Raw genomic sequence first — 169,005 nt, 5'->3', positions numbered from 1 at the left:
AAAAGATAAATTATTGGAAACTCTTGCAGAGGAACAAAAAATCCTTACTTTTGGAAGTAAGGACAATATTGGATAACTGACAATTATTTTTAACCCCTAACTGTCAGATAAAGTCGTGGCTATTACAATTTATATATATGTTTGAATTAAAGGCAAAATGCCTACGATCGATCTAGTTTATTTGTATTTAAAAGTAAAATTCATACTTAGATAAGGATGTTATCTGGTACATTTAAGTACATAATCACCATTTTTTATTATATAAGATATGATCTAAAAACTTTAAAATGCGACTGTGTGGTCAACAATTTGGAACGGAAACCTATAGTTTTTAGTGCTCCTGCAATATTCTACATTAAATTATGTCTCCTTATAAAAATAATTATGATCCAAATTTATTTATCCCGCTTTAATAAAATGTTCCCTTAATTTGTTCATATATTTAGATTGTTGTACAACATCGTCCGAATTCATTATATCATGAAAAATATCAAATAATTCAGATTGTGTTAAAGGGTTTGAATCCATTCCATATTCATGTACTTTTCTGTTAAGTTCACAAATATGGATTGTGTATGATCCTTTTTTCGACTTTGAGATATAAATATCACCACAGTGATGAATATGATCATCATAATTATCAAAATGTGGATGAACAACTATAAATGCATTTGATGATCTAGGATACATTGTATAGAGCTTTCCATTTTTTGTAACTGTTTCAATTTGGCCGGAAACTTCTTTTTTGCTTTTTATAATGTTACAATCACTACATACAACACAAAGATTTCTTGGTTCAAACATAAATTGTATTTGTTCACTTTTGGGGATTATATGCTCTACATGACAGTTATCTACAGATCGAAGCGAAATCTCCTTTCTGCAATAAAAACATTTTCTTGTTATATTTCTATAATAATCACGAATGAACTTCCGGATATCTTTTATATCATCATCAGACCAATCTGAACTTTTTAAATCAGACTTACTAAGAAAACCTAAAATACGTTTTTTGATTGCTGGAGTATAAACTACTGGTTGATTGATATCAGGCATTTCTTTTTAAGTCTTTAATTAAATCAAATAATTTTCTGATGGGATCGTTATGCTGCATATTCTTGATCTGAGATTGGATAATTGTGAAATTCTCTAGATCTTCACTGTCAAACTTATTAGTTTTTCCCACTTTAGAAATAATAGAAAAAGCTATCCTACCTAAATACTCGTTTTTAAAGCCAGGGGTATTAAAAACATTTGCGAGCTGAAAATCTGCTGAATTGTTTGCTATTAACTCTCCATCCATCAACTCACCATCATCCATCTTCAAAACATAACAGTTCTCATTGGATAATTTAGATACCAATTGTGGAGAGTGCGTCGCAATGATAAAATGACAACCTTTATAATGTTGGAAAGTATCCATTAGAAGTGTTATATATCGTTCTTGCCAAGCGGGATGCAAAGAAATTTCAGGTTCATCAATGACAATTAAGCTATTGTCAGCAATTTTGCAGGCAATCCCTATAAAAGTATTGAATATACATTGCTCTCCTGAACTGGCTTCATTAATAGGATAAATTCTATTGTTTTCAATTTTCCTTATATATACATCTTTCAGTCGCAGTAGACCGGCTTCAAGAATAAATAATAAGTCCTCTAAATCCATTTGTAATTCAATAGAATCAGCATTAATCGTAACTGTTGGAGATCGCATATATTTGGAAAATTCGTAACTCATAAATATTTTCTGTAAATATTCTAGTTTTACGAAGTCAAGTTTTTCACCTGTTTCAAAGAAACCTGTATTTATACGTGCTGTATTATTTTTGAAAAAGATATGTCTAAAGTCATCTTCAGTCTTACGACTTTCTAAAAAACGCCGGATTTGTGCAGATGATATAACAGTTTCAAATTTAACTTGTAGCTCCCCATTATAACCTAAGTAACCTAATACGTCTATAATTTTATGAAACTGCTCAGGATTACTTAATCTTACATGCAAAAGTTCCTTAATAATTTTAGAAATAAAACCTAAAGAAAAATCTGATGAACGAATCTCTCTTATTCCGATGTAAGAATAATTGCCTTCGGGAAATTTTAATCCGAACAGTGATCGTGTCAGTGGAAATTTATCGTAGGGGCTAGTTGATACAGCTAGAACTTTAGTTGGCTCAGATGAACGCATTAAGAAACCGTCTTTTGCCGTGGATATTTTTTTGGCAAGATGAGAGGGAATGAAATTGCTTATTATGTCATTTAGTAAGCGACTTTTTCCGCTTCCATTCTTTCCCACGATTATAGTAAAAACATTTTTGTAATCAGCAGATGGCTTACAAAATTGATATGTTTTACTTCGTTTAGTATAACTTATAATCATAAATTTGATATTTCATGGTAATGTTCAAAAAAATACAATGTTACTCAATTTAATATTCGTATCCAATTAAGGAACTGAATATTAATAATGCTAATTATTTATATACTATGTCAAATAATTAAAATATATTTCTATTGTTAAATTTTCTTCACTTTGATTGTACGATTGCTTTTAAACACATTTATTGATTAAAGAAAAACTCCGGAAAATTCAGAAAATTCTAACTAGATATTGCTGTTATTTTTTTCTTTAAACCACGGTTGGGTTAAATCTCATTGATGCAAATCTTTGTAGCTTTCTTCTTTAGTTTCTAGAGATAACTTTTAATAATTTTTTATTGAATTTGAAAATAGTTAGTTTCACGTTGTATTTAGAACCTTTTAAATTTTAATTATGCATGCGAAGTAATTTGTTTATATAATTCGTTAGTTATGCTTTCAACTTCATAAATATGGTTTGGTTCTAAGCCTCTCTCAACGAATTTGGTAAAGCTTTGGGATGAGATGTTTAAAGAATTTAAACTGTTTATAATTTCCGACTCTACGTTAAGATCTTTCAACCATTTCATTTCAATAGAGGAATTTTTATTTAGATGTCTTTTAAATTCTGATAACTTCCATAATGTAATCAAAATTTCAAATTTCTTATCTAGATCGCCGTTCACAGATTTTTCCGGAAGTAAAACTCCAGGCAAATATTTTATTATTTTTTCTTCAATTGCAACAGGAAGTGCCGGAAAATTGATATCAATATTTTCAGCGCCTGTTATTAAGTCATCATAAGCGTTAATGAGTTCTTTATTTATTCTAAAGCCACTAACTGCTATATTATCTTTTACACTGATAATCGTAATAAATTGATAATCCAAATCTCTCAAAATACCTAATGAGAATAATAAACTTTCCAAGCTCTGAGTATCAGAAAAATCAAAATCGATTATTCCAATTGTCAAATAAGTAATGGTGTCAGTTTCTTCTATTCCATTAGGATAATTGAATTTAAAATCCGAACTAGCCTCAATTATTGTTAGAGAATGATTGAGATCATCAAGCTTTGCGTTTTTTGCCTTCATCCACCATTCTTCAACAGCCTTTCTCCCAACTGGAACAGGCATTTTATCTTCTAGCGGGATTTGTGATAAATAATATAAAATAGAAGCATAAAGTCTTTCATAATGTATATTTTCTTCTAAGCAAATGCTCTCCGAGTCAAAATAAGCAATTGTTTTATTTTCAATAATTCTAAACGCATTTTGCAGTGCTTCTAAGTCAAAATAAACACCTTTGAAATTAATTAATGCCACTCTTCTGTCTTGTTCTTTTTTTGGTAGGAAAATGTTGAATATTTGACTATTAATATTTGTAAGGGAACTAATCCAAGAGCCTATTTCTTTTTCGCCTTCAACAGCATTATTCTTTTCATTATACTTTTTATAAATTGGATATTTTTTCTTAAGCTTTATAGTGTTGTTAAGAAGTTCTCCTTTATGCTGTAATTCAGTGACATTTTTTTGAATTTTATTCTTGTTGCCTTCTAATAATCCATCTATCATCCTTGTAACAATTTTAACCCATTCCAAAGCTAATTTCCTAATGTTTATTATTCTCTCTTGCCAACTGTAAGCAGAAGAGTCTAAATACATTTTCTGTATTTCATTATACCAGATCTGGTTGAGATGAATATCAAAAGAATTCCCAATTGAGGCCGGAGTCATTTGTTTACGTGAATCATCTCTAACTGTAGTAGTCATTTCTTCGGAAGGAAACGGGAACATTAAGCCCTCAGTACAATACTGTTCATAGAATGGAAAGAATTCAAAAACATCCTCAATCCTAGATACACTCAAATTATTGGCGTGTTTTGAATCTTGATCAAATAGAAGATATTTAATATTAATCTTATCCCCAGAGTCTTCGACAATAATTGAATTTGTGCTGACTTTAAGATAACTGAAGAGCGTCTCTTTGTTTTTTGTTATAAAATCCTTATATCCAATAAGATCAGTTAATTTAAAAAAAGACATTAATTCTTTCGCCTCGCTAAAATCCATTTTTATTAGTTCGCCAATACTGATATTGTTGTTTATTGATGGAATATTAAAGGCTATTTTTAAATGGCTAAACCATTTTACCAGAAAGCCAAGACCTTTATATGAAATAATGGCTGAAGTACGTTTCTGTAAATTTAATTTTAAAGCGTTTGCAAATAAAACTACATCGGAATTTTCAAATTGATATTTAGGTAATCTTTTCTTTAAATCAGCTAATCGTTTAAAATTAGCTCCTTGCTCACCAAGAATGTTTGACATTTCCTCTAAAGTATTAAGCTCGGAAAATGGAGTAGAAGCTACGGAAAATAATTCTATACCTCCGATATTATAAGCTTCATCAAATTCTAATCTGTTTTCATTCAAATATCGATGCGGTTCAGCGTGCATAATACCATCAACAGCGACTACAATATTTTCTAATGAGTCTTCCGAAACTATTTCTGCTAATGTTTCGTAAAATTCATTTTTATAGTTTTGATCAAGTAGAAAAGGAATATTATTAAAGAAATCCTGTTTGTAATCATCAGTAATAATCTTAAATAGGTTTTTAAGGGATTCCTCGATTGGTATGTTTTTGTGCAATAAATCTTTTAAGTGTTGAGATCGAACAGGATGTAAGCCTTCTACAAAATGACCATCAAAATTTAGGAAATATTCTTTTTCCAATTCATTTAATAACTCACCTCGGTCTTGTTCGAATCCTATTTCCGTTTTTACATAACTAAGTAATTTTGTTGTCTTTAATTTAATATTTAAACAATCCGCAAGAGAAATCATTCGTAATATTTCTAACTTTGCTCCTGCTGATTTCGAATTGGATAAATAGTTTATTTGTGCTGAAAGTCGTTCTTCTATCATTTGACCTCTTGTGAGAAGATATGTGTATTCAATCAGTAGTCCTTTTGGATGAATCTGTTCCCATACAGGTTGCCATTTTTGAATATCCGGATGTATTTTCTTTTTTCTTTTTAATTCTTCAAACATTTCTTTGGCTTCAGCCATTGATAGTGATATATCAACGGTAGTTAGGTTAATTCGTGAAATGTCAGCACCAAATCGAAACCAATCTTCTTGTCTAGTTGTAAGTAGATATTTTACATGAAAATCTCTTGTTATCGAAACTATTTCAAACCACGATTCTACTAAAGTATTTAATCCATCTATAATTAACAGAGGCTTTTCACCAATTAGAATTCGAGATTCCAAAAATTCAGCAATAGAATTAGCTTCATTGTAATCCTTACAGCTTCGTAATTCATAGATAGAATAATTGTTTTTTTCTTTTTGATCATATCCCGTTTGCCACGCTAAGGTAGATTTTCCTTGTCCACTTGAAGATCTAATCACAGTAACATCTGATTCAAATACACTATCATAAACTTTTTTTTGCCAAATCTTTCTTTTTACAGGTAATCCTAATTTGATATGAGCGGGTCTTGCTGCTTTTCCATCATAAAAATCTTCTGCATTATGACTTTCAGTAATATCATATGAAACTTTGATGATCCAATTATTTAATATCGCATTATTAATAGGTGCTTTAGAGTAAGAGTCTTTTATATCCTGAAATAGGGCAATAATATCAGTATTAGTTACTGTAACTCTATTTTTTGACCAAATAAAGACATTGTAAAATAATGATCTTAAAAATTGAAGTTCTGTTCCTTTATTTATCCCCCAGTCCTTAAATAATGAAATCAGAATATCATTGAACAGTTCTGTCGATGTTTTATATTCAAATGAGATATTTGATAATAAATCATTATAGTTTATATTGTATTTTAATGTGATGAATTTTGTCTGCCAGAAATCAGATAAATCCTTTTTATGCATTAAAGATTGAAGGTTTCCTTTAGCAATTTCCATATTATACACTAACTTAAACTTGCTGTTAGGATTAATTTCAAAAGTTTCAGCGAAATTTTGTAATACTCCTAAATCCCAAAAACTTCCGGCGTCCATTTTATTTACAGATGATTTAACCTGAGTGTATAATTGACCGTTAAGAATATTTTGAGAGGTATTTAAGTCAATATCCTCAATACCTTCCATTGTTATCGATTTTTCGGAAGTTCCTCTAAGCTCGTTAAGTATTAAATAAGATGCATATAATATTTGATAGTAGATACCTCTAAAATTTACTGACCCTCCAATTCTTTTTTTTAATAAGTTTTCTAATTCTTCGGTAAACTTATTTAAAGTAGGTGCTTTTTGTGCAGTGTTCATAATGAGTATTAGTTAGGGTTAATTTGAGATAGTATCTACACAAAAATAAATCAATTTTATATAAAATTTTTATGGAAATCCGTAATTGAAATCAAATTGAGTTGACTCTATAAATATATTTATTTGAGTCTGTATTTACAATTTAAATCAATACTAGAATAATATATACAGCTTCTTATTTTATATTATTAATTTGTAAATCAAATAAATACATTAATTACATGAAGTCAGCCTATTTATACGTCCGTGTAAGTACGGACGAACAAAAAAGAAAAGGTTACTCACTACCTGAACAGGAGGATAGATTACTAAAGTATTGTAAATACAACAATATTGAAGTCAAAGGAATTTATCGGGAGGATTATTCTGCTAAAAATTTTAATCGACCTGGATGGAAAGAATTATTCTCCGAAATTAAAAAGAAATCATCGGGAGAAGACAAGAATATCTTATTTATCAAATGGGATCGATTTAGTCGGAATGTCGAATACGTTTATGAAATGATAGGTCTGCTTCGAAAATATAAAACTGTGGCAATGGCTATTGAACAACCTATTGATTTTTCTGTACCTGAAAGTACTGTTATGCTTGCTGTTTACTTGGCTGTTCCAGAAGCTGAAAATTTAAGAAGAGCTCAGAATACAGCAAATGGAATTCGACGGGCAAAACTTATGGGTAGATATCCTAGTAAAGCTCCTTTAGGTTTCATCAATTTGACATTAATTGATGGTAATTCCGTACCCCAATCGGTTTGAATATGCTGTATAGGAAAATAGAATGTATCCAAAATTTCACCTAAAAAATGTATCGTACTTTCTGCTTTTTTATTAGGGTAAACTCTAATAACTTTAATTCTTGTGCAGTCATCAATAGCTGTAAATTGATAAGCCTTATTCCTGATTTTAGTAACATCAGGCTGGACTCTATCCTCTGGAATTTCCTTGCTGTATCTTTTGTAATCAGATTTTTTACGTCTTTTTACTACAGGATTAACTTTGTGTTTAAAGAGTACCCGCCAAACAGTCATTGCAGATAATGAAGTTCCCGTTCTGAGTAGATGGGTTGAGATTCTTGCAGCTCGCCATCTTTTTTTCTCTCTTAAATCAAGGATAATAGATTCAGTTTCTTTTGTAACCTTAGTATTGGTAAGGGTTTTAGGACGTCTTGACTTATCTGACAGTCCTTATTCTCCTTCTTCTTTATACCTTTTTATCCATCGGTGAAGTGTTGATCTTGCAATTCCACAACGTAAAGCCGTTTTCGTTACAGACCCCGATTCTAAATAGATTTTAAGCCAATCTTTACGAGCCTTGACTTGCTGTTGCTGTTTATTCATGGATAAAGGTTTTAAACTTTACACCATAAATTTAAGTCATTTTTGTAGCGGATCTATTGATACTTTACAATTAAATAATCTTGGCATGTGACCAAGACGAGCTTATCTTCTAACACTTTTAGAGATGATTTAAGTAGATTGTGTGAAATTTTACAAGAATTGCAAAGCTGATCTTGTCTGTAAGTTTTATTATAAGCTAACTTTTTATATTGTAACGATAATTTTCTAGAAATACTCAGAAAGAGTAGTAGCTAGCACTATTCAATTCTCTCTGTAGCATTACATATTGTTACTAGTTTTCCCATTTACCTGAAAAATATGTTTTCGTAAAATGTTCTTTTCTTAAAACTGGCACTTTTGGCAAATTTATCAAGACGATATTTTCAGTATCAACTATTGCTACGATTCGATATAGATTTTTTGTTCAAGTAGGAATTTCACCATGCCCGTGAATGCCTTTTTAGCAATGCCATTTTTTTGCTCCAAATACGATATTGTAATTAATATCTCTATTCTTTTATGATAAAGATCAAGTTTGATTGCGCAATCTCCAATCAGTTTACCTGTCTGAGTGTAATCAATATCATGCTGTGCCCATTCTCCCGATTTACCGAAAGACTTTGAGGAATTGTCTAAAATTAATGTTGTATTTTGAGTTTTTGAATCATTTTACTAGTAATTAACAACATATATCAGTTGATGCTTTAATTTTAAGTAGAAATATTAAGAAATATTGGATAGAAAATTTTTATTTTTTGAATTAATTCTATATTGTGATGGAGAGATACCTGTATACTTTAAAAAGATTTTATTTAAGTAGCTTTTATCTGAAAAGCCGAATTCGTCAGCTATTTCACTGACACGCATATTGCTATTTTTAAGTCGATATTGAATAAGATTTAATTTATATTGCAAAATGTAGTGATGAAGATTGTGATTTGTGTGACTTTTAAAATATTTTCCAATATAGGTTGGTGAAATAAAAAATTTGTCGCTCAGCTCCTGTATGGTAAGTTTTTTAGGCTCAAAAATATTAAGATGTATATATTGCAACATTTTAATGACCTTTTGTTCAATTGTAAGTCCAGCAATTGATGGTAATAGTTTTTTAATTTCCTTTTCTAAAAATAGTAAAATCATATATACAAGATGTTTTAAATATTCCCCATCAACTATATTTGCTTCTCTAATTTCAGAAAGTAAACAGTTTGCAATTTGGTGAGCTAAAATGATATTATTTTTGATATTTACAATGTAATCCAGATTTTGATTAGCACTGTATAATATGTGTGTACGATCTGATCTGTCTGTATCAAATTGCTTTTTTTGATTTATAAAAAGATCTGAAAATTTTATTTCTAATATCTCTGTATCTGAGGTCGTCTGAATAACTTGAAATTCCTCACCAGGAACGACAATAAAAATGTCATTACTTCCATAACTGATGGTATTGTGTTGAACTTGATACTTTCCTTCTCCTTTTATAATATAGATAATAGAGAAAATCATTTGTTTATTGAATATTATTGTATTACCTCCGTCTATACTTCGCGTAGTAAAATGTAGATCATCAATTGAGTAGTCTGAATTAATCATTGTCATAATTTTTAGACAATAATCAATCGGTATGCCTTGATTTTATATATTTGTTATTCAGTGTTTTATATTCTTTTGATTGCTTTTTTATTCACTATATTTCGTGGTTTTCCACGAAATTACGAGTTTAACGATGATAGAAGACTTTAAGTAAACATGTGAATAGTACATTATATCATAAAATTTTCTTAAATTCCTAATACTTTTAATTTGATTAGATTCACTTAAAGAATAGGTTATATTTTCCAGGTTTCTGTATTTAAAAGTGTAAGAAAGAAAAATAATAGTTAATAGCTTAATTATGATTCAAAGGTATATTCTATTAGTAATAATGATTCTTTTACCATCTTTTGTGCCGGCACAGAAAGTTTTTGTAAATGAACTAGTTACAATGCACAATGTTTATAAAAGAATAAGCGGTTCTGATACTACTGCAATAAATCAACTGATAAAAATTGGCAAATGGCATCTTAAGGCTTCTCAACTTATAAAGTATTCAAATTCTACGGACAGTGTAGTATATTATGCAGATAAAGTCCAAAGATTATCTAGTTCGGTAAAATATCCTATTGGTGAAGCACGTTCTTATTTACTTCGAGGTAGATTGGCTTTACAAAATGGCGATTATGGTAAAGTACGTTATTTTGCATCGCAAGCGGAAGCATTATTTGATAAAGCTAAAGATAAATATGGTAAAGTAGAAGCTCTAACATTATCCGTTACGGCATATGGAGAGAAAGCTACTCCGGAATCTTTGGGAATAGCTTATAAGGTCTTAAATGTTTATATAAGAAATGGTGATAAATTAAAACAAGGTTATATTTTAAGGATTATTGGTCTGATGCAATTAAGCCGAACAGAGTATAAGGAAAGTTTGGAAAGTATTAAAAAAAGTCTTAAGATTTTAGAAGAGAATAAACTTAGTAATGAGGAGTTAGCTCAAAGTCTAGTGCACGCTTCGAGTGCGAGTTATTTTATGGGTAATATACAAGAGGCCTTGGAGTATTCATTAAAAGCATTGAACCTTTCAGAAAAGATCGATTCACAATCTTACGTTACGGGATTGGCATATAATGGTTTAGCTAGAATATATCATACAACTGGAGATTATCCGAAAGCGCTTATACATTACAAAAAAAGTGTTGAAATTTTGGAAAAATACAAAGCAGATGATTTTTCTACATCAGCAATTGGCAACACTGCACAGATATTATTAGACATGGGCCGTAAGCAAGAATCACTATTTTATCTAAAAAAGCTTCAGAATAGGATTACATTGAATGCTGTTGCGAGAAGTACTGTTATTTTACGTTCTATAAAAATTTATACTGCATTAGGAGATTATGAACAGGCCGAAAAATATGTGTTACGAGCAAAAAAAATTATCAATGATAAACCATTTGCATTAACAACAAACAATCTTTATACTCCTGTGGCCAATTATTATTTCAAAGTGGGTCAGTATGAAAAAGCAAGAGATTATCTTGAAAAATATAAGATGGTAGCCAAGAAAAATCAAAGTAAAATAACGTTCTTACAAATTTATAAACAACTTTATCAAATAGATTCTGCACAGTCTGCTTTTATACCAGCTATACGGAACCTCAAGCTAGCATATGCGTACAGAGATTCTATGTTTGGCGAAAGTAATAGGAATAAAATGTCGGATTTACAGGTCAAATACGATGTATTAAAGAAAGATCGGGATCTATTGCTTAAAGAAGAGAAAAATAAAAAACTAATACGTGAGGCAGAAGTGCAAAAATTATTGATTTCGAGGTCAAAGATAATACGTAATTTCAGTGTTGCTGGTATATTTATTCTTGCAGTAATTATAGGTTTAATTTACAGTCGTTATCGAACAAATAGAAAAATGAACAGTATTCTACAAAGCCAAAAAGCGACAATTGAAGCTAATAATATAACTCTTACTCAAAATGTGGCAGAAAAAGAATGGTTATTGAAGGAGATCCATCATAGGGTAAAAAACAATCTCCAAATTGTTATGAGCCTACTTAATAGTCAATCTTATTTTTTAAGCGATAAATTATCTTTAGAAGTAATTCAGAAGAGCCAACATCGAATACAATCAATGTCACTTATTCATCAAAAATTATATATGTCGGATAACTTATCTGAAATAAGGATGCCGGAATATATCAGTGAGTTAGTGGATTATTTAAAAGATAGTTTTGCTGTTCCGCGTATCATAAAACTGACCCTTAAGGTAGACAATGTATTTATGGATGTTTCCCAAGCAGTTCCTATCGGTTTGATACTAAATGAATCAATTACTAATTCTTTAAAATATGCGTTTTCGGATGCAGGTGGAATTATCGAAATAGTACTGCAAAATATTGACGGCGATATCTTTTTATTGGAAATAACTGATGATGGATGTGGCCTGCCAGAGGACTTTACCATAGATAATTCTAGATCACTTGGGATGAGACTTATTAAAGGATTAGCTGCTGATCTTGGCGGTAACCTTACGATCAATCGAGAAAAAGGAACACAAATAAAGATTGAGTTTTCCTATAAACGACTTAGATATAAATCCTAAATAAGCAGATATGTCATTAAAAGTATTAATAGTTGAAGATCAATTTATAGAGGCAAACAATCTACAAATCATCATCGAAAGAGTGGGTTATCAGGTAATAGGTCTGGCCAGATCGGTAGAAGAGGCATTAGCAATTATAGAAAAAGAACAACCAGATCTTGCCTTGGTTGATATAAAATTACAGGATTCAGTATCCGGTATTGCACTTGCTCCAACGCTTAACGCAATTAATATTCCTTTTATTTATATTTCTGCCAATTGCAACCATGATGTCATTATGCAGGCAAAAGGTACACAGCCCTATGGGTTTATTGTAAAACCTTTTCGTGAAAAAGACCTTCTCATTACATTAGAGATAGCCATGTTTAGACATGAAAACAGCCTTGAAACGGCCGTTAAAAAAGAAGAACAGCTACGTCTTAATTTACTAAAAGTAATAGATATCAAAGATACTTTAAGTGATAAGATGCTTGCCATCGTAAAGTCATTACAGACCTTTATCTCGTTTGATTACCTCTTGACTAAAAGTATTCCACTAAGTACATCTGCAAATTTTATAAGCTATTTGCGTATTGGTTTTGATGAATACCAATTTATTGGAACAAAAGAATTCGAAATAATAACTAACCATACATTAACAGATGTTACTAAATCTAAAATCTTCAATGAAAAGAGTACTGAAAATATAATTTTTGTAGAAGACAACTTTGAAAAGATGTTGCTAAAAAATCCCGATCAAAAACTTTTGGCAGATAAGTTCAACTTACAATCCTTAATGGTTCTTCCTCTGGCTTTAAGTGATAATAACATTTTTTATCTTTTCTTTTACAGTCGTAAATGTGATGCTTATAATTCATCACAAATAAAACTGCTTCAAAGGTTAAGTAACCCTCTTATTGCTGTTATTGAGAACCTAGTCAAAAGTAATCAATCTGATGACAAACAAAATGTAATGTTGAATGAAAGTAGAGGCATTAAAAAAGTGAATGCTCAGGAGCCAGATTTTTTCAAACAAATTATCGGTAAAAGCCATCTTTTATTAAATGTTTTTGATAATATTAGTCATGTAGCACCTGTGGATACTTCAGTATTGATCTTGGGAGAAAGCGGAACTGGAAAAGAGCGTATGGCTCGCTGCATCCATGAGTTATCCAAGCGCAAATCACAACCTTTTGTAAAGATCAATTGTGCAGCACTACCTTTTAATCTTTTTGAATCTGAGTTGTTTGGTCATGAAAAGGGATCTTTTACCGGTGCGATCGAAAGACGGGTAGGGAAATTTGAACTTGCTAATAAGGGTACTATATTTCTGGATGAAATAGGTGATATGCCTCCAGAACTTCAATCCAAGCTCTTGCGTGTATTACAGGAAAAAGAAATCGACAGAATTGGGGGAAGGGATCCTATAAAAGTAGATGTGCGTGTATTAGCCGCGACTAATCGTGAACTTGAAAAGGAAGTAGCTGCAGGCCGCTTTAGATTGGATTTATTTTATAGGCTTAATGTTTTTCCTGTAACATTACCACCGCTGCGTGATCGAAAAGATGACATACCTTTATTAATTGATCATTTTATTTCAATTTATAGCAAGAAAGCAAATAAACGGATAAAAGGTATCTCAAAAAAAGGTTTAAACGAGGCTTTAAACTATCATTGGCCAGGTAACATTCGAGAATTAGAAAATTTAGTTGAGAGGGCGATATTACTTTCACGTGAAGAAATATTGATGAGATTACAAATACCTGATAATATTAGTCATCAGTACATGATTTTTGAAGAGAGTAAAGAATTTAAATCTATTGATGAAAATGAACGTGACCACATATTACAGGCTCTGGAAAAATGTCGTGGGAAAGTCTGGGGAGCGAATGGTGCAGCGGAACTTCTTGGCATTCCTCCTACAACACTACATTCCAAAATGAAAAAATTTGGAATTAAACGATCTCCATCCTAATTTTTATTATAATGGTTTTACAAATAAAATTTATTCATCGCACAGATATAAAGATGCTGATTTAAGTATTGCGATTGTGTCGAATATAAATGAATAGAGTATAATAGTTACAATTAGAATTTAGTTGAAAATTAACAATGAAGCTGATCTATTTATCAATTAACAATAAAAAATGAAAAATTTCAAATGATCGTGCTAATTTCCAATTATTATCTTAAGCCTAATTACTTTTAACTAAATTTTTATGTTTAAAAGATGAGGGAGCCAAGCCGGAAAGTCTTTTGAAAAAATTACTAAAATAAGAAATGTCCTCAAAACCTAATTCGTAAGCAATTTCTTTTGAAGATTTGGATGTATAAAGTAACAGTCTTTTCGCTTCTAAAAGTATTCTCTGCTGGATAATTGATGATGGCGTAATATCTCCGTAAATTTTGAATATATTGGATAATGTTTTTGGTGATTTATTAAGTATTTCCGCATAAAATTTTACAGAATGTTCCGTTTTATAGTTTTTCTCGACTAATAGATTGTATTCTCTGATTATATTTAATTTGTGATCTGGCAGCTCATGAGAAACATATTGTTTTTTCGCTAGGCGAGTCACAAGGATGATCAATCTTTTAAATAGCATTCTAAGCATATCTTCCTGGATGTCGTCTACATCTAAAAACTCTTCTTGGCATATTTTTAGCAGCAAATCCAGTTTTCTTTCAATTTCGGATTCAACTTCTATAAACATAGCCTGCGCTGTTCCGTAAAATAGAAATCCTACACAACTCACTTCTTTGTCGTGACTTTCAATGCAATAAAAGTCACGATTAAATTGCCATGCTATTATTTCAGATGCATCTTCGAAATGGAATGTCTGATTGACCATTAAGCAGATAACCGTATTTCGCTTAAAATGATAAAAAACACCATCTATCTCAATACTTTGATCCTTATTTTTATTCCAGGCTATTGTTAATAGGGGATTTGATTTATCATTTGTATAGAAATCTCTACCAAAATTTTCGTCATTAATCCAAAGTTTGCAGTGAGAGCCTCTTTTCTTATTGAAAAAATTATAATACATAATATGATATTGGTATTTAGTAAATGTTTTTAAAATTATGAAAAAGGAAAATATAAATAATCATCGGGAAAATATTCCATTCTTTACAACTAAGATTTGAAAGAAATTTGCAGTATTAATTTAAACAATAAAAAAATGAAAAATTTTTCAGTTCTTAAAAAAGAAGAAGTATCAGAAGCAAACAAGGCAATTTTTAGTAACCTTGAAAAAGGGGTTGGGTTCGTTCCTAATCTTTATGCAACATTTGCCTATTCAGAAAGTGCATTAAATACTTATCTAACATTGCAAAGTTCAAAATCGTCGTTAAAAGCAAAAGAAAAAGAAGTAATTAGTTTAGTGGTAAGTCAGTATAATGCATGTTTATATTGTCTAAGTGCTCATACTGCTATTGCCAAATTAAATGGCTTTACTGATGAGCAGATTATAGATATAAGAAAAAATACAATTTCTTTCGACAGTAAACTGAATGCATTAGCAAATCTTGTAAAAGGCATTGTTGAGAACAAAGGTGAAGCTACAGATTTTCAAAAAGAAGCCTTCTTTACTAATGGCTATACAGAAGCGAATTTGGTTGATGTTGTTATTGCTATCGGTGACAAGATGATGACTAACTATTTATTTGCTTTAACAAAAGTACCAGTTGACTGGCCAGAAGTCCCTACAATCTAAATTAAAAGAATTTATTTACCGAGCTGTGCATTCATGCACAGCTTTTTCTTTAAGAATTAAAATTTGGAGAATCTTTTTGATGTTGCTACTATTATTGTATTTAAAGTTAGTATTATGATATCTAATGTAAGATGGCCAAGCTGCTATTTTTTCAATTGTTATCAGATAGTATATTACTTTCCTATTGTATAATTATTTAAAATATTGAAAATTAACTTATTATTTTTTAATACTATATTAAAAAAAATTGTATATTTGGTTACGGTATTGAACAACAGTTGGCCAGATAGGCTATATATTTATTTTAAGTTAACCTAACGAGGTTTTTAAAATCATTGCTTGCAATTCTTTTTTCGCCGAAATTATTAAAAGCATCTTCATTAATATACTTAACCGTATATTTTTAAACCTCATACATTATATTACATATAATGTAATTTTCAAAAAATTACTCTGTATAGAAGCATTATTCTTAAGAATATTTAGTGCGAGCGTATGATCTAAAAAATTAGTGGGCTACCCTCGTATTCGGCATATCTACTATAAAAAGTGGAGCCCCAAGATTAAATCCTGTATTGTAAATTCCCCATTATCAATTTGCGAAACTATAATTTCTAAAAATATATTTAGTCTCAAACAAATAGCTCAAATTGTAAGGCCCCAATTGTTAGAGGTGTTGTTGTGATTTTTATAGTATTACTTAGGAATATAGGGGGTAGTTAGAATATCGGTTATTTCTTATTTTTTATTCAATTTACTAGAAAAAGGCAGAAGGGAATTGTAGGATATATTTTAGATATAAATATTGTTACAGACTTGATGAAAGTCAATTAAGAATTAACTCTTCTCAGAAAATCTATAATGATTCAACAATAACTATTTTAACAACAATTAAAAATTTTAACTTATGAAAACAATTATTACGAAAAGCCTTACCAAAGCAGCTTTTATTGTAATGGCAGGCATGTTAATTAACTGCAATGGTAGCAAAGAGTCAAAATCAGTTTTTACTAATTCTGATGAGACTAATAAAAAAAAAGCAACCCCTGTAGACTTTGCAACTGATCCACATCTTGATAAAGATGTCAGAGCTTTTTTAGTAAAATTAAACAGTGGAGGAACACCATTGGAAAAATTAAAACCCAAAGCTGCTAAACAAGTTTTGGTAGATGCACAGGCCTCTGTTAAAGTAGATCTTTCCGGGATTGAAGTTTCCGAGAAAACCATTACACAGGACGGTCATACGGTAAGTTTGAATATTGTACGCCCTGAAGGAGCCACAGGTAAATTGCCTGTATTTATCTTTATTCACGGCGGAGGCTGGATTTTGGGTGATTTTCCTACGCACGAGCGAATGGTTCGTGATCTGGTTGTTTTGACAGGGTTCTCAGGAGTATTTGTGAACTATACAAGAACGCCCGAAGCGCAGTATCCTGTTGCAATTAATGAGATTTATGCAGCTACAAAATGGGTTTCAGAACATGGAGATGAAATCAATGTAGATGGAAAAAATCTGGCAGTAGTTGGAAATAGTGTAGGAGGTAACATGACTGCAGTGACCGCTTTAATGGCTAAGGAAAAGAAAGGACCAGAGATTAAGGGCTTAGTAATGATGTGGCCGATAGTGGACGCTGATTTTGAAACTGAATCATATCAGAAATTTGGAAAGGATCGTTTTTTAAGTACCTCTTTAATGAAATGGATGTATGATTTTTACATTCCGGATCCATCCAAGCGGAAAGATATCCATGCTTCTCCACTACAGGCTACCACCGAACAGTTAAGCGGTTTACCACCGACTTTAATCATTGTAGCGGAAAATGATGTTTTACGAGATGAAGGAGAAGCTTTTGGACGGAAGCTCAATGAGGCTGGTGTTCAGGTTACTACAACACGTTACAACGGTATGATTCACGATTTTGGTTTATTGAATGCTCTTGCAACACTTCCGGCTACTCGCGCTGCTTTTGAACAATCAGCAGGACAATTGAAACAATTCCTCGGGAAAAAATAAAAATTTTATGTATAAATATCTGTGAACCATTTATCAGATAAATAGATATTAATGGTCGAAGTATACTTCGATCATTAATATTTGGTTGGAGTATTGGCAAAATGTGTTTTTATTTATTGGCTAAAATTTTTTGTCTATGTTGATAGCCCCAATTTTCCATTGCTGTTAGAACGTCTGCCAATGTATCGCTGTACGGAGTAAGTTCATAGATGACTGTTACAGGTTTGGTGTTGCAAACTTTGCGGCTTATCAATCCATTTATTTCTAATTCCTGTAATTCTTTTGAAAGTATTCTCGGTGAAATACCGGCTTCTCTTGATAATTCGTTAAAACCTCTTTTACCACTTCTTAGAACTGCGATTAATATCAGCTTCCATTTTCCTCCTACAATATCTAAAGTATCGTGGATGGCTAGTTTTGCCTTAGAACAAGTTTCTTGTGTATGTGTTATCATAAAAAATATAAATTTATATTACTATCCTTTTTGTAACTACTATCCTTTTTGTAATTGATAACAAATATATAGTATAATTTTGGAAATTTGCACAAATAAAAAAAGATCATATGAAAATTTTAAGATTAATTACAAGTTTCAGAGAAGAAGCTTCTCAGAGTTTTCAATTAGGGAATGCAATTATTGAAAAGCTTGAAAAGAAACATCCTGACTCAAGTGTCCGCACTAAAAATCTAGTTAAGAACGAAATCCCTCACTTTAACGGAATTCATTTTGCCTCATTTATAACACCGACTGAAAACCATACCTCAGAACTGCAGGAAGCAGTAAAATACTCAAATGAAGCCATTGAAGAATTAAAAAATGCAGATATTATTGTCATTGATGTTCCTATGTATAATTTTACAATACCTTCTTCACTGAAGGCATGGATTGATCAAATTGTACGAGTGGGCGCTACATTCAAATATTCTGAAAACGGAGTTGAAGGATTGATTCAAGGTAAAAAAGTTTATCTATCGATTGCTACTGGAGGTATATACTCAGATGGTCCGATGAAAAAATTTGATCTTACTGAACAATATTTACGGAATATATTAGGTTTCATTGGAATAACTGACATAACAGTTTTTAGAGTAGAAGGTATTGCAATTCCGGAGGTTAGCGAAAATGCTTTACCGAAAGCAATTCAAACGGTGGAACAGTTTGTTTTTTAAAGATAAAAGTTTCTTCATTCGTTTTTTAAGAACTGAAGTTTCAAAAACTTCCTAAGAGTATATTTATGATAGAAAGATTGATAAGAAAGACTACTGAAAGCAAGTGGCGTCAAGGCTTTTTAGGTATGGGACATAAAGCTTCTGCTATTCTAGAGAAAGTATCTTATAAGGAGTCAGATCCCTTCATTTTGTTTATGGACGATAAACTTAATCTTCCCGGAACTGAGCCTGTAGGAGGACCGCATCCTCATGCGGGATTTGAAATATTAACTTTAGTTCTTAAAGGAAATGAAAAAGACTGGCTGACTGGTAGTTTTGAGCTATTGACCGCAGGAAGTGGAATTATACACAGCGAAGAAATTAAGTCTCAACAAGACTTACGAATCCTACAGGTTTGGCTTGCACTGCCTGCCGAAAAACGCTGGGTTGAACCTTTTTGGCAAAGAATATTATTGGAAAATGTTCCAACATTAAAAAATGAGAATTTTGAAATTCGTGTGTATAGTGGATCGAGCAACGGGCTGATTTCTCCAATAACATCTATTACACCTTTCATATTGGTTGATTTTAGAGTAAAAGTAAAACAAACGCTTACTCAAATGTTACCTTCAAATTATAATGGATTGGTGTATGTCTTGGAAGGTTCAATTCAGATTGGAAATAAAATAATAGAAGCTGGACAGGTTGGATGGTTTAATAGAACTGAAGATATAGGAGATAGTGTAATCGAATTCAAGTCAATTAACGATGATACTCATTTTATTCTATATGCAGGTATGCCTCATAATGAGGAAGTAATAGCACACGGCCCTTTTATTGCGGATGTTACAGACGATATTTATAGTCTATATGAAAAGTATAGGGATGGAAAAATGCCTCATGTTGATAACTTGTCGGATAATAAAAAAGTGAATCGATAAAAATCTAAATAAATCAAATAAAAAAGGTTGAATAGTTCTATTCAACCTTTTTTAGCAATATAAGTCGCAGCCTTCTCATCTGCAAATACGGCAATTGAATCAAGAAAAATTGACAACTATTAAAGAAAAGTTGTCTATCATCATTTTACTCTCAGCTTTTAACTTTGTATTTACTTCTTCGTATGATTTTATAAATCTGCAAAAATTTGACGCTATATTTATTTCTGTTTAAAGACTATTAATTATATAGATAATTACAAATAAAAAATATGAATATAGGGTTGGGTATTAGAAAAAACTAAAAGAAGATCTATTATGAAAAAACTATTGCAAATTATTTCAGACAGCCAACTACACCTAATTAATTTTCTAAGAATTACAATTTTTATTGTTATGACATGGATAGGTGGATTGAAAGCTTTTCATTATGAAGCGGAAGGAATAGTTCCTTTTGTAGCGAATAGTCCAGTAATGAGTTTTTTTTACAATAATTCTGGGGAATATAAAAATTATCAGAATAAAGAAGGAGAAGTTATAGAATACAATGTTCAATGGAATCAAATAAATGGTACTTACACATTTTCTTTTGCTCTTGGAATAATGATTGTGATAATAGGTTTGCTAACATTATTAGGAGTATGGTTTCCTAAAGTTGGATTCTTAAGCGGAATTCTCATATTCTGTATGTCCCAGGTGACTCTTTCATTTCTTATAACCACTCCTGAAGCTTACGTACCAAACATTGGTAGTGAACAATATGGTTTTCCTTATTTAGCAGGGAAAGGAAGGCTGGTTATTAAAGATATTATAATGTTAGCTGGTGGTTTGATCATAGCTTCAGATTCCGCAAGGAAACTTTTAATTAATAGTCAATAGATTTCTATGTGAACATACCAAGTATGTTATGTTAGTTAAGAATTCGGCAAAACTTAAAAGAGGAATAGCTTCGATATTTTTTAGATACATATATAAAGAAATATGGAGGGTTGATTGCATTTAGAAACAACATAGATCATGTTTTTGAAGTATAACTCATTTTTTGGAAAAATTGTTAACAGATAAGGAAAAATAGACTACCATAGAAATCAATAACTTTTGCAATTTTGTTAAGGCCAGCATTATAAATGTATAACGAAATTAAACCTATAGTGTTGTTTTTTTACAAACGAATTAAAAGTTAATATTATGAATACTCTTATAGACTTTGCTACTGATCCTCATCTTGATAAAGATGTCAGAGCTTTTTTAGTAAAATTAAACAGTGGAGGAACTCCATTGGAAAAATTAGAACCTAAAGCTGCTAAACAAGTTTTGGTAGATGCACAGGCCTCTGTTAAAGTAGATCTTTCCGGGATTGAAGTTTCCGAGAAAACCATTACACAGGACGGCCATACGGTAAGTTTGAATATTGTACGCCCTAAAGGAGTCACAGATAAATTGCCAGTATTTATCTTTATTCACGGCGGAGGCTGGATTTTGGGTGATTTTCCTACGCACGAGCGAATGGTTCGTGACCTGGTTGTTTTGACAGGTTTCTCAGGAGTATTTGTGAACTACACACGAACGCCCGAAGCGCAGTATCCTGTTGCGATTAATGAGATTTATGCAGCCACAAAATGGGTTTCAGAACATGGAGATGAAATCAATGTAGATGGAAAAAATCTGGCAGTAGTTGGAAATAGTGTAGGAGGTAATATGACTGCAGTGACCGCTTTAATGGCTAAGGAAAAGAAAGGACCAGAGATTAAGGGCTTAGTAATGATGTGGCCGATAGTGGCCGCAGATTTTGAAACTGAATCGTATCAGAAATTTGGAAAGGATCGTTTTTTAAGTACCTCTTTAATGAAATGGATGTATGATTTTTACATTCCAGATCCATCCAAGAGGAAAGATATCCATGCCTCTCCACTACAGGCTACTACCGAACAGTTAAGCGGTTTACCGCCGAGCTTAATCATTGTAGCGGAAAATGATGTTTTACGAGATGAAGGAGAAGCTTTTGGGCGTAAGCTTAACGAGGCAGGTGTTCAGGTTACTACAACGCGTTACAACGGTATGATTCACGATTTTGGTTTATTGAATGCTCTTGCAACACTTCCGGCCACTCGCGCTGCTTTTGAACAATCAGCAGGACAATTGAAACAATTCCTCGGGAAAAAATAAAATACCTATGTATTAAAATTTTGTGAAATAATATTAAGGATGTGATAGAAAATGTAGTGTCTTATCATATAATAAACATAACTATAAAACTATTAATTATGGAAAATAATTTAAGCCGTCGAAGATTTCTAGAAGCTGCGGGTATATTGACTGCAGGTCTAGTATTTTTACCTCACACATTGCTTTCATCAGTAAAAGAAGAGGTAATTATACCAAATTTACAGGAAAGTCCTGTACTTACTATCATGAGAGCAGCTGCAACAGCAAAAATTACCCCTACAAAGCTGAGAGGAAATGTTACTGTTTTAGAAGGATCAGGTGGAAATATAGTAATGTTATCCGGTCCTGAAGGAATTCTACTGGTAGATGCTGGTATTGGTGTTTCTAAAGCAAATATTAAAACTGCATTAAGGGCTATTAGCTCCAAGCCACTAAAGTATCTCGTAAATACCCATTGGCATTTTGATCATGCAGATGGAAACTTATGGATTAAAGAAGAAGGGGCAGTTATTATTGCACACGAAAATACCCGCAAACATTTATCTAAAACCACTCGTGTAGATGATTGGGATTATACATTCCCTCCCGCTCCTGCTGGCGCTATCCCTTCCAATACATTTAAAGAAAGTAAAATTTTAGCTTTTAATGGTGAAAAAATACAAATGAAAAAATATCAGCCATCTCATACGGATGGAGATATTTCTGTGTATTTTCCGAAGGCGGATATTTTAGTTGTTGCTGACACATGGTGGAACGGTCATTATCCTTTTATAGATTATAATACAGGTGGAAGTATATCAGGAATGATTAGTGTAGCAAAAGAAAATATAGCCAGAATCACGGATAAAACTATAATTGTTCCTGGACATGGACCTATTGGCAATAAGCAACAAATGATAGAGTATAAAGATATGCTTGTAGATATTCATCGAAAAGTATCAACACTGAAAGGCCAGGGTAAGACCTTAAAAGAAATTGTAGCATCTAAGCCAACAGCTGATTATGATGCGAAATGGGGAGGCTTTGTAATAAATGGTGATACTTTCACGTATCTGGTTTATAGGGGAATCGCATAAGAAGTCGGTTTTTAGAATCAAATTTCAAATCGGAGTGTTTATTATAGTAAAATAACAAAACAAACGATTTTATCAACCTGATAAATAGTAAGGTAATATTCTAAACTACATAAAAATATTTAGTTAGGTAAGCAAATATTTATAAATATTGGTTTTAAAGTTGATCAGTAGTTTTGATCAAAGTTAACGAGACTGTCTCAAATGCGATTTGTACTGTGGAAGTATTAAAATCAGTTCTGAGACCGTCTCGATTTTTTTACCGAATGCCGCTTGAATTTTCCCTCTAGTATTCGTATTAATTTTTCTTATATATAATATTAACGATTAGTTTTAGGGGTTAACTAAATTATACAAAAAGTACAATTTTATATCAAAATTCTACCATTAAAATCAAACTTAGTATATGTAATTTTATATAATTATTAAACCAAGTGAAAAATAAAAGGATAGTATGATTTAGATTTAATAATTGATTCTAATTGTAGAACTTCAATTTTGGAGAAAATTTAGTACGTATTTCCCGTCAGGAATCTTCACTATCATTTTACGTTAAGTAATTAGAATTATTTGGATTAAGAGTGTTTAACATATACAAATAATCATGGATAATAGAATCACCATAAATAACATCTTAAAATTAAGTGAATTAGACTCCCTTAATACATCGTTAATTTTTAACACAGATATAAGTGAGTTATCTGTTATTTGGAATATAGGAAATGAAATGTATGTTCATATTGATAATGTATGTTATGAAATTTCAAAAAATTCAATCTTCTTTCTAAACACATCCCATTCTATTGAAAATATTAAAGTTTCTTCCGCAAAAATGTTAAGGTTTAGTAAAACACTGCTTTGCAGCTATTCTAAAGACAATGAAATGGATTTGAATAATTTATTTGGTTTATTTGAAAAAGAAGTGAAAATTATATCAATGACTGCTGAGCAGTTAATTTATTTAGAGAATTCATGGAATTTTTTACACAATGAAATCTCTTTACAAGACCGACTTCAAAACGACATAGTTTCACTTCTTCTTAAAAGAATTATAAATCTGTGTGCACAGGCGGCAGGATTGACAGGGAATAAAAAAGAGCTGTTTGAGATTGTTAGTTCATTTAATTATCTTGTTGAGAACCATTTTTGTGAGCATCATGATGTTGCATTTTATGCATCTAAGCTTAACAAATCTCCGAAAATGCTTTCTACTATATTCTCGACTGCAATCGGCTGTCCGCCAAAAGATTTTATTCACGAAAGAATTATGGTAGATGCAAGAAATCAAATTCTTTATACTGATAAAAGTATAAAAGAAATTTCGTATGATTTAGGATATGACGATTTACAAACTTTTAGTAGATTTTTTAAAAGTAAGGAAGGTATTGCTCCTTTGCACTACCGTGAAAAAGTCAAAATGTCAGTTGCACGTCAAATATAGTTTGCTCTTGTTTAAGTAACTATATTAAGTAAATCATTGTTGATCTCCTGAGACAATAAAATTGAACTTTTAGGGCAATTATAAATTTATAAATCGGCATACTTTTGTACACAATAAAGCTATTCAATAATATGAAAATAATAGATAAAATTTATATCAATGGATTGTTTGTAAAGCCTCATGGCAAACAAGTTCAGGATCTTTATAATCCTGATAGTGGAGAAAAGATTGGAATGGTTCATTTAGGTGATGAGGTCGATGCTAACCTGGCAATCGACGCCGCAAAAAAAGCTTTTGAATCATTTTCAAAATCAACCCTTCAGGAGCGTGCAGAAATTTTAGAGCGACTATATGATGTTCTGGTAGCTAATGAAAAGGAACTAAATGAAGCTGCAGTACAAGAATATGGATCTCCAATATCTGCTACTAAAGGCAGAACCCAATATGCAGCGCAGATCTTTCTAGATACTAAAGCTGCGATGGAAAATTTTGAATTTGAAAAACAGCTTGAATTTGCAACTATAATCAATGAACCGCTAGGTGTTATAGCGGCTATCACTCCCTGGAATGCTAACTATACACATATATGTGGGAAAGTGGCGCCAGCTATTGCTGCAGGATGTACAATTGTTATTAAGCCTAGTGAATTAAGTGCTATACAGACAGAGATACTTGCACGCTGCTTTGATCAAGCCGGAGTTCCAAAAGGAGTGATCAATATTGTTAATGGAACAGGACCCGAAGTTGGGACTGTTTTAAACTCTCATCCGGATGTTGCAGTTGTTACATTTACGGGATCAACTCAAGTAGGCCGGTTAATTTCTAGTACGGCGGCACAAACAATGAAAAGAGTGACCCTAGAGCTAGGAGGGAAGTCACCTAATATAATACTTGAGGATGCTGATCTTGATAAAGCAATTCCCTTAGCATTATTAATAGGTTTCAGCAATAGTGGTCAGGCCTGTCATGCTGGTACTAGAATACTTGTACCTGAAGGTAAATTGGAACAGGTTAAGGATCTCATTAAAGAAGGCATGAAAAATATTAAGATTGGTGATCTTTGGAATACACAATCTTATATTGGTCCTTTGGTAAGCAAAAAACAGTATGATACAGTGCAGCGTTACATACAATCAGGGATAGATGAGGGTGCACAAGTACTTGTCGGCGGTTTGGGACATCCGGAAGGATTTAAAGGTTTTTATGTTAAACCTACAGTTTTTGTGAATGTGAATCAGGATATGATTATTGCTAATGAAGAGATTTTTGGTCCTGTACTTTCTGTTATAACTTACACCACTGAAGAGGAGGCTGTAAAGATTGCTAACAGTACTATATACGGTTTGTCAGCTTATATTAGCTCACAGGATATTGAAAAAGCGAAAGAAATAGCACGACAAATTGTTTCAGGTCGGGTTTTGATTAATACGGCTGTTAATAGAGAAGCTCAATCTCCATTTGGTGGTTTTAAACAGTCTGGTATCGGACGAACCTCTTGGACTTATGGTATAGAGGAATATGTTGAACCTAAAGTGATAGCTTTATAAAACATAACGGTATATTTTTTAGAAAAATAGATACAATATGTAGCTATGTGATTTAATTGTTAGGTGAAAGGTTTATAAAATTTAAAAGATAAAAATGATACATACCAATATTCAGGATTCTTGCTACGTTATGGAAAGTTTATCAAATGAGCAGTTCATAGCTGATCACATTTTTTTATATCAACAGTCCGGTTCACTTATTATCAATGATGCAGACAAAGAATATATTTTGAACACTGGTGATTTCGGTCTGTTGAGAAAAAATTGTTTGGCTAAGTGTACTACAATACCTACAGAAAAGGGCGATTATAAAACAATCACACTTGTGCTTGATCAACCCTTTTTAAAAGAGTTCATTAAAGAGTTTAGATATACAGAAGAGTTGGAAGGAATTGAAGATTCCGTAGTAAAAATTAACTCTAGCCCTTTGCTGATAAATTATATTAATTCACTACCACCATATTTTAACCTTGAAGGTAATGAAAATCAGGTACTGCTGAGTTTGAAGATGAAAGAAGCTGTTTTATTATTAATTAAGACGGATCCTAATCTTAAAAATATATTATTTCATTTTGGCAAACCTGGGAAAATAGATCTGGAAGCTTTTATGAATCGTAACTTTCAGTTTAATGTACCGCTAGAACGTTTCAGCTATATGAGCGGACGAAGTATAGCAACTTTCAAAAGAGATTTTAAAAAGGTGTTTAAAGTTTCGCCGGGTAGGTGGTTGTTACAAAAAAGACTTGAGCAGGCTCACTATCTAATTACAAAAAAAGGGAAGAAGCCATCCGAAATATATTTGGAAGTAGGATTTGAAGATATCTCTCATTTTTCTCGATCCTTTAGGGAAAAATTTGGAGCAGCACCTGTTAAATATTTGCAGGAAAATGTTGAGAAAATGATAAAATTTAATAGTAGGAAAGCATAAATTAAAAGCAAAAAAATGCTATCTGTGTTGATATTTCTGAAGCTCTACATTAAAGTGTTTCGTAACTAGAAGATGTTTTCAAAGAATGAAAAATACCTGCTTAAAAAGATAGTCTCATTTTCATAAGTTACAAAAAGACTTTAAAGGCCGTTAATCACTAAAGGTAAGGCATGTTGATAAATTTAATATAAATTAATGAGGCGAACATTAATTTATAAATGTCTTACAATTAATGTATTATCTGGATTGTGTGTTAAATTATATTTAAAACTGTGAAAGATATTGTATTCATGAATGTTTTTAAATATACTTTAAATTTTAACAACATATATGTAGCAAAGATGAAAGTTAGTTCAATACCTTAATCTGTGTTTTACAGTTCAAACGAAATAAGAATAGTTAGTTATTTACAGACCTTTAATAAAAAGCATTTTTAATGCTTTGAGGCTAACAGTTATGGTAATCCTTGGTGTATAACATACCAATTACTAATTAATAAAAAAAATAGAATGAATAAAATTAAAGTTGGAATCGTAGGTGCGAATCCAGAAAGAGGATGGGCCTCCATGGCACATATACCGGCATTAAAAGCATTGCCCGGTTATGAAATTACAGCATTATCAAGCAGAAATAGTGAAACTGTGGATCTTTTAAAAAAAGCTTACGAGGTTGAGAATATTTATGGATCCACTAAAGAGTTGGTTAATAGTGATGATGTAGAAATGGTATTGGTTGCGGTCAGAGTTCCGTTGCATAATGAAATTATTCGTGAGGTTGTTTCTGGTGGTAAAAATGTATTCAGCGAATGGCCTTTGGGTAAAAACTTACAAGAAACTGAAGAGCTTGCTTTTCTCGCTAGGGAAAATAATGTAAAAGGATACATTGGTTTACAATCTAGATCTGTACCTGCAATTCGTTTTATACGAGATTATATTAATCAGGGGCATCTCGGAGAAGTCTTGTCTACAAGTATGATTGGTTCAGGTATTATTTATGGTGAGTATACTCCTATGGCTAATGATTATACAGTTGATCCCGAAAATGGTGCTGGAATGATTAATGTAACATTTGGTAATGCCGTAGATGCTATGTGTTTTGTTTTAGGTGAATTCTCGGAACTAAATGCAACAACAGCGACACGTAGAAAAACTACAACTATTGTAGAGAACGGGCAAGAAATACCATTCAAAATAGCAGACCAAGTAGTTGTAAGTGGTATCCTTGAAGGTGGAGCTGTAGCAAGTGTTCATTTCAGAGGGGGGATGCTTTCCGGGACCAATTTCTTTTGGGAAATCAATGGAACCAAAGGAGATATTCAAATTATTGCTGATGGGGGAAGTCTTGCAGTATTTGAACCTCGTATCATGATGAGTACTGGTGAAAATGGTACTATGGAAATTGTTGAGGTACCAGAAGAATATAATTTAGTTGCTGACTATGGACTAGATTATATCCCATCGAGTGTAGGACAAAACTATACACTTTTACAATCCGGAAACGCTCCTACTTTTGAAGACGCTGTTATACGCCATAGAATGATTAGCGCTATCGAAAAATCAGCATTACAAGGAACTCGTGAATCTTATCTGTAAATCATGAAAGCAATGATTTTAAAAGAGCAAGGGGGGATTAGTAACTTTTCTCTTGAAAATGCTCCAGTACCTGAATTATTGCCAGGCGAGGTTCTTGTACAGACAAAAGCAATAAGTATTAATCCTGCCGATGCAATTGTTCGTGAGAACAAGAGTGTACATTGGATATTTAATGGGGAGAGTCCGATGATCTTAGGTTGGGATCTTTCTGGAGTGGTAATAGAAGTAGGTGCCGATGTAAAGGATTTTAAAGTTGGTGATGAGGTCTTCGGGGTGATTAAGCACCCGGGACATGGAAAGGCTTACGCGGAATATGTTGCTGCTCCGGCTAATCACCTGGCTCTTAAACCAAAGAATATTTCTCATATTCAGGCAGCGGCAAGTACATTGGCAATACTTACAGTTCTACAACCCATGCGCATGGTTGGTGTAAAAGAAGGTAGCCGTATTCTTATCACAGCAGCTGGAGGTGGTGTTGGACATTTTGCGGTGCAATTGGCGAAATACTATGGCGCATACGTTATTGCTCTTGCATCAGCATCTAAGAAAGAATTTGTGATGGGAATTGGTGCAGATGAGTTCATAGACTACCAGAGTCAAAATTTTGAAGATCTGACAGAAAAAGTTGATCTTGCGATTGACGGTGTACGGACGGATGGACATATTTTTCGGGTATTAAATGTTATCAAGTCAGGAGGAACTTTAATTAGTTTGTGGTCTGGTATTACGAGTGAGGAAAGAGAGAGAGCTGAAGAATTAGGAGTAAATGCATTTTATAATGCAATTCAATCTTCGGGCAAGGATATGAAATTAGTTGCTCAATTGCTCGAAGAAGGTTCTGTTATTCCGCATATATCAAAAATATTTGAATTTGAACAAATTCCTGAAGCTCATAAGGAAATTGAAAGTGGGCAGACAACCGGTAAAATAGTCATAAAACTTTCATAAATGATTTGGGAATTTCTGATTAACAACTTATAAGGATACAAAATTAAAGGTAATATGATACAATCTGTAAATGGAGAAGTCAATAATGCGACATTGATTCAAAGTGTAATGTCTGCATACTGCAGACGTCTTGATCTTCAGCAATGGGAAGATTGGAGGTTTCTTATGTCTGATGATGCCACGTTTGAATTTGAAAATGTTGAAGGGCAAAGGATAGCTTACTTTAATGATCCTACTGAATTTATTAAGGTTTGCATTGACCACCTTAAAGATACAGTCACTGTCCACCATCTTCACAATAGTGAAATTTTATCTATGGATGAAGGTTCTGCTGAAGTAGTTTGGGCAATGGAAGACCGTCTCTATTTTAGTAAAACTGATAGCAGGGAGGAATCTTACTTTCATGGCTATGGCCACTACCATATTTCATTTGTAAAAAATACAGAAAAGTGGCTAATTTCAAAATTAAAGCTTAAGAGAGTAAGAATGGAACAGCAGTAATTTAAATCAAACATACATAAGAATAAAAATAAAAAAAGAATATTATGGATATTTTAAAAGATACGATGCAGGCACTTATTCTTGAGGAATTCAATAATGAATTTATAATGAAAGAAATGTCAATGCCTGTTCCGATTGAAGGTCAGGTATTAGTAGCAATTAAGGCAAGTGGCATTAATCCTCTTGATCTCAAAATAAAATCTGGTACTGCAGCACATGCAAAAACCGTTTTACCGGCTATTTTAGGAATTGATATGGCGGGTATAGTTACAGCAGTTGGTGAGAATGTAACTGACTATAAAATTGGAGATGAAGTGTATGGTATGACAGGAGGTATTGCAGGTGTTCAGGGATCATTAGCACAATTTGCAGCTGTAGATGCTGATTTATTAGCTCACAAACCTTCAAATATTAGTTTCAAAGAAGCGGCTTCCTTACCTTTGGCACTGATAACAGCTTGGGAAGGACTGGTAGATAGAGCAAAGGTTGATAGTACTAAAAAGGTTCTTATACATGGTGGAGCTGGAGGCGTAGGTCATATTGCGGTACAATTAGCAAAGTCTTTTGGTGCTACAGTTTATGCAACTGGTACTGCAGACAGCAAAAAACAGATTGAACAGTACGGGGCAGTAGCTATAGATTATGTGAAGGAAACTGTAGATGAATATGTTCAGCAATATACTGATGGAGAAGGATTTGATATTATTTTTGATACCGTTGGGGGAGCTAATCTGGATAATTCATTTTCGGCTGTACGGCAGTACACTGGACATGTTGTAAGTATTCTAGGGTGGGGCACCCACAGTTTGGCACCGTTGTCATTTAGAGGGGCAACTTACTCAGGTGTATTCACTCTTTTACCTCTTATCACCGGAAAAGGAAGAAAACATCATGGTAATATTCTTTCCGAAGCTACAAAATTAATTGAATCCGGACATATTAGAGGAAATACTCATCCAGGTTCTTTTACATTGAAAGATGTTGAGCAGACATGGAAAGAAATGAGTGATGGAATAATAAAAGGAAAAGTCGTAATAGAGATTGACTAATTGTATATATTAAAATAAATTTAAACATGGCTGGATATTTCCAGCCATGTTTTGTTATAATATTACTCTGCAAAATTAGCTGAACAAATTGAGAGATTTTGCTATACTATTTTGTATCCGACTTTTAATATAATTTATCAGAATAAGCGAATATACTGATACATTCAAATTTTAGACTAACTAACTGCGGGTCTGAGCTCACTAATTTAAAATAGCACAAAAATACTTTTTTATAACTTTTAAGTATATCTCATCAGATATTTTAATGCAGTAATTTTACTATAGTAAAGTGACTGATTAAGAGCTTGTATTAATTGTTTATATCCTATAAATCTTACAGGGAATAAGTATCAGTCATATTACAATTAAATTCTTAAATAACTTTTAAACATTTTATATTATGCCATTTGTAAATATTAAACTAGTAGATGGTGTTTTCACACCTGAGCAGAAACACGAATTAGCAGCAGCGATTACTGATGTTATGGTGAAATTTGAAGGTTCTGAAGCTTTTAGAGAAGTCGTATGGGTTCTCATTGAAGAACTCCACACAGATGGTTGGCATATAGGAGGAAGGCCATTTGAAGGACCAAGATCCCTTATGCAGACCTTGTCGAATTCGAAAGATATTTATGAATCAATAGACGGAAGTCCGACTACCAGAGCCGAATTTGCTAAGGTTATGCCTTTGAAACAGTAATGAGTTATCAATTATTTTGCAAACATGACTTTAGAGTAAGTAACTAGTAATATTCCTAAAAAATATAGTTAGTAAAATGTATGGTACTTCATCAGGGATTCTTTTGTAATTCCTGATTTTCCCTACATATTGAAGATGATCGCCGATAATAAATTTACTCTCGGATCGAAATATTTTAGTAATTATAAACAATCATCTTGGTGTTATTATTTATAAATATTATAAGACAAAAAACTAATGACCATGCGAACTCTTATATTATTACTTTGTCTTGTAGGTTATACTCTTAGTGGCCAGAAGGCAAAAAATGTTTCACATATTATTTATGCAGTTGGTAACATTGGATGTGAAAATTATAATAATGAAGTACTGAGAGAGCTCGGAAACTTGTCGAGGTCTTCCGACAGCACCACAATACTTTTTCTGGGTAATAATGTTTCCATTTCGGATTTTAACCAATCAAATGGGGAAACAAAAAAAAAGTTAGATAATCAGCTATCATATTTTAAAGGAAATAAGGGAAATATTTTTTTTATTCCGGGTCCTTTGGATTGGGCTGCAGGTGTAAAAGGCCTAGAAAAAGAACGCCATTATATTAGCGCAGGTCTTGATAAGAACGATGTATTTTTACTCAAAGATGGCTGCCCTTTAAAAAAGGTAGTTCTTGATAGGGCTACCGATCTCCTTCTGGTTGATTCTAATTGGATACTCGCTGATTGGGATAAATTGCCTAATATTAATGAGGAGTGTGAAATCAAAAGTAAAACAGCCTTTTATACTGAGATTGAGGACGAGATTGTAAAAAGTCAAAATAAAACAGTGTTGATTGCTTTATGTCATCCTCCTATGGCTGTTGGAAAATATAATAATTTTCTTTCCTTTGGAATCAGTCCGCAAGAAATCAGTAATAAATACTATAAAGATTTCAGCAATAAACTTCTTACCATAGCTCAGCGTTTCAAAAATGTTGTATTTGTGGCAGGGCATGAAACAAATCTTCAGTATATAATTGAAAGACAAATTCCCATAATTATAAGTGGAAGCATTAACCTAGAAAATAAAGCTAACAAAGGTTTGGGACTACAATTTAGTTCAGATAATCCGGGTTTTGCCAAAATTACCACCTATACTGATGAGTCAATAGAATTAGCTTTTTATAGCGTGACAAATAAATTTATCTCACCTATATTCAAAACTGAAGTGGTTGCAGCAGGTTCTCAGTCAGTAAGTGAAGAATATAATGAAAAGCATACTCCTGCTTATATTTATAAATCGGTTTATGAACCAAAAGAGCTAAAACATTCCAACCTGTATTCTTTTTTCTGGGGAAAACATTATCGTGAAGATTACATAACTCCTATAAGAGCTAAGGTGGCATTATTAGACACCTTGTATGGAGGACTTGAAGTTTTGAGAAAGGGAGGTGGGCATCAGACCAACTCTTTAAGATTAGAAGGTCGCTATGGTAATGAATTTAATTTACGAAGTGTGAAAAAGAGTTCACTACGGTTTATACAGTATTTTCTTTTTAAAACACAATATTTAGATCCCGTTTGGGGTGATACCTATTTTGTTAATTTATTAAAGGATTACTGGACTACGGCAAATCCTTTCGCACCTTTAACTATTGCTACCCTTTCAGATGCAATTGGTATTTATCATGCGAATCCTGAATTATATTATATCCCAAAACAAAAAGCCTTAGGTAATTATAATGATGAATATGGGGAAAACCTGTATTATATTGAAGAGCAAATTTCTAATAAATTAGCAGAGGTAAAAAGTTTTGGAAATCATAATAAAATTATTGGAACCTCTAAGCTTATACAAAATTTACAAAGAAAAGATAGAGCATATGTTGATCAATCACTCTATATAAGGACACGGTTATTCGATAATATACTTGGAGATTTTGACAGGCATTCAGAACAATGGAGATGGGCAGAGGATAAATATAATGACAGTACATTTATTTATAGTCCAATACCCCGTGACAGAGATCAGGCTTTCTCCGATTTCGACGGTCCAATATTTGGGCTTATCAGGGCGCTGGTTCCTTCAATGCGTTTCATGCAACGGTACAACGGAAAGTACAAACAAATACGTTGGTTTAACGATGCTGGTGATGATCTTGATAGAATGGTTCTACGTAATGATAAAGAGGAAGATTGGGTAAGGGAAGCTATATATATCAAAGAACACCTTACAAAAGATGTTGTAGAAGATGCATTAAATAAAATTCCTGAAGGTGTCAATACTAAAAAAAAAGAAGAAATAAAAAGTTCATTATTCCAAAGAATCGAAGGTATTGAGCAACATTCACGAAATTTATATAATTATCTAAAATCATTTGTAATAATTACCGGCACGGAAAAAGGTGATTGGTTTGTCATTACAAGACAACCAGATGGTGTAACAGTAATCAAAGGATATAGGATAAATGACGGAAAAAAAACAACTTTGTTCTGGGATACCGAATATAATAGCAAAGTTACAAAAGAGATATGGTTGTATGGTTTAGATAGTGAGGATATTTTTGAAGTTGTCGGGGAAGGTCAGAGTTTGATTCCTATTAAGATAATCGGTGGAAAAAATAATGACACTTATCGATTTTCGAATGCACGGAAAATACATGTTTATGATCAGAAATCGGAACCTAATACGTTCGAAACAAAAGTAAATAAATATCTTACTGACAATTATGAGATAAATAATTATGACTTTATGAAAGGACGTAGGGATGTGTATACAATATTACCATCTATAAGTTATAATCCTGATGACGGTATTACATTTGGGGGAGCTTTAAGATATATAAAAAATGATCTTGTAAGAAATCCCTTTACTGCGCAACACAATCTTTCCGCTTTTTATTACACCGCGACAGGAGGCGGAAGAATTGAATATGAAGGCGAGTTTGCGCGTGTATTAGGAAACTTAAATCTTGGCTTCAATGCAGGTTTTAGTACTGCAAATTATACTAATAATTTTTTTGGACTTGGAAATAATACTGTGAATAATTCGGATATGGAATATAACCGAGTAATTATGAGCCAGCGTTGGATTTCTCCATCATTGCTCTACAAGGGATATTATGGAAGTAAAATATATACAGCAATTAAGTATGAGTATATTGATGTTGAGAATACCCCAGGCAGGTATATTAATTTAGCAGATATAGATGCAGATTTATTTAATGGACAGGAGTTTTATAGCATAACAGCAGGATATTCCTATTCAAACTTTGATGATTTCTCGTTTCCTCAGAAAGGAGTCGGGCTAGGTGTAATTACAGGTTATAGCGTCAACTTTTCCAAAAATAAAAAATATGCATTTATTATTCCCGAACTCAGATTAACAAGCAGAGTTAATAAGAAAGGTTCCTTGGTAGTTGCTACTAAAATTAAAGCCAATTACATTTTTAATAGTGATTTTGAATTTTTTCAGGCTGTAAATTTAGGACAAAATGAAGGCTTAAGAGGTTTTAGAAACCAACGGTTTAGTGGGAAATCTTTCATATATCAGAGTACTGATTTAAGGCTTTCGCTGGGAAGTCTAAGAAACGGAATTTTACCTCTTTCGTTTGGTCTGTACGCAGGGTTTGATTATGGTAGAGTTTGGGTAGATAACGAATTTTCAAATAAGTGGCATACTTCTCAAGGAGGCGGAATATTTGTGAATGTTGCAGGATTATCAACAGCTAATGTAGCCTATTTTAATTCCAGTGATGGAGGGCGCTTAAATATTAGATTAGATTTTTCATTTTGAAAGAATAATTCCAAGTCATAATGCTTGCAACAGTTCTTTAATTGTGAAGTTATAAAAAATGTATTTTAATAAAATCATATTCCAATGAAAAAGTCATACAGCAATTTGCTTGAGGCCATAAATGACCTGAAAAAAGATGGTTATACAGAAGATTTTAACTTAAGATCAAACTGTATTGACTGTAGAAATGGTGAATTTGAAATATTTCATGATGAGTTTGAAATTGATAATTACTATAGGTTTGATGATGAAGATTCAAGTGCTGAAAACTCTTCTATACTGTATACTGTGACTTCTGAAAAATATCAATTAAAAGGAATTTTGATTAATTCATTCAGCATCTATTCTAATTCTTTAACAGATCAGATGTTGAAGAAACTTAAATTTATAAAATGACTTTTTTATATCACTTTCATGAGATTTAGATTTTATTGAAACTTCATTCTTTTTTTATTTTTTAGCGGCTTATTTATTATGTCCGTCAAATATTCCAGACTTCCTAAATCACTTAAATTTCCTGCTTTTGAAATTTCTTGAATCCCGCGTAATTATTCATTTTAAACTATATTTTCAATAATTATTACCATGCTTAAGTTTTACTGTCTTGTTAAATTTGATCTTTATTTATAAATGCTGTCCAGAATTATATGTTGTGACAAATACTGCTTGTCATAATTGATTCTTGGATTAGTTCGCTATTTAAAATATGATTTATGGAGTTACAAAAGTTTAGTTATGACAATAATATTGTTAAGGCATTTTTATATGCTACAATAATATTTGGTCTTATTGGTTTTACCTTTGGGATAACAGCAGCCTTAATGCTCTTTTATCCGGAATTACCTGAGTTTTTATTTGGAACCGATGATTCTACAATCCAAAGCTTGAGAAATGGTGGTATTCAATCGCTTATCAATACTCACGGAGCATTTGGTTTTGGAAGGATCAGAATGCTGCATACTAATACTGTTATTTTTGCATTTGTATGTAACAGTGTTTATACGGGAGTGTATTATTCTTTGCCTCGGCTTTTGAAAACACCTATGGCCAGCTCTACACTTTCCTGGATTCATTTTTGGACATGGCAGATCATGATCGTCGCAACTTTCATTACGTTCTTTATGGGGATCAATACTTCAAAAGAGTACGCCGAACATGAATGGCCGATTGATATTTTAATTACTTTTTCATGGGTAATATTTGGTGTTAACATGTTTATGACAATAGCACGAAGAAGAGTGAGACATCTCTATGTTGCCATATGGTTTTATATTGGAACCTGGATAGGATTGGCCATGTTGCATATTCTGAATAATTTGGAAATACCATTATCCTTTACCGATTGGAAATCGTATTCAATGTATGCGGGTGTAAAAGATGCACTGGTACAGTGGTGGTATGGTCATAATGCGGTTGCTTTTGTACTGACAACACCAATCTTGGGCCTAATGTATTATTTTTTACCAAAGGCGGCAGAAAGGCCGGTTTTTTCATATAAACTGTCAATCATTCATTTTTGGTCATTGATTTTTGTATATATTTGGGCCGGGCCTCACCACCTTCAGTATACTGCTTTACCAGCATGGGCTCAAGCTGTAGGGACGGGTTTTTCTATTATGCTTATTGCTCCTTCATGGGGGGGGATGTTAAATGGCCTTTTGACTTTAAGAGGAGCCTGGGATAAGGTAAGAGAAAATCCTATTTTAAAATTTTTCGTAGTTGCTGTTACATGTTATGGAATGGTAACCTTTGAGGGGCCTCTATTGGCCACCAAAAATATCAATAAGATCGGTCATTATACAGACTGGGTGATTGGACATGTTCATTTAGGCGCTTTAGGATGGAATGGATTTATGGCTTTTGGAATGATCTATTATCTGGTACCTATTATGTGGCGTACAAAAATCTGGTCCGTAAAAATAGCTAACTGGCATTTTTGGTTAGGTACACTAGGCGTTATCTTCTACGCTGTACCGATGTATATTTCGGGGTTTACGCAGGGCTTGATGTGGAAACAGTTTAATCCTGACGGAACATTAATGTGGAAAAACTGGTTAGATACTGTGACAGCCGTGATCCCATATTATAAGATGAGATTCATGGGAGGCTTTTTCTATATTTCAGGAGCTATTCTTATGGTTGTTAATGTAATTGCAACCATTAAAAACGGTACATTCCAAAAGGTAGTTCCTGCTGAAGCACCAGCATTGCCAGTGATAGGAAGGTATAGAAAGGAAGGTGAAGGAGTACATCTCTGGATTGAGCGGACTCCTTACTTATTAAGCATTTTATCTCTTATAGTATTGTCAATAGGAAGCGCAGTTGAAATTATTCCTACCTTATCTCTTAATCAGTCCGTACCAACTATTTCTGCTGTAAAGCCCTACTCACCGCTGGAACTTGAAGGAAGAGATATTTATATCCGTGAAGGCTGTAATGCGTGTCATTCTCAAATGATCAGACCATTCCGGGACGAAATTGTAAGATTTAACGGTAAAAATGGGGAGTACTCAAAAGCCGGGGAATTTGTTTATGACAGACCTTTTTTATGGGGCTCAAAAAGAACCGGACCTGATTTACATAGAGAAGGAGGTAAAAATCCAAGTTCGTGGCATTATAAACATATGTATAATCCAAGATCTACCTCGGCAGGTTCAATTATGCCAAGATATCCATGGCTTATCAGCAATGATCTGGACAGATCTAAAACAGTTGATAAAATTTTGTTTATGAAAACAGTTTATAATGTTCCCTATACAAAAACTCAGATTGACTCTGCGAATACTTGGGTCGATAATCAGGCGGCAACTATTGTAAAAGAAATTTTCTCAGAGGCTAATGATTTAAAGGAAGCTTATGCGAGAAGACCTAAAGGTGAATTAGAAAGAAAGGAGATTGTTGCATTGATCTCTTATCTTCAAAGGTTAGGAACGGATATTAAGACAACCGAAGTGAAAACAGTAAGTAACAATTAAAAAGTAATAGCTATGATTCCTCAGAATTTCAAAGATTTTTTAGCTAATTCAGAAAACACAGGTCTTTATCAAGCAATAACCCTACTTTTATTTATGATTTTTTTTATTGCATTGATCATTTTAGTACTTAGCAAATCTAAAAATTATTATAAGGAGGTATAAAATTTACCTCTTGATGAAGACGATAATTAGTAAGCATTGCTGCTTTATAAATTCTTTTTTAGAAGTGTTATTTTTATAATAGATTATATTTTGATTATTGTTAAAAAGCCTGAGATTTCAGGCTTTTTTGTTACTGTAATTTATCGTACGTTTTAGGAAAAAAATTGTTATTTTTATTGAGGAATAAAAAAAGGATGAAAGATTTGTATCCAACCTTTGATATAAATAATATGTCAACGTGCCATTCGATTAAGGAGGTTTTCAGCATTGATCAATTCTCAGATTATTTGCCGGGAAATCCCAAGACTACGACGGTTCATCGGCACTCCTTCTATCATGTAACCTATTTTATCAGCGGAGGAGGCGAGAATATTATAGATTTTAAAACGTACAAGATAATGCCTCACAGCATTTTTTTTATGAGGCCAGGACAGGTGCATAGTTGGGATTTAGATCCATCAGTTGAAGGGTATGTCATTAACTTTGCTCCAACTTTTTTTGATCAATTGCAAATCAGTTCTTCCCTGATTGATGAATTTCCTTTTTTTAATATTTTTCATGATGAGCAAAAGGTTATTTTACCTGATGATCAGAAAGATGAAATCAACAATTATTTTCAACAAATTATTGCAGAATCATTTTCCGAAATAAGCCGTAATTCTCAAATTAGTATCGCTGCTACTATTTTACAGATATGTGCCCTAGCCAGCCGGGAAATTCAAAATAAACATTATTTTACAGAAAACAACTTTAACTCATTGCTTTTTAAAAAATTCGTTGAGCAAATTGAACTTAATTTTTTGGAGTTTAAGATGCCCAAAGATTATGCAGCTTTGTTGCATATAACACCTAGCCATTTAAACTTTGTATGTAAGCAACAGGTTAATTTATCGGCGGGTGAAATAATTCGGAACAGGATAATATTGGAAGCTAAGAGACTACTAGTTAATTTTAATCTTTCTGTTTCGGCGATAGCTGAAAAGCTAAATTATCATGATTCTTCTAATTTTGTGAAATTTTTTAAGAAAGCTACGGGACATACTCCAGAGTCTTTCCGAAAGCAATACTACGGAATACAACATTAGTATTCTAAAGTTCTTACCTCCATATTGCATTCTCAGGATAAACTTATAATCTTCTATGGATTTAGCTACCTGTAAACCTTATCTATTGAAAAGTTGAATAAATTAACTTTTTGATAATTGAGAGCTTTGATAAAATATTCTCCATTTTTTTAATGAGTTGGGGGTATTTGAAATTTGCTTAGGGTTCTATCTCTACAATCATTTCTACCTCTACCGGCCATCCTGATGGCAGACTTGAGACCCCCACAGCAGAACGAGCATGAATTCCTTTATTGCCAAATATTTCAGTCATCAAATCTGAATATCCATTAACAACCTTAGGTTGATCAGTAAAAGAATCGGTACTATTTACAAAAGCGGTAACTTTTATAATTCTTTTAATTTTTGATAAGTCTCCTAATTCTTTTTTTAAAGCTGAAATCTGCGCAAGGCCACATAATCGTGCGGCTTCATATCCCTGATCGATATTTAAATCTTTTCCTATTTTTCCATTGATGTATTTTCCATCCGATCGCAGAGGACCTTTACCAGATAAGTAGATAAGATTTCCGCTTCTTACTAGGTTAGTATAATTTCCCAGTGATATTGACACTTCAGGTAAGGTAATTTTTTTTTTCAATATAATTTCTTCAGGTGTCTGACTTTTTAGATTCATTTCCACAATAAAAATAAAAAATAGGGCTGCTATGTAATGAACAGAAAAATTATTTCTATATGTTATCTTAATATTCATGATTATTTTTTTTCTGATGAATTAGTTGGGTTTCATTTTTTTGTTTAGTTAGTATAAATCTATTTTTTTGTTAATATTAAAGATAAGCATAATTATTTCCAGAATATAAAAAGAATTATGTTTAAAGTGATTAGAACGGTTTATTTGTAAGAATTCAAGAAACTTTATAATTAGATCAAAATAAGTCACGATTTATATGACAAATTTCGTGGCCTATTCCTAAAATTACAAAATGGGATACAAAACCGGACCAATAGGCAGAACGATTTTACATCTTGCAAAAAGTGGTAACAAAAACTAAATTATTAACCAATTAAAGGAGCGTACGATAAAGGAAAATGATGTTGTTTGTGGGTGCGGGAAAGAACATTAATGCATTTGTTTACAAATTCTGATAGGCTTTTTATCAATTATTCTGGCTGTTATTTCTTCCGAGTTCCCGTTCAATTTCATCAATTTCCGGTAAAGGAAGCAGATAGCTGTCATTTATATATTGTAGAAAATTTTTATTTGTTTTATCATTTATTTTACTGATAAATAGATTGTTGTAAAATTTTAAGTTTTCAATGAACTGGTCATTGTACTGCTCTTTATTAAAAAGTTTTTTTCAATGACAGCTCTTTTATCATCATTAACAATAATATCATTAAATACTGTATTGAGAAGAACTTTCTGAAAAAATGATTCAGCCGGTAAAAGAGTGTGCAGGTAATAATCTTCAAAATCCATTATCCTTTTATTATTGGTTAAAATACACAGGCTTCTCTTGTAAGGATAAACCATTTCCCACCAATATAAGGGACTTAGGAAGTATTTTTATCTGTGCAGTCGTTTTTATTCTACCATTTTTGATCAGATCGGGTAGTGATTCCCTTAATTCTGTTTTTGCAACAGCTTTCACAGCATTAGGAGCTTCTGCAACACTAATAACGATGATAATTGCATTATCACTTTATCAAAAGTATGGAATGGATAGTAAATTGATAGAACAACAAACGGCTAAAGTTTTCGAATTAATCGATCAGATCAAAGGTAAATCATTAACAATTCATACTGGGGAGATCAAATATTTCTTACGTTTTATCAATATAGAAGAAGATCTCAAAAATGATCCGGTATTTAATAGAATGTATCCAAAGAAAATAGCTGTTAATAGTGATGATTATCTTTTGTTTTTACAACCATTAAGGATTTTTATGAACAACTATTTACTACCGTCTGAAATTAAAAGCCATTTGAAGTTGTTTGATTTATATGCCGTAGATGAGGAAATTGAATTCAGCTATGAAAATTATGTTAAAATGAGTTATGAACATGCAATTGATGATTCTTTTTTTGTAATGTTTCCTGCCGTTACTGTAGAGGAATTTATCGATCGAAAGAATATGTTGATGAAATCAATAGAGGGTTGGCTATCAAAGCACACAAGCATAAAGTTAGACCTTGAAATGGCTAAACCTTAGTTATATTAATTAAATTTTCGTACAGCGTTTTATATCTTGGCAATCCAATTTCATGTTCCTGGGGATAAGGTTTCCTAAAAGTCATACTGATATCCTCATGCAAATTACGCTGGGCTTCCAATGATTTTTCTTCATCCATAGAATATCTTGGATCCGGAATAAAAGGCATTTTGGCCATTTTATGAATGGTAACAGTAGGAAAATGAGAATCGACCTCTACGGTTCCCAATAGAAGATAACACCCGCCACCCTGAAAAGGATATTCTTCAAGGCTGTTTGGAAAATGAGCAGTATCAAAATATTCTCCCTGAGCATCAATCCAGGTTCCGAAATACATCGTTCCTTTTTTGGTGGGAACATGTTTTCTTGAAATAAGATAAGCGAGCATTTTAACCTGTTGTTTATGAAACCTCAATAAATCTTTTACTAAAACGGAACCTCTGTATCGGGTCTGTAACAAATCAAAAGGACTGAAAGAAACAGGAAAACCTACTATTTCTATTTCATCAAAAGCATCTTCAAACCGGTTTCTTTCTATAGAAGGAAGCTGATAATATTTTTGGGGCTCGTCCAGTAAAGTCAGATGCCTGAAAGCAATTTTATGAGTTCCCAGAAGAAATCTTGATTCAATCAGCAGCTCATGCTTCTGTTTTCCGGTAAAGCGGAATGCTCCGATAAAGATTAAAATTTGTAGTGTTTCAATACCAATAGGAATTCTTTTCACAAAGTTTTCCAGTGAAGTATATTCTCCATTTTGAGCTCTTTCTTCAGGAATCAACTGTGCTAATCTCGTTTCCAGTTTTTCAATATGCATCAATCCTAAATAAACATCAGAGTCATAAACAGTCGTCTGATATTCACTTAAATTGACACAGGGATTATGGATAGTAGCTCCCGACATCTTGGCCTCATGAATATAGACTTCCGTTCTGTAGAATCCGCCGCCGTTATTAATAGCGGAGACCATGAATTCGATAGGATAGTAGACCTTAAGGTATAAACTCTGATAGCTTTCAACTGCATAAGAAGCAGAATGAGCTTTGCAAAACGAGTATCCTGCAAAAGATTCAATCTGCCGGTATACTTCCATGGATAATTGTTCAGGATGTCCCAGATTTTTACAGGATTCAAAGAAGTTGTCTTTTACTTTCTGTAATGCAGATAAAGATCGCCCTTTACCACTCATGGCTCTTCTCAGTACGTCACCATCAGGAGCAGATAATCCTCCGAAATGCAGCGCAATTTTGATAACATCTTCCTGATACACCATAATACCATAGGTTTCTCCCAGTTCTTTTTCAAAAACCTCATGGAAATACTCAAATTTTGTAGGATGGTTATGCCTGAAAATATATTCCCGCATCATTCCGCTTTGAGCTACGCCGGGTCTAATAATGGAAGAGGCAGCTACCAGTACTTTATAGTTGTCGCATTTCAGTCTTCGGAGTAATCCTCTCATGGCAGGAGATTCAATATAAAAACAGCCGATGGTTTTTCCGGAACTTAAGAATTCATTGCATCGGGCTTCGTCTTTTGAGAGAGAAGTGTCCCGGATATCGATATCAATTCCTCTTTTTTCCTTAATCAGCTTTACAGTGTCATCTATAGTTCCTAACCCTCTTTGTGAGAGAATATCAAATTTTTCAAGGCCAATCTCTTCAGCAGTGTACATATCAAACTGTACGATCGGAAAACCTTTGGGAGGCATTTCGAGTGCTGAATAATTGGTGATAGGTTCTTCTGAGATCAGAATTCCACAGGAGTGCATGCTTCTCTGGTTAGGAAACTTTTCCAAAAGCTTTCCGTAGTAATGAACCTGTTTGAATACCGAATTGTTATCATGTTCCTGAATTGGTTTTGTTGCCAGGATGTCGAGTTCCTCTTTTGGAAGTCCGAATACTTTTCCTACTTCCCGGAAAATAGAACGGTATTTAAATTCAACATTGGTTCCACAGAAGGCAACATGGTCTTTACCATATTTATCAAAAATATATTCAAGGATAATATCCCTGGTCTGCCAGCTCCAGTCAATGTCAAAATCTGGAGGCGTTTTCCGGTTGAGGTTTAAAAACCGTTCAAAATACAGATCAAGTTCCAGAGGACATATATCGGTAATTCCGATGCAGTAGCTGACAATGGAATTAGCACCGCTGCCTCTTCCTACATGCATAAATCCCATCCGGTTGCTGTATTGTATAATATCCCAGGTGATGAGAAAATAAGCACAGAAATTAAGCTGGTCAATAACCCCCAATTCTTTATCCAGTCTTGCTTTTGCCTGTAGGTTATCCCCGGAGTATCTTTTTGAAAGTCCCTCATACGCTAACTTCTTTAAAAGCTCAAAATCATTTTCCCTGCTGTCAGTGAAATGCTTTTTGTTTTTAGGTGTTGAAAAATCAAAATCAAAATGGCAGCTATTGACAATATATTTTGTGTTCTCAATGATCTGTGACTCATGGTAAAATTGAGCCAGAAGCTCTTTTTTATCAGTAAACATTTCGTTGTCTTTACAGTAATCAGCTTCTGTGAGCTTACTGATTAATGTATTATGATCAATAGCCCTTACTATTTTATGAAGCTCATATTCTTCAGGAGTAGTAAAGGTGACTGGATGAAGAATAATCATTTTATGAATGAACTGTTTTAATTCCGGCTTAATCAAAAGGTTTAACTGATTCTTTCTGATGCCTATAAATTCATGATCTGCTAATTTTTCAGGAATATTTTCCAGGGGATAAATCACAAAAGTATCTGTAAAATCAGGATTGGCTTTAGGAATTTCAATGTCTTCACAGTTATATGCGGTTAAAAGCCTGTTGACTTCTGCAATGCTTTTTTGATTTTTGGCCAGGCAGATATAATACAGTTCATCCTGAACCCGTATTTCCACTCCGACGATCGGTTTGATATTATGATCCCGACAAAGTTTATAGAAATCATAGATCCCCGTAACGGTATTGATATCCGTAAGGGCCAAAGTTTTAATATTAAAACGTACAGCCTGCTTAACCAGTTCTTTAATAGAAATGGTTCCATACCTTAGGCTATGGTAAGAATGACAATTCAGAAACATCTTATACTTATTTTAATAAACCTGAGGCTCTTCCTACACTTGAAGTTCCAAACCTGTTCTTGATTTTATCCATTGTCTGATACAGTGATATCAGCTCTTCCGTATCTTCAAAGAGATCCATTTGATGGCATCCGTGAACCAATCCTGTAAACTTTACGCCGACCAGTCTTATTCTCATACGTCTGGTATATACTTTTTTAAAGAGTTCCAAAACATACCTGAGCAAGGTGTGGTCAGCTGAGGTGTAAGGAATTCGGCATTGTTTGGTTTCCGTATCAAAATTGGAATACCGGAGTTTTACTACCACTACCGATACCAGCCATTTCTCTGCACGGAGCTGATAACAGAGTTTTTCAACCATTCCTGAGAGTATACTTTGAATACCCTGAATATCGATGCTATCCTGGGCAAAAGTATCTTCTGTAGAAATAGATTTTCTTTCCGAATAAGGAACCACAGGATTTTCGTCAATTCCGTGTGCTTTTTTCCAGAGTTCATTTCCGCTTTTACCAATCAACTGCTGAAGCACATCAACAGGCATTTCTGAAAGGGTCTGTATGGTTCTGATGCCCAGCCTTGACAGTAACTGAAAGGTTACATCGCCGACCATAGGAATCTTCTTTACCGAAAGTGGGTTTAAAAACGACTGAATGTCAGGTTGTTTGACTTCTAATCTTCCGGTAGGCTTCGATTCTCCCGTCCCGATTTTTGATACGGTTTTATTGGCAGACAAGGCAAAACTTATCGGTAATCCTGTATTTTTCTGCACGCTTTCCGCTATTTCATGCGTCCATTTATAGCATCCGAAAAACTGATCCATTCCGGAGAGATCCAGATAAAATTCATCAATACTTGCTTTTTCAAGAACAGGTACTTTTTCCTGAATAATCTCCGTTACCATATGAGACATATTGGAATACATTTCCATATCTCCTTTAATCACTTTAGCTTCGGGACATAACCGCAAAGCCATTTTAATCGGCATTGCACTCCTTACTCCGAAAAAACGGGTCTCATAAGAGCAGGACGCCACTACACCACGGTCTCCACCTCCTATGATCACAGGCTTTTTCTCCAGTTCGGAGTTTTTCAGCCTTTCGCAGGAAACAAAGAACGTATCCAGATCCATATGTACAATTGCTCTTTCCATGTGACAAAATTAGTTACGTTTTGAAACAAATTTTGTATTTTTGTTGTCTAAAATTGTAACAATGTCAAAATTCTCTGATAACATCGTGTTTTTGAGAGGGAAGAAAAATATGACTCAGCAAGAGCTGGCAGATGTATTAATTCTTACCCGATCCAGATATGTCGCCTATGAATATGGCAGAACAGAACCTCCAATTGAAATATTGCTTAGAATTTCAAAATTCTATAACATTAGCATCGACCTGTTGCTAACTGTAGATGTCAGAAAATTTTCTATCGAGGAACTCATGGAGCTTCCTGAGAATAGGATTGTTCTGCCTATAAAGGTTGATCAGGATGGAAACAATCAGATAGAGATTATTCCCCAAAAAGCTTCTATGGGCTATTTGAATGGCTATGGAGATCCGGAATACATAGAAAATCTGGAGACCATATCATTACCTTTTTTAAAAGGGGGTAAGTTCAGGGCATTTCCAGCTGACGGAGATTCAATGCCCCCCTATAAGAACGGAACCTATATCGTGGGAAAATACGTAGAAAATCTATCTGACCTTAAAACGGACAGAACGTATGTTTTCATTACCACCAATGATGGTATCAGTTACAAAAGATTTCAGTTTCATGAAGCAGATGGTATATGGGTGAAGGCTGACAATCAATTTTATGAGCCTTATAAAATTCCATTACCTGAAATTAAAGAAATCTGGGAATTTGCCTGTAGTATTACTACCAAAGAATATGAGCCTGATGAATTTGCAGAACATCATATTCAAAACTTTATCACGGAAATTAAAACCGATATCAAACAGATCAAAGACAGAATAGGAGATAAGAATTAAATCCATTTTGAGTACATGGCATAATCAAAAAACTTCCCCGAAGGGAAGTAAAAACACAAATGATGAAAAAAAATTATTCCGTAGAAACGGAATAAGACAAAGTTAAATGATTTAAAGAAAAATTACAATGAGTCAGCTTAGTTTATTTGATGCAGAAGATTTGTATGAGTTTCCAAAAGACCTTTTGGAATACAGAGAGAATTTCCTGAATCGGGAAGAAGCTGACCTACTTAGAAACAAATTATTAGATACTGCGATCTGGGAACAGCGTACTCAAAAAATGTATGATAAGGTGGTGCTTACTCCAAGATTAACGGGCTGGTATGGCGATTCAAAATATAGTGATTCAGAGGAAAATAAAAAGCCAACCAATCCATGGACTCCTGAATTGTTTTCATTAAAACAAAGAATTGAGAAGGAATTTGACTGTCAGTTCAATGGGGTTCTGTTAAATCTATATCGTGACCAAAATGATTCCGTTGCCTGGCATCGGGATAAGGAAAGCCGATATGGAAAACGACCTGTCATTGCATCCATCAGCCTTGGACAAACCAGAAATTTTGATTTCAGAAAAAAAGACCATCATTCGAGCAAATACTGTCTGCCACTCCCTCATGGATCACTGCTTATCATGAAAGGCGATCTTCAGGAAAACTGGGAACATCGTATTGCGAAATCAACCATACGAATGAAAGAACGAATTAATATGACTTTTAGATTAATAAAGTCTTAAAAATCAACTGTACTTGGAATGTGCTATAGTTTTTGTAAATGCTCTTGGGCACATTCATGTAAAATTCGATCAATTTCCGAATCAATCTCAAGGGAGATGTCTTGTATCCTGTTAAATCCAACTCTACCGCTTCCAGACTGTCCGAAAGTAATCATATACGCTGTTGAAAGATCGATTTTTTCTTCAGAAAGAAAATCCTTATGTTTTTCCTTAAGTTCTGCTATTTTAATTTCAACACAGTCTGAAAATCTTTCAGCACCATTTCCAAAAAGCTTTTCAGTTAAGCCCATAGTCTTTCATATTTTATTGTAAATATCGATATTTTTTAAGTAAATATTTATCACTTAAAGCAAAATTCTTTTCGGTACTACGAAAAAGTAGTGATTTTATATGATTTCTGTTGATCAATTTTACATCACCAACAATCATAAAAATCACCATTATGAATATCGAAAGAACAGAGTTTATAGTCTGGATGGAGAGAATCATGGAAAGATTTGACCTACTGAAAGAGCAGATGCTTAAGAACCAATCCAGATTTATAGAAATAGACGGGGAACAGCTTTTAGATAACCAGGATGTTTTACAGCTTTTAAAGATAAGTTCCCGATCATTACAGCGGTACCGGACTGATAAAAAGCTGCCATACTATACCATTAGTGGAAAGCTGTACTATAAGCTTTCGGATGTCCATCAATTAATCAGAGAATGTTTAAACTCTTGATGGTAATAAGACATCTACAGCCAAATTATTCATCACCATTCCAACCTTTAGAATACTCTTAATTGAGCCTATATTTTGGTTCCATTAAATGAAATACAATGGAAAATGAATTGATAAACCATCAGGAACCTAGTGAACTCAAACCATCAACAGACACACTCCTTGTCCTGAACATTCATACCAATCAGGTTGAGATGGTCAAAGGAATTGATAAAGATGGAAACCTTCAAAAGGTTCCTCCACAAGAAAAAAAAGATAATGAGCCGCTGATCAGCGTTGATAAGCACGGCGATCTATTCTCCAACTTCTTTTCGAATTTTTACCGGCAGCTTAAAAATCCCACGCATTTCAACTTTTTCAAAGTTTCGGAATACGATGCCGTCAATACCGCTAAGGATCTTCAAAAGTATGTTGATGAGGCATCACCTGCAGAAAAAGAAAAGCTGAAGGACTACGAAATACACAATAACAATCCAAAAAATCAAAATACAATGGACAACAACACAGAAAATCAGGAATATCGTTTTCAGCCGGAACAGATCGACTGGAAAACGATGGGAAAATTCGGACTTAATCAGGAGAAGCTTGAAAAAATGAATGCGATGGATGCATTACTTAGAGGTTTTAAAACCAATACATTAATTCCGATTACTATTAATCTGGGAACGGCGGTTAGTAAGATGGATGTCCGGTTATCTCTTCAAACAGGAGATACAGGACAGGTTGCCGTTCATCTGCATGGAATCCGAAAAGAGCCCAGCCTCAATAATAAATTTCTGGGTCATCAGTTCACGGATGAAGACAAGAAGAATCTGAAAGAAACCGGGAATATGGGTCGGTTAGTAGATCTTGTCAATCCTAAAACGGATGAAATCATTCCATCAGTGATCAGCCGTGACCGTTTAACCAATGAATTGGTTGCTTACAGAGCGGAGTACATGAAAATCCCTGATGAAATCAAAGGAATTAGGCTTGATGAACATCAGAAACAAACCCTATTGGAAGGAGGACCATTGTATCTTGAAGGGATGACTTCTAAAAAAGGAGAATTGTTCAATGCAACCGTACAGTTCAATGCAGATAAGCGGTATGTGGAATTTCTGTTCAATAATAATCAGACACCGCAACAAAGACAACAACACAATCAACAGCAAACTCAGCATACGGCTCAAGAAGCACCCAAAATATTCAGAGGAAAAGAACTGGATGATTCACAATATGAAAAGTTCAAAGCAGGGCAAACCGTGTACGTTGACGGTCTTACCGATGCTAAAGGTAAAACCTATCAAGGTTATATTACCTTCAACAAAGAAACTTCCAAAACCGACTTTTCATTCACTCATCCTAATAAGCTCAAAGAAAAAGCAAAGCCTACAGAAGATCATAAGACTCAAACTGCGGGTAATACCCAGGGTAAAACCAATGAAGCTACTAAAAATGTGAAGGAGCCTTTAGAATCCAAACAGCAGCAGCCTGCCAGTCAACAGCAGGAAGACCAGCAAAAAAAGGTTAGAAAACCAAGAGGACGAAAACTATAATAAACATCTAAATCCATCATATGAAAGCAATCATCGCTGAAAAACCGAGTGTAGCAAGAGAAATCGCACAATTATTAGGAGCTCATGAAAAGAAAGATGGTTACTTATCCGGTAACTGCTATTGTGTCACCTGGGCATTAGGACATCTGATCACATTAGGAATGCCGGAGGATTATGGTATAAGAGGCTTTAACAAAGCCTCTTTACCTATCTTTCCCAACCCTTTTATTCTAACTCCCAAAAAACTAAAGAAAGTAAAGGGCTATCAGCCAGATTCTTCCGCTTTAAAACAACTCAACACTATAAAACAAGTCATCAATCAATGCAGCAGTATCATAGTCGCCACCGATGCAGGAAGGGAAGGAGAGTTGATCTTCCGCTATATCTATCACTACCTACAATGCAACAAACCTTTTGAAAGACTTTGGATCAGTTCCCTTACCGAAAAGGCAATACAGGAAGGTTTTAAGAATCTTCAGCCTGGCGATACCTTTGACGGTTTATATGAAGCTGCTAAAGCCAGAAGTGAAGCAGACTGGCTGGTAGGCATCAATGCTACCCAGGCATTAACCATCGCAGGGAACCAAGATGTTTATTCATTAGGCAGAGTGCAGACCCCAACGCTGGCTTTAATCTGTCAACGGTTTCTTCAGCATCAAAACTTCATCAAGCAAAAATACTTTCAAATCCAGCTGAGTCACAGAAAAGAATATACAGATTTCACCAGTCTTTCACTATTACAATGGGAAGAAAAAAAGCAGGCAGAACAAATCCAAAAGATTATAGAGCGGGAGGGTAGAGCTGTTGTGGAAGATGTATCTGTTAAAACAGTACAGGAGCAATCTCCATTACTTTTCGACCTCACAGAATTACAGAAAGAAGCCAACAGAAAACTGGGGCTTTCTGCTGATGAGGTTTTACAAACAGCCCAAAGCCTCTATGAGAAACAGTTCATCACTTACCCCAGAACCGGCAGCAAGTATATTCCTGAAGATGTATGGACTGATATTCCTGAGCTGGTCAGAATACTGAATCAGACCGAACCCTTCAAAACAGCCATAACCCATTTAAAATTCGGAAACTTCAACAAGCGGATCGTTAATGATCTAAAAGTTACCGACCATCACGGATTACTCATAACAACCAAAACACCTTCTGCACTTAGCGCTACGGAAAAAGCCATTTATGATATGATTGCTTACCGCTTGTTGGAATCACTATCCCACACCTGTACAAAGCAAGTCACCCAAATCCAGATAAAAGTCCATCATTACGAATTCCAGATCAAGGGCTCAAAAATACTCAACAAAGGCTGGCGAGTCATCAAAGGGATTCTTTCTGACAATGAAAATTCCAATAATAAAAATGAAGTCCTTACTGAACTTCCGGAATTCAAAACAGGAGATGAGCTGAAGATATCAAAAACCGAACTACTGGAAAAAGTAACGCAACCTCCCAAACTTTTTACTGAAGCTGACCTTTTATCAGCCATGGAAAATGCAGGCCGATCTATTGAAAACAAAGAAGAACAAAAAGCACTCTCCAATATCGGCATTGGAACCCCAGCCACCAGAGCTTCCATTATCGAAACGCTGCTCAGCAGAAACTATATTATCAGGAAAAGCAAAACGTTGCATCCTACAGATAAAGGCTTGCAGGTTTACAACTTTGTCAAAGACAAAAAAATAGCCAATGTCCAAATGACCGCAGAATGGGAACTCGCACTGGAAAGAATTGAAAAAGGTGAACTCAGTAAAAACCAATTCATGAACGACATCCAACACTATACAACTGAAATCACCAACGAACTTTTATCACTTCATATTCCCCAAGAAAACATCCCACAATTAAAATGCCCCAAATGCCAACAACATAATCTTATTATCAAGGATAAAATTGTCAAATGCCCAGATGAACAATGCGGTTGGATTCTCTTCAGAACTATATGCGGAGTACAACTCAGTAGTAAAGATCTTACTTTACTATTAACTCAAAACAAAACATCATTAATCAAAGATATGAAAAGCAAAAACGGTAAAAAGTTTGATGCTTACTTAAGTATCAAAGATGATTTAACGGTATTATTTGAGTTTGATAATGATTAGCTAATATAATAAATCGCAGCATTATTATCCATTATTAAAATTGTTGATAAAACTCTTAAATTGTTAATTTATATACTTTTGCAATTTTATTTTTGCTATCTTTACTACTATTACAGGCTTAAAACAGTAAAGAGCACATAAAACTAATAACTTCTTTCCATGAGTAAAAAATCTCATCTAAAATTTTTGAGTGAAAAACAATTATCTGAAATTGCAGATTTCAAGTACAATTATGGCTTCGACGGTAATAATGGTGAAAAAGAAAATACTTCTAAAAACTATTTTATGTTGGCCTCTGTATTACGAAGCAATTTGAGGAAATTTGAACGTGATATTATTAGAAAATATGAAGAGAGGGATCACAAGTTGGAGGTTCCAATTGATATTGATTACGTTGAAATAAGTTTTCAGGGACTTTTTGAAATAAAAAAATATTTCTCAGTCTATTATAATGACTATGGTCTAGAAGGTGTTGCTTTTTACGATTTTGCGAAAAGAGGCTTATTTGCTGTTGTCAATAAAGAAAAATTTCAAAATTTCATCAATGACATTATCAATTTCACACAAAATGAAATTGATAAAAAGTTTGTTAAGTATTCTGCAAATATTAAATATATCTCGAATTTTAAGCTTTTGAGAGCGCGTGATATTCTAAAATTTTCTATGGAACATTTAGGAGAGATAGTTTATTTATCTCTAATAGATCTACCATTAGATAGCAAATTAAAGTACGGAATTTTAGATAATCTGTTTAATTATCTTAACAAAAATAATATTCATTACTACTATAATGTTGAAAGTGATCGGATTGAATTACACGATATTACTCCTGATCAAATACAAAAAATAGTTTCAAATTTTGATATCATTGAAAGCGCTACTTGTTCTGCTTTTACCACTGTGAGACCAGGAGGTTTTAATACAGTTCGACGTGAATTCGGTTTTGAAATATCGAATGCCGAAGAAGATTTGCCTGTGGTAGGCATTATTGATACTGGAATTTCACAAGATAGCGCATTAGCTACAATATTGTTAAATGATGCTACTTTTACTCTTGCGGGTAGCCCTCTTGTGGATCAGGCTGGTCGACGTGGATTAGGGCACGGTACCGCAGTGGGTGGATTAGTTGCCCTAGGTAAATTAAATCACAGAAATAATTTTGAAGGAGAAATCAAAGCCGATGCAAAATTACTATCCATAAAAATCAGCGATAGTGGTAACGGATTTATTTCTGAACTGAAACTTTTGGAAATGCTTTATTCAGTTAAATCTAAATATCCATATATTAGACTCTTTACTTTAACTACTTGCTATAGCTGTCATATGAGTACGAACGAAGCATTTTCTGACTATACATATGCACTTGATAAATTTGCATATGAAACAAATAGTCTAATTTTTATATGTACTGGTAACAACGAAGATTGTATTGCAGAGAATACCAACTATGATCTAGACTATTTCAATAATGAGCACACTAACTTGTCGACTCCAGCAGATAGTCTCAATAATTTTGTAGTTGGTGCTTCAGCTGATAATCTAAAAGATGGTGCGTTTCTAGGTATTGCATCAGGACGTGAGTTTCCGGCATTATATACTAGAAAGGGGCATGTTGATCTGTCAGCTATATATAATTTGAAAAAAAATAATCAGAATTACTTTAGACCTGATGTTATTGAAAGTGGTGGAGACATTGGATATTATGATGAAAATACTTTAGATTGGCTTGATGAGCCAGCACTAACATTACTTTCAGCTAAATCAAATATAGGAGTCATGCAAGAGGTAGGTACAAGCTTTGCCGCACCATTAACTGCAAATCTAGCTGCTAGGTTAATAAAGAACTATCCACATCTTACTAACGAAAGTATTAAAGCTTTAATTATCAATGGAGCATCATTAAATTATATACAATTTGATAATGGAGTTTCGAAACTACTAAACAGAGTGGTAGGACATGGTGTAGTAAATGAGCTAAGAAGCCTATACTCAGATGAAAATTCAGCAACACTAATATTAGAAGATATAATAAGTCATGGGAAAATTAAAATATATCCTATCAATTTCCCCGACTATTTGATAAGTGAAGAGCTCGGAAAGAAAAGTGGGATATTAAAAATAACTGCTACTTTGTGTTTTAAATTTTTACCTATTAAAAATAATCAACTTTCCTATAATCCAATACATATGGCATTCAGTATCTTCAAAAATCAAACTGCTGATGATATAATGAAACCAGACAATGTACTTAAGTCTAAATTGAGAAATAATCTTTCTTGGTCTGAAAATGGAAGATTTGTTTCGAAACCTTTACCATATTCAAACAGTCAAAAAATTTCTCTTAGCGTTAATGTTACAGATCTTAAAAAAGAAGAGTCTACATTTAAGCTGGCTATCCATGCAAAGTTATCAGAACAAATTGTTGGAAGCTTACCAGAAAATTATCCCACAGAATTTCCTTTTTCCTTAGTATTAACAATTGAAGAAACTATAAAGGATAGTAAAGGAAAACTTTATGACGAAATACAGCTAATTAATGATGTTGTAGTAATTAATGATCTTGATACGATTTTGGAGGCTGATGACTTAAATGTTTAAAGAATGTTTCTCTACTTCAATCAGGTTTTTCCAAATAGATGTACTTATCTGTGCTGCAAGAACTTTGTTGATTTCTGACGCAGCAAACAATGAGCGCTTTATTGCGGTAATTAAAGTTTTTTGAATGCTATAATATGATAAGCCAACAGCAGCTTTAATTATTTTATTTGCGACTGTTTTATTATCAAATTTAAAATTACCATTTACTAAAATCAGATCAATTAATTTCTTAATTTCACTTTCGTTAGGCAGTTCGAACCCAATAATATTATCAAATCTTCTTAACAGAGCTTCATCCAACATATCCTTTTGATTGGTGGCAGCAATAACTATACTACTTTGCGGTAGGTAATCAAATAGTTGAAGAATAGTATTAACTACTCTTTTCATTTCGCCATGATCTTGGCTGTAATCTCTAATTTTGCCTAAGCTGTCAAATTCATCAAGAAAAATAATACAGTCTTCAGTAGCGGATTTTTTGAATATTTTAGATAAATTTTTGCTGGTTTCACCTAATTTAGAGGATACTATTGCTCCCAAATTGATAACCACCATCATTTTTTGCAGTTCGCCTGCTATAACATAAGAGGCTAAAGTCTTCCCACAGCCCGACGGTCCATACAGTAATAATTTATTAGAAACGGGTAAATCAAATTGTCTTAGGATTTCTATTTTTTGATGTTCCTCAATAAAAAATTCTAATTCACTATGAATTTTATTATTGGCAATAATATTATCTAATGAATAATCTGATGTGATTTTTTCTAAAATAAGGTCGGATAATTCCTTATCTTCAATTCTGGTAAGATGAGTTTCAGAGCCTACTGTAGTAAGACCGCTTGTCTTTTGAACTCTTAAGGAATCTTTTAAAATCGATTGTAGCTGAATTGCGAAATTTAGCTTTTTTGTTTGTTTGGAATGCTCAATTAAATCATTTAGTACAGATAACAATCTCTCCTGATCATTTTCAAGACCATACTTTGCAATCTCCTTTATGTAATCTAACTGTGCCATAATTTTTGCAAAGGTAACTTTTTTACATAATTCATAGGTTGAAGTTACTAAAATAATTTGACCCGACGAGTATAAATTATTAAAATGAATGTATAATTTTTAAAAAGTTAATTTCATTTATTTAAATAAATTATATAATTTTGAAGTTTTATTTTAATTTACAATTTAATATATTGCTCCTGAAATTCTTGAGAAATCGGTATTTTTTGTCATTGTTATCTTCACAAAAAGCACATAATTAACGAAAGTATTTGTTTTGAAACTGATCGATTTGGCAGCATATTGTCACAATTTTTTATACTTTCAATAAACTTAATTACTTGTAAAAGAAAATGGATTTAGTTTACACTATTACTTCTGGATATTTAGAATGTCAAAATGAAAAAATCAATATTTCATTTGCTTTGGTTTTTCTTGAAAATGGTGTTTATAAGGTTGAAACATTACTTACAGACAACTCAATTTATGAAAAAAATGAATCCAATCATTATTATAAAATAGTTGGTTTAACTGAAAAAAAATATAAAATTGAATGCCAAGATTTATTTTTAACAAGGCATGAAGGGGGTAATAATAAAGTAACATTTATTTGTGAGGGGTACATTAAGTTACACGCTCCAGAGAGAAAATTATATGATGAGGAAGAAAAAGATATCGATAGGAAACAAAATATTTGGTATGTTGAACTTGAAAATTTTAATACAAAATTTGCTAATTCGACTGAAACCAAAAAGTTTATAAGAGGTGCAAAAAGTGATGATAATTTTTTTGATTTTGCATTCGATCACACTGAGACTGCTTGGGTGATTGATGGATTAGAAGGTAATGGAAATTATTTTAAGTTAAAATTGATTCAAAATAAGAATTCTGAAAATATACTACTTGACTTCAGAAATCATAAGGAACCAAGAAGCTATTGTATATTATACTACGAAGATTATCTAAAAATAAAGTATGAGTTAATAAGTATTCTGTCGTTTATTAATGGGGCTCGTGTAAAGATACGAAAAGAATATATTGGAAGATATCATGGACAAAGCAATAATCAATACACATCAGAAATAGAAATTAATTACTCTTTTATAAAAAAAAATGACGATCAACATAATAGCTATATTCCTATAAACTTCCACCATTCTTTTTCCGATGAAATTTTCCGCGAAATATTTTTCCGATCTTTTGTGAAATTTCAAAGAATTAATAAAATCTTAGATTTGGAATCTTTAATATTTTCACTGAATGTTTCATCACAAACTATCGGAGTAGAGGAAAGGTATTTTATCTTGATTACAGCTCTTGAAAGAATTGCTAAAAAATATTCAAATCATCTAGCTGTTGAATCTACAGGTATGATAGATGAAGATATATTTTCAAATGAAATAAAACCCAATTTAATAAAAGCGATTTTACCTGTCAAAAGTATTGATGAACCATCTTGGTCCAGAATGAATGCTATCATATCTAACTTAAATATTAATCATACTAGTACTAATAAATCACTTACTAACTTCTTAGAATATGCTAAAATTCCTATTAATAAGAATGTAAAAAGTCTTATAAAAAGAGAAAGAAATCTTGCCGTACATGAAGGTATAGTTGGAAAAAGCCATGGAGAAATGTTTCGAAATTATCTTAAGCTTGATCATTTATTAAGAGATTGTATTTTAAATTTAATTGAGTACTTTAGTCATAGAGATCGAAGATACATGTATGCAACTAAAGAAGAATTTGAAGAAGTTAATCCTAAAAATTATACAAAAGATGTAGATAGTTATGATATTAGATAATTTGTAATAGCCACGACTTTATCTAATGACTATAAAATTATTTTGCTAATTTCTATGTCTAAAATATTTACACTTAATATTGCAATAAAAATATATAATTATGTACTTCTATTTTATATTGTTATAAGTTTTAATAACTTCCAGAATTTAATAGAAATTCTGCTTCTTCCAATAGCTTGTCATAATGAGTTAATATAATATTTTGTTTGGACAATTCTCTAACTTTACGATATGTTTTTTCTTTATAATCTTCTCTTCTGCCTGCAACAACACAATATGTAAATCTGGTCGAATCATAATCGTTAAATTCATCAGGTAAAGTTTCTCGTTTATTTTTAAATCGTTTTAAATTACTCGAAAATGTTAGGAAATTCTTGTCCATCCAGCTTTTCCAATCATCGATTTGATTCAACCCTTTTCTGATTGTTGTTCCAAAATCTCCATCAGAAATTGTTATATTATTATATATATTTTCAAATTCAATTAAGAGAAAATGGTAACCATCAGAATTTTTCCCAACAATTAAATAATCGCAGACGTAATGTGGGGGTAATTCGAATTCTTTAAAAATATATCCGTCGTGATGTCCAAACAAAGTAAAACTTTTCAGGATAGCTGCGGCTATAAAAAGTTTATCATTAGAAATAAAGTTTAAGATTTCTCTTTCTGTACAGCTCCTATTTTCAATTAATAATTTTAATTCATTAATATATCCATTACATTCATTATAATTATTTCTAAGAATATAATCATCAAGAAAATTATCAGGGAAATATGAATCAGTATGCCATAAGTATGGGTTTTCATCAGTTATTTTACACCACGCCTCAACATCAATTTCAAAGGAGCTAGTTATTTTTTTAAATTCTTTAAATTTTTCTTTTTGTTCGAAAGTAAGCTCGTCAAAATGATACATACTATTATTGTTGAATTCTTATATCTTCAAATATAACAATTTATTCTTTTGATATTCAATTCATGAATTTTTCTGTCTTTACAAAAACCACAAATATGAAAACACTAAAAATTTATAGCATTATTACGACTATCACCTTTATTGTACTATAAATTTATCTTAATCAAAAAACAAAAAGAATATAAAGAAATAAAACAAGTTTTAAAACAATGTTCTGGTCATTATTATAAAGAAATTGGTAAATTAGAATAAATTGTTTTATGAATTTTCATTCATAAATTTCTTTATTTCATCATATGAGATACTGTCAAACTCTTTGCCAAAATCTGTCATTGTGAATTCCATGGCTTCAACGATACTAATTAAAGTTGTGGCTTTAGGTGATGTAATACCGTTTAAGGTATCATTTATTGTAGCTTTTCGTAAGAGTGCATTGGAAGCAACTCCATGATAACTGTAAACAACTTTATTATCCTTAAGTTCTTTTTGAAGATTTTTCCCTCTCTCCAAAAGTCTTTTTAAGGTTATAATTATTTTAATCTTGTAAATATTTTGTTCTGTATTCACAAATGCAATTAACGATTTAAGAAAAAAAATATCGTTACGCTATGCCGTACCGATATTTTTTGTATATTTGGAATAATTGTTAGCAAATAAATAATTGTTTGTTAACTTTGCGATACTTCAACGAATAATAGAAGCTATTGCTTAGAATCTTGTAATAGAAAACTGGTAATTTTTAAACACACAAGACGATAAGTAAGCGGCTCACGACCTAGGCGTGGGTCTCTTCCTCTTATCTGTGTGTAAGGTATACCAGTACCCCTATTACTGATAATGTTGAGTCCCATGCCGTTTTTTTTCAATGCAGTTCGCTTTATCTCTACATCACAATCTAAGCCCGCTTCCTAAACATAGTATCAGACTACACGATACAATAGGAATGTACAACCTATTGCGGCTTTAAAAAGCTTACACGGGAACACAGATTTCATTCATATTTAATTCTTTCCGGTGCCCTAAAGGTCACTGCTTACAGAACCTCACCAGTCCTTTTTCATACCAAAGGACATCAGGAAAGTCTTTATCTAAAAAATGAATCAAAAACTACTCAACTTAAAAATCAGAAGAAAGAAAAAAGCCCCTTCCCATGCAGTTTGGACACTTACGGGAAAGAGCGTAGTTCAGTAATTAATCTTTAAAAAATTAAAAACCTTTACAAATCTATGAAAAATTCCTATTACAATATAGGAGGCATTTTCTTTGGGCTCATGTTTACCGTGGTAAGCATTACTATAAAAGCCCAGACACGCACTATTTCCGGTACCGTAACCTCATCAGGTAAACCGCTCCCAGGAGTTATAATCTCCCAAGAAGGTAATGATCAGGTAACCAGAACTGGTAACAACGGAACCTATACATTACAGGTTTCAGCAGAAAATGCCATCCTATTGTTCAGACACCCTGATTATGCAGAAGAGAAATTCACACTCACTAATCAGACCGTCGTTAATATCAGCTTAGAACAAAAAGTAAAGGGAATCGAAGAAGTTATTCTCAACGCCGGCTACTACAAGGTTAAAGACAAAGAAAGAACCGGTAGTATTGCCAAAGTTTCAGCAAAAGATATAGAAAACCAGCCTGTCTCCAATGTCTTATCAACCGTGCAGGGAAGAATGGCAGGGGTAAATATCACCCAGAATTCAGGAGTTCCGGGTGGTGGCTACAGCATCCAGATTCGAGGGCGCAACAGCCTGAGAACTTATGCCAACAGTGAAATCGATGGCAGTCAGCCCTTATATATAGTGGATGGTGTACCAGCGGGAAGCGGAATAACTGCTACCTACGGTGCCAATATTTTGTCAGATGCCAACCTAAATCCTTTAAGCAATATCAGCCCTAATGATATCGAAAGCATTGAGGTTTTAAAAGATGCAGATGCCACGGCTATTTATGGTTCAAGAGGAGCCAACGGCGTGGTACTGGTAACGACTAAACGGGCCAGGAAAGGAACATTAGGGCTTTCTATCAATACATCCTATGCTTTAAGCAGCAGCCTTTCCAATCTTACCATGATGAATACGGAGCAATATCTGGGAATGCGCAGACAGGCTTATGCAAATGATGGAATTACCGTATATCCGGCCACTGCTTATGATATCAACGGAACATGGGACCAGTCCCGTTATACGGATTGGTTCAAAACACTTCTCGGTAATACATCGGTTACCTCCAATGTCCAACTGTCTTTATCAGGTGGCGGGGAGAAGACTTCTTTTCTGGTAAGTTACGGACATAATGAGCAGACTACAGTATTTGCCAAAGATTTCCGGTATAAAACCAATACCTTACTGGGTAACCTGTCACACCGCTCGACAGACAACCGTCTGAACTTTACCATGTCAACACTCTTTTCCAAGCTGGAACATAATGTAATCAGCCTTGACAATACCGGCAGTGCTTTATTTCTGGCACCTAATGCACCGGCTCTGTATGATTCACAAGGGAATATCAACTGGCAAAACAATACCTTTGATAATCCTTTGGCTGCCTATAACAGTACCTATTCCAACAACAATGTGCAGTTCATGAATAACTTCACGGCGGATTACGAACTTATGAAAAATGTACAGGTCAGACTCAATGGAGGAATCAGTTACCAGACCTTTGATGAACTGTCATTGCAGCCCAGTACGATCTATAACCCATCATTAGGGATAGGCCCTGCCAATTCCAGGGCGTTACAAAGCAATAAAAGCAGAATGTCCTACACTTTGGAACCGCAATTGAACTGGAGCTTTAAAAAAGATAGCCATCAGGTGGATGTCCTGGCCGGAGGTACCTATCAGAGTGATCTGAATACTCAGGGTGCCATACAGGGATATGGTTTTACCAGTAATGCATTTATTGAAAATATTGCCGCAGCTACCACAAAACTGATCTCGGACCAGACCAAAACAGAATATAAGTATACAGCCGTCTTCGGAAGACTTAATTATCAGTTTGACCATCGCTATATCATTAATATTACGGGCAGAAGAGACGGAAGCAGCCGTTTTGGAACCAACCGTAAGTTTGCGAACTTCGGGGCGGTGGGAGCGGCCTGGCTGTTCTCCAACGAAAGCTTTATGAAAGAACTGTCCTGGCTCTCCTTTGGAAAGCTGAGAGGAAGTTATGGCTCATCCGGAACTGATAATATTGGGAACTACCAGTATAACGATACGTTTATCACTTCTACCTTAGGATATAATAATGTAACAGGACTGGTTCCTTCCAAACTTTTCAATCCTAATTTCAGCTGGGAGAAAACCGTCAAATTAGAAGCCGCACTCGAAATGGGATTCTTTAAGGACAGATTTCATGTTACGGCATCCCATTACCGCAACCGTTCATCGAATCAACTGGTAGGCTATCAGCTTCCATCGGTAACAGGGTTTACTTCAGTGCTGGCCAATCTGGATGCCACCATTCAAAATACGGGGTGGGAATTTGAGATCGCAGGCCGTCCGTTTACCGGAGCTTTTAAATGGGAAACATCTGCCAATCTAAGCATTCCGAAGAATAAGCTTCTGTCGTTCCCGGGACTGGAAGGCTCTACCTATGCCAACTCTTATGCAATTGGGCAATCCGTTAATATTATAAAATTGTATCATCTGGAAGGTATCAATCCTCAGAACGGTCAGTATATCTTTTCGGATTACAATGGCGACGGCAGGATCAGTTCCCCTGATGACAGGCAGATTATTAAGAATATAGGCGTAGAGTTTTTCGGGGGTTGGAGCAATAATTTCAGCTATAAAAATTGGTCGCTGTCACTTCTTGTCCACTTTGTCAAACAGCAGAGCCGCAATTTTAATTATCAGATGTCTTCCCCCGGACTGATGCGGAACCTTCCTGTAGAGGCCCTGAATGTCTGGTCACCCGACAATCCGAATGGATTGTATATGCCGTATCATGCTACCGCATCACCCCTGCACAGTTTATTTCAGATGAGTGATGCCACCGTGTCCGATGGGTCATTCATTCGGTTGAAAAATATTCAGCTCAGCTATCGGATTCCTCTGCAGGGGAAGCTCATCAGAGAAGCTAAGATCTATTTTCAGGGCCAGAACCTCTATACCTGGACCAAGTATTTCGGGCTGGATCCGGAGTTTTCATCTTTAGGATTTCTGCCGCCTCTAAAAACGTATTCTTTCGGCATGCAGATTAACTTTTAAAACCAGTACAATGAAACTTTATAAACAATTCTATATCATAACAGGATTTTTAATACTAAACAATATGAGTTCCTGTGAAAAGCTGATCGAAGTAGAACTGCCTTCCAATCAGATTGCTTCAGATCAGGTATTTGTAGATGTACAGACGGCAGATGCTGCTCTGGCTGGATTATATTCTGGACTGCGCGACAACTCACCGTTTGCAGGGGATCAATCGGGCAGACTATTAGGGCTTTACACCGATGACCTGGATTTTTATTCCACTACGGCAACCAATGGACTACCGGAGATATCCCAAAACCTTCAGAACGATTCCAATGTCAGTATTTATACAGACTGGTCAACTTCATATAAGCAGATCTATGTGGCCAATGCCATACTGGAAGGCATTGAAAAGTCAAAGTCTATTTCCCAGGCAGACCGCAACCGAATCAAAGGAGAGGCATTAATGGTCAGATCCATGCTGCTGTTATACCTTCAGCAGGTATATGGAGATATTCCTTATCCGACAACTACCGATTATCAGGTTAATCAGTCGATTTCAAAAACTGATAAGGCACAGGTGCTTATACAGCTGAGTGAAGATCTTAAAGAATCCATCAGCCTGCTTCAGGACAACTACAGAAATACGGAGAGGATTTTTCCTAACCGTAAAATGGCGGAACTGCTATTGGCTAAAGTCTATCTGCTAGAGGGAAGATGGGTAGAGGCTGAGTTACTGTTAAAGGGCATTATTCAAAGTCCGCTGTACCAGTTTCAGAATGATATTACCAAGGTCTTTAACAAATCCGGTTCGCATATTCTCTGGCAGTTGAAACCTAAAAATTCAGGTGACGGCACCAAAGAGTCCGGAATCTATTATTTTAACAACTCAGCACCTTCAATGACGGCTCTCAGTACTGGCCTTGTCAATGCATTTTATCCCGCAGATCTCAGAAAACAATACTGGATGGCACCGGTAACTTTTAACGGAACAACCTGGTACAGAGCTGAGAAATATAAAAACAGGACAGCCAATACAACGGAGTATTCAATTATTGCCCGGCTGGAAGAAGTATATCTTCTTTTAGCCGAGGCTTTGGTACAGCAAAATAAAATAGATGAAGCACTTTTTTACCTCAATAAAACCAGACAGAGGGCAGCAATAGCATCATTAGCTTTGCCTTTATCAAAAGAAGAAGCACTCAGTGAGATCATATTGGAAAACCGACGAGAGTTTTTTACAGAGATGGGACATCGTTTCTTCGATTTGAAAAGAGTCGGAAAGCTGGATACATCTATACAGGGAAAGCCTAACTGGAAGTCTTTTCATAAACTATGGCCAATTCCCCAGCAGGATATTTTGTTAAATCCCAATTTAAAACCTCAAAATGAAGGCTATTAAAATTAAAGCGCTATTTTGCATAATGATTATCTGTATGTGCAGCCAAGGACTTTTGGGACAATATAATATTGATTCTATACAACAGAGATATGCTGCATTCTATACTATTGCTCATTTAAAAGTATCAGATGATAACCGATGGGTTTCTTTTTCAAAGATTTACAAGAAAAATACAGATACCACCATTATTGCCACTGCTGACAAACAGCAAACTGTCAAAGCTGTTTTAACTGGAGTTTCTGAAAGCTACTTTTTGAAGGATAATCATTTTTTCTGGCTGGGTAGTGACAAGGCACAACTTATCAATCTTCGAAACGGAGATAAGAAAGATTTTAAGGAAGTTAGCAAAATAGAAATACTGCCTGCTCTGGGATATTATGCTGTTTGGTACAAAAGCCGTTTTCTGGAAGTGTTTGACAGCAAAAACAAACTTGTTGCCTCAGTTTCTGATGTGACACAGTTGGTTAGTAATAAACAGGATAAATTATATGTAATAGTTAACCGAAGCAATCTCTCATCGGTTTGGTCTTTGCAATCCAAAGAATTTAATAAAGTCTATACCTCTGAACAGAATATAAAAAAAATCATGCTCGCACCCTCACAGAAATATCTGGCAGTTACAGAGCAGGAGAAATCTTCTGATGGATTACAGCTTGTATTACTCGATACCAAATCACTCAAAGTTTCAAGAGTTGGCAATGGTTTTATTAAGTCTGATTATATTGAGGTTCGTGAGATCAATAACGGAGTTGCCTTTTTTCTGGATTTTAATAGTCGTCCAAAACCTGCTCCTACCGCCCAGCCGGAAGTAAAATATGGTACCGATCACGATTTATGGCTTTATAGAATGGGAGAGCAGTATCATAATTACTGGGTGTATGATGTAAATTCAGAGCAGTCTCAAAAGCTAGATACTGGTTTTGCGTTTATGGCTGCTATGGATCATGAACGATATTTTCTGAGCTTTGACCGAAAGGAAAGGAATGCCTACGTCAGTTCTGTTTCTTGGTTTGACATTTATTTGTATGACCGTTATAGTAAAACTTCAAAAAAGATACTCTCTCAGATCTCCAACCTTGTAGTTAGCCGACAGGGTAAATATATAGTAGGATTCAGTGAAGAAGAAAAGCGATGGATTCTGTATAATACTTTATTATCCGGAAAAATGACGATTGAAAACCTTCATATTGGGAGGCCAATTTTTAGTGATGACAATCATTATGTTTTTTTTGAGAGCGAGAGTGGAATATACAGGTTTAATGTACGGACGAAAAATTTGGAACAACTGCCCTTAACAGCGAATAAAAAAATTGCTATTCTCAATGTCAAAGAAGATGTGATTTATGGAACGTTAGGCGCAGATTTTAGAATCCGCAGCATTAATGCCAAGAAGCCTATTATCCTTGAGCAGTATGATCAAAACAACAATGAAACATCATATGCTCAATGGTTTCAGAATAAAATAAAGGTGCTTCTTCCAGCGACTAAAAATAGGATAAGTGATTTCAAAATAAATCTCCTGAGCCAGGCGGTTTTCAGTCTGGAAGAGAATTTTAACAGCCCTCAGGCAATTTATCAATATCATAGCGGTCATAAGAAAGAAGTGTATCAAAGCAATAGACATGATCATGAGATCACTACGGCCAGGCAGGAAATACTTTCATACAAGAATAGTTTGGGAGTACAAATCAAAGGTGTATTGTATTATCCCCTTAACTTTGATGCCCGAAAGAAATATCCCTTGATTTTGTCGATCTATGAAGTTCAGAATAAAAGTGCATCGGTATATCCCTATCCTTATTTTTCGGGAATAGGGATTAATATCCGGTCACTCATTGATAATGGCTATTTTGTTTTTCTTCCCGATGTGGTTTTGGATAGCCGGGGACCTGGGTTCTCTGCGTTGGATTGTGTGCATTCAGGATTGGATGCCCTAAAAAGATATGCCAATATTGACAGCAATAGAGTAGGACTCATGGGGCATTCCTTTGGGGGATTCGGAACCAGTTTTATAGCGACCCGTTCCCATCGTTTTGCGGCCTATATATCTGGAGCAGCCGTTACCGACCTTGTTAAATTTTATTTTTCCTTCAGTCAGGAAAGAAATCTTCCCAATTATCCCCGCTTTGAAAACGGACAGTTTGATATGAAGGTGCCGTTTTCTAAGAATAAAATGCTTTACTATGATAACAGCCCTATTGCCAATGTAGAGAAAGTTAATAAGCCGATCCTTCTCTGGACAGGACTGAAAGACGGAAACGTTCCTTATACTCATACCGAAGAATTATATACGGGTTTGCTGCGAAATCAAAAAAAGGCGGTAGTACTGTATTATAAAAATCAGGATCATGACCTGGCAAAAAACAGTGCGGAGAGCATAGATCTGCATTTGAGAATCCTGGAATGGTGGGATTACTTTTTGAAAGATAAAAAAGATATTCCCTGGATTGATAAAGAAATGAAAAAGGATGCCCTGTAAGGCATCCTCTTCTTTTACTGTGGAATTTCTCTGAGAACATTATCGCAGAAAGTTTCTGAGACCTGTTCTTTCAGCTGGGTGCCGTCTGATAGTTCACAGATCGGTCCTGTCGGAATGTCACTACAGTTTTTACCTGCTTGCTCACAAGTGAAATTTCCATTACCATCCGGAACCATAACGTATCCCGGTACAATAGCTTTGTTTGTCTGTTTTGCCATCTTAGTGGCAAATGCTGTTCCTGTTCCTAGTACCACTAGTAAAGCAGGGAAAAGGATTTTTTTCATAGAATGAAATATTTAGTGCTGCCTACTCTGTTGATCGGTTTTCGGCTTCCCCGATTTAATATATTGAGATAATGCTTTTGTCATTTTATATTGGGTGAGTTCATTATTATGGATGGTATACAGATATTTTTCGGTTACAATGATATCATTGAGTGTATGATCATCTTTCTTGAAAATATAGATGCTGCCTACATAACTTTGGGAATCAATGTCGTAGACATCCAATACATCTGATTTTTTCCAGGCTTTTCTCGATTCGTGTCTGCCCATCAGGTTGGATTGAACGAAAAGTAAATTTTTGTACACCACGGATCTGATATTGACCTTTAGTGCTGGTGCTTTCATCTTGTAAGTGCCATCAGAAAGCTTCGTTGTTTTAATCTGGACAGTTTTTACGGTATCAATAGTTTTTAGAAATTTTTGCACCTGCATACTGCTGTTCATGACAATTGTCTGATTTCTGTAAGTATAGGTATATAACAGTTTTTTCGTATGCGATTCGTAGGCCATGCTTCCGTCGACGTCAAACAGACCATCGGTCTGTTTCTTTAAAACAGTTGTTTTTAATTGTAAATTCTCAGGACTGTCAATATCAAGTAGTCCCAGAACCAGATGATTGCTTGGACGTATCTGTGTCCTAATGGCAAAACGGGAAGAGTCAATGACCTTGAGATCATTAAAATAAGCGTCTTTGTAACTTATTCTTATAGTAGATTCGGTCCCAAGTTTACCTTTAAATAAGATAGGTACCGACCCGTCATAAATATAAAAATGATTGTCTGATACGATTTGCCTGATATTTTTATAAGGATGATCTGTTTCTATTCGGGCAGAGGTAATCGCTGTTCGGTGCATCGAAGAGTCCATTGTGAGGAGCTGCTGCGGATATTTCTGGTTAGATAGATAAATGTTATGATCATCAAACCCAGCAAAATAATAGAAACCATTCTCCAAATGTACAGATTGATGCTCGATGACAGGGTGCTTGATAAACCGCCTTGTAAAATTATTTTCTTTTTTAATGACATACTCCGAGGAAAGAAACATACCGATGATTAAAATAATGCTCAGTACGATTGATGTTGATACCGTTATAGTAGTTTTTGATTTCCGGACAGGAATCTTCTTTTCCATTAAGAATAAGGCAATAATTACAAGTAATACACATATTACATTAAAAACTAAATGTTCAGTCCAGCCCAGTTTTTCGAGAATTCCTCCACAGGAACAGGGAACAAAGTCACTATAGTTGAGAATGATGAAAATATAGGCTGTAAATGCTGACATTAAAAAAAGTGAGAGGTATAAGCCTGATCGTCTGCAGATGGGAACCAACAGTAAGATGGAAGCAATCCATTCTATCATAATGACACCGTAAGAAACAAAACCTGCATAAGCGCTGAGAAGTGGTGATTGTGCTAATTGAATCTGAAATCTTTCAAATTCAAAAAGTTTACTTACACTCGCGTACACAAATAATACAATAAAAAAGTAACTTACAATAGTAGGGAATATGTTGGAAAAATTTTTCATGCTTTGTTGTCATTATGTTTAACAGATTTGAACCAGTCTCCATTTGATTTTCCATCCGCAATATTCAGGCATCGGTTCACCCTTAAAGAGGGTTACAGTTGTTTTGAAATTCCCCATACTTTCCCAGATGCCACTCTTTGGACATGGTAAGCCTGTAACAACTGATATGGAGGTGTGGGGAATCATATTTTTTGTTTTTAATCCTGAATAAGCCGCCAATTATCACCGTCTCTGACAGGAGGATCTTTTGTTCCAGGATCTTCAATGACTTCTATGGATTTAGCAGAATCCTGTTTCATTACTAAGCCATTTATTGTGGGCTCTGATTTTTCAATATATTCACTATTTGAAATCATATCTTCATCTCGATGGTTGCAGTTTTGTAGACAAACTGCTGCGATGATTATGCTTAAAAATGGGATAAACTTTTTCATTTTGATAATTTTAATTGGGTTATCCCGGCCGGATTATATTAGAATTCTGATGTCAAAATTATCCGGCTTATGAGCTAAAAAAAACTGTTATATGGCTCTATTTTAAAATTGTTACGTCTCAATTTTAAAATTAATACATGAGAATATCAGAGTTCAAGTGGCTGTATTTGCGTATTTTACAGGATTTTAGTCTTTCTGTTATTTAATTCATTGAAATTTGATTTATTTAAAACATAAATGTTTATTTTTGAGATGGTGAGGTTCTAAATATCAGTCTATGAAAGAGTTTTATTGCTTTCTCATCTTATTTCCTGTTTTTTCACAATTTTTATTTTCACAAAAGAAAGAGGAAAAAACTTTCAGTGAAATTAGAAAGCCTTATGAAAAAATGGCAATAGATGACATTCATGCAATGCCTTATGTAAAACTGTACATTGAGAAAGCAAAAAACGAAAATAATTTTTCAAAGCTGATTCAAGGGTATAGAGATGCAAGACAGTTTGATTATAAAAACAAGATGAAGTATGCTGACAGTGCGCTTACTGTCAGTTTGCAGCATGGAAGCCAAGATGACATCAGTAAAGAATATTTAAGCAAGGGAATCATCTATTATTTTTATCAAAAAAAATTTAAGCTGGCTTTAAATGAATACATTAAAGCCTATACGCATTCAAAAGGCTCAAAAGATGAGTACCATAGGTATAAAGTCCTTTATCATTTAGGAATTGTAAAAAGTCATTTGGGCTATTATGATGACGCCATGAAGCATTTTCTTGAATGTACTTCATTTTACAGGTCAAAGCTGAATGAAAACCATCATGAAAATGAACAGTTTAACTATGAGAAGGCGTATCTCAACTGCTTACATCAATTGACTGTCCTCAACAGATATCTGCATCATTTTGCCAAGAGTGATAGTTTAAGCAATTTAGGTTATCGGCTAACTGCCAATAATAATGATTTTGTACTTGAAAAAAGCTATTTCCTAAAATGCATCGGAATTTCCAGATTTCATCATAAAGATTATGTTGGTGCTCAAGATCACTTGCAAAGATCTTTACCCAATATTCTAAAGAGAAATGATTTTGCCTGGGCTTCTGTAGTATATTATTATCTGGGTAAAACGTATGAAGCACAGGATAATGTAAATAGGGCTGTAGGATGTTATAACAAAATAGACTCTATTTTCAATAAACATGATTTTATACTTCCAGAGGTCTATAAGAGTTATCACTATCTTATCGATCATTATAAAGATAGAGACCTCGAAAAGCAACTGTACTATACCAATCAGCTTTTAAAAGCTGACAGTTTAATCAGTAAAGATTTTCCCTATTTATCTTTGAAACTTCATAAAGATTTTGACCGACGTACACTGATGGATGCAAAAGAAGAAATCGAGAGATCCAGTACTAAAAAAATAGTATTGGCTCAGATACTTATTGTTTCAGGAAGTGTAGTTCTTGGTTTTTTTGTTGTCCGGTATCGAAGAGATCAAAAGATAAAAAAACAATATCAGCTTCTTCAAAAGAGAATTGCTGAAGGAAGATATAATATGAATGATATTTTAAGAGAAGAAATGATAGAGCTGCCTGTAAGAAAGACTTCTCTTACCCCGGAAATGGCTTTAGAAATAAAAGAAAAACTTCAGAAGTTTGAGCAGGAGCAACATTTCAAAAAGAAAGGAATTACGCAGAAAAGTATTGCTTTAAAGCTGGGAACCAATTCACACTATCTTTCGGTTTATATCAATGAACAAAAAGGGATTAATTTTAATAAATACATGGCTGAACTGAGAATTAATTATATCACTAACCTGCTTAATACCAACAGTAAATATTTAAATTATACTATCGAGGCTCTGGCTGATGAATGCGGTATAGCGGCACGCCAGAACTTTTCAAATCTGTTCTTTGATATCAATGGGATCAGACCTACTGATTATATAAAGAATCGGAAAAAGGAACTGGGTATTAGTTGATTAAGTCGTGCTTTAGGTAATTTTTGTAAATTCCTTAAAAAAGGACATGGTAACAAAAACAATTTTTAAAAGAGCTTCGAAGTTATTGGAGGATCTGGACCTAAAGATTAACGAAGTCAATGCTGACGGAAATGATCTGATCAAAATTTCAGAAAAGGCATTACTTATTATTGATGAGTCGATAAGGAAATTAAAACTTTTGGTTTCCAACCATCATTTTGATCATATTGCTGAAGAAGTATTCTTTTTTAAAAAACTGAAACCGCAGTTTATTGCAAAATTTATTTATTATTCAGCAGTACTGGATATTGAATCTCATAAGCCGGCTGCCGGAAATAAGACCTTAAAAAAATATTATGAAGCAGAACAGGAAAAATTGAAAGACTTTTATTTGGAGCATTCTGCATTTTACAGTTACTATAAACGGGAAGCAACCTATCTTGATCATAAAATATTTGTTCGCAATTCCTACGACCTAAAAATGAAGTTATCATCCGGATTTTATAATTATGATCCAAGTTTTACAACTTCCCACGATCATATGATCGCCAGATTTATTTCCAATCAGCAGTACGATCAGTATTTAAAGAAGCAAATCGAAAATTCGAATGATACCTTTACCACAAAAGTATTTTCTCCTTTGAGCTGGTCGGGATCAAAGGTCGGTCTTATAGAGCTTATCTATGCACTTTACCAGATGCGTTGTTTTAACGGTGGTAATATAGAGTTAAGCGAAGTCATAAAATTTACAGAAAAGTCATTGGATTGCGATTTAGGCAACTTTCATAAAACCATCTTTGAAATTCGTAACCGAAAACAGGGACCAACCAAATTCCTTCAATTGGTGAGTGACAATTTGAATCAATATTTTTTAAACAGTGATGCTGAGTAACATAAATACAAACAGAAACCTCAAATCGTATGGTATTTGAGGTTTCATTCTTTAATCCGAGTTCAATAAATGTTGCAAATCAGGATCATTTTTTATTCGATCCATTTCATCTGTGATGATATTGAGAATATCTGACTTAATTTCTCTATAATTATCTTGAATCTGCCTGGTCATACAATCATTCTCGTCTTCATCAATAAAGGATCGGATCTGCGGTATCTGCTGAAAGCTTTTCATTTCTTCAGAAAGCTTAACATTGTCTACGACAATCTCGGAATGAAAAATCTTCTGCTGAATCCTTTCATCAAAGTTATCAGATACAGCACCGACAAAAAATCCCTGGGTTAAGGTAGAGATCTTCGAAGCAGGTATCAAACTGTCCAATTGGGTAGAAATAGAGGTGGACGTATCATTCTTATTGATGGATATACTTTGTCTTTTTTGCAGTATTTTTCCAAAACGGTCAGATAACGTTTTTGCTGTTTCCCCAACCACCTGACCGCTGAAAATATTTCCGACCGTATTCTGAATGACTTTACTTTCCTTGTCTCCATAATCTCTTGTCAGCTGGGAAAAATCCTGAAACCCAAGACATACAGAAACTTTATTACTTCTGGCAGTAGCAATTAAATTATCCAGGCCTCTGAAATAAATAGTAGGCAACTCGTCAATTATGATAGAACTTTTTAACTGTCCTTTTTTATTGATCAGTTTAACAATTCTCGAATTGTATAGCCCAAGAGCAGAAGAATAGATATTTTGACGATCAGGATTATTTCCAACACACAGAATTTTAGGCTCATTGGGGTTATTGATATCCAAAGAAAAATCGTCTCCGGTCATTACCCAATATAATTGTGGTGAGATCATTCTTGACAAAGGAATCTTAGCCGATGCGATTTGCCCCTGCAACTGATCCTGTGCACCCCCTTGCCATGCATCCATAAAAGGAGATAGGTAATTCTCTAATTCAGAGTAAGAGGTTAATATCGTAAAGACCTCTTCATATTTTTTGTTCAACAGCTCTATAGCGTGTGGAAAAGTGCAGTATTTACCGTTTTCATAAATTTTAAGAAACCATATGATGGCAGCTAGCAGTATGATAGGACTCTCAACAAAGAAATCGCCCTGTTTCTGAATCCAACTTCTATTAAGGTTCAGCATAATAGTGTAAGCCGCTTCATATGCATCTGAGATATCTGTCATAAAATTAGGATTTAAGGGGTTACACCGATGGCTTTTTTTGGGGTCGTCAAAATTGATGATATAGAATTTCGGCTTTACGGTATAAGCATCAGAATGATTGAGAAGATGGTTGTACGCAATAGTAGACAAATCATCGAATTTAAAATCATAGATATACATGGAAAATCCTTTTTCAATATGTTGTTTGATATAGTTGTTGACAACAGCATAGGATTTTCCTGAACCTGGAGTTCCTAAGACAATGGTGGCACGAAAAGGATTTACCACATTAATCCATCCCTGATGCCACTTCCCTTGATAATAGAATTGTGTAGGAAGGTTAACAGAGTATTCATTATAGAGTAATTGGGTTTCCTGCTGAAAGCTTTCATTCTCATTGTTAAAAACATCGGTCATTAAGTCTGTTTTGAGTAAACGGCCTATCCAGACTCCTGCCTGCATCAGGAAGATGTATCCGGAACCGGTAGATAGAATATAAAGTACAGAAGTGAAACTGCTGGCAGATTGTAAGAGGATTGTGTTTAAAAAGAATAAGACAAAACCAATAGAAAAAACAATACTAATTTTTTTCCAAGTGATCCTTTCATTTTTGACTCCCTTTGTTCCGAGGCAACTCAAAGCCAGTAAAACTATTGCGAACAGCTTAGAATAAATAGGTTGAGAAAAAAGGCCTGCGGTCTTATTAAAATTATAAAGAATCTTATTGATGAGTTCCAGTGTCCATTGTTGATGTGCAAAAAATCCATAACAAAACCAGTACAGATGCATTAGTATTAGAATAATGCTTACCGCTCGCATAAACGCCATGATTTTGGCAAGTCCTCTTAAATCGTCTTCACCCTGCATATTACCTTTTAGAAGCATAAATACAGGATTACGTATTCTCAAATATAAATGAGGCGTTGCAAGCATGCGTTGTCTGCCTTTGGCTCTTTGAGCATCGTTATAAGACCGTTTTTACAAAAGAAGATTATTTTTTATCTTCTTTTTCTTTGTCTCTTTTTCATTTGTGATTCAAAAATTTGTTCCTCTTGATCCTCATGAGGAACTGAAGACAATAACCCGCTAAAAAATCCGTCAAATACTTCGTAGCTGTTATTGTTGAAGAAATGTTCTGAAGATTTTTCAAGCGATATATCATTGTTAGAACTATTATATGAATTGGTTTTAGGCTTTGTTTCTACCTCATTCCACAGTGTATTGAATGAGTTGGCTGATAGTTCTTTACTCAGCTGTGAGCCATTCCAAACAGATTTTGAGTTATGGTCTATAAATGTGATTCCGTAGATCCTTCCCTCATCATTCTTTCGTATGACCGTAGCGATTCCCTGTTCCAAAAGTTGAGACTTAAAAGAAGCTTCCGATTTACTCGTGCTGAGAGCTGTTTCAATAGTTCTTTTAAGAATGAATTTTGAAGGATTATTTTTCATTTTTGACTTGTCAATGAGGACCTGAATATTTTCCAACCCTGCTTGTTTGCCAAAAAGGGATGATTTAAAAGGGGAACTTATTTTTTTTCCATTTTTATCCGTTGCAAAATAGACCATTCCCTTTCTCATTTTTCCGTGCAGTTCTCCAGTAACCTCTTCACAGGAGATATTGAATTGAGAGAGTAAAGCGTTATATGCACCTATACTTTGAATGCTGTAGGTTTGAGGTATATGTCGTAGTATCGAGGATAATTGTGTTTTGATATACCCTTTAGTATAATCTACAGGTTTAAAAATAGAGTTTTGATTTAAATTTCTATTCTCACCAGCAATTTTTAAGTTGTATTGTTTTTCCAATTTCCTGCAGACTTCCATTGATCGGGAGTGATCATAGCGATCTGATATTTTCTTTCCATCGATCTGGACACAGGTGGTCACAATATGAATGTGAGTTCTATCAATATCCGTATGTTTAAAGACAACATAGGGTTGGTTGCCATAACCCATTTCCTGCATATATTGCTGAGCCATTTCCCGATAATCTTTGTCATTAACCTGATCGTTAGGATCAGGATTAAGTGAGATATGTCTTACCGGTTTTTCAGTTTTGTTATTCGCTATCAAGTAGGGTTCAAAGTAGTGATGAAAAAATTTAACCGAATAAGGTCGATCCCACAAATCAGGAATCTTATTAGTGAATAAAACCGTTCCTTTTTCGTTGTCCACCTTCTGTTGATTGTAGGTAAGAGCACCCCATAGGTTTTCACCTTTTTCAATTTTAGCGATCATTTTTCAGAATTTTTTTGAATATGGTTTTGTTCAAATTCTTTGGTGAGTTCTATAATCTGCTTACCAATTAAAGCTAGTTCTCTGGTATGATTTTCCAGTTTAAAGAGATAGAAAGACGCTTTTTTCTCCGTGAAGTTTCGGTATAAAATTTTTACTATCTGATTATAATTGTTTCCAATCGACTGGAATTGGTAGAAGAATTTGGTCAATTGGGTATGATAATCTATTGTTGAAATATCAACTTTTACAATTTTTAATTCTTTCTGAAACAATATTGTTGTAATAAATTTCGCTTTGCTGTTCATTCCTGAAGCCTCATATAATTTTAAAAACATTATGTTTTCTTCATCCGTAAGTCTAAATACATACCTGTTTTTACTTGGATTCATCTTAGGCTTACGCCCGCCTTTGTTTTTTTTATTTACGTCCATCGCATTTAATTTAATATTAGTAAAATCATGACTTCGGAGTGATTTTTAAAGCCCCAGCCAGGGCAAGTTGTTTTGAGGCACGAAAAAAGTTATGAGGCACTCAAAACATAACTTGCTCCTTTCGGGTGAAAGGAAATTCCAGTAATAAAGCAGATGTAATACTGATCACGTTCATAAAGTTCAATTTCCCAAGACCTCCTTAGTCTTCTGAAGCAAAGTAAACCACAATCATTTGTAGGGACAATATTAGAAAGAAAGTCAAAGAAAGTCACTTAAAGCCAAAAACGACCATTAGAAATGTTTTAAAAAAGAAATACTATTCATTTGTATCAGATTGAGGGCGGGATTTCCTGACTGCAGATCTGATAGAAATCCTGAATAGTGGAAATCCAGCATGCCAGCCTTCCGGAATTCCAGCCGTCAAGATAGTCTCTGTGAAAGATAGTCTTCCGGAAAGCAATTTTTCAGGATTGCAGGATGAATGGCATTCAGTCAGAACTGATTGAAGTCATACAGCTTTCGGGAATTCCGTCCAGTAGCACTGAAAGCAGTACAGGGAACCTGATATATGTATTGCCAGGGGCTGTCAATCAGTCTTTCTTCCCAATTATATATAACCAAAATCAAGCAAAATGAAAACAAAGAACCAACCTACAATTATTGCATTTTCCACCCAAAAAGGAGGGGTAGGAAAAAGCACTTTTACCACACTTATGGCAAGTCTCCTTCATTACCGGATGGGGTATCAGGTCGCTGTATTTGACTGTGACTTTCCTCAGTACAGTTTACTCCAGATGAGAGAGCGGGATTTAAAAATGGTGATGCAGAATGAGATTTTAAAAAAGATCGCTCACAAACAATTTACGAGTATTAATAAAAAAGCGTATCCCATTTTCCAGAGTAAAGCCGATCAGGTTTTAGAGGATATAGATGCTTATGTTGAAGGATCTGAAACAATTCCTGATGTTATATTTTTAGATCTACCGGGAACTGTGAATACCGCTGGTATTTTAAAAACTTTGACGAAAGTCCATTATATTTTTTCACCCATTACTGCGGATCGTGTTGTATTGGAAAGTACGTTAAGTTTCACCGATGTTCTAACCAATGTGTTGATGAAAGAAACTCAAACGGGAATTCGGGCAGTCCATCTTTTCTGGAATCAGGTGGATGGAAGAGAACGGACGTTGCTCTACAAAAACTACAGTAAAGTGATTTCAGATTTAGGGCTGCCGCTTATGGAAACAAGCATTACAGACAGTAAAAGATTTCGGAAAGAAGGAGAGTCGACATCAAAAACGGTTTTCCGATCAACATTGCTGCCTGCGGATCTTAAGCTGCTGACTCAATGCAGGCTGGATAAGTTCATAGTGGAATTTTTAGGAATTGTAAAACTATAAATTATGGAACAGGACAATAACAATGAAGATAACGTTATCGATGAACAATATCTGATGTCCATTATGGCAGGAAGTTCCAAAAAAGAAGTTCCTGTACAAAATGCAGATCCCCAAAAGCAGAGAGCTGTAATAAAAAATAAGTTGAATACTAAGAAATCCTCAGATATAAGCTATATGGAGCAGTTTCTTACTCATCATACCATGACTAAGAGGGGGGATAAAAGTATCTATATCCGTCCTGAATATCACGAGCGCCTCTCACGCATTATTCAAATCATTGCCGATGACCAGATTTCTCTGTATGCTTATCTGGATAATATACTGGCATATCATTTCGAAATGTTTGAAAAGGAAATTACTGATGATTTCAATAAAAAATACCGTCCCATTTTTTAATATCATTTTATGGAAAAAATAATCGTTATAGGTTTATTAATCGTTATCATTCTAATTCTTCTCAACAGAAGATTCCTAGTCAAAGTCCGTGCGAAAGATGGGGATAATACTAAGAAAAGTTCTCCCTCTATAATGGGAGATAGTAAGCAAACAAAAAGAAAAGGTTGGCCAGTTGAAGCCACTGAAAGCCACCTTGAATTTACTTCATTAGCAGAAGATAATTTTGAATCAGAAACCAGAGACGGTAAAGCTGAAGATGTAACCGAGAATAAAAATCTTGATGATATCCTAATCAAGGATAATTGGGGGCAGGAGGAAGAAGATTGGAAGTATCAGGACTCTAATATCGAAAGCGGGTTTGCTACAGGGGTTACCTTTCAGGAATTGAGTACTGCGGGTCAGCTGTTACAGCGGAAAATGCTGGAACCTGATTTAGAACGGCAAGCAGTTGCTATAATTCAAAAAATTCATGGGACCGAGCTTTTTGATCTTTTGGAGAATTCGTTGGGGGAGGCTTCGAAGCGTATTTCAAATTTGTTAAGTCAGAGCATTTCGAATGATGTTGAAGGCATATCTTCCAGTTACAAAGATGGTGTTGAAGGTTTCGATATTGGGGAGTTTGTTTAAGCAAATTCCCCTTTTGTTATTAATAAATTTCAACTAAGATCTGTTATCAAACAATTCGTGCAGTTTTTTCTGCAGAACCTTTTTGTCGGGAAGCTGCGTTTTGTATTCAGAAACCATTGTCGGAGAAAGACTTCTACTCAGCGCATATTCTACTACTTCGCTGTCTTTGTCTTTACAAAGCAGTACGCCGATGCTTGGATTTTCGTTCTGACGTTTAACATCCCTGTCCAGTGCTTCCAGATAAAAGTTAAGCTGACCCAGATGTTCGGGTTTGAATTTATCTGCTTTCAGTTCGAAAGCGACAAGGCATTGCAGCCCTCTGTGGAAGAATAAAAGATCGATATAAAAATCAGAATTGCCGACCTGTACTTTGTATTGCTCACTGATAAAAAGAAAATCCCGTCCTAACTCCAGGATAAAATTTTTCATCTGCTCAATTAAACCTTTTTGGAGATCATTTTCATTGAATGTTTCAGGCAGATTTAAAAAGTCAAATACATAGCTGTCTTTAAATGTATTGACTATATCAGCGTTAGTTTCTCTCAACACTGTTGAGAGTTTTGAATTTCCAATCATCGTTCTTTCAAAAAGGCTGCTGGATATCTGTCTCTCTAACTCCCGGAAGCTATAATTTTCCTGTTTGGTCAACTTGATATAAAATTCCCTTTCCTCGATTGATTTACACCTGGAGAATATGGACAGATTATGAGACCAGCTGATTTCTCTCAACAGTGTTGAGATTTTTGGAAATTCCTTGTAAGTCTCATAAAACTGCTTCATTCTCCAAAGATTCTTATCCGAAAAACCTTTTAGTTCAGGTTCATGAGTCTGGATAAAGTGAGAAAGTTCTTTAACCACAGATTGTCCCCATTCACTCAGCTCTACCTTTTTGCTGATATACTTACCAATATTCCAGTATAGATCGATGAGTTCCTCATTGACTTTTCTTATCGCATTGTTACGAGACTGTTTGATGAGCTCAATAATATCTGTGAACCTTTTATCCATGATTTCTTTTTTTTGAAATTCCTTACAAATTTACAATTATTTATACAGGAATTCTGACTGGCGCACGGTTCTTTGACAGCCAAAAGATTCCATCCACTGCCATTCCTGTTATTGAGTACCTAGACTCGGACATCTTTGTCTTCAAGCCTGTAAAGTGCGGGTTTCATAATCAAAAAATCTATTCATTATGAAAAAACAAAGAAAAAAATTGCTGTATGCTGTTTTAACATTGGTAACAATTAATTTGGTATTCGGCCAAGGCAATGGTTCAGCCGGAATTAACGAAGCTACACAGATGGTCACCTCTTATTTTGAGCCGGCTACCCAATTAATTTACGCCATCGGTGCAGTCGTCGGACTCATCGGAGGCGTAAAAGTCTATAACAAGTTCAGCAGCGGTGACCCTGATACCAGTAAAACTGCTGCCAGCTGGTTTGGAGCATGTATCTTCTTAATTGTTGCCGCAACCATTCTTCGCTCATTCTTCCTTTAAATGACGACTATGAATACCTATCATATCAATAAAGGAATAGGAAGGAAGGTAGAATTTAAAGGGTTAAAAGCGCAATACCTCTTTATCTTCAGTGGAGGACTCTTAGGAATATTGATTTGTGTTATGGTTATGTATATGGCAGGTGTCAATACCTATCTGTGTTTAATTCTCGGAGGAATCAGCAGTGGACTTCTTACCTGGCAGACTTTCGCATTGAATGGAAAATACGGTGAGCACGGTCTGATGAAAATGAGTGCTCAAAAAAAGCATCCGAAATACATCATCAGTCGAAAGAGTATTTATCGGTATCTGAAAATTAACCTTAAAAGAACAAACATATGAGAAATTCTTCCAAAGCAGCAACCTTGGAAAGCAAATTTCCACTGTTGGCGATTGAAAATGATTGTATCATTTCAAAGGACGCTGATGTGACCGTCTGCTTTAAAGTCAGACTCCCCGAGCTGTTTACTGTTGCTTCCGCTGAGTATGAAGCCATGCATTCCGCTTGGTTTAAGGCTATTAAAACACTCCCGGATTTCACCATCGTTCACAAACAGGACTGGTTTATTAAAGAAAACTACAATCCTGATTTGTCAAAAGAAGACCAGAGTTTTCTTTCCAAATCATTTGAAAGGCATTTCAATGAGAGGCCCTTTTTAAATCATTACTGCTATCTCTTTATAACGAAAACCAGTAAGGAGAGAATGAGGATGCAGAGCAATTTTTCTTCTCTCTGTAAAGGCAAGCTGATTCCAAAAGAGATTAAAGACAAAGAAATCATTGGTCATTTTCTTGAAGCGGTCGATCAGCTGGAGCGGATAATGAATGATAGTGGTTATATCCATCTGGAAAGGATGACAGAAGATGAGATAGCAGGAACTTCCGAGAGGTCTGGACTACTGGAGCAGTATCTGACTCTATCCCGTGAAACCCATCCACCATTGCACGATATTAAGCTGGGATCTGAAGAAATGCGAATCGGTAATAATCGGATTAGTATGCACACCTTATCGGATACTGAGGATTTACCAGGCACAGTCTCATCACATAGTCGTTATGAGAAATTAAGCACAGACCGCAGTGATTGTCTTCTTTCATTTGCTTCTCCGGTGGGACTTCTGCTAAGTTGTAATCACATTTATAACCAGTATCTGTTCATTGACAATAGTGATGAGAACCTTCGCCAATTTGAAAAATCAGCAAGGAATATGCACTCTTTAGCAAGATACAGCAGAGCCAATCAGATCAATAAGGAATGGATAGAAAAGTATTTGAATGAAGCACACTCTTATGGTCTTCAATCTATCCGTGCTCATTTTAATGTGATGTCATGGTCTGACAATTCTGCTGAATTCAAGCAGTTAAAAAATGATACGGGGAGTGCGCTAGCCTTAATGGAATGTAAGCCCCGTCATAATACCACGGATACAGCTACCTTATATTGGGCAGGAATTCCGGGTAATGCAGGCGATTTTCCTAGTGAAGAGAGCTTTTACACATTCATCGAACCTGCTTTGTGTTTTTTCACAGAAGAGACCAACTATCAGGATTCACCATCACCTTTTGGGATCAAGATGGCTGATCGCCTGACTGGAAAGCCTATTCATTTGGATATTTCAGATTTGCCGATGAAACAGGGGATTATTACGAATAGAAATAAGTTTATCCTTGGTCCATCGGGCAGTGGTAAATCATTCTTCACCAACCATATGGTGCGACAGTATTATGAGCAGGGAGCGCATGTCCTTCTTGTAGATACCGGAAATTCCTACCAGGGATTATGTGAACTCATTAAAGGAAAGACCAAAGGAGAGGACGGGGTTTATTTTACTTATACCGAGGACAATCCTATCGCTTTCAATCCATTCTATACTGATGAGGGTGTTTTTGACATTGAAAAAAGGGAGAGTATCAAAACCTTGATTCTGACTCTATGGAAAAGGGATGATGAACCACCAACCCGTTCAGAGGAAGTGGCCCTGTCCAATGCAGTCAGCGGATATATCGAAAGAATTAAAACCGATGACCAGTATCCTTCTTTCAATGGATTCTATGAGTACGTCAAAGATGATTATCAGAAAGTATTGGAGCAAAAGAAAGTCAGGGAAAAAGACTTTGATATTGCCAACTTTCTCAATGTGCTGGAACCGTATTACAGAAGCGGGGAATATGACTATTTGCTCAATTCAGAAAAGCAGCTGGACTTGTTATCAAAGCGTTTCATCGTATTTGAAATCGATCCCATTAAAGATCATAAAATTCTGTTCCCCATTGTGACGATTATCATAATGGAAGTCTTCATCAATAAGATGCGAAGGCTCAAAGGAGTCAGAAAACTCATTCTCATCGAAGAAGCCTGGAAAGCCATTGCCAAAGAAGGGATGGCAGAATACATTAAGTATTTGTTCAAAACGGTAAGGAAATTTTTCGGAGAAGCCATTGTGGTAACTCAGGAAGTCGATGATATCATCCACTCACCGATTGTGAAAGAAAGTATCATTAATAATTCAGATTGTAAGATTCTTCTTGACCAAAGGAAGTATATGAACAAGTTCGATGATATTCAGGCGATGCTGGGATTGACTGATAAAGAAAAGTCCCAGGTGCTGTCGATCAATATGAATAATGATCCACGAAGACTTTACAAGGAAGTCTGGATTGGACTGGGTGGAACGCACTCTGCAGTCTATGCCACTGAAGTTTCAACACAAGAATATCTGGCATATACCACTGAAGAAACGGAAAAGATGGAAGTGATGAATCTTGCATCGGAACTTGACGGCAATGTCGAACATGCCATCAAGAGGATTTCTCTTAAGAGAATCAAATCGAATAGAAAAGACAATTCAATCATTTAAAAATGTACAACAATGAAAAATTTAATCATTAAAACCTTAATGGTAGCATTCTTTGCTACCGTAACCTATACAAAAGCACAATTTGTCGTAACAGACCCTGCAAACCTGGCTTCGGGAATTTTGAACTCAGCCAATGAAATTGTACAAACTTCTTCAACGGTATCTAACGTTGTTAAGAACTTCAATGAAGTTAAGAAAGTATATGAACAGGGTAAAGAGTATTATGACCAGCTGAAAGCCATCAATAATCTGGTCAAAGATGCCAGAAAGGTTCAGCAGACCGTCCTTTTAGTGGGTGATGTTTCTGAGATGTATGTGAATAATTTCGGAAAGATGCTGAATGATCCCAATTTTAATGCTCAGGAATTAGCTTCCATTGCCAATGGTTATTCTGCGCTTCTTACGGAGAGCACGGAGCTATTGAAAGAACTCAAAGAGATCATCACTTCTAACGGTCTTTCTCTGAATGATAAAGAAAGGATGGATGTTGTTGACCGGGTTTATAAAGAGGTCAAAGCGTATCATAATCTGGTACGATACTATACCAATAAAAATATTTCGGTCAGTTATCTGAGAGCAAAAAAACAGAACAATACCCAAAGGGTGCTGGATCTTTACGGAACCTCCAATCAAAAATACTGGTAAGATGGAACCGAATAACTTACACGAAGTACTTCGTTCCGTTTATGAGGAAATGATGCCGATGTGCGCTGATATGGCTGCTGTGGCAAAAGGAGTCGCAGGATTAGGTGCTTTATTCTATGTAGCACTAAAAGTCTGGCAGTCCTTGAGCCGCGCGGAACCTATTGATTTGTTTCCCATGCTGAGACCTTTTGCCATAGGCATCTGCATTATGTTTTTTACCACATTGGTTTTAGGAAGCCTTAATGGGGTAATGAATCCGATTGTTCAGGGCAGCCACTCCATGTTGGAGAATCAGGTCTTGGATATGAACGAGCTGCAACAGAAAAAAGATCTTTTAGAACGGGAAGCGATGCTGAGGAATCCGGAGATGGCCTACCTTATTTCAAACGAAGAATTTGACAAGAAGCTGGAAGAGCTCGGATGGTCACCATCGGATTTGGTCACGATGTCCGGAATGTATATTGAACGGGAAATGTTTGCCATCAAGAAAGATATCAGAGATGGTTTCCGTGAGTTTCTTGAAATATTGTTTCAATCGGCAGCCTTAGTTATTGATACCATCAGAACCTTCTTTCTGATTGTCCTTTCAATATTAGGACCTATCGCATTTGCCATTTCTGTATGGGATGGTTTCCAAACTACTTTAACTCAATGGCTGACAAGATACATCAGTGTTTACCTATGGCTTCCTGTTGCTGATATATTCAGTGCCATTCTTGCCAAAATACAGACTTTGATTTTAGAACGGGATATCGAGATGCTCGCAGATACCACTTTCATTCCTGATACCTCCAATACAGTATACATCATCTATATGGTAATCGGCATCATCGGTTATTTTACGGTACCGACGGTAACTGGATGGGTGATTCAGGCAGGAGGTGCAGGCAACTTTATGCGTAATGTAAACCAAACTGCCACGAAATCAGGTAATGTTGCGGGAGCAGCAGTAGGTTCTGCGACGGGTAATATTTCGGGAAGATTATTAAAATAAAAATACAGTTCTATGGAATTTAAAACGTTAAGAAATATTGAGAGCAGCTTCAAGCAGATCCGTTTATTTACATTCGTTTTTGCGGTGTTGTGTTTTGGAGTCGTAGGGGTAGTTGTCTTTAAATCCTATCAATTTGCCGAGAAGCAGCGTCAGAAGATCTACGTGCTGGACAATGGCAAATCATTAATGGTCGCGCTATCTCAGGATATGTCGATCAACAGACCTGTGGAAGCAAGAGAGCATGTGAGACGATTTCACGAATTATTCTTCACCATTGCCCCAGATAAGAATGCTATTGAAAGCAATGTCAAAAGGGCTTTCAATTTGGCTGATCAATCCGCATTCAATTACTATAAAGACCTTCAGGAAAAAGGTTACTATAACAGAATCATTTCAGGTAATATCCAGCAGAGAGTTGAGGTAGACAGTGTCGTTGCCAACTTTGACACTTACCCTTATGACGTAAAAACTTATGCAAGACAATTCATTATCAGGTCCAGTAATCTTACCATCAGGAATTTAATTAGCAACTGTTCATTGGTTAATTCTGTACGGTCTGACAGCAATCCTCAGGGATTTATCATTGAAAAATTCAACGTGCTTGAAAACAGAGATGTCGAAACTGTTGAACGCTAATAAGACCGATATGAAAAAACTAATAGATACACTCGAAAATTATGTTGTAAAGATTGATACACAATGGATATCTCTTCCGGTAGAGCGACAAAAATTCCTGACCAAGGTTTTCTTTGGTGGTTATGTTTTGATAACCGTCATCGTCATTGTGAATATTTGTATTTCTACGGGTCAAAGAAGTAATACCATTTCTATCAATCATATTGACGGCATTTCTAAGAAACCTATCGAAAAAGGATCGAAGCATAATGAAATAGTAAACTCATCCACTAAAAAATAGAATATGAAAGATTCAGAGAAAATTAGAGTGACAGAAAATGATCTCTCCCAAAATTCTAACGGAGTGAATGATCATCCCAAGGCTCAATGGGAAAGATTAAAGAAACCTTTCATCTACTTTTTGATGGCTGCTGTATGTGCATCTTGCTTTTATCTCATCTTTAAGCCCAAAACCGATCATACCATTATTGAAGAGGCCGGATTTAATGCAGCTATTCCACAGGCAAAAGACGATCAATTGCAGTCTGATAAGCAAAAGGCTTATGAGCAGCAGTTATTAGAGCAAAAGAATGAAGAAAAGAGAAATTCAATAACAACTTTATCAGATTACTGGAATGACCAGAACGGTGTAAACTATAATAGCAACCCACCTTCTTCAACATCCACTAAAAGTGTACTTCAGCAATCCGATCAGAATGCTCTGAACAGTTATCGAAATACACAGCAGACCTTAAGCTCATTCTATAATCGGGATAATCAGGAGGTCAATAACCTAAGGAAAGAAATTTCAAGGCTAAAGAATGAGTCAATGCAAAATCATGCTGTTCCTGTGGGTCTGGGAATGAACGACCAGTTAGAGCTCATGGAAAAATCGTATCAAATGGCTGCTAAGTATCTTCCAACGATGCCAAAGCAGGAAAAACCAGCAGGAAAAGAAGAAATCGAAAAGTCAACGGAAAAGAAGGTTAAACTGACTTCAGCAATACCGGTACGTTCCAATGTTGTTTCCTCATTATACAGAGACCGGTCGGATAGTGCTTTTATCGCAGGTTTGAATCAGAATAGATTTTATGACAGTCAAAATGATTCAGAAAACTCAGTTCAAACAAAAAACGCAATAAGAGGTGTGGTCTATGAAACTAAGACTTTGGTCAACGAAAGTACATTATCTATAAGGCTTTCAGAAGCGATGAAAGTCGGACGATCTGAAATTCCAATTGGGAGTTTACTGATTGCAGTAAGCAAATTTCAGGGTGGGAGGCTTCAGTTAAAAATATCTTCCATTCAATCTCAAGGTAATATCTATCCTGTAGAAATCAATGTTTATGACACCGACGGTCAGATGGGATTGTATGTTCCTTATTCAGCGGAGCAGAATGCGGTAAGCGATATTGTAGCTAATATGAGCCAGACTTCAGGCACCGATATTATGATGACCCAATCTGCAGGGCAGCAGATTGCAGCTGATCTGAGCAGGGGAGTAGTACAGGGACTGTCGGGTTATTTTCAGAAGAGAGTCAGACAATTGAAAGTAACTGTAAAAGCTGGCCATCAGGTCTTCCTCTTACACCAAAATAACTAATCAAAAAAATAAAAATGAATACACAAAAGAGTCATTATATTCTCATTATGCTATTACTTCTATTAGTAAGCAAGGCATTTGGGCAGGATTCCGTGACAACCTATTATTCCCTGGAAGAGGGAAAATTAGAGCCTTTCAGGATACAGGTTACCTACAATAAAACCAGCCATGTGATTTTTCCATCACCCATACGATATGTTGATCTAGGTAGTGAATTGTTAGTTGCCAATAAGGCAGAGCCTATAGGAAACGTCCTTCGGGTTAAATCAGCTGTCAGGGATTTTGAAGAGGAAACTAATTTTTCGGTTATTACCGAAGATGGAAAATTTTACAGTTTTGATGCATCCTACAGTTCTTATCCGGAAATACTCAGCTATGATTTAGTAAAACTTCAGAGAGGTATTGAACGGCAGTATGCTACTGATGTATTATTTGAAGATCTTAAAGGAAGCTCAACTTCTCTAACCTGGCTCATTATGGAAAATCTTTACAGTAAAAGCAACAGAACTATTAAACATATTGTTTCAAAAAGCTATGGAATTGAGTTTTCAGTCAGAGCACTGCACGTTAATGACAACAAGTTTTATTTCACATTGCAGGTTAAGAATCAAAGTAATGTGGGGTATGCTATTGAATGGGTCAATTTTAAAATTGTCGATAAAAAGAACTTAAAGCGAACGGTCGTTCAGGATAAGATTTTAAAGCAGGTTCTTACCTATTTCCCGGAAAGGATAATAGCTGATCATTCAGACAGTAAAGGGATTTATATGCTTGATCAGTTTACACTCTTAAAAGATCAGGTTTTGGAGATTGAAATTCTGGAAAAGAATGGGGGAAGGCATCTGAAAGTACAGCTTGAAAATGAAGATCTTGTTCATGCAAGATTGATAAACAGTTTAACCATTAAAACGGAGTAAGATGCACAAAATATTTTTAACAGTAATCTTCATGATGATAATGGGTAGCAAAATATTTGCTCAACAGATGATTCCTAAGCAAATTGGTGTTGAATTTACCTATTCGGTATTTCCAAAATCTCCAGAAAAACAAAATTATATGTTAAGTACTGGGCTTGTTTCTTACTCGAAGAATGGTAATTACTTTTTTGGACTGGCAGAATATGGTAGAAAATATTATAAATATACAAGCGGCGATATCCCGATAGATAGTTTCCTGCTGAGCAGTGGGTACAGTTTTTATGTTTGGGGAGACTTCATACGAAATGTCAATTTTAATCTGGGAATTGGAGGTCTTGTTGGTTACGAGCAGATTAATAGAGGTGATGAATTGTTGTATGATGGATCAAAGCTTAACTCTACAGGTAATTTTATTTATGGGACGAACGGTAAGCTGTCTATTGAAAGCTATCTGACTGAGCATTTAGTTTTCCTGATCAACGGGCAACTTCGCTTTTTGAAAAATAGTCAAATGGCTCAAGTGAGTTCATTATTCGGTGTTGGAATAAGATATAACTTCTAAAATAGTGTAAAATGAAAAATAAAATTAATACAGTTAAAATACAATTCAAGTGTTTCTTGCTACTATTTGTAATCGGACTATTTATACAATCATGTGAGAAAGATGATTTGGAAATTCAGCAGAACTATCCTTTTAAGGTGTCGGTTATGCCGGTTCCCAAGGATATCGCTAAAGACGAGTATGTGGAGATTCGTATCAAAATTCTTCCTGAAGGTAATTTTGCTGACACCAAATATTATCTTCGATATTTTCAGTTTGAGGGAACAGGAAAGCTACAGTATTATAACACTCAACCCTATTTTCCCAATGATATTTATCCTCTGTATGAGAAAGAGTTCAGATTGTATTATACTTCAACCTCTGAAGTTTCACAATCATTTACGGTATGGCTTTCAGACAGTTTTGGAAATGAGAATAAAATTGAATTTCAATTCAACAACAAAAAGTTAGACGGATAAATACAATTTCTTTAGCTTGCAAATATATATATATTTCCACTTCAAATAAAACCATCTAATTTGAGAAGTATTGTTTAGTATTTGCGGAAAGATGGTTGGCCTCCTAAAGGACAGGCATCTTTCCGCGACGCCACAAGAATCCAGACCGGGAACCGGCTCTGGATTCTTATTTTTAGAAATTTAAGTCCCTTATAAAATACCTTCATCGGAGAAAGAGAAGGAGTCGGTTGAAGTTATTATACAATGATCAAGCAGGTTAATATTTAATAGTTGGGCAGCCTCCTTTATTTTTTGTGTGATGCCCATGTCTTCGCGAGAAGGTGTAAGGTTTCCGGAAGGATGGTTATGGGCTATAATAAATGATACGGCATTACATAATAGAGCTCCCTGCATGATGATTCTGATGTCAACAAGAGAAGAGGTAATTCCAGATTCTGATATTTTTTGTATTCCTAAGACCTTGTTAGCCTGATTCATATACATTGAGTAAAATGACTCTCTGTAGTCGATCTGATCTGCATCAAAATGTTCCCTGAAAATATCTGTAGCATCCTGGGAGTTCAGTACTTTTTTTTCAGCATTTCCTTTTCTTGTGTAGATCAATTTGATCTCATTTACGATATTATATTTCATTGTTATTGCTCTGAGTACGGCAGAGCCTTTTGTTTCCCGTACTTAAGTTAAAAAAGCATTTATTTAAAACACTATTTAAAACACTATTTAAAACACTATTTAAAACATCTTTGAAATGTTATGTATCTTTTCTGGGTCAAAAGCCTTTTCAATCTCTTCCGTTCTATTTCTTAAAAGCCTTTCAGGCTTCGCTGAATATTTTTCAAAAGAAAACCGGAAAAAAGAAAGCAGATATGAAGTGTTGACAATGAAAAAAAACAAAAGGAAACGGATTAATTGGAGGGTACCTTTAGGGAGGAAACCGTTTATGCCGTAGTCTTTTGGTTGGATTAGCATGACGGCTGGCAACAATACCTTAGCTGCCTTTTTACCGGTTTTTTTTGGAAAATGTTTCGTGTAATAACAGTCAATAACCTGTTTTTGTATATGAAATGAATGTTTAAATTAACAATGTTGATTTTATTTGTATTTTAGTTGAATCTAAGAATGATGAATTTCTTTGCATCAATTTTCTCTTGTTGCACCTAAAAAATAAATTTAAACGTAATCACATCTTTTATAAATAAAAATTTTTTCCGCCTGATGGTTGACGTTAAGTGTTTCGTTTGATTTTACATGTTTCAAGCGTTAGACATTTATATTTAAAAGCCAAATACATCGCATAAGTGTCTGGGTTTAATTTCAGAACAGTTGTCCAATACTTTTATTAAAAATGTATTGGTATGGAGAAGAAAGTTGAAATTAGTAACATTACCATAGAGGAGATTATCAAGATTTTTAAAGAAGAGGAGGGAATTGAATTGAGCATTGAGGAGGCGAAAAATATTTTAAGCTTTCTGACGATGCTCTTAAAAATTACCATTAAGAGTTTTTTAGAACAATAATATTTTCTAAGATTTATATATGAAAAAAGCCGATTTATATATCCGTGTGTCAACTGATGAGCAGGCAGATAAGGGATACTCGCAAAGAGATCAGGAGGAACGATTAAAACGTTATTGTGAAAACAATAACATTAAAGTAGGTCAAATCATTTATGAAGATTACTCAGCCAAGACTTTTATCAGGCCAGAGTGGATTAAATTACTGGATACGCTAAAGAAAAAAAGCTCAAAAACGGATCTGCTGCTTTTTACAAAATGGGATCGCTTCAGCAGGAACGCTGGCGATGCGTATCAAATGATTAACATGCTTAGGAAAATTAATGTTGAACCGCAGGCCATTGAGCAACCTTTAGATCTTTCAATTCCTGAAAATAAAATGATGCTGGCTATATATCTTGCTGCACCGGAAGTTGAAAACGACAGGCGCGCTCTGAATACTTATTATGGAATGCGCCGTGCTAAAAAAGAAGGCAGATTAATGGGAAGGGCACCTTATGGCTACGCTAACAGAATAACGGAAAACGGGAAAAAGTATGTAATTCCGAAGGAACCGGAAGCTTCCAATATGAAATGGGCATTTAATGAAATGTCCAAAGGCGTTTATTCAGCGAGCCAAATCATGGATATGATGAACAGAAAAGAAGGAAAGTCAGTTAAGATAAGTGCCTTTCTTGCAAGTTTACGGAATACCGCATATTGTGGGAAAATTTACGTGGAGCAATTCAATGAAGAGGAGGCTCATTTTGTTAAAAGTATTCATGAACCTTTGATCAGTGAAGAACTATTCGAAAAAGTTCAATGTATAATGGATGGAAATGTGAATCCAGCCAGACCTAATGTAAAAGTACTGTCTGACGATAATTTGCCATTAAGAGGTTTCCTTGTGTGTCCGGAATGTGGTCATTTGATTACAGGCAGTGCCTCTACGGGACGTTCTGGAAATAAATATTATTACTATCATTGCCAGTCCCCGTGTTCATACCGTTACAAATCTGAGATTATTAATTCTAAATTTTTAGAGATATTGCAGTCATTGGAAATGCGCATATCTATAAAAAATTATTTGAAAAAAGTACTGAGGCAAAATTTTGAAAAATTAATCAATAATCCCCAAAGAGAAAGGAAAGCAATTCTATTAGAAATAGATCGTTTAAACAGTAAATTGAAACAGGCAAGAAATAAACTGATGGAGGAAGTCATTGATGATGAAGATTATCTTGAAATTAAGACCGACTGTAAAGCACAAATTGAAAAGCTCGAAGCTAAATTAACTAAAGGAAAGGATAATAAGAAAATAGATTTTCAACAACTACTAGACCAAGCATTATCGAACCTAGTAGACCTTGCGAAAGTCTATACTGATGGGGATATCGAAGTAAAACGTAAAATAATTGGTTCGATATTTCCTGAAAAATTGCAATTTTCAAAAAATCATTATCGAACCACCCGACCCAATGTTTTGCTCTCTTATATATATCAGATAAACAATGAGTTAGGTATGAAAAAAAACCGGAAAGAAAGTGAATTATCACCTCTTTCCGGTCTTGTACCCAGGACCGGGATCGAACCGGTACTCCTAAGAACTGGTGTTTGAGACCAGCGCGTCTACCAATTCCGCCACCTGGGCTTGATGTTGATTTCAAACGTGATGTTTGTTTCAAATTGGTGTGCAAATATAGGAACTTTTTTCAATGTTCAAAAGCTTTTGAAGATTTTTTTTTAAAAATTAAATTCCAAACCATCGTAGGCAAGGTGTATTCCGGCCGGAAGCTCCTTATCTTCAATGTCATGCAGCCCCAGATGATGGCTGATGTGGGTTAAAAATAATTTTTTAGGTTTTAGCTCTTCAAATAATTTAATAACATCCGGAAGGATAAAATGGGCAGGATGGGGATCAAATTTTCTGATGCAGTTTAAGATCAGAATGTCAAGATCCTTTAGTTTTTCCTTCTCCGTTTCAGAAATAAACCCGGCATCCGTAATGTAAGCCAGCTTTTTAAACTTATATCCGAAAACAGTAATTTTATAGTGAATCACCTCCACAGGAGTGATTTCTGTGTCCAATACCTCAAAGGGCTTATTTTCTATTTCGTGTAGTTCAAAAGCGGGTGCACCGGGATACCTTACGTCAGCAAAAGCGTAAGGAAATCTGTTTTTTATCTCATGAGCCACTCTTGAATAGCAGTAGAGCGGTACATCTTTTCCACTTTTAAAAATCAGGGGCCGCATATCATCCAGACCGATCACGTGGTCATTATGTTCATGGGTAATTAGTGCAATGTCTACGGTATGTTCATGGTTGGTAAGCATTTGCTGCCTGAAATCCGGGCCGCAGTCGATCAGTATTTTTTTATTTTCTTCCGTAGTAATCATTACGGAAGAACGCAAACGTTTGTCTTTGGGATTTTCTGAAGTACACACTTCACATGTACAGCCTATAACGGGTACACCTTGAGAAGTACCGGTTCCTAAAAATTTCAACTTCATTTTGTTTTGAGGTTGGTTTAATTTTGGTAAATTTACAAAAAATTTCACGTCCTAATGTATCAGAAACTAACTCCTAAACAAAAAGCATTAACAATTAATCTAGATCCTACTATTTATGGTACTTTCGCAGAAATTGGAGCCGGGCAGGAGACTGTTCGCCACTTTTTTAGAGCAGGGGGAGCTTCAGGTACGATTGCTAAGGCAATGTCTGCTTATGACAAAGATTTTAGTGATGCCATCTACGGAAAAGAAGTAAAAAACAGGTACGTAACCCAAAACAGGCTTCGCAAAATGCTTCGATATGAAGTCGCTTTGATTGAAGAGAGAATTTCAAGAGATAATAATCCTGACAGGAAATTCTTTTCTTACGCCAATACGGTAACGACCATCAATTTTGATAAAACGGTAAAAGGCCACGGCTGGGTAGGAATCCGTTTTCAGACCAAAGAAAATGAAGATTATAATGAGATCGTTATCCACGTAAAATTCAAAGAAAATGATGCTACACTTCAGCAGGAAACCTTAGGAAACCTCGGAGTAAATCTTATTTTCGGAGCCTTTCATTATTTTGACAATCCAAGAACTTTAGTAGAATCTCTTTATGATGATATTGCAAAAGATAATCTGGAAATTGATATGATCGACTTCAGCGGACCTGCTTTTGCCTATGTTGATAACAGACTGATGTCTCTTCAATTGGTAAAGAATGGAATGACGGATGCGGTAATTTTCAATTCTCAAGGAAACAATATGCTTCCTGCAGATGTTTTGTACAAGAAAAATATTTTCGCGGTAAGAGGAAGTTTCAGACCAGTAACGAAAGTGAACATTGACATGCTTAAAAATGGTATGGATATGTTCTTCAAAGATGCTACCTGTACCCACGAAGAAACGGAGGTCCTTATTGAAATCACCATTTCCAATCTGAGAGCAGACGGAGATATTGATGAAAGGGATTTCCTGGATAGAGTAGACATTCTTGGAAAACTGGGGTACACCGTTATTATTTCAAACTTCTCTGAATATTACAGACTGATTGATTACTTCGCATCTTACACAAGTGGAGACATCGGAGTCGCCATGGGAGTAAATAATATGCTGATGGTATTCGATGAGAAATATTATAAAAATCTCTCAGGAGGAATTCTTGAAGCATTCGGTAAGTTTTTCAGAAACGGAATGAGAGTGTATCTGTATCCTTACAAAGATCCAGAAACTCATCAGCTGTTGGATTCTTCCAACCTGAAGGTAGAAGAAAATCTGAAAGAATTATACAAATACTTCAAACACAACAACCGTATCGTAGATATTACCAATTATAATCCTGAGTTTTTGGAAATTTATTCCAGAGAGATATTAAGAAAAATTGCATGTTGTGTGAAAGGCTGGGAAACTCAGGTTCCGGAAGGCGTAGCAGAAATGATTAAAGAGCGTGGAATGTTCGGATATAAAGAAGAGCTTTCCCTAAAACAATTCTCTTAAAATATAAATACAATGTCAGAATTAAAGAAAAGACTTTCCTCAATTCTTGAAAGTCCCAAACATAATACAGAAGAAAAACTTGAAAAAGTCTGCCACCTGTTGGATCAGGAGATTCCTTACTTCAACTGGACAGGTTTCTATTTCAAAAACGGAGATAAGGATGAATTGATTTTAGGCCCTTATGTAGGAGCGCCAACAGATCATACCATTATTCCTTACGGTAAAGGAATTTGTGGCCAGGTTGCTGTTTCCAATGAAACATTTGTAGTTCCTGATGTACACGAAGAAAGCAATTATTTAAGCTGTTCAATTGATACAAAAGCAGAAATTGTAGTTCCGATTTTTAAGGATGGAAAAAATATCGGTCAGATCGATATTGATTCTCACACCATTGATCCTTTCACGCAGGAAGACCGTGAATTATTAGAATGGCTTTGTAATGAAGTTTCTAAGATTTTATAATCAAAACTTACTATAAAAAAATAAAAACTCCGGCTGTAATAGCCGGAGTTTTTTATGGATTGTTGGTGGTAATCACAAACATAATTAAAGGTTCATCTCCAGTGTTTTCAACAGAATGATATCCTACAGAACTGATCGCTGTAATATCGCCTTTCTGCAGCACTTTCCTGCGTATTGCTCCTTCTGTTCCTGTTCTTTCACGATATTCTCCGGTTCCATGCACTACAACGTACAATTCCTGTTCATTTCTTAGATTGTGCGTGTGGAATCCAGATTCATCTCCTTTATTCAGTAAAACCATGTAGGCCGCCAGGCGGTTATTGGCCAGTTCTTCCTGATCAAACATCTGTATCATATAAACCGTTCCCTTTCCTCCATACATATTTTCACGTTTTTCTAAACGGGTGATGGTTCTTTCTTCCTTTCCAAATGCCATTACATAAAGATTGATGTATTTTAAAACCTCCTGCATAACATGATTGAATTCTGTTCCTTCAGATAGTATAACTGTACCAGACATGTGAATTGAATATTTAAAGTTTAATATTTAAAGTGTAAAGATGAGGTGAAAAACTAACCTTGCTGCATTGAATGAATTTCTGTGAGAAGTTCTTTAAAATAATTCTCACATTTGGCAATATGGGTTCCATACCAGGAAAAGGCTTCACCATCTACAATCATAATCTTTTTATCCGGATAGAAGACCTGCAGTTCTTCAATATGTTTTTCTTTAAACGGAAAAGGTTCGGATGAAAGCATAATGACGTCTGCCTCTACCAGATCTTCAGTGGTAATTTGTGGATAACGGGTTTTGTCTTTAAAAATATTTTCAAAACCAATTTCAGATAAAATCCTGTGGATGAAAGTATCTGATCCAATGGTCATATAAGGATTTTTCCAGATAAGATAAGCTGCTTTTACAGGAGATTCCAGTTGTGCCTGATTCAGAACATCATAAATTTTAAGATTGAAAAGCTGCGCTCTGTCTTCCTTTCCAAAAAGTTTTCCGAGGTTTTTAAGCAGGTAGTAATTATCCTCAATGGTATCAATATTGGTGACCATTACCTTGTGATCATCCATCAGAGCTTCCACCTGATCTTTTACATTCTCTTCCTTATTGGCAAGAATAAGATCCGGCTGTAATGCTTTAATTTTTTCAATATTAATATTCTTAGTTCCGCCGATTATGGGTACATTTTTTATTTTATCCTGAGGATGGATACAGAATTTTGTTCTTCCTACCACTTCATTTTCGGTCAGTCCAAGGTCGAATAAAGCCTCAGTAATAGAAGGTACAAGTGAAACGATTTTCATATTGGCATGTTAGATGATGCCTAAAATTACAAAAGTTTTCCGGTTAAGAAAAGTCCGGCTACGGTAAAATAGATAATAAGTCCCGTTACATCCACTAATGTTGCTACAAACGGTGCAGAAGAAGTAGCAGGGTCAAGATTTAATTTCTTTAAAACAAACGGAATCATAGAACCTGATAATGTTCCCCATAATACAATAGCAATCAGGGAAACAGAAACGCTCAATCCTACGTATACCCAATACTGACCGTAATCAAACAAGCCAATTTGCTGCCAAAGCATAATTCTGATAAATCCGATAACCCCTAAAATTGCTCCGAGACATAATCCGGAGATAATTTCTTTTTTCATGACGTACCACCAATCTTTCAGACTGATTTCCTGCAGCGCCATTGCTCTGATAATCAACGTTGCAGCCTGTGATCCGGAATTTCCTCCACTGGAAATAATCAATGGAACAAATAGAGCGAGAACAACTGCTTTTTCAATTTCTTTATCAAAATATCCCATAGCAGAAGCCGTCAGCATTTCCGAAACAAATAAAATGATCAGCCAGGTAGCTCTTTTTTTGATCATTTCTGTCCATGAAGTCTGGATGTAAGGAAGATCCAATGCTTCCAATCCCCCGAACTTCTGGATGTCCTCCGTGTTCTGCTGCTCAATCTGATCGAGAATGTCATCAATAGTCACAATTCCTACCAGAACACCGGCTTCCGTAATAATAGGAAGAGCACCACGGTCATACTTTTCGAAATAGGTTACCGCATCTTCTTTGGAAGTCGTTGTAGTAATCGCTACAAAATGATTGTCTGTGATGTCGGAAACCAAAGTATCTTCCTCTTCCAGCAGTAAAGTTCCGATGGCAAGGTCATCAATCAGACGGTTTCTTTCGTCTACCACGTACAGGTAGTTCATGGTTTCCACTCTTTTTCCTACTTTTTTGATCTGCTGAAGACATCTTTTTACCGTCCATTCCTTACGGATCTGGATATAGTAAGGTGTCATCAGACGGGCAATCGAATCCGAGTTGTATCCAAGAAGCTTTAAAGCAATCCTTCTTTCCTGGGGGTTAAGATGGTTGATGGAATACTTGATCAGCTCATCCGGGAAATCCTCGAAAAGAGCAGTTCTGTCATCCGGAGTCATGGCATTCAGAATTTCGGAAACTTCATCGCTTCCGATACTTCTGATGGTTTCTTCCTGAAAATCAGGGTCAAGATGTGAAAAAACTTCTGCTTTGTATTCTTTCGGAACCTTCAGGAACGCGAGCAGCCTCTCATCAGCAGGAAGTTCGCTGAGAGTTTCGGCAATATCGGCAGGGTTGAAGATAAGTTCGTCTCTAGAATTCAAAACGTGAAATTTTTTGGATATGCAAAAATAATTCAAATTTTTAAGACTGAGTAATAAACTGGCAAAATTAAGGATTAATTAAAGTTTATTGTTTCAGTATAAGGGTAAAAAAAACACCCGCCGAAGCGGATGTGCAAAAATTAAATTTTAAATTCCAATATTCTTTATATTGGTTCGCATTCTGAAGTGGGAATGTATGTACAAACAGCGTTTGTACAGCATTGGTAAGGGCCACAATCTGAATTGTCACCGCACTTTTTTATCCCGCTTCCTTTAATGTTTTTTTGTTCAAACCTGTTGAGCTTCTTAAGATTTAAATTCTTCATACTATATGATTGTATTTAAATTAAGGCTCTATCATGCAGTCATGGTCAAGGCATTCTCCATTACAGCAATATCCAACAGAGCAAGGTCTTGTGATGCTGCATCTGAAAGGTCCGATACCGCCGTTAATTTGCTTGGCAGATTCTCTACTGAGTTTTTTTAGATTTTTCATACTGTTATAGTTTAGATTTAATGTCAGACTAAAATAGTAAATATTTCTATATTATTCATTTTGGAGTGAAAATATTTTACTAGTAATCAGTGTTTTATTTATGTTTTAAATAAAAAACACCTACTAAGGCAGGTGTCTGTAATGATCATATATTATTCCAGGGGACATGGATTAACAACACAGGTGTTGTGACAACAGGATCCTCCCGGACATTCGTAATGTTCTGTACATCTTTTGAAAGGTCCGCTGCCTTTAATTTCCTTTTGTACTTGTCTGCTGAGTTTTTTTAGATTTTTCATAAATTTTGATTTTATATGGTTTAGTTTTATCTTTTATTCAAGGCAGATGAAAGGAGAGCAGATTCCAAAGCAACACCATCCAACGGTACATGGATTAGTTTCGCTGCATCTTTCCATAGTTCCTCCATTAATTTGTTTTGCTTTTTCTCTGCTGAGTTTCTTTAGATTTTTCATGAGATTTTGGTTTTAATGTTGGTCTAAAATAGTAAAAAATATTTAATAAATCATTATTTAGTGAAAATATTTAATTGTGTATCAGTTGTTTATGGTGGTTTTTTTAATAAAAAGCACCTGTTCGTAAGGATGAACAAGTACTTTATTTAACATGAAATATTTATAATTCTGGGCATGCATACGCAACACATAGTCTGTGGCAGCATGAACCGCCAGGACATTCGAAATGATATTGACATTTCTGAAGACGTATGATACTCCCCAGGATTTCTTTCTGGCTTTCTCTGCTTAGTTTTTTTAGATTTGAATTTTTCATAATAATTTAGATTTAAGATAAAACTAAACTAATGAAAGCTTTCAACTTATTGATAAGGATATAGATACACTACAGAATAGTGTCTATAAAAGAATTATGATTATGAATCAGTCTGATATGTGGATTGACCTGCATGAAAAAAATTCACCATTGACTTACAAAGCAAAATTGACCATTGACGATAAATGACTGTCAATTCCAACCTTAAACCTCAAATCTTAAAGCTCTGCTTCTGTAGGTTTCAGTTTTCTCAGCTTCTTAATGATTCCTTTTATCGCTCCTTCGGTTCCTATTTTAACAGAGTTGACTGTAGAACCCAGCAGACGCATATTTTTACGATAAGTATCATGATCGGTTTCTGTGACAAGAGTTCCGTCAGCACCAAAGAGTTTCATACTCACAACCACCTGATTGGAGAAAACATACTTTCCAAATCCCACTTTAAAATATCTCACTTTGGAAACAATGGCAAAATCTGCATCATTGTTGAGACAGTAATCTGCAATAGTCTGTTTGTCTATACTGTCGAAGGGAACCTGAACCTCCGCCCGGAGCATTTTATTTCTTCTGTTACTGAAATTATCGGTAACAGCATCAAAGAAAGCGTTGTTGGTGGGGTCTTTTATTTCGTCGATATCAGGCTCTACCTCAGGATTGAAGTAAAGAACTTTTTTTATTTTATCATCAGCATTCTTCTGGGCTTTTACCGAAGTAAATCCGATGAATAAAAAAGTAGTAACCGCTGTAAAGAATATAATTTTTTTCATTTGTAATTCGTATGCAAAATTACTGCCTTTTCGTTGTATTGCATACAAATTATTAAGAAATTTTTAACATTTTTTTCTATCAAATTTGATATATGAAATCAATAATGTTTGCAGAATCAAAAAATAGTCGTAATTTTGCACCCGTTACATAATAATCATTAAACAATATTGGAATGTACTTAACAACAGACAAAAAGCAGGAAATTTTCGCAAAACACGGGAAATCTGCACAAGACACAGGAAGTGCTGAAGGACAAATTGCTCTTTTCACTTTCAGAATCAACCACTTATCTCAGCACCTAAAGGCTAACCGTCACGATTTCAACACAGAGAGATCTCTAGTGAAATTGGTAGGTAAGAGAAAAAGTTTATTAGATTACCTTAAAAACAAAGATATCGCAAGATATAGAGCAATTATTGCTGAACTAGGTTTAAGAAAATAATCTATAAAGATTTTCAAAATAAAAAGCAACTTCTAAAGAGGTTGCTTTTTTGTTTTTACGCAACAGGGGATTTTTTACCACAAATGCCACAAAAAGTTTCTTACGGAGTGACAAACTGTATGGATAGACCAATGCGCCAATTGTGTCATTCCGTAGGAATCCAGCCGTATTAAACCAACAAGAAAAGGCTCAACAAAAATTCCAATCCTAACCAACGTCACAACTAAAGACGTTATAATTCCCCTCCCTCGGAGGGGTGGCGAAAATTCAAAGAATTTTTGACGGGGTGGTTTACAACCTCACTACTCAGCCTTCTTTCCAATCTTTCCCAAATGTGTATTCTGAAAACTATCGGGATATTTCAATCCATAACCCAGAATTCTGTCAAATGCAGAGTGAGAAAACAAAATAGCTCCGATCATTTGTAAATAGGGCAGAGACAAGGCTGTTCCGGCAAAATAAACGATAATGGCTACTCCTAAATGATGGAAGAGATTGTAGAAGAAAGCACCTACTTTATTATTCATGGTATATCCCAGCATAGAAATATCCGGTGCAAGGAATAATCCGGCAAACCACCACCAGGAATATCTTGTCTGTGCAAAGGCATAGATTCCTAACAGGAGAAATGCAGCGTATTCAAGCTTTAACTGTATTTTCATAATGATTGTGTTAGTTTATACGATAAGTTCTTTTTTCTCATGAAAAGTTACATTTTAAAATCTGAATAAAGAAAGCGGAATACCTTTGAGATATTCCGCCTTATACATTTTGATTTGAATTTGATTTTAATGCCCGGACTTTGTTTCGGTACTTTCTACATGACCCAGATATTTGGTACAGTACGCTCCGAATATCAGAATTACCAGATAACAGAATACAGGAATAATAAATGAATGCTGTACTCCAAACTGATCGGCAAGATATCCCTGGAAAATAGGAACAATAGCTCCTCCCAGAATAGCCATTACCACTAATGAAGATCCCTGGCTGGTATATTTACCCAGTCCTGAAATAGCCAGTGTGTAAATATTTGAGAACATAATAGAATTGAAAATTCCGATTCCTAAAATACTGTACATCGCCAGCTCACCATGATTCACCATTGCAGAAATCAACAAGGCAACATTGATTGCTGCAAAAATGGATAATGTTCTTGCCGGAGCTGCTTTACCCACGAAAAAAGCAATGAAATTAAGGATGATAAACACAATGAAAAAGCTGATCTGACTGAAAGTAAGATTGACAATGCTGAAAATCACAAGGAAAACTGCTGCCGCTGCTCCCAGCATATACAGAGCCTTTTTGCTTTGGCTTATGGATTGATTTAAAGAAATGGCTCCCAAAAAACGGCCAATCATCGCTCCTCCCCAATATAAGGAAAGATAATTTTTACTGATGATCTCATTAAAACCCATAATCTGTGGCTGCTCAAGGAAACTGATGATAAAACTTCCTACGGCAACTTCTCCGCCTACATAGCAGAACATAGCGAATACACCGAATTTCAGGTGGCTGAATTCAAGGGCTCCCCAGCCTTTTACGATTTCTTCTTCACCCATCTGGAAGGAAGGAAGCTTCACTCTGGAAATCAATAAAGCTACCAGTAAAAGGATACCTGCAAAAATAAGGTAAGGAATTCTTGTCGCTACCGCGCTGAATGATCCGTCCGGAGATGAGAAAAATTCAAAAATCAGGTGACCTCCAAGTACCGGTGCAATGGTAGTTCCGAATGCATTGAATGCCTGAGTCATGTTCAGTCGGCTAGATGCAGATTCTTCACTTCCCAGCAATGAAACATAAGCGTTGGCTGTAATCTGCAGTACTGTAAAGCCAAGTCCTAAAATAAACAAAGCTCCCAGAAACAGCGGATAATAAGAGAACGTAGCTGCCGGATAAAACAGAACGCAGCCGAATGCGGCCAGAAAAATTCCGAACAGGATTCCTTTCTTATAGCCTAATTTATTGATAGGATCTCCTTTCGTAATGGAAATCATAAAATAAATCAGCGATCCGATAAAGTAAGCCCCGAAAAAACAGAACTGTACCAGCATGGATTCGAAAAAGGTAAGATTGAAAAGTTGTTTCAGATACGGGATCAGGATATCATTCATACAGGTGATGAATCCCCACATAAAAAACAGCAGGGTGATGGTAATCAACGGAACCGTATAATTCCTGCTTTGAGATTGTACTTCTTTATTAATCATAAACATTTATTTATCTGGATAAGGATAGTTCCTTAACTTTTTTAGCCTACAGCATTGTAATTGGTGAAGTAGGGCAAATATAGGGATCAGCCTATTGGTTTGCAATATTTTTACTAATTTTTAGAATGAAACAGACACTTTTTTCAGAGGATTGTATTATTTTCATTTTTTGAGACAATAATACAAAAACGACCGGATTTTTCAATACATTATCCTCAAAAAAACACTTTTTTATTTTCATAAATGGTATATAAGTTCAGATTAGTGATGTAAATTTTCATACTTTCATCAATTGATAGCCAATTTTTTGTATTTTAAACGCCTATTAAAGCAATCGAAAAATTTAATATATCATTATTATATAGTACCTTTGCAAACGAAAATTTAAAGAGTTTAAATATTAATCATACTCAATACGGAGTATAAAGAAGCAAATTTATGAGTATACCTCAAGCGTTTACAGAAACGATTATCCTTGCAGACGGCAGGGAAATCACTATCGAAACGGGAAAGCTGGCTAAGCAGGCTGACGGATCTGTAGTGGTGAAATGTGGCGGAACTATGCTTTTAGCAACAGTTGTAGCCAACAAAGAAGCCAATCCTGGTGTAGACTTTTTACCATTAACGGTAGATTACAGAGAAAAATTTTATGCAGGTGGAAGAATTCCTGGGAATTTCTTCCGTAGAGAAGCAAAACCATCTGATGATGAAGTGCTTACAATGAGATTGGTGGACAGAGTATTACGTCCTCTTTTCCCTGAAGATTTCCATGCGGAAGTACAGGTGATGATTTCATTAATTTCTTACGATAAAGAAGTAATGCCTGAAGCATTGGCAGGTTTGGCAGCTTCTGCAGCTATTGCAATTACAGATATCCCTTTCAACGGACCAATGTCTGAAGCAAGAGTAGTAAGAATTGACGGGCAATTGGCTGTTAACCCAAGTTATGAAAACTTATTAAAATCAGATATCGACATTATGGTGGGAGCTACTAAAGACTCCATCGTAATGGTAGAAGGAGAAATGAAGGAGATCTCTGAGCAGGAAATGCTTGAAGCCATCAACTTCGCTCACGCTGAGATCAAAAAACAGATTGAAGCTCAGGAGAGATTAGCTGAAAAAGTAGGAAAATCTTTCCCTAAAAGAGAATACAGCCACGAAGATCACGATGAAGAAATTCGTGAAAAAGTATGGAAAGAGTGCTATGATAAAGTATATGAAGTAGCAAAAACTCCATCAAATAAAGAAGAAAGGGGAGAAAAATTCAAAGCGGTTCTTGAAGAGTTTTTAGCACAATATGCTGAAGACGAAGAGGAATTGGCAAGAGTAACTCCATTCGTTAAAGTATATTACCATGACGTAGAGAAAGAAGCAATGCGTCAGATGATCCTTGAAGACAATATCCGTCTTGATGGTCGTGATCCTCAGACAATCCGTCCAATCTGGTCAGAAATTGATTATCTTCCGGGAGCTCACGGTTCTGCAATCTTTACAAGAGGAGAAACTCAGTCTCTGACTGCGGTAACTCTGGGTTCTGTAAAAGATGCGAACATGATCGACAGCGTAATCACGCAGCACGACGAAAGATTCTTCTTACACTATAACTTCCCTCCATTCTCTACAGGTGAAGCAAGACCCTTAAGAGGTACTTCACGAAGAGAAGTAGGACACGGAAACTTAGCTCAAAGAGCATTAACAGCAGTAATTCCGCAAGAAAATCCATATACAATCAGAATTGTTTCCGATATCTTAGAATCTAACGGTTCTTCTTCAATGGCAACAGTTTGTGCAGGTACATTAGCATTGATGGATGCAGGGGTTCAGATTACAAAACCTGTTTCAGGGATTGCAATGGGTCTGATCACTGATACAAAATCAGGTAAATTTACCGTACTTTCTGATATCTTAGGAGATGAAGATCACCTTGGAGATATGGACTTCAAAGTAACAGGTACTGCAGACGGTATCACAGCTTGTCAGATGGATATCAAAATCCAGGGACTTTCTATGGATATCATGGAGAAAGCTTTGATGCAGGCTAAAGACGGAAGATTACACATCCTTAATAAAATCACGGAAACGATTTCCCAGCCAAGAGCAGATGTGAAGCCTCACGCTCCGAAAATGGTGGTTATGGAGATTCCAAAAGATTTCATTGGAGCTGTAATCGGGCCTGGTGGAAAAATTATTCAACAGTTACAGAAAGATACAGATACGATTATTGCTATCGAAGAGATGGGAGAAATCGGACGTATCGAAATTGCAGGAACAGACAGAGAAAAAATCAATGCAGCTATTGCTAAGATCAATGAAATTACTTTCGTACCGGTTGTAGGCGAAGTTTACAAAGGTAAAGTAGTGAAAGTAATGGACTTTGGTGCATTCGTAGCGATCGCTAAAGGAACAGAAGGACTTCTTCACATTTCTGAAATTGAGTGGGCTCGTCTGGACAAAGTTCCTTATGCAGAAGGTGATGAGGTAGAAGTGAAGTTCATGGGTTACGATGACCGTAAGAAAATGAAACTTTCCCGTAAAGTTCTTTTACCAAGACCTCCAAGACCGGAAGGACAAGGTAGACCTGAAGGGCAGAGAAGACCAGAAGGACAAGGAAGACCGGAAGGACAAAGAAGACCGGAAGGACAGAAACCACAAGGTGAAAAGCCACAAAGCGAAAAACCCGTGGAAAACCAAACTCCATCTAACGAAGCTTAATAAGATTCATTCTTAAACATAAAAAATCCCTCAATTTGAGGGATTTTTGCTTTTGCATCATTGCGAAATGCAGAACTTTGAAGTAATCTCATTATTACGTTCCCACTCTCTGCTTCAGGTCCTCAGCACCGCCTGTTTTTCTGGGCTGTCCGTTTTTGGAAGAACCAAAATTGTAAGTATAGGAGAGGGTTGCCACACGGGTATCTCTTTTTACAGCGAAGTTTTCTAAATAATCATTATACAGCGTTTGCCCTTTGATATTGCTGGTAAAGAAGACATCTGTGAAGGAAAGCTTCAGAACACTGTTGTTTTTAAACTTCTTCTGCGCTCCGATATTCAGATACCAGTTCGGGCTCACATTCAGATAAGCATAGATTTCTCTGGCTTTGTAATTTCCTGTAAGTTCAGCAGTGAAACCATTTCCCAGCTTAAAGGAATTAATACTGTTGATACTGAATGTAAAATTCCCTTTATTATTGATCTGGGTTCCGGAGACATTTCCTGTGTAGGAGCCATAATAGAAATTAGCACTGTTATTCATATCCCACCATTGGGTCACCTTTACCGGAGCGATCAGGTTTAATCCGAAATAAGAAGCAGAATTCAGGTTTTCAATGGTCTGTACGGTTACAATCTGCCCGTTTTCTATGACAGGTTTTAGGATGTCTGTGATATTATCAGAATTCCTGCTGTAGCTTAAAGTGGCAAAGTATTTATTACTCAGACTGTAGGTTAATTCATAATTCATCGTGATTTGAGGGTGCAGATCAGGATTCCCGGCTTTCATTGTAGTAGGATCAAGATAGAATTTAAAAGGATTCAGCTGGTTGTAGCTTGGTCTTGTAATTCTTCTGCTGAGATTGATTTCAAGGTTGCTTTTATCCGTCAGATCATAACTCAGAACAGCGCTTGGGAACAGCTGGGTATAATTTCTTTTATTGATTTGATGGGTGGTAATCTGAGTTCCTTTTACATTGGTATTTTCAACTCTTAAACCTGCTGTGGCTTTAAATTTTTCCCATTTTTTGGACACATTTCCATACACTGCATTGATGTTTTCCTCATAAATAAAATGATTGGTTTTCCCAAGATCCGGAACAGGAATACCAGAACTGGCGTTGAAAAATTTCAAATCATTGTCTGTCTTTACAAAACTGGTTTTCACTCCGCTTTCCAGCTTCCAGTCGTTGCTGAAATTTTTTGTAAGATCAGATTTTAAAGAATAGATATTCAGTTTTCCGTCCATATCACCTTTAATAATGTCAAGATTATCCGTATTGCTGGAAATATCATGTGTTCTTGTATCAAAGCTCTGCAAAGAAGAGTTAGCGTAATTAATGTAGTCAAAATCGGTAGAAATATCAGAACCCAGCGAATCAATCGTATATTTATGATTAAGGTTGAATGAAACATTGGTCCAGCGGTCATTCGATCTGTTGACTGTTGTAAAAGTACTTTCAGGAAGGTAGTTGCTGCCTAGTGTGACGTTGGAATTGTCTCCGTTGATGTTGAATTTGTTGGAAACAAGTCCTACAGAGAATCCAAGCACATTCTTGTCGTTCAGATAATAATCCATTCCCGCTTTGGCCACATGGCTGTTGAATTTGAATTTCAGATAATTATCCTGCACATACGCTTTCTTAAAGGTATTGGCTTCATAGAAATTTCTGTCGAGAACCAATCCGTTGTAAGCTTCCCTGTACGCAAAGCTGTAATTTCCGAAAATATTGATGTTTTTATTTCTGTGGTTGATGCTGAAACTGTTGTTGTTTTTCACATATTTACCCGATCCCAGAGAGCTTGAAATAGTTCCGTTAGTTCCTTTTCTCTGTTCCTTTTTAAGTTTAATATTGATAATGGCAGATCCGGCAGCATCATATTTTGAAGAAGGATTGGTGATGAACTCTATCTTTTCAATGGTGGAAGAGGGGATTCCCTTTAGATAATTGGCAAGATCAGTTCCCGTCATGGGAGTATTTTTACCATCGATCTGGATCAGAAGGTTTCCTTTTCCGCGAAGACTGATATTGTCGTTATTGTCAATATTCACTCCCGGAGCCTTTTCGAGGACTTCAAAAGCGGAATTTCCGGTGCTGGCAATACTGTTTTCAACGTTCATGATCATCTTTCCATCCTGTCTTTCAATGAGAGGCTTGGTTTTGGTGATCGTTACTCCTTCAATCGATTTTACATTCAGGTCAATGGGACTGAGGGTCTTATTTTCGGTTAATGAAATATTTTCCGAGTGATAAACCTCAGTACCGTTTTTATTAATTTTTACCTGATAAGTTCCTTCTTTTAAATCATTAAAATTGAACTTACCGCTGTTATCAGCAATTTCTGTTTTGATCAATTTCTGATCAGCATCAAAGAGATTGATCTCCATCTGCTCTGCTTTGTCGGATTTTATGTTTCCTGACAAAGTCAAACTCTGCATTGCCTGCTGGGCAGAGATCCTGCTGTTGAACAGCATCAGCATACAGACAATAATAAGTGAGAATATTCTGGTCATAGCGTTTTACTTTTTAGGGTTGAGACAGTTTTCTGAAATTTTCAGTAAAGCTGAATACATCACTTCCAGTTCTTCATTGCTGATGCCCTTTAAAGCAGTTTTACGGTTCTTTTCTACGATATTCTGAACCTCTTTAATTACTTTTACCCCGGAATCTGTCACTTCCAGCTGGGTTTTTCTTCGGTCTTCAGGATGAACTTTTCTGATGATGTATTCGGATTTTACCATTAAATCAATCATTCTCGTGACAGAAGCATTGTCCTTAAAAACCAGATCACCAATTTCATTCTGGGTAATTCCCGGGTTTTCCAGAATTGCTTTGATGATAAGCCATTGATCAATAGTGATCGTATAACCATGCACTTTTAGCTGGCGTTGAGCATAGTTTCTGTAAGATCTGATCGCTTTGTCTATGTTGTAGAAGATGATTGAATTTAACTTTTCCATATTTTCAGATTTAAAATGATATATCAATTATTGATATGTCAATTAATTAGTAAATCATCATTTTACTTTGTTACAATTCCTGAAAAATATTTTCAAAAAAAATTAAAAGCTGTTACCGGTTTCTTTGGACTTTGCCTTTACAGAAGCAGTTTTAGACTCTGAAGTAAAAGTTATATTTTCTGTGGTTTTGAATAATCTGTCGATTTGCTTCCTGGTGGAAATATCCGGAGCAATGTTGTAAAACTCATTGATCAGATTCAATGAACCAGGTTTTTTGGGATATTGATTGTTGTTGAGAAAATTTTTCAAAGCCAGGTTCACTTTATCTTCACCGATTAAGTTACTCAATTCTACCATTGCTGCGGCTCCTTTGGAATATGAAATATGAGGTACGTCTCCGGTTGCTTTGTAGATCGGTACATTTTCAGACAGTCCTTTTTCATTGTCATAGATCTGCTGATGTACGTTGATTCTTTCCATCATTTTTTCTTTGCCATGCATTTTTTTGTAGAGCATCATTTCGGTATACATGGCGAGGGTTTCAGTAAGCATCACAGAACCTTCTCTGTCATCAGGGTCGATCTGGCTGCTGCCCCACCAGAGATGGGAAAGTTCATGACCTGCCAGCTCATTGATGACATCCTGTTTCTTATCCGCCAGAATATTGGCGTGAAAAATCATGTCTTCCGGCATAAAGATGGCAGAAGGATAGGCTGTAGCGGCAAAACCTCTGGTAAAAGAAGAAATCTCCGCAAAATTGATGCTTTTAAAAGGGTACTGCCCGAAATTCTGCAGACAGTAATCTAAAGTAAGCTTTGTATTTTCAAGAAGGTGATTCACATTCTCAAAGTGTTTCTGATGATAAAAGATATTGATGGAAATTCCTTTATAGCTCACGCTTTTGATCTTATATTCAGCAGATGAAACGGCAAACCGGAAAGGAATCTGATCTGCTTTAAACTTGAAATAGTTACGCCCGGCCTGTGACCATTTTCTGACAAGATCTCCTGTTCCTATGGCTGTTTGTTTCTTTTCGGTGGAAATCATCATCGTAAGATTGATAAAATCCCTTTTTGAAACTTCAGGGGCTTCCGGTTTCTTCAGTTCAGTAAGTTTTCCAAGGCTGAATTGGCTGCGTTGTTTTTCATCCTGAATTTCATTATCCTTCTGATATCCAATTGTTGGGTAATACCTGCTGATCCTCATAAAAGATCCGTCTTCAATAATGGCATTGAAAGACTGGTGTCCGTTGACAGCAAACCATTGATAGGAGATTTTAAAATCAAGAGAAGCTGTTTTACCAGGCAGGAGAGGCTTTTGTAATGAAACTTCTGTAACATGCTTATTAATTTTTGAGATTTCAGTACCACAGTTTATCACAGCAGATTCCAGTTTTAAATCCTCATTAAAATTGATCAGAATCTTATTGATAGGTTGATTGGTTTGATTTTTAAGGATATATTTTCCAATGATCTGATAAGCATTTTTCGAAGGATACAGTTTAATTTCTGTAGCAATATCGGTGATATCCGGCTGTAGAAGTTTTTCATACTTTCGATAGTTTTTTTCATATGCTTCCGAGCTTAGAATAGCCTGATCTTCATTTTTTGGGATATAACCTTTCATAAACAATGTTCCGGCAAAGATTCCTGAGATGAGCAGAATGATACTGAAGCCACATACAAGTACAGGAACTTTTTTAATTTTTATAATGCTGTTGAGCATCCATAAAATACTGATAATCCCTGTTCCGAATAAAAGTCTTTGTAGAAAAGCTTCTTCATAGGTTCCATAGCCGTTAAACTCACTGTAAGTCCCTTTAAAATCTGAGAATATTCTGAAAAGAGGGTAGGGTATCAATTTCCCTGAAACCGGACCTGATACTATAAAAACGGCAAGAATGGAAACTCCAAGGGCTATGAATTTGTTGGGAATTCTGTCATTTATCAAAAGAATCAATCCGGAAAACAGCATCAATGGGAAAGTATTGAAAAGAAAAACACCGAGATAAGCATTCCAATCAATATTAAAATACTGATAAGCTGCCTGAAAAATAATGCCCTGAATAATTACAATTCCGGTGAAGAAAAACAGCAGAAAACTGATGGAAATGAAATGGCCGGTTAATCTGTTTTTTGATAAATAGGTACTGTTTTCAATCAGAGAAAATCCTGAAGAAGAACTTCTCCAGTAGACATCGTTTAAAAAATAAGCGGAAATAAGAAGTCCAAGCAAATGAAAATTCTCAGAAATGGTGGTCGCCATAAGTCCTGAACTCGCATACTTCTGCGGAAGACGGATTCCTTTTTCAATTTCGGCATACATTTCCATTCCCACAGAGAATAATAAAAGAATCGATACAGCAGGAATGGCAATGCTTTTAAACAAATAGGTAAGATCGGTTTTTGTAAAGGACAATACGGACCGGAAAGAACTCCATCCATTGAATCTGGGTGTAACAGTGGAGTATTCAGCTCCATTTGTTTTCGAAAATATAAGAGTATTTCCTAATGTTTTTACTTTCTTTCCTGAGGTATTGGAGAAAGAAAATAATCTATACGAAAGCAGAAGAATTCCAACAGATATAAAAGAGAATAAAATTCTGTTAAACAAAAGATAACCAGAGAAAGGTACCAGTTGAATATTTTTCTGATGAGCTGTGAGATCACGGGCTTCCATAAAATAAGCGGATAATCCAAAAGGATCTATTAAAGCCGAAAACTGTTGCGTTTCCAGTGACTGGGGAAGACTTCCCGCCATAAAGGGTGAATTGGAAAACAGCAGGATAATCATGTAAGAAACATACAGAAGCAGTCCGCCTACTACAATCAGCAGTTTTTTCCTGACAATAAATGCAATGAGAAAAAGGAAACTGCAGACAAATAAACTGTTGATAAAACCGAATATGAATAAAGGGTATAAATAATGGACAATGTTAAAACCTTCCTGCATTTCACTTCCCGTCCGCATCATCTGACCTATGATAAATCCTGTCATTAGGAAAGAAAAACTTAAAAACGTCTGTAAAAAATAAGCATAGAATTTCCCTTTCAGGTAAGTGAGTTTTGACAATGGGAATGAAAACAGAATACTGTCAAATTTTGAATCCTGATCTTTAAAAAGCAGCTGCAATGCATAGACCGTAGCGAAAAAAATCACGGCAAGGCTCAGCATTCCGGTCATAAAACCAATGGTGTAGGGAGAGTTTAAATAAATCCCTTCTCCTACTGAAAGATTGAACTGATTGCCAGAAAAGATGCCCATTCCTATTAAAAGTAAGGCCACAAGATAGGTGAGCCAGTGCTTGGAAGAGCGTCCGGCTTCAAATAAGAATATCGCGTTCATGATTAAGGTTTTTGGGTGAGTGTATGGAAGTAAACGTGCTCCAGCAAAGGGGTTACAGGGCTGAAATCTTTCGGAGATTCTTCAGAAAATACAGTGATGTGGAGTTCTCTTTCCAGAAGCTGCCTGCTGATGATTTCATAATTGGAATGATAACTTTCCAGTTCGTTTTTGTCGATAGATTTGGACCAGATTCTGTTGTCAAGCTCTGCAATGAGTGTTCCGGGGTTTCCTTTTCGGAGGATTTGCCCATGATTCATCACTGCCATTTCTGAGCAAAGATTTCTGACATCTTCAACGAGATGCGTGGACAGAATGACGATAACCTCCTGGCTGATATCATTGAGCAGCGTATTGAAACGGTTACGTTCCTCAGGATCTAATCCGGCAGTAGGTTCATCTACAATGATGATCTTCGGATTTCCTAATAAGGCCTGAGCAACACCGAATCGCTGTTTCATTCCCCCAGAAAAGGTATGAACTTCTTTTCTAGCAAAATCAGAAAGGTTGACTTTTTCCAGCAAACCCAGAATCTGGTTTTTACGTTGGTTTTTATCATTAATGCCTTTCAGAATGGCAATGTGTTCTAGCAGATCATAGGCTGAAACTTTGGGATATACTCCGAAATCCTGTGGGAGAAATCCGAGATTCTGTTTGATATAATCAGGGTTTTTGGCGATGTCCACTCCGTTGAAAAGTATTGTTCCGGAGGTCGGTTTCTGAAGTCCGACAATGGTTTTCATCAAAGAAGATTTTCCGGCTCCGTTGGGACCAAGAAGCCCGAACATACCGTTTTTGATGTCGAGTGAAATGTCTTTAATAGCCTGAAATCCATTTTTATAGGTGAGGCTAAGGTTGTTGATGGATAATGTGTTCATAACGTTGTGTTTGGGGGATAGAAGGACAGGCGGCCTTTTGGCAGCTGGTTTAGAAGTTAATGGCTGAAAGCTAGAGGCTAGAGGTTAGAAGTTAGAAGTTAGAAGTTAGAAGTTAGAAGTTAGAAGTTAGAAGTTAGAAGAGAATTTTTTACACTTCCACTCTAAAACACTTCAAATCAAACCCCGCAGCTCACAACCCGAATCCCGTCTACTCTTTAAATTCAAGAATATCTCCCGGCTGGCATTCCAGGATTTTGCAGATGGCTTCCAAAGTATCGAAACGGACACCTTTGGCTTTGCCGGTTTTCAGGATAGAGAGGTTCACGGGTGTGATACCCAGTTTTTCTGCCAATTCTTTACTCTGCATTTTTCGTTTGGCAAGCATCACATCTAAGTTGACTATAATTGGCATTTTAAATAAATAGGTCTTGTTCGTTTTGCAAATGTAGTCCTTGCTTAAAGATATTCGCAAGAAACAGACAGAAAATTCCAAGCATAAAGTGAATAAACACCAGTCCCCATATGATACTTTCTACTTCCACAAAGAAACTCGCGATAATAACCAGTGGAAGGGGAATGAAAATATTGTACAGGTAAAATCTCTTAAGCTGAATGATATTTTCCTGAGTAAACAGTTTTTGTTGGAAAAACACTTTGAAAACCCTGGCAGATAACCAGAAAAAGATTCCATAAGTGATAAGCACCAACATAAAGGAAAAGATCATATAAGGATAATTGTTTTCGATATTCAGAAACGGTTGTTCTGTAAACGGATAATTGATGTGAAGGAACTGGCCTTCTTTATAAGGCGTGACCGCAAATCCGCTCATAAGACAGAATAGGGAATACCCAAAAGTGACTAAATATCCGGCCGAAAGTAAGGCACAGATATAGAATAAAATTCTTGCAATAATTTTGGTCTGGTTCATGATATGAATTGTAATTACTATTGCAAATGTATAATTAATTATCGTAAAACAATAATTTATTTAAATAAAATTTTAATTTTTAAATTTTGAATTCATCAATAATGCTAAAAAAATAAGGTGTTAATCACAGTTTTTTATTAATTTTAATAAGAGAAAAGTTGATCAACTTATCCTTTAAGTAATACTCAAGAAGTGATTATAAGGTTTTCTTATTAATACCCTTCGACAGGCTCAGGGTGACAACTGGAATACCAACGACAATTTTTAAGCACTGTCAGGCTGAGCCTGTCGAAGCCATTATTATTAAAAAGGATATATCAAAAAAAAAAGAAATCATGGCTTACAGTATTGAACTTGCAGACCGTGTACGTGAACGGCTTTCAATGGAAAATAATATAGAGGTCGAGGAAAAGAAAATGTTCAGCGGACTGTCTTTTCTGGTGAACGGAAAGATGTGCATCAACATCAGTCATGATAATCTGATGTGCCGTTACAATCCCGAACTGGAAGATGAGGTTTCGGAAAAGAAAGGCTTTCTCCCAATGATTATGAAAGGAAAACAGTTAAATGGCTATTGCTATGTAGAACCCATAGGTTTCCAAAAAGCAGATGATTTTGAATACTGGATTAAAATATGTCTTGATTATAATCCATTGGCGAAGGCGGCGAAGAAGTGAGTTTTGGGTTGGAGGGTTGGAGAGTGGGAGCGTTTGAGGGTATGAGAGTGTGGTGGAGAGTTTCGGGATTCGGGATTCGGTTTTGGAGAGTGTTTTAGGGTAGGTGAGTGAGAGAGTGGGAGCGTTGGATTTCAACAGTCCCACCATTCATAACTCATCATTTATAATTCATCATTCATTATTATTGTACAGTTTTTCTCTGATCTGAATTAATATTTTTGTGGTTTTCTTCAGGTCCGGAGAGTCGGGAAGTGTGCTGGCAGAGTAATGGCTTTCTATGGATTCTATCAGGCTTTCTGCCCTTTGCATTACACTTTCATACGACTGGTTGCCACTTTTGATATCTAACAGTTCATCACGGTCTTCTACACGGATCGTTAGTGAACCGGTTTTAAAAATCTGTTCGCAGGACTGCAGCAGTCGGATGGTGTGCATCATGTTTTTGCTGTCGTAATTCTGTCCGTGAGTCTGATTAACATTGTAACGGTCTTCGTTGCGCTCAGCCACCCATTTCCAATATTCCCTGTAATCTTTACAATACACAGAATAGGCATCCAGATTGCAAAACAGATAAGCAACCGGTTTTTCATCTTTAGGGACGGAGGATACAGAAACCTGATTCGCTTCTTCATTCTGTATAACTCCTTTATATCCCAATGTTCCCGATTCATCATAAAATAAAGCGAACATTCCTTTTGTATGATCAATGTTTATCAATCCGCATTTTTCCTGTGAGAGGCCATCCTCATCCAGCCATATTTTCAATGGGACAGAACCTTGTCCATCCAAAATAAAGCAGAAATCCAGGATCGATTTTCTTTCTTTATCAATCGGGTTTACAATCATTTTATTGAGACCTTTTGCCTTTTTAATCTGGGAAACGGCGTAACCTGCAAATGTATCTTTGCACAGTTTTGAAAGAAAATCTTCTGTTTTCAATAAATCCATCAGCGGATGTTTGTACAGAATACAATCCTCAGGACTGGCCAGAATTTCCAGAATATTAGGATTGTTTTTCTGAAGCAGTTCTACAAATCTTCCGATTTCATAATACGTAAGATCATTCGTTTCATTGGAAATCTGCGGAATATAATTAAGCCCAAAGAAATCTTCCTTCGACAGATAATACACCCCACGGATATCCGTATCAGAATTCTCTGTTGCCAGCCCAAAAGCTCTGCTTCCGGAAATGGCTTCGAAGAGGAGAAGGTTTTTGTTTTTTAGGTCTTGGATGGTCATGGGATTAATTCAAATATTTTTGTATTTCAAACTGAAATAATTCAGGTTTTGAAGCTAGGTAAGTTTTAAAATCATTTTGATTTTTTGTACTTAAATTACCATTTTTATCTAGTACTAGATTTGATAATTGATTATCTCTTTTTAATTCTGATATTGAACTAGTACTTAACCCAAAGCGAACCAAGTTAATTATCTCTTCATTTGTTGTTCCATAAACTATTTTTAAATAATACTCATTTGGTATAATTTTAAAATCATTTAGAAATGAAATTAACTGTGTTAATTTATACCCAACAAAATCCTCCTCCATTTTTAATTTAACAATTGCTATATTTATAAAATCAACTTTTTCATTAGATAAGTTTATATATACTTTTTGTTGATATTTTTTTTCATTATTATATATTGAAGTTTTCCCTGCCTCTTCCGCTGTTAATTCACCATAACTTCCTCCGATATACAGGTAAGGATCATTGGATTTAGATTTTTTTTCAAAATATTCTTTGGTTGAAATAATTCTTTGATTTAAATGTAAATGTTGCGTAATATAAATGTAATTATTATAATAGTTTCTTGCTTTTTCTTGATTTAAACGTATTATTTCGAAATCATCAATATTAATGCTATGATTTCTAATGAATATTTCATTGAGAATATCTACAATTTTATCTTCTTCTTCGAATCGATAATTTTTTATATTTGTTATAATAGTTTCGACGGCTAAATTAATATCTTTATAATAGCTGCTTATAGAGTTTTCTATACAATATCTTTTTATTCTCTCAAACTCATTTTTTGGTTCTTCTAAAATAAAATCAGAAAAATTGTTTAGTTTTTTATCTTCCTCTTCTTGCTTTTTTTTCTTTTCTTCTTTATTTTGACCCGAAAATTCTATTTTTTCTATATCATAATTTTCTGATAAAGGGTTCTGAATAATATCTTTAAGTTTTTCTTTATTTAAAAGTTCTAGTGTACTATTCATTGAGTTTTTACCTTGAAAAGTATCGTGCTCTAAAAAGTGTATTTTTGAAATAAGCTTATCAATATTATTATTTTTAAATATAAAATTAAGTCTATTAGCTCTTCCAATTAAGTTTATTAAATCATTGTAAGTAATATTTTTTCTACCAACTCTATTATTGGTTATAAATATTGTTTCAATTGGCATATTTATTCCTTCTAGAACTACTTTATTAGCTACTAAATATTTAATAGCATTAATCTCTCTATATTTACTTTCAATATATTCTTTAATGATATTAGGAATCATACCATGTAGGTAAACTATTCCTTTTTGTATAAATCTTATAAGTTTAAAATCTTTATGAACTTCTTTTTTGAGTATTGTTGTTATTTTTTTAATTTCCTCGTTATCTTCCAAAAAACTCAAATTATTGTATAATTCTTCAGTAAAAAGTTCAATAATAGCAGGCTTATTTTGATAAAAAAAGTTTTTATTTAGACAATTAATTTTGATATAGTCAAAATATTCTATTTGACTTTTAATCAAAAATCTATCCGAGGAAAATCTATCATAAAAAAAGCTCTGCTTATTATTAAAATAATATAACTCAAAGCTTTTAAAATCATGTATTACTTTTTTAATTGATATTTCTCCTATTGATGTCCTTTTTAATTTTAAATTTTTTGAATGGTCAATTAATGGAGATAAATAGACTATCTTTTGGCTATTGTTTCTCTTATAGTTTAATTGTATTAATCGCCCTAATATAAAACTTCTAGAATCTCTTTTTAAAATATTATGAGCTTCATCAATAAATAAAATATCAAAATAATTTTTAGTTTTTTTATTTAGTATTCTAGTTGCTCTTTCTTGTGTTAAAATGCCAATAAAATTATTTTCATTATTGTACATTTCATCATGTAATACTAATTTATAGTCATTTGATAGTTCCTTCAAATCTAAATAAGTTTGTAATAATAACGATTTTGTAGGAACAATTACTGCTATTTTTTTAGGCTTATTAATTTTTATGTATTCTTTAATAAGGGAACTTTTTCCATATGAGGTTGGAGCAACATAAGCAATTTCAGTCTTATCATAGTTTATTATTTTTTTTCTTGAATTATTTTGTTCAAAACTTTCTATGTATCCTTTTTTAATTTCGTAATCCTTTTTAAATAGTGTATAAGTAAATATATCTAATATTATATTTTTAGGTTTAACATCGGAGCGATGTTTGACTAATATTGCTTCAATTATTGGGTAAAAGCCTAATTGAATTGAAACATCATATAAAGGTTGATAATTATTATATGTTATACAGTATTTTAAAACTATATAATAACCAATTTTAAAAAAGGAAGAATATCTTTTATCAGAATCATATAGCTTAAAAAATAATAAAGAACATTTTAAAATATATTCTTTTTCTTCAAAAAACAATGTCTCGTTAAGACATAATTTTCGAAAAATATGCTGGAAGTTTTTATTCTTTTTTAAATTACGTAATTGTTGTACGTCTTTTTCCATAGCTAACTATTAATATATTTTATAAAATCGTCAATACTTTTTTTATTAACACACAGTATATTTACTTTTTTTGCATTTATTTTTTTTATTTTTTCTTTAAATTTATCTTCTAGATTGCTAACATCTATTGTGTGCCATTTATCTTCTAAATAGATTGTAGAACAAGGAATTATATTAAACTCTTTTATTTTGTGTTTCTTATTGTTAATAAAATCTGAACTTAATTTTTTTACGTTTTCTGATAATGATTTGTTAGGATTTACTATTTGTATATGATGTTTTGCATTTTCCCATGGATCATTAGTACCGTTTTCTTCACTAGATTCTAATTTAGTCCTAATATCATTATATGCCTCATTGATTTTAGTATTATGTGTTTTCTTCTCATTAGCAGTGGACTTACTTTCAACTATCCATACTTCATTATTGTATAGATATAGACCGTCAAATCCTTTTTTAGGACCATTTTCTTCAAGGTTTTTAAATAAAGAGTATTGTTCAAATTTTATGTATCTTAAATATAAATGACAAATAAATTCAGCAATAAACCCATTTTTTGCTCTTACATCTGATCCTTTTTTATCAATCCAGATTTTTATTCTTTTTTTTACATCTTTTAAGTCCTCATCATTTAATGGCCCATTTCTAATAAAGCCAATTTCACTATCTATAAGTTTTAATAAATCAGGAAGGTAATTTTCAATATTTAGAAAGTGAGCGAATATATTTTTTGATATTGTAATTCGAGTTTCTTTGAAGATGGTCATTTGTTTTTTATTGTAAATTAAATAATATTAATGATATATTCAATTTCTGACAAGCTAATTTAATTTATATTCATAATAAAAGACTACGGCTTCCCGTAATCCTTAGCATTTCTCCAATATCTCCCTAAAAATACTCTCCATCTCACCTTTATCCACCTCTCCTCCTGATAAACCTTTCGATTTTTCCTCATTATCTGCTATCGTTTTCTCCAGAAAATCAAACAGGTTCCAATCATTCGGGTGATAATAAGATTCTCCTTTGGTGGCTTTTAAGGCAACGAGTTTTTCTATTTTTCGTCTGGTGGCTTCATCTGTTAAAACAAGCAGATCACTGAACAATATGGGTGGAACCGTTCCTTTCTCTATGATCCACTTTCCGGTAAGAGTAGTTCGTAAGCAATAAAAGTAACTTTTTAATTTTACTTCATCACTTCTGCAGGCTTCCAGATATTTCTTGCTCATGCTCAGATAGTGATAAGAAACGGCTACCGGAGAAAAACAGGCATCAGCCAAAGGTTTAAAGAGTTCTACAAACCTTTCATCCGCTTTATACACGATAGGAGAATAAAACCAGCTCAGCAAAGCCGCATTCGACTTCAGTAAGAGATGAAACGTCTTTCGCAGATCCCAGCCGGAACCATCCAGATCATCTTCTGTCATAAATTCTATCGTTTCATCCTTATCCCAGGGAGAAAGATACCAATCTTTGTCGTGACGGTATATAAAACGTATATCATAATCACTGTCAGGAGACGCAAAACCCCAGGCTCGGCTTCCTGATTCTACAGCAAGAAGGACTTCCACGCCTTTTGCAGCCTCAACTTCTTTTATTTTTTCAAGTATTTTCGGTGTCATTGGTATTGATTGATGGTGCAAAGTAAAGGGTGAAGTGCGCAATGTACTCGCGTAGCTGTTTTAAGTTTCGAGGTGCGGGTTTCGTGGGGATGGAGTTTAGGGTTTGAGTGTAGGAGAGTTTGAGAGTTGCGGGGTTCGGTTTGTGAGTAAGTGAATATTGCGGGCTAAAATTTTTTGACTTTTGAAAATTGGGCGTTAAAAAAATAAATTGTGTGAACGTTAAGAAAATTCTCCTGTCTGAGTGCGACGAATATATTGATACAAAAAAGTAATAATGAATTCGCACGAGTTTAGAATTTTTAGAGAACACATTTTATTTTTAGCTCAATTTTCAAGGTCTTGACCTTTTGTTTCTTTTGTGTCAAGACAAAAGAAAAAGACTCATTGAATTTTACTAATATTGCACTTTTCCATTTAACATAACTATAAACATCCATGTTATCATCAGAATTACAACATAAAATTGATTTTAAAACAAAACCATTAGGGGCATTAGGTCATCTTGAACATATTGCCCACAAAATCGGAATGGTTCAGAAAACCACTTCTCCGCAGTTACTCAACCCTCATATGGTAGTTTTTGCGGCCGATCATGGGATTGCTGCTGCAGGCGTCAGTGCTTATCCACAGGAGGTCACCTATCAGATGGTGATGAACTTCCTTGGCGGAGGTGCTGCCATTAATGTTTTTTGCAGACAGAATGGTATCAACATTAAAATTGTAGATGCAGGAGTGAATTTTGATTTCCCGGAAGGGCTGAATCTCATTGATAAAAAAGTCAGAAAATCCAGCCGTAATATTCTGGAAGAACCTGCCATGACTTTCGAAGAATATCAGCAGGCACTTAAAAATGGAAAGTCTGTGGTGAATGATATTGCTAAAAAAGGCTGCAATATCATTGGCTTTGGAGAAATGGGAATCGGGAATACTTCCGCCTCTTCTTTGATGATGAGCAAGCTCTTTGATATTCCTATTATCCATTGTATCGGACGTGGAACGGGACTGAATGATCATCAGCTTGACAATAAGATCAGTATTTTAAAAGAAGCTGTTGAAAAATATCCTTCTGAAATGTCTGAGGATGAGATTGCCCAGACCTTTGGCGGATTGGAAATTGCCCAGATGATTGGAGCCATAGAAGAAGCTTATCACCACAATATTCTGATTATGGTAGATGGTTTTATCGCAACAGTTGCGGTAGCCACGGTCTGGAAAAAGAATCCTGAAGTATTGAACAACTGTATCTTCTGCCATGTAAGCAATGAAAATGCCCATCCTCAGCTGTTGGGATTAATGAGAGAACAGGCCATTCTCAATCTGAATCTGCGCCTTGGTGAAGGAACAGGCTGTGCATTGGCTTATCCGATTATTCAAAGTGCCGTTAATTTTCTGAATGAAATGTCAAGTTTCGAAGATGCAGATGTATCAAATAAAAACTAAATGAAAGCTATAAAAAATGAACTGATTTACTTTGCAACGGCACTCATGTTTTTCACGAGAATTCCGGTTCCGTTTACCATTCCGTACTCCAGCGAGATTATGAATAAATCTCAGAAATATTTTGCCTGGGTAGGCTTGATTGTAGGGCTCATCAACGCTTTGGTTCTTTATCTTTCTACACTGCTTTTTAATCTTGAAATCGGGATTGTTGTAATGATGATTTCCAATGTTTTGCTGACCGGAGCTTTTCATGAAGATGGCTTCACAGACATGTGCGACAGTTTTGGAGGCGGATATGGAAAGGAAAAAATCCTGACGATTATGAAAGACAGCCGGGTAGGAGCATATGGTACAATAGGGATTATTTTGCTTTTTGCTTTAAAATTTTATAGTATTCAAACCTTAGGAATGAGTAATCCGGTGGGCGTTTTACTCATTGTTATTTTAGGGCATACGGTAAGCCGTTTTATTGCAGGAACGATGATCTATACTCACCAGTATGTTACGGATATCGATGTCAGTAAGTCAAAGCCTCTGGCCAATAAACCATTGGATGGAATGGCTTTGCTGGTAAGCTTCATCAGTGTTTTAGCCACTTTTGCCCTGTTTCCGGACTGGCGTTTGATTTTTGCTTTTGCGCTCGCTTATTTAGGAAAAATATATATGGGCTGGTATTTTAAAAAACATATCGGAGGGTATACAGGTGATTGTCTGGGATCGGTACAGCAGGTTTGTGAAGTTTTATTTTATTTAGGAACAATCATCGTATGGAAATTCATTTGATCCGTCATACTGCTGTGGACAATCCTGAAAACCTGTGTTATGGTTTTGCTGAAATGCCTTTACGGAAAGAGTGTATCGAAGATTTTAAATTGTTGGATATTGACAGTCATTATGATGTAATTGTTTCAAGTCCTTCTGAGCGATGCCGTATTTTGGCTGATTATTTTAAATTTGAATACCAAACAGATGAAAGACTTCGCGAAATGAATTTCGGGAACTGGGAATTAAAAAAATGGATGGATATTCCAGAAGAAGAAATCAATCCGTGGTACAAAGATTTTGTCAGTGTAAAAGCCTCGGGTGGTGAAAATCTTCTCGAAATGCAAACCCGCGTTCTCAGCTTCTGGAATGAATTTATTCAAAGAAAAGATATGGAAAAAGCACTTATAGTTACGCATGCCGGAGTTATTCGTCTGATCCTTCAGACGGTTCTTCAGTTTCCACTGGAGAATATGTTTACTATTCAGATTGATTATGGAAGGAAAGTGATCATTCATGTGAATGAAGAAGTTTTTTCTGTGAAAAAGGTGAATATATAATTACCATAAAGGCTTTTATTCAATAGGAACGGACTTTAGTCCGTTTGGTAAAGATTAGTTTGTAGGCCGAATTCCTGTAAAAAACATACACAGAAATGGTACAATCCCGACCATTCTCCCAACTGAAGACGTGAAAATTCCCCTCCCTCGGAGGGGTGGCGAAAATTCAAAGAATTTTTGACGGGGTGGTTCTCAACGTTTACCCAACCAAACCGCCATAAAAAAACGCCACCCGATATCATCAGATGACGCCATAGAATTTATTTAAAAATTCTGATAAAACTATCTTTTTCCAGGCTTTCCAGTGAGAAATCAAAATCAGCTTCCACTTTTTCTGTGGTAATCTCACCGCCAAGCTCTTTGATAAGCTCATTGAAAGACATCGCTTCATACCATTGCTGGTATAATGCACTTGTTGCCATTGCAGAAATCTGGCTATTTCCTGAAACATGCGAATGTCCGGCTCCGAAATTCAACAGTACGAAACATTGCTTTTCATTCTTCGCTACAAGCATTCCCAGAATCATTTGCTTCTGAACAGAATTACATCTGGCTTCAGCAAAGAGGTGATTAGGATTCATCATATAATCGTAAGAAATATCATCCCCTTTTCCGATCACAATTTTATATCCGCAGTTCGCATCTCCGCTGAAAACGTTGTTCATAACAAGGGTTGGTTCACAAAGGCCTTTATTGGCATAAAGATATTCAACAGCGCCATTAGGAGCAGAAGTCATATCTCCGGAGTACATCAACTGTCCGTTACCATGATTATAAGCGGCATTCCAACCAATTTTTCCTGCGATGTTCAATCCGGAAAGATCAAGGTCATTGGCACCCCACTGATCTTCCCAATAAATACCTACAGCCAGTCTATCCGCATAAAAACGGGTTCCGGTAGGAATATTTCCAGCAAACATCTTTTCAGAAGTTGGCAACGCAAATTCTATATTCTCAGGGAAATAGAATTTCTTTCCGGATAGGTTTTCATACTTCAGTTTTAAAAAGTCCAGAATGAAATCATAATTGAACTGATTCACGTAAGTTTCCTTACCTTTTTTAGTCCATGATTTTCCGTTTCGGATTCTGTAGACAAAGGTATCCTGACCATACATTCTGGAGTAACATGCTGATAATGCTTTGAATAATGCAAACGGTGTCGCATTTTCCAGCCAGTGCCAATCGCTGTTTTCCAATAGAGTATTTGTAGCGTCATTCAATGGGTTTGAAATCAATGGTTTATGATGAACCTTAGATAACTTTGATATTTTGTTGATCGCTTTGGGCGCTCTGTTTTTATAAGCCAGAAATAACGGCTTGAATCTGTTGAAAATTTCCGCCATTTTTTCCAATCCAAAACTTTCAAATAAGGATGTCGGATTAAAATTACTCTGCTTGACTAAATTAATCAAATCATCATTTTTGATTAAAAGCGTAGTGTTCGTCGTTTTATAAATAACATAACGGAAAAACTCAACGGGATTTTCAGGATAGATATCATATAGATCAGCAATTTTTATAACCGCTTCTTTATTTCTGATGTTTTCTTTTCCGGTAAAATCATATTCCAGCTCCGTATGTAAAATAGAAAGCAAATCATCAATGGTTTCCTGTTTTAAAGCAATTCCTGATCTTAAAAGAGCAAGACATTTTTCCTGCATTTCTTCTACAGAGTAGGCTTTGATTACTTTAAAAACCAGCTTCATATCAGGAACATTCAAAATTTCATTAGGAATATAGATTTCACTTTGAAAATCGCTTCCATAGGTTGAAATATAATGAGTGATCTGTTCAAAAAATAAATCAATTCTGGAAGTGTTCTTTATTTTCTCCCAGGATTTATGAAAGGTTTTATTCAAATTATTACCATTCAGCTTTTCCTTTGCGTAAAAAGAGATGATTTCATTTTTTGCCCATAGAGCATCCGGTTCAATGATGAAACCATCATTAGAAATAAATGGCTTTTCATCAGATTTTCTGGCCAGTACAGCATTGAATAATTGTAGTGTTTTCATTGTTTTAAGTTTAAAAAATAAGTGAGGAGTAGATTCATTAAAAGTGAAAGGTATAGGAACTCCTTTTACCTATAGTTTATAAAAAGCGGGGAGTATTTTTCCAAAAAATATAGGAACTCCGTTTGCCTTGTAATTTGTAAAAAGGCGGAAAGTAAATCTGGAAATATAGGAACTTTCTTTGCCTTGAATTTTTTAGTGCTTTGAAATTTGGTTTATTGTTTTTATTCAACCTAACGGGTTTCTAAAACCAGTTAGGTTTGAACATACTATTAAAATTATGCTTTTCTGAATTTCTTTTTTTTCTTCCATGGAGCATTCTTCTGAACATCTCCGGCCATAATACATCCGTAAGGCATCACTTCATCCAGAACTTCACAAAGTCCGTATTCTTCTATCTGTGCTCTTACATTCTTCGCACTTTTATAAGCGCTTGGAAGTTCAGAAATATCAATCTCATTAGAGTAGAAACGGATATCCAATCCTGCTGTTTCCTCATTGAAGATTTCCTCGGTCGTTTTATGAGCTAAAGATTTTTTATGCTGGCTTCTGCTGAAATTTCTTCCTGCTCCGTGCGGTGCAAAACCTAAGTTTCTTTCATTCGTTTTTCCCTGAACAATCAATACCGGTTCGGCCATATTCAACGGAATCAGTCTAGGTCCGGTGATATCAGGCATGAATTTATCATCCAGCGGAGTAGCTCCTTTCGCGTGATAGAACAGGTCTCCATCTTTGAAAACGAAGTTATGTTCGTTCCAATATCTGTTTTCCTTCTCCGTTTCCAGCTTATTCAGCACGGCATCATGAAGGGAAGTATGGTTTTCTTTTGTCCATTGTCTTATTAATTGAAGTGCTTTCCAATACGATTTACCTTCATCTGTATCATAAGGAATCCATGCATTTTCTCTTAAAGTTTCAGGAGAGATTTCCTGTCTGAAACGGTTGGCAACCTTCATTCCTTTATCATATAAAGCAGCACCCGGAGCTCTTGATCCGTGATGGGTTACCATCATGGTATTTCCAGTATTTTTAGAAATTCCGACAAAAAGGAAGTGGTTTCCGTCTCCCTGAGTTCCCATATGAGAACGGGCAATGCTGATCAGTTTTTCATCCTGTAAGAATTCATTTTCTCTGAAAGCATCCATCAGTTCCTGAGACATCGGCATCTGTTCCCCTCTTGCTCTTCCTCCGTATCCGAAATGAGTGACAGAATGTGCTGCATCCAAAACCTCTTTAGGATTTGTTTTTCCAAAATCCGTCAACATCACAGAACAACAGATATCCGCACTATGGAATCCCGGGTGAATAGCATTTTTTGCCACGACCACACCTCCAACGGGAATCTGACCTTCAGGACCGGTAGGGCAGGCGTCCGGCATTAAAGCTCCGCCAATCAGAGTGGGAGTTTTCATCAGAACTTTCATGGTTTTGATTACTTTTTCCACATTATCATTCTCACTTTCGTGCTCTGCACGTATATTGATTATAAAATCTTTAGCTGTTTCATGAAGCGGAATAAGATCTGGCTGTTTGAACTGTACCAGATATTCTGCGATCTGATGTTCATCCAACTTATTCTCGTTGATATAGGTAATGGCATCTTTAAACCATTTTGCCGGTCTATATCCTAATTCGATTAAATGATTTCCATTAAATTCCATTTTGTTTCATTTTGATGATGCAAAGTAATATCATTATTGCGCAATAGTTTTGCGTAGATAAAGAAATTTTAATTATTTTTACAAAAATTAATTAAAAAGACGAAAAAGCCCAGTGGCAGACTCGTAAAAATAGTATAAAATTAAAAAAACAAGGCTCATGGTATTATTAGAACAATTAAAACATTTCCCGGAAACGATTCAGTTTAATGATGTGATCGCTCATATTGATGAACATTATGAATTTACTCCTACTACCTTTCAAAACGGAGATACAACCAATCAGGCCGGACAGAACAATGGTTCGTGCAAGGTTTTCAGCTTTGCAAGTATTCAGGATCTGACGAAAGAACAAACCCTTTGGCTTTTTGGTGAGTTCTACAGAGAAGATGTTTTGAAAAATCCTGAAGGAACTGACCACCAAAATATCCGAAACTTTATGAAATTCGGCTGGGAAGGGATTACTTTTGACGAAAATGCTTTGAGAGAGAAATAATTTTTAGGAAAAGAGCAGAAATAAAAGCAGATTGCTATTAAAAAAAACACCAATCATTAAACACTAAGGTATGTCATCCAATAAAAATGCTCTGATCCGGTATAAAACATTAGATAAATGTCTTAAAAATAAATACAGAAAGTATACGCTGGAGGATCTTATTGATGAATGTTCAGAAGCATTGTTTGAATTTGAGGGAAAAGAATCTTATGTAAGTAAGAGGACTGTTCAGCTTGATCTTCAGAATATGCGGAGTGAAAAATTCGGATATGAAGCCCCTATTGAAGTTTACGAAAGAAAATACTATCGTTACAGTGATCCGGAATACAGTATTCATAATATTTCTGTGAATGAAAGTGATCTGAAGGCGATGAATAATGCGGTTCAGATTTTAAAACAGTTCAAGGATTTTTCCATGTTCAAGGAGATGAATGGGGTTATTCAGAAACTGGAAGATTCTATTCATGCAACCAGCCAGAAATCCATTATCCATCTGGATAAAAATGAACAGTTAAAAGGGTTGGAACATATTGATATTCTGTACGAAAGTATTGCTAATAAAAAAGTGTTGAAGATCCTTTACAAAAGTTTTACGGCAAGGGAATCCAATATCTTTACAGTACATCCGCAGCTGTTGAAAGAGTTCAACAACCGTTGGTTTCTGATCTGTCTTTACAAACAAAAAATGTACAATCTGGCACTGGACAGAATGGAAAGTATCGAAACAGATGATAGTCTTGCCTATATTGACAAGGATCTGGATGGAGATGAATATTTTAAAGATATTGTAGGGGTAACTGTTGCAGAGTCAATGGATCCCAGAAATGTGGTCTTTTGGGTGGATTCTGGAAATGCTCCCTATGTGAAAACAAAACCACTGCATAAAAGTCAGGAGATCCTAAAGGAAGACCGTGACGGCACGCTGTTTAAAATATGTGTGCAGATCAATTTTGAGCTGGAAAGACTCTTGCTTGGGTTCGGAGACTCTCTGATTGTACATAAGCCCAAAAAACTACGGTTGAAAATGGAGGAAAAGTTCAGGGCAGGCAGTAAAAATTATCAGAATCTGATTGTTCCTGAGGAAAACTAAATTAATTTAAATGTACCATTCACAGGGCTTTGTTGAAGATAATTTATTTTCATAATTTATCTTGGCTTGGAAATTGTAGTATTAACTTAACAATACCAAATTAATTATGAAATCAAGAATATTTAAAGCATTAATTGCAATTATAGCACCGCTGGCGATAGAGTATATCGTAAAAAAAATATCTGAGAAGATAGATAAAAAACAAGAAGAGAAAGAGAACGAAAAAAAGCAGATTACGGCTTAAACGTAAAAGTAGTTTAAATTTGAAATTATTGAAAAGAGACTGTCATAACAAGGTACAGTCTCTTTTTTTGTTGTTAATGGATCTTTTTAATGAGTGCTGAAGACCACCCCGTCAAAAATTCTTTGAATTTTCGCCACCCCTCCGGAGGATGGGAATTTTTACGTCTTCAGTTGGTGTATTGGACAGGATTGTTTTTGTACTCCTTATAGCAAAGGCTGAGTTTCTATGGAATGACAAATTGTGTGGATACATCACCATTCCAATTGTGTCATTCCGTAGGAATCTCGGTTTCCCTACACAAAGTCATAGATCCCGTCTTTCCATCCCAATACTTTGGAAGAGTCCGCTTTAAGCCAGTTTTTCAGAATTGTTGCATATACTTTTCTGAAATCCTCTTTATAAATAAGATCACCATCATTCAGATTCTGCAGATCAGGAAGTGTATTTAAAAGTCCTTTTTTCTTAAGGTTTCCACTGATAAAAAACATTTGATTGGCAGTTCCGTGATCGGTTCCGTTGCTGGCATTCTGTGCCACACGACGGCCAAACTCTGAGAATGTCATCAACAGTATATTTTTGAAGAGCCCATTACTTTTCATATCTGCAACAAATGATTTTACCGACTCGTTGATATCATCAAATAACTTTTTCTGTCTGTCATTCTGGTTGACGTGCGTATCGAAACTTCCGATCGAAAGATAGTATACCTGGGTATTAATGTCAGATTTTATCAAAGAAGCAACCGTTTTAAAATCTTTTCCCAGTTGAGAATTGGGGTAAACCTGCTCTGTTTTTTTAGCTTTGCTTTTTTCAAAAATATAATCAGCATTGTTGATGGTAGAACCTAAAGTCTGATAGAGATAAGACACCGTTTCATCATCATGATGATGGTCGTAGAGAGATTTAAAATACTTTTCCTGACTGGTCTGATACAGTCTTTTGGGATCTTTAAAGGCAAAAGCTTTGTTATTTTCACCTTTTAGGGCTAGACTAAGCATATCATCTACTTCCAGTGCCTGCGTAGGATGATCACAGTGATAACATTCTTCATCCAGAAAACGTCCCAGCCAGCCTGTTTCCAGAAACTGATCACTTCTGCTTGCCGACTGCCAGATATCCATGCTTCGGAAATGGGATTTATCCGGGTTGGGATATCCTACGTTATTCATCACAGACAGCTCTCCGTTATCAAAAAGTTCTTTAAAATAGGAAAGTGACGGATTAATTCCAGCCTCATCTGTAAGCGGTATAGAGTCATGAATAGCCAATGTCTTCCTTTCCCTGAAATAAATATCGTTTTTGGCCGGAATAATGGTATTCAAACCATCATTTCCTCCCGTAAACTGAAGGACTACCAGAATGTTCTGACCAGGATTCAGCGCTTCATCCAGCGTCATCGCTTTTAAGAAATTAGGCATCAGCATAGAAGCAGTAGCCAGTGAGCTTATTTTGAGGAATTCTCTTCTTTTGATTAGCATAATTTTGTTTTTAGGGGTTAAGATGGCAGGTGGCAGATGACAGGTTGCAGGTTGTAAATTATAGGGCTGGACCGCATTTTATTTTTATAGCAGTGAAAACTAAATCAGGGAGGAGCCAAGTTCTACTGCGACAGCTATTACCTGCTGCCTGCAACCTAAAACCTCCTACCTAACATAACTGATATTCCGGAGTAGACATCAGGTTGATGACAGTCATTTTTATACTCTTGTCTGAAAAATTACTTACAGAGTTCATATCGAGGCTTTGGGTATTCTGCAGAAGATAATCTTCACAGTTTTTATGGGCGAAAAGCTTTTCAATACGATCCCAGTCGATGGTGATATTAGGGTTTTTAAAGCTTTTATTTAATGCTGTTTCACTGGATTTCATTCCCATGTCGATATCATCATCCTGGCGGGGACTGTATTCTAAAGGGCGAAGACCGGACCAGATCTGCGGAACCTGAAGCCTGAGCATTAAAGTAGAGCTGTCAATCCATGCCTTTCCATTCGGCCATCCCGCTACATTGGGTGGATAAAGGAGCATTTGTCCCAATAATTTCTGATAAACGATGAGGTTTTCAGGGTTCTGAATATGCATTGGAAGGATTCGCATGATTCCTGCCATCAGTTCTACAGGCGATTTTATACGGTTACCTATATTCTTCTGATCATAAAACCATGTGCTTGAAAATATCTCAGTCATCAGCTTTTTGATGTCATATCCTGAATGGTAGAAATTGGCGCTGAGTTGATTAACAATCTCCTGGTCCGGTTTTTCATTGACGAAGAATTTATAAATCTTTGTCGTAATAAATTGTGCTGTAGTTTTCTGTTCCAGAATAATATTGAGCACATCATTTCCGTCAAAGTTGCCTGTTTTTCCTAAAAAAGTTTTGCTGCCTTCATCATGGAGATTTTTTCTTTCTTTAAAATTCCCTTCTTTATCATAACTCCATCCTGTAAAAGCTCTTGCTCCTTCTCTTACGTCCTTTTCAGTGTAATTTCCTCTTCCCATGGTAAACAGTTCCATCACTTCACGGGCAAAATTCTCATTAGGATGGTCTTTTTTATTCTGTTGATTATTCAGAAAATTCAACATGGCAGGCGACTGGCTTACTTCAAAAAGCAGATCTTTGAAATTGCCCAGTGCATTTTTTCTTATCGTATTTAAAAGCTGTTTGTTGAACCTTGGATTTTGTACTCTTGATGCAAAATGCCCATGCCAGAAAAACGCCATTTTTTCCCTCATCTGTTCCTTACTGTTAACGATGGAGTTTAGAAAATTCAGGTTCAGTTCGTTATTTTGTTCCCTGTTGATCCGCTGCATTTCTTTTTTCTTTTCTGCAGGAGCTGTACTGTTCATATAGTCTGCCACAGAAACAGGATCTGGAGTGTCATAAGTGATTTCGCTGAAGCTTTCTTCTTTAAATAATTCATTCATCAGCGTTTTAATGTTTTTATTTTTCAAACCATCAATTTGATTAATGCTAACACCAAAACCTGCCCGCCAAAGAAGATGCTTGTTTTTTAATAATGAATCAGCCATCATGGAGAATTTATTTTTTGATGTATTTTGAACAAAAAGGTTAAAATAACAACGGGTTAAGCATTGTTAATATTGTTGTATTAGACTGGAAGCTGGTAGTAGGAGGCAATAGGCAGGAAGTTTTAGATCGTAGAAATAGAGTTGATTTTATGGATTATATTTCTTCCAGTATCCGGCTTCCTTTCTTCCATCCTTTAATTCACTTTTTAACTATCATTTTTTGATAAATTTTGTTAAACAATTATTTAAATTTTGTTAAAATTAATATATTGATAGTCATTATTTTATGTTTTTTTTGAATGTTAAAATACAATAAAAACCCTTGCTTGGCATGATTTTTACATCCTCTTGTTTAGTAAAATTTAAAAATTAGAGTTATGAAAATGTTTAAACAAGCAATAGTACTGGCTGGTATTTTAACAGCGGGTATCGCAAGCGCCCAAAGTGCTCAAATGAACAATATGATCAAGGTAGGTGCAAATGTTGGTTTAGCAGTTCCCGCAGATAATCTTTCCGCTGCAGTAGGAGTGGATGTAGCGTACCAGAATTTGATTACCCCAGGGTTTGGATTAGGTATTGCATCAGGATATACTCACTATTTTGGAAAAGAGAACAACGGATATAAAAACAATGATGTAGGAGTAGTTCCTGTAGCAGCTTTAATCAGAATTTATCCAAAACAAACCGGTTTCTATTTCGGAACTGACTTAGGATACGGATTCCTTGTGGGTGATAAAGCAGTGGCGTCAAACACCAATGTTGAAAGAGCTGGCGGAGGTTTCTACCTTAAACCGGAGATCGGATACCACAACAGAGACTGGAATTTCTTCGTACAATACCAAAAGGTTTTTGTAGGAACCAAGGGAGATTTGCCAGGTCAGGACTATAATGTGGGGAATATCGGAGTAGGATTCGGTTACAATATTCCATTAGGAAAGTAGTTAGATTTAATATATAAACAATTATTAACCAAAACCTTTTCACGAAAGTGGAAAGGTTTTTTTGTTCTGTGCAGGATTTACAAAAACAATTATTATATTTGGTAAAATTTGAGGTTATGATTCTGAATCCAAAATTTCCACTTTATTTACCAGGAGTAGAGAACAGTAATAATGATAGTGTTTCTATCATTGGAGCAAGTCTCCGTGAAGATATAACAATCTTAGGCTATTTTGTTTCCGGGAACGGAGGTCTTGAGATAAAAGTAGAAAATAAATATGCAACCAAAGAATATGCTTCCTTTTCAGATATTTTAAAGAAGTTTATTCAGGATAATCAGCTTGAAAATGTAAAACGTCTGGGAATGGCTGTGCCAGGTCCTGTATTGGATGGGAAAAGCAGTCCGGCAAGATTAGGTTGGCATTTAGATATTGCCGAGTATACACGCGATTTCGGGTTTGAAAAAGTAGAAATGCTGAATGACCTGGAAGCTTCTGCCTATGGAATGGCTCTTCTTGAAGATAACCATCTTGAAGCCATTTATACCAGCGGACATCTTGAAAAAGGAAATGTAGCGGTTCTTGCTCCCGGAAACGGATTAGGAGAAGCCGGCTATTTCTTTGACGGAAAATACCTGAGACCTTTCGCAACAGAGGGAGGGCACTCAGAATTTTCACCGAGAACCAACGTAGAAGTTGAATTTTACCAGTTCTTAAATAATATCTATGGTATTGTAAGCTGGGAAAATGTATTATCCAAGTCAGGACTATTCAATATTTACAGATTCCTGAGAGATGTGAAAAGACACCCGGAACCGGAATGGTTAGGAGAACGTCTTGCGCAGGGGAATTTTGTGGAAGAACTTTATAAAGCTGCTGTAGAGGAAAATGTTTTGATCTGCAAAATTGCTTTAGATACTTTCCTTGAGTTCCTGGCAAGAGAGGCCAATAATTTAACATTAAAATTAAAAGCTACCGGAGGATTACTGATTGCCGGAGATATTCCACAGATGATCGCAGAATATATTGATAAGGCGAAATTCTATGAGAAATTCAAGATCAGTGATAAAATGGAGGAAATGCTTAAAAATATTCCCATCTATCTGGTCAAGCAAAATCACACAGCATTAAATGGTATAGCACTTTACACCGCTTACTATCAGCTATAAAATAAAACTCCGAAGAAATTCGGAGTTTTTTTATGGAATGATATTATTCATGAAAATAATAAATTTTATTGATATACATCAATGAAATCTATTGAATAAGATACTTACATTTGCATCATTAAATAAGTAAATAACTCTATTCAATGAAAAAAATATTTTTATTAGCAGTTTTAGCTGGTGGTTTAGCTTTCGGACAGTCAAAAAAAGTAGTAGCATCTGATGTACACTGGTGGGGATACAAAGTAGCAAAATCTGAGGCCAGTTCTCACGACGGTACTGTAAAAGTGAAGTCAGGAGATATGGTAATGAAAGGAAACCAATTGGTAGGCGGAAGCTTCGTATTGGATATGACTTCTATTACTTCTACTGACCTTACAGGAGAATATCAGCAGAAATTAAACGGGCACCTTAAGAACGGGGACTTTTTTGAAGTTGAAAAATATCCTACAGCAAGCTTCAAAATTACAGGAGTAAAGAAAAACAATGATAAAGTTTACAACTCTCTTGTAACAGGAAACCTTACTGTAAAAGGAAAAACAAGCCCAATCTCTTTCCCTGCTAAGATTTCTTACAGCAAAGGAGTAGTAAGTTTAGTATCTAACAAATTCTCTTTCGACAGACAAAAATTTGACGTAGCTTACAAGTCTACGATGCAGGATGTTTTTGTGAAAGATGATATTGATATGCTTGTAAAGGTAACTGCTCAATAAATTAATCAAAAAAAGATTATTAAAAGTGTAGAAGTTCTACACTTTTTTTTATTTTTGTTGAATTGTAAATAAAAAAGAATGAAAAGATTACTATTGTTTGCTATGGTGTGCGCAAGCATGTCATTTGTTTCTGCCCAGAAGAAATTTGATAAAGTTTCAAAAGTGACTTCATCAGAGATCAGATGGTGGGGGTATAAAGTGGTAAAAACCGAAGAAACTTCCCATTCAGGAACAGTAAAGCTGAAAAGTGGAAAATTTAACTTTGACCATACGGTCCTGGTGGATGGAGAGTTTATTATCGATATGAGAAGTATGATGGCGGGAGATGTTTCTGATGAGGATCAGATCAAGCTTACCAACGATCTGAAGAGCTCAAACTTTTTTGAAGTAAAAAAATTCCCCATTGCAAAATTCCATTTGACTAAAATTATTCCTTTAGCAAACAGTGAATACAATTCTACAGTGTACGGTGACCTTACTCTTAAAGGGGTGAGAAAAACAATCTCTTTCCCTGCGAATGTATACGTTACCCAGTTTACAACATCTATTGAATCTGCTAAGTTCTCCCTGAATAGAAGAGACTTTAAAGTATTCTATCAGTCTTCATTGAAAGATTATTTTATTAAGAACGAAATGGATATTCAGTTTAAAGTTTCCACAGAAATGCTGGATAATGAGAATAGAGTACCGAAAAAGAAAAAGTAAAATATATTCTATTAATACAGAAGAGCAGTTCGTGAGAATTGCTCTTTTTTAATGCTGTTAAATCAGGAGGCTCATCCTTTATTTCCTTATTTTTTATAAATTAGTGGTATGAAAATTTATATCGTAAGCGGTCTGGGAGCAGACTTTAAAGTCCTTGAAAGAATAGAGTTTCCCAAACACTGTGAATTGATTTTTATAGACTGGCTTATTCCCGAAAAAAATGAGCCTTTCGATGCTTATGTCAAAAGAATGGCAGAGAAAGTGGATGATTCAGAACCATTCTGCCTGTTGGGGTATTCTTTCGGAGGAATCATTGTTCAGGAGATTAATCAATTGAAACCTGCAGAAAAGGTGGTGATCCTTGGAAGTATAAAATCCGATAAGGAAAAATCCAGATTCATAAAGACAGGTGAGCTTACCAAAATCCCAAGAATACTTCCGGTAGGTTTATTCAATGACAAAGCGGCCAATGTATATGCTGTTGTCCGAAAGCTTTTTGACCCTAAAAATCCTAAACTTCTTCAATATTTTAAAGTAAGAGATCCTTATTACCTCAAATGGTCCGTAGAAAAAGTTTCCGAATGGAAATTTGAAGAGAATCCCAATGTCATTCAGATATTAGGTGATAAAGACATTGTTTTTCCCATCCGCTATTCAAATCCGAATTATGTGGTAAAAGGAGGAACACATCTTTTTCCGGCCACTAAATCCAAAGAAGTTTCCAAAATACTGTCAGAGATTTTTTCTGAAAAAATTGAAAAAGTTCAAGATTGAATATTTTTTTAGGGGTGTTTGATTTAAAAATGCAGTTTTTATGGAATTTATATTTAAATTTGATAGGGTTAAATATAAATTTTATGAAAGTAGGATTAAAATGGATCATTTCATTCTCTGTTATCGCAATCGTTGCCATTGGGGGTTTATTCTGGAATCCGGCTGCCGATATTCCTGATACAAGGGAATTCTTAAGTGAAGATAAAATTGTCGGCGCTGATGTTGCCTGGATTCTGGCCGCGGCAGGACTTGTTTTGCTCATGACGCCAGGGCTTTCCTTTTTTTACGGAGGAATGGTCGGAAGGAAAAATGTAATTTCTACCATGCTGCAGAGTTTTATTGCCTTAGGCGTTATCTCCATGGTGTGGGTAGTCGTAGGCTTTTCTTTATCTTTCGGTGAATCTATCGGGATTACAATAGCCGGAAAGCATTACGGTATCATTGGAAATCCGCTCAGTTATCCCTTTTTTAGCGGGGTAGGAAATCTACCTCATAAACTGATGGCTCCCACGATTCCTTTTATTCTTTTTGCCTTGTTTCAGATGAAATTTGCTGTTATTACTCCGGCAATTATTACCGGATCTTTTGCAGAAAGGGTTCGTTTTATATCTTATTTATTGTTCATTGTTCTTTTCAGTATATTTATTTATACGCCGCTTTGTCATATGGTGTGGCATCCTGAGGGGCTTTTAAACAAATATTTCGGGGTAAAAGACTTTGCAGGAGGAACTGTTGTGCATATGAGTGCCGGTTTTGCTGCACTTGCCGGAGCTTTGGTGGTAGGAAACAGGAAGAATCCTCATCATGAGCCGTCCAATATTCCGTATGTGCTTCTGGGAACAGGAATGCTGTGGTTCGGATGGTTCGGATTTAATGCCGGATCTGCTTTGAGTGCTTCTGCATCTGCGGCTACCGCTTTTGGAACAACTACAATAGCATCTGCTTCGGCGATGATGACCTGGATTTTTTTTGACAGAATCAATGGGAGAAGTGTTTCTGCTTTGGGAGCGTGCATAGGAGCAGTGGTAGGTTTGGTGGCCATTACTCCCGGATGTGGTTTTGTAAGCATTCAGGAGAGTCTTTTTATAGGATTTATCACAGCAATCGTGTCCAATCTGATGGTGAACTGGAAGGTTTTAAAGAAAGTAGATGATACCCTCGATGTTTTTGCCTGCCATGGAGTAGGAGGGATTATGGGAATGATTCTTACCGCCATTTTTGCTCATGGTGAAAAAGCAAGTCTGCTTCATGGTGGAATTGATGTTTTTCTTCATCATATGGCAGCCCTTGTTTTGGTTTCTATTTTTACTTTTTTAGGATCATTAATTTTATATAAACTTACAGATTCCATGATCACATTAAGAGTTTCTGAAGAGTCTGAAAATAAAGGGCTTGATCTTTCGCAGCATGAAGAATGCCTGCAATAGCTTTTATATTGTGATGATATGTTGATATCATTAAAAATTTGAAGGTATATTTCAGGATTTATCATGTATCTTTGTTTCTGAGGAAAATGACGAATCATTTATGGAATCAATATCGGTTTTTGAAATTATTAAAGTAGGAATAGGTCCGTCCAGTTCACACACGATGGGACCCTGGAACGCAGCAGCAGCATTTATCAGGATTATAAAAAGAGAAAGATCAATAGAAGAAGTTAAAGAGGTTTTTCTTGAATTCTTTGGCTCACTCGCAAAAACGGGAATCGGGCACGGAACTGATATTGCGGGAATGCTTGGGTTGAATGGAGAAGATTTTAAAACGATCAATACTTCAAAAATTGATGAAAAGATAGATTACATCAAGAGTACTCAAACCATTAACCTTGGTGGTGAAAAGGTAATTCCATTCATTTACGGACATCATTTGGTTTTAAACATGAAAAAGAGCCTTGATTTTCATCCGAACGGAATGATCTTCAGAGCTGTTTTCGAAGACGGAACTGAACTCGTGCAGGATTTTTATTCTGTAGGTGGCGGTTTCATTGCCAGCCAGGAAAAAAACTCTATTCAGAAGCAGTGTGTACGTACGCTGTATCCTTGTCATAAAGCTTCAGATATTGCAAAATATTGTGAAAAGCTGGGATTTGATAAAATGTCAGATTTGATTTTCATGAATGAAGAAAGCTGGAGAACCCAGGAGGAAACTAGGCAGGAAGCACTTTATATCTGGCAGCAGATCAAAGAATGTATCTACAAAGGGGTCAATAAGGAAGGAGTTCTTCCTGGCGGACTGAATGTTTCCAGAAGAGCCGCAGGAATCAACAGAAAGCTGCTCGGAGATAAAATCTATAAAAACAAAGACGAATGGTTCCAGCAGGTGGTAGACGCTGAAGAGAACTTTACAAATATCAACAAATGGATTGCCTGCTTTGCACTGGCTGTGAATGAAGAGAATGCAAGCTTCGGAAGAATTATTACCGCACCTACCAATGGGGCAAGTGGAGTTATTCCGGCGGTATTGATGTACTCTCAGGCATTTACACCATTTACGAGTGAGGAGGATATTATAAGATTCTTGCTTGTAGCGGGAGAAATCGGGACCTTATTCAAGAAAAATGCAACTATTTCTGCAGCAATGGGAGGATGTCAGGCGGAAATCGGAGTATCTTCTGCAATGGCAGCAGCCGGACTTACAGAAATCTTAGGAGGAAGTGTAGGACAGGTATTGATGGCGGCAGAAATTGCGATGGAACATCACCTTGGATTAACCTGCGATCCAATTAAAGGACTGGTACAGATTCCATGTATTGAAAGGAATACGATGGGCGCGATGAAAGCGATTACGGCAGCCAATATTGCACTGGAAAGTGATCCCACCAAGGCAAAAGTAACATTGGATGAAGTGATTCTGACCATGTGGGAAACCGCTCAGTCGATGAGTGACCGTTTTAAAGAAACTTCGGAAGGCGGACTGGCCATTGCAGTCAACGTTCCGGAATGTTAATAGAAATCATTTTATTTCAAAATATAAAACCCTTAGCCGCTATGACTAAGGGTTTCTTAATAAAATAAAAGTAAAAACCGTCGGGCTTTTAGTATTGTATCAGGATTTTTATCTTAAAATTCCTCTGATTCTGTTGGCGTTGGAAATCAATTCTTCCAGATATTCATAGTTTTCTTTTTCAAGCGCAGATTTGAATTTTCTGAGCTGAGTGATATGTTCGTTCAGAACGTCCAGTACATTTTCTTTGTTTTGCTTAAAGATAGGAACCCACATTTCCGGATGCGACTTGGCAAGACGAACGGTACTTGAAAAACCGGAACTGGCAAGCTGGAAAATCGTTTCTTCTTCACGTTCTTTTTCCAATACGGTGTTGGCAAGGGCGTAAGATGTAATATGGGAGATATGGGAAATATAAGCGGTATGAACATCATGATCTTCTGCATTCATATAAATCATGTGCATATCGAGAGCATTGACTACTTTTTCAACGGTAGCCAGAGCATCGTCTGCCGATTCTTCTTTGTTGCAGATGACACCAGCTTTTCCCGAGAAACTTTCAGCAATAGCGGATTTTGGACCGTTGTTTTCCGTTCCCCACATCGGGTGGAACGCCACAAATCTTGACCGTTTCGGATGGTTTTTTACCGCATGTACAATGCCTGCTTTGGTGGAACCTGCATCCATTACCGTCTGCTGGTCAGACACAAGATCCAGAACAGAAGGCAATAGTTTTCGTGCAGCATCTACAGGAATAGCAAGAATAATCAGATCCGAATTTTTAATTCCATGTTCAAGATCTACTCCCGCATCAATGATTTTAAGTTGCAATGCGTCACTGATATGCTGTGTATTGTTATCGATTCCGTAGATGAAGCTGGCCAGGTTTTTCTCTCTTAATTTCAAAGCCATCGAACCTCCGATTAATCCCACTCCAATAATACTTATTTTCATCTTTTTCTATTTTTTAAAATAAAAAAACCTCGTCCCTAGGACGAGGTTTTAAATTATATTCATAAGAATCCCTATCCCAGAGCTGAGGTAAAAATTCTATAATAATATGTTCCGTTGTTAAAAATCACAGAGCAAAGGTATAAATATTTTTTTTAATGAGACGAAATTTTCTTTTCTAAATTATCTGGAGCTGGGATGAATTGTTTTTTTGAAGGTAGGAGTAGGCCAACTATTTATTTTTTATTAATTGAGTTTTGAAATTTTTTGACAAGGTCAGTTTCAAATGTTAAAATATCTTCTGGAATTTTCACAGTTTCTATTTCTCCTATTTGTTCCCATTTATTCTTTTCATATAAATAAAATGTTGTTTTTGCATTTTGTTTTGGTTCAAATTCTCCATCTTCCCCTCCTGTATAAGTGATGAATTTAACAGGTAAATACGAGGCAAGTACATAATAATCATTTTCTTTAATAAGATTTTTTATCGCTTTTGAATTTTGGGCATCATTTTCAAGGTTCGCGGATTTTGAAAAATAACCTCTCGAATTATTAGGATTCCAAAAATATTGAGTTTCATCTGTTTTTCCAATAAAGTCTACGCTGAAAACACCTATTTTTTTATCTGAATAGGTGTATGTTGGGTAAGGATTGGAGATGTCTGGAATGAAAAAACCATTTGTTTGGTATTTTACATTCAGAAAGTTTATATCATTATCTCTCTTTTTTTGACTTTTGCAGAAGCAAAGGAAAAATATAATAGCGAATAAAGTTGAAAAAGGTTTCATCATTTGATTAAGTTATTTATTCAAATTTTATCCTGCTTTTATGAACATATCCCTTTTTACCTTCTTTAGAAACCACTAACCACCAATCTCCGTTTTGGTTTAAAACTTCTACTTGTTCACCTGTGTTGATTTTTTGCAGGATTTGGGAAGAAGAGTTTTTCTCCTTTCTTAGGTTGGTAAAACCATCACTATCCTGAATGTAAAAGGCTGTTTTGTTTTGACTTTTCTCTACTCTACATTTTTTGGCTCTTACATTTTCTTCAGGAATGGGTATTATTTTATCAGTCCATCCGGATTTCTGGATATCAATATCTTGGGGAACATCGCAAATATATTTTACTGCATCCTGTGAAATATCTGACATTGTTTTATAGATAATATTTTTAAGAAGCCAGGTGTTATTATCCAGGATAATATGATATTCTTTTTCATAATATCCGCGGTCAGGGAAGGATGTTTTTATAGTGAACCCTTTATTTCCGGATATTGGAAGGATATCATTGATAACATTACCTCCATCCTCAGAGAAGTTTCTTGTTTCCAATGCTAATATATATTTACCTTGCTTATCCCCCAAAAAGATAAATAAATTTTCTCCTTGATAAGGTTTGTTACTTACAATTTTGTCAGAGATGCCATCCTTGTTGACATCAAAGGTTTTTATGAAATAATATTCATTATTGATGTAGGTTTCGAATGAGCTTCTTTTAGTTTCAGCTGATGGCTGTCGGAGTTTTACAATACCTTTGTTTTTATGTTGGGAAGAGCAGGTGAAACCGAGTGTTAAAGCAATAAACAGGAATATATTTTTCATTAAATTTACTTTGAAGGTTTTAAAATCAGTAGGCTTAATTTCTTTATTCCATTCAGTGCTTTTACTTCATCCTGTCTCTAACTCTTTGTGGTACTCTGGACATATCTTTCGATTGGCTATTCATAAGATTATAATATTTTATATAAGCTTCTTTTGACTCTTGTTTGTTATTAAGTCCCCATTTAGCATCTGCATAATTTAACCAGGCAACAACCCTGTCAGGATATTGAGAAAGTATCTTATCAAGGATACTAATGGAGCTTTTATAATCTTTATTTTGCTCCTGATAGTAAGCTATATTATTATAATCATTTACAGTTTTTTCATTGAGTGGATATTGTTTTAAAAGCTGATTGATTTCATTTTCAGTTAATGATGAGGTACACTGATAGTCTTTATTAATCTTTGAGACAATATCCAGTGCTTGTTTTAAATCCAATTTCCTAATATACATATCCAGATCTTTTTCTGTAAATGTATTTATCTCTTCAGGGGAAAAAGTAGAATCGTTATTAGGTAAATAAGTATATGATAATTTACAGATATCATCCTGTTCAACATAGGTTTCTTTAGAAAAGTTTATCTTACTTAACTGTACAGTATTGGAGGCTGATACAAAATAATATTTATAAGTAAGAAGATTATGAGGGGTATTTTCTTCGGCTGTTTTCTTTATGACCAGAAAATTGTTTTCGAAATAAACATCATCAGTTTTTGGAACAATTGACTTTGTTGTGAAGTTTATAGTATAATTATAATCTTTTAAAGAAAATGCAATATTGCTGTTTGTATTGTTATTTGAGCTCTTAATGATTTTTAATGTACTTAAGTCAATTTTAACTGTTTGATCAGATTTATTGATGGTCTTTTGATTTGAAAAAAACTGGGGCTCTAAAAAGTTAAATATAATAAAGTTATTTTCTTGAGTAAAACTTAAAAATTTATTTAACGGTGAATCTTGGGTTGAAGAAATATCAATAAAACCAACTTCTTTTATTTCTTTTTCTTTGACTAAAAAAATACTATATCCCCAAATACCACTCTCATCTCCTTCTTCAATGAAAAGCAGACCAAGGTTTTTATTTTTATAATAATAAGGAGTACAGCTCCAAGAATTCTTTTGTAATTTGCCAATTAGAGAATTGTTTGAATAGACCTCATTGTAAAAGCCTCCATCATAGTTTTTGGCAGCTATCCTTATAATATTTTTGTCAAATTTATACTCATATTTATAACTTTTTCCTTGTAAAGTAAAGTCTTTTTTTATTTCTGTAACAGGGGAAAATGTTAATTCTTCATGGATAATAGTCTTTTTGCTTTCTATCTTTTCTCTTTTGTAATCTTTACAATTATGTACAGCGAAAGTGAAAAATATTAATAATATTAAGGTTCTCATATTTTATCAGTGCTTCTATTTGCTTTATTATATTGTTTTTGTAATTGTAGATCTTCTTTTGAAAGGGATATATATAGTAAAGGATTGCATCTATACTTATAATTATCTCCTTTCTGTGGAAGCATTTTGCTTGAAAATTCAATGTGTAAATGTGGACCATGTGTTCCTTCAGCAACTCCAGTTACACCTGAAATTGCGATTACATCTCCAGGTTCTACATTTTTGCTTTTAAATTCAAAGCTATTCAAATGACCATATAAAATATATCGATCTTTTCCGGAGTCATATAAATCTCCTTTTGTTACTTCTTTATCATACTTTAATGTATAATTTTTTTTATGTTTCTCTAATAGATCCTTGTCTACTTTTAATACAATAGTTTTACCATAACCAGGAATAACATCATTATATACAATTTCACCTTTTAAGCAAGCATATATTTTAGTTTTTTTATTAATTGCAAAAATATCCAGACCTGTATGTGGCCTACCCCTATGGCCACCAAAAGAACTAAAGTCAGGATCATAGCCACCGCTAAAATTGTGAAGTGTAATTTGTGGATTATCTATAGGATCATGCCATTCATTAGATTTTTTTCGTGGTTCGCCTTTAGTTTTAAATGGACAGTCAGATGCTTTTTCACTTAGCATAGCATGTGCTGCTTTTACATAGTCATATCTAATGGCTTTTGTAGCGTCATCTTCTCCAGAGTTAATAACATTACTTATTTTTCTAACATTTTCCTTTTCAATACCTTTATCAGCAATATTACTTAAATTATTTTTCATCCAAAAATATATTGCGGATAATACAATGTATTCTGAATTAAATAATAAGTCTGGATTTTTCATAAAATCTTGTTGAGCTAATCCAACTTTAGTATAATTTTTATTATACCAGTCTTGAAATCCTTGATAATTTTTTCTTCCAGTTAATTGTATCAATCCTCGTCCCCTAAACTTATAACCATCTTGTTCAGGGTTTTGTAAATCATTTTCTGGACATACATTATTTCCTAGATCTTTTGCTTTATCTCCTCTACTATATGCCCAGTTTGCAATTTTTATTTCTCTTTCTTTTGTAATTTCTGATTTGTCACTTCCATAACCCCATTCTTCTGCATACTTTTTACCTATCTCTGTTTTGAAGTTACTAAATTTACTTTTTAATCTACTTGGTGGATATATAAAGTCTTCTTTATAACTCCAAAATTTAGTTTCTTTAGCAACCTGCCCTAGAAAATTTGCTCTCCTATAACAGTTATTATTAATTTCAAAATCAGTCATATATTTATTTAAATTATTAATATATGCCGGTATTCTTGTATTATATGGTGCTTTATTAAGTATTGAACCATGCCCTGCAGCTGTCATAAACTTATCCAAATCATTAGTGCTTAATGATATTTGACATGATCTGCATTTACCATCTTTCGGAGCTTCAGGTTCCGGCTGCTTCTGCACCCCCGCCGCACTTTTCACCTTCTCCACCTGCATCAGGCCTTCCGAATTTACCCCAAATTTCTGAGATTCTGCAGAAAGATCTTTGGAGATAATTTCGATGAAATAATTTTGTGTATCGGAATCCGGATCGCCGATAGGGGAGTCTATTCCTTTTTCAAAAATATCTTTGGAAATGACAAATCCTGAAGTATCACATACATCGGCAGGAATTTTAATATTTCCGCTTCTGTAAACTTCATCATTGGAAGTGGTATCATATTCCCAGACTACATATTGGATGTGTTTTCCCACCATATTTTTGGAGTGGATTCTTACCCTTACTTTATCTCCTACAGCAACTTTGGAAAGTTCATTTCCTTTATCATCTATGAAAACCGCTTCTATAATATTGCCTTTAGGATCCGGCTGTTTGGGACCACCTCCTTGTCCGACCGGGAATTTTGGCGTGTGTTTCTCAGGTTGCGGCTTGGGTTTTGGCTGGTTTTGAGGCTGGCCTTTATAATCCGGATTGGCTACAGCTACATTCACCTGGCTGGCTCCCTGAATTTGTCCTGAATAAGTGGCTGTAACATAATATTCATGATTGGCGCCTTCATTTCTGTCACCTTTCATCAGAAACTGATTGGCCATCTGACGAAGGATTTTTTCATCAGACATCAGAGGTATTGACACTTCTGCAATTCCTTTTTCATTGACGCGAGCCTTATAGCTGCGGGTGTGACGGTTGTTTTTGTTAATACTGGCATCGTGCCCTTTTCCAGGCGCGTCATCTTCCCAAAGGTGAAACTCAATCTCTTTATTAAACATCGCAATACAATGAGCCTGCGCAATAAGAGTATCACGGTAGCTGGCTTTATTGACGTCTTTTGCTCCTCTGTTGAAGAGTACTACTTTATCAATCTTTGGAACTTTGTTGCTGGTAGGAATTAATATGCAGCTGCCAGCCAGTTCTCTGGTGGAGGGAAGACCAGGTAAAATACCTTTTTTAGTTTCATAGACTTTCATCTGAAACTCTATTCCCAGTGCTATTTCCCCGAAGTTGTATGTTACCTTTTCACCAGTCTTGGGCTTTCCGGTGATGTCTTTCCAGCTTCCGTTCTTTTGTTTCTTAAAAAGATACCATTCATAATCACCTTTAAGACCAAATGAAAGGCCTGAAGGTTTTATCTCGTAGGTATAGGTTGTTCCTACCAGAGGATTCTGATTCCCGATAATAGTTCCTGTCATGGCTTAGCTATAATAAAGTTGGTCTGTATCTCTTGTATCTTCCTTGAATTCATCAAAATCCACAACGGGATTATAAACCTGCTGTTCCTGCGTAGTTGCTTTGGCAACCTGGCTTTTACCGACTTCGCTTTGCTGTCCGTGTTTAAGGATGGTAATTTTCCCTCCCGTACTGCACATGAGTTCTGAGATTTCCGTAAGACAGCTTTTCCCCATCACTTTTACTTTTTCATACGTCTTCTGCCACTTTCCGGCTGGAGCATAAGCACACGGAAGATATCCTCCAGAACTTGGCTTGAGCTTGCATTGTCCAAACGGCTGTGCCGCAGGATCGAACTGAAGATCATCCTCTGTTACGGCCAGGTAATCAGCGTTTCCTTCTTCATCATTCCAGTAGTGTTTCTGATGGCTTGTCACTTTAAATTTTGGAAATTTAAATCCCTGATTACATTGCACGGTTCCTTTCTGCACAATGAAATATTTTCCTTCATGAGGACTGGAACCACTGTCTTCTTTTTTATCTTCTTTTTCTTCTTTATCATTTTGTTGTTCCGTTTTTCCGGATGACTGCTCTTCATTTTGTGGAGTTTCTTCCGTTGAATCTCCTTCATCAGAACCTACATTTTCTGTAGCTTCCTCCTGAGAAGATGCAGCCATATTTTGAGGTTCTATTTTTTCAGCCATGAGCTGTGGATCTTCCGGAATCAAGATCGTTTTTCCCGGAACAGGTTCCTGCATAACATCTTCCGGCGGACAGTGGAGATTATGGTAAGTTTTTAAAATACCTTCATTTTTCAGCTTAAACTGCCGGGCCAGAGAACTGAAAGTATCGCCTTTTTGTGTGACATAATTTTTCATATTATCCTTGTGTTATATTGATGTGATGTTGGTGTATCAATACCTCTTCATGGCTGAGTAGAACCGAGGCTTTAGCCTGAAGAAGATTCTTATTTTTAGTGTGAGTGGTGTATTCTAATACAATATTTCCTGAAGCCGGTCTTGCAGCCGGTTTTTTGAGCCTGATCCCGCGCATGATCTCCTGTGAGGTACATAATTCAGTGATTTTTCCGCTTAAAATAGTTAAAACAGAGTCCTCTTCTTTATTTTTATGTTCAGGTTTAATTTCACAGGCTACCGGAAATGAATTTTGTACAAAATAAAAAGATTCTGTCCACTTTATTTTTCTCCTGAACCAGTCTGTTTTGGGAAAAAGAGTCTGAAACAGCAGTGTACTCTGAAATTGCTGTAATAAAAACACTTCATTGCTGATGTTCCTTTCAAAAGAATCCATATAATTTCGAGCGACTTCACCTACATAAAACTCTTCAAGATCTTTACGCTGTCCGGTAAAAGTGTCCGTGATTTTTTTATGATCTGCCAATCCTTTTATCCTGCCTTGTTCATTAAGAATAAATTCAAGCGGCATAATACTTTTCATGCAGGCTATCGAAAGGCCGCTTACCTTATCATCAGGTTCATTTCCTCCTGATTTAAAGTCTCTCTGACTGTAGCTAAGGATATACAAACCTGTGTTTTGGTCTTTTCGGAGATTTACATCAATGGTATAATCGATGTTAACTGAAGATTCGAAAGAGGTTTCAAAAGTCTCATTAATACTATAAGTTTGGGCCCAAAAGGAATCAGAGAACTGGCCGGGAAGACTGTTATTCCTTTCATTTTCCTTCTGCGATTCTGTTTTAAAATGAGTAGGGACAAAAATATTTTTAACGTCATTAAGGTTTTCAAACCAGACTTTATCCATTTTCGGGCAATGGGAATTATGAAACAGCTTAAGCTCCTCACCGGTCATACCCAGCCGGGAAGCGATGGAGGTGAGCGTGTCTCCGTTTCGTACCTGATATTGTAAGAAATCAATTTCCATCCAATGTGAATTATCAGATAAAGCTATTAAAAAACACTGTTGGAAATAAATTTTTGGGGTTAAATTTTAAAAATTGTAGTAGAATTACGACATGAAACTGATGGTGTGAAGAAACCACCCCGAAAACGACCCCGTCAAAAATTCTTTGAATTTTCGCCACCTCTCCGGAGGATGGGAATTGTACGTCTTCAATTGTGGTGCTGGTCAGGATTGGAGTTTTTGTTGATGCTTTTCTTGTTGGTTTAATGTGGCTGGATTTCTACGGAGTGGCAAACTGTATGGTAAGACAATCATTCCAATTGTATCATTCTGTAGGAATCTTAGCTGGTATAAGGATTTTCAAAGCTAAAACAGTTATTTGTAACTTTTGTGGTTTCATTATATGCAGTACAACCAAAAGTTATTATTAATTTTAAAGCTATAAAAAAGAAAATATGAAGAATAGATTCTTGCATGGAGTTTGCATAATATTGATCAGTTTGAGTTTTGCATATGCTCAGAAGTCCGGAGATCAGTCGCCTGTTTTTTTCACTATCCAAGCACAGGATACTGTAAAGAAGGGAGAAGCATACAATGAGAAAGATACAACAGGAAACAAGAGTTTAAAAAATAGGATAAAACCTATTCAGGCAAATTTTAAAAGAATCAATTCCGTGACAAAATGGACTGCTGTCAAAAAGAAAGATATTGAAGGAGAATCTGCAGAAGGCGGGGAGGCCACATTTTATTACACAGATGAAGGTCTGCAAAAGGTAATTGCGAAACATTATGGAGAAATCGGGCAGAAGCTGACAGAATATTATCTTCTTAACGGACAGCTTTCTTTTGTTTTCGAGAAAGATTATAAATATAACCGACCGCTTTTCTATGACACTAAAGCAATGAAAGAAAATAATGACACGGAAGCCTTTGATTTGAAAAAATCAAAGATTACAATGACCAGGAATTATTTTGAAAACGGAAATATCATTATGATCACCAATACTACAGGACGCGGATTTAGTATCGGTGCGGATTATCCCGCTGAGCAGGAGGAAAAAATCAAAGAGGATTTTAAAAGGCTTCTGAAGCTTGTAAACTAGAGCAGCGTTATGATTTATCAGCCTTGATGATATTGAGTCTTTCCTCAACTTCATTGATTCTTTTAAGCCAATAGTTAATTCCTTCCTGATTGGTCACTGTTTCTTTGAAAGCATTACGGTTGACGGCCCATAGGTGTGAGCTGTTTTTCTGATAGTCCAGTTCGCGTTCTTTTTTATTTTCAGGCTCTATGCGGTATCTCCAGAATACCAGAGATTTCATGTATTCTGAACGAACTTTTTCCAGATGATCAATAATGGCCTTCCGGTCCTGGGGAATATATCCGGGACCAGAGCATCCACATGAATGAAAAGTGATTCCAACCGTATACAAATCCCGGATATGAGCCCATTGCTTATCATCATTTTTGGGCGGGGATTTAAAGTCAAGTCCCATATTGGCCATCAGATTCCCACATTCCGGACACTTGGCTTCCACAGAGGTCTGAGCATCCCGGTCCACATCTTTCAGGTGGCGGCGTTTGAATGTTTTCTGGCAGTTGAAACAGGCATAATGACCTTTGTAAACCATCATGGCATATCGGCACATAGTGTTCTCTTATTCTTTGGTTATAAGTTATTTTAATTTGTTTTCCTCTTCATTAAAATTGATTCCCATAAAGCTGGCGGCGCTTCTTGGGTCGTAAACCGACCACACATCTCCCCAGGGAAATCTGAAGGTGCAGCCGGGATAAGGTTTTTTCTTTTTTTGGGTGGGTGATATTCCAAGGACTTTGGTCAGGAAAGTAGTATTCCGGCGGAAAATATTCATTTCTTTTTCCTCTGTCCATTCATTCCAGTCTTTGGCATCACTGTTTTCCCATGTATTCATATGGATGATGTCCAGATGATCTTTAAAAAAGCACAGACTGAAAGATACCTGATATCCCTTTATTTCTACAGGCTTAAAGTAATACCAAAAATATCCGGTTTTTACATCCCACAGATCATGATACTTTTCTTTATAAAAATCAGACTGTTTCAGCTGATCAAGACTCATTCCTTTATAAAGTCTGGTAGCAAAGGTTTCCAGCTCTATAACTCCATTTTCACTGTTAATCAGCATGTCCCAAAAAATTAAAGCCATAAATATACCCGTTTTTTCTTTACAGACAACGAATAATATTTACAGCTTCAATAGAAATAGAAATATCGGTGTGTGTTATTGTGTTATGGATTTGATATTATTAATGTTGATGGGATGTCAGACAGCCATAGACTTTTTGTATCGATCAGGTTTTTCCAGCTTTTACTGCTGATGAGCATCAGATCCTGAGAACCCAGAAAATCTTTTTCAATCTTTTTCTCATTGTACAGAGTGATGTGGTTTGGAGCTACCTGTTCAATGCTTCTGATCAGTTCTTTTACTTCAATATTATTTCGGATCTGTCCTGCCGCATCCAGAATGATAATCTGAGAATTATTGTTATTGATCAGTCTTTTAGCATATTCAAGAAGGTAGAAGTCACTCAGATTAAAGATCGGAACAAATACTTTATCTGCCGCTTTAAAGTCCTTTTCCACCAAAATTCCTACGGGAATATTGGTTTTGTCGAGAATCTGAAGCGTAAAATCGTCAAAAGGAGAATTGTTGAATATATTTCCTTTGCCTTTTACCGTGTTCAATAGTTTTTCAGGATTAATAATCTTGGTGGTAAAGCCTAATAACCTTCCTAATAAACTTCCCTCATACATAGATTTCCCAAGCATGATCAGGAGAAGATCATAATGTCCTTTGTTGGTAATGCTGGTAAGATCACTTTCGATATCAGTAGATGCTTTGAAGAGGGTAGTAACTTCCAGATTCAGATCTTGAGAGGTTTCAATGACATTCTGAAACTGTGACTCTTCATACTCATTGATGTCATAGGCATGCATTTCATCTACCGGAGCAATATTCATCGCGGTGATGCTTTTATTACCGTTCATTTTATGGGTGAAATTGTGTGCTAGCTTCAACAAAGTACTTCCGGATTCCGGCTTATCAAATGAGAGAAGAACGCGGTATTTGGAATCATTATCCTGAATGGATTCGTCCTGATTTTTTTTAGATTTAAAAATAAAATTAATAAAATCCAGTGCAGGCCCAGTCATGAAAGTGGTGAATAGAGCCATGATCACAAGCATTGCAAAAATTTCAGGGCTTAAAACGCCAAGGTCATATCCAATGTTGAGTACAATAAGTTCCATAAGGCCTCGTGTGTTCATCAGAGCTCCTATCGTCAGACTTTCTTTCCAGTTAATACCTACAAATCGTGCCGTCAACGCACTTCCTGCAAACTTTCCGAGAACCGCGGTCAGAATAATAAATCCGGCGGTCATCCACAGATGGCTGTCGTTAAGAAGGCCGATCTGGGTACGGAGTCCTGTGAATACAAAGAATAATGGCAGCAGAAGTACTAATGCCACATCCTCTACCTTATCAATAAAAAGGGTACGGAACTTTGTATTTTCCGGCATAATAGCTCCCGCCATAAAAGCTCCAAATAAAGCGTGAATACCGATTACTTCAGTAGCATATGCAGATAAGATCAATGTCAGAAAGAAAATAGCCACCATGGGTTTGCTGATCGTATTTTTTCCGGCCTGAAGGTCTCCGACTCTTTTCAGGAAGGGTCTTACAATTTTAATCATTAAAAATACATAAGCAACAGCCATGATAATCACATAGATAGAGCTTGCAAAAGAACCTGCTTTTACAATAGCAATTACGGCAGCAAGAATACACCATGCTGTAATATCATCGGCAGCAGCACAGGTAATAACAATTGTTCCCAGTTTGGTTTTCTGGAGGTTTCTTTCCTGTACGATTCTCGCCAGTACCGGAAATGCTGTGATACTCATCGAAATGGCTATAAATAAAGCAAAAGAGGTAAACTGGATACCATCCGGAGCAAATTCCTGATACACAAAATAAGAAAGGCCTATTCCCAGAGCAAAAGGAATAATAATACTTGCATGGCTGATGACAACCGCATCATGAGCTTTTTTCCTTAATACACTCAGATCCAGCTCCATTCCAACAATATACATGAACAGGATAAGACCTATCTGGCTCAGAAACTGAAGGTTGCCTAATGATTCTTTTGGGAAAAGAAAGGCGGAAAACTCAGGGAAGTACATTCCCACAAGTGAAGGACCGAGTACAATCCCTGCAATCATTTCTCCGATAACCGTAGGCTGTTTTATTTTCATACAAATCCATCCGAAAAGCCTTGCTGTCATAATAATAGTGACAATTTGCGCCAATAATAGCGCAAGCGGATGGTGAAGATTGGTTTTGAATGATTCCAGGAAATTATCCCAGGTAGAGCCGCTGCTGGTATTGGCAACGATATTTTCTTTTACTTCCAGCGTCTGCCCTTCGATGATGAAATAATACATCAGAGCGGAAAAGACTGCGATGGTGGTAATGTAGAAAATTAAATTTTTGTATTTCCCCAAATTCATGATTCCAATATTTTATGCAAAGTTGAAAAGAATATAGTTATGTTAAATACTCTTTTTTTTAAAATGTAATGAATGTTCTAAAAAATGTAATAAAATCTATTTGAACGAATAACCCATTCCAAATCCTATTTTCCAGTTCCCATTCAGATCTGCTGTCTTAGCGTTATAGTAGGCAGGAACCTGGAAGGCTATTTTTTTATAGACCACAGTAAGACCTGCTCCCAGCGTAGGCATAATAGGACTGTTTTTGGTTCCGGAAGAATGGTCTTCTTTAATTCTCAGAGAAGGAAGCATTCCAACAATGAATTTTACGCTTTTATGGGTAAGACTTACATTTGGACCTGTAAAGTTGAGATAAGCACCATGATCTACATATCCGCCTATTGCTATTCCGTCAAAAAAAGAGATCTTCAGTTTTGAAGAGGCTTCCTGGGAAAAACACAAGCCGGATAGGAGAAGTCCTGCAGCATAGAAAAAGTTTTTCATTATAAAATCAATTAATTCCATACAAAATTAAAGGGATTCAATACTGAAAAAGGGGAGTTGTAATAAAGGACTTATATTCTGTAATGAAACCGGAAAGATTTGAAAAGATCTATTTTCCGAAGAGCTCCATCAATGAATTTTTATAAGCATCTCCGATCTGAAGTTTCAGAAAAGAGTGATCTTCCGCAGGAATGGTGGTAATAATTTCGTTGGTTGAAAATACCTTAATGGAAGACAATGCGATAATTTCTTTTTTGTTGACCTGAGCAAAATCTTTTGATGGCAGCATTTCCAGAAGGTTTTTGAAATTCAGGTTTTTTAAAACGATGGTTGTTCCGTCAATAAGCATAATATCTTTATCCCTGCTGTCGATTTCAGAGGTTTTGATGTAGGAAATCTGTTCTGTGAATATAACGGTTTTTCCAATATTGGTATTCCACTCGATAAAAGTTTTTTTAGGAGCATTTTCTACCAGTTCTTTAGCTTTTTCGAAAGCTTGAATCAGTCTTTCTTTTTTGATGGGTTTTCTTACATAATCCACCACATTCAAATCGAAAGCTTCAGCAGCATATTCTTTGTAAGCTGTTGTAAAGATGATTTTTTTAGAACCTGAAATAATCTCAGCCACCTGAAGACCTGTCATTCCGGGCATTTCAATATCCAGAATGCACAGATTACAGTCGAGGTTGTCTATTTCATTCAGAAAAATTTTAGGATCATTGAATGCTTTTACCACCTCTACATTCTCAATCTGCTCACATAGAAGTTTTAAATAACTGATGGCCAGTAATTCATCATCCAGAATAACGCATTTTATCATAGAATTCTCCTAAATTGATTTTTAATTCCGCCGTAAAGATTCCGTTTTTTGAACTTCTTTCCAGCTGATAATGGGTACTGTAGATCATTTTAAGCCTTTGATCAAAAGACTGGCTTCCGAAACCGCTTTTCTCCTTCTCCAGAATATTTTTCAGAGAAGCTTTATTGCTGACTTTCATAGTGAAAATTCCATCTTCAAGCTCCATATAAATAGAAATAAAAGAATCCTGAGCAAGAAAATCTGTATGTTTGAAGGCATTTTCAATAAGATCCACAGAGATAAGCGGGGCAAATACCTTTTCTTCATACAAAGCATCTGATTTATTAATCTTTGATTTGATTCTGAAGTCAAAAAGTGGATTGATCTTGATTTTATTAATCTCAATAAGGCTTAAAGCAAAATTAAGCTCTTCTTTCGGGCTTACATACTTATTGTTGCTTTCGTATAAAATATAATCAAGCACATTGGCCAGCTTATCCAGTGACATATAGGTCTGATAGGCATGAGACTGCACCGAATTCAGAATATTTTTAAACAAATGCGGATTCAGCTTTGTGCCGATATGTTCCAGACGGACTTCATTCAGGCGCTGCTCAATAAGTTTATTGGTTTCTGATAATTTGGTATTCCTCTGTTTCAGCTTCTGATTCTGGCTGAAGAGATAAATACTGATAGTCAGAAACAGGAAAATGGCAAAAACTCCGATGAATATCAGATAATCATGAATCATGTAGTAATTGCCGTCCATAGCTTGTACTTGAAACTATTTCAGTTTTTTAAGACTGTTTACCGTCACCGTTTCTTCACATTTTTCATACGTGATCTCATAAGACGGATTTTTTTCAGGATAGGTTAAAAGATAGTCCGGACATGGTTTCTTTTGTGCATGGCTGCGGTCAAAATCTACCTTTCCGTTGGTAATGATGCTGTCTTTTATAAATTTCTCATCAATCTTGTAGGTTGCCATTGCATTTTTAGCTTCTTCAGAATATTTGAATTCTTTGGAAAGACTTTCAGCAATCACACGGCTGTTCGGTAAATATCCGCTGCAGCTTGCTCCTTTTTTGTTTAAAATAAAAAATACGATCAAAAGCCCCGGAACGAAGCCTATTGCATAAAATTTCAGTTTCTTCATTAGAAAATTAAAAGATTGATATCGTGGTACGTAAGTCCGAAACGATCGCAGATGATCTTCTTGGTATGTCTTCCTTTGTACATATATAAGCTCTGCTTCATTTCGTTTTTGCGGATCAGCATGTTTTCAAAGCCGCCCTCTTCGTCATAATTTAAAATATAGGAAAGGAAGAAATTCGAGATGGCCTTAGTGGTAGTTCTCGGCATTCTTGAGGTAAGATTCGGAAGTCCGCAGTGGATGACACCGTGTTTGATGACATAAGGATCCTCCATGGTAGTAAGCTCTGAAGTTTCGATCACTTTACCGTTATCTATGGTAATATCGATGATGACACTGCCTTTTTTCATTTTCATCACCATATCTTCAGTAACGATAGGGGTCATGTTCAATCTTGGAAGAGCTCCGATCACTACATCAGCACGTCTTAGACTTTTGCTGAGTTCTTTAGGATCAATAATAGAAGTCGGTACACGGCTGTCAACAATCGTATGAAGCCTTCTAAGCTTGGATAAAGAATTATCGAAAACTTTTACACTCGCTCCTAAACCAATGGCTGCTTTTGTAGCAAACTCACCTACAATTCCGGCTCCAAGGATAACAACTTCTGCAGGTCTTACTCCTGTAATTCCTCCCAGCATTAACCCGTTTGATAAGGCTAATAATTCGGAGGCATATAAGATTGAAACGGTTCCTGCAATTTCCCCGACTAATCTTACCAAAGCCAGCTGCTTGTATTCATCAACGATAAATTCAAAAGCGATGGCGTTTATTTTTTTCTCTGCAAGCTTTAAGAAATACTCCTTGTCTCTAAGATTGATCTGAAGAGCTGAAACCAGATACGTATTAGGCTTCATGTACTCAATTTCATCTTCTGTAGGAGGGTTCACCTTCAGGATAAGATCCTGCCCGAAAGCTTCTTTTGGATCATTGGTGATCTTCGCTCCAGATTCGGAATACTGTAAATCTGTAAAAAATGAACCTTGTCCGGCCCCTGATTCAATAATGATCTCATGGCCGTGCTCTACCAACACCTGTACGGCGTCAGGAGTAATGCAGGTTCTCCTTTCGTTGAGACAGGTTTCTTTAGGAATTCCAATACTGAACTGTTTCCCTTTCTTTATAACCTCCAATTTTTCCTCTTTCGGCATTAATTCTTCTTCTGTGAAAGGAGTAAAAATATTTGTACTCATCCTTAAATTAAATTATGTCTTACAGATTGTTTTTTACACTCAATTAATGAGCAAAGATACATAATATTTAATCGAATGAAATCTCTCTGTTTTCACCCGTATTTACAATGCTCATTGTATGGTAGTTAAGATCGTAAAGGTCCTCTTCATAGACTTCCGGCCATTCGATGATGCATAAAAAAGAGTTGTCCAGATATTCTTCAATTCCGATATCATAGACTTCCTCAATGTTTTTTAAGCGGTAAAGATCAAAATGAAATACTTTCCCTTTTTCGGTATTGTATTCATTGACAATAGAGTAAGTGGGAGAGTTTACTTCATCCTTGCTGCCCATATTTTTAAGCAGAAATTGAGTGAATGTGGTTTTACCTGCGCCCAGGTTTCCTTTTAATAAAAGAATATTATGTTGTAATTGAGGAATGATGGTGTCAACAACTTCCTGCCAGTCTTCGATTGTATTGATAGTGAACTGCATATAGTAGCAAATTTATTTTGCAAAAATAATGATAAAACTTACTAAATATAATGCACTTGTATTATATAATTGTAAGGTTTTTTTTTATGTGTATTTTTGTACTATGATTTCCAAACAGACCATTGATAAGATATTCTCCACGATCCGCGTTGAAGAGATTGTGGGCGAATATGTGCAGTTGAAAAGAGCAGGGTCTAATTACAAGGGGCTCAGTCCTTTTCATGATGAAAAAACACCCAGTTTTGTAGTTTCTGCCAGTAAGCAGATCTGGAAGGACTTCTCCACAGGAAAAGGAGGAACGGCGATCTCTTTCCTTATGGAAATTGAAAATTTTACGTATCCTGAGGCACTCCGCCACGCTGCAAAAAAATACGGAATTGAAATTGAAGAAGACCAGCGTGAAATTTCTGAAGAAGCAAAAAATGCCCAGACAGAAAAAGATCTGTTGTATAAAATCCATGAGGTTGCCAATACTTATTTTCAGGAGATCCTTTGGGATGATCAGGAAGGCAGAAGTATAGGACTTTCTTATTTCAAAGAAAGGGAGTTGAGGGATGATATCATTAAGAAATTCCAGCTGGGATATTCTCCCGAGAAGAAGAATGCTTTCACGGCTTATGCCCTGGAAAAAGGATATAATAAAGAAATTCTTGAAAAATCAGGACTTTCTATTTTTCCTGAAAATACTCCTGCAGGCGTAGACCGTTTTAGGGAAAGGGTTATTTTCCCTATTCACAGTTTTTCTGGCAGGGTTTTAGGCTTTGGAGCAAGAATCCTGAAGAATAATGTTAAAACTGCAAAATATCTCAATTCACCGGAAACCGAGATCTATCATAAATCCAATGTTCTTTACGGATTAAACCAGAGTAAGCAGGCTATTTCCAGGAAGAATGCCTGTCTTTTGGTGGAAGGATATATGGACGTGATTTCGCTTCATATGTCCGGAATTGAAAATGTAGTGGCAAGTTCAGGAACTTCTTTGACGACAGAGCAGATCAAACTGATTAAGAGGCTTACAGAAAACGTAACGATTCTCTTTGATGGTGATAATGCCGGTATCAAAGCCAGTTTCCGAAGTATTGACATGTTACTGACTGAGGGAATGAACATCCGTGTTCTGCTTTTCCCTGATGGAGATGACCCGGATTCCTTTGCCAGAAAACACCCGCAGGAATACGTTGAAAAGTATATCGAAAATGAAGCGATGGATTTTATCGACTTCAAGGCGGAAATTCTCCTGAGAGATATCGGAAATGATCCGATTAAAAAGGCTGAAGCAATCAGAGATATTGTGAAATCTGTCTCTTTCGTACAAAATGCCCTGAAAAGAGAGGTTTATCTGAAAGAGGTTTCCAATAAATTCGGGCTTTCTGAGCAGAGTCTTTTCAATGAACTGGATGTTCAGAAGCAGATCACACAGAATCAGACCCATCATGTTCAACAGCAGCAGAAAGAGAAAACAGCCGCTCCAAAGATGGAGGTTGTGCCTTTGGATCAGGAAAAAGAAGATCCTTTTCTGTATGATGTACTGTTCATGGAGAACAAACTTGTTGAACACATGCTGGCATTTGGAGATATTATTCTGAAACGTAGAAATGAACAAGGAGAAGAATATCAGATTACAGTAATTGAGGAAATTCTTCATCATTTTGAAGAAGAGCAGTATGAATTTTTAGTTAAAGGGAATGAAATCATTATTACTCAGGTGAGGGAAGGGATTCAAAAAGATGAGTTGAGAAGTGGAAACTTTTTTGTATCTTTTATGGACGAAGAAATTACCACAAAGGTTGTAGACGCTCTGATCCCGTTGGATGAGCTTGAAAACTGGGCTTCCAGAAATATTTATCCTCCCAATTACGGTGATAAAGTGGCAGATCAGATCAAGGGAGATGTTTTGCTGCACAAATTCAGATATATTGATTATTTAATCACAGAAACTGATAAAGAGCTGGATGTGTACAGGGATACTGATGAAGGAAAGTACTATGAGCTTATCAAGAAAATTACGCTATTGAAACAAGCTTCCATGCGATTGAGTAATATCATTGAATATTCACCTATCAAAGGAATCTATGGTAGAAAACGGTAATTTTTAAGTCAGTTATTTTAATATTCTGTGACAAAAAGTCCTATAAAATTTTAGGAATAAATATTGTAATTTAAACTTCGAGAATATTTAAAAAATAATACATAATAGAAATATGGACATTAAAAAAGAATTCAGAGATTTCTCTGTAAAACATTTAGGAAACAACGGTTTGGTTACCGATCAGTATATGGGAATGTATGGGCCTACGAATCTTACTCCGTACATCATGGAAGAGAGAAGATTAAACGTTGCTCAGATGGACGTTTTCTCCCGTCTGATGATGGACAGAATTATTTTCCTTGGAACAGGTATTGATGATCAGGTAGCAAACATCGTTACGGCTCAGCTTTTATTCCTGGAAAGTGCTGACCCTTCAAAAGATATTCAGATCTACATCAACTCTCCTGGTGGTAGTGTATATGCAGGTCTAGGTATTTATGACACCATGCAGATCATCAAGCCGGATGTAGCGACAATCTGTACAGGTATGGCTGCTTCAATGGGAGCTGTATTACTGGTTGCCGGAGAAAAAGGAAAACGTTCTGCGCTTAAGCATTCAAGAGTAATGATCCACCAGCCTTCAGGAGGTGCTCAGGGGGTTGCTTCTGATATGGAAATCAACTTGAGAGAGATGTTGAAACTGAAGCAGGAGCTTTATGAAATCATCGGTCATCACTCAGGACAAACGTATGAGTGGGTAGAAAAATCTTCTGACAGAGATTACTGGATGACTTCTGAAGAAGCTAAAGGTTACGGAATGGTAGATGAGGTTTTACAAAGATCCACAGAGAAAAAATAATTGATGATAACATCATCAGAAAACCGCACCAATCTGGTGCGGTTTTTTTGTTGGATTTATATTTTAATCACTCATTTTACATTCGCTGGAGGGTGGCAATAATTCAAAGAATTTTTGACGGGGCGGTTGTAACAGTATATTTTATCCATATCCTCACAAAAAAAGCGCTTTGAGGCGCTTTCTCTATTTCTTAACAATCTTATGTACCGTAGCACTTTCAGCTGTTTTAATCTCCACAAAGTAAACTCCTGAGTTTAAAGAATGAATATCAATCTTAGTAACCTGAGAAGTCATTATTTTTTGTCCTGTCACAGAGTAAATATTCACTTCTTTCAGTTTCTCAGCCGTTTCAATCTGAATGAAATCACTTGCCGGATTTGGATAAATATTGAATTTTTTCTTGGTCACAGAAGAAATTCCTAAAGTCAGCTGTGCCTCGGTGGGGGTAAATGGTCTTCTTTGCCCGAAACTTAATCCAAACCAGTCATTGTTACTCAGTTGAATCTGAGAAAGATTGGCTTTTGTTTGCCAGCTTGATAGATCTTTTCCTTTATATAACTTCCAGCTGTCTGATCCGGAAGTATTCCCAGTAAATGAATTCAATGTTAAATTAGTAATCTGATTATTCGCTGATGCAAAATTGAAATAGGAAGCTTGAGACTGGATCAGTTGTAACGCCTGTTCAGCAGTTATGCTTCCGTTATATTTAATTCCAAAAACAAAAGAATTGGCATTTCCGTTGGCATTATCAGTTCCGAAATCAATAACGACAAGACTTTTATTAGTTCCGCTTCCTACCCAGTTTGTAACCTGCGAGGGAACAAACCAAGCAGAACTGTAGGCTGGAACTGGTGGGGAAGGCATTGTAGGAGGGGAAAAACTATAAGAAGCTCCATACCATCTTCCGTCCACTAAAAGATCATTGTTCACACCATTATTGAATGCCATAGTTGATGGAGTGTTTCCTGACCAGGTTGACCAATAGTCGTCAAGGCTGGGAGTATGATGATTGTAATTTAAACTGTACAGAAATCCGGATGGTATTTCAATTTCCAATTTAGGTTCTGTAGCGGCAATAGCAGTAATCATGTCTTCCATGGTTAAGCCATTTCCGTCAAAACGGTATCCCCAAGCATAAGAATTTGGGGTGCTGTCATCATTAAAGTCTGCAATGAAATATGCTTTTTTAGAACCGGTTCCTACCCAAAATTTAATGTCGTTTTCTGTGAATTGGGCCGACAATACCTGCATGCAAAGCAGTAAGAAAAAAAGATAGATTTTTCTCATGATATAATTAATTTAAAGTTTTATTCCCGAAACTTATCTTCAGAGCAGAACTAATTCTTTCTCTGAATCTGGTGTTTTAAGGCAGGTCTCCTGGCTCACATCTTACAACTTCCTTCCCGGATTTTCAGATCCAGTGGTTTTTGTGCAGTAAGTTTAAACAGTTTACAGTTGCGGGTACAGCTCAAGATTTGAATATTATTCTCACTTGATTCCCTATTAATGAACATTGTTCAGCCTTAAAACGCTGCAAATATATCATATAAATTGATAAGTCTGTTTTGTGAATTATTTTCCTTTAAAAAAAATGATTTTCAAATTGATTAATAATTTGGTTGGATTGTTGGTTTTTCATTTTTAAATAGATTCTTTTCTTATTTATCTTCAATGCATTCTGTCTGTTCAATTGTTAAAAAACAATTATCATTGTATTTAAGATCAGTTTACAATCAAGTCCTATTTTCGCAGCCATAAAATAGCATATGAAAAAATTACTATGTTCTGTGGGTATACTGGCTGTATTGGCTTCATGTAAAAGTGATGACGATATCGCAATGGTTAATCAGGATATTAATTATTCCAAACTCCCTCAGGAGTTTCCATTTTCAAAACTGACTACGATAAACGGAGTGGATGTTATCAACGGAGGTTTTGGGTCCGGAGCTGCGGCTCATCCTACCAGAAAAGGCGAATTCTATGTCATTACCGATAGAGGACCTAACACCGACTTCCAGAATGGGAAAAAGTTTCTTACTCCTAATTTTACTCCAACCATTATGCATTTTAAAATCAATGCTGACGGAAATGTAGAGGTCATCAAATATATTAAACTTAAAAATCCATCCGGACAGCCTATTACCGGACTTCCAAATCCTGTTGGAATGGGGAGCACAGGGGAAGTAGCATATGATGCTTCCGGAAATGTCTTAGGTACTGATCAGTATGGTCTTGACAGCGAAAGTATTGTTGCTGCCGCTGACGGTACATTCTGGGTTTCTGATGAATATGGACCGCATATTGTACACTACAGTGCTGATGGAATGGAGATGGAAAGAATAAGCCCGATCGGAGTAAATACAGGACCTAGAAAATTACCTGCTGTTTTAGCGAAAAGAAGAGCTAACAGAGGAATGGAGGGACTTTGTATGAGCCCGGACGGAAGAACGCTGGTAGGAACCATGCAGTCGATGATGTATGTTCCCAGTAAGGCATTGGCTACCAATAAAACTTTAACGAGAATTGTCACATTTGATACGGTTACAGGGCAGACTAAACAGTTTCTATATAAGCAGGAAGGAGGAGCTTCTGATTCAGTGTGCGATATTACCGCATTAAGCAATAATGAATTCCTGGTGATTGAAAGAGATGGAAATTTCGGTTCTCAGGGAGGAATAAAAAAAGTATACAGAATCAATCTTAGCAATGCAACAGATGTAAACGGAGCCGATATCACCGCGGTGGACGGAATGAAAGTTAACGGAAAAGCTTTAGAGCAATGTTCATGGGATGAAATTACCAATGCCGGAATAAAAGCTGTTACCAAAACATTAGCGGTAGATCTGGTAGCAAAACTGGGTTATGAACATGATAAATTCGAGGGAATTGTTTATTTAGGAAATAATAAACTGGCTGTTTTCAATGATGATGACTTTGGAGTAGTGGATGATGGAAACGGAAATCCAAAAGCTAAAATTTTGCCTAAAACGGGTAAAGTAGACAAAGGGACAATGTATGTAGTCGATATTCAATAATTAGATTTTTTTAACGGAAAAGCGGCGGAATCGAAGATTCCGCCGCTTTTTATTGGATAATATATCAATCCTCTATATTAATTAAAAGCTTCAATAATCTTAGAGAAATCCTCTAATTTTAAAGCTGCTCCTCCGATAAGACCACCGTCGATATCCGGCTGAGAGAAAATTTCTTTTGCATTGTCTGGTTTTACAGAACCTCCGTAAAGGATAGAAACCTCGTCAGCAACTTCCTGTCCGTATTTTGAAGCAATAATATTTCTGATGTGAGCGTGGATTTCCTGAGCCTGCTCAGGACTAGCCGTTTCTCCGGTTCCTATAGCCCAAACCGGTTCATAAGCAATCACTACTTTTTTGATTTCTTCAGCAGAAAGCGTGAAAAGAGCTACTTCAGTCTGGTTTTTTACTACCTCAAGGTGCTGTCCTGCTTTTCTCTGCTCAAGAGTTTCTCCGTTACAGTAAACAGGAATAAGACCTTTGTCAAGAGCTAATTTGATCTTTCTGTTACAGTGAGAATCTGTTTCTCCGTGATATTGTCTTCTTTCAGAGTGCCCGATTAGTGAACCGGTTGCATCAATGGATTCCAGCATATCTGCAGAAATTTCACCAGTATAAGCGCCACTTTCATGCTCGCTCATATCCTGAGAAAATACTCCGATTTCATCCTTTTCAAAAACGTCTTTTGCCATCATCAAATACAATGCTGGGGGAGCAATCCAAACCTCACAGTTCGTTGCATTGTTGTTTTTATAGCTTAGTAACTGAATCATTAATTGTTGTGCATCAATTACATTTTTGTTCATTTTCCAGTTTCCTGCAACTATTTTTCTTCTCATAAGATTTAAATATAGATTTATTTATTTTTTAATTTTCTTTTTGCAAAACTTATTACTTAGTAATCCCTTCCAGTTTAAACATGAAAGCATATACCAAAGCTACATCCTTCAGATAATCAAACCTTCCGGAAGCGCCACCATGGCCATATTCCATATCTGTTTTCAATAACAGTACATTTTTGTCCGTTTTCATATCTCTTAGCTTGGCAACCCATTTCGCTGGTTCAAAATATTGTACCTGAGAATCGTGTAATCCTGTTGTTACCAAAAGATTCGGATAGCTTTTCTTCTCTACATTTTCATATGGAGAATAAGATTTCATATAAAAATAAGCTTCCTTATTATTGGGATTTCCCCATTCGTCATACTCATTGGTCGTAAGTGGAATACTAGTGTCTAACATCGTATTCACTACATCTACAAATGGAACCTGTGAAATAACACCATTCCATAAATTAGGACTCATATTGGCTATAGCACCCATCAGTAAACCACCTGCACTTCCTCCCTGAGCGTAAAGATGCTTAGGTGAAGTATATTTTTCTTTAACCAGATATTCTCCGGAATCGATGAAATCGGTAAATGTGTTTTTCTTTTTCATCATTTTTCCATCTTCATACCATTGTCTTCCCATTTCCTGACCTCCGCGGATATGAGCAATTGCATATGCAAAACCCCGGTCCAAAAGGCTCAGTCTGGTGCTGCTGAAACTGGCATCCATAGAACTTCCATAGGAACCGTAAGCGTAGAGTAGAAGAGGGTTGTTCCCATCTTTTTTGAACCCTTTTTTATAAACAATGGAGATTGGAATTTTCGTTCCGTCTTTTGCTGTGGCAAAAAGTCTTTCCGTTGTATAATTGTCTTTATTGTAACCTCCCAGAACTTCCTGTTGTTTTAAAAGAACTCGTTTTCCGGTTTTTAAATCCTGTTCATACTGAGAACTTGGTGTAATCATAGAAGTATACCCAAAACGGAAATTATCCGTGTTATATTCAGGGTTATCCAGTGAATAAACAGTATAAGTAGGCTCATCAAACTTTAAAAACTCCTTTTTTCCTGTTTTTCTGTCATAAATTACCAGTTGGGAAAGTCCGTTTTGTCTTTCACTGAATATCAGATAATTTTTAAATGCAGTAATATCCTCCATGAGAACATCTTTTCTGTGCGGAATAAAATCCTTCCAGTTTTCAACTCCCGTTTTATCTAAAGGAGTTTCTACAACCTTAAAGTTAAGAGCATCTTTATTGGTTGTTACCAAAAATTTATCTTCAAGTGAAGTTACATCATAAAGTACATTATTGATCCTGGGCTGAAAAATTTTGAAATTTCCGTTAGGATCATTGGCATCCAGATACCTGGTTTCAGAAGAAGTGGTAGCACGGGAATCAATCAGGATAAACTTATTGTTTTTTGTTTTTCCTACACTGATATAGTTGGTTTTATCTTTTTCTTCATATACCAGAATATCTTTACCGGAATCCGTTCCCAGCGTGTGTCTGAAAATTTTTTCTGTTAAAAGAGTCTCAGGATTTTTAGAAGTATAGAAAATTGTTTTGTTATCATTGGCCCATGTTGCAGAACCTGTTGTATTTTTAATACCAAGATCCGTGATTTCTCCTGTAGAAAGATCTTTTAAAAATAATTTGTACTGCCTTCTGGAAACATCATCCACTCCGTAGATCATTTTGGTATTATCCGGACTGATGCTGAAGCCAGCAGCAGAATAATATGGATGACCTTCTGCCATTTTATCTACATCCAGAAGAACTTCTTCCGGAGCAGTAAGGCTGCCTTTCTTTCTGCAGTATTTAAAATACTGTTTTCCGGTCTCTGTGCGGCTGTAATAGTAATATCCGTTTCTAAAAACAGGTACAGATTCATCCTTCTCCTTGATTCTGGCCTTCATTTCCTGGAAAAGCTTTTCTCTGAAGGGTTCAGTATCCTTCATCATGCCTTTCCAATACGTGTTTTCAGCCTTTAAATAATCAACAACTTTGGTAGAATCTTTTCCTTTTTTAAAATAATCAATCATCCAGTAATAAGGATCATTAACCTTATCACCGTGGATTTCTCTGATATGTTCCTGCTTTTCTGCAACAGGAGTCTTCATATTGGGAAATGTCTGAGATTGAAATGTAGATGCACTCATTACTAATAGTCCTAGATAAATTTTTTTCATGGTATTTTTTGGCTTGGATCTGTTCTTAGATTATAGTCCCCAAAGATTTTTCAACAGTAAGTAGAACGTATGTTCTTCTTCCGTTACTTTATTGTCTGCTTTGATCAGTGACTTTGCAAACTGAACAAATTTCACACGCTCGTCCTCTGTAGAATCTTCGTGGAAACATCTTGCATGGAATTCAAAATGATCTTTCCATTCCTCAGGCTGTAAAAGAGCCAGGGTTTCAAGTTCATTATCAAGATTCATTCTGAAAGGAAATTCATCTGCCATGTATTGCTGTACCAGCATTCCTTCCTCAGGAGCAAATTCTCCATCTACAGAAGAAAGGATCATAAGTAAATGATAACCGGCGATTGATTTATTTGATTTTTGCATGAGTTGTTGTATGTTTAAGTTTAGTGTTTAAATTTGATAATTGATAATTGATAATTGCATACAAATATCTGTCGTAACATATCATTTATAATTCATCATTTATAATTAATCAACGTAGTCCTTTGCAGGTTGTTTGTCTACAATTTTTCCGTTTTCAAGAATCAGTACAAATGGGTTGCTTCTTGCTATTGTTTTGATGGCAGTTCCGTCCATTAGTACATTTTTGATAGTTTTAAAAGTATTCGGTTCTGTAGAAATTCCGTAGATAAGAGCACCTTTCTGTGTATTTACTTTCGTTTCCACTTTCTGAAGCAGGTCTGCAGGAACATCTTTTGGATGATAGGAGAAAACAAGAACGGCTTTTGGTGCGTTGATGATTTCCTGGGTAACTTCCATTCCTGTAGGATCTTCAATCTTGAATTTTACAATTTCAGATTTATATCCTTCTTTGATCAGGACAGATTCATTTTTCCCATCTTCAATTTTCCATGGAGAGCCTTCTGCCCAGTATTCTGTTTTTTTGATATAATCATCCTGATTTACTTTTACAACAGCTCCTGTTTTCTGATTTTTCAATGTGTAGAAAGTTTTATATTCGGAAGGATTTTTATCAATTTTTGCTTTTTCAGCTTTAATGTCTGTTCCTATTTTATAATCACGGAAATCTATGATCGGTTCATGCATAATTCCTTGAGCCATAACATAAATCATTCCTAAAGAAAATACTGTTAAAAGGATATATTTAAATATGTTGGAAGACTCTTTCGGAGTAACTCCATATTCATCTTTTTTACGGAAATCTTTTCTGTAAAGGATGAATAAAATAATCAATCCTACCAGCAGTACAACGTCTTTTAAGAAGCTCTGCCAAGGAGTGAATTTGATAGCATCTCCAAAACATCCACAATCTGTTACAACATTGAAATACGCTGAGTAAAAAGTAAGAAATCCGAAGAAAATACAAAGTGCAATTAATATGGATAAGGTAAATTTAAGCTTTAATTTAAGCAGCAGCATAAATCCTAAGAAAAGCTCAAGTACCACTACAATAATGGAAAATAACAGGGCAAACTTTTCTAAAAATGGCATGTTGAAAACCGGAGGTGCGAAATATTCTTCCATTTTGAAAGAAAAACCTACCAGATCCACGGCTTTTACAAAGCCTGAAAGGATAAAAATAACAGCAATAATAAAGCGTAATAAACCTTTGAGCATATTAAATATTTTTGGGTTCGAATTGATTTTCTTTTTCTGAGAATTTGATCAGGCAGAAGACTGCATAATTCAGCATATCGAAATAGTTGGCATCAAGCCCTTCCGAAACAATGGTTTTTCCCTGATTGTCCTCAATCTGTTTAGTTCTTAATACTTTCTGATAAATAAGATCTGTGATTGAAGAAATTCTCATATCCCTCCATGCCTCACCATAATCATGATTTTTTCTTTCCATCAAAGCTTTTGCTTCATTGGCATACTTATCATAAAGACCTAAAATTTCTTCTTTATTTTCATTGAAATCATTGGAAAGGCCTTTCTCCAGCTGAATAAGTCCAATGATAGAATAGTTCACAATGGCGATAAATTCATCTTCTTCACTCTCATCCACCATTTTTTTATCAGTCATCTGCAGTGTACGGATCCTGTTGACTTTGATATAAATCTGATCCGTAATAGAGCTTGGTCTTAAAACCCTCCATGCTGCACCATAATCCTGTAATTTTTTACCGAAAAGATCACGGCACTGACTGATAACTTTCTCGAACTGTACTGATGTTTTTAGCATAAATTTTCTTAATCTTCCAAATATACGAATTCGGTTTTAGATTTTTGAATTTGATGAGCTGAGTTTGTGAGTGAGAGGGTGGGAGAGTTTTAGAGTTTCGGGTTTCGGGATTCGTGTTACCGTGGTTTAGAGTAAGAGGGTTTTAGTGTTTGAGAGGGCTTACTTAACTTCCTGCCTCCAGCTTCCAACTTCCATCCTCAATTTAATCTCTTTTTAAAACTCATAAATCACTAATTTTGCAGCACAGAAATCATTCATCAATTATCAATTATCATTTATAAATCATCATCTCTCAATACTAAACTCATGCTTTCCAACCTTCCAGCCCTCCAACCCTCCAGCTCTCCAACATACTCAATCAACTGCAACGGTCGTTTAGTACAACTGGACACCCCAAAAATCATGGGAATCCTTAATATGACACCGGATTCTTTCTCCGATGGCGGAAAGTTCAATAATGAAAAATCAGCATTAAAGCATGCTGAAAAACTGTTGAAGGATGGAGCAGAAATACTGGATATTGGCCCTCAGTCTACACGTCCCAATGCCGAATTTTTAAGTGCTTCCGAAGAAAAAAACAGAATTGGAAATCTGATTTCTCTGATCAAAAAAGAATTTCCGGAAGCCCTGATTTCCCTGGATACTTTTTATGCAGAAACAGTGAAATTTGGATTTAATGAAGGAATTGATCTGATTAATGATATTTCTGGAGGTCAGTATGATACAGAAATGTTTGATACAGCTGCTGAAACGAGGTTGCCTTACATTCTGATGCATGTAAATCCTTCTTATGAAACCATGCATGATAAAATAAAATTTGAAGATATTACGCTGGAAGTGAACCAGTATTTTGCTAAAAAAACAAAAGAACTTTTAGAAAAAGGAGTGAATGATATCATTCTTGATCCTGGTTTTGGCTTCGGAAAAACAGTAGAAGATCAGATGAAAATGATCCATGAAGTTGAATATCTGGGATTCGGACAATTTCCTCTTTTAATAGGTATTTCCAGAAAGTCGTTTATCTACAAACCTCTTGGAAAATCACCGCTGGACATCAATGAGGAAACACAGAAACTGCACATGAAATTATTGGAACAGGGAGCTAAAATTTTGAGGGTTCATGATGTGGCTGAAGCAAAAGAAACACTGAACCAGTTTTTACGAAAAAAATAAAAAGTGCAAAAAAAACTTGTGAGTAATTAAAAAGTTTATACATTTGCAATATGAATTTTACGAATCAGAAAAATATTATTGTCATTTCTATTATTGCTGTTGTCATTAACAACAGTAAGGAAACGGCATTTTAAATAGATTTTAATTTAAATTATATATAAAACCGTTTCAAACTATGAAACGGTTTTTTTTGTTTTTAATTTTTTATAGTATAAAAGTATGTATCAGTTATTATCAGTAATTATTATCGTCATTATTATTCCCTTACGGCTGTGAGAAGGAACATGTATGACTGTACATATATTGAGCCCTCTCACACTGTGAGAGGGCTTTTTTTATTCCCATTACTAATTTTTTAAACCTCTATAATATGTATTACAACGACGACACGACCATCTACTTTGACGGAAAATTTATGAAAGCGAAAGACGCCGGAACAGATCTCTACAGCCAATCACTTCACTATGGGTACTCTGTTTTTGAAGGCATCAAATCCTACAGCACAGATCATGGAACTCAAATTTTCAAAGCAAAAGAACACTACGAAAGACTTAAGAGATCGGCAGAACTCATGCATATTCCTTTTGATTATTCCGTAAATCAGCTTACAGAACTTACCTATGAACTTCTGGATCGTAATGGATTTACAGATGCTTATATCCGTCCGTTGGTTACGTGTTCGCCCAATATGTCACTCTCAAAAGGACAAAAATCTTATCTGTCACTTCTTGCCTGGGAATGGAATAACGGCTATCTGGCAGATAAAATGAAAATCATGACTTCCCCTTTTCAACGTCCTAATCCTAAGGCTTTCAAGGTGGAAGCCAAAGTAGGCGGACATTATGTAAACTCCATATTGGCCTGTCAGGATGCCAAAGACAAAGGATATGATGAAGCACTGGTTCTGGATGAAAACGGAAATGTTGCCGAAAGCTCAGGTGCCAATGTTTTCTATGAAAAAGACGGGGTTTTATATACTCCGGCTAAAGGAAGTATCCTTCCGGGAATCACAAGACAAACCGTTATGGAGATCTGTAAAGAGCTTGACATTCCTGTAAAAGAAACCTTTTTTAAACCACAGGAAATGCGTGGTGCAGATGCAGGATTTTTCTGTGGTACGGCAGCAGAAATTGTTGCCCTTGATTCACTTGATGATGTTCCTTTTACCAAAGATTGGGAAAACACAGCAAGTGGGAGAGTACAACAGGCATATTTAAAATTAGTAAGAGTTCTGTCATTGTAAATATTATGAATTTAAATATTTGATTATCAGTTGAATGGTTCTATTTTCTTAATAATTGAATATTGTAGTTTTTAGAAAAAATGAAAATGAAAAGAATATTACAAAATGTAGTTTTGGATCAAAATTTAGTAAAGAACTCTATTTGAAGAAAAGGAAAAGAATAGAAAATGTAGGAAAAGTATGTTAAATAAATATTCAAAAACATTCACGCAAAATAGCGAACAACCCGCAGCCAAAGCCATGTTGTACGGGATAGGATTTACAGAAGAAGATATGCATAAGGCTCAGGTCGGAATTGCCAGTATGGGCTATGACGGGAACACTTGTAATATGCATTTGAATGATCTGGCCCAGGTCGTAAAAAAAGGAACATGGAACCACGGATTAGCCGGATTGATTTTTAACACCATCGGAGTAAGTGACGGAATGAGCAATGGAACAGACGGAATGCGTTATTCTCTGGTAAGCCGTGATGTAATTGCAGACAGCATCGAAGCCATCTGTGGAGCGCAATACTACGACGGATTGATCGCATTGCCAGGCTGTGATAAAAATATGCCGGGAACTATCATCGCAATGGGAAGACTGAACAGACCATCCATCATGGTGTACGGAGGAACCATAGCTCCGGGATGCTACAAAGGAGAACAGCTTAATATCGTTTCAGCTTTTGAAGCTTTAGGGAAAAAGATTGCAGGAGAAATTACTGAAGAAGATTTTGATGGGGTTGTAAAAAATTCCTGCCCCGGAGCCGGTGCATGTGGTGGAATGTATACGGCCAATACAATGGCTTCCGCGATAGAGGCTTTAGGAATGAGTCTTCCGTATTCTTCTTCCAACCCGGCTTTAAGCAAAGAAAAACAGGAAGAATGTCTTGAAGCAGGAAAATACCTGAAAATATTATTGGAAAAAGATATTAAACCTTCGGATATCATGACCCGCAAAGCTTTTGAAAATGCGCTGCGAATGATTGTTATTCTTGGAGGAAGTACCAATGCCGTTCTGCATTTTATAGCCATGGCAAAAAGTGTGGGAGTACCGCTTACTCAGGATGATTTCCAGAAGATGAGCGATAAAACTCCGGTACTGGCAGATTTAAAACCAAGCGGGAAATACCTGATGCAGGATCTGTATGAGCACGGAGGAATACCATCAGTAATGAAATACCTTCTGAACCAGGGATTATTACACGGTGATTGTTTAACAGTAACCGGAAAAACATTAGCTGAAAATTTAGAAGATGTTCACGATCTGGATTTTAATACTCAAAAGATTATTAAGCCATTATCAGAACCTGTAAAAGAAACAGGGCACCTGAGAATATTATACGGAAATCTTGCTGAAAAAGGAAGTGTAGCCAAAATTACAGGAAAAGAAGGGGAGCGCTTCGTAGGAAAAGCCCGCGTATTTGATGGCGAAAAAAATCTAATCAGAGGAATTCAGGATGGAAC

At 35.4% G+C, this 169,005-nt stretch carries 145 protein-coding genes, 1 tRNA gene and 1 riboswitch (1 of these 147 cut by a window edge); of the genes, 76 read left to right on the top strand and 70 right to left on the bottom strand.

The annotated features are described in order from the left end of the window. Window positions 1-399: 399 nt before the first annotated feature. The 3 genes from A1704_RS06300 to A1704_RS06290 all read right to left on the bottom strand — a co-directional run bounded on the left by A1704_RS06300 (window position 400) and on the right by A1704_RS06290 (window position 6,653). Window positions 400-1,056: an HNH endonuclease gene (locus tag A1704_RS06300; RefSeq protein WP_062671491.1), complete on the bottom strand. Its 657-nt coding sequence runs from the start codon at window positions 1,054-1,056 to the stop codon at window positions 400-402. Continuing rightward, window positions 1,049-2,377: an AAA family ATPase gene (locus A1704_RS06295; protein WP_062671489.1), complete on the bottom strand. Its 1,329-nt coding sequence runs from the start codon at window positions 2,375-2,377 to the stop codon at window positions 1,049-1,051. Before A1704_RS06295 ends, A1704_RS06300 begins: the two co-directional genes overlap by 8 nt. Window positions 2,378-2,768: 391 nt before the next feature. Continuing rightward, window positions 2,769-6,653: a hypothetical protein gene (locus A1704_RS06290; RefSeq protein WP_062671487.1), complete on the bottom strand. Its 3,885-nt coding sequence runs from the start codon at window positions 6,651-6,653 to the stop codon at window positions 2,769-2,771. Between the two features lie 221 nt (window positions 6,654-6,874). Here A1704_RS06290 and A1704_RS06285 point away from each other — a divergent pair, with 221 nt between their 5' ends. Then, window positions 6,875-7,408, top strand: coding sequence for a recombinase family protein (locus tag A1704_RS06285; protein WP_228404792.1), 534 nt, complete (start codon window positions 6,875-6,877; stop codon window positions 7,406-7,408). A 428-nt stretch (window positions 7,409-7,836) separates the two neighbouring features. On the opposite strand, the gene A1704_RS24160 is transcribed toward A1704_RS06285, so the two are convergent. Together A1704_RS24160 and A1704_RS06280 are read right to left on the bottom strand one after the other, a co-directional pair. Next, window positions 7,837-7,989, bottom strand: a complete 153-nt coding sequence (locus A1704_RS24160; protein ID WP_089792647.1) for a helix-turn-helix domain-containing protein — start codon at window positions 7,987-7,989, stop codon at window positions 7,837-7,839. 723 nt (window positions 7,990-8,712) lie between these two features. After that, window positions 8,713-9,585: an AraC family transcriptional regulator gene (locus tag A1704_RS06280; RefSeq protein WP_062671486.1), complete on the bottom strand. Its 873-nt coding sequence runs from the start codon at window positions 9,583-9,585 to the stop codon at window positions 8,713-8,715. 301 nt (window positions 9,586-9,886) lie between these two features. Between A1704_RS06280 and A1704_RS06275 the strand changes: the two genes are divergently transcribed. After that, window positions 9,887-12,148, top strand: coding sequence for a tetratricopeptide repeat protein (locus A1704_RS06275; RefSeq protein ID WP_082798720.1), 2,262 nt, complete (start codon window positions 9,887-9,889; stop codon window positions 12,146-12,148). 10 nt (window positions 12,149-12,158) lie between these two features. After that, a complete protein-coding gene (locus A1704_RS06270; protein ID WP_062671482.1) occupies window positions 12,159-14,102 on the top strand; it encodes a sigma 54-interacting transcriptional regulator in 1,944 nt (647 codons plus the stop codon). A 220-nt stretch (window positions 14,103-14,322) separates the two neighbouring features. Here A1704_RS06270 and A1704_RS06265 read toward each other — a convergent pair whose 3' ends face one another. Further along, window positions 14,323-15,177, bottom strand: coding sequence for an AraC family transcriptional regulator (locus A1704_RS06265; protein ID WP_062671480.1), 855 nt, complete (start codon window positions 15,175-15,177; stop codon window positions 14,323-14,325). Between the two features lie 135 nt (window positions 15,178-15,312). Between A1704_RS06265 and A1704_RS06260 the strand changes: the two genes are divergently transcribed. Beyond that, window positions 15,313-15,846: a carboxymuconolactone decarboxylase family protein gene (locus tag A1704_RS06260; protein WP_062671478.1), complete on the top strand. Its 534-nt coding sequence runs from the start codon at window positions 15,313-15,315 to the stop codon at window positions 15,844-15,846. A 907-nt stretch (window positions 15,847-16,753) separates the two neighbouring features. Beyond that, on the top strand, window positions 16,754-17,860 hold the full coding sequence (locus A1704_RS06255) for an alpha/beta hydrolase (protein WP_228404790.1): 1,107 nt from the start codon (window positions 16,754-16,756) through the stop codon (window positions 17,858-17,860). Between the two features lie 109 nt (window positions 17,861-17,969). On the opposite strand, the gene A1704_RS06250 is transcribed toward A1704_RS06255, so the two are convergent. After that, window positions 17,970-18,314 (bottom strand): winged helix-turn-helix transcriptional regulator, encoded by a 345-nt coding sequence (locus A1704_RS06250; protein ID WP_062671476.1) that lies wholly within the window; start codon window positions 18,312-18,314, stop codon window positions 17,970-17,972. Window positions 18,315-18,424: 110 nt separating this feature from the next. On the opposite strand from A1704_RS06250, the gene A1704_RS06245 reads away from it, so the two are divergent. The 17 genes from A1704_RS06245 (at window position 18,425) to A1704_RS06165 (ending at window position 39,882) form a co-directional block, all read left to right on the top strand. After that, entirely contained in the window at window positions 18,425-19,030 is a 606-nt protein-coding gene (locus A1704_RS06245) for an FMN-dependent NADH-azoreductase (protein ID WP_062671474.1), read from the top strand. A gap of 65 nt (window positions 19,031-19,095) precedes the next feature. Further along, on the top strand, window positions 19,096-19,950 hold the full coding sequence (locus A1704_RS06240) for a pirin family protein (RefSeq protein ID WP_062671472.1): 855 nt from the start codon (window positions 19,096-19,098) through the stop codon (window positions 19,948-19,950). A 315-nt stretch (window positions 19,951-20,265) separates the two neighbouring features. After that, the gene (locus A1704_RS06235) at window positions 20,266-20,826 is read left to right on the top strand and encodes a DUF417 family protein (RefSeq protein WP_062671470.1); all 561 of its coding nucleotides are present in this window, start codon (window positions 20,266-20,268) and stop codon (window positions 20,824-20,826) included. A 309-nt stretch (window positions 20,827-21,135) separates the two neighbouring features. Next, window positions 21,136-22,113, top strand: coding sequence for an alpha/beta hydrolase (locus A1704_RS06230; RefSeq protein ID WP_062671468.1), 978 nt, complete (start codon window positions 21,136-21,138; stop codon window positions 22,111-22,113). 98 nt (window positions 22,114-22,211) lie between these two features. Beyond that, window positions 22,212-23,189, top strand: coding sequence for an MBL fold metallo-hydrolase (locus tag A1704_RS06225; protein ID WP_062671633.1), 978 nt, complete (start codon window positions 22,212-22,214; stop codon window positions 23,187-23,189). Window positions 23,190-23,790: 601 nt separating this feature from the next. Then, the gene (locus A1704_RS06220) at window positions 23,791-24,627 is read left to right on the top strand and encodes a helix-turn-helix domain-containing protein (protein WP_062671466.1); all 837 of its coding nucleotides are present in this window, start codon (window positions 23,791-23,793) and stop codon (window positions 24,625-24,627) included. 131 nt (window positions 24,628-24,758) lie between these two features. Beyond that, window positions 24,759-26,174, top strand: coding sequence for an aldehyde dehydrogenase family protein (locus A1704_RS06215; RefSeq protein ID WP_062671464.1), 1,416 nt, complete (start codon window positions 24,759-24,761; stop codon window positions 26,172-26,174). Between the two features lie 94 nt (window positions 26,175-26,268). After that, complete coding sequence (locus A1704_RS06210) at window positions 26,269-27,102, top strand: helix-turn-helix domain-containing protein (protein WP_065119523.1); 834 nt, start codon at window positions 26,269-26,271, stop codon at window positions 27,100-27,102. A gap of 509 nt (window positions 27,103-27,611) precedes the next feature. After that, on the top strand, window positions 27,612-28,694 hold the full coding sequence (locus A1704_RS06205) for a Gfo/Idh/MocA family protein (RefSeq protein ID WP_062671462.1): 1,083 nt from the start codon (window positions 27,612-27,614) through the stop codon (window positions 28,692-28,694). A gap of 3 nt (window positions 28,695-28,697) precedes the next feature. Next, window positions 28,698-29,642, top strand: coding sequence for an NADP-dependent oxidoreductase (locus tag A1704_RS06200; RefSeq protein WP_062671459.1), 945 nt, complete (start codon window positions 28,698-28,700; stop codon window positions 29,640-29,642). Window positions 29,643-29,696: 54 nt separating this feature from the next. Continuing rightward, the gene (locus A1704_RS06195; RefSeq protein ID WP_062671456.1) at window positions 29,697-30,143 is read left to right on the top strand and encodes a nuclear transport factor 2 family protein; all 447 of its coding nucleotides are present in this window, start codon (window positions 29,697-29,699) and stop codon (window positions 30,141-30,143) included. Window positions 30,144-30,187: 44 nt separating this feature from the next. Next, complete coding sequence (locus A1704_RS06190) at window positions 30,188-31,192, top strand: zinc-dependent alcohol dehydrogenase family protein (protein WP_062671454.1); 1,005 nt, start codon at window positions 30,188-30,190, stop codon at window positions 31,190-31,192. Window positions 31,193-31,592: 400 nt separating this feature from the next. Then, complete coding sequence (locus A1704_RS06185; protein ID WP_062671452.1) at window positions 31,593-31,892, top strand: tautomerase family protein; 300 nt, start codon at window positions 31,593-31,595, stop codon at window positions 31,890-31,892. 243 nt (window positions 31,893-32,135) lie between these two features. Beyond that, window positions 32,136-35,660, top strand: a complete 3,525-nt coding sequence (locus A1704_RS06180; protein ID WP_131797477.1) for a BamA/TamA family outer membrane protein — start codon at window positions 32,136-32,138, stop codon at window positions 35,658-35,660. 84 nt (window positions 35,661-35,744) lie between these two features. Then, complete coding sequence (locus A1704_RS06175) at window positions 35,745-36,056, top strand: hypothetical protein (protein ID WP_062671449.1); 312 nt, start codon at window positions 35,745-35,747, stop codon at window positions 36,054-36,056. A gap of 317 nt (window positions 36,057-36,373) precedes the next feature. Next, on the top strand, window positions 36,374-38,635 hold the full coding sequence (ccoN, locus tag A1704_RS06170; protein ID WP_062671447.1) for a cytochrome-c oxidase, cbb3-type subunit I: 2,262 nt from the start codon (window positions 36,374-36,376) through the stop codon (window positions 38,633-38,635). A 356-nt stretch (window positions 38,636-38,991) separates the two neighbouring features. Beyond that, window positions 38,992-39,882 (top strand): AraC family transcriptional regulator, encoded by an 891-nt coding sequence (locus A1704_RS06165; protein ID WP_062671444.1) that lies wholly within the window; start codon window positions 38,992-38,994, stop codon window positions 39,880-39,882. A 178-nt stretch (window positions 39,883-40,060) separates the two neighbouring features. Here the strand turns inward: A1704_RS06165 and A1704_RS06160 are convergent, their stop codons facing one another. Beyond that, complete coding sequence (locus A1704_RS06160) at window positions 40,061-40,615, bottom strand: RidA family protein (RefSeq protein WP_082798717.1); 555 nt, start codon at window positions 40,613-40,615, stop codon at window positions 40,061-40,063. 680 nt (window positions 40,616-41,295) lie between these two features. On the opposite strand from A1704_RS06160, the gene A1704_RS06150 reads away from it, so the two are divergent. Beyond that, a complete protein-coding gene (locus A1704_RS06150) occupies window positions 41,296-42,078 on the top strand; it encodes a hypothetical protein (RefSeq protein WP_157885753.1) in 783 nt (260 codons plus the stop codon). On the opposite strand, the gene A1704_RS06145 is transcribed toward A1704_RS06150, so the two are convergent. Both A1704_RS06145 and dinB read right to left on the bottom strand, forming a co-directional pair. Further along, entirely contained in the window at window positions 42,068-45,151 is a 3,084-nt protein-coding gene (locus A1704_RS06145) for a DNA polymerase III subunit alpha (protein WP_062671438.1), read from the bottom strand. The two genes, A1704_RS06150 and A1704_RS06145, sit on opposite strands and share 11 nt — an antisense overlap. Before the next feature lie 7 nt (window positions 45,152-45,158). Then, entirely contained in the window at window positions 45,159-46,301 is a 1,143-nt protein-coding gene (gene dinB, locus A1704_RS06140) for a DNA polymerase IV (RefSeq protein ID WP_062671435.1), read from the bottom strand. 61 nt (window positions 46,302-46,362) lie between these two features. On the opposite strand from dinB, the gene A1704_RS06135 reads away from it, so the two are divergent. Both A1704_RS06135 and A1704_RS06130 read left to right on the top strand, forming a co-directional pair. Continuing rightward, complete coding sequence (locus A1704_RS06135) at window positions 46,363-47,139, top strand: helix-turn-helix domain-containing protein (RefSeq protein WP_062671433.1); 777 nt, start codon at window positions 46,363-46,365, stop codon at window positions 47,137-47,139. 127 nt (window positions 47,140-47,266) lie between these two features. Next, entirely contained in the window at window positions 47,267-47,872 is a 606-nt protein-coding gene (locus A1704_RS06130; RefSeq protein WP_062671431.1) for an alpha-ketoglutarate-dependent dioxygenase AlkB family protein, read from the top strand. A 23-nt stretch (window positions 47,873-47,895) separates the two neighbouring features. Here the strand turns inward: A1704_RS06130 and A1704_RS06125 are convergent, their stop codons facing one another. Next, on the bottom strand, window positions 47,896-48,162 hold the full coding sequence (locus A1704_RS06125; protein ID WP_062671429.1) for a hypothetical protein: 267 nt from the start codon (window positions 48,160-48,162) through the stop codon (window positions 47,896-47,898). A gap of 152 nt (window positions 48,163-48,314) precedes the next feature. On the opposite strand from A1704_RS06125, the gene A1704_RS06120 reads away from it, so the two are divergent. From A1704_RS06120 to A1704_RS06105, 4 genes are all read left to right on the top strand, one after another. After that, window positions 48,315-48,596 (top strand): helix-turn-helix domain-containing protein, encoded by a 282-nt coding sequence (locus A1704_RS06120; protein WP_062671426.1) that lies wholly within the window; start codon window positions 48,315-48,317, stop codon window positions 48,594-48,596. A 98-nt stretch (window positions 48,597-48,694) separates the two neighbouring features. Beyond that, complete coding sequence (locus A1704_RS06115) at window positions 48,695-50,134, top strand: DUF3945 domain-containing protein (RefSeq protein WP_062671423.1); 1,440 nt, start codon at window positions 48,695-48,697, stop codon at window positions 50,132-50,134. A gap of 20 nt (window positions 50,135-50,154) precedes the next feature. Continuing rightward, the gene (locus A1704_RS06110; RefSeq protein ID WP_062671421.1) at window positions 50,155-52,239 is read left to right on the top strand and encodes a type IA DNA topoisomerase; all 2,085 of its coding nucleotides are present in this window, start codon (window positions 50,155-50,157) and stop codon (window positions 52,237-52,239) included. A gap of 159 nt (window positions 52,240-52,398) precedes the next feature. After that, the gene (locus A1704_RS06105) at window positions 52,399-54,837 is read left to right on the top strand and encodes a S8 family peptidase (protein ID WP_062671419.1); all 2,439 of its coding nucleotides are present in this window, start codon (window positions 52,399-52,401) and stop codon (window positions 54,835-54,837) included. Here A1704_RS06105 and A1704_RS06100 read toward each other — a convergent pair. After that, complete coding sequence (locus A1704_RS06100; RefSeq protein WP_062671417.1) at window positions 54,826-55,851, bottom strand: AAA family ATPase; 1,026 nt, start codon at window positions 55,849-55,851, stop codon at window positions 54,826-54,828. The genes A1704_RS06105 and A1704_RS06100 overlap by 12 nt on opposite strands. A 332-nt stretch (window positions 55,852-56,183) precedes the next feature. Here A1704_RS06100 and A1704_RS06095 point away from each other — a divergent pair, with 332 nt between their 5' ends. After that, window positions 56,184-57,638 (top strand): hypothetical protein, encoded by a 1,455-nt coding sequence (locus A1704_RS06095; protein WP_062671416.1) that lies wholly within the window; start codon window positions 56,184-56,186, stop codon window positions 57,636-57,638. 130 nt (window positions 57,639-57,768) lie between these two features. Here A1704_RS06095 and A1704_RS06090 read toward each other — a convergent pair whose 3' ends face one another. Next, window positions 57,769-58,554 (bottom strand): Shedu anti-phage system protein SduA domain-containing protein, encoded by a 786-nt coding sequence (locus A1704_RS06090; protein WP_062671414.1) that lies wholly within the window; start codon window positions 58,552-58,554, stop codon window positions 57,769-57,771. Between the two features lie 258 nt (window positions 58,555-58,812). Further along, window positions 58,813-59,121: a hypothetical protein gene (locus tag A1704_RS06085; protein WP_062671412.1), complete on the bottom strand. Its 309-nt coding sequence runs from the start codon at window positions 59,119-59,121 to the stop codon at window positions 58,813-58,815. A gap of 659 nt (window positions 59,122-59,780) precedes the next feature. Between A1704_RS06085 and A1704_RS06080 the strand changes: the two genes are divergently transcribed. From A1704_RS06080 to A1704_RS06070, 3 genes are read left to right on the top strand one after another with little or no spacing between them, the layout of a single operon-like run. Further along, window positions 59,781-62,771, top strand: coding sequence for a SusC/RagA family TonB-linked outer membrane protein (locus A1704_RS06080; protein ID WP_062671410.1), 2,991 nt, complete (start codon window positions 59,781-59,783; stop codon window positions 62,769-62,771). A 10-nt stretch (window positions 62,772-62,781) separates the two neighbouring features. After that, complete coding sequence (locus A1704_RS06075) at window positions 62,782-64,155, top strand: RagB/SusD family nutrient uptake outer membrane protein (RefSeq protein ID WP_062671408.1); 1,374 nt, start codon at window positions 62,782-62,784, stop codon at window positions 64,153-64,155. A gap of 34 nt (window positions 64,156-64,189) precedes the next feature. Then, window positions 64,190-66,634, top strand: coding sequence for an alpha/beta hydrolase family protein (locus tag A1704_RS06070; RefSeq protein WP_062671406.1), 2,445 nt, complete (start codon window positions 64,190-64,192; stop codon window positions 66,632-66,634). Between the two features lie 14 nt (window positions 66,635-66,648). Here the strand turns inward: A1704_RS06070 and A1704_RS06065 are convergent, their stop codons facing one another. From A1704_RS06065 to A1704_RS06055, 4 genes are read right to left on the bottom strand one after another with little or no spacing between them, the layout of a single operon-like run. After that, window positions 66,649-66,918 carry a DUF6520 family protein gene (locus A1704_RS06065; RefSeq protein ID WP_062671405.1) on the bottom strand — a complete coding sequence of 90 codons (270 nt, stop codon included), beginning with the start codon at window positions 66,916-66,918 and terminating at the stop codon, window positions 66,649-66,651. 12 nt (window positions 66,919-66,930) lie between these two features. Next, the gene (locus A1704_RS06060; protein ID WP_065119521.1) at window positions 66,931-68,451 is read right to left on the bottom strand and encodes a MauE/DoxX family redox-associated membrane protein; all 1,521 of its coding nucleotides are present in this window, start codon (window positions 68,449-68,451) and stop codon (window positions 66,931-66,933) included. 18 nt (window positions 68,452-68,469) lie between these two features. Further along, window positions 68,470-68,637, bottom strand: a complete 168-nt coding sequence (locus tag A1704_RS24380) for a hypothetical protein (protein WP_157885752.1) — start codon at window positions 68,635-68,637, stop codon at window positions 68,470-68,472. Between the two features lie 11 nt (window positions 68,638-68,648). Further along, entirely contained in the window at window positions 68,649-68,885 is a 237-nt protein-coding gene (locus A1704_RS06055) for a hypothetical protein (protein ID WP_062671402.1), read from the bottom strand. Between the two features lie 277 nt (window positions 68,886-69,162). On the opposite strand from A1704_RS06055, the gene A1704_RS06050 reads away from it, so the two are divergent. Both A1704_RS06050 and A1704_RS06045 read left to right on the top strand, forming a co-directional pair. Continuing rightward, window positions 69,163-70,866, top strand: a complete 1,704-nt coding sequence (locus A1704_RS06050) for a helix-turn-helix domain-containing protein (protein WP_062671400.1) — start codon at window positions 69,163-69,165, stop codon at window positions 70,864-70,866. 46 nt (window positions 70,867-70,912) lie between these two features. Beyond that, on the top strand, window positions 70,913-71,758 hold the full coding sequence (locus A1704_RS06045; protein ID WP_062671398.1) for an RteC domain-containing protein: 846 nt from the start codon (window positions 70,913-70,915) through the stop codon (window positions 71,756-71,758). A gap of 51 nt (window positions 71,759-71,809) precedes the next feature. Here A1704_RS06045 and mobC read toward each other — a convergent pair whose 3' ends face one another. From mobC to mobA, 3 genes are all read right to left on the bottom strand, one after another. Beyond that, window positions 71,810-73,810: a conjugal transfer protein MobC gene (gene mobC / locus A1704_RS06040; RefSeq protein WP_062671632.1), complete on the bottom strand. Its 2,001-nt coding sequence runs from the start codon at window positions 73,808-73,810 to the stop codon at window positions 71,810-71,812. Window positions 73,811-73,941: 131 nt separating this feature from the next. Next, a complete protein-coding gene (gene mobB / locus A1704_RS06035; RefSeq protein ID WP_062671396.1) occupies window positions 73,942-75,183 on the bottom strand; it encodes a conjugal transfer protein MobB in 1,242 nt (413 codons plus the stop codon). Beyond that, a complete protein-coding gene (gene mobA / locus A1704_RS06030) occupies window positions 75,180-75,614 on the bottom strand; it encodes a conjugal transfer protein MobA (protein WP_062671394.1) in 435 nt (144 codons plus the stop codon). The genes mobB and mobA overlap by 4 nt, the downstream gene beginning before the upstream one ends. 632 nt (window positions 75,615-76,246) lie before the next feature. Between mobA and A1704_RS06025 the strand changes: the two genes are divergently transcribed. Genes A1704_RS06025 through A1704_RS06015 form a run of 3 tightly spaced genes read left to right on the top strand, consistent with a single transcriptional unit; the run spans window position 76,247 to window position 78,037 of the window. Beyond that, window positions 76,247-77,014 (top strand): ParA family protein, encoded by a 768-nt coding sequence (locus A1704_RS06025; protein WP_062671392.1) that lies wholly within the window; start codon window positions 76,247-76,249, stop codon window positions 77,012-77,014. 3 nt (window positions 77,015-77,017) lie between these two features. After that, window positions 77,018-77,410 (top strand): DUF3408 domain-containing protein, encoded by a 393-nt coding sequence (locus A1704_RS06020; protein ID WP_062671390.1) that lies wholly within the window; start codon window positions 77,018-77,020, stop codon window positions 77,408-77,410. Window positions 77,411-77,419: 9 nt separating this feature from the next. Then, window positions 77,420-78,037, top strand: coding sequence for a hypothetical protein (locus A1704_RS06015; RefSeq protein WP_062671388.1), 618 nt, complete (start codon window positions 77,420-77,422; stop codon window positions 78,035-78,037). Between the two features lie 33 nt (window positions 78,038-78,070). Here A1704_RS06015 and A1704_RS06010 read toward each other — a convergent pair whose 3' ends face one another. Continuing rightward, window positions 78,071-79,045: a PDDEXK nuclease domain-containing protein gene (locus tag A1704_RS06010; RefSeq protein WP_062671386.1), complete on the bottom strand. Its 975-nt coding sequence runs from the start codon at window positions 79,043-79,045 to the stop codon at window positions 78,071-78,073. Between the two features lie 187 nt (window positions 79,046-79,232). On the opposite strand from A1704_RS06010, the gene A1704_RS06005 reads away from it, so the two are divergent. The 11 genes from A1704_RS06005 to A1704_RS05955 are packed head-to-tail and all read left to right on the top strand — an operon-like array spanning window position 79,233 to window position 88,190. Further along, window positions 79,233-79,538 carry a DUF4134 domain-containing protein gene (locus A1704_RS06005; protein WP_062671384.1) on the top strand — a complete coding sequence of 102 codons (306 nt, stop codon included), beginning with the start codon at window positions 79,233-79,235 and terminating at the stop codon, window positions 79,536-79,538. 9 nt (window positions 79,539-79,547) lie between these two features. Then, window positions 79,548-79,880 (top strand): DUF4133 domain-containing protein, encoded by a 333-nt coding sequence (locus A1704_RS06000; protein WP_062671630.1) that lies wholly within the window; start codon window positions 79,548-79,550, stop codon window positions 79,878-79,880. Beyond that, on the top strand, window positions 79,877-82,396 hold the full coding sequence (locus A1704_RS05995) for a TraG family conjugative transposon ATPase (protein WP_062671382.1): 2,520 nt from the start codon (window positions 79,877-79,879) through the stop codon (window positions 82,394-82,396). The genes A1704_RS06000 and A1704_RS05995 overlap by 4 nt, the downstream gene beginning before the upstream one ends. A gap of 12 nt (window positions 82,397-82,408) precedes the next feature. After that, complete coding sequence (locus A1704_RS05990) at window positions 82,409-83,041, top strand: DUF4141 domain-containing protein (RefSeq protein ID WP_117753086.1); 633 nt, start codon at window positions 82,409-82,411, stop codon at window positions 83,039-83,041. Between the two features lies 1 nt (window position 83,042). Continuing rightward, on the top strand, window positions 83,043-84,035 hold the full coding sequence (traJ, locus tag A1704_RS05985; RefSeq protein WP_062671380.1) for a conjugative transposon protein TraJ: 993 nt from the start codon (window positions 83,043-83,045) through the stop codon (window positions 84,033-84,035). 12 nt (window positions 84,036-84,047) lie between these two features. Next, a complete protein-coding gene (traK, locus tag A1704_RS05980) occupies window positions 84,048-84,671 on the top strand; it encodes a conjugative transposon protein TraK (RefSeq protein ID WP_062671378.1) in 624 nt (207 codons plus the stop codon). Next, entirely contained in the window at window positions 84,649-84,951 is a 303-nt protein-coding gene (locus A1704_RS05975; protein ID WP_062671376.1) for a hypothetical protein, read from the top strand. Before traK ends, A1704_RS05975 begins: the two co-directional genes overlap by 23 nt. 3 nt (window positions 84,952-84,954) lie before the next feature. Beyond that, window positions 84,955-86,253 (top strand): conjugative transposon protein TraM, encoded by a 1,299-nt coding sequence (gene traM, locus A1704_RS05970; RefSeq protein ID WP_062671374.1) that lies wholly within the window; start codon window positions 84,955-84,957, stop codon window positions 86,251-86,253. Between the two features lie 14 nt (window positions 86,254-86,267). Next, window positions 86,268-87,170, top strand: coding sequence for a conjugative transposon protein TraN (traN, locus tag A1704_RS05965; RefSeq protein ID WP_062671372.1), 903 nt, complete (start codon window positions 86,268-86,270; stop codon window positions 87,168-87,170). Between the two features lies 1 nt (window position 87,171). Continuing rightward, the gene (locus tag A1704_RS05960) at window positions 87,172-87,732 is read left to right on the top strand and encodes a conjugal transfer protein TraO (protein WP_062671370.1); all 561 of its coding nucleotides are present in this window, start codon (window positions 87,172-87,174) and stop codon (window positions 87,730-87,732) included. Window positions 87,733-87,743: 11 nt separating this feature from the next. Then, window positions 87,744-88,190, top strand: a complete 447-nt coding sequence (locus tag A1704_RS05955; RefSeq protein ID WP_062671368.1) for a DUF3872 domain-containing protein — start codon at window positions 87,744-87,746, stop codon at window positions 88,188-88,190. A gap of 189 nt (window positions 88,191-88,379) precedes the next feature. On the opposite strand, the gene A1704_RS05950 is transcribed toward A1704_RS05955, so the two are convergent. Next, window positions 88,380-88,823: a JAB domain-containing protein gene (locus A1704_RS05950; RefSeq protein ID WP_062671366.1), complete on the bottom strand. Its 444-nt coding sequence runs from the start codon at window positions 88,821-88,823 to the stop codon at window positions 88,380-88,382. A gap of 722 nt (window positions 88,824-89,545) precedes the next feature. Between A1704_RS05950 and A1704_RS24705 the strand changes: the two genes are divergently transcribed. Both A1704_RS24705 and A1704_RS23980 read left to right on the top strand, forming a co-directional pair. Then, on the top strand, window positions 89,546-89,707 hold the full coding sequence (locus A1704_RS24705) for a hypothetical protein (protein ID WP_167348773.1): 162 nt from the start codon (window positions 89,546-89,548) through the stop codon (window positions 89,705-89,707). A 19-nt stretch (window positions 89,708-89,726) separates the two neighbouring features. Continuing rightward, window positions 89,727-91,301, top strand: a complete 1,575-nt coding sequence (locus tag A1704_RS23980; protein ID WP_082798728.1) for a recombinase family protein — start codon at window positions 89,727-89,729, stop codon at window positions 91,299-91,301. Here A1704_RS23980 and A1704_RS05940 read toward each other — a convergent pair. Both A1704_RS05940 and A1704_RS05935 read right to left on the bottom strand, forming a co-directional pair. Further along, a tRNA-Leu gene (locus A1704_RS05940) sits at window positions 91,255-91,334 on the bottom strand. The genes A1704_RS23980 and A1704_RS05940 overlap by 47 nt on opposite strands. 92 nt (window positions 91,335-91,426) lie before the next feature. Further along, complete coding sequence (locus A1704_RS05935; RefSeq protein ID WP_062671362.1) at window positions 91,427-92,194, bottom strand: MBL fold metallo-hydrolase; 768 nt, start codon at window positions 92,192-92,194, stop codon at window positions 91,427-91,429. Between the two features lie 54 nt (window positions 92,195-92,248). Between A1704_RS05935 and A1704_RS05930 the strand changes: the two genes are divergently transcribed. After that, window positions 92,249-93,676, top strand: a complete 1,428-nt coding sequence (locus A1704_RS05930; RefSeq protein ID WP_034692241.1) for a hypothetical protein — start codon at window positions 92,249-92,251, stop codon at window positions 93,674-93,676. Between the two features lie 12 nt (window positions 93,677-93,688). Continuing rightward, complete coding sequence (locus tag A1704_RS05925) at window positions 93,689-94,138, top strand: GAF domain-containing protein (protein WP_062671360.1); 450 nt, start codon at window positions 93,689-93,691, stop codon at window positions 94,136-94,138. Between the two features lie 52 nt (window positions 94,139-94,190). Here A1704_RS05925 and A1704_RS05920 read toward each other — a convergent pair whose 3' ends face one another. From A1704_RS05920 to A1704_RS05905, 7 genes are all read right to left on the bottom strand, one after another. Then, window positions 94,191-94,658 (bottom strand): cupin domain-containing protein, encoded by a 468-nt coding sequence (locus A1704_RS05920; protein ID WP_062671358.1) that lies wholly within the window; start codon window positions 94,656-94,658, stop codon window positions 94,191-94,193. A 53-nt stretch (window positions 94,659-94,711) separates the two neighbouring features. Then, complete coding sequence (locus A1704_RS05915) at window positions 94,712-95,452, bottom strand: ABC transporter substrate-binding protein (RefSeq protein WP_062671356.1); 741 nt, start codon at window positions 95,450-95,452, stop codon at window positions 94,712-94,714. A 26-nt stretch (window positions 95,453-95,478) separates the two neighbouring features. Continuing rightward, on the bottom strand, window positions 95,479-96,801 hold the full coding sequence (gene mgtE / locus A1704_RS05910) for a magnesium transporter (protein WP_047432715.1): 1,323 nt from the start codon (window positions 96,799-96,801) through the stop codon (window positions 95,479-95,481). Window positions 96,802-97,147: 346 nt separating this feature from the next. Further along, window positions 97,148-97,297, bottom strand: a complete 150-nt coding sequence (locus A1704_RS24375; RefSeq protein WP_157885751.1) for a bacteriocin-like protein — start codon at window positions 97,295-97,297, stop codon at window positions 97,148-97,150. A 152-nt stretch (window positions 97,298-97,449) separates the two neighbouring features. Then, the gene (locus tag A1704_RS24370; protein WP_002980914.1) at window positions 97,450-97,596 is read right to left on the bottom strand and encodes a bacteriocin-like protein; all 147 of its coding nucleotides are present in this window, start codon (window positions 97,594-97,596) and stop codon (window positions 97,450-97,452) included. Between the two features lie 33 nt (window positions 97,597-97,629). Then, entirely contained in the window at window positions 97,630-97,770 is a 141-nt protein-coding gene (locus A1704_RS24365) for a bacteriocin-like protein (protein ID WP_157885750.1), read from the bottom strand. 534 nt (window positions 97,771-98,304) lie between these two features. After that, window positions 98,305-98,853, bottom strand: a complete 549-nt coding sequence (locus A1704_RS05905) for a hypothetical protein (RefSeq protein ID WP_062671354.1) — start codon at window positions 98,851-98,853, stop codon at window positions 98,305-98,307. Between the two features lie 173 nt (window positions 98,854-99,026). Between A1704_RS05905 and rpsO the strand changes: the two genes are divergently transcribed. After that, on the top strand, window positions 99,027-99,296 hold the full coding sequence (gene rpsO / locus A1704_RS05900) for a 30S ribosomal protein S15 (protein WP_034692246.1): 270 nt from the start codon (window positions 99,027-99,029) through the stop codon (window positions 99,294-99,296). A 302-nt stretch (window positions 99,297-99,598) separates the two neighbouring features. Here rpsO and A1704_RS05895 read toward each other — a convergent pair whose 3' ends face one another. Further along, window positions 99,599-99,958, bottom strand: a complete 360-nt coding sequence (locus A1704_RS05895) for a DUF4260 domain-containing protein (RefSeq protein WP_062671352.1) — start codon at window positions 99,956-99,958, stop codon at window positions 99,599-99,601. Window positions 99,959-100,084: 126 nt separating this feature from the next. After that, a complete protein-coding gene (locus A1704_RS05890) occupies window positions 100,085-101,506 on the bottom strand; it encodes a sugar MFS transporter (protein WP_062671350.1) in 1,422 nt (473 codons plus the stop codon). Window positions 101,507-101,944: 438 nt separating this feature from the next. Between A1704_RS05890 and A1704_RS05885 the strand changes: the two genes are divergently transcribed. After that, window positions 101,945-104,218 (top strand): polyribonucleotide nucleotidyltransferase, encoded by a 2,274-nt coding sequence (locus A1704_RS05885; RefSeq protein WP_062671348.1) that lies wholly within the window; start codon window positions 101,945-101,947, stop codon window positions 104,216-104,218. Window positions 104,219-104,312: 94 nt separating this feature from the next. Here A1704_RS05885 and A1704_RS05880 read toward each other — a convergent pair whose 3' ends face one another. The 6 genes from A1704_RS05880 to A1704_RS05855 all read right to left on the bottom strand — a co-directional run bounded on the left by A1704_RS05880 (window position 104,313) and on the right by A1704_RS05855 (window position 112,326). Next, on the bottom strand, window positions 104,313-106,730 hold the full coding sequence (locus tag A1704_RS05880) for a TonB-dependent receptor (protein WP_082798715.1): 2,418 nt from the start codon (window positions 106,728-106,730) through the stop codon (window positions 104,313-104,315). 6 nt (window positions 106,731-106,736) lie between these two features. Continuing rightward, window positions 106,737-107,177 carry a MarR family winged helix-turn-helix transcriptional regulator gene (locus A1704_RS05875; RefSeq protein WP_062671344.1) on the bottom strand — a complete coding sequence of 147 codons (441 nt, stop codon included), beginning with the start codon at window positions 107,175-107,177 and terminating at the stop codon, window positions 106,737-106,739. A 102-nt stretch (window positions 107,178-107,279) separates the two neighbouring features. Continuing rightward, window positions 107,280-110,522 carry an ABC transporter permease/M1 family aminopeptidase gene (locus A1704_RS05870; protein WP_062671342.1) on the bottom strand — a complete coding sequence of 1,081 codons (3,243 nt, stop codon included), beginning with the start codon at window positions 110,520-110,522 and terminating at the stop codon, window positions 107,280-107,282. Window positions 110,523-110,524: 2 nt separating this feature from the next. Continuing rightward, the gene (locus A1704_RS05865; RefSeq protein WP_062671340.1) at window positions 110,525-111,397 is read right to left on the bottom strand and encodes an ABC transporter ATP-binding protein; all 873 of its coding nucleotides are present in this window, start codon (window positions 111,395-111,397) and stop codon (window positions 110,525-110,527) included. A gap of 208 nt (window positions 111,398-111,605) precedes the next feature. Next, a complete protein-coding gene (locus A1704_RS05860; protein WP_002980904.1) occupies window positions 111,606-111,809 on the bottom strand; it encodes a helix-turn-helix domain-containing protein in 204 nt (67 codons plus the stop codon). Window position 111,810: 1 nt separating this feature from the next. Beyond that, window positions 111,811-112,326, bottom strand: coding sequence for a DUF2975 domain-containing protein (locus A1704_RS05855; protein WP_062671338.1), 516 nt, complete (start codon window positions 112,324-112,326; stop codon window positions 111,811-111,813). A 335-nt stretch (window positions 112,327-112,661) separates the two neighbouring features. On the opposite strand from A1704_RS05855, the gene A1704_RS05850 reads away from it, so the two are divergent. Beyond that, window positions 112,662-113,003 carry a TfoX/Sxy family protein gene (locus A1704_RS05850; RefSeq protein ID WP_062671628.1) on the top strand — a complete coding sequence of 114 codons (342 nt, stop codon included), beginning with the start codon at window positions 112,662-112,664 and terminating at the stop codon, window positions 113,001-113,003. Window positions 113,004-113,174: 171 nt separating this feature from the next. Here the strand turns inward: A1704_RS05850 and A1704_RS05845 are convergent, their stop codons facing one another. From A1704_RS05845 to A1704_RS05830, 4 genes are all read right to left on the bottom strand, one after another. Continuing rightward, window positions 113,175-114,242, bottom strand: a complete 1,068-nt coding sequence (locus A1704_RS05845; protein ID WP_062671336.1) for a nucleotidyltransferase domain-containing protein — start codon at window positions 114,240-114,242, stop codon at window positions 113,175-113,177. Window positions 114,243-114,246: 4 nt separating this feature from the next. After that, a complete protein-coding gene (locus tag A1704_RS05840; protein WP_062671334.1) occupies window positions 114,247-116,736 on the bottom strand; it encodes a DEAD/DEAH box helicase in 2,490 nt (829 codons plus the stop codon). A gap of 2 nt (window positions 116,737-116,738) precedes the next feature. After that, entirely contained in the window at window positions 116,739-117,503 is a 765-nt protein-coding gene (locus tag A1704_RS05835; protein ID WP_062671331.1) for a hypothetical protein, read from the bottom strand. A 102-nt stretch (window positions 117,504-117,605) separates the two neighbouring features. Then, window positions 117,606-118,358, bottom strand: a complete 753-nt coding sequence (locus A1704_RS05830) for a nucleotidyltransferase domain-containing protein (RefSeq protein WP_062671329.1) — start codon at window positions 118,356-118,358, stop codon at window positions 117,606-117,608. Window positions 118,359-118,793: 435 nt separating this feature from the next. On the opposite strand from A1704_RS05830, the gene cobT reads away from it, so the two are divergent. Genes cobT through A1704_RS05815 form a run of 3 tightly spaced genes read left to right on the top strand, consistent with a single transcriptional unit; the run spans window position 118,794 to window position 121,120 of the window. After that, window positions 118,794-119,798, top strand: a complete 1,005-nt coding sequence (gene cobT / locus A1704_RS05825; protein ID WP_062671327.1) for a nicotinate-nucleotide--dimethylbenzimidazole phosphoribosyltransferase — start codon at window positions 118,794-118,796, stop codon at window positions 119,796-119,798. Next, a complete protein-coding gene (locus A1704_RS05820) occupies window positions 119,799-120,581 on the top strand; it encodes an adenosylcobinamide-GDP ribazoletransferase (RefSeq protein WP_062671324.1) in 783 nt (260 codons plus the stop codon). Continuing rightward, window positions 120,566-121,120 carry a histidine phosphatase family protein gene (locus A1704_RS05815; RefSeq protein WP_062671322.1) on the top strand — a complete coding sequence of 185 codons (555 nt, stop codon included), beginning with the start codon at window positions 120,566-120,568 and terminating at the stop codon, window positions 121,118-121,120. Before A1704_RS05820 ends, A1704_RS05815 begins: the two co-directional genes overlap by 16 nt. Before the next feature lie 260 nt (window positions 121,121-121,380). Here the strand turns inward: A1704_RS05815 and A1704_RS05810 are convergent, their stop codons facing one another. Together A1704_RS05810 and A1704_RS25070 are read right to left on the bottom strand one after the other, a co-directional pair. Beyond that, the gene (locus tag A1704_RS05810) at window positions 121,381-123,135 is read right to left on the bottom strand and encodes a hypothetical protein (RefSeq protein ID WP_062671320.1); all 1,755 of its coding nucleotides are present in this window, start codon (window positions 123,133-123,135) and stop codon (window positions 121,381-121,383) included. 275 nt (window positions 123,136-123,410) lie between these two features. After that, window positions 123,411-124,211, bottom strand: coding sequence for an RtcB family protein (locus tag A1704_RS25070; RefSeq protein WP_394360852.1), 801 nt, complete (start codon window positions 124,209-124,211; stop codon window positions 123,411-123,413). A gap of 739 nt (window positions 124,212-124,950) precedes the next feature. On the opposite strand from A1704_RS25070, the gene A1704_RS05800 reads away from it, so the two are divergent. From A1704_RS05800 to A1704_RS24700, 3 genes are all read left to right on the top strand, one after another. Next, complete coding sequence (locus A1704_RS05800) at window positions 124,951-125,286, top strand: HopJ type III effector protein (protein WP_062671316.1); 336 nt, start codon at window positions 124,951-124,953, stop codon at window positions 125,284-125,286. 70 nt (window positions 125,287-125,356) lie between these two features. Beyond that, window positions 125,357-126,376 carry a helix-turn-helix transcriptional regulator gene (locus A1704_RS05795; protein ID WP_062671314.1) on the top strand — a complete coding sequence of 340 codons (1,020 nt, stop codon included), beginning with the start codon at window positions 125,357-125,359 and terminating at the stop codon, window positions 126,374-126,376. Between the two features lie 106 nt (window positions 126,377-126,482). Further along, window positions 126,483-126,620 carry a hypothetical protein gene (locus A1704_RS24700; RefSeq protein WP_167348772.1) on the top strand — a complete coding sequence of 46 codons (138 nt, stop codon included), beginning with the start codon at window positions 126,483-126,485 and terminating at the stop codon, window positions 126,618-126,620. A gap of 293 nt (window positions 126,621-126,913) precedes the next feature. On the opposite strand, the gene A1704_RS05790 is transcribed toward A1704_RS24700, so the two are convergent. After that, complete coding sequence (locus tag A1704_RS05790; protein WP_062671312.1) at window positions 126,914-128,098, bottom strand: DUF1501 domain-containing protein; 1,185 nt, start codon at window positions 128,096-128,098, stop codon at window positions 126,914-126,916. A gap of 169 nt (window positions 128,099-128,267) precedes the next feature. Further along, window positions 128,268-129,650 (bottom strand): DUF1800 domain-containing protein, encoded by a 1,383-nt coding sequence (locus A1704_RS05785; protein ID WP_082798714.1) that lies wholly within the window; start codon window positions 129,648-129,650, stop codon window positions 128,268-128,270. 374 nt (window positions 129,651-130,024) lie between these two features. On the opposite strand from A1704_RS05785, the gene A1704_RS05780 reads away from it, so the two are divergent. From A1704_RS05780 to A1704_RS05750, 7 genes are all read left to right on the top strand, one after another. Then, on the top strand, window positions 130,025-130,588 hold the full coding sequence (locus A1704_RS05780) for a hypothetical protein (RefSeq protein WP_062671310.1): 564 nt from the start codon (window positions 130,025-130,027) through the stop codon (window positions 130,586-130,588). Window positions 130,589-130,704: 116 nt separating this feature from the next. Next, window positions 130,705-131,754: a glucokinase gene (locus tag A1704_RS05775; protein WP_062671307.1), complete on the top strand. Its 1,050-nt coding sequence runs from the start codon at window positions 130,705-130,707 to the stop codon at window positions 131,752-131,754. Between the two features lie 143 nt (window positions 131,755-131,897). Next, on the top strand, window positions 131,898-132,464 hold the full coding sequence (locus A1704_RS05770) for a YceI family protein (protein ID WP_062671305.1): 567 nt from the start codon (window positions 131,898-131,900) through the stop codon (window positions 132,462-132,464). 78 nt (window positions 132,465-132,542) lie between these two features. After that, the gene (locus A1704_RS05765; protein WP_062671303.1) at window positions 132,543-133,169 is read left to right on the top strand and encodes a YceI family protein; all 627 of its coding nucleotides are present in this window, start codon (window positions 132,543-132,545) and stop codon (window positions 133,167-133,169) included. A gap of 108 nt (window positions 133,170-133,277) precedes the next feature. Next, a complete protein-coding gene (locus A1704_RS05760) occupies window positions 133,278-133,943 on the top strand; it encodes an alpha/beta hydrolase (RefSeq protein WP_062671301.1) in 666 nt (221 codons plus the stop codon). Between the two features lie 83 nt (window positions 133,944-134,026). Next, entirely contained in the window at window positions 134,027-135,370 is a 1,344-nt protein-coding gene (locus A1704_RS05755; RefSeq protein ID WP_062671624.1) for an ammonium transporter, read from the top strand. A 100-nt stretch (window positions 135,371-135,470) separates the two neighbouring features. Next, window positions 135,471-136,889, top strand: coding sequence for an L-serine ammonia-lyase (locus A1704_RS05750; RefSeq protein ID WP_062671299.1), 1,419 nt, complete (start codon window positions 135,471-135,473; stop codon window positions 136,887-136,889). Between the two features lie 108 nt (window positions 136,890-136,997). On the opposite strand, the gene A1704_RS05745 is transcribed toward A1704_RS05750, so the two are convergent. The 7 genes from A1704_RS05745 to A1704_RS05715 form a co-directional block, all read right to left on the bottom strand. Continuing rightward, window positions 136,998-137,840, bottom strand: coding sequence for a prephenate dehydrogenase (locus tag A1704_RS05745; RefSeq protein ID WP_062671297.1), 843 nt, complete (start codon window positions 137,838-137,840; stop codon window positions 136,998-137,000). Window positions 137,841-138,073: 233 nt separating this feature from the next. Further along, on the bottom strand, window positions 138,074-138,628 hold the full coding sequence (locus tag A1704_RS05740; protein WP_131797475.1) for a hypothetical protein: 555 nt from the start codon (window positions 138,626-138,628) through the stop codon (window positions 138,074-138,076). 13 nt (window positions 138,629-138,641) lie between these two features. Then, window positions 138,642-139,439, bottom strand: a complete 798-nt coding sequence (locus A1704_RS05735; protein ID WP_062671293.1) for an SH3 domain-containing protein — start codon at window positions 139,437-139,439, stop codon at window positions 138,642-138,644. Window positions 139,440-139,500: 61 nt separating this feature from the next. Then, window positions 139,501-140,835: a tetratricopeptide repeat protein gene (locus A1704_RS05730; RefSeq protein WP_062671291.1), complete on the bottom strand. Its 1,335-nt coding sequence runs from the start codon at window positions 140,833-140,835 to the stop codon at window positions 139,501-139,503. Continuing rightward, window positions 140,832-143,525: a M23 family metallopeptidase gene (locus tag A1704_RS05725; protein WP_062671289.1), complete on the bottom strand. Its 2,694-nt coding sequence runs from the start codon at window positions 143,523-143,525 to the stop codon at window positions 140,832-140,834. The genes A1704_RS05730 and A1704_RS05725 overlap by 4 nt, the downstream gene beginning before the upstream one ends. A gap of 3 nt (window positions 143,526-143,528) precedes the next feature. Then, window positions 143,529-144,380: a DUF4280 and LysM peptidoglycan-binding domain-containing protein gene (locus tag A1704_RS24800; RefSeq protein ID WP_062671287.1), complete on the bottom strand. Its 852-nt coding sequence runs from the start codon at window positions 144,378-144,380 to the stop codon at window positions 143,529-143,531. A gap of 1 nt (window position 144,381) precedes the next feature. Then, on the bottom strand, window positions 144,382-145,404 hold the full coding sequence (locus A1704_RS05715) for a LysM peptidoglycan-binding domain-containing protein (RefSeq protein WP_062671285.1): 1,023 nt from the start codon (window positions 145,402-145,404) through the stop codon (window positions 144,382-144,384). Between the two features lie 434 nt (window positions 145,405-145,838). Here A1704_RS05715 and A1704_RS05710 point away from each other — a divergent pair, with 434 nt between their 5' ends. Then, window positions 145,839-146,486 (top strand): hypothetical protein, encoded by a 648-nt coding sequence (locus tag A1704_RS05710; RefSeq protein WP_062671282.1) that lies wholly within the window; start codon window positions 145,839-145,841, stop codon window positions 146,484-146,486. A gap of 7 nt (window positions 146,487-146,493) precedes the next feature. On the opposite strand, the gene A1704_RS05705 is transcribed toward A1704_RS05710, so the two are convergent. The 9 genes from A1704_RS05705 to tsaE form a co-directional block, all read right to left on the bottom strand. After that, window positions 146,494-147,033, bottom strand: coding sequence for a hypothetical protein (locus A1704_RS05705; protein ID WP_062671280.1), 540 nt, complete (start codon window positions 147,031-147,033; stop codon window positions 146,494-146,496). Window positions 147,034-147,060: 27 nt separating this feature from the next. Next, the gene (locus A1704_RS05700) at window positions 147,061-147,570 is read right to left on the bottom strand and encodes a hypothetical protein (RefSeq protein WP_238590579.1); all 510 of its coding nucleotides are present in this window, start codon (window positions 147,568-147,570) and stop codon (window positions 147,061-147,063) included. 83 nt (window positions 147,571-147,653) lie between these two features. Beyond that, window positions 147,654-149,927: a cation:proton antiporter gene (locus A1704_RS05695; RefSeq protein ID WP_082798726.1), complete on the bottom strand. Its 2,274-nt coding sequence runs from the start codon at window positions 149,925-149,927 to the stop codon at window positions 147,654-147,656. A gap of 102 nt (window positions 149,928-150,029) precedes the next feature. Continuing rightward, window positions 150,030-150,419: a hypothetical protein gene (locus A1704_RS05690; protein ID WP_062671620.1), complete on the bottom strand. Its 390-nt coding sequence runs from the start codon at window positions 150,417-150,419 to the stop codon at window positions 150,030-150,032. A 109-nt stretch (window positions 150,420-150,528) separates the two neighbouring features. Beyond that, window positions 150,529-151,239, bottom strand: a complete 711-nt coding sequence (locus A1704_RS05685; protein WP_062671275.1) for a LytR/AlgR family response regulator transcription factor — start codon at window positions 151,237-151,239, stop codon at window positions 150,529-150,531. Further along, complete coding sequence (locus tag A1704_RS05680) at window positions 151,214-151,987, bottom strand: histidine kinase (protein ID WP_082798713.1); 774 nt, start codon at window positions 151,985-151,987, stop codon at window positions 151,214-151,216. Before A1704_RS05680 ends, A1704_RS05685 begins: the two co-directional genes overlap by 26 nt. Window positions 151,988-152,002: 15 nt before the next feature. Next, a complete protein-coding gene (locus A1704_RS05675; protein WP_062671273.1) occupies window positions 152,003-152,374 on the bottom strand; it encodes a DUF4258 domain-containing protein in 372 nt (123 codons plus the stop codon). Further along, window positions 152,374-153,564 (bottom strand): alanine dehydrogenase, encoded by a 1,191-nt coding sequence (locus A1704_RS05670; RefSeq protein WP_062671272.1) that lies wholly within the window; start codon window positions 153,562-153,564, stop codon window positions 152,374-152,376. Before A1704_RS05670 ends, A1704_RS05675 begins: the two co-directional genes overlap by 1 nt. A 67-nt stretch (window positions 153,565-153,631) precedes the next feature. Further along, window positions 153,632-154,039, bottom strand: coding sequence for a tRNA (adenosine(37)-N6)-threonylcarbamoyltransferase complex ATPase subunit type 1 TsaE (tsaE, locus tag A1704_RS05665; RefSeq protein WP_062671271.1), 408 nt, complete (start codon window positions 154,037-154,039; stop codon window positions 153,632-153,634). A gap of 103 nt (window positions 154,040-154,142) precedes the next feature. Here tsaE and dnaG point away from each other — a divergent pair, with 103 nt between their 5' ends. Beyond that, window positions 154,143-156,128, top strand: coding sequence for a DNA primase (gene dnaG, locus A1704_RS05660; protein WP_062671270.1), 1,986 nt, complete (start codon window positions 154,143-154,145; stop codon window positions 156,126-156,128). Window positions 156,129-156,240: 112 nt separating this feature from the next. Continuing rightward, window positions 156,241-156,927 (top strand): ATP-dependent Clp endopeptidase proteolytic subunit ClpP, encoded by a 687-nt coding sequence (clpP, locus tag A1704_RS05655; protein WP_027373257.1) that lies wholly within the window; start codon window positions 156,241-156,243, stop codon window positions 156,925-156,927. A 183-nt stretch (window positions 156,928-157,110) separates the two neighbouring features. Here clpP and A1704_RS05650 read toward each other — a convergent pair whose 3' ends face one another. Next, window positions 157,111-158,214, bottom strand: coding sequence for a T9SS type A sorting domain-containing protein (locus tag A1704_RS05650; RefSeq protein WP_082798712.1), 1,104 nt, complete (start codon window positions 158,212-158,214; stop codon window positions 157,111-157,113). 63 nt (window positions 158,215-158,277) lie between these two features. Next, window positions 158,278-158,468: riboswitch (cobalamin riboswitch) on the bottom strand. A 225-nt stretch (window positions 158,469-158,693) separates the two neighbouring features. On the opposite strand from A1704_RS05650, the gene A1704_RS05645 reads away from it, so the two are divergent. Next, window positions 158,694-159,962 (top strand): esterase-like activity of phytase family protein, encoded by a 1,269-nt coding sequence (locus A1704_RS05645; RefSeq protein WP_062671268.1) that lies wholly within the window; start codon window positions 158,694-158,696, stop codon window positions 159,960-159,962. A gap of 77 nt (window positions 159,963-160,039) precedes the next feature. On the opposite strand, the gene tpiA is transcribed toward A1704_RS05645, so the two are convergent. The 5 genes from tpiA to A1704_RS05620 all read right to left on the bottom strand — a co-directional run bounded on the left by tpiA (window position 160,040) and on the right by A1704_RS05620 (window position 165,138). Next, a complete protein-coding gene (tpiA, locus tag A1704_RS05640; RefSeq protein WP_062671267.1) occupies window positions 160,040-160,798 on the bottom strand; it encodes a triose-phosphate isomerase in 759 nt (252 codons plus the stop codon). Between the two features lie 52 nt (window positions 160,799-160,850). Continuing rightward, window positions 160,851-162,977, bottom strand: coding sequence for a S9 family peptidase (locus tag A1704_RS05635; RefSeq protein ID WP_062671265.1), 2,127 nt, complete (start codon window positions 162,975-162,977; stop codon window positions 160,851-160,853). A gap of 30 nt (window positions 162,978-163,007) precedes the next feature. Next, window positions 163,008-163,355, bottom strand: coding sequence for a tellurite resistance TerB family protein (locus tag A1704_RS05630; RefSeq protein ID WP_062671262.1), 348 nt, complete (start codon window positions 163,353-163,355; stop codon window positions 163,008-163,010). 105 nt (window positions 163,356-163,460) lie between these two features. Then, window positions 163,461-164,570, bottom strand: coding sequence for a BT_3928 family protein (locus tag A1704_RS05625; protein WP_062671260.1), 1,110 nt, complete (start codon window positions 164,568-164,570; stop codon window positions 163,461-163,463). Window position 164,571: 1 nt separating this feature from the next. Beyond that, a complete protein-coding gene (locus A1704_RS05620; RefSeq protein ID WP_062671258.1) occupies window positions 164,572-165,138 on the bottom strand; it encodes a DUF1599 domain-containing protein in 567 nt (188 codons plus the stop codon). Between the two features lie 306 nt (window positions 165,139-165,444). Between A1704_RS05620 and folP the strand changes: the two genes are divergently transcribed. The 3 genes from folP to ilvD form a co-directional block, all read left to right on the top strand. Further along, a complete protein-coding gene (folP, locus tag A1704_RS05615; protein ID WP_062671256.1) occupies window positions 165,445-166,311 on the top strand; it encodes a dihydropteroate synthase in 867 nt (288 codons plus the stop codon). Window positions 166,312-166,681: 370 nt separating this feature from the next. Further along, window positions 166,682-167,554, top strand: a complete 873-nt coding sequence (gene ilvE, locus A1704_RS05610) for a branched-chain-amino-acid transaminase (RefSeq protein WP_062671254.1) — start codon at window positions 166,682-166,684, stop codon at window positions 167,552-167,554. 180 nt (window positions 167,555-167,734) lie between these two features. After that, window positions 167,735-169,005: the 5' portion of a dihydroxy-acid dehydratase gene (gene ilvD, locus A1704_RS05605; protein ID WP_062671252.1), read on the top strand. It continues 412 nt past the right edge of the window; 1,271 of the gene's 1,683 nt are visible here — the first part of the coding sequence; the start codon lies at window positions 167,735-167,737; the stop codon falls past the right edge of the window.

It is taken from the genome of Chryseobacterium cucumeris (genome assembly GCF_001593385.1).
Taxonomy (GTDB): domain Bacteria; phylum Bacteroidota; class Bacteroidia; order Flavobacteriales; family Weeksellaceae; genus Chryseobacterium; species Chryseobacterium cucumeris.
The sequence above is the reverse complement of the archived record's forward strand: the minus strand, read 5'-3'. Positions and strand labels throughout refer to the sequence as shown.

Coding starts and splice junctions, on each gene's coding strand:
- ilvE (WP_062671254.1), top strand. CDS start 166,682: ATGTATTACAACGACGACACGACCATCTACTTTGACGGAAAATTTATG.
- A1704_RS05800 (WP_062671316.1), top strand. CDS start 124,951: ATGGTATTATTAGAACAATTAAAACATTTCCCGGAAACGATTCAGTTT.
- A1704_RS05740 (WP_131797475.1), bottom strand. CDS start 138,628: ATGATGAAACCTTTTTCAACTTTATTCGCTATTATATTTTTCCTTTGC.
- A1704_RS05855 (WP_062671338.1), bottom strand. CDS start 112,326: ATGAACCAGACCAAAATTATTGCAAGAATTTTATTCTATATCTGTGCC.
- clpP (WP_027373257.1), top strand. CDS start 156,241: ATGGACATTAAAAAAGAATTCAGAGATTTCTCTGTAAAACATTTAGGA.
- A1704_RS06215 (WP_062671464.1), top strand. CDS start 24,759: ATGAAAATAATAGATAAAATTTATATCAATGGATTGTTTGTAAAGCCT.
- cobT (WP_062671327.1), top strand. CDS start 118,794: ATGTTATCATCAGAATTACAACATAAAATTGATTTTAAAACAAAACCA.
- A1704_RS05755 (WP_062671624.1), top strand. CDS start 134,027: ATGAAAGTAGGATTAAAATGGATCATTTCATTCTCTGTTATCGCAATC.
- traK (WP_062671378.1), top strand. CDS start 84,048: ATGGAATTTAAAACGTTAAGAAATATTGAGAGCAGCTTCAAGCAGATC.
- A1704_RS05795 (WP_062671314.1), top strand. CDS start 125,357: ATGTCATCCAATAAAAATGCTCTGATCCGGTATAAAACATTAGATAAA.
- A1704_RS05875 (WP_062671344.1), bottom strand. CDS start 107,177: ATGGAAAAGTTAAATTCAATCATCTTCTACAACATAGACAAAGCGATC.
- A1704_RS05895 (WP_062671352.1), bottom strand. CDS start 99,958: ATGAAAATACAGTTAAAGCTTGAATACGCTGCATTTCTCCTGTTAGGA.
- A1704_RS06125 (WP_062671429.1), bottom strand. CDS start 48,162: ATGGGCTTAACTGAAAAGCTTTTTGGAAATGGTGCTGAAAGATTTTCA.
- A1704_RS06165 (WP_062671444.1), top strand. CDS start 38,992: ATGAAAGATTTGTATCCAACCTTTGATATAAATAATATGTCAACGTGC.
- A1704_RS05880 (WP_082798715.1), bottom strand. CDS start 106,730: ATGACCAGAATATTCTCACTTATTATTGTCTGTATGCTGATGCTGTTC.
- A1704_RS06295 (WP_062671489.1), bottom strand. CDS start 2,377: ATGATTATAAGTTATACTAAACGAAGTAAAACATATCAATTTTGTAAG.
- A1704_RS05750 (WP_062671299.1), top strand. CDS start 135,471: ATGGAATCAATATCGGTTTTTGAAATTATTAAAGTAGGAATAGGTCCG.
- A1704_RS06185 (WP_062671452.1), top strand. CDS start 31,593: ATGCCATTTGTAAATATTAAACTAGTAGATGGTGTTTTCACACCTGAG.
- A1704_RS25070 (WP_394360852.1), bottom strand. CDS start 124,211: ATGGGAACTCAGGGAGACGGAAACCACTTCCTTTTTGTCGGAATTTCT.
- A1704_RS06150 (WP_157885753.1), top strand. CDS start 41,296: ATGATTCAGCCGGTAAAAGAGTGTGCAGGTAATAATCTTCAAAATCCA.
- A1704_RS05710 (WP_062671282.1), top strand. CDS start 145,839: ATGAAGAATAGATTCTTGCATGGAGTTTGCATAATATTGATCAGTTTG.
- A1704_RS06025 (WP_062671392.1), top strand. CDS start 76,247: ATGAAAACAAAGAACCAACCTACAATTATTGCATTTTCCACCCAAAAA.
- A1704_RS05975 (WP_062671376.1), top strand. CDS start 84,649: ATGTCGAAACTGTTGAACGCTAATAAGACCGATATGAAAAAACTAATA.
- A1704_RS05705 (WP_062671280.1), bottom strand. CDS start 147,033: ATGTGCCGATATGCCATGATGGTTTACAAAGGTCATTATGCCTGTTTC.
- A1704_RS05810 (WP_062671320.1), bottom strand. CDS start 123,135: ATGAAAACACTACAATTATTCAATGCTGTACTGGCCAGAAAATCTGAT.
- A1704_RS05780 (WP_062671310.1), top strand. CDS start 130,025: ATGAAAATGTTTAAACAAGCAATAGTACTGGCTGGTATTTTAACAGCG.
- A1704_RS05675 (WP_062671273.1), bottom strand. CDS start 152,374: ATGAAGAAACTGAAATTTTATGCAATAGGCTTCGTTCCGGGGCTTTTG.
- A1704_RS05850 (WP_062671628.1), top strand. CDS start 112,662: ATGGCTTACAGTATTGAACTTGCAGACCGTGTACGTGAACGGCTTTCA.
- A1704_RS06260 (WP_062671478.1), top strand. CDS start 15,313: ATGAAAAATTTTTCAGTTCTTAAAAAAGAAGAAGTATCAGAAGCAAAC.
- A1704_RS05885 (WP_062671348.1), top strand. CDS start 101,945: ATGAGTATACCTCAAGCGTTTACAGAAACGATTATCCTTGCAGACGGC.
- A1704_RS05920 (WP_062671358.1), bottom strand. CDS start 94,658: ATGTCTGGTACAGTTATACTATCTGAAGGAACAGAATTCAATCATGTT.
- A1704_RS05990 (WP_117753086.1), top strand. CDS start 82,409: ATGAAAAATTTAATCATTAAAACCTTAATGGTAGCATTCTTTGCTACC.
- A1704_RS06100 (WP_062671417.1), bottom strand. CDS start 55,851: ATGGCACAGTTAGATTACATAAAGGAGATTGCAAAGTATGGTCTTGAA.
- A1704_RS06105 (WP_062671419.1), top strand. CDS start 52,399: ATGAGTAAAAAATCTCATCTAAAATTTTTGAGTGAAAAACAATTATCT.
- A1704_RS05680 (WP_082798713.1), bottom strand. CDS start 151,987: ATGGACGGCAATTACTACATGATTCATGATTATCTGATATTCATCGGA.
- mobB (WP_062671396.1), bottom strand. CDS start 75,183: ATGATCGCTAAAATTGAAAAAGGTGAAAACCTATGGGGTGCTCTTACC.
- A1704_RS06080 (WP_062671410.1), top strand. CDS start 59,781: ATGAAAAATTCCTATTACAATATAGGAGGCATTTTCTTTGGGCTCATG.
- A1704_RS05960 (WP_062671370.1), top strand. CDS start 87,172: ATGCACAAAATATTTTTAACAGTAATCTTCATGATGATAATGGGTAGC.
- dnaG (WP_062671270.1), top strand. CDS start 154,143: ATGATTTCCAAACAGACCATTGATAAGATATTCTCCACGATCCGCGTT.
- A1704_RS06015 (WP_062671388.1), top strand. CDS start 77,420: ATGGAAAAAATAATCGTTATAGGTTTATTAATCGTTATCATTCTAATT.
- A1704_RS24705 (WP_167348773.1), top strand. CDS start 89,546: ATGGAGAAGAAAGTTGAAATTAGTAACATTACCATAGAGGAGATTATC.
- A1704_RS06245 (WP_062671474.1), top strand. CDS start 18,425: ATGAAAATTTTAAGATTAATTACAAGTTTCAGAGAAGAAGCTTCTCAG.
- traJ (WP_062671380.1), top strand. CDS start 83,043: ATGGAACCGAATAACTTACACGAAGTACTTCGTTCCGTTTATGAGGAA.
- A1704_RS06010 (WP_062671386.1), bottom strand. CDS start 79,045: ATGGATAAAAGGTTCACAGATATTATTGAGCTCATCAAACAGTCTCGT.
- A1704_RS05860 (WP_002980904.1), bottom strand. CDS start 111,809: ATGCCAATTATAGTCAACTTAGATGTGATGCTTGCCAAACGAAAAATG.
- A1704_RS05730 (WP_062671291.1), bottom strand. CDS start 140,835: ATGAGAACCTTAATATTATTAATATTTTTCACTTTCGCTGTACATAAT.
- A1704_RS24375 (WP_157885751.1), bottom strand. CDS start 97,297: ATGAAAAATCTAAAAAAACTCAGTAGAGAATCTGCCAAGCAAATTAAC.
- A1704_RS05915 (WP_062671356.1), bottom strand. CDS start 95,452: ATGAAAATCGTTTCACTTGTACCTTCTATTACTGAGGCTTTATTCGAC.
- A1704_RS05950 (WP_062671366.1), bottom strand. CDS start 88,823: ATGAAATATAATATCGTAAATGAGATCAAATTGATCTACACAAGAAAA.
- A1704_RS06280 (WP_062671486.1), bottom strand. CDS start 9,585: ATGATTAATTCAGACTACTCAATTGATGATCTACATTTTACTACGCGA.
- A1704_RS24160 (WP_089792647.1), bottom strand. CDS start 7,989: ATGAATAAACAGCAACAGCAAGTCAAGGCTCGTAAAGATTGGCTTAAA.
- A1704_RS24370 (WP_002980914.1), bottom strand. CDS start 97,596: ATGAAAAATCTAAAAAAACTCAGCAGACAAGTACAAAAGGAAATTAAA.
- A1704_RS05765 (WP_062671303.1), top strand. CDS start 132,543: ATGAAAAGATTACTATTGTTTGCTATGGTGTGCGCAAGCATGTCATTT.
- tsaE (WP_062671271.1), bottom strand. CDS start 154,039: ATGCAGTTCACTATCAATACAATCGAAGACTGGCAGGAAGTTGTTGAC.
- A1704_RS06200 (WP_062671459.1), top strand. CDS start 28,698: ATGAAAGCAATGATTTTAAAAGAGCAAGGGGGGATTAGTAACTTTTCT.
- traM (WP_062671374.1), top strand. CDS start 84,955: ATGAAAGATTCAGAGAAAATTAGAGTGACAGAAAATGATCTCTCCCAA.
- A1704_RS24365 (WP_157885750.1), bottom strand. CDS start 97,770: ATGAAAAATCTAAAGAAACTCAGCAGAGAAAAAGCAAAACAAATTAAT.
- A1704_RS05890 (WP_062671350.1), bottom strand. CDS start 101,506: ATGATTAATAAAGAAGTACAATCTCAAAGCAGGAATTATACGGTTCCG.
- A1704_RS05840 (WP_062671334.1), bottom strand. CDS start 116,736: ATGGAAAAAGACGTACAACAATTACGTAATTTAAAAAAGAATAAAAAC.
- A1704_RS05700 (WP_238590579.1), bottom strand. CDS start 147,570: ATGGCTTTAATTTTTTGGGACATGCTGATTAACAGTGAAAATGGAGTT.
- A1704_RS06250 (WP_062671476.1), bottom strand. CDS start 18,314: ATGATAACACATACACAAGAAACTTGTTCTAAGGCAAAACTAGCCATC.
- A1704_RS06145 (WP_062671438.1), bottom strand. CDS start 45,151: ATGTTTCTGAATTGTCATTCTTACCATAGCCTAAGGTATGGAACCATT.
- A1704_RS06235 (WP_062671470.1), top strand. CDS start 20,266: ATGAAAAAACTATTGCAAATTATTTCAGACAGCCAACTACACCTAATT.
- A1704_RS06020 (WP_062671390.1), top strand. CDS start 77,018: ATGGAACAGGACAATAACAATGAAGATAACGTTATCGATGAACAATAT.
- A1704_RS05870 (WP_062671342.1), bottom strand. CDS start 110,522: ATGAACGCGATATTCTTATTTGAAGCCGGACGCTCTTCCAAGCACTGG.
- A1704_RS24380 (WP_157885752.1), bottom strand. CDS start 68,637: ATGATTCCCCACACCTCCATATCAGTTGTTACAGGCTTACCATGTCCA.
- A1704_RS05830 (WP_062671329.1), bottom strand. CDS start 118,358: ATGACACCGAAAATACTTGAAAAAATAAAAGAAGTTGAGGCTGCAAAA.
- dinB (WP_062671435.1), bottom strand. CDS start 46,301: ATGGAAAGAGCAATTGTACATATGGATCTGGATACGTTCTTTGTTTCC.
- A1704_RS05790 (WP_062671312.1), bottom strand. CDS start 128,098: ATGCTAATCAAAAGAAGAGAATTCCTCAAAATAAGCTCACTGGCTACT.
- A1704_RS05670 (WP_062671272.1), bottom strand. CDS start 153,564: ATGAGTACAAATATTTTTACTCCTTTCACAGAAGAAGAATTAATGCCG.
- tpiA (WP_062671267.1), bottom strand. CDS start 160,798: ATGAGAAGAAAAATAGTTGCAGGAAACTGGAAAATGAACAAAAATGTA.
- A1704_RS06230 (WP_062671468.1), top strand. CDS start 21,136: ATGAATACTCTTATAGACTTTGCTACTGATCCTCATCTTGATAAAGAT.
- A1704_RS05650 (WP_082798712.1), bottom strand. CDS start 158,214: ATGAGAAAAATCTATCTTTTTTTCTTACTGCTTTGCATGCAGGTATTG.
- A1704_RS06240 (WP_062671472.1), top strand. CDS start 19,096: ATGATAGAAAGATTGATAAGAAAGACTACTGAAAGCAAGTGGCGTCAA.
- A1704_RS05820 (WP_062671324.1), top strand. CDS start 119,799: ATGAAAGCTATAAAAAATGAACTGATTTACTTTGCAACGGCACTCATG.
- A1704_RS06300 (WP_062671491.1), bottom strand. CDS start 1,056: ATGCCTGATATCAATCAACCAGTAGTTTATACTCCAGCAATCAAAAAA.
- A1704_RS05785 (WP_082798714.1), bottom strand. CDS start 129,650: ATGATGGCTGATTCATTATTAAAAAACAAGCATCTTCTTTGGCGGGCA.
- A1704_RS06055 (WP_062671402.1), bottom strand. CDS start 68,885: ATGAAAAAGTTTATCCCATTTTTAAGCATAATCATCGCAGCAGTTTGT.
- A1704_RS06265 (WP_062671480.1), bottom strand. CDS start 15,177: ATGTATTATAATTTTTTCAATAAGAAAAGAGGCTCTCACTGCAAACTT.
- A1704_RS06065 (WP_062671405.1), bottom strand. CDS start 66,918: ATGAAAAAAATCCTTTTCCCTGCTTTACTAGTGGTACTAGGAACAGGA.
- A1704_RS06275 (WP_082798720.1), top strand. CDS start 9,887: ATGATTCAAAGGTATATTCTATTAGTAATAATGATTCTTTTACCATCT.
- A1704_RS06070 (WP_062671406.1), top strand. CDS start 64,190: ATGTGCAGCCAAGGACTTTTGGGACAATATAATATTGATTCTATACAA.
- A1704_RS06195 (WP_062671456.1), top strand. CDS start 29,697: ATGATACAATCTGTAAATGGAGAAGTCAATAATGCGACATTGATTCAA.
- A1704_RS05930 (WP_034692241.1), top strand. CDS start 92,249: ATGTATCAGAAACTAACTCCTAAACAAAAAGCATTAACAATTAATCTA.
- A1704_RS05685 (WP_062671275.1), bottom strand. CDS start 151,239: ATGATAAAATGCGTTATTCTGGATGATGAATTACTGGCCATCAGTTAT.
- A1704_RS06120 (WP_062671426.1), top strand. CDS start 48,315: ATGAATATCGAAAGAACAGAGTTTATAGTCTGGATGGAGAGAATCATG.
- A1704_RS05935 (WP_062671362.1), bottom strand. CDS start 92,194: ATGAAGTTGAAATTTTTAGGAACCGGTACTTCTCAAGGTGTACCCGTT.
- A1704_RS06285 (WP_228404792.1), top strand. CDS start 6,875: ATGAAGTCAGCCTATTTATACGTCCGTGTAAGTACGGACGAACAAAAA.
- A1704_RS06210 (WP_065119523.1), top strand. CDS start 26,269: ATGATACATACCAATATTCAGGATTCTTGCTACGTTATGGAAAGTTTA.
- A1704_RS05865 (WP_062671340.1), bottom strand. CDS start 111,397: ATGAACACATTATCCATCAACAACCTTAGCCTCACCTATAAAAATGGA.
- A1704_RS06220 (WP_062671466.1), top strand. CDS start 23,791: ATGGATAATAGAATCACCATAAATAACATCTTAAAATTAAGTGAATTA.
- mobC (WP_062671632.1), bottom strand. CDS start 73,810: ATGCAGGGTGAAGACGATTTAAGAGGACTTGCCAAAATCATGGCGTTT.
- A1704_RS05645 (WP_062671268.1), top strand. CDS start 158,694: ATGAAAAAATTACTATGTTCTGTGGGTATACTGGCTGTATTGGCTTCA.
- A1704_RS05925 (WP_062671360.1), top strand. CDS start 93,689: ATGTCAGAATTAAAGAAAAGACTTTCCTCAATTCTTGAAAGTCCCAAA.
- A1704_RS06290 (WP_062671487.1), bottom strand. CDS start 6,653: ATGAACACTGCACAAAAAGCACCTACTTTAAATAAGTTTACCGAAGAA.
- A1704_RS06050 (WP_062671400.1), top strand. CDS start 69,163: ATGAAAGAGTTTTATTGCTTTCTCATCTTATTTCCTGTTTTTTCACAA.
- A1704_RS06090 (WP_062671414.1), bottom strand. CDS start 58,554: ATGTATCATTTTGACGAGCTTACTTTCGAACAAAAAGAAAAATTTAAA.
- A1704_RS06005 (WP_062671384.1), top strand. CDS start 79,233: ATGAAAAAACAAAGAAAAAAATTGCTGTATGCTGTTTTAACATTGGTA.
- A1704_RS05815 (WP_062671322.1), top strand. CDS start 120,566: ATGGAAATTCATTTGATCCGTCATACTGCTGTGGACAATCCTGAAAAC.
- A1704_RS05735 (WP_062671293.1), bottom strand. CDS start 139,439: ATGAAAAATATATTCCTGTTTATTGCTTTAACACTCGGTTTCACCTGC.
- A1704_RS05775 (WP_062671307.1), top strand. CDS start 130,705: ATGATTCTGAATCCAAAATTTCCACTTTATTTACCAGGAGTAGAGAAC.
- A1704_RS05845 (WP_062671336.1), bottom strand. CDS start 114,242: ATGACCATCCAAGACCTAAAAAACAAAAACCTTCTCCTCTTCGAAGCC.
- A1704_RS06060 (WP_065119521.1), bottom strand. CDS start 68,451: ATGAAAAATTTTTCCAACATATTCCCTACTATTGTAAGTTACTTTTTT.
- ccoN (WP_062671447.1), top strand. CDS start 36,374: ATGGAGTTACAAAAGTTTAGTTATGACAATAATATTGTTAAGGCATTT.
- A1704_RS06095 (WP_062671416.1), top strand. CDS start 56,184: ATGGATTTAGTTTACACTATTACTTCTGGATATTTAGAATGTCAAAAT.
- A1704_RS06045 (WP_062671398.1), top strand. CDS start 70,913: ATGGTAACAAAAACAATTTTTAAAAGAGCTTCGAAGTTATTGGAGGAT.
- A1704_RS06270 (WP_062671482.1), top strand. CDS start 12,159: ATGTCATTAAAAGTATTAATAGTTGAAGATCAATTTATAGAGGCAAAC.
- A1704_RS06075 (WP_062671408.1), top strand. CDS start 62,782: ATGAAACTTTATAAACAATTCTATATCATAACAGGATTTTTAATACTA.
- A1704_RS06110 (WP_062671421.1), top strand. CDS start 50,155: ATGAAAGCAATCATCGCTGAAAAACCGAGTGTAGCAAGAGAAATCGCA.
- A1704_RS06175 (WP_062671449.1), top strand. CDS start 35,745: ATGAAAAAGTCATACAGCAATTTGCTTGAGGCCATAAATGACCTGAAA.
- A1704_RS06180 (WP_131797477.1), top strand. CDS start 32,136: ATGCGAACTCTTATATTATTACTTTGTCTTGTAGGTTATACTCTTAGT.
- mobA (WP_062671394.1), bottom strand. CDS start 75,614: ATGGACGTAAATAAAAAAAACAAAGGCGGGCGTAAGCCTAAGATGAAT.
- A1704_RS05770 (WP_062671305.1), top strand. CDS start 131,898: ATGAAAAAAATATTTTTATTAGCAGTTTTAGCTGGTGGTTTAGCTTTC.
- A1704_RS06205 (WP_062671462.1), top strand. CDS start 27,612: ATGAATAAAATTAAAGTTGGAATCGTAGGTGCGAATCCAGAAAGAGGA.
- A1704_RS06115 (WP_062671423.1), top strand. CDS start 48,695: ATGGAAAATGAATTGATAAACCATCAGGAACCTAGTGAACTCAAACCA.
- A1704_RS24800 (WP_062671287.1), bottom strand. CDS start 144,380: ATGAAAAATTATGTCACACAAAAAGGCGATACTTTCAGTTCTCTGGCC.
- folP (WP_062671256.1), top strand. CDS start 165,445: ATGCTTTCCAACCTTCCAGCCCTCCAACCCTCCAGCTCTCCAACATAC.
- A1704_RS05745 (WP_062671297.1), bottom strand. CDS start 137,840: ATGAAAATAAGTATTATTGGAGTGGGATTAATCGGAGGTTCGATGGCT.
- A1704_RS05995 (WP_062671382.1), top strand. CDS start 79,877: ATGAGAAATTCTTCCAAAGCAGCAACCTTGGAAAGCAAATTTCCACTG.
- A1704_RS06225 (WP_062671633.1), top strand. CDS start 22,212: ATGGAAAATAATTTAAGCCGTCGAAGATTTCTAGAAGCTGCGGGTATA.
- A1704_RS06135 (WP_062671433.1), top strand. CDS start 46,363: ATGTCAAAATTCTCTGATAACATCGTGTTTTTGAGAGGGAAGAAAAAT.
- A1704_RS05725 (WP_062671289.1), bottom strand. CDS start 143,525: ATGACAGGAACTATTATCGGGAATCAGAATCCTCTGGTAGGAACAACC.
- A1704_RS05955 (WP_062671368.1), top strand. CDS start 87,744: ATGAAAAATAAAATTAATACAGTTAAAATACAATTCAAGTGTTTCTTG.
- A1704_RS05905 (WP_062671354.1), bottom strand. CDS start 98,853: ATGAAAAAAATTATATTCTTTACAGCGGTTACTACTTTTTTATTCATC.
- A1704_RS23980 (WP_082798728.1), top strand. CDS start 89,727: ATGAAAAAAGCCGATTTATATATCCGTGTGTCAACTGATGAGCAGGCA.
- A1704_RS05630 (WP_062671262.1), bottom strand. CDS start 163,355: ATGCAAAAATCAAATAAATCAATCGCCGGTTATCATTTACTTATGATC.
- A1704_RS05635 (WP_062671265.1), bottom strand. CDS start 162,977: ATGAAAAAAATTTATCTAGGACTATTAGTAATGAGTGCATCTACATTT.
- A1704_RS05715 (WP_062671285.1), bottom strand. CDS start 145,404: ATGGAAATTGATTTCTTACAATATCAGGTACGAAACGGAGACACGCTC.
- A1704_RS05625 (WP_062671260.1), bottom strand. CDS start 164,570: ATGCTCAAAGGTTTATTACGCTTTATTATTGCTGTTATTTTTATCCTT.
- A1704_RS06160 (WP_082798717.1), bottom strand. CDS start 40,615: ATGAATATTAAGATAACATATAGAAATAATTTTTCTGTTCATTACATA.
- A1704_RS05835 (WP_062671331.1), bottom strand. CDS start 117,503: ATGACCATCTTCAAAGAAACTCGAATTACAATATCAAAAAATATATTC.
- rpsO (WP_034692246.1), top strand. CDS start 99,027: ATGTACTTAACAACAGACAAAAAGCAGGAAATTTTCGCAAAACACGGG.
- A1704_RS06130 (WP_062671431.1), top strand. CDS start 47,267: ATGAGTCAGCTTAGTTTATTTGATGCAGAAGATTTGTATGAGTTTCCA.
- A1704_RS05690 (WP_062671620.1), bottom strand. CDS start 150,419: ATGAAAAACTTTTTCTATGCTGCAGGACTTCTCCTATCCGGCTTGTGT.
- A1704_RS05760 (WP_062671301.1), top strand. CDS start 133,278: ATGAAAATTTATATCGTAAGCGGTCTGGGAGCAGACTTTAAAGTCCTT.
- A1704_RS05620 (WP_062671258.1), bottom strand. CDS start 165,138: ATGCTAAAAACATCAGTACAGTTCGAGAAAGTTATCAGTCAGTGCCGT.
- A1704_RS24700 (WP_167348772.1), top strand. CDS start 126,483: ATGAAATCAAGAATATTTAAAGCATTAATTGCAATTATAGCACCGCTG.
- traN (WP_062671372.1), top strand. CDS start 86,268: ATGAATACACAAAAGAGTCATTATATTCTCATTATGCTATTACTTCTA.
- A1704_RS06255 (WP_228404790.1), top strand. CDS start 16,754: ATGAAAACAATTATTACGAAAAGCCTTACCAAAGCAGCTTTTATTGTA.
- A1704_RS06000 (WP_062671630.1), top strand. CDS start 79,548: ATGAATACCTATCATATCAATAAAGGAATAGGAAGGAAGGTAGAATTT.
- A1704_RS06190 (WP_062671454.1), top strand. CDS start 30,188: ATGGATATTTTAAAAGATACGATGCAGGCACTTATTCTTGAGGAATTC.